This window comes from Acidovorax sp. 107 (genome assembly GCF_003058055.1).
Classification (GTDB): Bacteria; Pseudomonadota; Gammaproteobacteria; order Burkholderiales; family Burkholderiaceae_C; genus Acidovorax.
In genome coordinates, this window is sequence record NZ_QBTZ01000001.1 from 2311613 (window position 1) to 2540800 (window position 229188).

Consider the following 229188-nt stretch of genomic DNA (forward strand, 5'->3'; position numbering starts at 1 on the left):
CGCCCGATCCTGAAGCATCGGCGGCAAAGTTGATGGCGCTCATGCGCTGAGGGGATGGCGGGGCGACCATCGGCGCCCCTCACTTTCACCACCACCTAAAACCCACAACCTGGCAGCCCCCCGCATGGGCTGCCGCTCGCAGCCCGGCGTTAGGCCTACCTACTTTCGATCGCCCTTCTTCATCTGCTCCAGTTCGAGGCGCAGTTCCATCAGGTCGTTCTCCATGCCAAAGCCAACGGCTTGGCCTGCTGGTGGTGGCGACGTCACGGGCACCGGAGGCAGATCGCTCAGCGTGAGGTGTGGGGGGTCTGACAGATCCAGGTCGAGCGGAATACTGCGCGAGTCTGGGCCCACAGACGTATGGGGACCAGGGGCCGCCGCAGCAAAGGGCGCGGGCGCAGGTGCCTGCTGGGCCTTCATCGCGAAGTCAAACTCCAGACTCGCAGCCAGCGAATCCAGTGGCAAGTCGTCGTGCGGCGCCACCACTGGCGCTGGAGCCGGCGACGCGACCAAGGCCTCTGACGGCGGTGGAAGCAGCGGTGTCGTGCGCTTGCGCGGCGGCGGAGCCCCCCGCGCGCTGGCGGGAGTAGTCTGCGCAATCGCCAGCAGGAGCAGCAAATCATCATAGGCCGCCAGATCAAACGGCTCCACAGCCTCGGCACCCGTGCGGCGGAACAGGAACTTCTCCAGCAATCCCAGTACCGCAGACGTGGACCACTCGGCCTCGATCTCGGCGAGCGCGTCGGTGTAGTGATACAGCATGCGGCCCGTGCGGTGGAAGCCCGCAAACTCCGGCACCTGGGCGTTGAACGCCTGCATGAATTGCATGCGCAATTGCGCAAATTCATCCACGCGGCTGAGCGTGTGATACAGCCGCAACAGCTCGAGGTAAGCCAGCGGTGACGTCTCGCGGTGCTGGGCAATGTGGTGCTTCAGAACCTCGATGGCCTGCTGGTGCTCACCAACAGAGACAAAAAATTCGGCCTGTTGCTGGATGTCGAACAGTTCTTCGGGGTTGACGATGTGGGGTGCTACCGCAGCGGCTGGCGGGGCAAAAACGGGCTTGGCCTGCAAGGGAGCGGGGGCGCTCGCCGCAGGGCGGGTTGCCACAAAGCGTGGCTCCATCGTTGCTGTAGCCACCGTGTTGGGTGCCAAGGCGGCGGGCTCTGAGCTCACTGCCGCGGCACGGGGCTGGGTTTCAGACGGCAGCCACGTGTCACCGGGGTGGGGAGTGAGACCCAGCGCCTCTTCGTGTGCCGCCGCATCGCCACGCACACCCAAAGCCACGGAATCTCGCCAAGCCCGCACGGCCTTGTCAGAGGCACTGCGTACCCGCGACCACATCCATGCCACGCCTAACAATGCCAAGAGCAGCAGACCACCCAGCGCGTACACCAACGTCGCGGGAAAACGCTCCTGCTCCATCGACGCCAGTTGTTGCTGCAACCGGGCAGCGGCAGCGCGGTCTTGGGCCGCCTGCGAACGCAGCGCGGCGGTATCTGATTCCAGCGCTTTCAGACGCTCGCCGTCTTTCTGCAGTTCATCCGGCTGCACATTCAAAGATTTCCATACCGCCGCTGCCTGCGTGCGCGCTGCCGATGCCTCCTCGGACGGCGGCGCGGGCAGCTGGGACGTGGACCGCAACGCCACGGGGCCGTCCAGCGAAGTATCCAGAGGCTCGACCACCAGACGGGAACGCACGGCGGGCGCGGTGCCGGCACCCGCTGACTTGCCAGGAGCGGCGGCTGCCACGCGCGCTGCGGGCTTCGCTGCTGCCGCAGAGCCCGTCGCACGGCTGGCTGCGGTGGAAGGCCGCGCAGCCCTCGCAGGCACAGCTACCTTGCCACTGGGTCGGGTGCCTTGCGCAATACCGGCCGCCGCTGCGGAGGCGGCAGCAGCGCCACCACCCACCGAGGGCACAGGCTGCGACTCTGTCACTGCTCCAGGGCTGGCAGCGGGAAGCCGCGAAAGGTCGACCGGGGAGGCAGAAGCAGACCGGGTCACGGTCGTTGGCAATTCCGACAGGAAGGTGTAGCCGCGTGTGGTTTTGCCGTTGCACCCTGCCGACAGGGTGACGGTGAGCACGGGCTCATCCAGCGACACCGAAGCCAGCACGCGGACCCCCGAAGGACGCCCTCGCACCTCGGGCAGGGGAATCACACGCACCTTGCTGTCGCTGATGGCGTTGTCGCCCGCCACCAGCTTGGCGGTGACACAGGAGGACGCTACATCCGTCCCCGGGTCGGGTTGCAGCTCGAACGACAGATCGACAGGAGCGCCCAACACGACCGTACCACTGCCGCTCCCCAGAGACAGCGCCGAAGCACCGGCTGCGAGCGCCCACAATCCTGGCCCAACAATGGTGTTACGGATATTCACAATTAATTTTGTTTTCGGTCTGAAGGATTCTTGCACATAAGTCCCAGATAAGGCCAGAGCCATAATGCCGCTATGAAAATTCAGTTTCCCAACATCGCCATCGTGGGCACTGGCGCCATGGGCCGGGGCATCGCGCAAATTGCTGCCCAGGCTGGCAGCCAGGTTTTTCTGCTGGACGCCAACCCCGGGGCCGCCGACGCCGCCCGGGCTGCCTTGCAGGAACAATGGAACAAGCTGGTCACCAAAGGCCGGATCGAGGCAGACCAAGCCACCGCGCTGACTGCACGGCTGCACCCCGTCAAAACGGTAGCGGACCTGGCGGCCTGCGACCTGGTGGTGGAGGCCATCGTGGAGCGGCTGGATGCCAAACAGGCCCTTTTCGTTGAACTGGAAGGAGTGGTGCGCCCCGATGCGGTGCTGGCGACCAACACGTCGTCACTGTCCGTGACGGCCATTGGCGCATCCCTCAAGCACCCGGAACGCCTGGTGGGGTTTCATTTCTTCAACCCCGTTCCGCTGATGAAGGTGGTGGAGGTCATTGCGGGCCTCAAGACCGATCCTTCCATCTGCACTGCGCTGGCCGCCTATGCCAAGGCCATGGGCCACACCCCGGTGCAGGCACAGGACACCCCAGGCTTTATCGTGAACCACGCCGGGCGCGGCTTTGGCACGGAGGCCCTGCGCATCGTGGGCGAAGGCGTGGCCGACTTCGCCACCATCGACCGCATCCTGCGCGACCAGGTCGGCTTCAAGCTCGGGCCCTTCGAGTTGATGGACCTGACGGCGCTGGACGTGTCGCATCCGGTCATGGAATCGATCTACCGCCAGTATTACGACGAACCCCGTTTCCGCCCCAGCGTGATCACGGCCCAGCGCCTGGCAGGAGGCGTGGTGGGCAAGAAGGTGGGCGAAGGCTTCTACCGCTACGTGGACGGCGTGGCCCAGGTGCCCGCCGAGGCACCCGTCCCCGTCGTCAACGACATTCCCCCGGTCTGGGTGTCCCCGCGCGCTGCGCGCCGGGCCGAGCTGTACCAGTTGCTCAAGGACCTGGGTGCCACCATCGAAACCGGTCAATCGCCCTCCCCCCAGGCCATCACGCTGGTGGCCCCGCTGGGCTTTGACGTGACCACCGTGGCGGTGGTGGAGCGACTGGACCCGGCCCGCACCATCGGCATCGACATGCTGATCGATGACGCCGCCACCAAGCGCCGCGTGCTGGCCACCAACCCTGCCACACGCGTCGACATCCGCAATGCGGCACATGCGCTGTTTGCGCGCGATGGCAAAGCCGTGAGCGTGATCCGTGACAGCGGCGGTTTTGTCACGCAGCGCGTGGTGGCCACCATCGTCAATATCGCCAGCGACATCTGCCAGCAAGGCATCTGCACCCCCAAGGACCTGGAGACCGCCGTGACCCTGGGCCTGGGCTACCCGCTGGGCCCGCTGACCATGGGTGACCGCTGGGGTCCCACCAACATCCTCGAGGTGCTGTTCAACATGCAGACCGTGTATGGCGACACGCGCTACCGCCCCAGCCCCTGGCTGCGCCGGCGTGGCGCCATCGGCCTGAGCCTGAGCCACGTCGAAGAAGACTGATCGCCCAGCACAACGGCACCCCACGGAAGACTCCCATGCCCGCAGAACTCCAGAGCACCAGCCAGGGCCAGACCCTGGTCCTGACCCTTCGCAACCCCGAGCGGCGCAACGCCATCGACCCGGTGATGTATGCAGCAGGCGTGGAGGCGCTGGGCGTAGCCGAAAGCAGCCCCGACATCCGCAGCGTGGTCATCACGGGGGCGGATGGCATGTTCTGCTCGGGCGGCAATCTGCAGCGCCTGCTGGCCAACCGCCAGGAAGCACCCGAGGTGCAGGCCCAGAGCATCGAAGGCCTGCACAACTGGATCGAAACCATCCGCACCTACCCCAAGCCGGTGATTGCAGCGGTGGAGGGAGCGGCCGCCGGCGCGGGCTTTTCGCTGGCACTGGCCTGCGACTTCATCGTGGCAGCCCGCAATGCCGTGTTTGTGATGGCCTACAGCAATGTGGCCTTGTCACCTGACGGCGGTGCCAGCTGGAGCCTGGCCCAGGCCCTGCCGCGCCAGACGGCCACCGAGATCCTCATGTGTGGTGACCGCATCGGTGCAGAACGCCTGCACGCACTGGGCCTGGTCAACCGCATCGCCGAAGCGGGCAACGCACTCGATGCAGCGCTGGCGCTGGCCGAGCAGCTCAATGCCCGTGCACCCAATGCACTGGCCAGCATCAAGGAACTGCTGAACGAAGCCCCCCATGCCCAGCTCACGCACCACCTGGCCCATGAGCGCGACCACTTCGTGAAAAACCTGCACCACATCAACGGCGGGGCGGGCATCTCGGCGTTCCTGGAAAAGCGCGTACCCCGTTACGAATAGCGCTCCGCGGAAGATGCCTGCGGGCATCCCCTTTCACTGGCTCATCAACCCCCCGGCACGCTGCCACCCAGCGCCGGGGGTTTTTTATTGGCGCATGGGCAGACACGCAGGTGACAACCCTGACGCATTGCGCAGGTCCCTGACGCGACAATGGAACTGTTTCTAGTCACCCAAAAGACAGGCCATGGACGACCCGATTCTTACTATCGAAGAACGTGAAGCGATCAACTCCGGTCGCTGGTTTTCTTCTCTCTCACCCTCACTACGCCACGACATCCTCCGATGTGCATACGTCAAACGCTTCAAGGACGGCGGCCTGATTGCCGCACGCGGAGATCCGCCCGAGGAGTGGATTGCGTGCGCACGCGGCGCGGTGCGGGTGAGCTCCACCTCCATCTCGGGCAAGCAGATCACGCTGACGTACGTGGAGCCGGGCATCTGGTTTGGCGACGTGGCGATCTTCGACGGGGACCGGCGCACGCACGACGCCTACGCCCATGGCGACACCACGATCCTGTGCGTGGCCAAGGCCGACTTCCGCAAGATCTTGGCCGTGCACACCGAACTGTACGAGGCCATGCTGCGCTTGCACGCGCGTCGCATTCGCCAACTGTTCGGGCTGGTGGAAGACCTCAACACATTGCCCTTGCGCTCACGCCTGGCAAAACAGTTGGTGCACCTGGTGCGCAGCTATGGAGTACCCAGCCTGTCGGACGGCAGCGAGATGCGCATCAGCCTGCAACTGGCGCAGGAAGAACTGGCCCAGCTGCTGGGCGCATCACGCCAACGCGTGAACCAGGAACTCAAGGCCATGGAACGCGAAGACGCGATCCGCATCGAGCCGGGCGGCCTGGTGGTGCGTGACCGCGAAGCCCTGATGCGCATCGCAGAAGCCGACAACTGAGCCAACTACCCCATCACCGATTGCACGAACTTTCATCCGCCTCCATGAGCAACTTTGACCATTTCGTCGGCACCCGCCCTGTTTCCGATCAGCATGCCTTTGACATCGAAGCGCTGACCGCATGGCTCTCCAGAAACATGGAGGGCTTTGCGGGCCCGCTGACAGTGGAGATGTTCAAGGGCGGGCAGTCCAACCCCACCTACAAGCTCATCACACCGGGCGCCAGCTACGTCATGCGAGCCAAGCCCGGGCCCGTGGCCAAGCTGCTGCCATCGGCCCATGCCATCGAGCGCGAGTTCGCGGTGATGAGCGGCCTGTACGGCACCGACGTGCCCGTGCCGCGCATGTTTGTGCTGTGCGAGGACGAGTCGGTGATTGGGCGCGCCTTCTACGTGATGGAGTGCATGCAGGGCCGCGTGCTGTGGGACCAATCCCTGCCGGACATGACGCCCACCGAGCGCGGCGACATCTACAACGAAATGAACCGGGTGATCGCAGCGCTGCACACCGTGAAGTTTGCGGACCGTGGTCTGGCCAGCTATGGCAAGCCTGGCAACTACTTTGACCGCCAGATCGGCCGCTGGAGCAAGCAATACGTGGCGTCCATCACACAACCCATCGAGGAGATGGACCGCCTGATGGAATGGCTGCCCGCCAACATGCCCGCCAGCGCGCGGGACGAGGGCCAAGTGTCCATCGTGCACGGCGACTTCCGTCTGGACAACCTGATGTTCCACCCCACCGAGCCGCGCGTGATCGCCGTGCTCGACTGGGAACTATCCACCCTGGGCCACCCCCTGGCGGACTTCAGCTACCACTGCATGAGCTGGCACATTCCAGCGTCGCTCGGGCGCGGTATCGCAGGATTGGACCTGGGCGCGCTGGGCATTCCGGACGAAGACACCTACATCCGCCGCTACTGCGAGCGCACCGGCATCGCCACGCCCGACGCCTTGCGCGCCGACTGGAACTTCTACCTCGCCTACAACATGTTCCGCATTGCAGCCATCCTGCAGGGCATTGCCAAGCGGGTAGAGGCAGGCACAGCCTCCAGCGCCCAGGCCAAGGCCTCGGGCGACACGGCACGACCCATGGCCCAGCTGGCCTGGTCGTTTGCCCAGCGCGGCTGAACACACGACGCAATCCTCAGCGCCGCCCCACGATTACCAACGGAGAAGAAACCCATGGACTTTGACTACTCGCCCAAAACCAAGGAACTGCAGGCCAAGCTGCTCCAGTTCATGGATGACCACATCTATCCGAACGAGTCCGCGTACAAGGATGAACTGGCCGCCAACACCGCCGCAGGCAAGCGCTGGAGCGCGCTGAACACCATCGAAAACCTCAAGCCCAAGGCCCAGGCCGCCGGGTTGTGGAACCTGTTTCTGCCGGTGGACAGCGCTGCGGCTTCTGGCTACGACGGTGCAGGTCTCACCAACCAGGAATATGCACCGCTGGCCGAGATCATGGGCCGCGTGCAATGGGCCAGCGAGGTGTTCAACTGCTCGGCCCCCGACACCGGCAACATGGAAACCATCGCACGCTACGGCGACGAGGCCAACAAGGCCCGCTGGCTCAAGCCCCTGCTCGAGGGCAAGATTCGCTCGGCGTTTGCGATGACCGAGCCCGATGTGGCTTCGAGCGATGCCACCAACATCGAAACGCGGATCACGCGGGAAGGCGACGAGTACGTCATCAATGGCCGCAAGTGGTGGATCTCCGGCGCCGCCGACCCGCGCTGCGCCGTGTTCGTCACGATGGGCAAGACAGACCCAGACGCCCCCAAGCACTCGCAGCAGAGCATGGTGCTGGTGCCCGCCGACGCCAAGGGCATCACCATCGTCCGCCCGCTGAACGTGATGGGCTACGACGATGCGCCCCACGGCCACGTCGAGATGACTTTCGAAAACGTGCGCGTGCCCGTTTCCAACATCCTGCTGGGCGAAGGGCGCGGCTTCGAGATCGCCCAAGGCCGCCTTGGCCCTGGACGCATCCACCACTGCATGCGCCTGATTGGCCTGGCCGAACGCGCGCTGGAACTGATGTGCAAGCGCGCATCGTCGCGCGTGGCCTTTGGCAAGACCGTGGCCCAGCAGACCGTGACGCAAGAGCGCATTGCCGAGGCGCGCTGCAAGATCGACATGGCCCGCCTGCTCACCCTCAAGGCTGCCTGGCTGATGGACGTGGCGGGCAACAAGGTCGCCAAGACAGAGATTGCGATGATCAAGGTGGTGGCACCCAGCATGGCCTGCCAGGTCATCGACTGGGCCATGCAGGCGCACGGCGGCGGCGGCATGTGCGATGACTTCCCGCTGGCCTACGCGTACGCCGGTGCACGCACCTTGCGCTTTGCGGACGGCCCGGACGAAGTGCACCGCAACGCCATAGCCAAGTGGGAGCTGGGCAAGTACGGCAACTACGGCCGCGACGCCGCCGTACCGGTCACACGCGGCGCCTGACGCGCCTATTGCGGCCCTGCTGCGCCTTGCGCCTGCGCGTCAGCGGGTGCAGCGGGTGCAGCGGGTGCAGCGGGTGCAGCGGGTGCAGCGGGTGGCAGATTCTGCAACGCTCCCTGCGCGGCCGCCAGCAACAACTGCGTGGCCTGGGCGATTTCCGCCAGGCTGCGCTGCGTGTGCTCCACGCGCAGGTACACCTTGCCACGCACCAGCATCAGCAGCAGCGGCGACTGCGCACGCTCTGCCCCGCCCTCGCCTTCCACAATGTTGAGCAACTGGGAGACCACTGGTGCGTGGATCCAGCGCTGCGCTGTCTCTATGCGCTCTGCCACCACCGCAAAGTGCTGGCGGAACGAGGCCGGCAGCCCCGGCCAGGCAACCTCCTCATACATCGCCAGCCAGCGCATTTCCTCGGGCAAGCTGGCATTCACCGTGGTCTGCAGGGTGTCGGTGATGGCGTCGTAGGCATTGCCCTCCAGGGACTCCTGCAGGGGGCGGTTCAGCACCATCACGGCCGCATCGGGGTCCACCCCCAGATCGGCGCGGCCCCGCAACTCCAGGCCGTGCACATAGTCCCGGGTGGGATTGCCGCACTCGAGACGCCACGGGTGGCCGTTCAAGTCGCCGCCCAAGTCAAAATGCCCCTCCGCCGCCTGCGGCACGATCGCCAGGCGCTGGGTGGCCGCCCACCGCACCACCTCCTGGTTGGACACGGGCCGTGCGGCGGTCGGGCCGCCGGGCAGATGCAGTGCTTTACGGAGACGATCAAACATGGCGGTTCGAAGCCCTGGGCTTCGCGGAAGTCGCGGATGCAGGCATTATTGAGGGCATTGGCCGCTGCGGCAAACGATCCGAACGCCTGCAAAAGCGCGGTGCGCCTTGCCCGTGAAGCCGGCTTTGCAGCAGCACGGGCGTAGGCGTACGCCAAAGGCATCGACCGGCGTTGCGTTCATCGCCTTGGACCACCGACATGCACCTCACCCTTCACCGCCGAGTGGCCCTCGTCGCCCTGGCTTGCGCGCTCGCCACGCCCCTGTTCGCCCGGGCGCTGCCGGACGACGCCTCGGCCCGTGTACACCAGCTGGTGCGCTGGGCCGCCGCAACCGCCGATCACCAGGGCCTGCCCTTTGCCGTGATCGACAAGCCTGCGGCCCGCATCCATGTGTTCTCGGCCCAGGCTCAATGGCTGGGCAGCGCGCCGGTGCTGCTGGGCGCAGCGCCGGGCGACCGCTCTGCGCCCGGCATCGGCACCCGGCCTCTGTCCCGCATTCGCCCGCACGAACGCACCACGCCTGCAGGGCGCTTCGTGACCGAGCCGGGGCGCAACCTGCAGGGCGAAGACATTGTGTGGATCGACTACGACACAGCGGTCTCGCTGCACCGGGTGCGCAGCGTGAGCGCCGCAGAACGCCGCCCCCAGCGCCTCGCCAGCCCCGGCGCCCGTGACAAGCGCATCAGCTATGGCTGCGTGAATGCGCCCGCAGCGTTCTACGACCAGTTCATCGCCCCCTGGTTCGGACGGGCGCCGGGCGTGATTTACGTGCTGCCGGACACCGAGCCTTTTGCTACATTTTTTGCAGCAGCAAGCGCATATCAATAGTGCGCTACCGGCACATTTTGCTCAAAACCCGTGCTTTGGAGCCCTGCGCAGCAAAACTGGCATCGCCCGGGCAATCGCTGCCCTCGGGCCCAACCCCCGCGATCCGTTGCGCGTTGCAGCAAGGCTTGAAAACCCTGGATGGTGGCGCGCGTGAAAGTGACCGTGTACGGGTCACCTGCCTGCGCCGCCTGCACACGGCCATTGCGATGAGCCGCCGCCACTGCCCATTCCAAAGGCCCAAAGGCGGTCATTTGGCAAGCCAGCCCCAGGCCGCCCCGATCCGCGCAGCAAAACCCGTGGGGATCCTCCAGGCCCTGGTTACTGCGCGGCGGGTGCTGGGGTCAGCGTCAGCGCATGCGCCCAGCGCGCGGGCTGGCGCTGCAGGGCGCGGTAACCGGTCTGTGCCCAGGTGCTGCTCATGTCGCGGTAACGCGGTGAAAACACCAGGCCACTTTGCCCAGTCTGGTAGATGAAGCGAGACTGCTCCAAGTCGGCCAGGTCATACACCGCGCGCAGCGATGCGGCGTGGCGGTTCACAAACGGGCCCTTGGCTTCGCCCGCGTTGTACTGCCCCACATTGACCGTGTAGGAATCGCCATGCGATGGCTCGATCACGTCAAAAAAACGGGCCAGCGCAGGCACATTGCCAAACGGCCGGTGCACGCTGAGCGCCGGGTGCGCTGCACCCCACCGCCACTGCGCGGGGTCGGCGCCGTAGGCTGCCTGCAGCCGGTCGAGCGCACGGCCCAGGGCTGCGGCCGATTGCTCTGCGCACGAGGAAGGCTGGCACCACCAGGGGTCGTTGCGCTCCAGAATGCCCTCTAGCGCCGCCCGGTAGTCGCGTTTGCCATAGGTGGCAGTGAACCGCGCCTCGCCAATGCGCGGCACGATCAGGCCACGCGCCAATTCGTCGGTCCACGCGGCAAACACCAGGGGCGCCGCCTTGCCCGCATCCATCACCCCGTCAAAGCCTTGGAGCTGCTCTTGCGCAGCCGCTGCCAGCGGATGCGATGACCTGGCCTGCTGCAGGTAGGGCAGCAGCTTGCGCGTGGCCAGCGAAGTCACATCGCGGTGGATGGCCTGCATGCTTGCGGCATCGTGCTTGTCGGTCGCCTCGATCAGCTGTGCAATGCGTTCGTATCGGTAGGGCAAGGCCCAGTCTTGCGTCAGGTAGTGGGGATAGTCGGGCGCAGTCACCCGCTGGTTGGCGGTGGCTATCCAGCCCCGGGCGCCGTTGTCCTCCGGCGTCTGGTCGTACGGCAGCCAGCCCTTCCAGTCGTACCGGGCGTCCCAGCCCGGCGAAGGCGCCACGCCCCGGATGTCGTTGGCAGGGTCTCGCACGGGCGCGCGGCCTGCGGCCTTGAAGCGGATGTTGCCCTGGTCATCGGCCGCCACCACGTTCTGCATCGGCGAGTGGTAGTGCGACAGGGCCGCGAACAAGGCGTCCACCGATTTCGCCTGGTTGGTCTGCAGGCCCGCCAGCACCGTCTGGTTGTCGGCATCAAGCGCGCTCCAGCGCAGCGCCAGCACGTATTTGCCGAGGTCCAGCACGTCGGCATGCAACTTCTGCGCGTCGCTCAACACGGGGCCGTGCCGCGTGCTGCGCACCTTCAAGGCAACATCGGCCTGCCCTTTCACGCGGATGGTTTCAGTGCGCACCGTGAAGGGCGCCCAGCCCTCGGGCGTGCGGTACTGCGAGGCGTCGGCGGGGTTGATCTGCTCCAGGTACAGGTCCTGCACGTCCGGGCCCGTGTTGGTGAAACCCCAGGCCACTTTGTCCGTGCGGCCCAGCACCACAAAGGGCATGCCGGGCAAGGTGGCGCCCACTGCGTCGATGGCGCCCATGGGGGTGCCGTCAGACGCCTGGCCTGCTGGCGCCTGCAAGCCCGCAAAGTACCAGATGGCGGGCGCCGACAGGCCCAGGTGCGGGTCGTTGGCCAGCAGCGGTTTGCCACTCACCGTGCGGGTGCCTGCCAGCACCCAGTTGTTGCTGCCCTTGCCCTCGTTGGTGCCCGCATTGCGGGTCAGCTCGTCGGCCCAGGCCAGCATGCCGGCACTGATCTGGCGGGACAAGGGCCCGTCGTCCAGAGCGGCAGATGCAGATCCCCGGTCGACCGACGCAGTGGCTGCGGACGGTGCAGCAGAAGCGTTGGCATCAGTGGTCCGGTACACCCCCAGTTGCCGGTACAACGCGGCCAGGTCGGCCGAGGCTGCGGGGCGCTCGCCCGGGTACGGCGGCATCAGCTGCCACAGGCGCTCGGTGTCCAGCGTTTTGGCGATGGACAGCCGCGCAAACTCGTTGCCCCAGTTGCCGCCCAGGTCCAGCGCCATCATCAGCGCCCAGCCCACGCTGTCTTCGGGCTCCCACACGGCACCGGTGGCCCCACCTGGCTGAACGCCCAGGATGTGGAACTCCGGCGGCAGCGCCTGGGGGCGGTTCTGGTGGAAGGCGTGGATGCCCTGGCTGTACGCCTGCAAGGCCTCCCGGGCATATAGCGGCAGACCTGCGTACTGACGCTTGGCAGTACCCGCGATGTCCAGCGCGCGCATGAGCTTGTCGGTCTCCAGGGTGGCGGGCCCAAACACCTCGGACAGCTCGCCATGCATCACGCGGCGGTTGAACTCCAGCTGCCAGGTGCGCTCCTGCGCATGCACATAGCCCATGGCAAACCAGGCGTCTTGCGGGCTCTGCGCGCGGATGTGGGTGACATCGGCTCCATCGCGCTGCACCTGCACGGCCTGGCGCAGGCCCTTCACCACCAGCTTGCCATCCAGCCTCGCAAAGCTGCGCTGCACATACACCGCGGCCCCTGTACCGACCAGCAATGCTGCCACCACCAGCCCGACGGCCGTTCGCTTCATCCACGCCATGTCTCGCCTCTCGTGCCTGTTGTTCGTGTCTGTTCGGAAGTGAAGGGGGCCGGAGCACCGAGCCAGAACCGGCCCTACCGGCGGCAGCCCGGCATGTTGGCCGAAGACTCAGCCCAGATGAACGCTGGTCCCTGCGACGTGAAAGTTCATGATCGGGGCACTGGACTCGGTGAACGGAACCCCTAGCGCTATCTGCCCGGTGCCATGCAGGATGCAGGCATCGCGGCGCAGCCGCACGGGGGAGTCGCTACCGTCAAACCGCACCCAGGTGCCAAAGCTGCTCATGTCGGTGAGCACAAAGCCGCTGTTGCGCCAGTCGATGCGCGCATGCAGCCGCGACACCCGGGGGTCGTTGATGCACAGCTGCGCATGGGTGGCACGCCCCACGTGCACGGGCGCATCCGACGACGTGAACGACATGTCCACACCGTGCCAGGAAAACTGGATATGCCCCAGGATGGAATCGGCTGGGGCAAAACTGCTGACCAGTGCCGCCTGCATGGTGAGCGAGTCGGGCTCTTCGTTCTCACGCCACTCCACCTGGTAGAGCATCTGCAACTCGGCCTTGCCACGGATTTCCATCAGGCCAAGCTTGCGATACCAAACGTCTGCAGCTGCCCCTGCCAGCAGCACCGCTGTCTCGGTGGCCCAGATTTCGGCGGGGCCCGCCCGTTCGCACAGGCGGGAGGCCACATTGACCGCGTCGCCATAGCAGTCGCCATCCACGTCCACCACCTCGCCGCTGGCTACGCCCACGCGGATGTCCATGCGCAGCGGCTGAGGCCAACGGTCCAGACGCGCCTGGTGCTGGCGCAGCATCTGGGTGGTTGCGGTGACGGCCGTAGCCGCATCGCCAAAAACACACAACACGCCATCGCCCAGCTTCTTGACCACCCGGCCAGCATGTGCCTCGATGGTGTCACTGATCCACTGGGTGACCTGGGTCACGGCCTCGGTGGCGCGTTCGTTGCCCAGCGTTTCATACAACGAGGTGCTGCCCGATATGTCTGCGAAGACCACCGTCGACATCACACTCATGAACGATGGCCGATTAGTAACATCATGTGAATCAGTTTAGTGCAAGCTCAACGAAGACGCACCTATCAAAGCGTCAACCGCCCTTCACAAGGGCCTTTGGTGGACGCGCGCACCGCCGTTTGTGGCAGCGGGATGTGTAGGGAGAGGCGCAACAGAACTGTGCGATGCAGACGATCTCGCACGGGTCGTGTTCGACAGGGGAACAGGGCGCACAGGCCAGGCATGAAAGGCGCGTGCCCAGTTGCGCACCCGGTGCGCCATGCGCTGTCGGTGCCATGGCAAACATCCAAGAGGAATGCGTAAAAGTTCGCAACAAACCGAGGCGACGTGTTGTCTTTATACAAAAACAGGAGCGCCACCCTTGCGTCAATCCTCACTCCCGCTTACTTTGATCGACCCTGTTACAAAAATCGCACCGCTCTCCGTCCATGCGCTGGAACAAACCCAATCTCCGCAGCAGCCTGCACGACCTCCTAGGTCGTGACAAGCCGTCATCGACGGCCTGGGTGCGCGACCAGGGTCTGGAAGAGGTGCGGCGAGCCATGCTGCAAAGCCTTGCGGGACTCACCGGCTGTGAAGTGGCGCGCATGAACATGCGCCTGCGCTATGCGGGCGACATCGAGGCGCTGTGGTACCTGCGCAGCGACCTGCTCGACACCCTGATTCCCCTGCGTGGCCAGGCCGTCGCCCAGACCGTGCTGGACGAAGTTACGCCGATGTTCCAGGGCCAGTTGCCGCTGTCGCTGCGTGTTCCGCAAATGCCCCATGCGCCCCGCGCACATTTCTGAACCCTGAAGCGGCGGCTCGCGACGGGCCTGCTCCCTGTTCCCGCCACACAGCCGCGCTCTACCTGCGCGCTCAGTGCTGGTGGCCCCAGTAGATCAGAGCGTCCCGCTCTTCGACCGACAGCGACACCGTGGCGCCCACGGGCAGCAGCACCTTGGTCTCGACATGCCCGAACGGCAGATTGGTCAGCACGGGTGCCTTGATCTGGGTGCGCAGCCAGTCCACCACCGACTGCAGCTTGTAGCCCTTGTCATGCGGCGCCAGCTTGAAGTTGGTGAACTGCCCCAGCACCACGGCCTTCTGCTGGGCCAGCACGCCCGCGTGCAGCAGCTGGGTCAACATGCGCTCTATGCGGTAGGGATGCTCGTGCACATCTTCCACAAACAACACCCCGCCCTTGACCTGCGGGAAGTACGGCGTACCCACCAGCGATGCCAGCACCGCCAGGTTGCCGCCCCACAGGGTGGCACTCTTCACATAGACATTGGGCACAGCAGGCTTGTCGGTGGCGTGATGGGGCTTTTCCTTGTGCATGCGCCAGCCCGTACCCTCGCCGTGGCCGGTCAGCAGGTCGTCAAAGCAGGCCTCCATGATGTCGTCGGGCTCGCCCTCCACCCCAAAATCGGCCCCCAATGAGGGCCCCGCCCAGGTGGTGGCCCCCGTCTTGGCCAGCACGGCCAACTGGAAGGCAGTGAAGTCGCTCACGCCCACAAAGTGCGTGCCTTTTTCGATGGCCTTGGCCACCGCCTTGTACCGGATGCCCGGCAGGATGCGCGTGAGGCCATAGCCCCCGCGCGAGATCAGCGCCACATCGGCGCCGCTGGCCGCCGCACGGTGGATGGCGGCCAGCCGGGTGGCGTCGTCACCCGCAAAGCGCGTGTGCGTGGCCAGCGCGTCCACATCCACCTCCACCTCATGGCCCTGGGCCTTGAGCCGGGCAATGCCCCGCTTGAAGGCCGCCTTGTCGCGCACTGCGCTGGAGGGTGAATAGATGTAGATGTGCTTGGGACCGTGGTCGTGGTCGCACTGGGAGTGGTCGTGATGGTGGTCGTGCAAAGCGCTCAGGCCCGATGGGGTCTGCTCCGTAAACAGGGGGAATGCCCGGCGCCCCATGCAGTCAGGCGGCGCCAGCGGGCAAATCAGTGGCTGAAGTATTCCACAGCCCGTGCGGCAATGGCCTCGCCATGCTCCTGAACAAAGTGGCCTGCGTGGGGCAGCACCACCGGCTCGGGGCATCCGCGGATGTGGTGTTGCAGTGACCGCATGGTGGGCAGCCCCAGCACCGGGTCTTGCGCCCCCACCAGCATCAGGCTGCGGCCTCGCCACTGGTGCTGCCAAAAATCGCGGGCTGCACGCGACAGCGCCGCCCCGGAATCGTCCAAAGCGGCGGGGACACGTTCGGGAAAGGCCCGCAGCGCGGCACGGTAACCCTTGTCGGGGAAAGGCGCATCGTAGGCCGCGCACTCGGCAGGGCTGAGGTGCGGATTGCCGCGCGCCAGCAGGCGCCCCACACCGTACAGCGGCTTGTCTCGGCACATCGCGCGCCAGTCCACAAAACCCGGGGGCAACGGCGCGTCGCCCGTGGCCAGCAGCGTGTTCATCACCAGCAGCCCGCCAAACCGCTCAGGCATCGCCATGGGCAGCGTGAGGCCCAGGATGCCGCCCCAGTCCTGCACCACCAGCACCAGGTTGCGCAGATCCAGCCGCTCGATCAGCTCCAGCAGCACCTGGCGGTGCCATTCGAACTGGTGCGCGCCTTCCTTCTTGGGCTTGTCGCTTCTGCCAAAGCCGATCAGGTCGGGCACCACCACGCGGTCACCTGCCGCGAGAAAGGTGGGCAGCATGCGCCGGTACAAATAGCTCCAGGCCGGGTTGCCATGCAGGCACAGCCAGGTGCGCGGTGCGTCGCGGGGGCCCTCGTCCAGATAGTGCATGCGCAGGCCCGCCAGACTCGGCAGATCACTGACGTACTGGGGAGCCCAAGGGTAGCCAGGCAGGTTGGCAAACGCCGCATCGGGCGTGCGCAAGGCATCGTCACGCAACGGGTGGCGGGCCAGTGCCTCGGTGCGTTGCTGGCGACGGCGCTGTGCAAAAAAGCCGCTCAGCAACTGGCCACACTCCTCCGCCAGCAACCCACCTACCACCTCGGTCTGGTGGTTGATGGCGGCATGTCCAAACAGGTTGAGCACCGAGCCCGCCGCCCCCGTCTTGGGCTCCGTCGCGCCATACACCACCCGTGCCAGCCGCGCATGCAGCATGGCGCCACTGCACATGGCGCAGGGCTCCAGCGTGACGTACAGGCTGCAGCCGTCCAGCCGGTAATTGCCCAGCCGCTGCGCAGCGGCACGCAGGGCCACGATTTCGGCGTGGGCTGTGGGGTCGTGGCCTTCCACCGGGGCATTGCGGCCGGTGGCGATGACCTGGCCGTTCTGGACCACGATGGCACCCACGGGCACCTCGCCAGCGCTGGCAGCCGCCTGCGCCTCGGCCAAAGCCAGACGCATCCAGTGCGCATCGTGGTTGGTGTTCATTGCTATATTTTTAATAGCTACCAAGGCATGAAATATGAGCGCCTGCTACTGCTTTTGCTCATTTTTATCGTCTTCAGGCATGGGGCGCGCCTGCTGCATCAGGCCTTCCATCTGCTGCTTGACCTGCTGCTGCATCTGCTGGCTCTGCTCGCGCACCGTGCCCGTGGGCGCCGAGGCGGTCCCTGCTGCGCCGGTGGCGGTCTGCAACGCAGGCAGGGGAGCCCGCGTGGCCGCCAGCTGCTTCTTGGCCAGCAACCCCACGATGGCCAGCACCACCACCAGCCCGACCAATCCAAATATTGCGCGCATACCTTGGCTCCTTGGCAGGCACCCGTGGCCTGCTCGCTACGGGCCTGACTGTAAAGCCAAACCCCGCACGCAAAAACGGCCGCACTGGGCGGCCGTAACGGTGGTAGCCGCTGAAGCAGCGGATGCGGGTAGCCTCAGTTCAGCGCCACGCGGCTGCCGTCCTTGAAGGTGTACAAGGTCACGGCCGGGGTGGTCAGCTCACCCTTGGCGGTGAAGGCGATGTTGGCGGTCACGCCCTTGTATTCGGTCTTGGCCAGGAACGGCGCGAACACCTTGGGGTCCACCGAGTTGGCGCGCTTCATCGCGTCGGCCAGCACCATGGCAGCGTCATAGGCGTAGGGGCTGTAGATCTGGAACTGGCCGGGGAACTTGGCGTCGTAGCGCTTCTTCCAGTCAGCGCCGCCCTGCATCTTGTCCACCGACGCGCCGCCTGTGGCGCAGGTCACATTCTTCAGCGCGGGGGTCTTACCCGACAGCTCGGGCAGCTTCTCGGTGCACAGGGCATCGCCGCCAAAGAACTTCACGTTGCCCAGGCCCAGTTGCTCCATCTGGCGCAGCATGGGGCCCGCCTGCGCATCCAGGCCGCCGTAGAAGATCGCGTCGGGCTTCTTGTTCTTGATGGCGGTGAGGATGGCCATGAAGTCGGTGGCCTTGTCGTTGGTGAACTCCTCCGCCACCACCTTCAGGCCCTTTTGCAGCGCCGTGGCCTTGAACACCGAGGCCACGCCCTGGCCATAGGCCGTGCGGTCGTCGATGATGGCCACGCTCTTGAGCTTGAGGTGGTCCGCGCCAAACAGCGCCAGCGCAGCGCCCAAGGCATTGTCGTTCGCGATCAGGCGGAAGGTGGTCTTGTGGCCGGGCTTGGTCAGGTCGGGGTTGGAGGCCGAGGCCGTGATGTGCGGCAGGTCGCACTTGGCATAGATGGCCGATGCAGGGATGGACGTACCCGACTGCAAGTGCCCCACCACGCCGGCCACCTTCTGGTCGCACAGCTTCTGGGCCACGGCGGTGGCCTGGCGCGGATCGCCCGCGTCGTCTTCGGCCGCGATTTCAAACTTAATCTTCTTGCCGCCGATCACGAGGTTCTGGGCGTTCAGGTCGTCAATGGCCAGACGCACGCCGTTTTCCGTGTCCTTGCCGATGTGGGCAATACCGCCCGACACAGGGCCTGCGTGGGCGATCTTGACGGTTTGCACGTCCTGGGCGGAGGCCAGATTGGCGGCCAGCGCGATGGCGGTCAGGGCAGAAATTCGGAACAGAGGCGAGGAAGCGAAAACGGGGCGCAGCACGGTACAAAGTCTCCTGGGTCGGTCAAAGCAGCGTGTTGTGCACCGATCTTGTACACAACAAACCTTCAAAGCTAGCATCGTAGCCACCCCAGCGCCCATTTGCTTCAATTGCTAAGCAAACTTAGTAATTTGCTCCGCCATTAACCGCGCTAATAAACCGGGGGCCTGCCGCCTTGTGGAACAGGCTGGGATAATCACGCCCCATGTCCCTCCTGCCCCACCAGCTCGAACTGCTCTCGCCCGCGCGCGACGCAGACATTGGCATCGAAGCCATCAACCACGGCGCCGACGCCGTCTACATCGGCGGCCCGGCCTTCGGTGCACGGGCCAGTGCGGGCAACGACATCCGGGACATCGAGCGCCTGGTCAAGCACGCGCACCGCTTCAACAGCCGCATCTTCATCACGCTCAACACCATCCTGCGCGACGACGAGCTGGAGGCCGCGCGCCAGATGGCCTGGCAGGTGTACGAGGCGGGCGCTGACGCATTGATCATTCAGGACATGGGGTTGCTCGAAATCGACCTGCCCCCCATCCAGCTGCACGCGAGCACCCAGACCGACATCCGCACGCCCGAAAAGGCCCGCTTTCTGCAGGACGCAGGCCTGTCGCAGATCGTGCTGGCGCGCGAGCTCACGGTGCAGCAGATTGCGGCAGTCCACAAGGCGCTGGGCCCGGTGGATGCGCCCGGCCGCGCCAACATCGAGTTCTTCATCCACGGCGCGCTGTGCGTGGCCTACAGCGGCCAGTGCAACATCAGCCATGCGCAGACCGGCCGCAGCGCCAACCGCGGCGACTGCAGCCAGGCCTGCCGCCTGCCCTACCAAGTGACGGACGCGCAGGGCCGCTTCATTGCGCACGATAAGCACGTGCTGAGCATGAAGGACAACAACCAGAGCGACAACCTGCGCGCCCTCATCGACGCGGGCGTGCGCAGCTTCAAGATCGAAGGGCGCTACAAGGACATGGGCTATGTGAAGAACATCACCGCCCACTACCGCACGCTGCTCGACGAGATCATCGAGGAGCGCGAGACGCAGGGCCGGCCCCTGGGCCGCTCATCCAGCGGCAGCACCACCTTCACCTTCACCCCTGACCCGCTGCAGAACTTCAACCGCGAGTTCACCGACTACTTTGTGACCGGCCGCAAGGAAGACATCGGCGCCTTCGACAGCCCCAAGAACCCTGGCCAGGCCATCGGCTGGGTGACCAAGGTGGGCCCCGATTTTGTCGAGCTGGAAGTGAGCGACCCCGCCACCGTGCTGCACAACGGCGACGGACTGTGCTACTACGACCTGCACAAGGAGCTGATCGGCATGGCCATCAATGTGGCTGAACCGGTGTCCGCCCGCAGCGTGGGCCAGTGGCGCGTGTACCCCAAGGACCCCATGGACGGCTTCAAGGACCTGCGCAAGGGCACCGAGGTCAACCGCAACCGCGACATGGACTGGGTCCGCACGCTGGAAAAAAAGTCCAGCGACCGCCGCATCGGCCTGTGGGCGCACCTGAGCGAAACCCCCACCGGCTTCCGCCTGACGCTGACCGACGAAGACGGCAACACGGGCTGCGCCGACGTGCAGCAGCCCCACCAGAGCGCCACCGATGCCGCCAAGGCCGAGGCCAGCCTGCGCGAACAGCTAGGCCGCTTTGGTGCGACGGTATTTGCGGTGCACGACATTGCGTTGCAGCTGTCGCAGCCGTGGTTCGTTCCTGCCTCGGTACTCAACGCGCTGCGCCGCGATGCCTTGGCCGACCTGGAGGCCCACCGTGCCCGCAATTTCGCCCGCCTGCCGCGCGCAACGCCTGTGGAACCGCCTGCGCCCTACCCCGAAGACACGCTCTCGTTCCTGGGCAATGTGTTCAACCACAAGGCGCACGACTTTTACGTGCGCCATGGTGTGAAGGTGATCGACGCGGCCTACGAGGCGCACGAGGAGGAAGGCGAAGTCAGCCTGATGATCACCAAGCACTGCGTGCGCTTTTCGATGAGCCTGTGCCCCAAGCAGGCCAAGGGCGTGACCGGCGTGCAGGGCACGATCAAGGCCGAACCTTTGATGCTTATCAACGGCAAGGAAAAACTCACGCTGCGCTTTGACTGCAAGCCCTGCGAGATGCACGTGGTGGGCAAAATCAAGCGCCAGGTGCTCCAGCAAGAGTCCGGCGTGCCGTTGACCTTCTACCGCACCCGACCCGCACCCGCAGCGCCCACGCGCTGAAGGCGGGCGGCAGCCCCACCCCAGGGCCAGGATTGCCCCTAAAGCGCCCTCCGCCCTCCCCTCACTCCGCGCAGGCCATGCCCTGCGCGAGCAACGGCTGCAGCGCCACCACACCACCCACGATCACCAAGGCTGGCGCCTGGACCGCCTGGCTGGCGGCCACACCGGGCAGCGACGCCAGGGTGCCCGTGAGGCAGCGCTGCCCGGGCAGCGTTGCGCGTTCCACAATGGCCGCTGGTGTGTCGGCCGGCATCCCATGCGCCATGAGCTGGGCGCAGATCGTCGGCAGGGTGGCGACGCCCATGTAGAACACCACGGTCTGGCGTGCACGCGCCAGCAGCGGCCAGTCCAGCGCCGTGTCGTTGTCGCCGCGCAGGTGGCCCGTGGCCAGTACCAGGGTGCCGGCATGGTCGCGGTGCGTGAGCGGGATGCCCGCACTGGCGCCCGCCCCCTGCGCTGCCGTGATACCGGGCACCACCTCGAACGGGATGCCTGCCTGCGCCAGGCCCAGCGCTTCCTCTCCACCGCGCCCGAACACGTAGCAGTCGCCCCCCTTCAGGCGCACCAGCGGCCTGCCACTGAGCGCCAGCCGGCACATCAGGTCGATGATGGCCTCCTGCGGCAGCGTGTGGCGGGAGGACTCCTTGCCCACGTAGATGCGTTCGGCGGTGGCAGGCACCAGGTCCAGCACCTGCTCACCCACCAGGTGGTCGTACAGCACCAGGCTGGCCTCGCGGAGCACGCGCGCAGCCTTGACCGTCAGCAGGTCAGGGTCGCCCGGGCCCGCGCCCACCAGGGTCACGCGCCCTGTGGGCACCGGGGCACCGGTGGCCGAGCCACGCACCGGCTCCAGCCATTGGGGGTTGTCCATGAAGCTCATCGTGTGGCCTTCGGGTTGTCTGTGGGGTGATGCATTGTTCTGACACACAGGCCCGCGCGTCCTTGAACCAGTTCAAGGACAGCGCACACCGCCCGCAGGACGATACGCAGGCCCGCACCAGACGAAGGACAGCCGTTGGCCGGGCCGCAGAGCGCAGCCGCGCCTTGCCGAAAACCAATCGCTGCTCCATGACGCAGAGGACCGATGATGAAAGCAATCAAAACCGTCCAGCACCTTGCACTGGCTGCCGCCGCCATGGCCGTGGCCACCTCGGTGATGGCACAGGCAGGCAAGGGAGTCTCGCAACCCGAAATGAACTACCAGGCTGGCGGGTCCCCTTTGGTGAATGAGCCCATGCACCAGAGCACCAACCCCAAGGCGCCGCCCATGACAGCGGCCGAGTTCGAGAAAGCGCGCCAGACCTACTTCGAGCGCTGCGCGGGCTGCCATGGCGTGCTACGCAAGGGTGCAACGGGCAAACCACTGACACCCGACATCACGACCGCCAAGGGCACGGACTACCTCAAGGTGTTCATCTCCTATGGTTCCCCCGCCGGCATGCCCAACTGGCTGACCTCCGGCGAGATGAACGAGCAGGAAGTGGACCTGATGGCGCGCTACATCCAGCACGAGCCACCAACACCACCAGAATTCGGCATGGCCGACATGAAGAAGACCTGGAAGGTGATCGTTGAGCCCAAGGACCGCCCCAAGAAGAAGCTCAACAACTACAACATCGAGAACATCTTCTCGACCACGCTGCGCGACACCGGCGAGGTGGCGCTGATCGACGGCGACACCAAGAAGATCATCAACATCGTCAAGACCGGCTACGCGGTGCACATCTCGCGCACCTCGGCTTCGGGCCGCTACCTGTTCGTGATCGGCCGCGATGCCAAGATCAACATGATCGACCTGTGGATGGAAAAGCCCGACAACGTCGCCGAAGTGCGCGTGGGGCTGGAAGCCCGCTCGGTGGATACCTCCAAGTTCAAGGGCTACGAAGACAAGCTGGCGATTGCCGGCAGCTACTGGCCGCCCCAGTACACCATCATGAACGGCGACACGCTGGAACCGATGAAGATCGTCAGCACCCGCGGCATGGTGGTGGGCACGCAGGAATACCACCCCGAGCCCCGCGTGGCCTCCATCGTGGCGTCGCACTTCAAGCCCGAGTTCGTGGTCAACGTGAAGGAAACTGGCAAGACGCTGATGGTGGACTATTCCAACATCGATGCGCTCAAGGTCACCGAAATCGGCTCGGCCCCGTTCCTGCACGACGGCGGCTGGGATTCGAGCAAGCGCTACTTCATGGTCGCTGCCAACAACAGCAACAAGATCGCTGCCATTGACGCCAAGGAGGGCAAGCTGGCCGCCATCACCGAAGTGGGCAAGATCCCCCACCCCGGCCGTGGCGCCAACCTGCTGCATCCCAAGTTCGGCCCCGTCTGGGCCACCGGCCACCTGGGCGACGACACCATCTCGCTGATCGGCACCGACCCCAAGAAGCACAAGCAGTACGCCTTCAAGGAAGTGGCAAAGCTCACGGGCCCTGGCGGTGGCGCGCTCTTCATCAAGAGCCACCCCAAGAGCACGCACCTGTACTCCGACGCGCCGCTGAACCCCGATCCCAAGATCTCGCAGTCCATCGTGGTGTACGACATCAAGAACCTGGACAAGGGCTTTGTGACCCTTCCCGTTGCAGAGTGGGCCGGACTGAAGGATGACGGCGCCAAGCGCGTGGTGCAGCCCGAGTTCAACAAGGCGGGCGACGAGGTGTGGTTCTCGGTGTGGAGCGCCAAGAACAAGGAAAGCGCTCTGGTGATCGTGGACGACAAGACGCTCAAGCTCAAGGCCGTGATCAAGGACCCGCGCCTCATCACGCCCACGGGCCACTTCAACGTCTACAACACCCAGCACGACGTGTACTGACCCGTACGACAGGAGCACACACACCATGAAGAACCACCGCATTGCATGGCCCCTGGCCGTGGCGGCGGCCCTGGCGCTGGCCAGTGGCGCCGCCAGCGCAGCCGGACCGGAAGAAGCCTTGAACAAGGCGGGCTGCATGGCCTGCCACTCCAAGGACAAGAAGCTTGTCGGCCCTTCGTTCAAGGACATCGCGGCCAAGTACAAAGGCAAGGACGTGATCGCCCAGCTGAGCGACAAGGTGCGCAAGGGCGGCTCGGGGGTCTTCGGCCCCATTCCGATGTCACCCAACGGGCCAGACAAGATCGATGACGCCGACCTCAAGGCCGCGATCGAGTTCATCCTGAAGTCCTGAGCCGCTGCGCGAGCCTTCCATGCCTGCCTTCACCCGCCCCGCCATGCTGCTGATTTGCGCCCTGGCTTGTGCCGGGGCGGCAGCGCAGGTGCCGGGCACGCCAGAGCGCCAGCGCGAGCTGGTGCGCATGGTGCGGCAGGACTGCGGCTCGTGCCACGGCATGCACCTCACCGGCGGGCTTGGCCCGCCCCTTACCCCTGCGGCCCTGGTGGACAAGCCTGTCGAATCCATGGCCGCGACCATTTTTCACGGCCGCCCCGGCACCCCCATGCCGCCGTGGCGCGCCTTTGTTACCGAGGCAGAAGCGCTGTGGATCGCCGGGCAACTGCTCGGCGGCTTCCCCCAGTCGCCGCCATCCAAGCCATGAAGAACGCCCTCCACGCTCCCCATTTCGCGCGGTCGCAGCCCTCCGACACGGCAGGCTTTTCATCCTGGGGGGGCCTGGCGATGCAGCGGCGCTCGCTGCTGGGTGGCCTTGCCGCCCTGCCCCTGTTAGCAGTCAGTGGCTGCGCAACCCCCCTGGCCCCTGCCCTGCCGCTGATGGGCACGGGCGATCTCGGGGTCGTCATCGAGCGCGCCACAGGCGCCGTCCTCATCGTCAACACCAGCCAGCGTGCCGTGCTCACCCGCGTGACCGGGCTGGGCGACCTGTCGCACGCCTCGGTGGTGTTCTCGCGCGATGGCCGCAACGCCTATGTGTTCGGCCGCGATGGCGCGCTCACGCGCATCGACCTGCTCACCCAGCGCGTCACCGCCCGCGAGCAGCAGGCGGGCAACTCCATCGGCGGCGCCATCAGCGCCGACGGCACGCTGGTGGCCGCACAGAACTACACGCCCGGCGGCGTCAAGGTGTTTGACGCCGAACGGCTCACACTGCTGGCCGATATCCCCGCCCTCACTGCCGACGGCCAGCGTTCGCGCGTGGTGGGCCTGGCCGACCTGCCAGGGCGGCGCTTCATCTACAGCCTGTTCGATGCCAACGCCATCTGCATCGCGGACTGCACCCAGCCCACACAGCCGCGCGTGACCCGCATCGACGGCATCGGCCGCCAGCCCTATGACGCGCTGGTCACCCCCGATGGCCGGCACTACATCGCCGGCCTGTTTGGCGAAGACGGCCTGGCCCTGGTGGACACCTGGGCCGACGCGCCCGTGGCACGCCGCATCCTCGCCGGCTACGGCCGGGGGCAGGAGCCCCTGCCGGTGTTCAAGATGCCCCACCTGCGCGGCTGGGCCGTGGCCGGGCGCCACGCCTACCTGCCCGCCATCGGCCGCCACGAGGTGCTGGTGGTGGACACCACCACCTGGGCCGAGGTGGGCCGCATCCCCGTGGCGGGCCAGCCTGTGTTTGTGATGGCGCGACCCGACGGACGCCAGGTGTGGGTGAACTTCGCCGTGCCCGACTACCACCGCGTGCAGGTCATCGACACCGTGGCCCAGCGCGTGGCCGCCACGCTGCAGCCCGGCAAGGCCGTGATGCACATGGAATTCACGCCGCGCGGTGAATCTGTGTGGATCAGCTGCCGCGACGATGACAAGGTGCAGGTGCTGGACACCACCACGCTGGCCACGCAGGCATCGCTGGTCGCGCAGGCGCCCAGCGGTATCTTCTTCACGGCACGCGCCCAGCGCATGGGTTTCTAGCATGTGCGCGCACACCAGCGACCTGCCGTTGCTCAACGCGTGGCAACGCGATTTCCCGCTCTGCCCGGCACCCTTCGATGTGCTGGGGCGCGCCCTGGGCCGCCCCGCCAACGCGGTCATTGCGCATTGCCAGCGCCTGAAGGACGCGGGGGTTCTGGGCCGCATCGGAGCCGTTTTCGCGCCAGGTGCAGGCGGCGCGGGCCTGCTTGCTGCCATGGCCGTTCCCCCTGCGCGGCTGGACGAGGTGGCCGCCCTGGTGTCCAGCCACCCGGGCGTCAGCCACAACTACGAGCGCGAAAACCCGCTCAACCTGTGGTTTGTCGCCACTGCCACAGACGCACTCGCCCTGGACCAGATGCTCTGCTGCATTGAGCAGGACACGGGGCTTGACGTGCTGCGGCTGCCCATGGTGCGGCCTTACCGCATCGACCTGGGCTTCGACCTCAACGCCACCACCGCCGCTGCCGGGGGCACCACGCACACGGCCTCCATACCCATCCCCGCCCACGAATCAGGACTGGCGGCATTGGCCGAGCAGGGCCTGCCGTTCATCGCTCGGCCCTACGACGCCTGGGCAGAACATTTGGGATGGAGCCCCGCCACCGTGCTGGAGACCCTGCACCGCTGGCTGGAGCAAGGCACCCTGAGCCGTTTCGGCATGGTGGTACGCCACCATGAGGTGGGCTACACCGCCAACGCCATGACCGTATTCGATGTAGCGCAGGACCAGGTGGACGCCTGCGGCAAGCTGCTGGCACAGCAGCCCGGCATCACCCTGGCCTACCAGCGCGCGCGCTCGCAGCACTGGCCCTACAACCTGTATTGCATGGTGCACGGGCAGGAGCGCGCCGAGGTGCTGGCGCTGATACAGCAGGCAGCGCAGCAGGCCGGCATTGCACACCTGCGCCGCGAAACCCTGTTCTCCTTGCGGAGGTTCACCCAGCGCAGCCCGCGTCGGTTTGCCGCCCTCCAGGAGGCCCTCCATGCTTAGGCCAGACCAGCTGCTCCTTGTGGACTACCTGCACGGCGGCTTTCCCGTGGTGGACCGCCCCTTCGCGGCCGTGGGCGCGGCCCTGGGCTGGAGCGAAGACCATGTCATCGAATGCCTGCGCCAGTTGCTGGCCAGCGGCGTGCTCACGCGCTTTGGCCCGCTGTTCCAGATCGAGCGCGCCGGCGGGCAGTTCATGCTGGCGGCGCTGGCCGTGCCCGAGGAACGCTTTGACGAAGTCACGGCGCTGGTGAACGCCCTGCCCGAGGTGGCCCACAACTACCGGCGTGACCACCCATCGCTCAACATGTGGTTCGTGCTGGCCGGAGAGTCTGCAGCCGCCGTGGCCGACGCGGCCCGCCGCATCGAGCAGGCAACCGGCCTGCCGGTGTTCCAGTTCCCCAAGGAGCACGAATACCGCGTCGAGCTGCGCCTGCCCCTCATTCCCCCGGAAGGAGCCCGCCATGGCGCTTGATGCCTTCGACCGCGCCCTGATCGCCGCCGTGCAGGGTGGCTTGCCGCTGGTGGCCCGCCCCTACGAGGCGGTGGGGGCCATGCTGGGCGTGAGCGGCGAACAGGTGCGCGAGCGCCTTGCGTCCATGCTGGACGAAGGCCTGGTGCGCCGCATTGGCGCCGTGCCCAACCACTACCGCCTGGGCTTCACCGCCAATGGCATGAGCGTGTGGGATGTGGACGACCACCAGGTGGATGCGCTGGCCGCCCAGATCGCCCAGCTCAATGGCGTGAGCCACTGCTACCGCCGCACCCGCCATCTGCCCGACTGGCCCTACAACCTGTTCGCCATGCTCCATGGCCGCACACGCGACGAGGTCGAGCGGCAGGCCGATGTGGTGGCTGCGCTGCTGGGCCCTGCCTGCCGGGCACGCGACATCCTCTATTCCACGGCCATCCTCAAGAAGACAGGACTGCGCCTGAAAGGTACCCACGATGTTCAGGATTAGCCAATACATGCGCGAGCTGGCCGCCGCCGAGGCGACCGGCACCTATCCCGAAATACGCGAACGCAAGGCCACCGGCCCCAAGGGCCCGGTGGTGATCTGGAACCTGATCCGCCGTTGCAACCTCACCTGCAAGCACTGCTACGCGCTGTCAGCCGACCACGACTACGCGGGCGAACTCTCGCGCGACGAGGTGTTCGGCGTGATGGACGACCTGCGCGCCTATGGTGTGCCGGTGCTCATCCTCTCGGGTGGCGAACCGCTGATGCGCCCGGACTTGTTCGACATTGCCGCCCGCGCGCGGGACCTGGGCTTCTACACCGGCCTGTCCACTAACGGCACATTGATCGACGCGCCCATGGCCGACCGCATAGCCGCCATGGGCTTTGACTATGTGGGCATCAGCCTGGATGGGCTGCGCGACACCCACGACCGCTTCCGGCGCATGCAGGGCGCATTCGACCTGAGCCTGAACGCGCTGAAGCTGCTGCGCGAACGGGGTGTGAAGGTGGGCATGCGCTTCACCATGACCGCGATGAACGCACACGACCTGCCCGCGCTGCTGGCGTTGATGCGTGCAGAGCAGATCGACAAGTTCTACTTCTCGCACCTGAACTACGCCGGGCGCGGCAACATCCACCGGGGCAAGGACGCGCAGTTCCAGGCCACGCGCGATGCGCTCACGCAGCTGTTCGACCGGGCCTGGCAGGCGGCGCAAACGGGCCTGGCCGAGGAATACGTGACCGGCAACAACGACGCTGACGGCCCCTTCCTGCTGCAGTGGGTGCAGGCTCGGTTGCCGCGCTGGGCGCCGCAGCTGGAGCAGCGCCTGGCCGCCTGGGGCGGCAACGCTAGCGGCCTGAACGTGGCCAACATCGACAACCTGGGCCATGTGCACCCCGACACCATGTGGTGGCACCACACGCTGGGCGACGTGCGCGAGCGCCCGTTCTCCGCCATCTGGAGCGACACCTCCGACCCGCTGATGGCCGGCCTCAAGCAGCAGCCGCGCCCCGTGCAGGGCCGCTGTGCGCAGTGCCGCTACCTCGCGCTGTGTGGCGGCAACACGCGCGTGCGCGCCCAGCAGCTCACCGGCAACGCCTGGGCCGAAGACCCCGGCTGCTACCTCGAAGACAGCGAAATCGGTCTGCAACAGCCCCAGGGCACCGCAGCCCATGGCCAGCGCCAGCGCGTCACCATCCCCATCCGGGAGCAGCTCCATGCGTGAGACCCCCACTCCCCGCTGGCGTGCGCACTTGGCCGATGCGGCCCGTGCAGCCCTCGTGGCCGGTCTGTGCTGGATGGGCTATGACCTCGCCACGGCCCAGGACATCCCGGCCGCAACCCTCTATGGCACCCATTGCGCCAGTTGCCACGGCGCGCAACGCACCGGCGGCATGGGCCCCGCCCTGCTGCCCGAAAGCCTCAGCCGCCTGCCCGCGGCCGACGCGCTGCAGGTCATTACCCAAGGCCGCACAGCCACACAAATGCCCGCCTTTGGTAGCACGCTGTCGGCCGCCGAGGTCCGGGCCCTGGCGGCCTTCATCCGCACACCGGTGGTGCCAGCGCCGCGCTGGGCGGAGAGCGACATCCGTGCCTCGCGTGAATTCCACCCCGCCCCGGCCAACGAACCCGCCGCGCCACTGTGGCAGGCGGACCCCATGAACCTGTTTGTGGTGGTGGAAGGCGGCGACCACCATGTGAGCCTGGTCGACGGCGACCGCTTCGAGGTCATCACCCGCTTCGCCAGCCGCTATGCGCTGCACGGCGGGCCCAAGTTTTCGCCCGATGGGCGGTATGTGTACTTCGGCTCGCGCGATGGCTGGATCACCAAATACGACCTGTGGCGCCTTGCCGTGGTGGCCGAGGTGCGCGCGGGGCTGAACATGCGCAACGTGGCTGTGAGTGCCGACGGCCGCTGGGTCATGGCCGCCAACTACCTGCCGCACACGCTGGCCCTGTTCGACAGCGACCTGCAACTGGTGCGCACCTACAACGCAGGCACGCTCGACGGCAAGGCCAGCTCGCGCGTGTCGGCGGTGTACGACGCCGCGCCGCGCCACAGCTTCGTGGTGGCACTGAAGGACATCCCCGAAATCTGGGAGATCTCCTACGACCCCCAGGCCGCGCCCATCCACGACGGCCTGGTGCATGACTACAAGATGGGCGAGGCGATTGCCACGCCCGGCTACCTGGGTGTGCGGCGCACGCCGCTCGACGAGCCGCTGGACGACTTCTTCTTCGACCAGAGCTACCGCAACGTGCTGGGTGCGACGCGACCCAAGGACGCTGCGGCCACCGGCGCTGGCACCGGCAACGGCGCGGCCACTGCCCAGGTGGTGAATCTGGACGTGCGCCGCAAGATCGCCGACCTGCCGATTGCGGGCATGCCGCACCTGGGCTCGGGTATCACATTCGCGTGGAACGGGACCACGGTGCTGGCCTCCCCCAACCTCCAGGGCGGCGCCATCGATGTGATCGACATGCGCACGTGGAAGCCGGTGGCCACCATCCCCACCCCTGGCCCTGGCTTCTTCATGCGCAGCCACGAGAAGACGCGTTACGCCTGGACCGATTCGATGATGAGCCGTTCCGCCAAGGACACCATGACCCTCATCGACAAGGCCACGCTGCAACCCGTGGCCACCGTGCGCGAGCCGGGCAAGACCCTGGCGCACATCGAGTTCACCAAGGACGGCAAGTACGCCCTGGCCAGCGTGTGGGAGATGGACGGCGCGCTCATCGTGTATGACGCCACGACCTTGAAAGAGGTTAAGCGCCTGCCTATGAGCAAGCCCGTGGGCAAATACAACGTGTGGAACAAGATTACGCGCTCGGAAGGCACCTCGCATTGACCGGCATGGCTGCACCGAGTGATTCCCTGGGAGCCCTCTCCAAACCTGAGCCCGCGCCAGCGCAGCGCCTGCCAGGCGACCTGGTGGTGTGGCTGCTGGTGCTGGCCGAACTGCTCACGTTCGGCATCCTGTTTGCGTCCTTTGCGGTGACGCGGGTGCGCGAACGCGCGCTGTTTGCCGCCGGGCAGGCCACACTCGACCTGTCCAGCGGCGCCATCAACACGGTGCTGCTGGTGTCGGCCAGCTGGTGCGTGGCCCGCAGCGTGCATGCCGTGCGGGCCGGCCAGTCCGGCCCCGGCGCACGCTGGCTGCTGGGTGCACTGACCGGCGGCTGCGGCTTTCTGGTGCTCAAGACGCTGGAGTACGTGCACAAGTGGAATGAAGGCATCGACGTGGCCGAAAACAGCTTCTACCTGCTGTACGTGATGCTCACAGGCTTTCACTTTCTGCACGCAGCCGTGGGTTGCATCATCTTTGCAGTGCTGTGGGGGCCCACACGGCGCGGCGCCTATGGCCCTGGCAATTGCCATGCGCTGGAGACCGGCGCGGTGTTCTGGCACATGGTGGACCTGCTGTGGATGCTGCTTTTCCCTTTGGTTTACGTGTTGCGGTGAAGACCATGAAACGCCCGGACCGCATCGACTGGATCTGGCTGGCCCTGCTGGCCGCCACGGCCACCACCTGGTGGCTGGGCGAACACCCGGGTGTCACCCCCGGCACCCCACTGGCCTTTGTGGTGCTGGCTCTGGCCGCAGGCAAGGGCGTGTTCATCGTGCTCGACTACATGGAGCTGCGCCACGCACCCGCCCTGTGGCGGCGGCTGCTGCTGGGCTGGCTGGTGCTGACCACGCTTATTCTTCTGGTGGCCACGGCCTGGCCGCGCTAGGCACAACCATTTTGCTATTTATTTGATAGCTTTAAGTGCATATTTAATAAGCACTAGCGTCGCATTTCATTCAGAAACCTCTTACAGAACGTTTCCCCAGGCAAAGGCGCTTTCCTTGAACCCGTTCAAGGAAAAAAGCCGACCATTTTGGGAGGATAAGGCCCTCAAGTTCGAAGGAGGGCTTACGAATGAGCCAGTCACACAGCGGTTTCACCAAGCAGATGGCCCGCAATATGTTCTACGGGGGCACGGTGTTTTTTGCCCTGCTGTTCGCCGCCATCGTGTTCGATAGCGAGCGCCGCATTCCCGAGCGGTCCAACGCCCAGGCCATCACCCCGGCCGTGGTGGCGGGCAAGAAGATCTGGGAGACGCGCAACTGCATCGGCTGCCACACCCTGCTGGGCGAAGGCGCGTACTTCGCGCCCGAGCTGGGCAATGTCTACAAGCGCCGGGGCGGCGACTTCATCAAGGTGTGGATCAAGGCGCAACCCACCGGCGTGGCCCACCGCCGCCAGATGCCGCAGTTCAACCTGACCGACCAGCAGCTTGACGACCTGGTCGAGTTCCTCAAGTGGACGGGCGAGATCAACAACGAAAACTGGCCACCCAACATCGAAGGTTGAGAGAGGGAACAACACCATGCATATCTCCACACTCAAATACCAGAGCCAATCGGTCTCGAAGCTCTACTTCATCGCAGCCATGGCGCTGTTCGCCGGGCAGATCATCTTTGGCATCACGCTCGGCCTGCAGTACGTGGTGGGCGACCTGTTCTTCCCCTACATCCCGTTCAACGTGGCGCGGATGGTGCACACCAACCTGCTGATCGTGTGGCTGCTGTTCGGCTTCATGGGCGCGGCCTACTACATGGTGCCCGAGGAGGCCGAGACCGAGCTGCATTCGCCACTGCTGGCCAAGGTGCTGTTCTGGATCTTCCTGGTGGCAGGTGCGCTCACCATCGTGGGCTACCTGACCGTGCCCTACGCCAAGCTGGCGGAGCTGACCGGCAACGACCTGCTGCAGACCATGGGCCGCGAGTTCCTGGAGCAGCCCCTGCCGACCAAGGTGGGCATCGTGATCGTGGCCCTGGGCTTTCTCTACAACATCAGCATGACGGTGCTCAAGGGTCGCAAGACCGCCATCAGCCTCGTGCTGCTGATGGGCCTGTGGGGCCTGGCGCTGATGTTCCTGTTCAGCTTCGTGAACCCGCACAACCTGGTGCGCGACAAGATGTACTGGTGGTTCGTGGTGCACCTGTGGGTGGAAGGCGTGTGGGAGCTGATCCTGGGCGCACTGCTGGCCTACGTGCTGGTCAAGACCACGGGCGTGGACCGTGAGGTCATCGACAAGTGGCTGTACGTGATCATTGCCTTTGCGCTGATGACCGGCATCCTGGGCACGGGCCACCACTTCTACTTCATCGGCCTGCCAGGCTACTGGCACTGGATCGGCAGCATCTTCAGTGCGCTGGAACCCATCCCCTTCTTCATGATGACGGTGTTTGCCTTCAACATGGTGCAGCGCCGCCGCCGCGAGCATCCCAACCAGGCTGCCGTGCTGTGGGCCGTGGGCACCGCCGTGCTGGGCTTTTTGGGCGCAGGCCTGTGGGGCTTCATCCACACGCTCTCGGCCGTGAACTACTACACCCACGGCTCGCAAATCACTGCAGCGCACGGGCACCTGGCCTTCTACGGCGCCTATGTGCTGGTGGTCATCACACTCATCAGCTACGCCATGCCCACGCTGCGTGGCCGCATCGCCAACAGCAAGAAGGCCCAGGCTGCCGAGATGTGGAGCTTCTGGATCATGACCATCGGCATGGCCACCATGGTGCTGGCCCTCACGGGCGCGGGCATCCTGCAGGTCTGGCTGCAACGCATGCCCCTGACCAACGCCATGGGCTTCATGGCCACGCAAGACCAGCTCACCATTTTTTACTGGGTGCGTATCGCTGGCGGCGTGATCTTCCTGCTGGGCCAGTTCCTGTTCTTCGCGAGCTTCTTCATCGGCGGTGACCCGGTGACCGAAGACGCAGGTGGCAAGGGCGCCAAGAGCGGCGTGCTGCCTGCCCGGTCGCTGAACCCCGCCTGACCCCACACCAGCGGCAAACAAGGCAAAGGCTCCCATGGACCACAGCGAACTGCAACACATCGTCACCACGGCCCTGCCCTTCTATGCCCAGCAGGGCGGCGAGGCCGCCCTGTTCGAGCATGCCTGGCGACAGCGCCTGCCGCTGCTCATCAAGGGGCCCACAGGCTGTGGCAAGACGCGCTTTGTCGAGCACATGGCGGCGCGCCTGGGTCGACCGCTCATCACCGTGAGCTGCCACGACGACCTGTCGGCCGCCGACCTGGTGGGTCGGCACCTGCTGGGCACCAGCGGCACGGTGTGGGCTGACGGCCCCCTGGCGCGCGCCGTGCGCCAGGGCGCCATCTGCTATCTGGATGAGGTGGTGGAAGCGCGCAAGGACACCACCGTGGTGCTGCACCCGCTGGCCGACGACCGGCGCGTGCTGCCCATCGAGCGCACGGGCGAGCTGCTGGCGGCACCGCCAGAGTTCATGCTCGTCATCTCGTACAACCCCGGCTACCAAAGCCTGCTCAAAAGCCTCAAGCCCAGCACCCGCCAGCGCTTTGTGGCGCTGAACCTGGGCTACCCCACCCCGGCGGTGGAAGAAGCCGTGCTGCGCACGGAAGCCGGGGCCAGCGCCGAACTGGCGGCCACGCTGGTGCGCCTGGGCACCGCCCTGCGCCAGATCACCGACCACGATCTGGAGGAAGTGGCCAGCACCCGCCTGCTGGTGATGGCGGCACGCCTCACCGTCTCAGGGGTGCCACTGGCCACCGCCTGCCGCGCGGCCATTGTGGACGCGCTCACCGACGACGCCGACACCGCCGCTGCGCTGGACGAGGTGCTGCGCGCCCTGCTGGGGTGATGCCCCCGCCATGCAACGCCAGCGCCGCGCCTTTCAGATCGCGTTCTTCGCGCTGTTCCTGTGTGCGCCGGCGCTGAACCTGCTGCGGTTTGACCTCACGGAAGTGCAGCTCTGGGTGTTGGGCCAACGCTGGAGCCTGGGGATCGACGCCTTTCGCCAGGGACTGATCGGCCCCGGCGAAATGGCCGCGCGCCTGCTGCTGCGCGCGCTGCTGCCAGCGCTCCTCATCGTGGGGGGCTTTCTGGCCGTGGCCTGGCGCTACGGGCGCCTTTACTGCGGCTGGCTATGCCCCCACTTTTCGCTGGTGGAGCTGCTCAACCATGTGCTGCAAAAGGCTTGCGGCCGCCTCTCGCTGTGGGACCCCAAGCCCACGCCCCAACGCGGCCTCACGCCCGACCGGCGCTGGTGGCCCGTGTTTGCGCTGCTGTGCCTGCTGATGGGTTTTGCCTGGGCCATCACGCTGCTGACCTACCTGCTGCCCCCCGCAGATGTGTGGGGCAGCCTGCTGCACGGCACATCCACCCCGGGCCAGGTGCGCTTTCTGGTGGCAGGCACGGCTGTGTTCACGGCCGAGTTCCTGTTCGCACGCCACCTGTTCTGCCGTTTCGGCTGCGCGGTGGGCCTGTTCCAGAGCCTGGTGTGGATGGCCAACCCGCGCGGGCGTGTGGTGGGCTTCGCGCGCGATGCCGGGCGCCTCCCGCCTGCTTCCACCGCCCCAGCGGCCTCGTTCGGCCTGCAGGCCGCCCACCCTTCGCAGTGCCGCAGTTGCGACGAACCCCATGGCAATGCCTGCGACCGCGCCTGCCCCATGCACCTGCCGCCGCGCCAGTTCAAGCGGCGCAAGTTCTCCTGTGTGCAATGTGGGCTGTGCGTGCAGGCCTGCGAACACTCGCAATCGGCCCAGCAGCGCGAGCCTCTGCTGCAGTGGAGCATTGGTGTGGATGCGCTGCGCGAGTCCTTGCGCGCACGGCAACGTGAAACCCCCTCGGCCCCCGCGCAACACGCCGCGAGCAACGGCACGGAGCAATGACATGGAAGAATGGATCGGCCAGCAATGGCACCGCCTGATTACGCACTGGGCTGCCGGCGGCCACCCGGAGGCCGCCGTCACGCTTGAAGAAGTGCGCAAGCCGCTGGGCCTGCTGTTCCGCTGCGGGGGTGGCCCCGCCGCCATGCGCATCGCCCCGGCCGCTGACCGCACCGTGGGCGGCCCACGCGGATGGCTGCAGCGCGCCGCGGGCGCCGGCACACGCGCCGCGCTGCCCGAATACCAAAGCGACGTGCTGGCCCTGCCCGCTACGCTCGCCGTCTTTGCCGACCGCGCACTCAACCGCGACCTGTACCTGTGGCTGGCGGCCCTGGGCTCGCAGTGGCACACCGCGCGGCCCGCGCGGCCCGGCTGGCTCGCCCACAACCTGGCGGCGGAACAGGCGGCCCGCGCCGCATTCCCGGGGCTGGCCGCTGCCCACGACCGGCTGCGGCACGCGCAGCTGGCCCAGCGCCCGCCGCTGCACCGCCTGCGCGGCCCCGCCGCCGAAGCCGAGGCCTGGGTGCAGCGCGCACTGCGCGGCGAGCTGGACGGCGCCACGCCAGGCACGGCGCGGCCCGCACTGCCGTCCAGCGCCACCGCGCCGGTCTGGCTGTGGCTGGACAACGGCCAGGCCCTGGCCGCGGCCAGCCGCCGCCCCACGGAGCCGCCCGAGCCCCCCGAAGGCCGCGATGCCACCGCACCCGGGTCCGACGACCGCACGCGCCGCAGGGCCGAACGGGTGCGCGATGAGCGCCACGCCGCGCCACTGATGCTGTTCTTCCGCGCCGAGTCCATCCTCTCCTGGGGCGAATTCACCAAGGTGCAGCGCGCCGACGACGACAGCGACGACGGCCACGCGCTGGACGCCGCACGCGACATGGACGTGCTGGCCATTGCCGAAGACCCAGGCAATGCACGGCGCCTGGCCTCGCGTGTGCGTTTCGACCTGGACCTGCCCAGCGCCAGCGCTGACGACATCGCCCTGGGCCCCGGCGAGCACCAGCCCGAGTGGGACTGGAAAGCCCGCGTGCTGCGCCCCGCCCACTGTGCCGTGCAGCGCATGGTGGCGCGCGAAGCCCCGCCGTTTGCCCCCGACGCCCGGCTGCGCACCACCGCCCGTCAGGTGCGCCGCCGCCTCGAGGTGCTGCGCGCCGCCCCGCTGCGCGCCCATGCCCAGCCCGACGGCGACGAGCTGGATGTGGACGCCTGGGTGCGCCATGCCACCGACGGCGCCGCCTGGCGCAGCGAATCGCCTGCCGTGTGGCAACGCCGTGTGCGCGCCGAGCGCAGCCTGGCCACGCTGCTGCTGGCCGACCTGTCGCTCTCCACCGACGCCCACGTGGGCGGCGCAGGCCAGCCCATGCGCGTCATCGACGTGATCCGCGACGCGCTGTATGTGTTTGGCGAGGCGCTGGCCGCTGGGGGCGATACCTTCGAGATGCTGGGCTTCAGCTCCGTGCGGCGCCAGAACGTGCGCATCCAGCACCTCAAGGGATTCGACGATGCCTGGGCCGCCCCAGCACGCGCGCGCATCGCCGCCATCAAACCGGGCTACTACACCCGCATGGGGGCCGCCATCCGGCACGCCACGGCCCGGCTGGCAGAGCGCCCCGAACGCCAGCGCCTGCTGCTACTGCTGACCGATGGCAAACCCAACGACCTGGACGTGTATGAAGGCCGCTACGGCCTGGAGGACACCCGCCATGCGGTGCAGCAGGCCCGTGCCCAGGGCCTCACGCCTTTTGCGGTGACGATTGACGATGCGGGGCACGACTACCTGCCCTACCTCTTCGGCCAGCAGGGCTACGCGCTGGTCCACCGCCCGCGCGACCTGGCGCAGCGGCTGGCGGCGGTCTACAGCCAGATCACGCGCACGCAAATATGACGCGGTGCAGCATGCACCTTTGACTTTGGACAAGGCCCTGCCGGGAACGTCCCCGTGTAATCGCGGCATTACTCCCACTGCAGCCCCACCATGGACATCCGGCAATTTGACATTCCGCGCTACCTGTCGGCCCTGCCGCTTTTTCAGGAATCCACCCCAGAAGAGCTGGCCCGCCTGGCCAAGGGCTGCCGGCTGCGCCGCTTCGCGCGGGGTGACAGCGTTTTCCGCGTGGGCACCCCTTGTGAAGAGTTCCACGTGACGGTGCTGGGCCAGGTCAAGCTGTTCGCGCTCTCGCCCTCCGGGCAGGAGAAGGTGATCGAACTGGTGGGCCCTGGCTCCAGTTTTGCCGAGGCGCTGATGTTCACGGGCAAGCCTTACATCATCAACGCCCAGGCACTGGCCGAGACCCTGTTGCTGAGCGTGGACAAAACCACGGTGGAGCGTGAAATCGAGGCCGATCCGCGCTTTGCCATGCGCATGCTGGCAGGCATCTCGCGGCGCCTGCACGGGCTGGTGCACGATGTGCAGACCTACACACTGCACAGCGGCATGCAGCGCGTCATCAGCTACCTGCTGCACGAGCTGCCCGAAGACTCCAGCGACGCCGCCGGCATTGCGCTGGCCTGCGCGGGCTGCGGCGAACCGCAGGAACCGGGTGGCCTGAGCCTGACGCTGCCAGTGAGCAAAGCCACCATCGCATCGCGCCTGTCGCTCACGCCCGAGTATTTCTCGCGCGTGCTGCATGAGCTGGAAGACGCAGGGCTGATCCACATGGACAAGCGCGACATCCACATCCCTGACGCCGTGCGCCTGGCCGAACACACCTGGGCGGAGCCGGGCACGCGCCGCGCCGCGCCCGCAGCGGCCGCCGCATAAGCTCATCACGAACGATTCGATGACCCGTGCATCTTCCGATGCAAGAATGGGCCTGCAGCGGCGCCCGCTGCGCCCATTCACCTTGAGGAGGAGCAATACGTCATGAAGATCGAAACCCTGGCCGTCCACGCAGGCTACAGCCCCGACCCCACCACCAAGGCGGTGGCCGTGCCCATCTACCAGACGGTGGCCTACGCGTTTGACAGCGCCCAGCATGGCGCCGACCTGTTCGACCTGAAGGTGCCGGGCAACATCTACACCCGCATCATGAACCCCACGACCGACGTGCTCGAAAAGCGCGTCGCGGCGCTCGAAGGCGGCATCGCCGCGCTGGCCGTGGCCTCGGGCATGGCGGCCATCACCTACGCCATCCAGACCATTGCGGAAGCCGGCGACAACATCGTGTCAGCCAGCACGCTGTATGGCGGCACCTACAACCTGTTTGCCCACACGCTGCCGCAGCAGGGCATCACCACCCGTTTTGCCGACCCGCGCGACCCGGCCAGCTTTGCGCAGCACATCGATGCACGCACCAAGGCCATCTTCATCGAGTCCATCGGCAACCCGCTGGGCAACGTGACCGACATCGCGGCCTTGGCCAAGGTGGCGCACGACCATGGCGTGCCACTGATCGTGGACAACACCGTGCCCAGCCCCTACCTGTTGCGCCCCATCGAACACGGTGCCGACATCGTGGTGCACTCACTCACCAAGTACCTGGGCGGCCACGGCAACAGCGTGGGCGGCGCGATTGTGGACAGCGGCAAGTTCCCGTGGGCGCAGCACAAGGCCCGCTTCCCGCGCCTGAACGAGCCCGACGTGAGCTACCACGGCGTGGTCTACACCGAGGCCCTGGGCCCCGCTGCCTTCATCGGCCGCGCACGCGTGGTGCCGCTACGCAACACGGGTGCGGCGCTGGCGCCGCTCAATGCCTTCCTGATCCTGCAAGGCATTGAAACCCTGGCGCTGCGCATGGACCGCATCTGCGACAACACGCTGGCCATCGCCAAATACCTGCAAAAGCACCCCAAGGTGGAATGGGTGCGCTACGCCGGTTTGCCCGACCACCCGGACCACGCGCTGGTGCAGCGCCAGTCAGGCGGCAAGGCATCGGGCATCCTGAGCTTTGGCGTGAAGAACAGCGACGCCGACCCGCGTGCAGCCGGTGCGCGCTTCCTGGATGCTTTGCAACTCTTCACGCGCCTCGTCAACATTGGCGATGCGAAGTCGCTGGCCACGCACCCCGCGTCCACCACCCACCGCCAGCTCAACCCCGAAGAGCTGGCCAAGGCGGGCGTGAGCGAAGGCATGGTGCGCCTGTCGGTCGGCATCGAGCACATCGACGACCTGCAGGCCGACTTGGCGCAGGCACTCGACAAGGTGTGATGTGCAAAGGGCCATGCGCCTCCCAAGCGCATGGCCAGACACCCTGCACCTAACTTTTGAGGATTTCTGCGTTCAAGCGCTAGTGGAATAAGCACTGCCAGCTACATATTTGATAGCAAACAGATCGACAACACCTAGCAACGCCGTCATGCCTGCCCGCGCACGGCGGAGCGATGGCGGTCAGCGCCGGGCGCTGGCCGTGCTCAGCCAAGGTCGCGCGCCAGCCGAATGCCCGTGAACTGCCAGCGCGCCGTGGCCGGGAAGAAGTTGCGGTAGGTCAGCCGCCCATGCCCTGGCGGCGTGGCGCTGGACGAGCCCCGCAGCACGTACTGGTTGACCATGAACTTGCCGTTGTACTCGCCCACTGCGCCTTCCGCCACCCGGAAGCCGGGGTAAGGGGCATAGCTCGATTGCGTCCACTGCCACGCAGCGCCATGCCACTGCGCCATGCCTGCGGCCTCCTGCGCGGCCGCATGCTCCCATTCGGCCTCGGTAGGTAGGCGTGCACCGGCCCAGCGCGCATAGGCGTCGGCCTCGTAATACGACAGATGCACCGTCGGCTGCTCGCCCTGCAGCGGCTGCAGGCCGGCCAGCGTGAAGTGGTGCCAGGCGCCATCGACGCAATGCCAGTACAGCGGCTGCTCCAGGCCCTGCGCCGTCCGCCAGTCCCAGCCTTCGGCCAACCAGAGCAGCGGGTTGCGGTAGCCACCGCCTTCCACAAACGCCAGGTACTCGGCCTGCGTCACCAGCCGCGAGGCCAGTGCGTACGGGTGCAGATACACGCGATGACGGGGGCCCTCGTTGTCAAAGGCAAAGCCGCTGCCTGCGTGGCCGATGTCGGCCAACCCGCCATCAAAAGAGTGCCATGCCAGCGCCCCGGCGGCCTCGGGCACCACAGCGTCAGACGCCTTGGCATAGGCGGGGAACAAGGGGTTGCAGGACAGCAGGTGCAGGATGTCGGTGAGCATCAGCTCCTGGTGCTGCTGCTCATGCTGCAGGCCCAGCTCGATCAGGCTGCACAGCGCGGCATCGCGCACCACGGCGGGCCACAGGCGTGCCATGCGGGCGTCCACGTTGGCCCGGTAGGCGAGCACCTCGTCCAGCGATGGCCGCGTGAGCAGCCCGCGCTGCGGGCGCGGGTGCTTGGCGCCCACACCGTTGTAGTAGGAGTTGAACAGCACCCGGAACGCCGGTGCAAACGGCTGGAAACCTGGCTCACGGGCTTCGAGCACAAAGGTTTCAAAGAACCAGGTGGTGTGGGCCAGGTGCCATTTGGTGGGGCTGGCATCGGGCATGGATTGCGCGGCGCAGTCCTCGGGCGACAGCGGGGCCGCCAGGGCCAGCGAGCGGCCGCGCACGGCGGTGTAGCGCGCCAATAGCGCGTCGAATGCAGGGGATGTCATCGTCATTGCGGCCACCGGTCAAGGACGGGCGTGGACCACTGCAAACCAGCCCCGCTCGTCCGTCCACGCCTGGGCCTGCGCAAAACCGGCGCGCGCGAGCATGTCGGTGAACACGGGCAGCGGGTACTTGTAGCTGTTCTCGGTGTGGATGCGCTCGCCCCGGTCGAACCTGCGGCCGCCGCCGGGCCAGCACACCTCGGTGTCAGAGGCCGCCTCCAGGTGCATCTCGATGCGCGAGGCCTCGGTGTTGAAGAACGCGCGGTGCTGCCACTGCGCCACGTCAAAGTCACTGCCGATCAGGCGGTTCACATGCCGCAGCACATTGCGGTTGAACTCGGCGGTGACCCCCGCTGCATCGTCGTAGGCGGCTTCGAGCACCGCCACGTCCTTGGGCAAATCGATGCCGATGAGCAGACCACCATCGTCGTCAATCAGCTCGCGCATGTGGGCCAGCAGATCCAGCGCGTGCGGCGGGTCGAAGTTGCCGATGGACGAGCCCGGGTAAAACACCAGGCGCCCGGTGCGGGGAATGTCGTCGGGCAGTGACACCCCCAGCGTCATATCGCCCGCGAGTGCGCGGGCATCGAGTGCCGGAAAGTCATCGCGCAGCCCCTGCACCGCCTGCTCCAGAAAATCCGCCGAAATATCCACCCCCACAAAACAGGCTGGCTGCACCAGGCGGCACAGGGTGCGAGCCTTCTGGCAGTTGCCCGCACCCAGCTCGATCAAAGTGCGCCCTGCGCCCACGGCCTCCGCAATGCTGTCTGCATGCGTCTGCATCAGCGCCATCTCGGTGCGCGTGGGGTAGTACTCCGGCAGGCGCGTGATGGCTTCGAACAGCTGCGAGCCGTGCTGGTCGTAAAAATACTTGGGGGAGATGCGTGCGGGCCGCTGGGTCAGCCCGTGTGTGATGTCGGAATAGCGAGGCAGGAGCATGGGTCGTCAACACGTTGGTGCGGCAACGCCGCCGGGTGGTCAAAAACAGAGGCACCTGGGTGGCACAACCTATGGCACACCCCGCACGCTCCCCCACCCCATTGTGCGTTGCCTCGTTGACTGTCGTATGTAGGCCAATTCCGCACCCACAAAAAAAGGGCTGGCGCAGGCGCCAGCCCTTTAGACCCTTGGAGAACTCTCGCTGTCAGGAACGCAGGGCCCCGGCTGGGGCCCTGTGCCCTTAGAAGCGCCAGCCCAGACCCACGCCCACCAGAACGGGGTCCACCTTGAAGGTGCCCAACTTGGCACCGCCTGCGCTCACGTCGGTCTTGATGAAAACCTTCTTCACGTCGAAGTTGAGGTACAGGTTCTTGGCCAGCGGAATGTCCACACCCACTTGCAGCGCAGGGCCGAAGCTGTTGCGGTCAATGCTCACGCCTGCAGGCAGGTTGACGCTGGAAAAACGCGTGTAGTTCAGGCCCGCGCCCACATAGGGCTTGAAGCCAGGGGCGTCAAAGTGGTACTGCGCCAGCAGTGTGGGGGGCAGATGCTTGAGCGTGCCGATGGCGGCGCCGCCAGCGCTGAGGGTGTGCTTTTGCGGCACGGTCAGGATCAGCTCTGCAGCGATGTTCTTGTTGAAGAAATAGGTCACATCCACTTCAGGGATGGTCTTGTTGTTGACCGACAGGCCCAGCGGCGTGCTGTCCTTGTTGGCGCTGTCCAGGTGCACCGCACGTGCACGGACCATCCAGGGGCCCTCGGCCTGTTGCGCCATGGCGGCGCCAGAGGACAGGACACAGAGAACGGCGACAGCCAGCAGGTTCTTTTTCATGGTATTTCGCATCGGTTGGACGGGGACGACCCCCGTACATGCATTGAACCGCTGCGCTCCCCACCCAGCCTTGCCTTACCTCAAGCCCTCGGTAGTAACCCTTAGACCTAGATCAAGAAATACCCACTATTGGGATGTGGACTTGCCCCGCAGGCGCTGCACCAGCGTCACCCCCGCCAGCACCAGCCCACCCGCCACGATGCCCACCACCGCGTTCAGCAGGTTGGGCACCAACACAGCCCACAGCCCGCCCACGGGCCATTGCGAAGCTGTCGTGCCTGCAGCCTCCACCGCATGGTGCAGCACGGGCACCCCGTGCACCAGAATGCCGCCGCCCACCAGGAACATGGCTGCCGTGCCCGCAATGGACAGCCCCTTCATCAGCCAGGGCGCCGCGCGCAAAATGCCTGACCCGAGGGCACGCGCTGCGCTGCTGGCCTTGTTGTTGAGCCACAGGCCCAGGTCGTCGAGCTTGACGATGCCCGCCACCAGACCGTACACGCCGATGGTCATGATCACCGCGATGCCCGACAGCACGGTCAACTGCTGCACGAAGGGCGCGGAGGCCACGGTGCCCAGCGTGATCGCGATGATTTCGGCTGACAGGATGAAGTCGGTGCGCACGGCGCCCTTGACCTTGTCCTTTTCAAAGGCCACCAGATCCACCGCCGGATTGGCGTTGGCCTTGGCGTGGCTTTCGTGCTCGGCCTCATCCTCGTGCTGTGCGTGCAGCAGCTTGTGCGCCACCTTTTCAAAACCCTCAAAGCACAGGAAGGCGCCCCCCACCATGAGTAGCGGCGTCACCGCCCAGGGCGCAAAGGCACTGATCAGCAGCGCGGCGGGTACCAGGATGACCTTGTTGATGAACGAGCCCTTGGCCACCGCCCACACCACCGGAATCTCGCGCTCGGCACGCACCCCGGTCACCTGCTGGGCGTTGAGCGCTAGGTCGTCCCCCAGCACGCCCGCCGTCTTCTGCGCGGCCACCTTGGTCATCACCGACACATCGTCGGCCATGGCAGCGCTCTTCTTGGCCGCCACCTTGGTCATCAAGGCCACGTCGTCGAGGATGGTGGCGATGTCGTCGAGCAGGGCAAGCAGGCTGCCAGAAGCCATGGGAGGTCCTTGGGAATGGTGAAGAGCGCCGACTATAGCAACGCGCCAAGACGTCTCTACGCCAGACAAGACCGCAACAACAACGGGGCCTGAGCCCCGTTCAACGTCACCCTCGCCACCGACAAACACTGTCCGTGCGACTCAAATTTCACGGCACCTAGCGCTCGTCACCCTTCGTCGAAAGCGCACGGCCCCAAAGCCAGAGCAGCCAAGCAAGGGCCGCCCCGCAGCGAGGGCTGTGTCCCCCTTCCCGATTCGCAAAGCGAATTGAGAGAAGGGGGAAGCGGCGCAGCCGCTCAGGGGGTTGTACCTGCTCAGCCCACCCACTTGCGCGCATTGCGCCAGATGCGCATCCAGCCGCTGTACTGGGCCCGGTCCTCGCTGGTCCAGCTCGTCTGCACGTTGCGGAACACACGCTCGGGGTGCGGCATCATGGCTGTAAAGCGGCCGTCGGCCGTGGTCACGGCCGTGAGGCCGCCGGCGCTGCCGTTGGGGTTGAACGGGTACTGCTCGGTGGCGCGGCCGTGGTTGTCCACGTAGCGCATCGCGGCGATGGCCTTGTCGGCGTTGCCCCGGTACTTGAAGTTGGCATAGCCCTCACCATGCGCCACGGCAATCGGCAGGCGGCTGCCGGCCATGCCTTGCAGGAACAGGCTGGGGGATTCAAGCACTTCCACCAGCGACAGGCGGGCCTCGAAACGCTCGCTCTGGTTGGTGGTGAAGCGTGGCCAGTCTTGCGCGCCGGGGATGATGTCCGCCAGTTCGGCAAACATCTGACAGCCATTGCACACGCCCAGGCCGAACGTATCCGTGCGGCCAAAGAAGCCCTGGAACTGCGCGGCCAGCACCGGGTTGAAGGTGATGGAACGCGCCCATCCGATGCCTGCGCCCAGCGTGTCGCCGTAGCTGAAACCGCCGCAGGCGACCACGCCCTTGAAGTCCTCGAGCTTGACGCGGCCGGTCTGCAGGTCGGTCATGTGCACGTCGTAGGCCTCAAAGCCCGCCTCGGTGAAGGCGTAAGCCATTTCGATGTGCGAGTTCACACCCTGCTCGCGCAGGATGGCGACCTTGGGTTTGGCGAGGTTCAGGAACGGCGCGGCCACGTTGTCGGCCGCATCGAACGTGAGGTGCACATGCAAGCCGGGGTCGGTGGGCTCGCCCGCCGCGGCGTGCTCGGCGTCGGCGTTGGCGGGGTTGTCGCGCTGCTGGCAGATCTTCCAGCTCACCGCATCCCACACCTGGTGCAGATCGGCCAGCGGGGCGCTGAACACGGCCTTGGCATCGCGCCAGACCTGCAGTTCGCCCTTGCCTGCATCGATTTCAGACGACACAGGGCGCGTCTTGCCGACAAAGTGGCTGAACTTGGACAGGCCGTGCTCGCGCAGGGTCTGCATCACCTCGTTGCGCTCGGCGGTTCGCACCTGCAGCACCACGCCCAATTCTTCGTTGAACAAGGCCTTGAGCGTCAACTCATCGCGGCGGGCGCCCACCTGCGTGGCCCAGTTCTTGGCGTCGCCCGTGTCCATGCGGCTGTCGCTCACGCCGTCGCCTTCGGTCACGAGCATGTCCACATTCAGCGCCACGCCCACATGGCCGGCAAAGGCCATTTCGGCAGCAGCCGCCAGCAGGCCGCCATCGCTGCGGTCGTGGTAGGCCAGGATCTGACCCTTGGCGCGCAGCGCGTTCACGGCGTTGACGAGGTTGACCAGATCCTTCGGGTCGTCCACATCGGGCACCACATCGCCGCTTTGCTCCAGCGTCTGGCCCAGGATGCTGCCGCCCATGCGGTTCTGACCCTTGCCCAGGTCGATCAGCACCAGGGTGGTGTCAGCCTCTGTGGCGTTGAGCTGCGGGGTGAGTGTGCCGCGCACGTCGGACAGCGAGGCAAACGCGCTCACGATCAGGCTGACGGGGGACGTGACCTTCTTCTTGTCGCTGCCTTCCGACCATTGGGTGCGCATGGACAGGCTGTCCTTGCCCACAGGGATGGATACGCCCAGCGCCGGGCACAGCTCCATGCCCACGGCCTTCACGGTTTCGTACAGCGCAGCGTCTTCGCCCGGTTCGCCGCAGGCGGCCATCCAGTTGGCGCTAAGCTTCACGCGCGGCAGCTCGATGGGTGCGGCCAGCAGGTTGGTGATGGCTTCTGCCACGGCCATGCGGCCCGACGCGGGGGCGTTGATCGCGGCCAGCGGCGTGCGCTCGCCCATGCTCATCGCTTCGCCCGCAAAGCCCTTGTAATCGGCCAGCGTCACGGCGGAGTCGGCCACGGGCACTTGCCAGGGACCGACCATCTGGTCGCGGTGGCTCAGGCCGCCCACGGTGCGGTCGCCAATGGTTATGAGGAAGCGCTTGGACGCTACCGTGGGGTGGGCCAGCACATCGATCACGGCTTTTTGCAGCGGCACGCCGGTCAAGTCCATCGGTGCGAATTCGCGCTCCACGGTGGTCACGTCGCGGTGCATCTTGGGCGGCTTGCCCAAGAGCACGTTCATGGGCATGTCCACAGGCAGCTTCTGGTCGTCGGCGGTGGCAGCGGGGTCGTGCAGCACCAACTGGCGCTCTTCGGTGGCGGTGCCGATCACGGCAAACGGGCAGCGCTCGCGTTCGCAGAAGGCTTTGAACTGCTCCAGCGACTCGGGCGCAATCGCCAGCACGTAGCGCTCTTGCGACTCGTTGCTCCAGATTTCCTTCGGACTCATGCCCGACTCTTCGAGCTGCACGGCGCGCAGGTCAAAGCGTGCGCCACGGCCTGCGTCGTTGGTCAGCTCGGGGAAGGCGTTGGACAAGCCCCCCGCGCCCACGTCGTGGATGGCCAGGATGGGATTGGCAGCACCCTGCGCCCAGCAATGGTTGATGACCTCTTGCGCGCGGCGCTCGATCTCGGGGTTGCCGCGCTGCACCGAGTCAAAGTCCAACTCGGCCGCATTGGTGCCGGTGGCCATGGAGCTGGCGGCGCTGCCGCCCATGCCGATGCGCATGCCGGGGCCCCCCAGCTGGATCAGCAGCGAGCCGGCGGGGAATTCGATCTTCTTCGTCAGCTCGGCATCGATCACGCCCACACCGCCCGCGATCATGATGGGCTTGTGGTAGCCGCGCTGCACGCCGCCCACGTTCTGTTCGTACTCGCGGAAGTAGCCGTTCAGGTTGGGGCGACCGAATTCGTTGTTGAAAGCGGCGCCGCCCAAGGGGCCTTCGACCATGATCTGCAGCGGGCTGGCAATGTGCTCGGGCTTGCCCACGGTGCTGCCCCAGAGCTTGGACACGGTGAAGCCTGTGAGGCCCGCCTTGGGCTTGGAGCCCCGGCCCGTGGCGCCTTCGTCGCGGATCTCGCCGCCCGCGCCGGTGGATGCGCCCGGGAAGGGCGAGATGGCCGTGGGGTGATTGTGCGTTTCCACCTTCATCAGCACATGCTGGGTGACGCTACTTTTTTGATAGCTATTGGCGCTTGATTCACTAGCGCTTGCGGCCATTTTGGCTACAAAACGCTCCACCTGATGGCCTTCCATGACCGAGGCGTTGTCCGAATACGCAATCACCGTGTGCTGGGGGGCCAGCTGGTGCGTGTTGCGGATCATGCCGAACAGGCTCTTGTCCTGCGCCACGCCGTCGATGGTGAACTCGGCGTTGAAGATCTTGTGGCGGCAGTGCTCGCTGTTGGCCTGCGCGAACATCATCAGCTCTACGTCGGTGGGGTTGCGCTTGAGGCCGGTGAAGGCCGTCACGAGGTAGTCGATTTCATCGTCGGCCAGCGCCAGGCCGAAGCGGGTGTTGGCGGCTTCGAGTGCAGCACGGCCACCGGCCAGCACGTCCACATGCTCCATGGGTGCGGGCTGCAGTTCGGTGAACAGGGCTGCGGCGGCGCTGCGGTCGGCCACGACCGATTCGGTCATGCGGTCATGCAGCAGCGCGGCAATCTGGCCCAGTTGCTCAGCGGTCAACTCGGGCGTCTTGCCCAGCAGGCCGGATTTCAGGCTGATGCGGTATTCGGTGATGCGCTCGACGCGGCGGATGGCGATGCCGCAGTTGCGCGCAATGTCGGTGGCCTTGGAGGCCCAGGGCGACAGCGTGCCCAGGCGGGGCGTGACGATGAGCGCGGCGCCGTCTTCGGGGCCTGCGTAGGGGTCGCCATAGGTCAGCAGCGCGGCCAGACGTTCTTGTTCGGCGGGCGTGGGGGCCGCATCGGTGACGACCAGATGCACGAAACGCGCTGCAATGCCGCTGATCTTGGGGTGGATCGCCTCCAGGGCGGGTTGAAGTTGCTGGGCGCGGAAGGTGCTGAGGGCGTTGCCGCCCGCCAGCGTGGTCATGTGCAAGGTCACGGTAGCGGCCTGTTGGGGGGTGTCAGGGGTAGAGGGTGGCTCCGGGCGCCAGCGTGCTACCAGCACCGGAGCCTTCTATTTTACCGGGCATGGCCCGGCCGCCTGCGCGGCCGGGGGGCCAATGGGATAATTGCGGCATGAGCATCACCATCAAAAGCGCCGAGGACATCGAGGGCATGCGCGTGGCCTGCCGCCTGGCCTCCGAAGTGCTGGACTACATCACGCCGCACATCAAGCCCGGCATCACCACCAAAGAGATCGACCGCCTGGGCGCCGAATGCATGGCCCAGCAGGACACCATCTCGGCCACCGTCGGCTACCAGCCACCGGGCTACCCGCCCTACCCGGCGTCGCTGTGCACCTCGGTCAACCATGTGGTGTGCCACGGCATCCCCAATGACAAGCCGCTCAAGAAGGGCGACATCGTCAATGTGGACGTGACCGTGATTACGAAAGACGGCTGGTACGGCGACAACAGCCGCATGTTCATGATCGGGGAGTGCTCGATTGCCGCCAAGCGGCTGTCCGCCCTGACGTTTGAGGCCATGTGGCACGGCATCGTTCAGGTGAAGCCCGGCGCACGGCTGGGAGATATCGGCCACGCGATCCAGAAGTTTGCCGAAGGGCACGGCTTCTCGGTGGTGCGCGAGTTCTGCGGCCACGGCATTGGCAAGAAGTTCCATGAAGAGCCACAGGTGCTGCACTACGGCAAGCCCGGCACACTCGAAGAGCTGGTACCCGGCATGGTGTTCACCATCGAGCCCATGATCAACGCAGGCCGCCGCGAGGTGAAGGACTTGGGCAACGACGGCTGGACCATCGTGACCAAGGACCACAGCCTGTCGGCCCAGTGGGAGCACACGGTGCTGGTCACGCCCACGGGGTACGAGGTGATGACGCTGTCGGCCGGCTCGCCGCCACTGCCGCCGTTTGTGACTGCCACGGCCACCTGACCCGGCCCTGCGGCGCCAGTGCTACTCCTTGACACACAGGCGCTCGCACAATTCTTGCGTGGCATTTTCATGGCCTTTACCAGCGCACACCGACCATGACTGAACTCCATGCCCTGCGGGATGCCTACCGCAGCGACAAGGCCGCCCTGTTGGCGGCCATGCAATCCACCGGCGCCTCCACACGCGGCATCCGCGTGTTGCTGCGCAAGCTGTCATCGCTGGCGGGCAACCTGTTGCAGACTTTGTGGCTGCGCGCCCAGTTGCCCGAGGACATGGCCCTGGTGGCAGTCGGCGGGTTTGGACGCGACCAGCTGTTTCCTTATTCCGATGTCGATGTCCTGCTGCTGTTGCCCAACGGCGCGGCGCCCGAGGCCGGCAGCGCCTTACGCACCAAGCTCGAAGGCTTCATTGGCAGCTGCTGGGACACGGGCCTGGAGATCGGATCCAGCGTACGCACCGTGGCCGAATGCCTGGCCGAGAGCGCAGGCGATGTCACCGTGCAGACCTCGCTGCTCGAATCGCGACTGGTCTGCGGCAATGCCGCGCTGTTTGCCGAATTCCAGCGCCAGTATCGGGCGCAGATGAACCCCCAGGCGTTTCTGGTCGCGAAGACGTTGGAGATGCGCCAGCGCCACACCAAGTACGAGAACACGCCCTATTCGCTGGAGCCCAACTGCAAGGAGTCGCCCGGCGGGCTGCGCGACCTGCAGATGATCCTGTGGGTGGCTCAGGCGGCAGGTTTGGGCAGCAACTGGATGGAACTGGCCGCCAGTGGTCTGGCCACTGCGTTCGAAGTGCGCCAGATCGAGCGCAACGAGGCGCTGCTGTGCCTGATCCGCGCCCGCCTGCATGCGGCGGCCGGGCGACACGAAGACCGCCTGGTGTTTGACTTGCAAACGGCGGTGGCCGAGTCGTTCGGCTACCGCTCGCAGGCACCCGATGGCTCACGCTTGCCCATGCGGGCCAGCGAGACGCTGATGCGCCGCTACTACTGGGCGGCCAAGGCGGTATCGCAGCTCACCCAGATCCTGCTGCTCAACATCGAAGAGCGCCTAAGCCCATCGACCCATGAGCCGCGCCTGATCAACGAACGTTTCTTCGAGAAGGCGGGCCTCATCGAAGTGGCGAGTGATGACCTCTACACCCGCGACCCGCATGCGATCCTGGAAACCTTTCTGCTCTACCAGACCACGGTCGGGCTCAAGGACCTGTCGGCGCGCACCCTGCGCGCGCTGTACAACGCACGCGGCGTGATGGACAGCGCCTTCCGGCGCGATCCGGTCAACCGCGATGCGTTCATGCGCATCCTGCAGCAGCCTTCAGGCATCACCCATGCCATGCGGTTGATGAACCAGACCTCGGTGCTGGGGCGCTACCTGTGGCCGTTTCGCCGCATCGTGGGGCAGATGCAGCATGACCTGTTCCACGTCTACACGGTGGACCAGCACATCCTGATGGTGCTGCGCAACGTACGCCGCTTCTTCATGGCCGAGCATGCGCACGAATACCCGTTTTGCTCGCAGTTGGCGGGCGGGTGGGACAAGCCCTGGATCCTGTATGTGGCCGCGCTGTTCCACGACATCGGCAAGGGACGCGGAGGCGACCATTCGCAGATCGGCGCAGAAGAAGTGCGGCGCTTTTGCCGCCAGCACGGCGTGGACCGCGAGGACGGCCGGCTCATCGAGTTTCTGGTGCGTGAGCACCTGACCATGAGCACCGTGGCGCAAAAGCAGGACCTGAGCGACCCTGATGTGATCGGCGCCTTTGCGCACCGCGTGGGCAATGAGCGCAATCTCACGGCGATGTACCTGCTTACCGTGGCAGACATCCGCGGCACGAGCCCCAAGGTCTGGAACGCCTGGAAGGGCAAGCTGCTGGAAGACCTGTACCGCGCTACGCTGCGCACCCTGGGCGGCCGCGCACCTGATGCAGCCGCCGAGATCGAGGCCCGCAAGCGAGAGGCGCTGGTGCTGCTGGCGCTCAACGCCCTGCCCTTCGAAGCCCACAAGGCGTTGTGGACAACGCTCGATGTGAGCTATTTCATGCGCCACGACGCGGCCGACATTGCCTGGCACACGCGGCACCTGTCGCGCCATGTGGGCTCCGCACGGCCCGTGGTGCGCGCCCGCCAGTCGCTGGCAGGCGACGGGCTGCAGGTGATGGTGTACGCCGCCGACCAGGCCGACCTGTTCGCCCGGATCTGCGGTTATTTCGACCGAGCGGGTTTCAGCATCCTCGACGCGCGCGTGCACACCGCCAACAACGGCTATGCGCTCGACACCTTCCAGGTGGTGGCCTCATCGCAGCCGGGGCACTACCGCGAGTTGACCCACATGGTCGAGAGCGACCTGATGCGCGTGATCGAGGAAGGCGGCCCCCTGCCAGAGCCCACCCGCAAGCGGGTGTCACGCCGGGTCAAGAGCTTTCCGGTGGCGCCCCGCGTCACCTTGCGGCCCGACGAAAAAGCGCAGCGCTGGCTGCTGGCGATCTCGGCCAGCGACCGGGCAGGCCTGCTCTATCTGGTGGCGCGCATCCTGGCGCAGCACCACCTGAGCGTGCAGCTGGCCAAGGTCAGCACCTTGGGCGAACGGGTGGAGGACACGTTTCTCATCCAGGGCCCCGAGCTGCAGAACAACGCCCGTCAGATCCAGATCGAAACCGAGCTGCTACAAGAGCTGTCGTCCTGACGCCCCTCCAGCCCGGATCGGGAGGGCTCATCAGGCTCAGTCGTCCTCTGCGGCATCGATCTCCGGGAACAGCACTTCCGTGAACCCGAACTGCGTGAAATCGCGCACCCGCATGGGGTACAGCTTGCCGATCAGGTGGTCGCATTCGTGCTGCACCACCCGCGCGTGAAAGCCGTCCACCGTGCGGTCAATGGGATCACCATACGGGTCCACGCCCGTGTAGCGGATGCGCGACCAGCGCGGCACCTTCCCACGCAGGCCAGGCACGGACAGGCACCCTTCCCAGTCCTCTTCCTCCTCCGCCCCCAATGGCGTGATCACGGGGTTGAGGAGCACCGTGGGCGGCACGAGCGGGCGGTCCGGGTAGCGGGGGTTGCGCTCGTTGGAGCCGAAGATCACCAATTGCAGGTCCACGCCAATCTGCGGCGCGGCCAGCCCTGCGCCGTTGACGGCACGCATGGTGTCGAACAGGTCGCGCACCAGCAGGTGCAGCGCATCGGTATCGAATTCGGTGACGGGTTGGGCGACTCGCAGCAAGCGCGGGTCGCCCATCTTGAGGATGGTATGGACGGTCATCGTGGAAGTATCGAAGGCAGTCGGCGTGAGGCCGGTGGGGCGCAGCATAGCGCGGGCGGCGCAGCGCTGCACGCAGTGGGCACGCGGCACACCCCGGGCCCTGCGCGCGCGGGGCGACAATAAAGGCCATGGCCACCCAGCCCGAGGACCCGAACACCACCGACATTGCCACCGCGGCAGACACCCCACGTCCGCTGCCATGGCCCGTGCGGTGGCTGCTGCTGGGGTTTGCGGTGCTGTGCCTGGCAATGGGCGTCATCGGTGTGATCGTTCCCGGCCTGCCCACCACGGTATTCATCCTGATGGCTGCCTGGGCGGCCGCGCGCAGCTCGCCGCGCCTGTACCGTTGGCTGTGGAACCACCGCCTCTTCGGGCCACTGCTGCGCAACTGGGCCCAGGGCGGCAAGGTCAGCCGCCGCGCCAAATGGAGTGCTGCAGTCTTCATGGCCGCCAGCGCCGCCGTACTGTGGATGGGCGCAACCCGCACCTGGGTGGCCGTCGCTGCCTCGGCCTGCATGGCCTGCGTGCTGATCTGGCTGTGGCGCAGGCCCGAGCCTTGATACCCCGCTTGCCTGCACAGTGCGGCCCGCGCCCGTCGGACACGCTTGCAAAGGTCACAAGACCAGACGCACGAGTTTTCAGACGGGTGTTTTTGTGTATATAATCTAAGTCTTGTTCCTCGATAGCTCAGTCGGTAGAGCGCCGGACTGTTAATCCGTAGGTCCCTGGTTCGAGCCCAGGTCGAGGAGCCAAGAATTTTTCAGGCCCTGCATGTGTACGCGGGGCCTTTTAATGAGTTAGTTTGCAAGTTGTACCGATCATTCCTCGATAGCTCAGTCGGTAGAGCGCCGGACTGTTAATCCGTAGGTCCCTGGTTCGAGCCCAGGTCGAGGAGCCAGTTAAAAAGCCCTGCACAAAACGTGCGGGGCTTTTTTTCGTCTGAACTGTTGCCACCCCCAACCAGCAGTCGCATGCCAGACAATGGTGTCTTTGTGACACACGCCCGCATGCCCCCGCAACTGCACTGGCTCGAACCCCGCGACCCGTTTCCCGCCCCGACCCTTGCCTGGGGGGATGGCGACCCCGCGCCAGGACTGCTGGCCGCAGGGGGCGCTCTGGACGTGGCCAGCCTGTGCGCCGCCTATGCGCAAGGCACCTTCCCCTGGTACGGCCCCGGTCAACCCATTCTGTGGTGGGCGCCCGATCCGCGCATGGTGCTGCCTGTGTCGGAGTTTAGGCTGCACCGCTCACTGCGCAAAAGGCTGCAGTCGTTCCGCCGGCAGGCGCGTTGCGAGATCCGCATCGACAGCGCGTTCAAGGACGTCATCACCGCCTGCGCCATGAAAGAACGCGAGGGCCAGGCAGGAACCTGGATCGTGCCCGAAATGGTCGATGCCTACACACACCTGCACCGAGCAGGCCACGCGCACAGTGTGGAAACGTGGGTGGACGGGCGGCTGGTGGGCGGCCTGTATTGCGTAGCGCTGGGCCACGCGGTGTTTGGCGAATCCATGTTTGCATACACCACAGATGCCTCCAAGATCGCCCTAGCAGCTTTGGTGTGCCTATGCCGCCGCCATGGGGTCTCCCTCGTGGACTGTCAGCAAAATACCCATCATCTGGCTTCGCTGGGCGCCCGGGAAATACCCCGCTCAAAATTTCTGAAACACGTAGACAGCGCTCGGCAACAGCCTGCCTTTCCCTGGATATTTGAGCCCGTATACTGGTACGAGCTGCTGCCCTCCTTGACCGCCCCGGCATGACGCAACTCAACGACCTTCCGCTGCAAACCCTGCAGTTTTATGCGACAGCCCCCTACCCCTGCAGCTACCTGCCGGACCGGCAGGCGCGGTCGCAGGTTGCCACACCCAGCCACCTGATCCAGAGCGATCTGTATTCCGACCTCGTGGCCAAGGGGTTTCGCCGCAGCGGCATGTTCACCTACCGCCCCTATTGCGACGGATGCCAGGCCTGCACTCCTCTGCGAGTCCTGGTCAACGAGTTCAAGCCTGATCGCAGCCAGAAACGCGCGGCCGCGCGCCACGGAAAACTGCAGGCACGCGTGCTGCGGCTGTGTTTCGTGCCCGAACACTACCAGCTGTATCTGCGCTACCAGAACGGCCGCCACGCGGGCGGCGGCATGGACCATGACAGCATCGACCAGTACACACAATTTCTGCTGCAAAGCCGGGTGAACTCACGGCTGGTAGAGTTTCGCGAGACCGATGCATCGGGCGAGCCCGGCGCTCTCAAGATGGTCTCCATTCTCGACGTGCTTGATGACGGCCTGTCTGCCGTCTACACGTTTTACGAACCGGAACTCCATTGCAGCTATGGCACCTACAACGTCATGTGGCAAATCGCGCAAGCCCATGCGCTGGGGCTGCCCCATGTTTACCTGGGGTACTGGATTGAAACCAGCCCCAAGATGAATTACAAGGCGCGTTTTCTGCCGCACGAAATCCGTACGGACGGCCATTGGCATCGGGTCGGAGACACTGGGCGCGCGACCCCCTGAACACGCACTCACATTTCACAAGATAAAATGTAGCGGCCTTCGCACCATCGCCGCTCATGAAAAAAACCGATCCCAGCATTCCTCTCAAACCCAGCGTTCAGGTACTTGAGCGCATGTTCACCCTGATCGATGTGCTGGCCTCTCGCGAAGAGGCGATTTCCCTCAAGGAAATCAGCGAGAAAACCGGGCTGCACCCTTCCACAACCCACCGCATCCTCAACGATCTGACCATCGGCCGGTTCGTGGACCGCCCTGAATCAGGCAGCTACCGACTGGGGATGCGATTGCTGGAACTGGGCAATCTGGTCAAGGCCCGCCTGAGCGTGCGCGACGCCGCGCTGACCCCCATGCGCAGTCTGCACAAGCTGATCCAGCAACCCGTGAACCTGAGCATGCGCCAAGGGGACGAGATTGTGTATGTGGAGCGCGCCTACAGCGAGCGTTCGGGCATGCAGGTGGTGCGTGCGATAGGCGGCCGGGCCCCGCTGCATCTGACTTCAACCGGCAAACTTTTCCTGGCACTGGACGACCCCCAGCGCGTTCGCGCTTACGCCACCCGCACCGGTCTGGCTGGCCATACCCGCAACAGCATTACGCAGTTGCCGGTGCTGGAGCGGGAGCTGGCCAAGGCACGCCAATACGGCATCGCCCGAGACAACGAGGAGTTGGAACTGGGCGTGCGCTGCATGGCGGCCGGCGTGTACGACGACCAGGGCAAGCTGGTGGCAGGCCTGTCGATTTCTGCCCCCGCAGACCGCCTGGATGAAGGCTGGCTGCCCAAGCTGCAGGCAACCGCGAACGAGATTTCACTGGCGCTGGGCCATACACCTCAGCCCGATGCCCACCCCAACACCTTGAGCAACCAGCGCGCTGAACTGCGTTGAACACCGTTCAACACAGGTCTGAGGGGCGAGGTACGGCTCCCACCTTGCGACACACTGTAGTTACCGCACCGGGGCACCTACAGTACGCCGCCCCCTGTCGCTCACCGAGTCGCTCGAGGAGTAACCGAAAGGCCCCGTCAAAGACGGTTTGGTGGTGGACGCTAAAACAAAAAAGCACCTGACAGCATCACGCTGTCAGGTGCTTTTTTTGAATCCGTCGGCTCAGCCGTTGGTATTGCGAGCCGCCTGCAATGGCGCGGCCAGCGCAGGGTTGGACTCCACCCAGCGGCGCACCCGCTCTGCATCGCCCAGCCGGCTGAATTTGCCTGCTGAGTCCAGAAACACCATGATCAGCTTGCGCCCTGCCACCTGGGCTTGCATCACCAGACAACGACCTGCCTCGGAGATATAGCCGGTTTTCTGCAGACCAATATCCCAGGTAGGGTTTTTCACCAGCCCGTTGGTGTTGTTGTATTGGAGCGTCTTGTGCCCCACAGCCACCTCGTAGCCGGGCGACGTTGACAGTTCGCGCAACAGGGGGTCGCCATGCGCCACACCCACCAAGGTGGCGAGATCGCGAGCACTCGACTGATTGCGGCTGGACAGGCCTGTAGGTTCCACATAGTGGGTATCGTTCATCCCCAGCGCCTTCGCTTTGGCGTTCATCTGGGACACAAACAGCTCCAGGCCCCCAGGGTAGGTGCGACCCAAGGCATGGGCCGCCCGATTCTCGCTGGACATAAGCGCAAGGTGCAGCATCTCTCCTCGGGTCAGCGTAGTGCCCACCGTGAGGCGCGATCGGCTACCCTTTTCGGTATCCACGTCGTCCTGCGTGATCGTGACGGGCTCGTCCATCGGCAATTTGGCCTGCGAGATGAGCATGCCCGTCATGAGCTTGGTCAGGGACGCGATAGGGAGCACAGCCTGATCGTTCTTGCGCAGCAACACCTCGTGGGTGTCCTGATCCACCACCAGCGCCACACTGGACTTCAGGTCGAGCGGGTCATTGACATCGTGCAAGCCCGCCATCTGGCCAAAAGAGGGTTTGGCCGGCACAAAGGCCACCTTGGTAGGGGCCTTGACCGTTTTGGCGCTCACGCGTGTGGGCTTGATGCTCGCAGCGACTTTGCGCGGGGCCACGGCACGCTTGGCATGGACTGCGCCCGCCTGCTGCTTTTTAGCCCCTTGCTTTTTGACCTCTGCCGCATGCGCAGAGGGCGAAAGGAGGGCTGCGCTCACAAGCGCAAGACCCATCCACTGGAAAAATCGATTCACTGCAGCGTTGCGGCGATGGTGCATCAAAGTGCTCCAAACGGTAAGAATTATGGGGCAGTGTACAGAATCAAAAAAAGTCGCGCAAGATCAATACCTTGCGCGACTTTCCGAGAAAGTGAGTGAATTATAAATTGATCACTCAACCTTGAGCAGCGACCCGATCGGCTTTACTTTGTAACTTGTTCAAGGCGCTGAGGTAGGCCTTGGCCGACGCCACGACGATGTCGGGGTCCGCACCCACGCCATTCACCACGCGACCACTGTTTTGCAAACGCACGGTGACCTCGCCCTGGCTCTCGGTGGAGCCACTGATGGCGTTCACCGAATACAGCACCATTTCGGCGCCACTCTTCACGTGCGATTCAATGGCCTTGAGCGAAGCATCGACTGGCCCATTGCCCTCTGCCTCGCCCCGCACTTCGTTCCCATCGACGGTAAAGACAATGCGTGCGCGGGGTTGCTCGCCGGTTTCGCTCTGCTGAAACAGCGACACGAAACCATATTGTTCTTTTTCGGCTGTGACACTTTCGTCGCTGACCAACGCCAGGATGTCCTCGTCAAAAATCTCGCTCTTGCGGTCGGCCAGCTCCTTGAAGCGCGTGAAAGCGGTGTTGACTTCGGTTTCGCTGTCCAGGCTGACACCCAGTTCCTGCAAGCGCTGCTTGAAGGCGTTGCGACCACTGAGCTTGCCGAGCACGATCTTGTTGGCACTCCAGCCCACATCCTCAGCCCGCATGATTTCGTAGGTGTCGCGTGCCTTGAGCACGCCGTCCTGGTGAATGCCGCTGGCATGGGCGAACGCGTTGGCGCCCACCACGGCCTTGTTGGGCTGCACCACAAAGCCCGTAGTCTGGCTCACCATGCGGCTGGCAGCCACGATGTGCTGGGTGTCGATGCCCAGTTCAAGCCCAAAATAGTCCTTGCGGGTCTTCACGGCCATCACGATCTCTTCGAGCGAGCAGTTGCCGGCGCGCTCACCCAAGCCGTTGATCGTGCATTCCACCTGGCGTGCACCACCGATCTTCACACCGGCCAGCGAGTTCGCCACGGCCATGCCCAGGTCGTTGTGGCAGTGCACGGACCAGATCGCCTTGTCGCTGTTGGGAATGCGCTCGCGCAGCGTCTTGATGAAGTTGCCGTACAGCTCGGGCACGGCGTAGCCCACGGTGTCTGGCACGTTGATGGTGGTGGCGCCTTCGGCGATCACAGCCTCCAGCACCCGGCACAGAAAGTCAGGGTCGCTGCGGTAGCCATCTTCGGGGCTGAACTCGATGTCACCCACGAGGTTGCGCGCAAAGCGAACCGACTGCTTGGCTTGCTCGAGTACCTGGTCGGGCGTCATCCGCAGCTTCTTCTCCATGTGCAGCGCCGAAGTGGCAATGAAGGTGTGGATGCGCGCATTCGCCGCACCCTTGAGAGCCTCTGCAGCGCGTGAAATATCGCGGTCGTTGGCACGCGACAGCGAGCAAATGGTGGACTCTTTGATGGCATTGGCAATGGCTTGCACGGCCTCAAAGTCACCGTTGGAGCTGGCGGCAAAACCGGCTTCGATCACATCCACCTTCAGACGCTCCAGCTGGCGCGCAATACGCAGCTTCTCGTCCTTGGTCATTGAAGCCCCGGGGGACTGCTCACCATCGCGCAAGGTGGTGTCGAAAATGATCAGTTTGTCAGCCATGTTGTTCTCCTGGTATCAGTGGGTGGGGCCCGCAACGAAAAAACTGGCGCCCAAAACAAAAGGCCCGTTGCGGGTGCATACGGGCCTTTGTGGAATAGTGTGCGCGTGCGCCTACTGACTCCGCCCGTGGGGAGGTAGCAGTAGTGCCAGAGCAAACAAATTCATGCATCGCAATGTAGCACAAGTGCCTGGACCCCATGGCCCTTACTTGTGCAGGCCGCGCTCGTCGGGTTCGTCGGTAGAGGTGCTGATCACGCTGCTGTGCTGGCCTTTGGCCTTGCGCCAGGCGTACACGGCGTAACCGCTCAAGCCATAGAAAACAAACACGCCGAAAAGCACGATGGGAGGGTGAATGTTGATGATGGCGATGCCCAGGGCAATCAGCACGATGGCGGCAAAAGGCACGCTCTTTTTCATCTGCACATCCTTGAAGCTGTAGAACGGCACGTTGGTCACCATGGTCAGCCCCGCATAGAGCGTGAAGGCGAACATGATCCAGGTCACCTGGCTCCAGCTCAGCCAGTGGTCTTCGCCGGGACGCACGCCCAGTTCGGTCATCAGCCAGATGAATCCAGCCACCAAGGCCGCCGCGGCGGGCGAAGGCAACCCTTGAAAATAGCGCTTGTCCACAACCCCCGTGTTCACATTGAAACGCGCCAGGCGAAGCGCCGCACAGGCGCAATACACAAAGGCGGCGATCCAGCCCCAGCGGCCCAGACCCTGAAGGGACCATTCATAAGCAATCAAGGCAGGCGCTGCCCCAAAGGACACCATGTCGGAAAGCGAATCCATCTGCTCGCCAAACGCGCTCTGGGTATTGGTCATGCGGGCCACGCGCCCGTCGAGGCTGTCGAGCACCATGGCACAGAAGACGCCCACCGCCGCCTGGTCAAAACGGCCATTCATGGCCATGACGATGGAATAGAAACCACCAAACAAGGCCGCCAGTGTGAACAGGTTGGGCAGGATGTAGATGCCCTTGCGCCTTTTGCGCACCATCACACCTGGCTTGTCGGTGGACTCATTGCCGTCATGCATCAAACAGACCTCCAGCGCTTACCCGCATTGCGCGAGCAGCTATTAAATTTGTAGTATCCAGCCATTTTCCGCAAGACAGCAGGCCGCCGCGCACACAAAAGGCGAAGGCCGCAGTGTAGCGCCTGCGCGCAGTGCCCAATGCCAATGGAAAAAGGCCACCGAAGTGGCCTTTTGACGCTCCAGCAATGAAGAATCAGTTGCGGGTCTGGTCGACCAGCTTGTTCTTGGCGATCCAGGGCATCATGGCGCGCAGTTGGCCGCCCACCTTCTCGATGCTGTGGTCTGCCGTGTTGCGGCGGCGGGCCGTCATCGATGGGTAGTTCAGGCGGCCTTCCTGGATGAACATCTTGGCGTAGTCGCCGTTCTGGATGCGCTTGAGCGCATTGCGCATGGCGGCGCGCGACTGCTCGTTGATCACTTCAGGACCGGTCACGTACTCGCCGTATTCGGCGTTGTTCGAGATCGAGTAGTTCATGTTGGCAATGCCGCCTTCGTAGATCAAGTCGACGATGAGCTTGAGCTCGTGCAGGCACTCGAAGTAAGCCATTTCAGGGGCGTAACCGGCTTCGACCAGGGTTTCGTAACCCATCTTGATCAGCTCGACGGCACCACCGCACAGCACCGCTTGTTCGCCGAACAGGTCGGTCTCGGTTTCTTCCTTGAAGTTGGTCTCGATGATACCGGCCTTGCCGCCGCCGTTGGCAGCTGCGTAGCTCAGTGCCAGGTCACGGGCCTTGCCGGACTTGTCCTGGTGCACAGCGACCAGGTGGGGCACGCCGCCGCCTTGGGTGTACGTGTTGCGCACGGTGTGGCCTGGGGCCTTGGGGGCGACCATCCACACATCCAGGTCAGCACGGGGCACGACCTGGTTGTAGTGCACGTTGAAGCCGTGGGCAAAGGCCAGCGAAGCGCCTTGTTTGATGTTGGGTTCGACGTTGTTCTTGTACACCGCTGCGATGTCTTCATCAGGCAGCAGGATCATGACCACGTCGGCGGCCTTGACCGCATCGTTGACTTCCAGCACGTTCAGGCCGGCCTTGCCAACCTTGTCCCACGATGCACCGCCCTTGCGCAGGCCGACCACGACCTTCACGCCGCTGTCGTTCAGGTTTTGTGCGTGGGCATGGCCTTGCGAGCCGTAGCCGATGATGGCCACGGTCTTGCCCTTGATCAGGCTCAGGTCGGTGTCTTTGTCGTAGAAAACTTTCATGGGTTGCTCCGGTTGAAATGCGTTGTTGGGGTGAAAAATAAAAACAGGGAATTGTCTTACACGCGCAGAATGCGCTCGCCACGGCCAATGCCGCTGGCGCCTGTGCGGACAGTTTCGAGGATGGCGGTGCGGTCAATGGCCTGCAGAAACGCGTCGTTCTTGGACTGATCGCCCGTCAGCTCGATGGTGTAGCTCTTCTCGGTCACGTCGATGATGCGACCCCGGAAGATGTCGGCCATGCGCTTCATCTCCTCGCGCTCCTTGCCCACCGCACGCACCTTCACCATCATGAGCTCGCGCTCGGTGTAGGCGCCTTCGGTGAGGTCCACCACCTTCACAACCTCGATGAGGCGGTTCAGGTGCTTGGTGATCTGCTCGATCACATCGTCGGAGCCCGTGGTCTGGATGGTCATGCGCGACAGCGATGCATCCTCGGTGGGCGCCACGGTGAGCGATTCGATGTTGTAACCACGGGCCGAGAACAGGCCCACGACGCGGGAAAGAGCGCCAGGCTCGTTTTCCAGCAAGACAGCAATGATGTGTTTCATGATGAAGCGATTCCTCTTTTCGCTGCCCTCCCCCATGCACGGTAATGCATGGGCTTGGCAGGCAATAGATTCGTCAAAAAATGGATGCTATCTATTCGATAGCTGAGAACGCATGAAAAACGTGCGCTTTGGGCCGATTGGGCTTAAAGGTCTTCCGACCCCAGCAGCATTTCGGTGATGCCCTTGCCGGCCTGCACCATCGGGAACACGTTCTCGGTGGGGTCGGTTCGGAAGTCCATGAACACCGTGCGGTCCTTGAGCTTGCGGGCTTCGCGCAGGGCGGGCTCCACATCCTTGGGGTGCTCGATGAGCATGCCGACGTGGCCGTACGCTTCTGCCAGCTTCACGAAGTTGGGCAGCGCGTCCATGTAGCTGTGGCTGTAGCGGCCGGAGTATTCAATCTCCTGCCACTGGCGCACCATGCCCAGATAACGGTTGTTCAGCGAGCAGATCTTGATCGGCGTGTTGTACTGCAGACAGGTGGACAACTCCTGAATGTTCATCTGCACCGAGCCTTCGCCCGTGATGCAGAACACCTCGGACTGCGGCTTGGCCAGCTTGATACCCATGGCGTAAGGAATGCCCACACCCATCGTGCCCAAGCCACCAGAATTGATCCAGCGACGGGGTTCGTCAAAGCGGTAGTACTGCGCCGCCCACATCTGGTGCTGACCCACGTCGGACGTGATGTAGGTGTCCGCGTCCTTGGTCATGTTCCACAGGGTCTCAACCACGTACTGCGGCTTGATCACGTCACCGCTGCCCATGCTGTACTTGAGGCAGTCGCGCTTGCGCCAGCCTTCGATGGTGTCCCACCAGGCGGCCAGTGCTCCGGCATCCGGGCGGGTGCTGCTCTCGCGGATCATGGAGATCAGCTCGGTGAGCACGTCCTTCACGTCGCCGACGATCGGGATATCCACCTTCACGCGCTTCGAGATGCTCGATGGGTCGATATCGACGTGGATGATCTTGCGGTCGTTCTGTGCGAAGTGCTTGGGGTTTCCGATCACGCGATCATCAAACCGGGCACCCACAGCCAGCAGCACGTCGCAGTTCTGCATGGCGTTGTTGGCTTCGATGGTGCCGTGCATGCCCAGCATGCCCAGGAACTTGCGGTCGGACGCGGGGTAGGCGCCCAGACCCATCAGCGTGTTGGTGACGGGGTAGCCCAGCATGTCCACCAGCGTGCGCAGCTCGTTGGTGGCATTGCCCAACAGCACACCGCCCCCGGTATAAATATAGGGACGCTTGGCCGCCAGCAGCAACTGAAGCGCCTTGCGGATCTGCCCGCCATGGCCCTTGCGCACCGGGTTGTAAGAGCGCATTTCCACCGTCTGCGGATAACCGGTGTAGGGCACCTTCTTGAAGGAAACGTCCTTGGGCACGTCCACCACCACTGGGCCAGGGCGGCCAGTGCGGGCGATGTGGAAGGCTTTTTTCATCGTCGCGGCCAGATCGCGCGGGTCCTTGACGAGGAAGTTGTGCTTGACAATGGGGCGGGTGATACCGACCGTGTCGCATTCCTGGAAGGCATCCAGCCCGATGGCGGGCGTGGGCACCTGGCCGGAGATGATCACCATGGGGATCGAATCCATGTACGCGGTGGCGATGCCGGTGACGGCATTGGTCAGGCCGGGGCCCGAAGTGACCAGAGCCACGCCGACTTCGCCGGTGGCGCGCGCATAGCCGTCGGCGGCGTGCACCGCCGCCTGTTCGTGGCGTACCAGCACGTGCTGAATGGTGTCTTGCTTGTACAGCGCGTCGTAGATGTACAGGACCGCACCACCCGGGTAACCCCAGATGTACTGGACGTTCTCTGCCTGGAGGGCCTTGATGAGGATCTCAGAACCCATGAGGTCCTGCGAGCCGGAAGCGGGGGAAGTGTTGCCCTGCGAAGCAGCGGCTGCTGAAGAGATTTCAGCCTTGGAGATTTCCATGATCGATCAACCTTTGTGAATTTCTCTGACGAAAAACCTTGGGTGCTCCTCGCACGCGCTCTTGTGAAGCCAGCTTGGAACTTGAGGCCAAGGACATGGGCGGGATGATTGCCGCGCCGGACCGTGACCCGTTTGCCTTTTGAATTGCAACGTCAATTATCGCACTGCAACACTCACAAAACGCTCCACTGCCAAAAAAAACTCCAGCGGGTGCGATAATCTGCAGCTTTATGGCGTCGATCAGTTCAAAACTGAAGACTTTGGCGCCGATCCCCTCCCGGGCTGACCCGTCTTGGCAACCGAACAAGAACTCTCCGATTTCCTCAAAAGCGTAGAAAAGCGTGCGTTCAAGCGCTCGGTCTACCACGTTCGCAATGAGGAAGCGGCGCTCGACATCGTGCAAGACAGCATGCTCAAGCTGGCAGAGCACTACGGCGACAAACCGGCAGCCGAGCTGCCCATGCTCTTCCAGCGGATTCTTTCCAACTGCACCCTGGACTGGTTCCGGCGCCAGAAGACACGCAATGCACTATTTTCGAGCATGAGCGACTTCGAGGGCCCGGGTGAAGATGGCACGGATTTTGATCTGCTCGAAGCGTATTCAGGAACAGAAGACGGCGACAAGGCGGAAAGCGCGGAAGATTTGACCCGCCGGGCACAGATCTTCCAGGGCATTGAAGAAGAAATTGCCGAATTGCCGCCACGTCAACGGGAAGCGTTCCTGATGCGTTACTGGGAAGAAATGGACGTCGCAGAGACGGCTGCCGCCATGGGCTGCTCCGAAGGCAGTGTCAAAACGCACTGCTTTCGTGCCATACAAACCCTCAGCAAGGCACTGAAGGCCAAAGGAATCGAGCCATGAAAAACACTGTACAGACCCCATCGACCCAAGCTGAAGCCTCTGCAGAGCGCTTTGCGTTGCGCGTCACGGCGCGCCTGTCCAGCGGGACCGACGCCCTGCCCTATGACATTTCCGAACGTCTGCGTGCCTCTCGCATGCAGGCGTTGGCCAAACGCAAGGTCACCGTCCCGGTGCGTCGCACCGCCCCTGCGGCTGCAGTGGTCAGCGCGGGCAGCACGGCCACGCTGGGCCGTGGCGGCGAAGGCAGCAGCTGGTGGAATGCGCTGGTATCCGCCGTGCCGCTGTTGGCACTGGTAGTGGGCTTGGTGGTTATCAACATTGCCCAGGACGAGCGCGCCGCCAATGATGTGGCCGAGGTGGATTCCGCTTTGCTGACCGACGACCTGCCACCCGCCGCTTACTCGGACCCAGGCTTCGTACAATTCCTCAAGACCTCCGCGCAGCCAAACTGACCTGCCTGACTCTGGACTGCATGCACCCAAGCCCCTCTGAAGCTCCTTCCACGCTGCCAGCCTTTGTGCTGGCATTGGCGCTTCTGGGCGCGCTCAGCGCCGGCGGCTGGCAGGCGTGGATGCAGATGCGCATGGCGCCCAGCACAGTGCTGGAGGCCGGTGCCGAGGCGGCAGTGGCACGCCCCAACAATGCGCGCGCCGACCTGTCGGTCGTGAACATGCCCCCCGCCACGGAGGCAGGACCCGGCTGGGGCACGCTCACTACTGCGCAAAAACTGGCGCTGTATCCACTGGCAGAACGCTGGGCGTTGATCAGCGAAGCCCAAAAACGCCGTTGGCTTGACCTGGCCACCAACTACCCCAGCCTTTCGGAAGAGGAACAACACAAGTTCCATGACCGCATCACCGACTGGGCCAGCCTGAGCGCCCAGCAGCGCAACCAGGCACGGCTGAACTACGCTGTCACCAAACGGCTGGCGGGGGACGGCAAGCGGGCGCAATGGGAGGCCTACCAGGCACTGTCTGAAGAAGAGCGCAAGGCGCTGGCCTCCAAAGCAGCCCCCAACCCCCATGGCGCGGCCACGGCCCTGCGACCGGTCTCGCCCAGAAAGCTGGTCCAGGTACCCGCTGCGACGCAAGCGAGCCCCGACCGGCCCAATGCCCCCAAGATCCCACCGGTGGTAGACCATTCGCCGCGCGTTGCAGCCCCAATCCCCCAACCGGCAGCCCCGGCGACGGCGGGCTCGACGCCCGTGCCTGCAGCGCCTGCCGCCTCGCCCGGTGGGGTGGAAACGGCGCCTGTGGCGATCCCCAGTGCGGTGCCCGCAGCGCTTCCGCCCCTGGGCACCGGGGGAGCCGACAGCACAGCCTCGCCCACACCGCCCCCGGTAACACCTGACACCTCCGGCCTGTATCCTCAGTAGGTTTGCAACCTGCCCCGGCCCGACGGGCCTGACCTGGAATGTCCGTTTCTCACCCTACCCCCACGCCGCAGGCCGCTGCCAGCGCCCTAACTGGCGCCTTGGCGGGCGCCCCTACTCCCAACCTGTGGCGGCGCATGGCCTGCTGGCTGTACGAAGGCATGCTGATGTTCGGTGTGGTTTTCATTGCCGGCTACCTGTTCGGCACACTGAGCCAGACCCGGAATGCCATGGACAACCGCCATGCACTGCAGGCCTTCCTGTTCGTGGTGTTCGGCATCTACTTCACGTGGTTCTGGGCCAAGGGACAGACCTTGGCGCAGAAGACCTGGCACATCCGCGTGGTGGGCACTGCCGGGCAACCCATCAGCCAGACGCGCGCCTTGCTGCGTTACGTGTTGAGCTGGCTGTGGTTTTTGCCCCCGCTGGCTGCGGCAGCGCTGTTTTCCCTGTCGGGGGGCGAATCCGCCGTCATCGTACTGGGGTGGGTGGCCATCTGGGCCTTGCTCAGCCGGTTTCATCCCACACAGCAGTTCTGGCATGACGCGCTGGCGGGCACCCGACTGGTGCACTACGAAATACCCAAAAAATAAGCGCATGCAACCCTCTTCTCCTCCATCAGCGGCACCCGCCAACCCCCAAAAGGCACGCTCGGGCCTCAACCGCATCTGGCATGCGGCGGGCTACTCCCTGGAAGGGCTGCGGGCCGGGTGGAACGAAAAGGCGTTTCGCCAAGAGGCCGTCGCAGCCGTGGTGCTGTTGCCGCTGTCACTCTGGCTGGGCCGCAGCTGGGTCGAGGTCGCCCTGCTGGCGGGCTCGGTGATCATTGTGATGATTGTGGAGCTGCTCAACACCGGCATCGAAACCGCCATCGACCGCATCGGACCCGAATGGCATGATCTGTCCAAACGCGCCAAAGACATGGGCAGTGCGGCGGTTCTGCTGGCTTTGCTGCTGTGCATGGGCATCTGGGCAGCAGCGTTATTTCAGAGGTTTTTCCATGCCTGAACCTGCTTTTTCTGTGTGCGTGTATTGCGGATCGCGCCCTGGTGACAACGCCGCCTATACCCAGGCGGCGCAGGCCGTGGGTCAGTGGATTGGCACCCACCAGGGGCAACTGGTGTACGGCGGTGGCCGCAGCGGCCTGATGGGCACGGTGGCCGAAGCCACGCGCCTGGCGGGCGGCCGGGTGGTGGGTGTGATTCCGCAGGCGCTGGTGGACAAGGAACTGGCGAACCGCCAGTGCGACGAGCTGCACATCGTGCAGACCATGCACGAACGCAAGGCGATGATGGCCGAGCGCAGCGACGCCTTCCTTGCCCTGCCCGGGGGCATTGGCACGTTTGAAGAACTGTTTGAGGTGTGGACCTGGCGCCAGCTGGGCTATCACGACAAGCCGCTGGGCTTGCTCAACGTGGCGGGCTACTACGACGGCTTGATGGGCTTTCTGCAGACCAGCGTGGCCAGCGGCTTCATGGGCGAGTGGCAGATGGGCCTGCTGCACGCCTCTACCGACACAGAGGCCCTGCTGCGCACGCTGGTGCAAGACGCGGGGCCCGACCAAGCGCCCGTCCCGCTGCGCTCTGTGATCTAACTCTCTCCGCACTCCAAAACTGGCGCGGCGCAAGCCAGGACCGCCGCGCCAGGGCCCCCTCCATGCGCTGGCGGTATCCCCCTTCTCAAACAGCGCGGCCGTTCGAGAGAAGGGAGAGGAAAGGCACGAAGCGACTCAGAGGGTTGTCACCTCACACCGCTGCGTCGTCCAGATCACCCGTGCGGATACGCACCGTGCGCTCCACGGCAGTCACAAAAATCTTGCCGTCACCAATCTTGCCGGTGCGCGCCACGTTCACGATGGCGTCCACGCAGCGGTCCACATCCTCGGTCTTGACCACGACCTCGACCTTCACCTTGGGCAGAAAGTCCACCACGTATTCCGCGCCACGGTACAGCTCGGTGTGGCCCTTCTGGCGACCAAAGCCCTTCACCTCGGTCACTGTGAGGCCGGTCACACCGCATTCGGCCAGGGCTTCGCGGACTTCTTCGAGCTTGAAGGGCTTGATGACGGCGGTGATCATTTTCATGGTGGGTCTCCTGGAGGATGTAAAAAATCGGGCTGAGGGCACGGCGCGAACGCGTCACGCCCTGAATTTGCTGGTGATAGGGTAACGCCAGTCCTTGCCGAAGCTGCGGCGCGTGACGCGAATCCCTACGGGTGCCTGGCGGCGTTTGTACTCGTTGAGCTTGATGAGGCGCGTGACGCGCTCCACATCCGCGCGCTCAAAGCCGCTGGCAATGATGGATTCGATGGGCTCATCGTTCTCCATGTAGCGGGCCACGATGGCGTCCAGCACCTCGTACGGCGGCAGGCTGTCCTGGTCTTTCTGGTCAGGCCGCAGCTCGGCGCTGGGGGGGCGGGTGATGATGCGCTCGGGGATGGGGCTGGCGCAGGTCCCATAGGGGTCGTTGGCGTTGCGCCAGCGGGCCAGGTCGAACACCCGGGTCTTGGCCACGTCCTTGATCACCGCAAAGCCGCCAGCCATGTCGCCATACAGGGTGCAGTAGCCGGTGGACATTTCGCTCTTGTTGCCCGTGGTCAGCACAATGGCGCCGAACTTGTTGGACAGCGCCATCAGCAGCGTGCCCCGGATGCGGGCCTGCAAGTTTTCTTCGGTGGTGTCTTCAGGCAAGCCAGCAAACTCGGTGGCCAGCGCAGCCTTGAAGGCCTCGAACTGGGGCTTGATCGAGATCTCGTCGTAGCGCACGCCCATGCGCGCGGCCATGTCGCGCGCGTCGATCCAGCTGATGTCGGCGGTGTAGGGCGACGGCATCATCACCGTGCGAACCTTGTCGGCACCGAGCGCGTCCACCGCAATCGCCAGCACCAGCGCCGAGTCGATACCGCCCGACAGCCCCAGCAACGCGCCGGGGAAACCGTTCTTGCCCACGTAGTCGCGCACGCCCAGCACCAGGGCGTCCCACAGGTCGGCCTCCAGCGTGCGCTCAGGGGCCACCTCCGCTGTAATTTTGATAGCACCCTGGGCAGTTTCCACTAGCGCATAGACCAGTTTTTCCACAAAAGCAGGCGCCCGCGCCGCCACCGAGCCGTCGGCCGCCAGCGCAAACGACCGGCCTTCAAACACCACCTCGTCCTGCCCGCCCACCAGGTGGGCATAGACCAGCGGGAGACCCGTCTCGACCACACGGGCGCACATCGTGGCCTCGCGCTCCGTGCCCTTGCCCAGGTGGAAAGGCGATGCATTGATGACCGCCAGCAGCTGCGCCCCGGCAGCGGCGGTGTCGCGTGCGGGGGTGGCAAACCAGGCGTCTTCGCACACCAGCACGCCCACCTTCAGGCCCTCCACCTCGAACACGCAGGGCTTGCTGCCCGGCACAAAGTAGCGCCGCTCGTCAAACACCTGGTAGTTGGGCAGCTCGCGCTTGGCGTAGGTCTGCTCGATCTTGCCGTCGCGCACCACGCTGGCGGCGTTGAAGCACACGCTGAAGGCCTGCGCGCCAGGGGCCATGGCCTGCGGGTGGCCCAGCACGATGGCCAGGCCTTTCAACCCCGCAGTCTCGCGGGCCACGGTTTTCACGGCATCATCACAGGCCGCAATGAAAGCGGGGCGCAGGAACAGGTCTTCGGCCGCATAGCCACAGATGGCCAGCTCCGGCGTCAGCAACAGGCGGGCGCCCTGGGCATAGGCCTCGCGGGCTGCCGCAATGATCTTTTGGGCGTTGCCGGGCATGTCGCCCACAACAAAGTTGAGCTGCGCAGTGCAAATGGAGAGCGTCATGGAACTGGAATCGGCCCCTGCGGCCGGGTTGAATACCGCCGTTGCAGGCCCGCTATCAAGGGAGCATCACAGGGGCCTGCATGGCTGAAGCTGCCATTATCGCCCGCGTGCTCCCCTGCGTGCAGGACGTGGGCGCAGAGGCCTGGAACCGCCTGCTGGCGCAGCAAAGCCACCCCACGCCCTTCATGCGGCATGAATACCTGGCGGCGCTGGAAAGCAGCGGCAGCGCCACGCCCCGCACCGGCTGGACGCCCCGCTTCATGACGCTGTGGCAAGGCGACACCCTGGTGGCTGCCTGCCCGCTGTACCTCAAGAGCCATTCGTACGGCGAATACGTCTTCGACTGGGCCTGGGCCAGCGCCTATGAGCAGCATGGCGTGCCCTACTACCCCAAGGCCGTCATCGCCGTGCCCTTCACCCCCGTGCCGGGCAGCCGCCTGCTGGCACGCGATGCCGCCGCGCGGGCTCTGCTGGTGCAGGCGGTGTGCCAGTGGTGCGAGCAAGAGAACGTCTCGTCCGTGCACGTGCTGTTTGCCAGCGATGACGATGTGCTGACCAGCGTGCAGCAGGACCTGATGCTGCGGCACACCGTGCAGTTTCATTGGAAGAATGAGCCCCCTGCGCCGGCTGCTGCGCAAGGGGAGGCGGCCACGGATGGGCAGACCCCGCGCTACCGGGACTTTGACCACTTCCTGGCCAGCCTGTCGCAGGACAAGCGCAAGAAGATCCGCCAGGAGCGCCGCCGGGTGGCCGATGCCGGAGTCACCTTCCGCTGGTCACGCGGGGCAAGCATCAGCGCTTCGGACTGGGACTTTTTCTACCGCTGCTACGAGCGAACCTACCTGGAGCACGGCAACCCGCCCTACCTCACACGCGACTTCTTTGCCCGCATGGCGACGCACATGCCCGAGGCCTGGCTGCTGTTTGTGGGGGAGCGGGACGGGCGGCCTGTTGCTAGCAGTTTGATAGCTATCAGCGCAGATGAATCCAGCACTACAGGCCAAAATGGCTCAAACTCAGGCTCTGAATCAGGCTCCGAGCTGGTAGCCTACGGCCGCTACTGGGGAGCTCTGGAGCGGGTGGACTGCCTGCATTTCGAGGCCTGTTACTACCAGCCGCTGCAGTGGTGCATCGCCCACGGTGCTGTGCGGTTTGAAGGGGGCGCCCAGGGCGAGCACAAGATGGCCCGCGCGCTGCTGCCCGTACAGGCCACCAGCGCGCACTGGCTGGCGCACCCGGCGTTTGCCGAGGCGGTACAGCGCTTTCTGGACCGCGAAGGCGCCGGGGTGGAAAGCTACCTCGGCGATCTACAGGCGCGAAGCCCCTTCAAGGCCGCCTGACTTACTCTGACCAGGCTGGGCTCGCTTGCGACATCTGTGCAAGGTCTGACCGCCCGCGCAGCGACCGCAGGACCCACTCCTCCCCGGGGGCGGTCAGGCGGTGAGCCACCGTCAAAAGCTCTCCCAATCGGCATCATTGCCGCCACCCGTGCCAGCAGCAGCCGTTGCCGACAGCACCGGCGCAGGCTTGGCGGCCGTACGGGGGGGCACCACCTTGGGCAGGGCCGCAGGGGCTGCTCGACGGGAACCTGCCAAGGCAGGGGACGCGCCTGCGGGCTTGGGCACGTACGCGGATGCGGGCGGCTGCACCGCCTGCACTGCCCGCACCGCCTGCCCCGGCGATAGCTTGAAGAACGCCACGGTACTCACCAGATCCTGCGCCTGGTTGTTGAGGCTGCTGGCCGCTGCGGCCATTTCTTCTACCAGCGCCGCGTTTTGCTGGGTGACCTGGTCCATTTGCGTCACCGCCTCGCCCACCTGGGTCACGCCCTGGCTTTGTTCGGCGCTGGCGGCGCTGATTTCACCCATCAAGTCCGTCACACGTTTGATGGAGCCCACCACCTCGGTCATCGTGGCACCCGCCTGATCGACCAGCGTGGTACCTGCGGCCACGCGTTCCACGCTATCGTCGATCAGGGTCTTGATCTGCTTGGCCGCGTCGGCCGAGCGGCCCGCCAGGCTGCGCACTTCGGAGGCCACCACCGCAAAGCCCCGGCCCTGCTCGCCCGCACGCGCCGCCTCGACGGCCGCGTTGAGCGCCAGGATGTTGGTCTGGAAGGCAATACCATCGATCACGCCGATGATGTCGGCGATCTTGCTGCTGCTGTCGTGGATGCCCTTCATGGTGTCCACCACCTGGCTCACCACCTCGCCGCCCTGCACGGCCACCGATGACGCGCTCTGCGCGAGCTGGTTGGCCTGCCGGGCGTTGTCGGCGTTTTGGCGTACGGTCGAATTGAGCTGCTCCATGGATGCCGCCGTCTCCTGCAGGGCGCTGGCCTGCTGCTCGGTGCGTGCGCTCAGGTCGTTGTTGCCCTGGGCGATCTCGGACGACGCCGTGGCCACGTTCTCGGAGCCCGAACGCACATGCCCCACGATGCGCGACAGGTTTTGCTGCATGTCGTCCAGCGAGCGCAGCAACTGGGCCATTTCATTGCGGCCATTGCCCACGTCGCGAATCTGAACCGACAGGTTGCCATGGCTGATTTCGTCGGCCGCCTGCACGGCACGCTGCACGGGCCCCACGATGGAGCGCGTGGTCCACAGCGCAAACAACGCCCCCAGCACCACCGACGCCACTGCGCCCAACGTCAGCACCCACTGGCTGGTGCCTGCCGCCTGGATGATGCTGCTTTCAAAATCATCCAGCTGCTTGTGCGTGTTGTCCGCCACATCGGCCAGTGACTGCAAGTAGGTGGCAGCCAGGGGCTTGAGGTCGCTGTCCACCAGGGCAAACACATCTTCACCAGCCTTCTTGCGCTCCAGCAGCTTGGCACGCGCGTCCACATAGGCCACACGCGCAACCGCCACGCGCTCCATCAGGCTCCTTTCGGTGGCGTCGTCCACCAGTGCCTCCAGCTTCTTCTGCGCCGCGCTGGCGCGTTGCGACGTGGCGGCCATGTCGGCCGTGAGCGACTGGATATAGCCCGCATCTGTGGCCTTGAGCGACGCGGACGCACGCACCCAGTTCAGGTCGATGGCCGCTTTCCACTCCTGCGCCAGGGCGTTGCGCTCCATCTCGACGGTGGAAATGTGCACGCTGGCCTCTTTGAGAACGGCGAGCCGCCAGACGCCGGTGGCAGCGATGGCGGCCGTGATCAACAGGACAAGGCCAAAGGCCAGGCTCAGGCGTGCTCCGATTTTCAGATTGCTCATGGGGGTCTTTCGTGGTTCTTATGGACTTTTGCCAGCCCTTGGTGTGCCGATGCAGAGACGTGGCACCGGTGCTGAGTCAGCCAGGGAATCAGCAGCTGGAATGTATGCATACTATCATATTTTTGATAAAAATGATAGTATCAATTTGACCGCAAAGAACCCGCCCGCCAGCCCGCCAGCCCGCCAGCCAGGGTGCGTCAAAAAAAGCAGGGCCGCGCGGGTGAGCCTTGCTAAGGCCGGGAAGCTTCTGAATTGGAGGCGCCCAACTCGAAGGATGCTATGGCAGTAGCCTCCAGAGACGAATCGATGGGAAGGAGTCTACGCCCCAAAAAGGTGCAAAAAGCCCACAAACAGTGCCCGAATGGCCTGCCACCTGTCAAAAGCTCTCCCAGTCGTCCTCGGCGCCTGCGGCCACTGCCTGCGGGGCCGCTTGGGGTGCAGTGCCCGCTGCCCTGCTGGCGGTGGAGGGGGTGGCGCCGCCCGTAGGCACCTTCTTGGAGGCAGGCGCAGATGCTGAGCGCAGGGCAAGGGTCGCCTTGCCCACCGCATTGCCGCCGGTCGCCTTGCGCGGGTCCGCAGCGGGCGCGGGGTGCGGCACAGAGATCGCAGCGCCGCCAAGCTGTGGCGCCCGCGCCTGTTCGGCCGACAGCTTGAACACCGCCACCGCGCCCACCAAGGCCTGGGCCTGATGGCTCAGGCTGCTGGCGGCGGCGGCCATTTCCTCTACCAAGGCGGCGTTCTGCTGGGTGACCTGGTCCATCTGCGTCACCGCCTCACCCACCTGCGACACGCCTGTGCTCTGCTCGCTGCTGGCGGCACTGATCTCGCCCATGATGTCCGTCACGCGGCGAATGGCGCCCACCACCTCGGTCATGGTGGTGCCCGCCTTGTCCACCAGTTGCGAGCCCTGCTCCACCCGCTCCACGCTGGCGGTGATGAGCGACTTGATTTCCTTGGCCGCCTCGGCGCTGCGCTGGGCCAGGTTGCGCACCTCGCCCGCCACCACCGCAAAGCCCCGGCCCTGCTCGCCCGCGCGGGCGGCCTCCACCGCTGCGTTCAGCGCGAGGATGTTGGTCTGGAAGGCAATGCCGTCGATCACGCTGATGATGTCCGCGATTTTCTTGCTGCTGTCGTTGATGCCCTTCATGGTGGTCACCACCTCGGCCACCACGTCGCCGCCCTGCCCCGCCACGGTGGATGCGCTCATTGCCAGCTGGTTGGCCTGGCGCGCGTTGCCAGCGTTCTGCTTGACGGTGGAGCTCAGCTCCTCCATCGATGCGGCCGTCTCCTGCAGCGCGCTGGCCTGCTCCTCGGTACGGATGGACAAGTCGTTGTTGCCCGATGCAATCTCGGCGCTGGCCGACGCCACGCCCTGGGCATTGCCGCGCACGCCCGCCACCACCTGCGCCAGGTTGTCGCGCATGGCGGTGAGGCCGCCGAGCAACTGGGCAATTTCGTCCTTGCCCCGCGCGTGGATGGCCACGGTCAGGTCACCCTGCGCCACCGCATTGGTGATCTGCACCGCGTCGCCCAGAGCGCGCGAAATCTGCCGGATCATGGCGCCACCCATCAGCACCGCCAGCGCAATCCCCGCCACCACCGCCGCGATGGCCAGCGCGCGGATGGTCTGGTAGCTGGCAGCGGCGCTGTCGTATTCGGCCTTGGCGCGGTCCAGCTGCACCTGCATCAGCTGGCCCAGCACCTCTTGCAGCGGATCAATGGCGGGGTACATCTCCTTGGCCGCAAATGCAGTCAGGGCCGCCACGTCGCCCGACCTGAAGTGCCCCGCCAGCACGTCGGTCGCCGCATCGGCCTTGGCCTGCAGCGGCTTGAAGCGTTCCACCAGCTGGGTCTCCTCCGGCACCAACTGCGTGGCCAGGTAGGCCTTCCAGTTGGCATCGATGGCCTTGCGCGCGTCGGCCACCGACTGCAGGCCCTGCGCAGGTGTCAGCGCACCGTCGCGCACCTTGTGGGCCGTGTCCACCACGTTCACGGCATACATGTCCGCCACCACCTTGATCTGCTTGAGCGGCACCACCCGGTCGTCATACACCGACTTGAGCCCCGCATTGGAGTTGCCCATGCCATACAACCCCGCCGCGCCCACCAGCAGCACCAGCAGACACAGGACCGCAAGCAAACCTGCCAGGCGGGTGGAAATCTTGAACTGGTTCATGACGGCACTCCTGATGGAAACAATGCAAAAGGCTGCGCCCGACTGGCTGCGCGCCACCGTTGGGGAGAAGACATGCGGGGAGCGGCAAGCGCGGTGGGCGGCGGCTGTCGTGGGGGCGCCGTAGTAGGCGCCACAGACCATCGGGCCGAAGCCCGGCGGGTCGCCTCGGCTACCGGAGGGTGCTTCGTGCGCGAGCGCGAAGCGGTGAAACCAAGGTCCATTGCGGAGCTCCTGGGGAGAACGGCGCAAAAAAGAAACGCTGCCCACTCACCGAAAGACCGCGCGCCGCAGCGGTCCCGCTCAGCATAGCGCTTTCCGTTACGTTTGCGTACAAGTTGCACCCAAGCGCGCAACACCGCCGCACACATCGGCCCGTTGCTCCCCACACTGCAGCAGGCATTGCGCCAGCAGGCAACTCCCTCGGCCCCACTTGCCTTCGAAACCACGAACCAAGCGCCACTACATCACCCAGCAAAAAGCACGCAGAAGGTGTCCCCTCTGCGTGCTTCTTCACTTCTGTTTTGATAGCTATCAGCGCATGATTTACCTGCGCTTGCGGCCGTTTTGACCTGAATTCTTCATACCGAGACCTGTCTGGCCCTCGTCAGAAGCTCTCCCAGTCGTCGTCGCTTCCCCCTGCCTTGGGCGCCGGGGCCGGGCTGGGCGCGGCAGCTTTGGCTGCTGCTGCTGGGGCTGCGCTGCTGGCCTTGGGCGCTGCCAGGCTGGCGGTGGGTTTGCTGCCGCTCTTGGCGCTGCTGCCCAGGCTGGTGCTGCGGGCCGGGGCTTTGTAGCTAGGCGCTGCCATGGGGGTGCGGGCGGGGGCTGCTGTGCTGCGATTCTGGCTGTAGCTGCTGTTCGTGCTGCTGGCGTCGAGCTTGAACACGGCCACGGCATTGACCAGTTCGCCGGCCTGGGCGTTCAGTGCGCTGGCGGCAGCGGCCATTTCCTCCACCAGGGCGGCGTTTTGCTGGGTGGCCTGGTCCATCTGGGTGACGGCTTCTCCCACTTGGCCTACACCTGCGCTTTGTTCGCTGCTGGCGGCGCTGATTTCTCCCATGATGTCGGTCACGCGGCGGATGGCGCTGACGACTTCAGTCATGGTGGCTCCTGCCTTGTCCACCAATGCCGTGCCTTGTTCCACGCGTTCCACGCTGGCGGTGATGAGGGCTTTGATTTCCTTGGCGGCTTCTGCGCTGCGCCCTGCCAGGTTGCGTACTTCTCCGGCCACCACGGCAAAGCCCCGTCCTTGTTCGCCTGCACGGGCGGCTTCCACGGCGGCGTTGAGCGCCAAAATGTTGGTCTGGAAGGCGATGCCGTCGATGACGCTGATGATGTCTGCAATCTTGTTGCTGCTGGCGTTGATGCCTTTCATGGTCTCGACGACTTCGGCTACGACGTCTCCGCCTTGTACGGCCACGGTGCTGGCGCTGACGGCCAGCTGGTTGGCGGCGCGGGCGTTGTCGGCGTTCTGGCGCACGGTGGAGCCCAGTTCTTCCATCGACGCTGCCGTTTCTTCCAGCGCGCTGGCCTGCTGTTCTGTACGGGCGCTCAGGTCGTTATTGCCTGAGGCGATCTGCGCACTGGCTGAGGCTACGCCTTCAGCATTGCTGCGCACCGTGCTGACGGTGTTGACCAGGCTTTGTTGCATGCGCTGCAAGGCGCTGAGCAGGTGCCCGGTTTCGTCCTTGGACTGCACGACGATCTGGCCGCTCAGGTCACCACTCGCCACGCGGTCAGCCGCTTCCACGGCCTGCGCCAGGGGGCGGGTGATGGAGCGGATGATGCTGACGGCCAGAAAGATCGCAATGCCAATGGCGAGTGCGCCCGCGATCAGCACATCCCGTTGCAACGCAGCCGCAGCCGCTTCGGCCCGTGCACCTGCGTCCGCAGTTTTAAGGGACTGAAACTCCATCTGCTCATCGATGGCGGCCATGTAGGCCCGCTGTGCGGGGCGAAGTTGCTCTTCCAGGAGCTTGAGGCCTTCGTCCCGTTGCCCTTGCTGAAGCAGTGCCAGGTATTGATCCCTCAGCTTCAGGAAATCAGCGCGCCGCTGCTGCATGCGCGTGAGGAGTTCCTTGCCTTTGTCAGAAACGAGCAATTCGTTGAGGGTTTTGTATTGCGCATCGATCTCCGCCGCAGAGGCAGAAATCTGGCTGGTGGCCGACTTCACGATCGATTCTTTGGTGAAGATCGCCAAATTGCGCACCTGAATGGCCTGCTCGTTCACTCCGTCATTGAGCACTCCCAGGGACTTGATGATCTGCAGCCGGACATCAATCACTTCCTTGAGTTCTGTGCGCTGGTTGGCCGATCGCACCAGGCTCACCGCACCCAAAGTGGCCAGCAGAAGCACCATGACGGCAAATGCCACGGCCAGCCGGGTTGAAATCTTTAACTGATTCATCCTTCTTCTCCTCTGGGTTGATGTTGTGGTGGTGATTAGCTAGAAGTTCGTTGACGAAACAAAAAAACCAAATCACCCTCAGGCAAGGCGCAAACCACGGCGATGTCTGGCGTCTTCAGGCAACGAATGTCCCACCCGGGACACCGTACGTTACCCGCGCGCAGCTTTTGTCACCAGCCCTATTTCGTCGCTGCTGAGCAACGCCTCGATGTCCATCACGATCAGCATGCGATCACCCAGGCTGGCAATGCCGGTGACAAAGGTCGGGTCCACATGGCCCTGCCGCTCGAACTGGGGCGTGGGCTTGATGAGGTCGGGCGTGAGTGAGACCACATCGGCCACCGCATCCACCACCGCACCGATCACCGTGGCGCCAATGTCAAGAATGATGACCACGGTGAACTCGGTGTAGCTGGCCTCGGAGCACTGCAGCTTCACGCGCAGGTCCAGAATGGGAACGATACGGCCGCGCAGGTCGATCACGCCCTTGATGAAATCCGGCGAATGCGCCAGACGTGTGGGCCGCTCGTACGACCGGATCTCCTGCACGTGCAAGATGTCGATGCCGTATTCCTCCGCCCCCAGGCGAAAAGTCAGGAATTCACGCGCGGCTGCCGTGTGGCCGGCAGCCCCTGCGCGGGATGTGGGGTGGGCAGCGGCGGGAGCAGCGGCAATAGCGGTCATGGCACGGGCTTTCGGGCGGTTGGAGGGATGCGAACTGCGCCAGAACGCGGTGAACGCAAGAGCTATCCAAAGCATAGCAGTGCATGGTTGCAAAATGTGACATTCCTCGGCAATCCCCCCCTCCGGTTGAAGGGGACTGCACGGGGTACGGGCCAGGGCAATTGGAGAGCTTGCTCCATTTCGCGCCCTGCCTTGGTGCGCAAAAACTGCTACCGTCGCAGCAACCGCGTGCCCCGCCCGGCAGGCGCCCGTTTGGAAACGACGACCTGATGCCTTTTTTCTCCGACCGCAAATCCACCGACCCGCACCACATGCCGCCGCCAAGCCTGCCCCTGCTGGCTCTGGAGCTGCGGGCACCGTGGGAGTTTGGCGCCGTGCTGCCCGCCTGGCCTGTGCTGCAGCGAGCCCCCCTGGGGGATGGGCACACGGTCATCGTGTTCCCGGGCCTCACGGCGGGTGACACCACCACCCTGCCCCTGCGCCGCTACCTCGAATCGCGCAACTACAACACGCTGGGCTGGGGCCAGGGCCTGAACCTGGGGCCGCGCGAAGGCGTGCTGGAGACCGCCAAGGCCCAATTGCAGCAAGCGGCGGATGCCAGCGGCAACAAGGTGAGCCTGGTGGGCTGGAGCCTGGGCGGTATCTACGCCCGCGAGCTGGCCAAGGAGATGCCGGACCTGGTGCGCTGCGTGGTCACCCTGGGCACGCCGTTTGCAGGGCCACACACCTCCACCAACGCCTGGCGCATCTATCAATTCGCCAGCGGCCGCAGCATCGAGCGCGAGACCGAGAACTACAACCTGCCCGAGGCGCCCACCGTGCCCACCACCAGCATCTACTCGCGCACCGACGGCGTGGTGGCCTGGCGCGGCAGCATCCAGGCGCCCGCCGACCACAACCCCCACACCGAGAACATCGAAGTGGTGGCCAGCCACTTTGGCATCGGCCTGAACCCGAGCGCCTGGTGGGCCGTGGCCGACCGCCTGGGCCAGCCCCACGGGCCTGGCGTGGTGTGGCAACCCTTTCAGCGCCCCCAGTTGCCGGGGCTGCACTTGGTGTATCCCAACCCGCACCGCTGACCAGGGCACAGACCGGATCACTGACCGGCCTGAATGGACGGCACGTTGCTAGGTGCCAGGCAAAAAAAAGCACGCAGAAGGTAGCCCCTCTGCGTGCTTCTTCACTTCTGTTTTGATAGCTATCAGCGCATGATCTACCTGCGCTTGCGGCCGTTTTGACCTGAATTCTTCATACCGAGACCTGTCTGGCCCTCGTCAGAAGCTCTCCCAGTCGTCGTCGCTTCCCCCTGCCTTGGGCGCCGGGGCCGGGCTGGGCGCGGCAGCTTTGGCTGCTGCTGCTGGGGCTGCGCTGCTGGCCTTGGGCGCTGCCAGGCTGGCGGTGGGTTTGCTGCCGCTCTTGGCGCTGCTGCCCAGGCTGGTGCTGCGGGCCGGGGCTTTGTAGCTAGGCGCTGCCATGGGGGTGCGGGCGGGGGCTGCTGTGCTGCGATTCTGGCTGTAGCTGCTGTTCGTGCTGCTGGCGTCGAGCTTGAACACGGCCACGGCATTGACCAGTTCGCCGGCCTGGGCGTTCAGTGCGCTGGCGGCAGCGGCCATTTCCTCCACCAGGGCGGCGTTTTGCTGGGTGGCCTGGTCCATCTGGGTGACGGCTTCTCCCACTTGGCCTACACCTGCGCTTTGTTCGCTGCTGGCGGCGCTGATTTCTCCCATGATGTCGGTCACGCGGCGGATGGCGCTGACGACTTCAGTCATGGTGGCTCCTGCCTTGTCCACCAATGCCGTGCCTTGTTCCACGCGTTCCACGCTGGCGGTGATGAGGGCTTTGATTTCCTTGGCGGCTTCTGCGCTGCGCCCTGCCAGGTTGCGTACTTCTCCGGCCACCACGGCAAAGCCCCGTCCTTGTTCGCCTGCACGGGCGGCTTCCACGGCGGCGTTGAGCGCCAAAATGTTGGTCTGGAAGGCGATGCCGTCGATGACGCTGATGATGTCTGCAATCTTGTTGCTGCTGGCGTTGATGCCTTTCATGGTCTCGACGACTTCGGCTACGACGTCTCCGCCTTGTACGGCCACGGTGCTGGCGCTGACGGCCAGCTGGTTGGCGGCGCGGGCGTTGTCGGCGTTCTGGCGCACGGTGGAGCCCAGTTCTTCCATCGACGCTGCCGTTTCTTCCAGCGCGCTGGCCTGCTGTTCTGTACGGGCGCTCAGGTCGTTATTGCCTGAGGCGATCTGCGCACTGGCTGACGCTACCCCTTCGGCGTTGCTGCGCACGCCTGACACCACACGCGCCAGGTTGGCCCGCATGTCGCCCAGTGCATTCAGCAGCTGGCCCATTTCATCCTTGCCGCCCGAAGGCACCTCGGTCGCCAGGTCACCATCGGCAATCGCGAGGGCGGCCAGCACCGCATGGTGGGCGGGGCGCGTCACGGCGCGGGTGATGGCCACGCCCAGTACCGCAGCCAGGGCCACGCACAGGGCCAGCGTGCCCAGCACCCAGATACGCGCCCCGGTGAACACCCGCTGCGCCTCGTCATTGGCCCGCAGGGCGGCTTCCGAATTGATCTTTTGCAGCTCGCCCAGGGTTTCGGCAACAGCCACAAAGGCCGACTCCGATTCGCCCGAATACAGCATGCCCAACGCATCGGCGGTGAGCTCCATGGTCTCGGCGGTGCTGAAGTCCACGCCTTTGGCAATGTCCGCCAGCTTGTCCTGCAAGACCACATAGGCCGCCTTGCGCGTCTTGTAGGCCTGAAAAACCTCGCGCTCCTTGGGCATGTCGATGAGCGGCTCGTAGATCGCTTCCACACGGGTCAGGTCCTTGTGGCGCTGTGCCACCTGCTCGCCAAAGGCCTTGACCTCGGCCGCACTGCGCGCCGTGACCATGCCCGCCTCGGCACGGCGCATGCGATTGAGGAGCACACGCAATTCGCCCGTTTGCGTGACGCTGGGCAGCAGGTTGGTGGCGATCTCCTCGGCGTTGGCGTGGATGCGGGACATTTGTACCAGCGCAATGGCGCCGAGCAAGGCGGTCAGCAATACCACCACCAGGAAACCCGCCGCCAGCTTCACACCGATGCGCAGATCAGAAATTTTCATGAATCACCTCAAAGTACCTCGAAACACCGGGACAGCCGCAGCCGTGTAACCAAATGCAGTCTATCAGCGCCCTCCACCCGGACTCGCCTGGCCTGCCTCACCCCGCACGGGTTCCAACTGCAAAAAAAAGCACGCCATCCATGGCGGATGGCGTGCTTTTAATTTAATAGCAACCGGTGCATGAAGCACCGGCGCCAGAGGCCTATCAGGCTTGCGACTTCTTGTAGCTCTCGATGCCGTCGGTGACTTCCTTCTTGGCGGCGTCGATGCCTTCCCAGCCCAGCACCTTGACCCACTTGCCCTTTTCCAGGTCCTTGTAGTGCTCGAAGAAGTGGGCGATGGCGTTGCGGCGCATGGCGTTCACGTCGTCGATGTTCTTCCAGTGGTCGTACATGGGCAGGATCTTGGAGGTGGGCACGGCAATCACCTTGCCATCCACGCCAGCCTCGTCTTCCATCATCAGAATGCCCAGAGGGCGGCAGGGCACGACCACACCGGGGAACAGCGGGTAAGGCGTGATCACCAGCACATCGACCGGGTCGCCGTCACCCGACAGCGTCTGCGGCACATACCCGTAGTTGGTGGGGTAGTGCATGGCCGTGGTCATGAAACGGTCCACAAAAATAGCGCCCGATTCCTTGTCCACCTCGTACTTGATCGGGTCGGCGTTCATCGGGATCTCGATGACGACGTTGAAGCTGTCAGGGACGTTCTTGCCTGGGGGGACGTTGTTGAGGGACATGTCTTTGGATAGTGGTTTGTTGACGATAACCCGCGAGGCCTTCGGCGCTGATGCAGCGCAACGAAGCGTCGGGATTAACCCTGATTTTAGGCGCACGCCCCTTTCTGCCCGCTTGCAAACCGGCGTTTGCCTGTAAATTGGGCCTGTTGGCCAATCGGCTCCTGCGCGAAACGCATGGGTAGCACGAGGAAGCAACGCAGCGGGGAAGCCACCGATGCGTTGGTCCCCCTCCGTGCAACACACCAAGGAGAATTGAATGGCTGCAGGTTCAGCACTGACATCCCCCCTCATCCTCGCACTCGTTTGCGGGCTCATCGCGGTGGCCTACGGCGTCTGGGCCCGGGGCTGGATTCTTTCCAAAGACCCGGGCAATGCCCGCATGCAGGAGATTGCCGCCGCCATCCAGGCGGGCGCCGCCGCCTACCTGGCCCGCCAGTACAAGACCATTGCCATCGTAGGTGTGGTGCTGGCGGTGCTCATCGGCGTGTTTCTAGACGGCACCACGGCGGTGGGCTTTGTGGTGGGCGCCGTGCTCTCGGGCGCGTGCGGCTTCATCGGTATGAATGTGTCGGTACGCGCCAACGTGCGCACCGCGCAGGCGGCCACCCACGGCATTGGCCCGGCGCTGGATGTGGCGTTTCGGGGCGGTGCCATCACCGGCATGCTGGTGGTGGGGCTGGGCCTGCTGGGTGTCACGGGCTTTTACTGGTTTCTGGCGGGCAACGGCAATCTCACGCCCACCGCCCACCTGGCCACGCTGCTCAACCCGCTGATCGGCTTTGCGTTCGGCTCGTCGCTGATCTCGATCTTTGCGCGCCTGGGCGGCGGCATCTTCACCAAGGGTGCAGACGTGGGTGCCGACCTGGTGGGCAAGGTAGAGGCCGGCATCCCGGAAGACGACCCGCGCAACCCGGCCGTGATTGCCGACAACGTGGGCGACAACGTGGGCGACTGCGCCGGCATGGCGGCCGACCTGTTCGAGACCTATGCCGTAACGCTGATCGCCACCATGGTGCTGGGCGCCCTGATGGTGGCCACGGCCCAGGTCAATGCCGTGGTGTACCCGCTGGCGCTGGGGGCCGTGTCCATCGTGGCGTCCATCATCGGCTGCTTCTTTGTGAAGGCCTCGCCCGGCATGAAGAACGTGATGCCCGCGCTGTACAAGGGCCTGGCGATTGCCGGGGCGCTGTCGCTGGTGGCGTTCTACTTCGTCACGCTGTGGATCATGCCGGACAACGCCATCACGGCCACGGGCTCCCAGTTGCGGCTGTTTGGTGCCTGCGCCACTGGCCTGGTGCTGACGGCCGCACTGGTCTGGATCACCGAGTTCTACACCGGCACGCAATACGCCCCCGTGCAGCACATTGCCCAGGCATCCACCACCGGCCACGGCACCAACATCATTGCGGGCCTGGGGGTGTCGATGCGCTCCACGGCCTGGCCCGTGGTGTTTGTGTGCACCGCCATCATCGTGGCCTACGGCCTGGCCGGTCTGTATGGCATTGCGGTGGCGGCCACGTCCATGCTGAGCATGGCCGGCATCGTGGTGGCACTGGATGCGTATGGCCCCATCACCGACAACGCGGGCGGCATTGCCGAAATGGCCGAACTGCCCAGCAGCGTGCGCGACATCACCGACCCGCTGGACGCCGTGGGCAACACCACCAAGGCCGTCACCAAGGGCTATGCCATCGGCTCCGCCGGCCTGGCCGCGCTGGTGCTGTTTGCCGACTACACCCACAAGCTCGAAACCTATGGCCGGGCCGTGAGCTTTGATCTGTCGGACCCGATGGTGATCGTGGGCCTGTTCATCGGCGGGCTGATCCCGTACCTGTTCGGCGCCATGGCCATGGAGGCGGTGGGCCGCGCCGCAGGCGCCGTGGTGGTGGAGGTGCGCCGCCAGTTCAGCACCATCAAGGGCATCATGGACGGCACGGGCAAGCCCGAATACGGCAAGGCCGTGGACATGCTGACCACCGCCGCCATCAAGGAAATGGTGATCCCCAGCCTGCTGCCCGTGGTGGTGCCGATTGGGGTGGGCCTGCTGCTGGGCCCCAAGGCACTGGGCGGCCTGCTGATGGGCACCATCGTCACGGGCCTGTTTGTGGCCATCAGCATGTGCACCGGCGGCGGCGCGTGGGACAACGCCAAGAAGTACATCGAAGACGGCCACCACGGCGGCAAGGGCTCCGAGGCGCACAAGGCGGCCGTGACCGGCGACACCGTGGGCGACCCCTACAAGGACACGGCCGGTCCGGCCATCAACCCGCTGATCAAGATCATCAACATCGTGGCGCTGCTCATCGTGCCGCTGGTGGTCAAGTTTCACGGCGGGTAAAGCCTCCGCACCACCGTCAAAAAGGGGCCTTGGGCCCCTTTTTGACGCGTAATATTGCACCCACTACAGCAGCCACCGGTACCCAGTCCCACTGAAGATGGCCTTGACACCCACCGCCCCGACCGGCAGCCCCGCTGCACCCCAGCAGCGCATCGTCCAGATCGCGCTCACCCAGGCCCGGCCTGTGGTGGAGCGCGTCATCGAGACCACGCGCATGTCCCTGCAGTCGCGCCTGGACAGTGCCCGCACCCCCGGCGAGCACCACGCGATGCAGGAGGCACGCCAGCAGCTGATGCGGCTGGCATCGGTGATGGCAGAGCGCTACCCCGACGCACTGCGCAAGTCCCTGGACCAGGACACCGCACAGGGCGACGACAAGCCCACGCGCTCCCTGTTCACCGTGCACTTTGACGACCTCGAACTGATGGACGAGGCGCAGATCAACGACAGTGTGGAGCGCGCCCGCGCCCGGCAAGTGCTGATCTCTGCAGTGGAGGGGCCACTGGCCGACCTGGACGCACTGGTGTGCGCCGCCCAAGGCCTGCCCAGAGTGCAGCCCGAGCACAACCCGCTGCGGCCCGACGTCTTCTTGCAGGCCCTGCAGTCCGTGGTGTCGCAGATGCAGGTCACGCCCCAAGTGCGCCACGACTGGATGGGGCTGATGGCCCAGGCACTGGGCGCCGAGCTGCGCAGCCTGTACCTGGCGCAAATCGACCAGCTCAAGCAAAGCGGCGTGAAGCCAGTGGGCTATGCCATGCGGCAGGCCACGGGCGAGGTGGTCTATGTGGCTCCCGCCGATGGAGGGGTGTCACCCGGCTTCGCGGCCGACAACGACCTGTCTTCTGCGTCAACCAGCACGGGCGACCCGCTGCTGACGCTGGATCGCCTGCGCCGTCTGCTGCTGGGCGAGTTCAACGAGGCACCCGCGCCTGCCGATGTGCATGCAGTCACCGGCGATAGCCAGGAATCGTTTGCTGACCGGTTTGCGCGCGAGTTCGAGCACCCTGGGGAAGGCCTGCCACCCATCGACCCACCGGCCACGGATTTTGCGATGACGGTGCCTGCAGCGTTTGAGGCGCTGCAAGAGATGAACCAGGTCGGCCAGATGATGGAACGCCTGGGCACACCGCGCGCGCCCGCTGGCAGCGGTGCAGACGGCAACCCTGCAGCCGCACAGCGGCAGCAGGTACAGGGCCTGGGCCAGGCCTTGAGCATGGAGGTGGTGGCGCTGATGGTGGATAACATCGCACGCGATACCCGGCTGCTGTGGCCGGTGCAGCAGTTCATCCGCGCACTGGAGCCTGCGCTGATGCAACTGGCGCTGGTCGACCCCCGCTTTTTCAGCCACAAGGAGCATGCCGCGCGCTGCCTGTTGCAGGACATCACCGACCGCAGCCTGGCCTTCAACAGCCCCGAAGCCCCGGGTTTCCAGAGCTTCATGCGGTCGCTCATGCACATTGCCGGCCCGCTGGCCACCGCCACCATCGACAGCGCCGATGACTTTGAGCAAGTGCTGCAGCAGCTGCACGCCAAATGGGCCGAGAAAGACCAGGCGCTCAAGCAGGAGCGCCAGCGCGCGATCGAAGCCCTGCAGCATGTAGAGCAGCGCCATCTGCTGGCCGCGCAGATATCGCGCGAGATCTGGCTGCTGCCAGACATCGGCAAAGTGCCCGACGCCATCTCGCGCTTTCTGCTGGGCCCCTGGGCCCAGGTCATGGCGGAGGCCCGTCTGTCCGTCAAGCCGGGCACGACCGACCCGGGCCGGTACCAGGAACTGGTGGATGCACTGATCTGGAGTGTGCAGCCCGGGCTGACACGCGCGAACACCGGCCAGCTCGCCCGCCTGCTGCCCAAACTGCTGCCCAAACTGCGCGAAGGCCTGGCGTCCATCGACTACCCAGCCGACCGCACGGAGGCGGTGTTTGAGCTGCTGATGCAACTGCACCAGCAGGCCTTCACACCCGGGCCGCGAGTGGCCGCGCCGTCCCCATCGCCTGCAGCAGCTCTCGCGGCACCCGGCGCGGAGCCACCACAACCGGCCCCCCTGGACGAGGACGACCCCTGGGTGGCGCCCTCGGAAGCGAGGGAGTCAGGCTACATGGACGTCTCGCAGGCGCCCGAGTCCGAAGAGGGCGATGCCGGCGCCGAGGCGGAGCCCAGCGTCGCAGCAGCCCTGTCTTTGACCCCCGCCACCATCACGGTGGGTACCTGGGTCAACCTGCAGGTCGCCGGCCAGTGGGAGCGCACCCAGCTGTCCTGGATCGGCTCGCATGGCAACCTGTTCCTGTTCACCAGCGCCTCCGGCCGAACGCAGTCCATGACCCTGCGGCTGCTGGACCGGCTGCTGCTGCAAGGTGCCGTCCAGGTGCTGGCCGAGCAGACCGTGGTGGACAACGCCCTGGACGCCGTGGCCCAGACGGCCATGCACAACAGCGTGGAAAGCAGGCACTGACGGCAACGTGCCGGATTTCACACACCGACACCTTGGAACTTGTACTTACCGCCTGCACAACAGGAGTGGTCAAACACCGCAGACGGTGATAACCTGTTTCCATCACTCCAAGGCTTTGCAGGATTCAGGGGAATTTGTCAGGGCCTTAGCCCGCTTTGGCGGGCTTTTTTCTGTGCGTCCCGCTTTGGCGGGTTTGGTTGCGGCTGTCCTGCGCCAACAGAAGCAGCAGCAGCGGTTCAGCGAGAAGTCGCCGCAGGCAGCCAGAGCGTCGCACGCAAACCGCCCAATCCCGCAGGCTCCAGATCCAGCCGCCCCCCATACAGTGCCGCCAGCTCCTGCACGATGGCCAGGCCCAGCCCTGTACCAGGCACGGTTTCGTCCAGGCGCACGCCGCGTTCCAGCGCTTGCGCACGTTGTGCGGGATCAATGCCGGGGCCGTCGTCCTCCACCGTGATCACCAGCTGGCGCTGCGCGGCATCCACGCCGAGGGGCAACGCCTGCGCTTGCAGCCGTACCGCAGACCGAGCCCATTTGCAGGCGTTGTCCAGCAAGTTGCCCAGCATTTCCTGCAGGTCCTGCGCCTCACCCGCGAAGAACAGCGGCGCTGGGGACGGATCGGCGCTGATGTCCAGCCCCCTGTCTGCGTGCACCTTGTTCATGACGCGTACCAGGCCTTCCACCACCGGCTGCAGCGCGGTACGCTGCCCCGGCAGGTGCGCAGACGCGGCCACCCGCGACCGGGCCAGATGCCAGTCAATGTGCCGACGTGACACCAGCACCTGCTCACGCACCAGAGCCGCCAGCGCCGCACCATCAGCGGGTGGTTGCGCACAGGCCGCGTTCTCCAGCACCGTGAGGGGCGTTTTGAGCGCATGTGCCAGGTTGCCCGCCTGCGTGCGTGCGCGCTCCACCACTTCGGCATAGCGCCGCAGCACCGCATTGAAGTCATCGACCAGTGGCTGCACCTCGGCGGGGAAGCTGCCCTGCAGTTGCGGAGCGCGGGCCTCTTGCACATCTTGCACCGCGCGCTGCAGTACCTGCAAGGGCTTGAGCCCCACCGCCACCTGTGCCCAGGCAGCCGCGGCCAGCAACACCAACAGCGCCGCGAGTGACAGCGCCAGCACCCCGGTAAACCGGGCCGTGGCTGCCTGCGTGGCCTGCAGGTCGGCGGCCACAATGAGGCGCCAACGGGCTTCATGCGTGCCTTCGGCGCGCACAGTGCGCTCCAGCACCAGCAAAGGCGCGCCCTGCGGGCCTGCCATCTCATGCACATGCACGGCGCCATCGGCCAAGGCGTCTACCTGCAACGCCAGGCTGGTGTCCCACAACGAGCGCGAGCGCAGCACTCCGGCCCGCCCCTGCCCATCGGGTGCCATGGCGTCCACCTGCCAATACAGGCCCGAATAGGGCTTGAGCCAGCGCGGGTCCGACAGCGCCTCGGCGGCAATCACTGGCTGCCCCTGCGCATCAAACTCCAGGCGGGCCGTGAGCTGGTCCAGCTGCAGCTGCAGCGCGGCTTGAAACTGCTGCTGGACATGCTCGCGAAACAACCCGCTCAGCACCAGCCCAGCCAGCACCATGGCCACAGCCACCCCCGCCAGCGTGACGGCCAGCAGCCGCACCCGCAACGACCGGAACCAGTGCACGGGCGGCGCAGGTGGCGTACCTGGCGAGCTCATGGCGGCACCAGGCGGTAGCCCATGCCACGCACGGTCTCTATGCGGGCCGAAGCCGCCGTTGCTGCCGACGAAGCCGCCGAACCTGCAGAGGGCGACATTTTCTTGCGCAAGCGGCCCACAAACACCTCGATGGTGTTCGAGTCCCGGTCAAAGTCCTGCGCATAAATGTGTTCGGTCAGCTCCGCGCGCGACACCAGCACGCCCGGTCGGTGCATGAGGTAGTCGAGCACCTTGTACTCATGGGCTGTCAGCGTCACCGGCTGGCCCGCGCAAGTCACGCGGCCGCTGCGGGTGTCCAGCGACCAGTCCCCGCACTGCAGCACGGCCGATGCCTGCCCGCTGGCGCGGCGGATCAGAGCGCGAAGGCGCGCCAGCAGTTCTTCGAGGTGAAAGGGCTTGGTCAGGTAATCATCGGCACCCGCGTCGATGCCCGCCACCTTCTCGTGCCAGTTGTCGCGCGCAGTGAGGATCAGCACCGGCATATTGCGTCCCTCGGCCCGCCAGCGCTTGAGCACAGTGAGCCCGTCCACCACCGGCAGGCCCAGGTCCAGCACCACGGCATCCACCGCCTCGGTCTCACCCAGAAACTGCGCATCGCGGCCGTTATCGGCCTCGTCCACGGTGTAGCCCGCGTCTTGCAGCGCGGTGCGCAGCTGCGCGCGCAGTTGCGTGTCGTCTTCTACCAGCAGGATGCGCATGGGGGTGTTGTGGTCGGAGGGGTGTCAGCGATTGTCCCGGCTTCGTGGCTGATCTTCGCGCGATTCTCGAGAACGCACGCCCAGCACCTCGGCGGTGCGCGCATCGAGCTTGACCTTGGTCAACTGTCCGGCAGGCGTCAGCAGCTTGATCTCGTAAATCCAGCGATCGCGCTCCTGCTCCAGCTCCACTTCCAGCACCTGTCCCGGCACCTCGCGCTGCAGGCGCTCCAGCACTGTGGGCAGCGGCAGCACCTGGCCCGCCTGCACAGCCTGCCGCGCCCGATCATGGTCGTCCTTGCCGCTGGCCCAGGCAGACGGCACGGCCAGCACAGCAGCGCACAGCACACAGGCCGCCAGGCGCGAGCGCCGGGCAAAGCGGCCTGCAGAAGCGGGGTGAAGGGAGAAAAACATGGCTGCATTGTCCCGCGCGAAATCTGAACGACCGATGAACAGGCCTTTCACGCGCCGTTCAGGCAGGGATTTCAACAATGGCCCCACAAGACAAAACCCACAAGGACCATGGCATGACCTCCCTTCGCACACTGACCTTGGCCGCGCTCTGCGCACTGGCAGCTGCTGGCACGAGCCAAGCCGCCGACACCACAGCCACCCAACAGCTTGCCCACTGGAGCGCACAGGCCGGGAGCCCCGGCAACGCCGACAAGGGCAAAGAGTTCTTCACCACGCGCCATGGCGGCGAGTGGTCTTGCGCGTCCTGCCACGGCACACCGCCCACCGCGCAGGGCAAACATGCCAGCACCGGCAAGCCGATCGCGCCCCTGGCGCCGGCCTTCAACCCCAAGGCCTTTACCGACACCGCCAAGGTGGACAAGTGGTTCCGCCGCAACTGCAACGACGTGCTGAGCCGTGAATGCACGGCGGTGGAAAAGGCCGATGTGCTGGCCTACCTCAACGCCCTCAAGCCCTGAGACCGACACTATGAAAAAACCTGCCCCCCTGCGACCTGCAGCCCTGGCCGCCGCTGCTTGCGCGCTGACCCTGCTGTCCCTCTCCAGCGCCCATGCAGACGGCGGGCGCGCCATGCCCCGCAATGTGCCCAACGCCTACACGCAGGAATGCGCTGCCTGCCACACCGCCTACCCGCCCGGCCTGCTGCCCGCAGCGTCGTGGAACCGTGTAATGACGGGCCTCGACAAGCACTACGGCACCGACGCATCGCTGGACGCGGCCACCGTGCGCCAGCTCAACCAGTGGTTGCAGGCCCACGCCGGCACCTACAAGCGCGTGAACGAAGAGCCGCCCGAGGACCGCATCACCCGCTCGGCCTGGTTTGAGCGCAAACACCGAAAGATCGAACCCGCCACCTGGAAGCTCGCCAGCGTGAAAAGCGCCGCCAACTGCGCGGCCTGCCACACCGGCGCAGACCAGGGGCAGTTTGACGAACACAACCTGCGCATGCCGGTAGGGCTGGATGCCCGCTCACGCCGCGCCTGGAACGACTGACCGCCACGCACATCCATCCGCTGGAGCCGACACAAGGAAAACACGATGAACAACACCCCCACCCTCCATCCCGCCGATGCCTCAGCGCAGCCCGCCCCCGCCAGTCCCCCCAGCCGCCGGGTGACCGATGCGCCGACGCGCATGTTCCACTGGCTGTTTGCACTGAGCTTTGCGGGGGCCTACGCCACGGCCGATGGCGAGCACTGGCGGCTGCTGCACGCCACGCTGGGCTACACCATGGCGGGGCTGTTGGGCTTTCGCCTGCTGTATGGCATCTTCGGGCCGCGCAGCTCGGGCCTGGGCCTGCTGTGGCGCAAGCTGACTGGGGCGCCCACATGGCTGCGAACCCTGCCCCAGGCCCCATCAGTCACGCAGATCAACTGGCGCCAGGGCCAGAACCTGCTGATGGCGCTGGCCATCGTGTTGCTGCTGGCGCTGGTGGTACCCCTCACCCTCAGCGGCTACGCCACGTACAACGACTGGGGTGCTGCGCTCGGTGGTAACTGGATGGGAGAAGCGATGGAAGAAGTGCACGAGTTCTTCGGCAACGCCCTGCTGTTTGTGGTGTTGGCCCATATTGCGCTGATTGCTGGCTTGAGCGTGCTGCGCCGCAAGAACCAGGCCCTGCCCATGCTCACCGGCCGGGTGGAGGGCAAGGGCCCAGACCTGGTCCCGAAGAACCGCACCTGGCTCGCCGCCCTGCTGCTGATCGCAACACTGGCCTTTGGCGCCTGGCAGTGGCAGCAGTCGCCCAGCGGCTGGGTTACCAGCAGCACATCGACCGAACGCCAGCGGCACCACGATGACGACTGACGCACAGCCCAAAACAGAAGGAACCACGCCATGAAAATCTACATGTGTGCCGTTTGCGGCTGGATCTACGACGAGGCCGCCGGCCTGCCCGACCATGGGATCGCGCCCGGCACACTCTGGGCCCATGTGCCCGACGACTGGCGCTGCCCCGAATGCAATGTTGGCAAGGCGGACTTTGTGATGTGCGAAGTGTGACGAAAGAACGCTGGCCGCAGGCCGCTGCGCCGCGTCAGGGCTGCAGACATCGGTGCGCGGTATAACCGTTACACCATTGCATCCTCTGTGCAACGCAGCCTCACACACTCCATGCCACCTACCGACTCCCCCACCGGGCTTGACCCAGCCCTGGCCGCCCAGCGCCTGCGCGACGAGGGCCCCAACGAACTGGGCATCAGCCAGCGCCGCACGCTGCGCGACATGGCCTGGGACGTGGTCACCGAGCCCATGTTCCTGCTGTTGCTGGGTGCGGGTGCCATCTACCTCGCCATGGGCGACGCGCACGAGGCGCTGATCCTGCTGGGCTTTGTGGTCATCATCATGGCGATCACGGTGCTGCAGGAGCGCCGCACCGACAACGCGCTGAACGCCCTGCGCGACCTCTCCAGCCCCCGCGCGCTGGCATTGCGCGGCGGCACCCTGGTGCGCATTGCAGGCCGCGACGTGGTGCGTGAAGACCTGCTGATGATTGCCGAGGGCGACCGCATCCCGGCCGACGGCACGCTGCTGCAGGCCCACGAGCTGGCAGCTAACGAATCGATGCTGACCGGCGAATCCGAGCCTGTGGTCAAACAACCTGCCGACAAGGTGTTTGCAGGCACGCTGGTGGTCAGCGGCCAGGGCCTGGTGCAGGTGACGGCCGTGGGGCGGCACACCGAGCTGGGCCGCATTGGCCAGTCGCTCGACACCATTGCCCTGCAGGCCTCGCCGCTGCGCGAAGAAATGGCGCGGCTCACGCGCAAGCTGGTGGCCATAGGCCTGTCGCTGTGCGCGTTGCTGGTGGCCCTGTTCTGGGCGCTGCGGGGCGACTGGCTGCAGGCCGTGCTGGCGGGCATCACGCTGGCCATGGGGGTGCTGCCGCAAGAGTTGCCCGTGATCATGATCATCTTCCTGGCCCTGGCCGCAAGGCGGCTGGCGGCGCAGCAGGTGCTCACGCGGCGACTCAACGCCATCGAGACGCTGGGGCAGACCACCGTGCTGTGCGTGGACAAGACCGGCACCCTGACGCAAAACCGCATGGCCGTGGCGGCGCTCTGCATTGCGGGCCAGGAGCTGAATGTGCAGAACCTGCCCACCGCAGCGGATGGCAGCGCGCTGCCCGATGCCTTCCACGAACTGCTCGAATACGCTGTTCTGGCCAGCGAGATCGAACCGCATGACCCCATGGAGCAGGCCTTTCACCGCATGGCGGCGGACCATCTGGTGGACACCGAGCACCTGCACCCCGCATGGTCGCTGGCGCGCGAATACGAGCTGTCGCCCCAGCTGCTGGCCATGAGCCACCTGTGGCGCGACGGCACCTCGGCGCACGACACGGTGGCCACCAAGGGCGCGCCCGAAGCCGTGGCCGACCTTTGCCACCTGCCCGACGCCGAGCGCGCCGCCGTCAGCGCCCAGGCCGCGCGCCTGGCCGACCGAGGCCTGCGGGTGCTGGGCGTGGCCAAGGCCCGGCACCGCACGCAAGACACCTGGCCCGACGCCCAGCACGACTTTGACTTTGAGTGGCTGGGCCTGGTGGCCCTGGCCGACCCGCTGCGCCCCGAAGTGCCCCAGGCCGTTGCGCAGTGCCGCCAGGCGGGCATTCGCGTGGTGATGATCACCGGCGACCACCCCCGCACCGCGCGTGCCATTGCAGCCCAGGCGGGCATCGCCAACGACCGTGTGATCACCGGCGACGAGCTGGCACAGATGCCGCCCCAGGTGCTGGCCGACCAGGTCCGGCAGGTCAGCGTGTTTGCGCGCATCAAGCCACACCAGAAGCTGGCGCTGGTCGAAGCCCTCAAGGCCCAGGGCGAGGTGGTGGCCATGACCGGTGACGGCGTGAACGACGCCCCCGCCCTCAAGGCTGCACACATCGGCATCGCCATGGGCCAGCGCGGCACCGATGTGGCCCGCGAGGCTGCGGCCTTGGTGCTGCTGCACGACGACTTCGCGGCCATCGTGCTGGCGATTCACCGGGGGCGGCAGACCTTTGCCAACCTGCGCCAGGCCATGGTCTACACACTGGCGGTGCACGTGCCCATCATCGGGCTGGCGCTGCTGCCGGTGCTGTTCGGGCTGCCGCTGGTGCTGGCGCCGCTGCACATCGCGTTTCTGGAGCTGGTCATCGACCCGGCCTGTTCCATCGTCTTCGAGGCCGAAGAAGGTGCTGCCGACCTCATGCAGCAGCCGCCCCGCGCGGCCGACGAGCCGCTGCTGTCCGCCCGCCACATCCTGCTGAGCGTGCTGCAAGGCAGCGTGGTGACGGTCGCCGTGGTGGGCCTGTACGCCTGGCTGCTGGGCCAGCCCGCCCATGCCGCCACCGCCAGCACGGCCGCGTTTGTGGTGCTGGTGGCCGCCAACGCCGCGCTCATCCTGCCCAGCCGCAGCAGCCAGACGAGCTGGCGCAGCCTGTGGGCAGGCCTCACCCCGGTCAGCCTGTGGGTGGCAGGAGGCACGCTGGCCGCGCTGGCGGCCATCACCACCGTGCCGTGGCTGGCCAATGCTTTCCGGTTTGTGCCGCTGTCGCCCCTGCACTGGTTTATGGCCTTGCTGGCCGGGCTGCTGCTCACGGTGGTGTTTGCCGCCAACAAGCGGTGGCTGCAGCCCACGGCACCGGCGCTCCATCCTTCACCCGCCTGACCCTCTGCCCCACACCATGACCATCGTTCTGGATTCACTCGACCACGTCGTGCTGACCGTTGCCAGCATCGACAAAACCATTGCGTTTTATGAGCGTGTGCTGGGCATGACCGCGCAGGAGTTCAAGCCCCAGCGGTACGCGCTGCACTTCGGCGCGCAAAAGATCAACCTGCACGAAGTGGGCAGAGTGGTGGACCCCAATGTGCGCCACGCCACGGCGGGTTCGGGCGACCTGTGCTTCCTCACCCGGATGTCGCTGGACGACGTCATCGCCGACCTGCAGGCCGAAGGCGTCGCCATCGTGCAAGGCCCGGTGGGCGCAACGGGCGCACGCCACCGGCTGCGCTCGGTCTACATCTACGACCCTGACGACAACCTGATCGAGATTGCCAACGAGGTGTGAGGCGCTCGCTGCGCGGGCAGCGGTAAGCATTACCCAACAGACTCAAAACTCCGCAGAGATTGCCGCCCGCAACAACGTGGAAGCGGACTCCACCAGCTCCTGCAGCTGCCCGGCCCGGTCCTGCTCGATGGAGTGCAGCACCATTTCGTTGATGCCCCCCACCACGGCCATGGCCATCATGGGCTGCAGTGGGGCCTTGCGTTTTCGCTCGCCCGGGCGGTTGTTCACCACGTCTAGCATCAGGTCGGCCAGTTGCTGGTTGGCGCGGCGGCGCGCGGCAAGGCCCGTGGGGCCCAGGCCCAGAATGTCGATGAACAAGGTGCGCAGCAATACGGGGTTGCGCGCCAGCACGCCAAAGTAGGCCGCCATGGCCTGCTCCACCTGGGCCTCCCAGTCACTGTGGGGGTCAATGGCAGCGCGCAGCACCGCGATTGCATTGCCGCTGGCCGCCTCATACAGTGCGGTCAGGCATTCGGCCTTGTCGGCAAAGTTTTCATAAAAGGTGCGCCGCGACACGCTGGCTTCGCGCACGATGTCGGCAATGGTGGTGTCGGCATAGCCCTTGGCGGCCACGGCGCGCGCCATGCCTTCCAGCAGGCGGGCGCGGTGTTCGGTGCCCGCAGCGGGTGCGGCGGGTGTAGCAATTGGGGCAGTGACTTCACTCATGGAGGCTGATCGCAATGCAGAAAATTCAATGAGGTACTTGACAGTACCATAGTTGATCTGCATCATACAAACCCAATCGGTACTGCCAAGTACCAAACCTGTGCACCACCGTGCGGCCCCCCTTTGCACCAGGAGCCTTCTTCATGACCGAACTCGTTGTCCGCCGCCTGCTGATCGACCTGGAGACGCCTTTTGCGCGCCGCTGGTGCGGTGGCGACGCGTTTCGCTCGGCGCTGTTCAATGCGCTGTCGATGAGTTTTCCGGTGGGCGAGCAGTTCTTTATCGACGCCGTGCGTGACGGCCACAAGGCCCTGCCCCCCGACAAACAGGCGCAGTTTGCCGACGAGGTGCGCGGCTTCATCGGGCAAGAGGCCACCCACCGCCGCATCCACGCGCTGTTCAACGGCCACCTCGACCAGCAGGGCCTCGCCAATGAATGGGCCCCGCGTGCGCAAGAGCGCATGAAGCTTTTTGCGGGCGCCGATCCACGCCATCCGCTGGCCGTGACCGCTGCCAACGAGCACTTCACCGCCCTGCTGGCCGAATGGCTGCTGGCCCACCCCGAGGTGCTGCAGGGCGCCGAGCCCCGCCTGGCCACGATGTGGCAATGGCACTGCGCCGAAGAGTCCGAGCACAAGAACACCGCCTTCGACCTCTACCAGGCGCTGGGCGGCAACCACGAGTGGCGCATCACCTGGTTCCGCCGCATCACGGTGGTGTTCCTCGGCGATGTGCTGCGCCAGACGGTGCTGAACCTGCGCCGCGATGGCTCGCTGTGGAAATGGAGCACCTGGACCAGCGCCGCACGCACGCTGTTCGGCAAAGGCGGCTTGGTGCGCGAAACCTGGCGCCCCTGGCGCGAATACCTGCGCCCCGACTTTCACCCCAGCCAGCACGGCACCGACCTGTCGGCACGCTGGCTGGCAGAGCACAGCAACGCCTACACCCCCGTGGGTGCACGCTGACAACCACGACCTGACACCATGACCCATCCCACCACGCCCCGGCACACAGGCCGGGCAGGCGCGGCTTTGCTCTGCCTGCTTGCATCGACCGTCCTGCCCCTGCAGGCCTACGCTGGTCCCTTGGCATTTGACGCAGCGTTGCAGCAGTTGCAGCAGCGCTCCGACCAGCTGGCCGCATCGCGCAACGCCGTCGAAAGCGCCCAGCTGCGCCGCGACGCCATGCAGCGCCTGGGCGGCCCGGCGGTCAACCTGAGCGGTGCTGCCTACACCTACAACGCCAACCTGGACGTGGACCTGAACCCACTGAACCGCGCCCTGCCCGGCGTGCTGTCGCAGCTGCCGCCCCAGCTGGCGGGCTCACTGGCCCAGTTGCCCCACCTGCCGTCCAGCTACACGCTCAACCGCAGCAAGAGCGACACCACGGCCTCGGTCTCCGCCATCTGGCCCATCTACATGGGCGGCGCCAGCAATGCCGCTCGGGGCCTGCTGGATGCCCAGGCGCAAGAGGCCCAGGCCGACGCCACCAAAACCAGCCACGAGGCCACCACGTTGCTGGTGCAGCGTTACTTTGGCGCCCAGCTGGCGCAGCGCGCTGCCGTACTGCGCGAATCGGCCCTGGCGACCATCGAACAGCACGACGCTGCCGCGCAGAAGATGCTGGACGCCGGTGTGATCGCACGCGTCGAACGCTTGCAGGCCCGCTCCGCACTGGAAGAGGCCCGCCGCAATGCCCGCAAGGCCCGCGACGATGCCGAGCTGGCCGCCACGGCGCTGACCCGCACCCTGAAGGCGACCGACCCCGTCACGCCCACCAGCCCGCTGTTTGTGCTGAGCCAGCCGGTCGAACCCCTGCCCCACTTCATCGACACCGCTTTGGCCCACCACCCCGGGCTGGACAAGGTGGCCGCCAAGAAAGAGCAAGCCACGCAACTGCACGCCGCCCAGGAGGCACTGCGCAAGCCCCAGGTGTTTGCGTTTGGCCAGCGCCAGCTCAAGACCGGCCGTGACGCCGACTGGGTGGCCGGGGTGGGCGTGCGCTGGACGCTGTGGGACTCCATCGACCGCAACGCGCTGGCCGAATCGTCCAACCGCCAGATCGAGCAGGCCGAGCGCACCGGTGCTCAGGCGCAGAACGACATTGCCCTGCTGGTGGAAAAGCGCTGGCTGGCCCTGGAGCAGGCGCGCCGCGCCTACTTTGCGCTGCAGCCGGGGCTGGAGCTGGCCGACGAAGTGCTGCGCCTGCGCATCTCGGGCCTGAAGGCGGGCACCAGCACCACGCTGGATTTGATCGACGCGCAGGTCAACCAGGCCAAGGCCCAGACCGAACGCGCCCAGGCCGCCCACGACTACGTGAAAGCGCTGGCCGACCTGCTGGAGGCCTGTGGCCTGTCGGAAGACTTTGGCAAATACATGGCGCGCGCTGATGCGCTGAAAGTGGAGTGAAGAGCATGAGCAAGAAAACAGCAGCCGTCGGCGCAGTGGCCTTTGTGGCCGTGGCAGGCTTTGTGGGCTTTGGCCTGTGGAAGGCCTCGCAGCCCGCACCCGAGGTGTTTCAGGGCCAGATCGAAGCGCAAGAGGCCGACATCGCCCCCAAGGTCACTGCGCGCATCGCGCAGATCCTGGTGAAGGAAGGCGACCAGATCGCGGTGGGCACGCCCCTGATCCGCATGGACAGCCCCGAGGTCAAGGCCAAGCTGGCGCAGGCCACCGCCGCCCAGGAGGCCGCCCAGGCCGTGGCCGCCAAGGCCGAAAGCGGCGCCCGCCCGCAAGAGGTGGAGATGGCCCGCCTGAACTGGCAGCGCGCCGTGGCCGCTGCCGACCTGGCTGAGTCCTCCTTCAAACGCGTCGATGGCCTGGCCCGCGAGGGCCTGGTGGCTGCACAAAAACGCGACGAGGCCGAGGCCAACTTCAAGGCCTCGCGCGACCAGGCACTGGCCGCCAAGGCCCAGTACGACCTGGCCCGCGCCGGTGCGCGCAGCGAAGACCGATCCGCCGCCAGCGCCCAGGCGCGCCAGGTGGCGGGCGTGGTGGCCGAGGTGCAGGCCGCCCAGGCCGAGACCGAGCTCAAGAGCCCCGTCGCCGGCGAAGTGGCCAAGGTGCTGGCCCGCACGGGTGAGCTGTCGCCGCAGGGCGTGGCCGTGGTCACGGTGGTGGACCTGAAGGACCAGTGGGTGGTGCTGAACGTGCGCGAAGACCGACTGCAGCGCTTTGCCATCGGCAACGAGTTCGACGCCACCCTGCCCGCCCTGGGCGGCAAAACCGTGAAGTTCAAGGTCTACCACACGGCCGCGCTGCCGGACTTTGCCACTTGGCGCGCCACGCGCGCAGGCCAGGGCTTCGACGCCCGCACGTTTGAAGTACGCGCGCGCCCGGCAGCCCCCATCGAGGGCGCACGCCCCGGTATGACGGTGCTGGTGCAATGACATGCGCCTGATGCACAAAAATTTGAGTCAAATGTGCCGGTAGCGCTAGTGCAATATGCGCAAAAAGCTATGAATTCAATAGCAAATAGCCTTCGCCGCGAGGCCCGCCGCCTGGCGGCCGACCCGTGGGACCTGGCCATGGTCACCTGGGTGCCGCTGCTGGGCGTGGCGCTGCTGTGGTGGATCTTCTCGGCCGGCCTGCCGCGCCACCTGGCGGTGGGCGTGGTGGACGACGACCACTCCAGCCTGTCGCGCCAGCTGGTGCGCATGCTGGACGCCACGCCGGGCGTGCAGATCACCCAGCACTTCACCAACGCGGCCGAGGCCGAACGCGCGCTGCGCGCCGTGGACGTGTACGCCGTGGTCTCCATCCCGCGCGACTTTGCGCGCACCGTGAAGGAAGGCCGCGCCGTGCAGGTCACGCTGCTGCACAACGCGCAGATGTCCACCCACTCGGGCCTGCTACAGCGCGATGTGCGCACGGCCGTGGGCACCTTGTCGGCGGGTATCGAAATGGCCGCACGCAACAAGCGCGGTGAAAGCGCCCAGGCCGTGCACGTGAGCATGGAACCCATCCACACGCAGATGGTGGCGCTGTTCAACGTGTCGAGCAACTACGAGCAGTTTCTGGGCGCGGCGCTGATCCCCGCCCTGCTGCACATCCTGGCCATGACAGCCGGCGCCTGGACCGTGGGCCGCGAGTTGCGCGACCGCACGCTGGGCGAATGGCTGGGCGCGGGGGGCTGGGTGCGCACTGCAGGCGCGCTGGCGGGCAAGCTGGCCCTGCCCTGGGTATCTCTCACGCTGGTGGGCCTGCTGGCGCTGGTGGGCATCACCTGGGGTCGAGGCTGGCACCCGCCGGGCAACCTGTGGTGGGTGGCTGCGGCGCTGGCACTGCTGATGGCGGTGTCGATCACCGCAGGCGCTGCGCTGGCGGGCATCACGCGGTCGCTGCGCACTGCGCTGTCGGGTGCGGGCTTTTTTGCAGCACCGGCGTTTGCGTTCAGCGGCGTGGCCTTCCCACTCGCGGGCATGCCCGGCAGCGCCCGCGCCTGGGCCGAGGCCATGCCGTTCACGCACTACATCCGTTTGCAGATCGAGCAGCTGCAAATGGGGGCGCCCGTGGCCACCAGCGTCTCGACCGTCGTGGCGCTGATCCTCGCCACCGCCGTGCTGTTGCTGCTGGGCGCCACCGCACTCACGCTGGCGCACAAGCGCCCCGACACGTGGGGAGGCCGCTGATGAACACGACAACACCACCCGTGCCCGTGGCAACTCCCTCGCAGCAAGGCCTGCTGGGCGCCTGGCTGCACGCGCTGGCCACCGTGGTGCGCGACAAGGGCGTGCTGCTGCTGTTAGTGGGCGCGCCCGTGCTCTACGGCTTTTTCTATCCTTGGTTCTATGCCGACGAGGTGCTGACCCGAGTGCCCGTGGCCGTGGTGGACCTGGATCACACCAGCCTGTCGCGCCAGATCACCCGCTTTGCCGACGCCGACCCGCGCATCGAGGTGCACCTGGTCACCGGTAGCGAGCGCGAGGCGCAGGAGGCCCTGTGGCGCGGCGAGATCGAGGGTTACGCGGTGATCCCAGCCGGGCTCAAGCGCAGCGTGGTGCGCGGCGAGAACGCCGTGGTCAGCATCGAGGCCAACGGCGCGTATGCGCTGCTCAACAAGGCCGTGCAATATGGCTTTGCGGAAGCCGTGGGCACGGTGTCTGCCGGGGTCGAGATCCGCAAGCTGCAGGCCAGCGGCCAGAGTGCTCCGCAGGCCCGCGCCAGCCGCGTGCCCGTGCAGCTGCAGATGGTGGCGCTGTTCAACCCCACCGAGGGCTACGGCAGCTTTGTGGTGCCCGCGGTGGCGCTGCTCATCCTGCAGCAAACCCTGCTGATGGGTGCGGCAATGCTCACCGGCACCTGGGTCGAAAGCGGCCAGCACCGCGCAAGCGCCACCACCTGGCTGGGCCGCCTGCTGGCGCTGTGCACACTGGGCTGGGCCAGTGGCCTGTTTTACTTTGGCTGGATTTTTGTGCTGCACGACTACCCGCGCGGCGGCAACCCGCTGGGCGCGCTGGCGCTGCTGGCCTGCTACATCCCGGCCATCGCGGCCTTGGGTGCGCTGCTGGGGCTGTGGTTTGGCAACCGTGAACGCGCGCTGCAGGTGCTGCTGTTCACCACACTGCCCATCGCGTTCGTCGCAGGCTTCTCGTGGCCGGTGGAGGCCCTGCCCGAGCCGGTGCAGTGGCTGCGCTGGCTGCTGCCCAGCACCTCGGGCGTGCAGGCGTCACTGCGGCTGAACCAGCTGGGCGCGCCGCTGTCTGCCGCGCTGCCTTACCTGTGTGTATTGGTGGCGCTGGGCACGGTGTGCGCAGGGGCCGTGCTGGCCCTTGCGAGGCCGTCAAGCCCTTTGCGCCCTGGCGCTCGAGCAGCAAACGCGGCGGAGCGCGAGCGCAGAGCTTACTGAGGGTGGGCAGCAGCCTGTTGCCCGGTACGCAAGCGCACCGGGCCGCTGCGCTCTTCCACCGCCGCCTGCACTTCTTTGCGCAGGCCCAGTGCAAACGCCCATTCGGCCACCACAAACAGCGGACCCACAATCAGGCCCACCAGGTCGTCCACAAACGCGGGCTTGCGGCCTTCGTAGTAGTGGCCCACGAACTGGATCACCCAGCCCACGGCAAACAGGCCGATGCCCGTGGCCAGCCACATGGCCAGGGTCTGTGCGGCCACCCATTGCCCGCCCACCAGCATGGCGGCCAGCAGCGCGGCCATGGCCAGGCCAAAACGCATGTCCAGCCGGAAGTAGAAAACACTGGCCGCCAGCGCTGCCAACAGCGCCGGGCTTAGCGGCAGCGCACCCACCATCCAGGCCGGGCGCGACAGCAGGATGACGACGGCGAACATGATCATGGGCACGCCCACAAAATGGGTGTGGATGTTGCGCGGATCGCGGTGGTAGTCGGCGTATTGGGAGAGGTGGTCGATCAGGGTTTTCATGGGTGTCTCCAGCATGGGTTTTGCGCAGCATCAATACTCGCTCTCGGGCCGCGCCAGCGTCTGTCGTGCAGACGACAAAACCCCCGCCGCCCTCCTGCCCCCGTTCACTCGCATTCCATGTCCACCCCTTCTGCCTATTTACCCGTCCTCCAGACTGGCCGCTGGTTTGCCCACCTGCCGCCCGACTTTGCCCAGCCGCTGATTGCCATGGCGCAGTTGCGCCATCTGGCGACGGGCGAGGTGCTGTTCCGCCGCGGTGATGCGCCCTGTGGCCTGTATGCGGTGGTGCGCGGCGCGGTCAGCATCTCGGGCACCCGGGGGCGGGCCGACGAGGCGCGTGCGGCGCTGCTGATCCGCCTGGAGCCGCCGCACTGGTTTGGCGAGATCTCGGTGTTTGACAACTCGGCCCGCACGCACGATGCGCAGGCCACCGAACCCACGACCCTGGTGCACATCCCGCACGAGCGGCTGCAGCACTGGCTGCAGGCCCACCCGCAGCACTGGCATGCGCTGGCCTTGCTGATGACCGACAAGCTGCGCTCGGCCTTCGTGGCGATGGAAGAGCTGGCGCTGTTGCCCGCCCCGCAGCGCCTGGCGCGGCGCCTGGTGATGATGGCCGAGGGCTACGGGCAGTGGACGGCCGAAGGGCAGTCGCGCCGCGTGATCGAGATCTCGCAAGAGCAGCTGTCGCTGATGCTGGCGATCTCGCGCCAGACCACCAACCAGATCCTCAAGGACCTGGAGTCGCGCCAGCTGGTGCGCGTGCAGCGCGGCGAGGTGGAGATTCTGGACCTGGCCGGCCTGCGGGGCGCTTGCGCCTGATTACTATCAAATCAGTAGCAAACAAGGCATGTTGCACTAGCGCATCGGCGTGTTTTTACACAAATACTAAGCACACATTCCATTTCCGGGCAAAATGACGGCCATGCAACTGAACTACATCGCCAACGCCTCGGTGCCCTCGTCTTCGGGCCGCACGATCCCCGTGATCGACCCGTCCGACGGCCAGCCCTTCGACGAGATCCAGCGCAGCAACGCCGACGACATCGACGCGGCGGTGCATGCAGCCCGCCAGTGCTACCACGCGGTGTGGCAAAAGTTGGCCCCGGTGGAACGCGGTCGCCTGCTGCAAAAGCTCTCGGCCAAGATCCTGGAGCACGCGGACGAGCTGACGGCGCTGGAGCAGCGCGACTGCGGCAAGCCCACCAAACAGGCACGCGCCGACGCCATTGCGCTGGCCCGCTACTTCGAGTTCTACGCCGGTGCGTGCGACAAGTTCCACGGCGAGACCATTCCCTACCCCGACGGCTACAGCGTGCTGACCTGGCGCGAGCCCCACGGCGTCACGGGCCATGTGATCCCCTGGAACTACCCCATGCAGATCTTTGGCCGCAGCGTGGGCGGCGCCCTGGCGGCGGGCAATGTGTGCGTGGTCAAGCCGGCCGAAGACGCCTGCCTCTCGCTGATCCGCGTGGCGCAACTGGCGGCAGAGGTGGGGTTCCCCGCCGGGGCGCTCAACATCGTCACCGGCTACGGCCACGAGGTGGGCGACGCGCTGGCGCGCCACCCCGGCATCGACCACATCAGCTTCACCGGCAGCCCCAAGATCGGCACGCTGATCCAGCAGGTGGCTGCCGAGCGCCACTGCCCCGTGACGCTGGAGCTGGGCGGCAAGAGCCCGCAGATCATCTTTGCAGACGCCGACCTGGACGCCGCCATCCCCGTGGTCATCAACGCCATCGTGCAGAACGCCGGGCAGACTTGCTCGGCCGGCTCGCGCGTGCTGATCGACTCGCTGATTTACGAACCGCTGCTGGAACGCCTGGGCAAGGCGTTTGAAAAGCTGCGCGTAGGCCCCGCCGCCATGGACCTGGACGTGGGCCCGCTGATCCGCCAGACGCAGCAGCAGCGCGTGTGGGACTTCCTGTCGGACGCGCAGGTTGCAGGCATCCCCATGGTGGCCCAGGGCGTGGTGGTGGACGAAGCCCCCGAGACCGGCTACTACCAGGCTCCCACCTTGCTGCGCGATGTGCCCGTGGGCCACCGCCTGGCGCAGGAAGAAGTGTTCGGTCCCGTGCTGTCGGCCATGGCCTTTCAGGACGAAGACCACGCCGTGGAGCTGGCCAACGCCACGCAGTTCGGTCTGGTGGCTGGCATCTGGACGCGCGACGGCGCGCGCCAGTTCCGCATGGCCAAGCGCGTGCACAGCGGGCAGGTGTTCATCAACAACTATGGCGCGGCCGGTGGCGTGGAGCTGCCCTTTGGCGGCGTCAAATCCAGCGGCTACGGGCGCGAAAAGGGCTTTGAGGCGCTGTACGGTTTCACCACCCTGAAAACCGTCGCCATCAAGTACGGTTGAAGAGGCATTGCAGGGTGTCTCGCCTGCGCACGACAGCGCAGGCAGGCCCCAGTAACCTTGGCCGCTTCTGCACGACGATTTTTCTTTTTCCATGCCCCTGAGTCCCCCCGCCCCCCGCACCCTGAAACATGTCCGCCGGGTGAACTACCAGGGCTTTGAACGCGACGATGGCCTGTGGGACATCGAAGGCGAGCTGCACGACAGCAAGGCCTACGACGCCACCTCCTTTCGCGACCCCACCAAGCAGCGCCTGGCAGGCGAGGCCATCCACCACATGTGGCTGCGCGTGACCGTGAACCGCCAGCTGGTGGTGCAGGCGGTGGACGTGTCCATGGATTCGCACCCGCTCAAGGGCTGCACCGAGGCCCAGGCCGCGCTGCAGCGCATGGTGGGCTGCAGCATGGCGCGCGGCTGGCGCCAGGCCATCCAGAAGCATCTGGGTGGCGTGGAAAGCTGCACGCACCTGCGCGAGCTGCTGTTCAACCTGGCCACGGCAGCGTTCCAGTCGGTGCCTGCGGTGTTTTCGTCTACCAACCCGGATGAGCCGCCGCGCCACCTGGGCCAGTGCACGGGATGGGACTTCAACGGCCAAGGCGTGAAAGAGTTTTTCCCCCAGTTCTATGGCCGGCAGCCCAAGGCACCCGCCCCGGCTCCCTTTACGGCAGATACGGCTTCGGCCACTGAAATTTCAGCCCCATCGGGCGCTAGCGCTCGTTGAATATGCGCTGGTAGCTATCAATTTTGATATATCACCACAACCCATCGGAGACACCCATGCGTGTGCAGAACAAATCCATCATCGTCACCGGCGCCGGCAATGGCATTGGCGAAGGCATTGCCAAGCGCCTGGCGGCCGAGGGCGGCAAGGTCATCGTCAATGACATCAACGAAGCGGGCGGCCAACGCGTGGTGGCCGAGATCACGGCCGCCGGCGGCACGGCCGCGTTCTTCAAGGCCGACGTGACGAAGTCCGCCGAAGTGAAGGCGATGGTCGACGAAGCCGTGCGCCTGTACGGCCGCCTGGACGTGGTGGTGAACAACGCGGGCTGGACGCACCGCAACCGCCCCATGCTCGAAGTGAGCGAGGACGAGTTCGACAAGGTCTATGCCATCAACATGAAGAGCATCTACCTGAGCGCCATCCACGCCGTGCCCGCACTGCGCCAGGCCGGTGGCGGCAGCATCATCAACATCGCCTCTACCGCCGGGCTGCGCCCCCGCCCGGGCCTGACCTGGTACAACGGCTCCAAGGGCGCCGTCATCATCACCAGCAAGTCCATGGCGGCCGAGCTGGGCCCCGACAACATCCGCGTGAACTGCATCAACCCCGTGTTCAACCCCGACACGGGCCTGGCTGCCGAGTTTGCGGGCGGCCCGGTGGACGATGCGCGCCGCGCCAAATTCCTGGCCACCATTCCGCTGGGCCGCTTCTCCACCGCGCTCGATGTGGCCAATGCAGCGCTGTACCTGGCGAGCGAAGAGGCATCGTTCATCAGCGGCGTGTGCATCGAGGTGGATGGCGGACGCTGCGTGTAAACAAGCAAGCGCCCCGGCGCGCTGGCAAGCCACCACCACATCTCGTTGCGCTCCACCAATCCGCACCAGGGCAGTGCGGATTGATTTGACGGTCTTGGCCCTGCTGCCTATAGTGCCGCCGATGTTTGCGAGCCAGCCCCACACCACAGCTGCCAGCGCCACCGCGCTGCTGCGCCGTGGCGCGCGCTCGCAGGCCACGCTCCAGGCCGGTGACCGCGCTCTCTGCACCCTCGCTGCAGATTCCTGAGCCCGGCGACACCCCCTCCCCTCCGCATTCTTTTCGCGCACCTCCTGTCGCCGGGCCCCACGCCCAGCGCCAGCTTGCGCCTTGGCCACTGCCGGGGCGCAGACGTCAGGAGTGTCCATGCCCCCGTTTCCTTCGGGCGAAATTTCGCTCGCCCCGTGCGCGCCCGCGCACCCACTCACAGCCTCTGCGCTCACGCACGAGGGTCCTGTCGATCAGGCCGTGGCCCAAGCAGCCGCCACCGCCGACATCACCCGCCAATTCATCCGTGCCAAGCAGCCCTGCGCCGACGGCTACCGCTGGTACCTGCGCCGCCAGGAGGGCGCCAGCAACTACCAGGCTTTGCTGGACGACCTGGTGCGCGAGGGCCGCGTGGAAGACGCGTGCTGGATGCTGGACCAGTTCGGTCCCACCAACGATGTGCTGGAGGTAGACCACCTCGAGGCCGACGCGCTGGTGTTCGCCGGCAGCGTGCACTGCCGGGGCAGCGCGGACGTGGACGGTGTGCTGCGCACCGGCCGCAGCCTGAGTGTGCAGGGCGGCCTGCGGGTGGGCGGTGCGCTGCGCGTGGGCGAAGACCTGCGCGTGGCGGGCGCGGTGCGCTGCGAGGGCAGTGCGCGGCTGCAGGGCGATGCGCGTGTGGGCTGGTCGCTGACCGTGGCGCAGCGGCTGCAATGCACGGGCAGCCTGCGGGTGGGCGGCGAGCTGGACTGCGGCGCCGCCGCCCACGTCGGTGGCCACTGCCGGGTGACCCAGGATCTGCGGGTGGTGGGCGACCTGGGCTGCGACGGCGGCATCAAGGTGGGCGGGCATCTGCAAGCCGATGCCGCCGTGCAGGCCGCCCGGGGCGTGTGGGTAATGGGCGATGTGGACTGCAAGGGCCATCTGCAGGTGGGCTGGGGGGTGCGGGCCGGTGGGCACATTCACGCCGGTGGGGCCATCCGCGCCGGCGAGAGCCTGTGGGCGGGCGAGACCATTGCAGCGGGCGAGGCTTACGGGGTGTATGCAGGCCTGGTCGTGCCACTGCCCGACTGGCCCCACAGTGCCAGGGTGTGCGCCCGCGAACAGCCATCGCGCCTGCTGAGCGGCTGCTGGTCTGATGAACAGGGAATCACACCATGACAGACGCCCCCCGCGCTTGCCCACGGCCGAGCAATCGACTGCGCACCGCGCCTTGCATCCCAACCCGGCAAGGTGGCTATGCAGCCCCGGAAGTATTGCGAACAGGCTCTGCGCTGTACCAGCCTTTGGTTGGCCAGCCCAGACTTCAGCCCAGCACTTCGCGCAGGGCGGCTTCGTACAGGCCAGTGAGCTTGTCCATCACGCCCAGCAGACGCTCGCTGGTGGTAGCCACCGCGTTCAGCCCTGCGTCATCGGCGGGGCGGCGCAGGGCCGATTCAAAGAACAGCCACTGCGAGTCGGCCAACTCCAGCTCGTTGCGGATGGCGGTGGTGGACACCGGCGCCGCCTTCAGCGTCTGCAGCGCCTGGCGGAAATCGGCCGCGTCGGACGCCAGCTGGGCCTGCACCACCTTGGACTCCACCTTGGCTGCATGCAGAAAATAGTTCTTGGCCAGGCGTTGTGACAGCATGCGCTGACGGCCCGCAAGGTTGACCAAGCGGGCACTGGGGGCGGGGGCCATTTTCTCGATGGACTCGGTCACGGCCTGCGCAATCAGCAGCGTGCGGTCGGCCTGCTCGGAAGCCGCCACCACCAGCGCAGTCTGGGTTGCTGGCGCGGCAGTCAGCTGGTTGAGCAATGCAAACTGCTTTTGCACCTCGGCCAGCTGGCGCCCCACATCGGCCGGCCACTGCCCCGACTGCGTGCCTTTGGCCAGCTCGCTGCTGCCCGACAGGGCCATCTTGCGCGCCAGTCCCATCACATCCACGGCAGCGCCAGGCAGCACCTGCAGGTACTGCTGGCAATAGGCCTTGGCCATGCGTTGCGATAGCGCACGGAACCAGCCCGCATAGTTGATGGCCCCCGACAGCCCCATCTGCGCCTGCGCGCTCAGGGCCCAGGTAGGCAGAAGGATGCCCGCCGCGACCCATTGAACAGCCACGCGGCGCTGGCACGGCATGGCATCGGCTGAAAATTCGCGCGTCAACATGGCAATCCCCTTGAAATCGGATGCCCATATTGTTGCGACGCACCATCCAAAGCGCACTGCGCCATGTCAAAGGCAGGCACACCCACGCCGGGGCAAAACTTGACCGCGATCAACTCCGCGTGCAGGGGCATACCCCCTTAGCACAGGCCCATGCGGCAAAATCGCGCCATGGCCGAACGTGTGATTCCTCTGGTGGACCAACGCATCGCCGCTCTGGCGGCGCGGGTGCCCACGCTCCCCGTAGCCCCCATGGGCCAGCTCACCGACACCCGAGGCCGCCCGCTGCGCGACCTGCGCATCAGCGTGACGGACCGCTGCAACTTCCGCTGCAACTACTGCATGCCCAAGGAAGTGTTCGACAAGGACTACCCCTACCTGCCGCACGGGGCGCTCCTGAGCTTTGAGGAAATCACGCGGCTGGCGCGGCTCTTTCTGGCGCATGGCGTGCGCAAGATCCGCCTGACGGGCGGCGAGCCCCTGCTGCGCAAGAACCTCGAAGACCTGGTGGCGCAACTGGCCCAGCTGCGCACCGTGGACGGCGTGGCGCCGGACCTCACCCTCACCACCAACGGCTCATTGCTCGCACGCAAGGCCCAGGCCCTGAAGGACGCGGGCCTGAACCGCGTGACGGTGAGCCTGGACGGCCTGGACGATGCAGTCTTCCGCCGCATGAACGATGTGGACTTTCCGGTGGCAGACGTGCTGGCCGGCATCGAGGCTGCACACGCCGCCGGGCTGTCGCACATCAAGGTCAACATGGTGGTCAAGCGCGGCACCAACGACCACGAGATCTTGCCCATGGCGCGCCACTTTCGCGGCACCGGCACCACGCTGCGCTTCATCGAATACATGGACGTGGGCGCCACCAACGGCTGGCGCATGGACGAGGTGCTGCCGTCGGCCGAACTCATCAAACGCCTGCGCGCCGAACTGCCGCTGGTGCAGCTGGACCCAAGCAACCCCGGCGAAACTGCCGAGCGCTGGGGTTATGCCAACGCAGCGGGCCAGCACGACCCTGCGCTGGGCGAGGTGGGCGTGATCAGCAGCGTGACCCAGGCCTTCTGCCACGACTGCAACCGCGCACGCCTGTCCACCGAAGGCAAGCTCTATCTGTGCCTGTTTGCCAGCCAGGGCTACGACCTGCGCACGCTGCTGCGGGGCGGCGCCAGCGACGAGGCGATTGCCTCGGCCATCGCCCCCATCTGGCAGCAACGCACCGACCGCTACTCCGAGCTGCGCAGCAGCCTGCCTGCCGATACGGGCCAGGGCGCGCGCCGCGTCGAGATGAGCTACATCGGCGGATGACCTCGGACAACCCCCTGAGCGACTGCGTCGCTTCCCACTTCTCTCGCACCGCTTCGCAATGCGGGAAGGGGGACGCAGCCCTCGCTGCGGGGCGGCCCTTGCTTGGCTGCCCTGGTCTGGACGGCGCTCGCTGCACAAGCCCTAACCCTTCAAAACATGATTGACACCCAAGACATCACCGGCCTGGTCCTCGCTGGGGGCCGCGGCTCCCGCATGGGCGGGGTGGACAAAGGCCTGCAGAACTTTCGCGGCCTGCCGCTGGCCCTGCACACGCTGATGCGGCTGCAGATGCAGACGGGCAACGTGATGGTCAATGCCAACCGCAATCTGGCGGCCTACGAGGCGTTTGGCACGCCGGTGTGGCCCGACGTGCTGAGCGACTACGCCGGGCCACTGGCGGGCTTTCTGACCGGGCTGGAGCGCTGCGAAACGCCCTGGCTGCTGACGGTACCTTGCGATACGCCGCTGTTTCCGCTGGACCTCGCCCAGCGCCTGGCGGCTGCGGCAGACGCCGAGGGCGCTGACATGGCCATGGCCGCAGCGCCAGAAGACGACGGCAAGGGCCACGTCACCGTGCGCCCGCAGCCGGTGTTCTGCCTGCTGCGCGTGGACCTGCTGGAAAGCCTGGTCGCCTTCACCCAGGCCGGTGGCCGCAAGATCGACGCGTGGACCGGCCAGCACCGCTGCGCCATCGTGCCGTTCGACCAGCCGGGCGACGACCCCCAGGCCTTCTTCAACGCCAACACGCTGGCCGAGCTGCACGCGCTGGAAAGCAGCAGCGCGCCCCAGGCCTGAGCTGCCCCCCACCTCATGAACGATCGCCCCCCAGTGGACCCAGTGGATGCTGGCGCGGTACACATCCGCCCCCTGGTCGCCGCCGATGCGGTGGCCTACAAGGCCCTGCGCGACGAGGCACTGCGCACGGCGCCGGATGCCTTCACCTCGGACTACGAATCTTCCGTGGGCCGCGATGCCAGCGAGTACGTGGCGCGGTTTGGCGCGCCGGAGTCCGGCCAGTTCTTTCTGGGCGCCTTTGACACGGCGGGCCAGCTGCTCGGCTGCCTGGGTTGCGAGCGCGAGCAGCGCACCAAACAGCGCCATTGCGCCGTGGTGGTGGGCATGATGGTGTCGGCTTCAGCGCAGCGCAGGGGCATTGGCCGGATGCTGGTGGAGGCCTGCGTGCAGGCCGCCAGCCAGGTGCCGGGGCTGACCCAGCTGGTGCTTACCGTCACTGCGTCCAACCACCACGTGGTGCGCCTGTACGAGCAGGCCGGGTTCCGCGCCTGGGGCCTGCTGCCCAACGCCATCGTGGTGAATGGCGTGGGCTACGACAAGCTGCACATGGTGCGGCTGCTCTCCCACTGAATTCAAGCCAATCTCACCCATGAAAACCATTGCCCAGATAGCCGCCGAGCTGCAAGGCTACGACCCGCAGGCCCTGAGCGCTGCCGATGTGAACCAGTTTCTGGACCGGCTGGTCGAGCCCGTCACCGCTACCGAAGTGCTGCCGCTGTTCAGCGCGCTGGGCCGCGTGCTGGCGCAGGACGTGATCTCGCCCGTCAGCGTGCCGCCCCACGACAACTCGGCCATGGACGGCTACGCCTTTGCCGGCGCGCAACTGGTGGCCGGGCAGCCGCTCACGCTGCGCGTGGTGGGCACCGCCCTGGCGGGCAAGGCCTGGGCGGGCACCGTGGCAGCGGGCGAATGCGTGAAGATCATGACCGGCGCCATCATGCCTGCGGGGCTGGACACCGTGGTGCCCCAGGAGTTCACCACCGCCACTGCCGACGGCCACATCACCATCGCTGCCGATGTGCTGCGCGCCGGCGATAACCGCCGCTTCAAGGGCGAGGACATCATGGAAGGCCGCGTGGCGCTGGCCCGTGGCGAGCTGCTGACGCCTGCCGCCCTGGGCCTGGTGGCCAGCCTGGGCCTGCCCACCGTCACAGTGGCCCGCCGCCTGCGGGTGGCGTACTTCTCCACCGGCGATGAGATCCTGAGCCTGGGCGAGGCGCCGCGTGAGGGCGCCGTGTACGACAGCAACCGCTACACCGCGTTCGGCCTGCTCACGCGCATGGGGGTGGAGGTGATCGACCTGGGCGTGGTGCGCGACGAACCCGCGCTGCTCGAAGCCGCCTTCCGCCAGGCGGCGCAGCAGGCCGACGCCATCATCACCAGCGGCGGCGTGAGCGTGGGCGAGGCCGACCACACCCGCACCATGATGAAAAAGCTGGGCGACGTGGCCTTCTGGCGCATCGCCATGCGCCCGGGCCGCCCCATGGCCGTGGGACGCATCAGCAACGCAGAAAATCAAGCCATTTCGGCCTCAAGCGCTACTACATCAAGCGCCGGCAGCTATCAAAATGATATCAACACACCCACCGGTGGCGCTGTACTCTTCGGGCTGCCCGGTAATCCGGTGGCGGTGATGGTGACCTTTCTGGCCTTTGTGCGCCCCGCCCTGCTGCACATGATGGGGTGCACCCGTGCGGCGCCCCCGCTGCTGCGCGCCATCAGCACCGAGCCCATGCGCAAGAAGCCCGGCCGCACCGAATACCAGCGTGGCCTGGTCACCACCGCCGCCGACGGCACGCTGCAGGTGCGCACCACCGGCAACCAGGGCTCGGGCGTGCTCAGCTCCATGGTGCAGGCCAACGGGCTCATCGTGCTGCACCACGGCCAAGGCAATGTGGCGGTGGGCGATGCAGTGGATGTGATGGTGTTTGAGGGCGTGATCTGACACGGTAATGCGCCGCCAGCCGGTGCATGGCATCGGCCGCCAAGGTAACCTGAAACCAGCCTCTCGCCCTGTTCACAGACACGAATCACGCCATGCCCTACGCCGCACAACACCTTGCACAACCCCCATCCCGAGACGATGTGGACCGCCTGCCCGGCGCCACGGTGGTCGAGTTCGGCACACCCTGGTGCGGCCACTGCCAGCGCGCACAGCCACTGATCGAAGCCGCCCTGAAGGACCGCGCGGACATTGCCCACGTCAAGGTCGAAGACGGCCCCGGCCAGCGCCTGGGCCGCACGTTCGGTGTGAAGCTCTGGCCCACGCTGGTGTTTCTGAAAGACGGTAAAGAGGTCGCGCGCTTGGTGCGCCCGCAGGGTGGTCAGGAGATCACGCAGGCGCTGCAGGCAACGGTCTGAGGGCCGAGAACAGCGGGCTCAAGGGACGGGTGCCGCGAGGCTGAAAACGCCCTCTGCGCCCCGTCCTGCATCGCCGCCCAGGCAAAGGGCCCTCGAACAGGCTGCGCACGATGCGCGGTGGGCGATGAATTTACCTGCGGCCCAGAGCTTGATCCACGCCCCGGTTGGCCAGCGCGTCGGCCCGCTCGTTGCCCGGGTCGCCCGAATGCCCCTTCACCCAGCGCCATTCGATGCGGTGCCCGCCGGTGCCAACCAGCGCATCCAGCCGCTGCCACAGCTCCACGTTCTTGACCGGCTGCTTGGAGGCCGTGCGCCAGCCCTTGGCCTTCCAGCCGTGAATCCACTCGGTGATGCCTTTGCGCACGTACTCGCTGTCCAGGTACAGCGTCACGGCACAGGGGCGCTTGAGGGCCGACAGCGCCTCGATCACCGCCATCAGCTCCATGCGGTTGTTCGTGGTGCCCAGTTCGCCGCCAAACAGCTCTTTCTCGGTCGCGCCGGAGCGCAACAATACGCCCCACCCGCCGGGGCCGGGATTGCCCTTGCAGGCGCCATCGGTGTAAATCTCTACCTGGTTCAAACTCTGTTCCTGACAATGTGATGGATGGTTGCTATGGCGGGGCATGAAGCCCCATAGCCACCGCGAAAGACTGTGCTCGAGGCTTGTGCCGGGCCGCGGAAGGGGTAGGCCGCGAAGGACTCACGCCCTGCAGGGATGCCCGGTTGGCAATAGGCACAGTGCCTGCAGCGCGCTGGCGGTGGGTGCGCCAGGCGGGCTCCAGCAAACGCATGCCATGCACCCGTTTGACAGCGACCAAGAAGTAAGCGGCACCCAGAATGGGCCACCACTTCTCACCCAGCGGGTCCATCCAGCCAAAACGCTCCAGCCACTGCGCGCTGCGCACCGCTGGACGATAACAGCCAAAACGGGCTGACTCGACCTCGAAATTCAAAAGCCGCAGCCAATCGCGCAGGCGCCGATAGCCAATGAACTCGCCGACATCGGGCAGGTACAGGCTGCCCCGCCCCAGCCGTTGGTACAGGCGCGCGCGGCGCTGCCGCAGGCCCCACAGGCTGGTGGGGTTCAGGCCGCTGATGACCACGCGCCCTTCGGGCACCAGCACCCGCTCCACCTCGCGCAGCGCGGCGTGGGGGTCGATGCTCAGCTCCAGGGTGTGGGGCAACACCAGCAAATCCAGGCTGGCCGCAGGGAAGGGCAAGGCCACGGGCTCGGTGAGCAGGTCCACCGCACGGCGCTGCATCAGACCGACGTCCTCGGTCTCCACAAAGGCAATGGAGCCCTCCACAGCCTCCTGACCCATGGCGAGCCACTGGTGGGGCATGCGGTTGGCGCGCAGGCCGTCCAGCAGCGGCATACCGAGCTGAAGGCTGTGGTAACCAAAAATGTCGGCCACCGCCTCGTCAAAGCGCGCCTGCTCCCACGCGAGCAGGTAGCGGCCGGGGGGGGAGTCGAACCAGTGGTGCAAACCTATAATTTGATCGCTCATGAACTTGCTACCGCTGCCCGCCTTTACCGACAACTACATCTGGATGCTGCACGACGGCCGCCAGGCCATCGTGGTGGACCCGGGAGAAGCCGCGCCGGTGGAGCAGGCCTTGCACCGCTGGGGCCTGACATTGCAGGCCATTCTAGTCACGCACCATCATGCCGATCATGTTGGTGGAGTCGATGCCCTGCGCGCTGCCACTGGCGCACAGGTGTATGGCCCTGCACGGGAGCGCATCCCCGAGCCGCTGGTGCGGCTGGTGCAGGGCGACACCGTCAATGCGCTGGGGCTGCAGTTCCAGGTCATCGACGTGCCGGGACACACGGCGGGCCATATTGCCTACTACTGCCCCGACATGGACAGCGCGCCCTTGCTGTTCTGTGGCGACACGCTGTTCTCGGGCGGCTGCGGGCGGCTGTTCGAAGGCACGCCCGCTCAGATGCTCGACTCGCTAGACCGATTGGCTGCGCTGCCCGACAGCACCCGGGTGTGCTGCACCCACGAGTACACGCTGTCGAACCTGAAGTTCGCACGCGCTGTGGAACCCGGCAACGCTGCACTGCTCCACTACAGCAGCCAGTGCGAGGCCTTGCGGGCGCAGAACCAGCCTACGCTGCCCTCGCACATGGCGCTGGAGCGAGACATCAACCCCTTTCTGCGCGTGCGGCAGGGCCCGGTGGCGCAAGCCGCCCAGGGTTACGACGCGCAGGTGTCCCTTGACGACGCAGTAGCAGTGCTGGCCGCGCTGCGTCAATGGAAAAACGAGTTCCGATGAAAATTTTGCACATCGCCTGCCTGGCTGGCCTTTTGTGGCTGACAGGCTGCGCCACCACGGGTTCGGTGCCCGACCAGGCGACTGCCAGCGGCACCAGCACCAGCACAAAGAGCCCCGCGTCACCCCACACCCCCGTCATCCCCAACGGCCCGCTCAAACCCATCACCGCCGCGCAAGCCGCGAGCGGCGAGGTGGCTTCGCTGTCGGCCCCTGCCGACCTGTGGGACCGCATCCGCCGGGGCTTTGCCATGCCCGACTTGCAGCACGAGCTGGTGCAGGACCGCGAGCAGTGGTACGCCACGCGACCCGACTACATGCAGCGCATGACCGAGCGCTCCAGCAAATACCTGTTCCATGTCGTTGAAGAACTGGAACGCCGGGGCATGCCCACCGAACTGGCGCTGCTGCCCTACATCGAAAGCGCGTTCAACCCGCAGGCAGTATCCAGCGCCAAGGCTGCAGGCATGTGGCAGTTCATGCCCGCCACGGGCAACTATTTCGACCTCAAGCAGAACGCCTTCCGCGACGACCGCCGCGACGTGCTGGCGTCCACCCGCGCAGCGCTGGACTACCTGCAAAAGCTCTACGGCATGTTTGGCGACTGGCACCTGGCCCTGGCCGCCTACAACTGGGGCGAGGGCAGCGTAGGCCGCGCCATCGCCCGCAACCAGAAACTGGGCCTGGGCACCAGCTACACCGACCTCAACATGCCAGCAGAAACCCGCATGTATGTGCCCAAGCTGCAGGCGGTCAAGAACATCGTGGCGAACCCGGATGCGTTCAACACCGAGCTGCCGCTGATCGAAAACCACCCCTACTTTCAGACCGTGGACATCACGCACGACATTGATGTGTCGCTGGTGGCCACACTGGCGGGGATTCGCGAGGAAGATTTTCGGGCGCTCAACCCGTCGTACAAGCGGCCCGTGATCCTGGCCGCTGGCACGCCGCAAATTCTGCTGCCCTGGGACAACGCCAAGGTGTTCCAGCGCAATCTGGAAGCCAAGAGCGAAGGCCAGTACGCAAGCTGGACCGTATGGTCCGTGCCCACCACCATGACGGTGGCCGAGGCCGCACAGCGTGCGGGCATGAGTGAGGCGGATCTGCGCAGTATGAACAACATCCCGCCGCGCATGCTCATCAAGGCGGGCTCAGCGCTGATGGTGCCGCGCTCCACCACCACCCGGCAGGACGTGTCCTCCCACCTGGCAGACAACGGCCAACTGAGCCTCACCCCCGAGATCGTGAATCGCCGTACCACCGTGCGCGCCGGCAAGGGCGACACGGTGGCCAGCATTGCGCGGCGCTACAAGCTGGCAGCAGCCAGCGTGGCGGACTGGAACGACGTGCGGGCCAATGCTGCGTTCAAGGCAGGCCAGCAGATCGTGGTGTACCTGCCGGTGCGCCAGAACCAGGCGCATGCACGCAGCGGCACTGGCAATGCCCGCGCATCAGCCGCCACGGCGGGCAAGCGCCAGGCTCCTGCGCCGACACGTCGCGGCGGCTCGCCCTCCAAGGTCAAGCGCCGCTGACCCACGCCCCTCCAGGCGGCGAGGGCTCCGTAGGTCCGGCCAGTGCCGGTGCAACGCTCAGAAGCGCAGCGTGTGCATGCCCAGCAGCCCCAGGATGCCCATGATGATGAGATAGAGCGCCACGATGGTGCTGAGCAAACGCGGCATGACAAGAATGAGGATGCCCGCAATCAGGGAAACGAGCGGGCCGATGCTGAGGCTCAGCGACATGGTGAATGGTCCTTGAAAAATGGCACAGGGGCGGCGCAGCAAAACCACGGCCAGCGCGGCCTGGGTGATGCATAGAGCATGGTTCAATTGCCGTGCAACGGGCAGGCGCCAGACACTGTAGTCGATGCCAGGGGCCGTTAAGAACGTGTCTACGATCTCGCAGGGAATTGCGGTGCTTGCCTACAGCCAAGCTATTGGCTGCACGCCGCGCCTTACATCCCCTCCCGCACGGGCCACTGTGAGACCCGGGGAGATCGGAAATGTGTTCTAAGACCTGCCGGCAACCTCGAACCGTCAGACGCTGTACTTCTGGCGGGCCTTGCGCACGAATTCGTTGGTGGAAGTGCGCGCCAGTTCGACCTTGGCCTCGACCAGTTCGGGCAACGCGCGCGACAGCATGCGCAGCGCCGTGGCTGGGCCTTCGTCGGGCATCAGGCCGTTGGTGGAATATGTCTCACGCACTCGGCTGAACGCCGCCAGATAGGTCCCCCGGTCACCCATGAGGTAGGCGGCGGGCACTGCCTTCACGAGGTCTGCCGGGGCTGCCGTCTGCAGCCACTTGAGCGCGTGCACGATGCCGTTGACCAGTGCCTGGGCTTGGGCGGGCTGCTTCTGGATGAATGTCTGAGGCGCATACAGGCAACTGGCGGGCATGGTGCCACCGAACATGTCTTGCGCCGCCTTGAGCGAGCGCAGGTCTCCCACGATGCGGGTGTCCGCCTTTTGCTCCAGCAAAGTCATGATGGGATCGGCATGGCACAGCGCATGCACCTGGCCGGAGCGCAGCGCGTTCATCGCATTGGCGCCCGAGCCCACGCCCACAAAAGCCACCTCCCGCAAAGGCACGCCTGCACGCATCAGCATCAGACTGGCTGCCAAGTGGGTGGACGAGCTCACCGAGGACACGCCCACCTTGCGCCCCGCCAGGTCGCCCAGATCCTTGTACGCCGGTACCGACCGCAGGGACACACCGAGCGCCAGTTGTGGCGCCCGTCCCTGCACCACCAACGCTCGGTAGGCATGACCGCGCGCCTGTGCACGCAACACATGCTCAAACGCACCGGAACAGACATCGGCCGCGCCGTCCTGCACCGCCTGCCAGGCCAATGCTCCCGCTGAATAGTCGCGCACCACCACGTCCAGGCCTTCCAGACGGAAGTACCCCAACGCATCGGCCAGCGCCAGCGGCAGGTGGTACAGAACGCCCTGCCCGCCCACTGCCACCGTCACCCGCCCCAAAGCGGCGCCATCGGTTTGCGCAAGCACCCGGGTCGCAGGTGCCCACACCGCAGCCGCCGACAAGGCGGATACGGCGCCAAAGGCGCGGCGAGTGAGTGGAGGCAGAGACATGGAATCAGGAAAAAAGACAATGCTGCATTGCAACAATCGTGCCTCAGCACTGGCCAAACCGCATCAGGGTGAATCCCTGCGGGTTACTACGTACCGTGATCAACGGCCTCCAGCGGAGGCGTACCGCCAAAGAGGCGGCATACACCCGGCAAGCTCAGCGATAGCCGATGAAAAGGATGGCGATATTGACCAAAAAACCACCGGCCCAGACCGCACTGCGTGCCGTGGGCATGTCGGCCACGTACATCATCACGTAGAAAATACGCAGCAACACATACAGCAGCGCCAACAGGTCCAGCAGCGTCTGCCCTGCGCCCAGCAAGTGCGCGATGATGACCGCGCCGATAAAAAACGGCAGCGCTTCGAAGCTGTTGGCCTGCGCCGCGTTGGCACGCCCGCGCCAGTCGGTCTGCTGCGAGAGCCAGCCGCGCGGGTCGTGGTTGTCAAAACCGCCCTCTTTGCGGGACTTGCCCAAGTTGCCGCTTTTGGCAAGCCAGGCGCAACCGATGGGCAGCAGTGCGGCGAACAGCACGCACCAATAGGCCACGGTAAACCGTGCGACGTGCATGGTGGTATTCATTGTTGAGGCTTTTGAGAGTGCAAGCGCAATAACTACAAGCGCTGGCAGCTATTAAATTGAGAGTATTTTAGCGGCAGATGCTGCCCGGTCTGAGGCCACCAGACGCCTGCGTGTCACCGCCGATCCACCAGCGCATGCGCGATGGTGCCCAGGTCCACGTACTCCAGCTCGCTGCCCACCGGCACTCCCCGCGCAAGTCGCGTCACATGCATCCCCCGGCTCTTGAGTGCCTCGCTGATCACATGGGCCGTGGCTTCGCCCTCGGCATTGAAATTGGTCGCTAGGATCACCTCCTGCACGGTGCCGTCCGTGGCGCGGTCCATCAGCTTGTGCAGGCCGATTTCCTTAGGCCCCACCCCATCGAGCGGACTCAGGCGCCCCATCAGCACGAAGTACAGCCCCTTGAAAGCCCCCGTACGCTCCAGCGCCGACTGATCCGCCGGCGTCTCGACCACACACAGCCGTGTGGCATCGCGATCAGGGTCCAGGCAGGTGCTGCACACCTCGGCCTCGGTGAACGTATGGCAACGCGCACAGTGGTGCACCGTGCCCACCGCCTCCGAAAGCGCCCGCGAAAGCGCCAGCGCCCCTTCGCGGTCATGCTGCAGCAGATGAAACGCCATGCGCTGCGCAGACTTCACCCCCACCCCCGGCAGCCGGCGCAGCGCCTGGATCAGAACGTCGAGGGAGTTGGTGGTGGACATGGACAGGCTGGAGGTAAGGCGCGTGGGTTGGTAAGGCTTGGATGAGTAAGGCTTAAACAGGGCCAACTCAAACGGATGTGAGAAGAAAATGGGATGTGCTCCCCGCCTTCACACCCCACCCTCAAGGGCGTAGCGGGCGGGATCAGCAGCTAGGCGGACGGAGCACAGCCACCGGAACGTACTTGCGGTACGTGAGGATGGCGAGCACCGCCCAACGACGCAGATGGCCCGCTCGGTAGCCAGTATCAGAAAGGGAATTTCATGCCGCCGGGGAGGCCTGGCATCCCTTGCGTCAGCTTGCCCATCTTTTCCGATGAAGTCTCCTCGGCCTTGCGCACTGCGGCATTGAACGCAGCGGCCACCAGGTCTTCCAGCATGTCCTTGTCTTCGGCCAGCAGGCTGGGGTCGATGGTGATGCGCTTGACGTCGTGCTTGCAGGTCATGACCACCTTCACCAGACCCGCGCCCGATTCGCCCTCGACTTCGATGAAGGCCAGTTCATCCTGCGCCTTCTTGAGGTTGTCCTGCATGGCCTGGGCTTGCTTCATGAGGCCAGCGAGTTGTCCTTTGTTGAACATGGTGTTGTTTCCTTTTCAGTTTCTAGTGAAATGAGTAACAGAGGTTGTTTGTCCGTCATGCAGGCTTGATGCTGCCCGGCACGATTTTCGCGCCGTAGTCACGCATCAGCGATTGCACGAAGGGGTCGTTGTGCACGATTTCTTCAGCGCGGCGCTGGCGCTCGGCAGCGGCAGCGGCGTTGCGGCGCGCGGGGCTGTCGATGACCACGCCCACCTCGACGCTGATCTGGGTGGCATGGCCTGCAGCCTCCAGGGCCGCACGCAGGCGCTCGCGCGCCGTGGGCTGGTTGAGCGACTCGCGCTCCACGCGCAACAGCCAATGGCCGCCGTCGCGCGCCACCAGCTGCGACTGCAAGGCCAGCTCGCGCACCAGCGCCGTGATGGCCTCGGCAGCCACCAGTTGCTGCACCGTGGCGTACCAGACATCGCCCTCTTCGGTGGGCGTATAGCGGGCGGACACGGGGGTGGGTGCAGACAGCGGAAGCGGCTGCAGCCGCTCGCCGGGCTCGGGCGACTCGCGCACCGGAATTGCTACATATTCAGGAGCATTTGGTGCTTTCGCTGATTGCACTATCCCGGAATTTTGCCCCAATCTCTCGGGTGCACGCACCGGCAACGCCGTGGCAGCGGGCGCAGCGGCAGTGGCCACCGCACCAGGCTCGTCAGACCCTGGCCATGGGGGGGGCTCGGAGTCGTGGAGAGGCTCTGACCGAGGGTCTTCAGCGGCGGCGGGTGCGGGGCCTGCAGCCACGCCTGGAGCCGACGCCGGGGCCGCGGGCGCTGGCACCACAGACAAGGACTGCGGGGCGGCAACCGCCCGAGCCACTGCACGCTCGGGCACTGCCAACATGTCTGCAGCACCTGCTGAGACGGTGCCCGAAGTCGGCGTTTCAGCCCGCGTCAGAGTTTTTTTTTCAGCCGGTTTGCCAACGCTGCCTTCTGGCTTGAAAGCCAGCAGGCGCAGCAGCACCATGGTGAGCGCCGCGTACTCATCGGGAGCCAGGCCCAGCTCGCCGCGCCCATGCAGGCACAGGCTGTAGAGCAACTGCGTTTCGTCAGCAGGCATCAGCGCGGACAGGCGGGCAGTTTCGGCGGCCTCGGGGTCGTCGGCATCTACTGCGCCTGCCATCTGCGGTACGGCCTGGAACACAGCCATGCGCTGGAGCACGGCACTCATCTCTTCGAGCGTGGAAGCGGCCGACAGGCCGTTCATGCGCAGCGTGTCCGAGGTCTCCACCACGGTTTTCCCGTCACCCTGGGCCAGAGCCTCGATGAGCCGAAACACATAGGAACGGTCTACCGCACCCAGCATCTGGCGCACGCCCGCCTCCTGCAACTGGCCGCTGCCAAAGGCAATGGCCTGGTCGGTGAGCGAGAGTGCATCGCGCATGGAGCCCCGCGCGGCTCGCGACAGCAAACGCAGCGCCTGCGGCTCGGCAGGCACGTTCTCGGTCGCCAGCACCTGCGTGAGGTGCGAGAGCACCGTCTCGGGCGCCATGGGGCGCAGGTTGAACTGCAGGCAGCGGCTCAGCACCGTGACCGGCACCTTCTGCGGATCGGTCGTGGCCAGCACAAACTTGAGGTATTCGGGCGGCTCTTCCAGCGTCTTCAGCATGGCGTTGAACGCCGTGTTGGTCAGCATGTGCACTTCGTCGATCATGAAGACCTTGAAGCGCCCTTGCACCGGCTTGTACACGGCCTGCTCCAACAGGCTTTGCACCTCATCCACGCCACGGTTGGAAGCCGCGTCCAGCTCGGTGTAATCCACAAAGCGGCCACTGTCGATGTCTGTGCAGGCCTGGCACACGCCACAGGGCGTAGCGGTGATGCCGCCCGTGCCATCGGCCCCCTGGCAGTTGAGCGACTTGGCCAGGATGCGCGACACGGTGGTCTTGCCCACGCCGCGTGTGCCGGTGAACAGGTAGGCGTGGTGCAAACGCTGCTGGGTGAGCGCATTCGACAGGGCCTGGACTACATGCTCCTGCCCCACCATTTCGGTGAAATTGCGAGGGCGGTACTTGCGGGCGAGCACGAGGTAGGACATGCGGGCGATTCTACGGGCTGGGCCGTACGCACCTTGCGCGGCCCGGGCAAACAAAACACCCATTGGAAAATCGGGGCCGTCATCCGACGTACAATCGCTGATGACGGGCCTCCTCGCATGGTGAAGCGGCCAACCGGGTCAGGTGGGGAACCAAGCAGCCCTAACCGTGGAGTCAGTGCCGGGGGTAAGGCTCGTCAACTTCTTCTTTCTTTTTGCGCAGTCGCGCAAAAACTCCCTCTCTTCAGTATTTCCGCAGCAAGCAGTGGCAGGCCGTATCGGCTTGCGCGAGGCCCTGCTTTCCACGGCGGCTCTAGCGTCAAGCCGATAAGCCACGCAGCCAGCGCAACGCGCCCTCCCCCGCCACCCGGCCGCTGGCCATGCTGGCCGTGAGCAGATAGCCGCCGGTAGGCGCCTCCCAGTCCAGCATTTCCCCTGCGCAGAACACGCCCGGCAACGCCGTGGCCATCAGGTGCGCGTCCAGCGCCTCAAACGCCACGCCGCCCGCCGTGCTGATGGCCTCGTCCAGCGGGCGCGCAGCCACCACGGTAATGGGCAGGGCCTTGATCGCGTGGGCCAGGGCCACGGGGTCGTTCATGCCGTCTTTGCCCAGGTGCTCATACAGAATGCCCGCCTTGATGCCATCCAGGCCCAGACGGCTCTTGAGGTGGCTCGACAGCGAGCGCGAGCCCCGCGGGTGGCGCACTTCCACCAGCACGCGCTCGGGGCTGTGGTCGGGCAACAGGTCGAGGTGGAACGTGGCATGGTCATGGGCTTGCACCTCGTCGCGCAGCAGGTGCGAAGCGGCATAGACCAGGCTGCCCTCCACCCCCGTGGCCGTGACCACAAACTCGCCCCGGCGGCTGAAGCTGCGGCCCTGGCTGTCGGTGAAGCTGAGCACCACGGTCTTGAAGGGCTGGCCCACAAACTTCTCGGAAAAATGCGGCGTCCAGCCCACCGTGGGTGCGGGCGTGCGGCCCAGCAGCTCTTGCAGAAAGGCGCGGCGCGTTTCGCCCACCGGGGCATCGGCGCGCAGCACGTCAAAACCGCAGTTGGAGGGGTGCAGCGGCTCAACAGCCACACCCCGTTGCGCCAGCAACGGCACCCAGGCACCGTCCGACCCCAGGCGCGCCCAGCTGCCGCCGCCCAGCGCGAGCACCACGGCCTTGGCAGCCACACGCACTTCACCTGCCGGTGCGTCAAAACGCAGTGCCCCCTCCTCGGCCCAGCCCAGCCAGCGGTGGCGCATGTGGAACAGCACCCCCTGCCCGCGCAGGCGCTGCAGCCAGGCGCGCAGCAACGGTGCGGCCTTCATGTCGGTGGGGAACACACGGCCTGATGTGCCCACGAAGGTCTCCACCCCCAGCCCCTGCGCCCACGCACGTAGCTCGGGGCCGCCAAAAGCACCGACCAGCGGCTCGATCTGCTGCTCGCGCCCGGCATAGCGGCCCACAAAGGGCTCGTGCGGCTCGGAATGCGTGAGATTGAGCCCGCCCTTGCCCGCCAGCAGAAACTTGCGCCCCACGGACGGCATGGCGTCGAACACATGCACGGCCACGTCCGCCTGGGCCAGCACCTCGGCGGCCATCAGGCCCGCCGGGCCACCGCCGATGACGGCCACTTCGCATTGCAATGCTTCCGCAGACAGGGTGGACGTATCGGAAGAAGAAAGGGTGTGAGACACGGAAGGGCCTTGCTAAAAAAGGGACGTTGCGCAGGGTATGGTGCCGGCGGACCACTCAGAACAAGGAGCCTTGCGGAGAATCCGCCGGCCCCGTCTGGGCGCGCTGGCCCTCGGGCTGTGCTGCGGCGACCGGCGCAACGGGGGCGAGAGTATGCCCCACGGCCGAGGCCTGGGCGGCGGATGCCCCTTCCGCGCCGTGCGCATCGGCCACCATGACCCAACGCCCGTCACCCGTGAGGAAGGCAGCGTGAACCGCCTCGCCCGGCATCAGCGCCTGTACGGCTTCGCGGTAACGTCGCAACTGTGCCACCAGCGCCTGCTGACGCTGGGGCTGGGCGGCGCTTTTGTAGTCCAGCACCCACCAGCCTGCTGCTGCATCCTCGGCGTGCGCTGCGCGCCGCTGCACCAGCCGGTCGATGCGCAGGCTCTGGCCCTGGTAATGCAGTGGAGCCTCGTTGATGGCGGTTTGCACCAGCGCCGGGTCCCACGCCCACGCGCCCTCGCCCGCCAGAATGGCCTGCGCCATGCGGGCGGCCTGCTCGGCAGCGGCGGAGGTGATGTCGTGGTCCGCAGCCAGGCGGGCGAGGCGCACGGCGGGCCAACCGTGCGCGCGCAGATCGGCCAGCGGGGCACCGGCCACGCCGGCCTGCTCCAACAACTGGTGCATGGCGTCGCCCTGGCGAGACAAGGGGGTCGATTCGGCATCGCCCGGCATGGCCACGGTGGCATCACCTTCGAGCCCTACAGCGGTGTGGACGCGCGCGCTCTGCAGTGCCTCGGGCAACGCTGGCAGGCTGGGGATGGTGAAGGTTTGCGCGGGTGCTGCGGCGTCCACCCCCTGGGGAGGCAAGGCAAGCGCCAGCACATCCACCTCGGTCACCAACGGGGCGAGCCGGTTCCACCAACTGCCTGGGGCCGAGTTACCGGGTTGCACCGACGACAGCGCCAGGCAATGCTTGGCGCGCGTCATGGCCACATAGAGCATGTTCAGCTCCTCGCGGCTGCGGGCCTGCTGCTCGGCGGCCAGCGCGGCTTCTGCGCTGGGCGGCGGATTCGATTCGCTGGCCAGAAAGACGAAGGCCGAGGGCACAGTTTGCTCGCCAGGCCAGTCCACCAGCACGCCCATGGTTTCGGCCTTCTGCGGGCGGGTGTCGGTGTCGAGCAGCAGCACGCAGTCGGCCTCCAGCCCCTTGGCGCCGTGCACTGTCAGCAGGCGAATGGCCTGCGCATCGGCCCGGCCAGGGGCACGCACGCCGCCTTTTTTCATGGCCCGCACAAAGGCATAGGGCGTGAGGTAACGCCCCCCGTCGTGCTGCAGCGATGCCGCCAGCAGTGCGCGCAGATTGGCCTGCACGGACTGACGCTGGGTGACAGGTGCTGCGGCAGCAAAGCGGGCCAGCACATCGCCGTGCTCGTAGATGGCGTGCAGGGCATCATGCGGCGGTAAATTGCCCACCCACTTCTGATATTGGGTCAAAACGGCTCCAAGCGCCTGATTTTCATGCGCCAACAGCTCACTTTTCAATAGCAAATCAAACCAACTGCAACCCGCATGTTCAGGCTGGCGGCGCAGCAACGCCAAGGTCACCAGCGCATCGTCGCCGAGGCCAAACAACGGCGACTTGAGCGCGCGGGCCAACGAGAGGTCGTGCGTGGGCGAGACCAGCGCATCGAGCAGCGCCACCATGTCCTGCACCTCGGGTGCGTCGAACAGGTCGGCTTTTTCGGGCTGCACACAGGGCAGGTGCAGGGCGCGCAGGGCCTCTTGCATGCTGGCCAGGCGGTCGCGCTTGCGGGCCAGCACCAGCACCTCTTTGGGTGGCGTACCGCTGGCAATCTGCGCGGCCACCCAGGCGGCGGCCTGGGTGCATTCGCGCATGCGCTGGGTTTCTTCGGCCTCGTGGCGCGGTTCGGTCAGGCTGTCGCGCCAGGCCAGGGGATCGCGCGCGGCGCCTTGGCTGTCGTCATCCGCATCGACGATGGCGGGCAGGCGCAGCAGCTGGCCTGGGTGTTTGGATTCGGTGGTGTGGTCACGAAAACCGCTGGTCTCGTGCTGCGCCTGGGCTTGGCCCATGACGGCGTTGACGGCGCCAATGACGCCCTGCGCGTTGCGGCGCGTGTGGTCGCAGCTGAGCAGGTCACCGCCCAACCCGTCACGCACAAAGGCCTGCGCGGCAATGAACACCTGCGGCTCGGCGCGGCGAAAGCGGTAGATGCTCTGCTTGGGGTCGCCCACGATGAACACGCTGGGCGCGGCAGAGCCACCACCCGAGCCTACATAGCCCGCCAGCCACGCGTGCAGCGCCTGCCACTGCAGCGGGTTGGTGTCCTGGAACTCATCCACCAGCAGGTGGCGGATGCGGGCGTCCAGCCGCTCCTGCACCCAGCCACTGAGCACCGGGTCGGCCAGCATGACCAAGGCCGTGCGCTCCACATCGTTCATGTCCACCCAGCCGTGCTGCTGCTTGACCGCCACGAATTGCGCAATCAGGCAGCGCGCCAGCCGGGCCATGCGCTGCTGGTGCAGCCAGGCCTCGTGCTGGCGGCGGGCAGTGAGCAGGCGCTGCAGCTCGGGCTCGGCCTCTTGCGCGGCGGGGAACTTCTCCAGGTTCTTCGACAGGCGGTCTTCCTTTGCGACGAACATGGCTTTGCGCAGCATGTCCAGGCGCTGGTTCAGGTCGGCGCAGGCCAGCGCGTCGATGATGGCGTCCGCCGCCTTTTGCGGAGTCTTGTTGGACTCTGCTCCCAGGGCGCTGGCCCAGTTACGCCAACGTTGCTGGGCGGCCTCGGTCTGCAGGGCCTCGGCGGACTCCGTCAGCGCAGCCAGTTCGGGGTACGCCTGCTGGAACGGCGGCACCGAGGCATCGACCACGCCCGCCTCGTCGGCCAGGTCAAACTCCACCCGCTTGGCCAGTGCCGCTGCCAGCGCTTTGTGCGTTTGCGAGCGGCCGTGGCGGGCCACTACGGCCTCGTAGTCGGCACGCAGGCTGGCGCTGTCGGCCACGGTCTGCAGGAACGGCGGCCAGACCTCGCGCACAGCCTCGGCATCGTCTTCCAGCAGCTCAAAGTGCGCGGGCAGTCCTTGCTGCTGCAGCAGCGCCAACGGGGCCGTGCCCAGCAGCGCGGCAAACCAGCTGTGGAAGGTGCGGATCTGCACCGGGCGGCCAGCTTCGAGCAGTTGGCGGTATAAATTTTGTAGCGCCTCGCGCTTTTCCAGTGCGCCCTGGGGGCTGATTCCGCGTGCAATCAGCTCGGCGGTGAGTTCTTCGAGCGGCTTGTGGCTGAACTGCTCCAGCCACTCTTGCAGACGCTGGCGCATTTCGCCCGCGGCTTTTTTGGTGAAGGTGATGGCCAGAATTTCATGCGGCGCACAGCCATCGAGCAGCGCCCGCAGCATGCGCGAGACCAGCATCCAGGTCTTGCCCGCGCCCGCGCAAGCCTCCACCGCCACGCTGCGGGCAGGGTCGCAGGCGATGGCGTAGAAGGCCTCGCGCGAGACGGGGCGGCCGTTGTGTTCGTAGGCGGCCTGGGTGGCGGGGGAATTACTGGCGGTCATGGCGTCTCTGGCGCGGGCAGTGCCTGCTCGGCATCTGCCCAATAGTCTTTGCGGCACAGGCCGCGCACGGCGCAAAAATCGCACACCGAGCCCTCGCCCAGCGCAGGCAGCGGCGCACCGGCGGCGATGCGGGCCATGTCGTGCTGTATGCCTTCGATGAGTACATCGCGCAGGTGCACCACCTCGTCCTGCTCGTGCAGTTGCGTCTCGCCCCTCTCACCCACATTGACATAGGCGGCGCGCAGCGTGTCGTGGTGCAGCAGGGCGGCGTAGAACGGCAACTGGGTGTCTTCTGCGCCACTCTTGATGCGCTGGCGGGTGACGCTGTCGCTCTCGGTCTTGTAGTCGATCACCAGCACCGAAGGCTCGCCGGTACTGGAGACGCCGTCGATGCGGTCGACGGTGCCGATCAGCTCCAGGTCGCCCAGCGGCTGGCGGGCCTTGACCTCGGCCTGGCGGAACATTGCGCCTTGCTGCTCGTGCCCGGCCAGCCACTGCAAATAGCCGTCGCGCAGTTGTGCCCAGCCGGCGGCAAAGGGCAGGAAGTCGCCGTCTTGCAAACGCTGCTCGCGGGTGACGGCCTCGGCGGCGGCGTCCATGCGCACGCGGCGCTCATCCAGACCATCGGTCGGCTCCGCCAGCAAGGCTTCATGAAAATGCTGCAGTACCGCGTGCAGCCAGTTGCCAAAGTCACGCTTGTCCACTGCGGCGTCCAGCTCGTCAGCCTCGCGCAGGCCCAGTTGGCGCTGAGCGAAAAAGCGGTAGGGGCAGTGGCGCAGATCGGAATATGCGGTGGACGACAGCTGCGCCACTGGCAGGGCCTGGCCCACGGGCAGGGGGCGCCGCGTGGGCACTGCGGCCAGTGCGCGTGCCGCGCGTTCATCGACGCCGGGTACGGCGACGCCCTTCAGTTGAAGCGCCAACACCAGGGCACTGGCCAGCAGAGGCTCGCCGCCCTCGTCGCCCGTGCGCCACAGCACATCGACCACTGGGGTACGCAGGGCATAAGCCCAGGCGGCACGCTGCGCGGCTTCCAGCGATTGGCGCGTGGGCAGGCCCCAGGCTTCGCGCTGGGCTTGGGACCAGTCGCCGGTAGGTTCGGGCGCAGCTTGCAAGCGCTTTTCATCGCAGCCCGGCAGCACGGCGGCCGCGAAGGGGCGCCCCAACAATTGGGGCATGGGCAATACAACCACCGGCGCATCGGCAGCCTGTGTGGCCACGTAGCGCCCGGCTTCCAGCACGTCTTTCACCCAGCGGGTGAATTCCGCCAGCGTCATGCGGCGGCCCGCGCGCTCGCCCCAGCCGTCCAGCTCAGCCTGTTGGCCGTCTTGCAAACGCAGTGCAGCCAGTACGCGCATACCGGCGGGATCGGCCTGCAGGCCTTGCCATTGGCCCGCCTGCTCCAACACCGCGCGCAGGGCGGGCAGCCACTGCGCCAGCGGGCGCGCGGTGCGCAGGGTGTCGCGCCAGGCCTCGACGTTGGCCACGGTACGGGCCAGGTGGGGCTGGGCACTCAGATCACGCGCGGCTGCTGCGCTCCAGTGTTGCACCACGCCTTTGCGCAGCCATTGCTCCAGCCGATTCACCTCACTTGGCATCAACGCAGGCGTGTGCTTGATCCAGTCCAGCACCTCATTGGACGAGGCGTTCCACGCCGCGGCCTGCAGCGCGGCCATGACGCGAGACGCAGCACGCGTGGTCGAGAGAATCCAGCCACTCTCGTCACGCACCAGCACACCACTGCTGTCCAGGTGGGCCAGCACCCGGCGTATCAGCGCCCGGTCCGTGGCCGCCAGGGCCACAGGCACGCGGCCTTGCTCGATGTGGCGCAGCACACAGGCCGCTGCGCGGTGGGCCTCGTCCTCTGCGTCCGTCGCAGCGTGCAAGGCCCACCTCGGCAACGAGCGGTCGTCGTCGATCAGGGCAGGCAACGCGATAAACAAGCCCTGGGGGCCCCAATGCGCCTGCAGGGACCGGGTCAGCGCGTCGGGTTGAAACCCCTCCAGCACCACCAGCGCGTCCACTGCCGCGCGCACGCCGGGCTCGAACAATACATCGGTCGCATGGCGCGACGCCAGCACCCATTCCAGCGCCAGGCGCGCCACCAGGGCTTCGTAATGCAGGGCCGTGCCTTCGTCAGCCTGGGTCAGCAGCTTGCGGGCCTCATCACCCCAGGCCGCACGAAGTGCGGGGGGCACTGCCGCGACCACCGGAGCCAGTTGGGCAGCGGCTTCCTGCAGGGGCGTGGCCAGCATTTCGCGCTGGGCACCCTGCCCCACGCGATCCAGCAGGGCGCGGGCCGTCAAGGTGTCACGGCCCACGTCGCCGGCCAGATCGTCCCCTTGGGGCTCAAAAGACTGCAACTGGTGGGCCCAGTTGCGGGTGGTTTCGAAGCGCGGTGCAAAGCCCTGCGGCACCTGTTGGGCCCAAAGGCGTTGCGCCCAGGGCATCAACTGGGCATAGGGCACCAGTACCACCGTACGCGCCAGATGGGCGCCATGGGCCTTGGCATGTGCGGCCACTTGGGCCAGCGCACGTTGCCACAGGACCGCGCTGGCGGAGGAAAACCCACCAGGCTGATCGCTTTTCGCTATGACTGTCATAGCGTCGCAAGACCCGGCCACACCGGTGAACGTGGGATTGGTTTCTGTCACAATGCCCAGACTTTAAACGTACACCGGTCGCAACCCGCCCAAAATCAAGGAATTCCGCCATGGCCAGCGAACTCATCAAACATGTCTCTGACGCCAGCTTCGAAGCCGACGTGCTCCAACCCGGCTCCGCTGTGCTGGTGGACTACTGGGCCGAGTGGTGCGGCCCCTGCAAGATGATTGCCCCCATCCTGGACGAAGTCGCAGGCACCTACCAGGGCAAGCTGCAGATCGCCAAGATGAACGTGGACGAGAACCGCGAGATCCCCGCCAAGTTCGGCATCCGTGGCATCCCCACCCTCATGCTGTTCAAGGATGGCCAACTGGCTGCCACCAAGGTCGGCGCGATGAGCAAGGCCCAGTTGACCGCCTTCATCGACCAACAACTGGCCTGACCCCCTTCCCCAAGCCCCACGGTAAGAATACCGCTGGGGCTTTTTTGTTGAGCGATAGATCCGCGGGGAAACAACAAGTCGGCAGCCGCGTGAGTCTGCGCCTTGCGCCCCTGAAGCCCCCGCATTTTTTCCTGTCATAATTCCCCCAGATCACCGGGCTGCATGCATTGGCAGCCGGACCAAGATCCCTGGCGAGCCGGACCTGCAAACAGCAGCCCATTCGGCATCAGCCCACCTCCCCCAAGATTCATACCAGCTCCGCCAAGGAGTCAATCCATGCACTTAAACGAACTCAAGGCACTGCATGTGTCTGAAGTCCTGAAGCAGGCCGAAGAACTCGAAATCGAAAACACCGGCCGCATGCGCAAGCAGGAGTTGATGTTTGCCATCATCAAGAAGCGAGCCAAGGCGGGTGAGCAGGTGTTTGCAGACGGCGTGCTGGAAATCCTGCCCGATGGCTTCGGCTTTCTGCGCAGTCCCGACACGAGCTTCACCGCAAGCACGGACGATATCTACATCAGCCCCAGCCAGGTGCGTCGCTTCAACCTGCACACCGGCGACATGATCGAAGGCGAAGTGCGCACGCCCAAGGACGGCGAGCGCTACTTTGCGCTGACCAAGCTCGACAAGGTCAACGACGGCCCACCCGAGCAGAACAAGCACAAGGTGATGTTCGAAAACCTGACACCCCTGTTCCCCAAGGAACAGATGCGCTTGGAACGCGACGTCAAGAGCGAAGAGAACATCACCGGCCGCATCATCGACATCATCGCGCCCATTGGCCGCGGCCAGCGCGCGCTGATCGTCGCGCCGCCCAAGAGCGGCAAGACGGTGATGATGCAGCACATCGCCCACGCGATCACGGCCAACAATCCCGACGTGCACCTGATGGTGCTGCTGGTGGACGAGCGCCCTGAAGAAGTGACCGAAATGCAGCGCACGGTCAAGGGCGAAATCATTGCCTCCACCTTCGACGAGCCTGCCGCCCGCCACGTGCACGTGGCCGAGATGGTGATTGAGCGCGCCAAGCGCTTGGTCGAATTGAAGAAGGACGTGGTGATCCTGCTGGACTCCATCACCCGCCTGGCCCGCGCGTACAACAACGTCGTGCCGTCGAGCGGCAAGGTGCTGTCCGGCGGTGTGGATGCCGCCGCGCTGCAGCGCCCCAAGCGCTTCTTTGGAGCCGCCCGCAAGGTCGAGGAAGGTGGCTCGCTCACCATCATCGCCACCGCGCTGGTGGACACCGGCAGCCGCATGGACGAAGTGATCTTTGAAGAATTCAAGGGCACGGGCAACTGCGAAATCCACCTGAACCGCCGCCTGTACGAAAAGCGTGTGTTCCCCGCCATCGAGCTCAACAAGAGCGGCACGCGCCGTGAAGAGCTGCTGCTGGCGCCGGAGATCCTGCAGAAGACCCGCATCCTGCGCCAGTTCATGTACAACATGGACGAGATAGAGTCGATGGAACTCATGATCAAGAACATGAAGGCCACCAAGACCAATGTGGACTTCTTCGACATGATGCGAAGGGGTGGGTAAGCCCTCCTGAGTCGCCTTGGGCGCTTTCCCCAGGGGGACGCCACCCGTGGCCCGGCGGAGCCAGTTTCACTGGAGGCGCTGGGCTTGAGCGGTGTCGGTATCTACCGTTGTGACGGGCACGCAGCGACGTTGAAAAAGACACCCATTTGCCCTGTGCCATAATAGAGAGCTTTTTCTGCGGAAAGTACGCTGGATGTTCCACGGCGCAAAGGTTGCACCGGGTCCAGCACGGCTCCCGCACTTGACAAGGATTGATCATGAAAGAAGGCATTCACCCCAACTACCGCGAAGTCCTGTTCGTGGACCTGTCCAACGGCTTCAAGTTCGTGACCCGCTCGTGCGTGAACACCAAGGAAACCGAAACCCACGAAGGCAAGGAATACCCGCTGTTCAAGCTGGATACCTCTTCTGAGTCGCACCCCTTCTACACGGGTACGCAAAAGTCCGTGGACAACATGGGTGGCCGCGTGGAGCGCTTCCGCAACCGTTTCGGCAAGACCGCAGCGAAGTAATTCGCCCCTGCGTTCCCGCCAAAAAGGCAGCCCGGGCAACCGGGCTGCCTTTTTTCATGGGTTTTGCCTTTATTCTCGGTGGCTCCTTCGCCCTGCCGCCCACTGCCGCGTGACTCCACCCACCCCCGCCATCGTTACCCAGAATGCCGTCAGCCCGCTGCCCCGCTGGGCGCTGCTGCTGCTCTGCATTGCCTATGTGATGCCCGGCTTTGTCGGCCGCGACCCCTGGAAGAATGCAGACGTCACCGCCTTTGGCTACATGCTGGAGCTGGCCCAGGGGCGTACCCCTTGGCTCAGCCCGTTGCTCGGCGGCATGCCCCCCGAAACCGAAGGGCTGCTGCCCTACTGGCTGGGGGCCTGGGCCGTGCAGATGGCACCTGCGTGGCTGTCGGTCGAGATGGCGGCCCGCATACCGTTCATTGCCCTCTTGGTCGTCACGCTGGTTGCCACCTGGTACGGCGTGTACTACCTGGCCCGCAGCCCCGGAGCCCAACCGGTAGCGTTCGCCTTTGGCGGCGAGGCTCCTCCTCTGGACTACGCACGCGCCATTGCCGATGGTGCTTTGCTGGCACTGATCGCCTGCCTGGGCCTGGCGCAGCTGTCGCACGAGGTGACAAGCTATCTGGCGCAGCTCAGTTGCACCGCGCTGCTGTTTTTTGCGGTGGCGGCCATGCCGCACCGCGCGGTGGCGCCTGCGGTGGCGCTTATTCTGGGCATGGCAGGGCTCACGTTGTCCGGCGCCCCAGCCCTGACCGCGATGCTGGGCCTGGGCGGCATGGTGCTCACGGTTTTTGCGCCCTCAGGCAACAGCGACCACCGCTGGCGCTGGGCCGCAGCGCTCGCCGCTGCCACTCTAGCGACGGCCGTCTTGGCGCAGGGGCTGGACCTGTGGCGCTGGCGAATTGTGGGTTTTGATGGTGCCGGCAAGGACTGGCTGAGTCTGGCTCGGCTGCTGCTGTGGTTTGGCTGGCCGGCCTGGCCGCTCGCGTTGTGGACCTTGTGGCGCTGGCGGCAGCAAATCTTCAGCCGCCCCGGCCAACGGCATCTACTGCTGCCCCTGTGGTTCACCCTGGTGTCCATTGGCGCCACCATCACCACCCAGCCAGCCGATCGCGCCTTGTTGCTAGGCCTGCCCGCCATGGCCGCACTGGCGGCGTTCGCCTTGCCGACGCTGCGCCGCAGCGTGGGGGCGCTGATTGACTGGTTCACGCTGCTGTTCTTCACGGCGTCGGCCCTGACGATCTGGGTGATCTGGATCGCCATGCAGACCGGCGTACCGGCCAAGCCCGCGGCCAACGTGGCCAGGCTGGCGCCGGGGTTCGCATCCCAGTTCTCGGCGCTGGCGCTGCTGGTGGCTGTGGCTGCCACCCTGGGGTGGTGCGGTCTGGTGTGGTGGCGCGCGTCCCGCAACCGCGCCCCCATCTGGAAGAGCCTGGTGCTACCCGCTGGCGGCGCTGCTCTGGGCTGGCTTTTGCTGATGACCCTGTGGCTGCCCTTGTTGGACTACGCGCGCAGCTACGGCCCGCAGGTGCGCAGTGTGGTGGCGGCCCTGGGTCCAGCGCCAGGGTGCATTCAGACCGTGGGGTTGAACCGTGCCCAGGTGGCGGCCTTGCAGTTCCATGGGCAGTTGTCGCTGCAACGCGCCGGCCTGCAGGATGAATGCCTGTGGATGCTGGTGGACAGCGCCTCCTGGCCCGCGTCGGAGCGCATGGTCCGCGCAGACCTTTGGGTGCTTCGGGCCACCCTGCCACGCCCCACCGACAAGAACGAGAACCTGCTGCTGTTCCATCGCGCAGCCCCGGCACGCTGATGTCGGAGCTGTCCACCATCGCCCGGCACGCTGTGACCGTGCTGGCGGGGCAACTGGCCGTGATGGCGTTCGGGGTGACGGACACCATTGTCGCGGGGCGCTACAGCGAATCGTCGCTGGCAGCGCTGTCGGTGGGTTCTGCGATCTTCATCAGCGTGTATGTCGCGCTCATCGGTGTTTTGCAGGCCTTGCTGCCCGTGTGGGCCGAACTGCGCGGTGCGCAGCAACCCGAGGCCGTGGGGCGGTCGCTGCGGCAAGCCTTGTACCTGTGTGCTGCGGCCTCGGTGCTAGGCATGGCGGTGCTACTGTCACCGGGTGCGCTGCTGCGCTGGACGGAGGTACCGCCTGCGCTCCGCCCCCAGGTCGAAAACTACTTGGCGGTGCTGGCGCTGGCCTTGCCGCCCTCCCTGTTGTTTCGGATCTACAGCACCCTCAACCAGGCCCTGGGCCATCCGCGCCTGGTCACCTGGTTGCAGGTGGGCTCGCTGTTCATCAAGCTGCCGCTGTCGGTGTGGTTCACCTTTGGTGGAGGGGGCCTGCCCGCACTGGGCGTGGTGGGCTGCGCCTGGGCCACGCTGGCCGTCAACTGCAGCATGCTGGCCTTGGCCGTGTGGCTGCTGCGCACGCAGGACATCTACACCCCCCTAGGCTTGTGGCGTCGCATGGAGCCGCCCCACTGGCCCACCATTGCGGGCTTTGCCAGGCTGGGCATTCCGGCGGGCCTGGCCGTGATGGTGGAGGTCACCTCCTTCACCCTGATGGCCTTGTTCATCGCGCGCCAAGGCACCACGTCGGCCGCGGCCCACCAGATTGCCGCCAACATCGCCGCCGTGCTCTACATGGTGCCGCTGTCACTGTCCATTGCCACCAGTGCACGCGTGAGCTACTGGCTGGGCGCACAAGAGCCCCTGCGTGCGCGCCAGGTGGTTTTGATGGGTTTTTCGCTGGCAGCGCTAGTCGGATTTACCTTGGCAGCTATATTATTAATAGCAAGACACCCGATCAGCCAGATTTACACCGACAACGCCAGCGTGGCAGCAGTGGCCGGCGCAGCCCTGGTCTGGGTGGCGGCTTACCACGCTGCCGACGCCGTGCAAACGCTGTGTGTGTTTGTGCTGCGCTGCTATCGCATCACGCTGGCGCCACTGGTGGTGTACTGCGCGCTGCTGTGGGGTGCAGGCCTGGCGGGCGGCTATTGGCTGGCGTATGGTGGTAGCGGGCCCTGGTCGGGCGTGGCGTCTCCCACCCCGTTCTGGGTCGCCAGTGCGGCAGCACTCGCCGTGACCGCCTTGCTGTTTGCCGCCATGCTCTGGCGCGCCATCAGCCCGGCAGGGCAAAGCCACGCAAGCGATTGGCCGGAAAGGTGACTGAAAACACCGAGCCCTTGCCCAGGGTGCTGCTGATGTCCAGCGTGGCGCCATGGCGCTGCAGCACATGCTTGACGATGGCCAGGCCCAGACCTGTGCCCCCGGTCTCGCGCGAACGGCTGCGATCCACCCGGTAAAACCGTTCCGTCAGGCGTGGGATGTGTTCCGGCGCGATACCGGGGCCGGTGTCGTGCACAGAGAACACCGCGCTGCCGTCATCCTTGCGCAGCCACTGCACGTCGATGGAGCCTCCTCCGGGGGTGTAGCGCACAGCGTTGTTGACCAGGTTGGACAGGGCACTTTGCAGCTCCGCCGGCACGCCAGCAATATCGCCCTCGGCCCGCAGTCTATCGGCAGCGGGAAAGTGCATCGCATGCGGACGCTGCTGGTTCTGCGTGAGCAGCACCGACAGGGCCCGCCCCTCCTCTTCACAGCGTTGCAACAGCGACTGCACCGGCGTCCACTCCGCCATGCCAGGCAGCGGACTGCCTTCCAGGCGCGACAGCGTCAGCAGATCCTGCACCACGCTCTGCATGCGCTGCGCCTGCTGCGCCATCATGCCCAGGTAGCGCGACCGCTCCTCGGCACTCAACGGCAGGGTCTGCAGGGTTTCCACAAAACCGGTCAGTACCGTGAGCGGCGTACGGATTTCGTGCGATACATTGGCCACGAAGTCGCGCCGCATGGCGTCGGCCTGCTCCAGCGCCGTGACATCGCGCGACAGCAGCAGCGTGCGTCCATCGCCATACGGGTGCAGGTGCACCGAAATGCGCACGGGCCGTGACGGCGTGCTCAACCGCCCTTCCAGCACGACGTCGCTGGTGAAGTCCTTGGCGGCGAAGTAAGCCGTGAACTCAGGGTTGCGCAGCAAGTTGCCGATGGACTGCATGACGTCGCGCTGCGCGTCAAAGCCAAACTGGTTGGCCGCCATCTGGTTGCACCATTCGATGCGGCCCTGTGCATCCAGCAGCACCACACCGTTGGGGGAGGCCTGCAGGGCGGCCAGGATCTCCTGCAGCCGGTCCTGGCTGTCCCGAATCTGCGCCTCCTGCTTGCGCAGCAGACGCCGCGCACGGTCCGCTGCCTCGCCCCAGATGCCACGCATGGACGGCACCGCTGCCAGGTCGCCGGTACGCAACCAGCGCAGCACCCGCACGCCGCGCAGCACGTCCCAGACAAACCACGCCCAGGCAGCAATGGCGGCCCCCAGCGCGGCGCCCCAGGGCCCGCCTTGCCACCACCCCAGGCCACCACCCGCCAACTGCCACAGCAGGAAAAACGAAATACGCCACAGCATGCGGATTGCAAAGCCTTCTCAGAAACACCAGGGGCGCGACACGCGCGCCCACTGATTCATCACTCCATCGATCGCCACTGGCACTGCCTGTCAGATCTCAGCGGTCTGAGTGGCCTGCAGCACCGCCCACAGGCCAGCGGCAGACCACTGACTCCATCAGGCCGACAGCGGCACCTGCGGCTGCGCCGTGAGCCGGTAGCCCGCGCCACGCACGGTTTCCACCATCACGGACGCCGCGCCCAAGGCCTCGCGCAGGCGCTTCACATGCACGTCCACCGTACGCTCCTCGATGAAGACATGGTCGCCCCACACCTTGTCGAGCAACTGCGATCGGCTGTGCACGCGCTCGGCATGCTTCATCAAGAAATGCAGCAGCTTGAACTCTGTCGGCCCCACCTTCAGGGACTGGCCCTGGAAGGTGACGCGGTAGGTCGCTGCGTCCAGCACCAGTTCACCAATGGTCACGCTGTCGCTCACCTGCTCGGGTGCACGGCGGCGCAGCACGGCGCGGATGCGGGCGAGCAGCTCTTGCGTGGAGAAGGGCTTGGTAATGTAGTCGTCGGCGCCCGCATCCAACCCCGCCACCTTGTCAGGCTCATCACCCCGTGCAGTGAGCATCAGGATGGGGATCGGTTTGGTGCGGCTGTCCGCACGCCACTTGCGCGCCAGCGACAGGCCACTTTGCCCTGGCAGCATCCAGTCCAGCAGGATCACGTCAGGCAGCACGGCATCCAGTTCGCGTTGCGCGCTGTCGCCGTCTTCTGCCCAGAAGGGCTGGAAACCGTTGTGACGCAGGTTGACGGCAATCAGCTCGGCAATCGCGGGTTCGTCCTCAACGATGAGGACACGGGGAAGCTTTCTCATGGTGAATCCAGCGTCCCGTACTTAAAGCACCGCCGACTCGATCTCGTCGAGGGCCGTGTGGCGCACGTCCTTGCCCTTGACCAGATAGATGATGAGTTCGGCCACATTCTTGGAGTGGTCACCAATGCGCTCGATGGCCTTGGCGAGGAACAACAGGTCCAGGCTGGGCGAGATAGTGCGGGGGTCTTCCATCATGTAGGTAATGAGCTTGCGCACAAAGCCGTCGAACTCCTTGTCGATGAGGTCGTCCTCCTTGAGGATGGCCACCGCCGCCTTCACGTCCAGTCGCGCGAACGCATCCAGCGTCTTGCGCAGCTGGCCCGAGGCCAGCTCGGCCGCCACACGCAGATCGCTCGACGGCAGGGAGCGCGGTGCACCCCCCTCAATGATGGAGCGCACCATGCGCGCCATCTTGTTGGCCTCGTCGCCCATGCGCTCCAGGTTGGCCGTGGCCTTGGAGAAGGCCAGCAGCAGGCGCAGGTCGCGCGCCGTGGGCTGCCTGCGGGCGATGATGGAAGACAGCTCCTGATCGATATCGACCTCCATCGCATTGATGCGGGTCTCCATCGAGGCCACCGTCTCCACGGCTTCCAGACTGAACTGGGACAACGCGTAGACCGCCTGGCGGATCTGCGACTCCACCAGGCCGCCCATTTCCATGACGCGGGCAGAGACGCTGTTGAGTTCGCTGTCGAACTGGGACGAAAGATGTTTATCGGGCATCTGCTGTCTCCTTAGCCGAAACGGCCGGTGATGTAGTCTTCGGTTTCCTTGCGCTCGGGCTTGAAGAAGATCTGCTCGGTGGCACCGAACTCGATCATTTCGCCGAGGTACATGTAGGCGGTGTAGTCGCTGCAGCGGGCGGCCTGCTGCATGTTGTGGGTCACGATGGCGATCGTGTAGTCGTGCTTGAGCTCATCGATCAGCTCTTCGATCTTGGCGGTGGACAACGGGTCCAGCGCCGAGGTGGGCTCGTCCAGCAGCAGCACCGAGGGCTTCACCGCCACGCTGCGCGCAATGCACAGGCGCTGCTGCTGGCCGCCGGACAGGGACAGCCCGCTCTGGTGCAGCTTGTCCTTCACTTCGGTCCACAGCGCCGCCTTGGACAGCGCCCATTCCACGCGGTCGTCCATCTCGCTCTTGCTCAGCGTCTCATACAGCTTTACACCAAACGCGATGTTGTCGTAGATGGACATGGGGAACGGCGTGGGCTTCTGGAACACCATGCCGATGCGGGCGCGCAGCAGGTTGATGTCCTGCTTGGGGTCCAGGATGTCCTGACCGTAGAAACTGATGGAGCCTTCGGCACGCTGGCCGGGATACAGGCTGTACATGCGGTTGAGCGTGCGCAGCAGCGTGGACTTGCCGCAGCCCGAGGGGCCGATGAAGGCCGTGACCTTGTGCTCGGCAATGTTCAGGCTCACGTTGCGCAGGCCTTGGAACTTGCCGTAGAAGAAGCTCAGGTTACGCAGCTCCAGCGCGTTCTTGCTGGCGTTGGCGGTAGCAGTGGCGTTCATTGTCAAATCCTGGAAATGGAGGCGATCTGGTCGGTGTCTGCAGCGGGGATGGCTGCCGGATCACACGCGGTTCTTTTCGCGCAGGAAAACCCGCGCCACGACGTTGAGAATCAGCACCGACAACGTGATGAGCAGTGCACCGCCCCAGGCCAGGCGCACCCAGTTCTCATAAGGGCTCAGGGCAAACTGAAAGATCACGACCGGCAGGTTGGCCATGGGCGCATTCATGTTGGTGCTGAAGAACTGGTTATTGAGTGCGGTGAACAACAGGGGCGCGGTCTCGCCGCTGATGCGGGCCACCGCCAGCAACAGGCCGGTCATCACACCGCTGCGCGCAGCGCGCAGGGTGACCATGGTGGACACCTTCCAGCGCGGCGCTCCCAGGGCGAAGGCCGCTTCGCGCAGGCTGCCAGGGACCAGGCGCAGCATGTTCTCGGTGGTGCGCACGACCACGGGCACAGCGATGAGCGACAGCGCCAGGCTGCCAGCCCAGCCCGAAAAGTTGCCCACGGTGGCAACCGCGATGGCATACACAAACAGGCCCAGCACGATGGAGGGTGCCGACAGCATGATGTCTGTCACAAAACGCGTGAGCTCGGCGGTCTTGCTCTGGTCTCCATACTCGGCCAGATACACACCGGCCAGCACACCAATGGGGGTGGACACCAGCACGGTGAAGCCGACCATCAGCAGGCTCCCCACAATGGCGTTGGCCAGGCCACCACCTTCGGAGCCGGGCGCCGGCGTGGACTGTGTGAACATGTTCCAGTCCAGCGCGGCAAAGCCGTTGGACAGCAGCACGCTCAGGATCCAGAGCAGCACGAACAGGCCCAACGCCATGGCACCCAGGGATAGGGTCAGGCCGATGGCATTGGAGCGCTGGCGCTTTTTGTAGAGTTGTTGATTGAATTCCATGGAGCTTGTCTCGGAGGATGGACTGGGGCTGGAACAGGGCTTACAGGCCCTTGGCTTTCTCGGCACGCAGCAGCATGATCTTGGCGGCGGACAGCACCACGAACGTGATCACAAACAGCAGGAAGCCCAGCGCGAACAGCGTGGACAGATGAAAATCTGCCGCTTCGCCAAACTCGTTGGCCAGCGTGGATGCAATGGAGGTTCCGGGTGAGAAGAGCGACGTCGGCATGCGGTTGGCATTGCCGATCACGAAGGTGACGGCCATGGTCTCTCCCAACGCTCGGCCCAGGCCCAGCATGACCCCACCAATGACGCCCTTCTGGGTGTATGGCAGCACCACGCGGCGCACCACCTCCCAGGTTGTGCACCCCAGGCCGTAGGCAGACTCGCGCAGGATGGGCGGAACGATCTCGAACACATCGCGCATCACGGCGGCCACAAAGGGCAACACCATGAAGGCCAGCACGATGCCCGCGGCCAAGATGCCAAAGCCGTTGGTACTGCCGCCAAAGAGGAAGCCGATCAGCGGCATGGAGCCGAGCAGTTTTTGCACAGGCACCTGAAAATGGTCTGCAAACAGCGGCGCAAACACGAACAGGCCGAACATGCCGTAGATGATGGACGGCACAGCCGCCAGTAATTCCACCGCGGTGCCGAGCGGGCGGCGCAGCCATACGGGGCAGGTTTCGGTCAGGAAAAGCGCAATACCAAACGCGAGCGGCACTGCAATCAGCAGTGCAATGCCCGCGCTGGCAAGGGTGCCAACGATGGCAATCGCTGCACCGAATTCTTCATTGACGATGTCCCATTCAGCGCGCCAGATGAACTGCACGCCGAACTTGTGAAAAGCCGGCCACGCGTAGACGAACAGCGAGACGATGATGCCCAGCAGCGCCGCGAGCACCAGCAGCGACAGACTCTGGGTCAGCCGATGGAAAACGATGTCCTGCAGCCGCTGCCGCTTGGCAATCGACACCATGGACGGTGTGGGGGCGTCCGTCTTCTTGACGGACACGGGTTGCGAACTCATGGTGGTTCCCACGCTCATGTTGACTCCCATCTGGCTTCTGGAGACCCCACAAACCAGTGCCCATCGGCCAGACCAGCCGGCCGATGGGCACTATTCTGGGGCAAACCGCTTTACTTCTTGATTTGCGACCAGACCTTGGAGCGGATCTGTGCCGTCAGGGTGTCAGGCAGCGGAACGTAGTCCAGGTCAGCCGCCATGGTCTTGCCGTTCTTGAAGGCCCAGTCAAAGAACTTCAGAACTTCGGCCGACTGGGCCTTGTCTGCGGGGTCGGCGTACATGAGGATGAAGGATGCTGTGCTCACGGGCCAGCTGTTGGCGCCCTTGGCGTTCACCATCGAAATACCCATGCCAGGCACACTGAACCAGTCAGCGCTGGCAGCCGCCGCGGCAAAGGTGGCGTCGTCAGGGGCCACATACTTGCCATCGGCGTTCTGCAGTTGCAGGAACGTCATGTTGTTCTTCTTGACGTAGGCGTACTCCACGTAGCCCAGGGCACCCTTCACACGCGTCACATTGGCCGCAACGCCTTCGTTGCCCTTGCCGCCCACGGAAGACTGAGCAGGCCACTTCACCGCAGCACCCTTGCCCACCGTATCAGCCCACTCCTTGCTGACGGAGCTCAGATAGTCGGTCCAGTTGAAAGTGGTGCCAGAGCCATCGGCGCGGTGCACGATGGTGATGTTCTGGTCGGGCAGAGTCTTGCCGGGGTTCAGGGCTGCCAGCTTGGCATCGTTCCACTTGGTGATCTTGCCCAGGTACATTTCGGCCAGCACAGGGCCGGTCACGCGCAGTTCGCCGGGCTTGAAGCCATCCAGATTCACCACAGGCACCGTGCCGCCAATGATGGCAGGAAACTGCACCATGCCATCTTTTTCCAGCTCAGCGCCGGACAGGGGAGCATCAGTAGCACCAAAAGCCACGGTCTTCGCTCGGATCTGGCGGATACCACCCGAAGAACCGATGGACTGATAGTTCAGACCCACGCCAGTTTCCTTCTTGTAGGCTTCAGCCCACTTGGCATACATCGGGAACGGGAACGTAGCGCCGGCGCCGGTGATGTCCGCCGCAAAGGCATTGCCCACCGCCAGGGAGGCCAATGCGACTGCGACGGTTTTGAGAAATACGCGTTTCATGAGATACCTTTCGGCAGGGGTTAACAGGAACACCACGAACTTTAGGGGGCGATCGTGACAATTCAGTGACACAAATCCACCCCCCTTTCGACCACTGCCACAAATACGGTGACGCGTCTCCTGCGGCTTCACCGTTTTGTCACACAAGCCATTCACACTCCCCCTGCAATACTCCCGACCGCCCGCTGCGGCCCTACCCGGCCAAGCCTGGGTGGTTTCGGCGCATCGCGGTACGATGCCGCACGCAGCTCCCAACTTATCAACAATGCAGAACGGCACACGCCTCGCCGCGGTCGACCTCGGCTCCAATAGTTTTCGTCTGGAGATCGGGCGCTATGAGTTTGGACACGTCCAAAGGGTGGAATACCTGAAGGAAACTGTGCGCCAAGGCAACGGACTCGATGAGGATCGCAACCTTACCCGCGACGCCATGGAGCGCGGCTGGGCCTGTCTGGCGCGCTTCGGCGAACGCCTGGCGGGTTTTCCCCGCGCCCAGGTGCGTGCTGTGGCGACCCAGACGTTGCGCGAGGCACGCAACCGCGAAGAATTCCTGTCACGCGGTAGTGAGGTACTCGGCTACCCCATCGACGTGGTATCTGGTCCCGAAGAGGCGCGTTTGATCTACCAGGGCGTGGCCCGGTTGCTGCCCCAATCGGACGAGCGTCGCCTGGTAGTGGATATCGGAGGACGGTCCACCGAACTGATCCTGGGCCAGCAATTCACACCCCATGCGGTGGCCTCTTTCCGCGTTGGCAGCGTCGCGTGGTCGCAGCGCTACTTTGCCAATGGTGAGTTCTCTGCCCAGGCGTTCTTGGCTGCCGAGATCGCCGCCAAGGCGGTGCTGGACGAGGCGCTGGAAACCTTTCGCCCCGATGCCTGGGACGTAGCCTATGGGTCGTCGGGTACGGCAGGAGCTGTCGGTGACATTCTGGCCGCTGCCGGGGGGCCGCAGGGGCTGATCACCCAGGATGGGCTGAACTGGCTGCACGAACGTCTGCTGCGCGCGCAAAGTGCAGACCGCCTGCGCCTGGAAGGACTCAAGGAGGAGCGCCGTGCGGTCATTGGCGGTGGCATCAGCGTACTGCGCGCCATATTTGACCTGCTGGGCATCCAGGAAATGCAGGTCGCACAAGGGGCGCTGCGCCAAGGAGCCCTGTACGACCTGCTGGACCGAGAGCAGCCCGGCACCGACCTTCGCACCACCACGGTCCAGGGTTTGATGCAACGGTTTGGCGTGGACATGGAGCATGCAGACCGCGTGGCACGTACCGCTTGTGCATTGTTTGACCAGGCCGCGCCTCCCGGAAGCGAACGTGCCAGCCGCAAGCTGGACTGGGCCGCCCGGCTGCACGAAATTGGCTGCCGCATTTCACACAGCGACTACCACCGCCACGGCGCCTACATTCTCGACAACACCGATGCTGCCGGATTTGCCGTGCCAGAACTGCACCGCCTGGGAGTGCTGGTACAGGGGCAGCGAGGCAAGGTGCGCAAGCTGGGTGTGGAACTGGACGACCCCATTTTTGTGCTGCAGCTGTTGTGTTTGCGCCTGGCGGTGGCCCTGTGCCACGCGCGCCGCGACCCCGATACCAAAGGGCTGTCGCTGCGCCAGGACAGACAGCGGTTTCAGGCCAGCGCCCGCCCCGGCTGGGCCTTGGCCTACCCTCAGTCCGCCCACCTTTTGCGCGAAGAAGTGCAAGCCTGGCAGAAAACGCCTTGGGAGCTGGTCGTAGACATGTCTTGAGCAGAGAACATAAACGGTATAAACTGTTTATACCGTTTATCAAAGATCAACCATGACCACTGCCAGCACCACCCCCAGCCCCGTTGCCGTACCCGCCGCGCCTGCAGTCGCAACTGCAAAGGCGGCCAAGCCCGCCAAGCCCGCTGCGGCCGTCAAAGCACCCAAGGCAGCAAAAACAGCCGCGGCAGAAAAGACCTCTGCCCCCAAGGCCGCTACAACGCCCAAGCCAGTCAAGGCAGCAGTTGCAACCAAGCCCGGCAAGGCCAACGACGTCAAGGCCAAGAAGCCCAAACTGGTGCGAGACAGCTTCACCATCCCCAAAGATGAGTACGCCGTGCTCGACCTCTTGAAGCAACGCGCCACGACACTGGCCCATCCGGTCAAGAAAAGCGAACTACTGCGTGCAGGGCTCAAGGTTCTGGCAGGGCTTTCAGACAGCGCATTGCGCACCGCATTGCAGGCCGTGCCATCCATCAAGACCGGTCGCCCAAAAGCCGATGCAGCAGAAACCACGCCAGCGGCAGCTGCGAAGACAGCGACCAAAGCCACCGGCAAGACAGGTCGCAAGTGAATCAGGCCCCGACGCACTACGGGTGTTGAGCGAGGAGCCTCACGGATTCTCAGACATTGGCGGGCGGATCATAGAAATTCCGGCGACTGCACCGCCATCAGCACGGTCTGGCTATGATCCCAACGCTGGCGCTGACGCAGCCACCACACTGAGCCCTTGCGAACCGGGCATTCCGGGGCCTGGAGTTGCAGCAACTGAGCAACGGTCTGGCCCAACATGGGTTGGTGTCCCACCACCAGCACAGCGCCTTTGGCGCGAGGCCATTGCACCAGCTCCAGCAAATCCAGCGGTGTTCCACCCGGCAATAGTTCTGCGCGCATCTTGAACTTGCGACCCAGCGCCTGGGCCGTTTGTTCGGTACGCCGCGCGGGGCTTGCCACGACCCTCAAGCCTTCGGGCAGCTGGCGATCAAGCCAGGCGGCCATGCGCGCCGCCTGTTTCTCACCGCGGGAGGTGAGCGGGCGGGCAAGATCGTCATGGCCGTCTTCAGCCTCCTCCGCTTCGGCATGACGCCAAAGGATCAAATCCATCATGCAGCCTCTGGCTCCTCACGACCCAGAGGAGGCCGAGGCCCATAGCGCACCATCAGCGCGCTCTGGGCGCCATGACCGTCCACAGGATGTGCTGCGCGGTCATAGGTGCCGCCTGCGTTCAAAGTCCAGGCGTCACGGTCGTCACACAGATAGGCCACCAAGCACTCATCGATGATTTGCTGGCGCAGCGTGGCGTCGGTGACAGGCCACGCCAGTTCCACACGGCGCATCATGTTGCGGTTCATCCAATCGGCGCTTGAGAGATAGAGGTCCTCTTCACCGCCGGCACGAAAGTAAAAAACGCGCGTGTGCTCCAAGAACCGGCCAATCACCGACCGCACGCGGATGTTGTCAGTCACTCCTGGCACCTGCGCGGCCAGCATGCAGGCCCCGCGCACGATCAGATCGATGCGCGCGCCGCGCTGCCCAGCGAGGATCAGTGCCCGCATCAGTCCCTCATCGGTCAAGGCATTCATCTTGGCCACGATCCGTGCATCTTCCCCACGGCTTGCAGCCAGTCCCACACGTTCGATTTTTTCGATCATCCGGCGGTGCAGATGAAACGGTGCAAGCATGAGCTTACGCAGCTTGGGCGGCCGGTTCTGGCTGGCGAGATGGTTGAATACGCCATCCATGTCGGCGGTAGTTTCGTCATCAGCCGTGAGGTAGCTCAGGTCGGTGTACAGCTTGGCCGTGCGCACGTTGTAGTTGCCGGTGGACAGATGGCCGTAACGGCGTAGCTGCCGTCCCTCGCGGCGCGTGACCAGCAGCATCTTGGCATGGGTCTTGAGGCCGACCACGCCATACACCACCTGTGCGCCAATCGACTCCAGCGCCTCAGCCCAGTTGATGTTGGCCTCCTCGTCAAAGCGCGCTTTCAGCTCTACCACCGCCATCACTTCCTTGCCCCGACGCACGGCCTCGCTGAGCAAGTCCATGAGTTCGGAGTCGGCCCCTGTTCGGTAAATGGTCTGCTTGATGACCAGTACCTGGGGGTCGTTCACAGCCTCGCGCAGGAACGCAAGCAACCCATCAAAGCTTTCGAAAGGCTGGTGAATCAGCACATCACGCTGCCGCAATTGCTCCATGATGGACACATTGGGCTGCAGTTGCCGGGGCCATGCAGAGCTCCAGGGCGAGAACAGCAGCGCAGGATCATTCACCAAATCCACCAACTGATTGAGGCGCACCAGGTTCACAGGGCCATGCACACGGTACAAGGCGGCACCAGGCAGATCAAATTGCCCCAGCAAAAAGTCCGACAGGAAGCGTGAACAACCCGCGGAGACCTCCAGCCGCACAGCCTGTCCGTAGTGGCGATGCTGGAGGCCCTGCCGCAAGGCGGTGCGCAGGTTGCGCACGTCCTCTTCATCCAGCGCCAGATCGGAGTGGCGCGTGACACGAAACTGCGAAAACTCCGTCACATCCCGGCCAGGAAAGAGGTCCTCCAGATGCGCCCGCACGATGCTCGACAAGCTGACAAACAATGCCCCTTGAGGCGCCACCTTCTTCGGCATGCGGATCAGGCGGGGCAAGGCACGGGGCACCTTCACGATAGCGATTTCGTTCTCGCGACCAAAGGCATCGCGCCCCTTGAGGCGAACGATAAAGTTCAGCGATTTGTTGGCCACCTGGGGAAACGGATGGGCCGGGTCCAGACCCACCGGAATCAACAACGGGCGGACCTCGCGCACAAAATAGTCGTGCACCCAACGCTTTTGCTCTGGGGACCGCTCGCCGTGCGCCACGATGCGGATCCCGTGCTGCGCGAATGCGGGGACCAAATCCTCGTTGTACAGCGCATATTGCCGCTCCACCAAGTTGTGGACCTGGGCGGAGAGCGCCTCAAACGATGCGGTGGTGTAGAGACCCTTGGTCTCCCCCTTCTTGGCCGCAGTGATGTGCTCCGCCGCACGCACTTCAAAAAATTCATCCAGGTTCGACGACACGATGCACAGGTAGCGCAGCCGCTCCAGCAGTGGGACATCCGTGCGGACAGCCCAGTCGAACACGCGCTCGTTGAAAGCCAGAATGCTGTGGTCACGGTCCAGAAACATGTGGAGCGCGCCACCGGGGGAAACAATGCTCGGCACAGAATCATTGTCATGTGACAAGGTGTGCAAAGAGTCTCCGACAGCATCAGGGTGCCCGCGCTGCAGGGAAAGTGAATCAACAGGAGGCACGGGTGGCATGGGTACGCGGGGGCGGCAATTGCAGGATTGCTGCAGTATTTAACGCTCAGATGACAATTGCGTGACAGATTTTGTGACAGACACAAAAACACCTTGTGCGCTGGAGCGAGCCGGCACCAGATACTGCTGAAACAGCCTGGCCGCATGGGCCCAGGTGAACTCCAGGGCTCGGCTACGCGCCTCGGCTCGCGGTGTCGCCAACGCCTGCCGAGTGGCGGCCAATAGGCTGTCATTCAACACACCACCCACAGGCGTTTTGCCCCCCACGCCACCGAGCACCTCGCGGGGACCGTCTTCCGGAAAAGCGGCGACCGGTGTTCCACAAGCCATTGCCTCGAGCATCACCAGCCCAAAGGTCTCCGAGCGGCTTGGAAACACAAATACATCGGCTGACGCGTACACCTGCGCCAGCGCCTCCCGGTCCAGGATGCCAAGCCAGCGCACCTGCGGGTACTTGGCTTTGAGACGCACCTCCAATGGCCCAACGCCGCAAACCACCTTGGTACCAGGCATGTCCAGTCGCAAAAATTCCTCAATGTTCTTTTCGTACGAAATGCGGCCCACGTACAAAGCCACCGGGTGGGCCAACACGCCGGTCAGTGGGCTCTGGCAGACCTCGCCATGAAAGTGAAACGACTGGGTATCCACGCCGTGGGTCCACAAGCGCAACTGGCGAAAGCCCCGCTGTTCCAGCATCTGCAAGACCCCTTGCGTGGGCACCATAACCCCGGACGAGGGGCGGTGAAAATGCCGGAATAGCGCATAACCCCAGCCCAGAGGTACGCGCAGGGCCGCCTGCAAAATCTCTGGAAATCGCGTGTGAAAGGCCGTGGTGAAGGCCAGCCCACGCCGGAGACAGTAACGGCGTCCAGCCCATCCCAACGGCCCTTCAGTGGCCAGGTGGATGGCGTCTGGGCGCATGGCATCCAACTTCTGGGCCAGCAATTTATAGGGCCGTACAGCAAGATCAATGCCCGCGTAGCCTGGGCAAGGGCGCGTGGCAAACTGGCCAGGGTGCAGCACTTGCACGTCATGCCCGGCGTCCTCCAGTTCTCGCACGAGCTCCAGCAATGTCGTGACCACACCATTGACCTGGGGCAACCATGCATCGGTCAACAGAGCGATCTTCATGCAGGCACCTGTGTCGCCTGGCCGGGCGCGGCGGCCACGGGCATCGCAGGCCATTGCAAGAGTTCCAGCCGGCCATCAAGATGCTCGACCAGCGCCGTATGGCTCTCCACCCAGTCGCCATCGTTGCAGTACAAAATGCCGCCAATCTCGCGCATCTCGGCGCGGTGGATATGTCCGCAGACTACACCATCATGACCACGGCGACGGGCCTCTGTAGCCACGGCCACCTCGAAGTCGGTGACGTAGTTGAGCGCCTTTTTCACCTTGCCTTTCAGGTAGGCGGACAGCGACCAATATGGCAGCCCCATGCGCGCCCGGAGGGTGTTCAGATGGCGATTGAGCTTGAGCGTAAATTCATACAGGTTGTCGCCCACATAAGCGAGCCATTTGGCACACTGGATCACGCCATCAAAGTGGTCTCCGTGCGTGACCCACAGGCTGCGCCCATCGGCAGTGGTGTGCACCGCATCGGCCACCACATCAATACCCCCAAAGGAATGCCCCACAAACGCGCGGGCAAACTCGTCGTGGTTACCAGGCACGAACACCACGCGACACCCCTTGCGCGCGCGTCGCAACAGTTTTTGCACCACGTCGTTATGCGCCTGCGGCCAGAACCACCGGCGACGCAATTGCCACCCGTCCACGATGTCACCGACCAGGTACAGATGGTCGCTGGGATGGTGCTTGAGAAAGTCCAGAAGCGCCGCGGCCTGACAACCCGGTGTGCCCAGGTGCAGATCTGAAATGAACACCGCGCGAAACCGCCGCTGACCGACGGGCGATGCATGTGCGTCGGGCTCTGCACCCTGTGGCACCAGGGACTCGTTCAACCAGGGGCCCAGAGCGTCGAACGCTGCGCGCACCGGTCAAGCCCCCAGAAAGTGCTTGCGGTAGCGGGGATGCAAGTCAGCCAGCCGCATCAGCATGGGCAGGTCTGCCGTGTTGAAGTCAGGGTCCCAGGCGGGAGCCCCCAGCACGCGGGCCCCCAGGCGCAAATAGCCCTTGATCAACGCGGGTGGGTCCACGGCGATGGAGCCATCCAGGTGTTCCACGGGCAGCGGCAGGCGCGGCAGCACGTGGTACTCGATGGGTGCCAGATGGGTTTTTCGCACTTGCTGCCAGATGCTCGCAGCCGCGTCGCCGCTGACCACGCCGTTGTGGAGCATGGGGATGCTGGCGCAGCCAATCATCGTGTCGAGTTCATTGCGGACCATGAAATCCGCCAGCGCACTCCACAACGCCATGATCACGCCCCCGTGGCGGTGATCTGGGTGTACGCAGCTGCGACCCAGTTCAACCATGCGGGGGCGGAGCGTGCGCAGGCGCGTCAGGTCAAATTCGGTATCGCTATAGGTTCCACCCACCCGCTTGGCCTGCGCCGGTGTCAGCACCCGGTAAGTCCCAATGACTTGCCGGCTTTGCGCATCGCGTACGAGAAGGTGCTCGCAATAGTCGTCAAAAAGGTCCACGTCGTGGCCAGGAATGGGGGTCGTCAATCGAGCACCCATTTCTGCTGCGAACACCTCAAACCGCAGGCGCTGAGCTTCGCGAACTTCATCCAGATGCCTGGCCCAAGCTACCTCGATAGCGCCACGCGCAGGGACGGACGAATGTGCAGCGCTCGACACAACGCCAGGACGCTGAACAATGCTGGTGCCCGCCGTCTCGGGCGATGTGGACAGCTGCATCAAAGTGGGCAGGTCGTTCATGGGCAACGTCTCCTTCGGTAAGAACGGGCACAGCTGGAATTTCCAACCGGAGCGGGAATCCGCTTTCCTGGCCGCGAGTGTGAAAGCCACGCATGACATGCCCATGTCTGCGACGTGTCAGCGCCATGACACAGTGCCCACCTATCAGGACGAGCGCCCACCGATGGCCTGCATAATTGGTTGAGGAACCTCGTGCCGTGCCTTCACCCACCCTGCCCACCCCCCGCAGCCCCATCGCCGCTTTTGTGGCGATGTTCTTGCTGGCTGCAGCCTGCGCGGGGGCGGTGGTCTGGACGCTGGAGCGCCAGGAACGCGCGCAGCAGCGCACCCAGGCGGCAGATATGGCGGGGGACCATGTTCAGGCCCTGCAACGCGCCATCGAGTTGGCGCTCTCGGCCAACAACACGCTGGTGGCACTGGTGCGTCAAGGTCACGGCAACGTGCGCCAGTTCGAGGAAATCGGTACGCAGATGCTGCCGTTCTATCCGGGTATTGCAGCCATGGGTCTGTCCCCGGGCGGGGTGGTTCAGCAGGTTGTGCCGCGCAAGGGCAACGAAAATTCGATTGGATTTGACCAGCTCAACGACTCCCGCCAAGGCCCCGAATCCGCACGCGCACGTGAATCCGGCCTGCTGACGCTGGCGGGACCGATGGAACTCGTGCAAGGCGGCCTGGGGATCGTGGGGCGCCAACCGGTGTACCTGGAAGATGACCTGGGGCGCCGCAGCTTTTGGGGGTTCACCTACGTCACTATCCGCCTACCCGACGTGCTGGCAATGGCCCGGTTACCCCAGCTCACCGAGCGTGGTTTCCACTATCGCCTGTGGCGTGTTCGCCCGGACAACAAGCTGGAGCAGACGATTGCGGCATCCGATCCTCCGCCTACGAACGACGCCGTGGGGCGATCGCTCACGCTACCGAATGGCGAATGGATGCTGAGCTTGGCCCCGATCAAAGGATGGGGGGCCCCGGGCGTGCTGGCCCTGCGTTGTGCAATAGGCTTGCTGTTTGCCCTTCTGATGGGCTACCTCGCGCGCTTGCTGGTCGAACTGAAGGCGCACGAGCGGGGCCTGGCCACACAGGTGGCGCAGCGCACCTCCGAAATCCAGGCCACGCAGCAGCAGTTGCGCGCCACCATTGACGCGATTCCCGATCCGCTGTTCGAAATCGATCAGGAGGGCCGCTACTGCAGCGTACACAGCCCACGCGCCGAGCTGCTCATGGGGCCTGCCGACCAGCTAATTGGCCGCAATGTCACAGACGTACTGCCCGCCCTGGCCGCACTGACCGTGATGGATGTGCTCCACGAAGCGCAAACCCAAGGCTGGTCTACCGGGCGGCAGATCATGCAAGACCTGCCTGGCCTGGGCCCCACCTGGTTCGAACTGTCTGCCGCACGCAAGGCAGGCTCGGAAGGTGCCAAGCCCCGCTTCATCCTGCTGTGCCGCGACATCTCTGAACGCAAGCGGTCGCAAGAACAATTGCAATTGACGGCCCAGGTCTTCGACCAGAGCGGAGAGGCCATCGTGATTGCCGATGCGGCCCATACCATCGTGCGCATCAATCGCGCCTTCAGCCGCATCACCGGCTACTCGGAGGCCGAGGCGGTGGGTCAGTCGATGCGCCTGCTCACGGTGGCCGAGTCCACCCGCGACTTCAACGCTGACTCGGTGTACACACAACTCACCCGGGAGGGTCACTGGGAGGGTGAGGCATGGGGCCGCCGCAAGGACGGATCAACCTACCCCCAGTGGCTGTCCGTGAGTAGCGTGCGCGACGGCAATGGCAGCACCACCCACTCCATTACGTTGTTCCGCGACATCACGCTGCAGCGCGAGGCACAGGACCGCATCCAGCGCCTCGCGCATTTCGATCCTCTTACCGACCTGCCCAACCGCGCGCTCCTGGCCGAACGCGCCCAGCGCCACATCGCACAGGAGCAGGCGCGGGGCGGGACGCTGGCCCTGCTGTTCCTGGATCTGGATCACTTCAAGAACGTGAACGACTCGCTGGGGCACCGCGTGGGGGATGTCCTGCTGGTGGCAGTGGCCCGCCGGCTCGAGTCCCTGCTGGGCACGCAAGATACCGTGTCACGCCTGGGCGGCGATGAATTCTTGCTGCTACTGCCTGCTGCCTCAGCGGCTCAGGCGGCCGACGCAGCCAACCGGCTGCTGGTTGCCGTGGCACAGCCATTTCAGGTGGAGCCTTACGAACTCACGACCACGCTGTCCGTGGGCATCGCCATGTATCCGGCAGACGGCGATTCGTTCGATACCCTGTACCAGCGCGCCGATGCCGCCATGTACCGCGCCAAGCAAAACGGGCGCAACCGGTTCGGCTTTTTCACCGCCGACCTGGAGGCCCGCACAGCGCGCGCCCTGCAGATCGAAAACGCCCTGCGACGGGCTCTGGAACGCAATCAGTTCGAGCTGCATTACCAACCCCAGGTCTCGCTCACCACGCGCCAGGTAGTCGGCGCCGAAGCGCTGCTGCGCTGGCGCCACCCCGAGCTGGGCATGGTGTCCCCGGCAGAATTCATTCCCGTGGCAGAGAGCAGCGGCATGATCGTCGCGATTGGCGAATGGGTGCTGAACACCGCTGTGCACGATGCCAAGCGCTGGCTGGACCTGCAGCTGCCCTTGCGGGCCGTGTCGGTCAACCTGTCGGCCGTGCAGTTCCGCCATCCGCAGTTACCCGAGATGGTGACGCGCTGCCTGCAGCAGGCCGGGCTGCCTGCGCGCCGGCTGGAACTGGAGCTGACCGAGGGCGCAGCGGTGGACGACCCCGCCGCCGCACTGGCCATGATGGACCAGTTGCATGACCGGGGCGTTCGGCTGTCGATGGACGACTTTGGCACCGGCTACTCGTCATTGAGCTACCTCAAGCGCTTTCAGATCTACAAGCTCAAGATCGACCAATCCTTTGTGAGAGACCTGGACGACGACGCCAACGACCGGGCCATCGTCAGCGCCATCATCCGCATGGCACAAGCACTGGGCATGCAGACCACGGCCGAGGGGGTGGAAACCGATGGCCAACTCGAATTCCTGCGCACTCAGGGATGCGACGAAGGCCAAGGCTACCTGTTCAGTCGTCCCCTGACTGCCGACGCCTTTGAAGCCTATCTGCGGGAACATCTGGGCAGCTGACAAGCTGCGTTGGGCGCCAAGCCCCTACGGAGCAAACGCGCTGAAGAGGAAAACGGGTGATCGAAGTACGGCAGAACATGCGGCGCCGTACTTCGCGCATACCCTCAAACGGTTTGTAAGCTGCCGCTGCTACACTTTGGCACAATTTTTTGAGGCCACCTGGCCCCGCCGCCTGTTCTGGTCTTATGTATTCGCTGTTCAGCACTCCGCCCTTGCAGCGACCCGGAGTGACTCCCGACACCCCCCTGCAACGTACCCTGCGCGAGCAACAGACCCTTCTGGACAGCGCGGGGGTGGGTATCGTGTTTCTGCGCCAGCGCAGCGTGGTGCGTTGCAACCAGCGGTATGCCGAGATTTTTGGCTACGGCAGTCCCGCCCGTTTGGTAGGACTCAACACGGAAGCCTTCTATCCAGACCGCGAAGCCTTCCGTGATCTGGGACGCACGGCCTACCCCGTGCTGGTGCAGGGCCAGTCATTTCGCGTGGAACGCCAGCTGCGCCGTCGTGACGGCACACTCTTTTGGGGCAGCCTCACAGGGCGGCTCATCAACCCGCACGATACCGGGGAAGGCTCGATCTGGATCGTGGATGACATCGACGAGCAAAGGCACGCTCAGGCCGCATTGAACTCTGCGGTGCGCGAAAAGCAGTTGCTCTTCGACAGCGCCATGGTCGGCATCGTGTTCCTGCGGGACCGGCACCTGACCCGCTGCAACAATCACTTTGAGCAGATGCTGGGTTTTGAGCCCGGCGAGCTCATGGGCAGTTCATCGCGCCGCTGGTATGCCAGCGATGCTGCATGGGAAGAAGTGGGCCACCGCTGTTACCCCGCGCTGGCGGGAGGGCAGTCTTACGAGGGCGAAGTGGATCTGTGCCGCAAGGACGGAACCCCTGTGATCTGCGAAGTACGCAGCAAGTGCATCGATCCGGCAGACCCTGCCCAGGGCACCATCTGGATCACCATGGACATTACCGACCGCAAACGCGCCCAGGCGGTGCTGGCTCAGGCCCACGGCGAGTTGGAGCGGCAGGTTCAGGACCGGACCCGCGAACTGCGCGAGACAGTGGAAAACCTGCACCGAGAGATCAATGACCGCAAGGCAGATCAGGAGCGGATCTACTGGCTGGCGCACTACGACGCCTTGACCGGTCTGCCCAACCGGGCACTGCTGGCAGAACGCGCGCAGCAGGCCATCCGCGTGGCCCAGGAGAACCAAACTCCGCTGGCCATCATCTTCCTGGACCTGGACCACTTCAAGCATGTGAATGACTCCCTGGGCCACCGGGTAGGCGACGTGCTGCTGGTCGAGATTGCCAAACGCCTGCGCGCTGTGGTGCGCGACAAGGACACCGTGTCGCGTCTGGGAGGGGATGAGTTCATCCTGCTGCTGCCGGGCGCCGACGCCCGCGGCGTCGCACGGGTCGCCGGCAAGTTGCAGGAGGCATCGAGCCAGCCCTATCAGATCGACCACCACGAACTGACCATGGCCCCCTCAATGGGCATTGCGCTGTTCCCGCAGGACGGACACGACTTCGATACGCTGACCCAATCGGCCGATGTGGCCATGTACCGAGCCAAGCTGGACGGGCGCAACACCTTTCGCTTCTTCACCCCAGAGATGCAGGCCCAGTCCGTACGTGCGTTGCAGCTCGAAAACGCGCTGCGCCGCGCGTTGGAGCGTGAGCAATTGCATCTGCACTACCAACCACAGATGAGCCTTTCAACAGGCTCCGTGCGCAGTGTCGAGGCTCTGCTGCGCTGGCAGCACCCCCAGCTGGGCGCCATCTCACCGGCAGAGTTCATCCCCATCGCTGAAGACAGCGGGCAGATTTTGCAGATCGGTGAGTGGGTGCTGCGTACAGCACTGGCCCAGCTCAAGGCGTGGCGCAGTTGCGGGTTTCCCGAACTTTCAATGGCGGTCAACCTCTCGGCCATCCAGTTTCGCCAGCCCCAGTTGCCAGAGCTGGTGAGCCGGGTGCTGGCGGAATTTGATCTGCCCCCGAATTCGCTGGAACTCGAACTGACGGAAGGCGTGGCCGTGGACGACCCCCATGCAGCTGTGGCCACCATGGACCAACTGCATGCACGGGGGGTTCGGATGTCGATGGACGACTTCGGCACCGGTTATTCATCACTCAGCCAGCTCAAGCGCTTTCAGATCTTCAAGCTCAAGATCGATCAATCGTTCGTGCGCGATCTGGGCAACGACAGCAACGACCGCGCCATCGTCAGCGCCATCATCCGCATGGCGCAGGCGCTGGGCATGCGCACCACGGCTGAGGGGGTAGAAACAGAGGGCCAACTGGCCTTTCTGCACCAGCAAGGGTGTGACGAAGCGCAGGGCTATCACTTCAGCACCCCATTGCCTGCAGAACAGCTGGAACGCTTCATGCGGCAACACACGACAGCGCACTGAACAGCCCGGAGGCCAATCATGGCGCGGCAGAGATCGCTGAGACGCCCCCCAGATCCAGGAATTCAACCCGCGCGGGCGGCATCGGCCAGGCACTGCGCACAAGAGCTGGCCACTTGCGCATCCTGCGCCTCCACCATCACACGCAGCAAGGGCTCGGTGCCGCTGGCACGGATCAGCACCCGGCCCGAGGAACCCAGTTGCTGCTCGACCGCCGCCGTGGCATCGGCCAGCAGACGGTTCGCCTTCCAGTCCTGCCCGGGCGCCAGCCGCACATTGAGCAACACCTGAGGGTACAGCGTGACGCCAGCCAGCAACTGCGCCAGCGTGCTGCCACTGCGCACACAGGCCTGCAGCACCTGCAGGGCGCTCACCAATCCGTCGCCGGTGGTGTGACGGTCCAGCGCAAGCAGGTGGCCCGAGCCCTCCCCTCCCAGCACCCACTGGTGGCGGGCCAGCTCCTCCAGCACATAGCGGTCTCCCACCTTGGCGCGCACAAACTTCACGCCTTTGGCCTGCAGCGCCACCTCCACCGCCATGTTGGTCATGAGGGTGCCCACCACGCCAGGCACGTGCTCGTCCCGGCCCATGCGATCGGCGGCCATCAGGTAAAGCAGCTCGTCGCCGTTGTACAGACGCCCCGTCGCGTCCACGATTTGCAAACGGTCTGCGTCGCCATCGAGCGCAATACCATAGTCGGCACGGTTAGCGCGTACGGCGTGCACCAACGCATCGGGGTGCGTAGCCCCCACCTCGTGGTTGATGTTGAGCCCGTCGGGCGCGCAGCCGATCGAGAGAACCTCTGCCCCCAGCTCGTGGAACACCTTGGGCGCGACCTGATACGCAGCGCCGTGGGCGGCATCCACCACCACCCTCAGCCCCTTGAGCGTCAGGTCCTGGGGAAAGGTGCTCTTGCAAAACTCGATATAACGCCCGGCTGCATCATCAAGCCGCCGGGCCTTGCCCAAGCTGGCAGAGTCGGCCCACACTGGTGGCTCAGCCAGGGCGGTCTCCACCGCCAGTTCCCAGGCGTCCGACAGCTTGGTGCCCTGTGCGCTGAAAAACTTGATGCCGTTGTCGGGGTACGCGTTGTGGCTTGCGCTGATGACCACACCCAGGCTGGCGCGCTGGGCTCGCGTCAGGTAAGCCACCCCGGGCGTTGGCAACGGCCCGAGCAGCACCACATCCACACCTGCGGAGTTGAAGCCAGATTCCAGGGCGCTTTCGAGCATGTAGCCCGAAATGCGAGTGTCCTTGCCGATCAGCACCGTCGGCCGCTCTTCTGTGCGGCGCAATACACGACCTACCGCATGGGCAAGGCGCAGCACAAAATCTGGCGTGATGGGCGGTTGCCCCACGGTGCCACGGATGCCATCGGTTCCAAAGTATTGGCGTGTCATGTTCTAGCGTCTCCTCGTACGGATCTCAGTATGTTGTTATCGACGACGGGGCCTGACGCCCCACCTGCCCAGTTTGACCAGCGGCTGGCGCCCTCAGCCAGATCGCTGCATGGCAGCCCACACCGCCAGCGCCGCCACCGTTTCGTGCACGTCGTGCACACGCACCACCGAGGCGCCCCGCTCGACCGCCAGTACCGCAGCGGCCACGCTGGGCACCATGCGCTGGCCCACCTCCAGCCCGGTCACCGTGCCCAGAGACGACTTGCGCGACCATCCTGCCAGCAGCGGATAGCCGGCCACCAACAGCTCCGACTGCCGGGCCAGCAAGGCGAAGTTCTGCTCCACTGTTTTGCCAAAGCCAATGCCCGCATCCAGCAAGATTCGGGTCTTTTCGACTCCTAGCGCCAGCAGATTATGCGTCTGCAGCTCCAAAAATGATAGCACCTGGGGCACAACATCGCCCTCCATGGGCGCCTGCTGCATGGTCTGAGGGTCGCGGTGCATGTGCATCAGGCAAACACCGCACTGGGGGTGGGCCGCGACCACCGTCACGGCGCCCGGCTGCCGCAAGGCCCAGATGTCATTGACGATGTCTGCACCCAGGTCCAGAACAGCGCGCATCACTTCGGGCTTGTAGGTGTCCACTGAAATCGGAACACCCAGGGTCACCGCCTCGCGCACCAGGGGCACGACACGAGCCAGTTCCTCGTCCAGCGACACGGCAGGGCTGCCCGGCCGCGTGGACTCGCCGCCGATGTCCAGAATATCGGCGCCCTCCTTCAGCAGCTGCTCGCAATGCCGCATCGCAGCAGCCGTGGAGCCATGGTGCCCCCCGTCAGAGAAGGAATCGGGGGTCACGTTGACGATGCCCATGACCTGGGGACGGATCAAATCGATTGCGAAGCGGGAGGTTTGCCAGATCATGTCTCGATCACGTCCATGCGGATTTGCGAAAAGGCGGCCATGCAGCGCCAGTTGCTAGGGTAAAGCGCGACGGCCACCATGAAAAACGGGGCACAAGGCCCCGTTCAAACGGCTGGACCGCGAGCCCGGTCAGGCGGCCGTCGGTGCGGTGTCTGTGGCCACGGCCGGGGTGCCACCGCTGGAATTGTCGCCTCCGGAGGGGGGCGTGCGCGGCGTCCAGTCCTTGGGAGGACGGGGCGCCTTGCCTGCCATGATGTCGTCCAACTGCTCGGTATCAATGGTTTCCCATTCGAGCAAGGCCTTCGCCATGGCATGCATCTTGTCGCTGTTTTCCTCGATCAGGCGACGCGCCAGGTTGTACTGCTCGTCAATGATGCGGCGCACTTCCATGTCCACCTTTTCCATGGTCTGCTCGCTCATGGTGGTGGTTTTAGTGACCGAGCGGCCCAAGAACACTTCACCTTCATTCTCGGCATAGACCATCGGCCCCAAGGCATCGGTCATGCCGTAGCGCGTCACCATGTCGCGGGCAATGTGGGTTGCGCGCTCGAAGTCGTTGCTGGCGCCGGTGGTCATCTGGTTCATGAACACTTCTTCGGCAATGCGCCCACCGAACAGCATGCTGATCTGGTTGAGCATGTATTCGCGGTCATAGCTGTAGCGGTCCTGCGCGGGCAGGCTCATCGTCACGCCCAGGGCGCGGCCACGGGGAATGATGGTGACCTTGTGCACAGGGTCGCACTTGGGCAGCAGCTTACCGATCAAGGCGTGGCCGGACTCGTGGTACGCCGTGTTGCGGCGCTCTTCCTCGGGCATGACCATGCTCTTGCGCTCGGGGCCCATAAGAATCTTGTCCTTGGCCTTCTCAAAATCCTGCATCTCCACCGTGCGCGCATTGCGGCGAGCAGCCATCAGAGCGGCCTCGTTGCACAGGTTGGCCAGATCAGCACCGCTCATGCCAGGCGTGCCACGGGCAATGATGCCGGGGTTGACGTCTTGCCCGACCGGAATCTTGCGCATGTGGACATTCAGGATCTGCTCGCGGCCACGAATGTCGGGCAGCGTCACATACACCTGACGGTCGAAACGGCCGGGGCGCAGCAGAGCGGCATCCAGGATGTCGGGGCGGTTGGTGGCAGCCACCACAATCACGCCCAGGTTGGTTTCGAAACCGTCCATCTCGACCAGCATCTGGTTCAAGGTCTGTTCGCGCTCGTCGTTGCCACCACCCAGGCCCGCACCGCGCTGGCGGCCCACGGCGTCAATTTCATCGATGAAGATGATGCACGGGGCGTTCTTCTTGGCGTTGTCGAACATGTCGCGCACACGGGCTGCGCCCACGCCCACGAACATTTCGACAAAGTCGGAGCCCGAGATGCTAAAGAACGGGACCTTGGCCTCGCCCGCGATGGATTTGGCCAGCAAGGTCTTGCCGGTGCCCGGGGGGCCGACCAGCAGCAAACCACGGGGGATACGGCCGCCGAGCTTCTGGAATTTCTGCGGGTCCTTCAGGAAGTCCACAACTTCCTTGACTTCTTCCTTGGCCTCATCGCAGCCAGCCACGTCCGCGAACGTGACCTGGTTGTTGTTTTCGTCGAGCATGCGCGCCTTGCTCTTGCCGAAGCTGAAGGCACCGCCCTTGCCGCCGCCCTGCATTTGGCGCATGAAGTACACCCACACGCCAATCAGCAACAGCATAGGGCCCCAGCTGACCAGAAGGGTCATGAGCAAGGAGCCTTCTTCGCGGGGCTTCACGTCAAACTTGACGTTGTGGTTCAGCAGGTCACCCACCAAGCCACGATCCAGCACCGAAGCGTTCGTGCGGATCTTGCGGTCATCGGTGGTGACCGCCACAATCTCGCCGCCGCTCAACCCCTCGGGAATGGTGGCGCTCTTGATGCGGTTGTTGCGGACCTCGTCCAGGAACTCGGAATACCCGACGTGGCCTGCGCTGGCGCCGCTGCGGGTGTCAAACTGCTTGAACACCGTGAACAGCACCATGGCGATGACCAGCCAAACGGCAATTTTTGAAAACCACTGATTGTTCAAGCGGGGCTCCAGTTGCAGGGAACAGAAAACGGACACACTGCCGTCATGGCACGCATGTGTGGCCCATTTTAGGTCTTTCAAGCCACGGGGCCAGTTCTATTCCCCCTCACTCCCATGGAATCAGCGCGGGCTTTGCCGCCAAAGTTCACAGATTCTTGACCTGAGGCAAGCCCGCGCCATCCGCCTTTTTGAGCCCCATGCCCACCAGAAAGGTTTCGGACGACTTGTCACGCGAGGCCTTGGGCTTCAAGGGTTTGACCACCTTGAAGGTCTGCTTGAACAAGGTCACCAGATCACTGTAGCCGCTGCCATGGAACAGCTTGACCACGAGTGAACCCTCCGGTTTCAAATGGTTGCACGCAAAATCCACGGCCAACTCCACCAGATGGGCAATCCGCGCCGCGTCGGCCGACTCAATGCCCGACAGGTTGGGCGCCATATCGGATACCACCACATCCACCACCCGGCCGTCGAGCGCCTGCTCCAATCGCTCCAGCACCTCGGGCTCGCGAAAATCGCCATTCAGGTAGGTGACACCCTCTATGGGCTCCATGGGCAGGATGTCCAGCGCAATGATTACCCCATTGAGCTGCCCCGCTGCTGCGCCTGCGGGCGACATGCGCCTGCGCAGGTACTGGCTCCACGCACCAGGCGTGGAGCCCAGATCCACCACGGTGTAGCCCGGCTTAATGAGGCCCAACTGCTCGTCAATCTCCTTGAGCTTGTAGGCGGCGCGGGCACGATAGCCCTCTTTCTGCGCCAATTTGACATAGGTGTCATTCACGTGGTCGTTGAGCCACGCCTTGTTCACCTTCTTGCTCTGGGTTTTGACTTTCATATGGCGGTATTGTCTCTCGACAATCGCTGCAGTGGCTGACCTCCAAGACACGCCGCGCACGGCAGCCGGAGTCACGTCCAGCCGGGCCGCAGACATAATACGGGTATGCCCCAAATTCAATTGACTCCTGCCGAGCGCCGGGAACAACGCGCCAATGCCCACCACCTGGACCCCGTGGTCCTGATCGGCGGCGATGGCCTCACCCCTGCGGTCAAGAAGGAAATCGACGCTGCCCTCAACGCCCATGGTCTCATCAAGGTGCGTGTTTTCAACGATGACCGCGTGGCGCGCGAGCTGATGTACCAGGAGCTGACCGCTGAACTCAATGCCGCGCCTATCCAGCACATCGGCAAGCTGCTGGTGCTGTGGCGGCCACAACCCGTCAAGGAACGCACCGTCGATGAAGATCGCATGCCCGGCCCACGCGACGTCAAGGTACTGAAATACAGCAAGCGGGGTGGTCAGCGCCCAGAGATCAAGCAGTTGCGTGTGCTCGGCAACCAGCGCCTCACCTCGGGCGGCCAGATCAAGCGCGCCAAGCCCAAGCAAAAATCCATCAAGAAGCGCCAGGCAGACTGATGAGCCACGATGCAGGCTCGGCAGCACTTGCAACCGTTGCAGCACCTGCCGACAGGGCGCCGATGCGCCACATTCTCTGCATGAAATGGGGCACGAAATATGGCCCTGAATATGTCAACCGGCTGTATGCCATGGTACGCCGACATCTGAGCGGCGATTTCCGTTTTGTCTGCCTCACCGATGACAGCACCGGCATCCGCAGCGAAGTGCAATGCCTGCCCATTCCCGCACTGGATTTGCCGCCCGGCATTCCCGAGCGGGGCTGGACCAAGCTGGCCACCTTCAGCGCAGACTTGCACGGGCTGCGTGGCACCGCCTTGTTTCTGGACGTGGATGTGGTCATCACTGGCAGCCTGGATGATTTCTTCACCCAGCCCGGTGAATTCCTGATCATCCACGACTACAAGCGTCCGTGGCGCATCACCGGCAACTCGTCGGTATACCGCTTTGAGCTGGGTGCACACCCCGATGTGCTGGCGTATTTTCGTGAGCACTTCGCCGAAATCCGCGCGCAGTTCCGCAACGAGCAGGCCTATCTGTCCGACTTCTTGCACAAGCAGGGCAAATTGCAGTATTGGCCCGCCGCGTGGTGTCCCAGTTTCAAGTACCACGGGATACCGCCCTGGCCCACCAACTATTGGCGCGTGCCGTTCGTACCTGAAGGTGCACGCATCGTGATTTTTCACGGGGAATGCAACCCCCCGGATGCACTGGCTGGGCGGCGCAATCGCCGTTTTCGCTACATCCGCCCTGCTACCTGGGTAGCAGAGCACTGGCACGAATAGACGCGGCGAAGCCAATTGGTCACTGAAAATCGGCGGGGCTACCTGCCCAGCTGCCAGCTGCAATCGACCCGCCGGTGAACCGATCACCTGGGAGTCAATCGCTGTCGGCTGGCTCTTCCACTGTGCTATGGGCTCCAGGTCGCAGTGTTTGCCAGAAGACCGTCAAGGCACAGCCCCATTGCAATGCGTACATCACTGTCCCCACGCTGTGCCACAGACGCAAGTCCTGCCGGGCCACGATGCGGGGCGCCACGCCAAACTGATTGAGCAAAGCCAGCAGCAGACCACCCAAAACGAACAGCATGGCGGCACGCGCCCAGGGATACTGCACCACGGCATGCCTGGGCCTGGACAAGAGCAGTAGCACCACGCAACACACCACAGCCACCCAGGTTTGAGCCGCAAAAAGCCGGGCGGCCATCTGCCCCGCAATAGCGGGGGAAGGCAGATACGCAAACAGCAGGGGCACGACCAAAAAGCCGATGGTGGTCAGGCTGGCCCACCACAAGGCCGCCACCAAAGCGGGAAGCCGCGGGCGCACGCCCAGCCACACAGCAGCCATCACGCCCTCATTGGTAGCTGACCGCCACCACTTCGTAGCGGCGAATGCCGCCGGGGGCTTGCACCTCAGCGGTATCGCCCTCTTCCTTGCCAATCAACGCACGCGCGATGGGGCTGGAGATATTGATCAGGCCCTGCTTGAGATCCGCCTCGTCTTCGCCCACGATCTGGTACTTCACCGTATCACCGGAATCTTCGTCTTCGAGCTCGACCGTGGCACCAAACACCACCTTGCCGCCGCCATCGACCGCACTGGGGTCGATGACCTGGGCCACCGAGAGCTTGCCCTCGATCTCCTGGATGCGGCCTTCGATGAAGCCCTGGCGATCCTTGGCAGCGTCGTAGTCGGCGTTTTCGCTCAGGTCGCCCTGTGCGCGCGCTTCGGCAATGGCCGAGATCACGGCAGGCCGCTCCACGGTCTTGAGTCGGTGCAGCTCTTCCTTGAGCATTTCAGCGCCGCGCTTGGTGATTGGAATGGTGGCCATGCGATTGAGTCTCCACAAGTCAAAACGGTGAAAGTGCGAAGCACTTCCACCGATCGGTCGCCACGCTGCTCCCCTCAAAACACCGGGGGTGCACATGGCACATCTACAAAAGGAAACCGCCGCACGTTGCCGCGCGGCGGTGTTAGTTCAGCAGCAATTATGCCGTGTTTGCGGCGGCCAAAGCCACCGCAAAAACCCGGTCAGGCCGCCAGCTGGGCGTGCAGTTCCTGCACGGAATACACATCGAGCTTGTCCAGGTACTTCATGCCTTCTACGGCCGCCTCTGCACCGAAGATGGTGGTGAAGGTGGTCACCCGAGCCAGCAGCGACGAGGTACGGATCGCACGCGAATCGGCAATCGCGTTGCGGCGTTCTTCCACCGTGTTGATGACCATGACAATCTCATTGTTCTTGATCATGTCCACGATGTGCGGACGGCCTTCCGTGACCTTGTTGACCACCACCACCGGAACGCCTGCCTCGGCGATGGCTGCAGCCGTGCCCTTGGTCGCCACCAGGTCGAAGCCCAGCGCCACCAGCTGGCGGGCGATGTCCACCGCGCGGGGCTTGTCGTTGTTCTTCACGGTGAGGAACACCTTGCCCGAAGTCGGCAGCTTCGTGCCAGCGCCCAGCTGGCTCTTCACGAAGGCTTCGCCAAAGGTCTTGCCCACACCCATGACTTCGCCGGTGGACTTCATCTCGGGGCCGAGGATGGTGTCCACGCCAGGGAACTTGACGAAGGGGAACACCGCTTCCTTGACGCTGAAGTAAGGCGGTGTGACTTCCTTGGTGATGCCCTGCGAAGCCAGCGTCTGGCCCGCCATGCAGCGTGCCGCGACCTTGGCCAGCTGGATGCCGGTGGCCTTGGAGACAAACGGCACCGTGCGCGAGGCGCGGGGGTTCACTTCCAGCACGTAGATGACGTCCTTGCCATCCACTTCCTGGATGGCGAACTGCACGTTCATCAGACCCACCACATTCAGGCCTTCGGCCATGGCAGCCGACTGGCGCTTGAGCTCATCCACCGTGGCTTGCTTGAGGTAGTACGGCGGCAGCGAACAGGCCGAGTCGCCCGAGTGCACACCGGCTTGTTCAATGTGTTCCATCACGCCGCCGATGAAGGTCTTGCCTTCAGGGTCACGCAAGCAGTCCACATCGCACTCGATGGCATCGTTCAGGAAGCGGTCCAGCAGCACGGGCGAGTCGTTGCTCACCTTCACGGCCTCGCGCATGTAGCGCTCCAGGTCGCGCTGTTCGTGGACGATTTCCATCGCACGGCCGCCCAGCACGTAGCTGGGGCGCACCACCAGGGGGTAACCCAGCGTGGTGGCCTTTTCCAGGGCCTCGGCTTCGGTACGTGCGGTGGCATTGGGCGGCTGGCGCAGGCCCAGATCGCCCAGCAGCTTCTGGAAACGCTCGCGGTCTTCGGCCGCGTCGATCATGTCGGGGCTGGTGCCGATGATCGGCACGCCTTCGGCTTCCAGGCCCAGTGCGAGCTTCAAAGGCGTCTGGCCGCCGTACTGCACGATCACGCCGTGTGGCTTTTCCTTGTCCACGATCTCGAGCACGTCTTCCAGCGTCAGCGGCTCAAAGTACAGACGGTCGGACGTGTCGTAGTCGGTCGAAACCGTCTCAGGGTTGCAGTTGACCATGATGGTTTCGTAGCCATCCTCGCGCATGGCGAGTGCAGCATGCACGCAGCAGTAGTCGAACTCGATGCCCTGCCCGATGCGGTTCGGGCCACCGCCCAGCACCATGATCTTTTTCTTGTCCGTGGGCGCGGCTTCGCACTCTTCCTCGTAGGTCGAGTACATGTAGGCCGTGTTCGTCGCAAACTCGGCAGCGCAGGTGTCCACGCGCTTGTAGACCGGGCGCACGTTGAGGGCGCGGCGCGCTTCGCGCACCGACTTCTCGGTGGTCTTGAGCAACTTGGCCAGTCGGCGGTCGGAGAAGCCCTTCTTCTTGAGCGTGCGCAGCGTGTCAGCGTCCAGCGATGCCAATGCAGCGTCACCCTTTTCTGCGGCGATCTTGTCCAGCTCCAGCTCGATCTTCACGATCTCTTCGATCTGCACCAGGAACCACTTGTCGATCTTGGTGAGGTCGTACACCTCGTCCACCGACAGGCCCATGGCAAACGCGTCGCCCACGTACCAGATGCGCTCAGGACCGGGCTCACCCAGTTCTTTTTCGAGCACTTCGCGGTCCTGGGTTTTTTCGTTCATGCCATCCACGCCCACTTCCAGGCCCCGCAGGGCTTTCTGGAAGGATTCCTGGAAGGTGCGGCCCATGGCCATCACCTCACCCACAGACTTCATCTGCGTGGTCAGGCGGCTGTCGGCGGTGGGGAATTTTTCGAACGCAAAACGTGGGATCTTGGTGACCACGTAGTCGATCGAAGGCTCGAACGATGCAGGCGTGGCGCCACCCGTGATTTCGTTCTTCAGCTCATCGAGCGTGTAGCCCACGGCCAGCTTGGCAGCGACCTTGGCAATGGGGAAACCCGTGGCCTTGGACGCCAGTGCCGACGAACGCGACACACGGGGGTTCATCTCGATGACGATCATGCGGCCGTCCTTCGGATTCACCGAGAACTGCACGTTGGAGCCGCCCGTGTCCACGCCGATCTCGCGCAGCACCGCGAGCGACGCGTTGCGCATGATCTGGTATTCCTTGTCGGTCAACGTCTGCGCGGGAGCCACCGTGATCGAGTCACCCGTGTGCACGCCCATCGGGTCCAGGTTCTCGATGGAGCAGATGATGATGCAGTTGTCCGCCTTGTCGCGGACCACTTCCATCTCGTACTCCTTCCAGCCGAGCAGCGACTCTTCGATCAGCAGCTCGTTGGTGGGCGAGGCTTCCAGGCCGCGCTTGCAGATGGTCTCGAACTCTTCAGGGTTGTAGGCAATGCCGCCGCCCGTGCCACCCAGCGTGAAGCTGGGGCGGATCACCGTGGGGAAGCCCACGCTCTTTTGCACCGCCCAGGCTTCGTCCATGCTGTGGGCGATGCCGGAGCGCGCGGAGCCCAGACCGATCTTGGTCATGGCGTCCTTGAACTTCAGGCGGTCTTCGGCCTTGTCGATGGCCTCAGGGGTGGCACCGATCAGCTCGACCTTGTACTTGTCGAGCACGCCGTTGCGCCACAGGTCCAGCGCGCAGTTCAGTGCGGTCTGGCCACCCATGGTGGGCAGGATGGCGTCGGGACGTTCCTTGGCGATGATCTTCTCGACCGTCTGCCAGGTGATGGGCTCGATGTAGGTGACGTCGGCAGTGGCCGGGTCGGTCATGATCGTTGCAGGGTTGCTGTTGATCAGGATGACCTTGTAGCCTTCTTCGCGCAGGGCCTTGCAGGCCTGCACGCCAGAGTAGTCGAACTCGCAGGCCTGGCCGATGATGATCGGGCCGGCGCCGATGATGAGGATCGATTTGAGGTCTGTGCGCTTTGGCATTATTTCTTCTCCATCAGCGCGGTGAAGCGGTCAAACAGGTAGGCGATGTCGTGCGGGCCGGGCGATGCCTCGGGGTGGCCCTGGAAGCAGAACGCAGGCTTGTCGGTGCGCTCCAGCCCTTGCAGCGTGCCGTCGAACAGGCTGATGTGCGTGGGGCGCAGCGTGGCGGGCAGCGAGGCCATGTCCACGGCAAAACCGTGGTTCTGGCTGGTGATGCTCACGCGGCCGTTGTCCAGGTCTTTCACCGGGTGGTTGGCACCGTGGTGGCTGTTGTCCATCTTGAAGGTCTTGGCGCCGCTGGCCAGGGCCATGATCTGGTGGCCCAGGCAGATGCCGAAGGTGGGCACGCCCGCTTCGACGATCTGGCGGGTGGCTTCGATGGCGTAGTCGCAGGGCTCTGGGTCGCCAGGGCCGTTGGACAGAAACACGCCGTCCGGCTTCATGGCCAGCACGTCGGCCGCAGGCGTCTTGGCGGGCACCACGGTGAGCTTGCAGCCACGCTCGGCCAGCATGCGCAGGATGTTCTTCTTGACGCCGAAGTCGTACGCCACCACATGGAAGCGCGGCGCAGCCTGTGTGCCGTAGCCTTCACCCAGCTTCCACTCGGTCTGGTCCCAGGTGTAGGTCGCAGGGGTGGTCACCACCTGGGCCAGGTCCAGGCCCTTCATGCTGGGAGCAGCCTTGGCCGCGGCCAGGGCTTCGTCGATGCGCGCCTGCGTGACAGCCTCACCGGCTGCCAGACCCAGGATGGCGCCGTTCTGCGCACCCTTGTCACGCAGCAGGCGGGTGAGCTTGCGGGTGTCGATGTTGGCAATGGCCACCGTCTTTTCGCGCACAAGGTACTGCGAAAGCGTTTCGGTGGATCGGAAGTTGCTGGCCAGAAGGGGCAGGTCTTTGATGATCAGGCCTGCAGCATGGACCTTGTCGGCTTCGATGTCTTCCGCATTGACGCCGTAATTGCCGATGTGCGGATATGTCAGGGTGACGATCTGCTGGCAGTAGCTGGGGTCGGTGAGGATTTCCTGGTAGCCGGTGATGGCGGTGTTGAACACCACTTCACCGACCGTGGTGCCGGTGGCACCGATCGAGTTACCGATAAAGACCGTGCCGTCTGCGAGCGCCAGGATGGCGGGCGGGAAGTTTCCCTTGAGAGACAAAAGCACTGGGTTCTCCGGATGGTTACGGTCGCCCGGCGCCTGCAGACCACTCGCACACTCGAAGCGCGATGGTGCCAATGGCTGCTCTCAGATGGGTTGTTGCTTTGGGTGCGGTCGGGCGACGCTGTTGCGAGAAAAGCTCCCGATTATACCCCTGGTCGCTGACACCTCTGTAATGCACGCCTTGCATAACCCTGATACCAGCATCTATGACCTGCGAGCCCCAAGCTCGCCTTGGACGCCTACAGCACCGCAGCGGGCACAGACAGCGTCAGCGCCCTGCTCCGCTCGCGTGCAGGCAGATGGCCGCAGCCGCAGCCACATTCAGCGACTCCTCGCCACCGGGTTGGGCAATGCGGATGCGCAACGAAGCCCTATCTTCCAGAGCCGCGCTGACCCCCTGCCCTTCGTGGCCCATCACCCAGGCGCAGGGCCAGGGCAAGGCGGCGCGATGCAGAAAGTCACCCGCGTGCGAGCTGGTGACGAGCAGCGGCACCTGCAGGGCGGCGAGGTCGTCCAGCGCAAGCCCTTCGATCAGGTCGAGTGCGAAATGCGCCCCCATGCCAGCCCGCAAGACCTTGGGCGACCACAACGCGGCACTGCCCTTGATGGCGGCCACCTGGCGAAACCCGAACGCCGAGGCGCTGCGCAGGATGGAGCCCACATTGCCCGCGTCCTGCACCCTGTCCAGCACCACGGTGGCGGCATCGGGCCGGAGTGACGCCGGTGCGGGCAGGTCCAGGATGAAGCCCATTGCGGCGGGCGACTCCAGACCGCTCACGTCTGCAAACAGTGCATCCGCAAGAACTATGAATTTTGTAGCAGCCTGGGCATATTCCACCTGCGCCTGCAGCCAAAAAGACTCAGAAAACACTGCCACCGATGCCCGCAGCCCCCGCGCCAGCGCGGCGCGGCACAGATGGTCTCCTTCGAGCCAGACACGGCCCTGCTTGCGGTACGCCGTCGTGTCCTGCGCCAAACGGCGCAAATCCTTGACGAAGGCGTTATCGCGGGAATGGATGGCAGTGACGGACGAGGATGTCATGGCTAATTTTCAGCGCCCGATCAGGATCCGGCGCGCAGGTTCAGGGCCACAGGCGCAAACGAGCGCCGGTGGTGAATGCAGGCACCGTGCTCGCGCAAGGCAGCCATGTGCACGGCCGTGCCGTACCCCTTGTGGCCGGCAAAGCCGTATTGAGGAAACTCGTCATGCACCTGCGCGCACCAGCGGTCGCGGTGGACCTTGGCGAGGATGGAGGCCGCCGAGATGGCTGGCACCAGCGCATCGCCCTTGACGATGGCCTCCGCTGGAACATCCAGCACCGGCAGCCGGTTGCCATCCACCAGCACCATCGCCGGCTTGAGCCGCAGCCCCATGACGGCACGGCGCATGGCCAGCAGCGTGGCCTGCAGGATGTTGAGCTGGTCGATCTCTTCGACACTGGCCTCGGCAATGCTGCAGCACAGGGCCTTGGCGCGGATCTCGTCGTAAAGCTTTTCACGCCGCGCGGCCGTGAGTTTCTTGGAGTCGGCCAAGCCTGCAATCGGGTGCAGGTCGTCCAGAATCACCGCCGCTGCCACCACGGGCCCGGCCAGGGGACCACGGCCGGCCTCGTCCACGCCAGCCACCAGGCCGGGCGGATGCCAGGGCAGGCAGGCCTGCTCAGGCTGCGGGAGCGAGGATTTTCTGGATCGCATCGGCAGCCAGTTGGGGAGTGTTGCGCAGCAGGCTCTCGTGCAGCGCCGTAAAGCGCTGCTCCAGGGCCGCGATTTTCTGGGGCTGCTGGCGTTTCGCGTCCAGCCAGTTCAGCGTTGCCGCGCAAAGTGCTTGGGGCGTGGCGGCGTCCTGGATCAGCTCGGGCACCACAAACTCACGGCACAAGATGTTGGGCAGGCCCACCCAGGGCTGCAGTTGCTTGCGGCGCATGAGCCACCAGCTGAGCGGGTGCATGTGGTAACCGATGACCATGGGCCGCTTGAACAGCGCGGCCTCCAGTGTCGCTGTGCCGCTGGCGATCAAGGTGGCATCACAGGCCGCGAGTACCGTGTGCGACTGGCCTGTGGTGATCTGCAGGGCATCACCCAGACCACACGCGCGCGCCACCTGCTCGATGCGGTCGCGCAGTGCAGGCACTGCAGGCACTATTAATTTGATAGCTGGTCGCGCTTTAAGCACTAGCGCTGCAGCATCAAAGAAGGGCTGTGCGATGTACTGAACCTCGGAGGAGCGGCTTCCCGGCAGAATGGCCAGGACTTCGTCCTCATCCTTCAGACCCAGTTGTGCGCGCGCGGCAACACGGTCGGGCATCATGGGAATCACGCCCGCCAGCGGGTGGCCCACGTAAGTGGCGGCAATGCCGTGCTGCGCGAGCAGTTCTGGCTCGAACGGGAAGATGCACAGCACGTGGTCCGCGCTGCGACGAATCTTTTCGACGCGGTCTGCACGCCAGGCCCAGATGGACGGACACACGAAATGCACAGTCTTGATGCCCGCAGCGCGCAAATCGGCCTCCAGGCCCAGGTTGAAATCAGGAGCATCCACGCCGATGAACACGTCGGGGCGGTCCTTGAGCAGGCGCTCGCGCAGTTGCTTGCGGATGCCCAGCAACTCGCGCAGCCGGCGCAGCACCTCCATGCTGTAGCCGTGTACCGCCAGTTTTTCGCTGGGCCACCAGACAGTAAAGCCGCGGCGCGCCATCTGCGGCCCGCCAATGCCGCTGGATTGCAGCCCCGGCCAATGCGCCTGCATGCCGTCGATCAGCAAGCCCGCCAGCAAGTCGCCCGACGTCTCGCCCGCCACCATGGCGACGCGGGGGAAATCTGCCATCGCCCAGCCCTCAGCGTGTGATGCCGCGCGTGGCGTCGGCCAGGAACCGCTCCATCATCGCGGCATCCTCGCTGGCCTGCGGCGCGGACTGCGCCAACTCTGCAATCGCGGCGCGAGCGGCCTCCAGCGTGAGGCCCTGGCGATAAATCAGCTTGTGCATCTGCTTGACCGCCGCAATGCGCTCGGCCGTGAACCCCCGGCGGCGCAGGCCGACCACGTTATAGCCGCGCACGGACAGCGGATTGCCATCTACGAGCATGAAGGGGGGAACGTCCTGCGACACCGCACTGGCGAACCCCACCATGGCGTGCGCGCCGACTTTGACGAACTGGTGGATGCCGGTGAGCCCGCCCACCGTCACCCAGTCAGCCAGGTGCACATGGCCTGCCAGCGTGGTGTTGTTGGCCAGCGTGGTGTGGTTGCCCACATGGCAATCATGGGCGATGTGGGTGTACGCCATGATCCAGTTGTCATGACCCACGGTGGTAATGCCACCGGCCTGGGGCACACCGAGGTTCAGCGTGCAGAACTCGCGGATGGTGTTGCGGTCTCCAATGACCAGTTCGGTCGGCTCGCCCGCGTATTTCTTGTCCTGCGGGATGGCGCCGATGGAGTTGAACTGGAAGATGTGGTTGTCAGCACCAATCGTGGTGCGCCCGTCGATCACGCAGTGTGCGCCGACCGTGGTGCCTGCACCGATGGACACATGCTCGCCAATGACCGTGTAGGGCCCCACCGAGACCGTAGGGTCCAGGCGGGCACCGTCCGCAACAAGGGCTGTGGGGTGGATATTGCTCACGATCCAACAGGCCTGCGCCGGTCAACCCACAGCGCGCATGGTGCACATGAGTTCGGCCTCGCAGGCCACCTCTTCGCCCACGCTGGCTACACCCTTGAACTTCCAGATACCACCGCGCACGCGGTCGATGGTGATGGTCAGGACCAACTGGTCGCCCGGCTCCACAGGGCGCTTGAAACGCGCGCCATCGATACCGACAAAGTAGTAGATGTTGTTCTCATCAGGCACCTTGCCCATGGCGTCGAATGCCAGCAAGCCCGCGGCTTGGGCCAGCGCTTCCAGGATCAGCACGCCTGGCATCACGGGGCGGCCGGGAAAATGCCCCATGAAATAGGGCTCGTTGAACGTGACGTTCTTGATGGCCTTGATGCGGGTGTTGCTCTCCAACTCGATCACCTTGTCCACCAGCAGAAACGGGTAGCGGTGGGGCAGTTGTTTGAGAATTGCGTGAATATCCATCATCGAGTTGTTCTTCCGTTCATGCTGCCTTGAGGGCCAGCTCCAGCGCCTTGATGCGCTCGCGCAGGCTGTGCAATTGTTTGAGTGTGGCAGCGTTCTTTTCCCAGCGCGCATTGTCGTCGATGGGGAACATGCCGGTGTACTGCCCGGGCTGCTTCAGCGAGCGGGTCACCACCGTGGCGGCCGAAATATGCACGTTGTCGGCCAGTTCCAAGTGTCCCAGCACAATCGCGCCACCGCCCACGGTGCAATGCTCCCCGATGGTGGCACTGCCCGCCACACCCACACACCCGGCCATGGCCGAGTGTTTACCGATGCGCACGTTGTGGCCGATCTGGATCAGGTTGTCTAGCTTCACGCCGTCTTCGATCACCGTGTCCTGCAGCGCACCCCGGTCGATGCAGGTATTGGCCCCGATCTCGACGTCGTCCCCAATGCGCACGGCACCCAGCTGCTCGATCTTGACCCACTGCCCGTGCTCCGGCGCAAAACCGAAACCATCGGCCCCGATCACCACGCCCGCATGGACGATGCAACGCGCGCCGACATGGCAGTCCTCGCCCACGGTGACGCGCGACTTGAGTACGGTATCCGCACCGATGCTTGCGCCTCGCTCGATCACGCACAACGGACCGACGGTAGCCGAGGGATGCACCTGAGCCGCGGGGTCTACCACCGCGCTAGGATGCACACCGGATGGCCGTGCGGGCACATTGCGCTGGCGCCAAAGCTGCGTAGCGCGGGCAAAGTACACATAGGGGTTATCAGCCACGATGCAGGCGCCGCGCGCCAGTGCTGCATCGCGCATGGCAGGTGCCACAATGACACAGGCCGCCCGGGAGGCGGCCAGTTGCTGTTGGTAGCGGGGGTTACTCAGAAAACTGAGGTCACCCGGGCCCGCAACCTCCAGTGGCGCAATGCGGGCGATGGCGGTTTCCCGCGCACCCCCTTCCAGCGAACCACCGAGCGCATCGACAATGTGCCCGAGAAGCAAACTGCTCACGCCCCACCTGTCCTGCGCAGCGGCTTACTTGGCAGCAGCAGCGGCATTCAGGGCCTTGATCACCTTGTCGGTGATGTCGTGCTTGGGATTGATATAGACGGCCTCTTGCAGGATCACGTCGTATTTTTCAGCCTCGGCAACCTGCTTGACCACCTTGTTGGCGCGTTCCAGCACTTGCGACAGCTCTTCGTTCTTGCGGGCGCTCAGGTCTTCCTGGAATTCACGGCGCTTGCGCTGAAAGTCGCGGTCCTGATCCACCAGCTGGCGCTGCCGCGTCGTGCGCTGGCTTTCTGCCATGGTGGGGGCTTCACGCTCAAACTTGTCGCTGGCAGTCTTCAGGGTATTGCCCAGATCCACCAGTTCTTTCTCGCGGCGGGAGAACTCCTGCTCCAGCTTGGCCTGCGCAGCCTTGGCTGTGGTGGCTTCACGGAAGATGCGATCGGTGTTGACGAAACCGGCTTTGAACTCTTGCGCTTGTGCAGGGGCTGCGATGGCAACGGTGCCCAGCAGCAAGGCCACGGAGAGATGGCGAGAAAAGGATTTCATTAGAAAGACGTTCCAATCTGGAATTGCAGTTTCTGGATTCTATCGCCGGCGAACTTGCGCACCGGCTGCGCAAACGCCAAACGCAGGGGACCGAGTGGCGAAATCCAGCTCAGACCCAGGCCCACCGAGGCTCGCATGTCACTGAAGGTAACTTTGTCGTTCTCGCCGTACACATTGCCCACGTCGAGGAACGTGAAGACGCGCAGGGTCCGGTCATTGCCTGCCCCCGGGAACGGAGCAATCAGCTCGGTGTTCAGCGTGAGCTTCTTGGGCCCACCCAGCGACGCACCGGTCACATCACGCGGGCCCAGGGTGCCCTGATCGAAACCGCGCACCGAACCCAGACCGCCGGAGTAGAAATTCTTGAACACCGGGAATGGACGGCCATTCAAGCCCTTGCCGTAACCCGCCTCGCCATTGAAAGCAATGGTGAAGCGCTTATTGAGGGGGATGTATTGCTGGTACTGGTAGTTGGCCCGCACATACCGCGCATCGCCCGCCACGGACCATTCGGAATTGAGGCGCTGGTAGCGGCCGGAGTTGGGCGCCAGAGCGCTGTCCCGGTCGTCACGGGACCAGCCCACGGTCAAAGGAATCGACGTGCTGCTGTAGCCGAACTTGTCGGCATAGAACAGGTAGGTGGCCGGGATGTTCGTGCCGGGCTTGATGCGGGTCTGCTCCAGCCCACCGCCAAAGAACACCGTGTCGGTCTCGCTGAAAGGCACGCCAAAACGCACAGAGGTCCCGGTGGTGACCAGCTGGTAGTTACCCCCTTGGTCTTCATACGGCTTGTCGGTGCGGTAGTACACATCGAGCGTGCGCGAAATGCCCTCGGGCGTGAAGTACGGGTTGGTGGTGCTGAACACCAGCGTGCGCCGGTACTTGCTGGTGTTGACATCAATGCCCAGGTAGTTGCCCGAGCCAAAGATGTTTTCCTGCTTGATACCGAACGAGAGCGACGCCTTTTCGGCACTGGAAAAACCCACACCCAGTTGTAGCGAACCGGTGGGCTTTTCTGCCACGTTGATCACCAGATCAACCTGATCGGGCGAGCCAGCTACTTCCTGCGTTTCCACGTTCACTTCCGTGAAGAAGCCAAGACGGTCCACGCGGTCGCGGGACAGGCGGATCTTGTCGCCGTCGTACCAGGATGCCTCGTACTGGCGGAACTCCCGGCGAATGACTTCGTCGCGCGTGCGGTTGTTGCCACTGACGTTGATGCGGCGCACATAAGCGCGGCGCGCAGGCTCAGCTTGCAGCACAAAGTTGACGCGATTGTTCTCGCGGTCAATTTCGGGCACCGCCTCCACTCGGGCAAATGCAAAGCCAAAACGGGCAAAGTATTCGGAAAACGCTTTGGTGGTTTCCGTCACCTGGTCGGCGTTGTAGGGCTCCCCGGGGCGGATGGTTACCAGCGACTTGAACTCGTCTTCGCGGTCCAGGTAGTTGCCTTCGAGCTTCACGCCCGACACCACATACCGCTCGCCTTCCGTCACATTGACGGCGATGGAGATGTCCTGCTTGTCCGGAGAGATCGCGACCTGCGTGGAGTCCACACGGAACTCCAGGTAACCGCGCTGCAGGTAGTACGAACGCAGCGTCTCCAGGTCAGCGTTGAGCTTGGCACGCGAATAACGGTCGGACTTGGTGTACCAGCTCAGCCAGCCCCCGGTATCCTGGTCGAACAGGCCCTTCAGCGTCGATTCGCTGAACGCCTTGTTGCCGACGATGCGCACTTCCTTGATGCGGGCCGGCTCGCCTTCGGTCACCGTGAAAGTCAGGTTCACACGGTTGCGCTCGATGGGCGTCACCGTGGTCACCACCTCGGCGCCATACAGACTCTTGTTGATGTACTGGCGCTTGAGCTCTTGCTCGGCACGGTCGGTCAGCGCCTTGTCGTAGGGGCGCCCTTCCGTCAGGCCCACTTCGCGCATGGCTTTCTTGAGCGCGTCCTTGTCGAACTCGCGGGCACCGGCAAAGTCCACGTCCGCCACGGTGGGGCGCTCTTCGACCACCACCACCAGCACGTTGCCGCTGGCCTCCAGGCGCACATCCTTGAAGAGACCCAGGCCGAACAGCGCGCGGATCGCGGCTGCACCCTTTTCATCGTTGTAGTCGTCACCTACCCGCAGGGGCATGGACGCGAACACGGTGCCGGGCTCCACACGCTGCAAGCCTTCCACGCGAATGTCCTGCACCTTGAATGGCTCCAGAGCCCATGCCGCATTAGCGGCAAAAATCATGGCTGCAACGGCCGATGCGGTACGCACGCCCAGGCGATTGATGTGTTTTTTCATGAATGAAGCGGGAGCCGCAGTTGCAGGGCAAGCGCGGCAAAAGTGTTAGCCAAAGAGCCGGGTGATATCGTTGAACAGGGCTATGGACATCATGACAAGCAGGACCGCAACGCCTCCACGCTGCAGCCGCTCCATCCATGCGTCCGACACGCCCCTGCCCGTGACACCCTCCCAAAGATAATACATCAGGTGCCCGCCGTCCAAGACAGGCAGCGGCAGCAGGTTCAGCACCCCCAGGCTCACGCTGATCAGGGCCAGAAAGATGAGGTACTGGGTCAGCCCCATGCTGGCCGAGCGGCCGGCGTAATCAGCGATGGTCAAGGGACCGCTGAGGTTCTTGAGCGACGCTTCGCCGATCACCATGCGGCCCATCATGCGCAGGGTGAGCAGTGACACATCCCAGGTCTTGACCACGCCGCCCCACAGCCCTTCCAACACCCCGTAGTCCACGGTAACGAACTCCGGAGCCGCCCCTACATAGGCACCGATGCGTCCTACCGTGCTGCCGGGTTCTGTCACGGCGTCGGGCAGTACGTCCAGCGTCACCACCTGACCGCCGCGCTCGACGTGCCATGGCTGCGCCAGCGGTTCGTTGCCACGCACCGACTGCCTAATCAGCTCGCGCAGCTGCTGTCCATCCACCACGTCGGTTTGCCCCACCTTGAGCACCACGTCGCCCTGGCGCAGACCCGAGCGCTCGGCCGCGCTCTGCGCCATGACCTCACCCAGCACGGGGCGGGTCCAGGGGCCGAGGATGCCCACCTTGCGAAACAGCTGGGCGTCGGCCTCACGGCTGTCGATGCGGGACATGTCTAGCACGACCTCCCGGTGGCCCGCGCCATGGGCGGACTGCACATCCAGGCGCACATTCAACCCCTCCAGCGCACCACGGGTCAGCAGCCAGCGCAGGTCTTCAAACGAACGCACCGGATCCAGATCTTCAGCGCCCAATGCAGCGCGCTCCACCAGTTCACCACCGCGCAAACCAGCACTTTGCGCCACCGAGCCCGCGACCGGGCTTGCCAGAATGGCCCGGGGTTCTTCCACACCGTTCCAATTCACCACCGAATACAGCAGCACTGCCAGCAGCAGATTGGCGATGGGCCCGGCCGCGACGATGGCCGCACGTGAGCGCAGTGGCTGGGTGTTGAAGGCCAGATGCCGCTCCTCTGCAGGGACGGGTGCCTCACGTTCATCCAGCATGCGGACATAGCCCCCCAGAGGGAAAGCGCCCAGCACAAACTCCGTGGGCGATCCTGGGGGTTGCCAGCGCAGCAGCGGTTTACCAAAACCCACCGAAAACCGAAGCACCTTGACCCCACAGGCCACCGCCACGCGGTAGTGCCCGTATTCGTGCACTGCGATCAGAAGACCCAGGGCTACAACGAAGGCAGCAATGGTGAGCAGCATGGATGAATGGTTCCGGGGTTGGGCGACGACGGTCAGGCAGCCAGGCGGCCCGCCACATTTTCTGCCGCATGGCGGGCCTGGTTGTCCAGATCCAGCAACGCGGCGAGCGAATCGGGCTTGGAGGGCGAAACCGCGTCCAAAGTTGCAAGGTTGACTGCATGAATGTGGTCAAAGCGCAGCCGGCCAGACAAAAAGGCGCCCACCGCCACCTCATTCGCCGCATTCAGCACGGCGGTGGTTCCCTCGACTGCCTTCAGGGCCTGCCAGGACAGATGCAGGCCTGGAAAGCGAACGGCGTCCGCATCCTCGAAAGCCAGGGCACTCAGGGATGAGAAGTCCAGTTTGCTGGCACCGCTGGTGATTCGCTCGGGCCAGGACAGGCCGCAGGCAATCGGCACGCGCATGTCGGGAGTGCCCAGCTGCGCCAGGATGGAAGCATCCTTGAACTGCACCATCGAATGGATGATTTGCTGCGGATGAATGACAACCTTGATCTGGTCCGGGTGCAGGTCAAACAGCCAGCGGGCCTCGATGACTTCGAGGGCCTTGTTCATCATCGTGGCCGAATCCACCGAAATCTTGCGCCCCATCGAGAAGTTGGGGTGGGCACAGGCCTGATCGGGGGTGATCTGCGACAGCGTGGACGGATCGCGCTGACGGAACGGGCCGCCCGAAGCCGTGAGGAGGATGCTGTCCACACGATCCGACCAGTTGGCAGGGTCTTCTGGCAGGCACTGAAAGATGGCAGAGTGCTCGCTATCGATCGGCAGCAAGGTGGCGCCCCCGTCGCGCACGGTCTGCATGAACAACCCGCCCCCCACCACCAGGGCCTCCTTGTTGGCCAACAACAAACGCTTGCCCGCACGCGCGGCGGCCAGACAAGGCGCCAGGCCCGCAGCCCCCACGATGGCCGCCATGACGGCACCCACCTCGTCATGGGACGCTATTGTTTCAAGAGCATCTGCCGATTGCAGCACCTCCGTTGGAAGGTCATTTGCTTTCAACTTCTCTGCCAGCAACTGCGCATGGGAAGCACTCGCCATCACGGCGTAACGGGGGCGGAACTGCGCGCACTGAGCCAGCATCAGATCCACCTGCGTCGCAGCGCTGAGGGCGAATACCTCGAAGCGCTCGGGGTGGCGCGCCACCACATCCAGCGTGCTGGTCCCGATGGAGCCGGTGGAGCCGAGAACGGTAAGTCGTTGTTTCATCATGGGGTCGTCAGACTCGTGAGCATCATGGCCAGGGGCAATGTGGGCAACAAGGCGTCCACGCGGTCGAGCACGCCGCCGTGCCCGGGCAGCAGGCCACTGCTGTCCTTGACACCGGCACTGCGCTTGATGAGCGATTCCACCAGGTCACCAGAGACACTCATGGCCACCATGAACAATGCGGCAATCACCAGCAACCACCAGCCCTGTTGCGCCATACGGGTATAGAAACTGGGCACTGCTGCCTGCCAGTGGGCATCGGCCACCACCCACGCAAACGCCATCACCATCACGCCCGCCAGACCACCCCACACGCCTTCCCAGCTCTTGCCGGGGCTGATCGAAGGTGCGAGCTTGCCTTTGGTAAACCGCAACCCGAAAGCGCGCCCGGCAAAGTAGGCAAAGATGTCCGCCACCCACACCAGCAGCAGTACCGACAGCAAAAAGTTGATGCCCACATTGCGGGCCTGCACCACTGCCAGCCACGCCAGCCAGAGGGCAAGCACCCCAGCGACCAGGCGCAACCCTGCCGGAATACGGGGCCAGCCCGGCACCCCAGCCTTGAGTAGCCAAGCCGCCGCAAGGACCCACAGCCCGCCTCCCGCCACCCAGAGGGCGGGCAACGGCCGGTCCACCCAGCCCAACGCCCACGACCCGGTGCACAGGGCCACACACGCCACGCCGACCGCCACAGAGCCCCCCTGGCCAAACCCGCTCAAGCGGCCCCACTCCCAAGCCCCGGCAGCCATGAGGACTAGCACGACCAGCGTGAACGGTACGGTGTTGGCGTAGAAAAGCGCGGGCAGCAGGATGGCCAGAAGAACAAGGGCGGTGATGACGCGCTGTTGAAGCATGGGGAGCTTTCAGAACCTGTTCAGGTTCTCAGCCCGGCATCGGGTCAGGATGCGCGGACAGAATCTGGGCAGAGGTTTTGCCAAAACGGCGCTCGCGACGGCTGAAGGCGCCGATGGCCTCGTCCAATGCGGACTCATCGAAATCGGGCCACAGCCGGTCGCTGAAGAAGAACTCGGAGTATGCCGACTGCCAGAGCAGGAAGTTGCTGATCCGCATCTCGCCCCCGGTGCGAATCACCAGATCAGGGTCGGGCACATGGGCCAGCCCCATCGCGCTGTGCAGACTGGCCTCGGTGATGGGCTCGCCACGGGCAGCCAGTGCAGCTGCGGCCTGCGCAATGTCCCAGCGGCCGCCATAGTTGAAGCAGACATTGAGCACCAGGCGGGTGTTGTCCGCCGTGGCAGCTTCTGCCTGCGCCAGGCCGTCTCGCACCTTGGCCGAAAGGCCGTTCCGCTCGCCCACAAAGTGCAGGCGCACGCCGTCCTTCTTGAGCTGGGGCACTTCGCGCGCCAGCGCCATCGCCAGCAGCTCCATGAGACCAGAAACCTCGTCGGCCGGGCGGTTCCAGTTTTCGGAAGAGAACGCAAACACCGTGAGCACACGCACGCCGCGCTGCACGCAAGCGCGTGCACAGCGACGCAGTGAGTCAACCCCTTGCTTGTGGCCGGCCAGGCGCGGCAGAAACCGGCGCGTGGCCCAGCGGCCGTTGCCATCCATGACGATGGCAATGTGGTGTGGCACCACCGGAGATGCAGCCATGGGAATGTTCAAGCCCTGGGGGCTCAAACCGCCATAATTTCCTGCTCTTTGCCCGCCACCAGCGCATCGATCTCGGCGATGTGCTTGTCGGTGAACTTTTGCACCTCAGTTTCGGCGCGCTTCTGGTCGTCTTCGGACGCCAGCTTGTCCTTGACCAGCTTCTTGACTGATTCGTTGGCATCGCGGCGCAGGTTGCGCACGGCGATCTTGGCGCTCTCGCCTTCGTTACGAGCGAGCTTGGTCATTTCCTTGCGACGCTCTTCACTCATGGGGGGCATGGGCACACGGATCAGGTCGCCCATGGAGGCTGGGTTCAGGCCCAGGTCGCTTTCGCGGATGGCCTTTTCAATCTTGGCGCCCATGCCCTTTTCCCAAGGCTGCACGCTGATGGTGCGCGAGTCGATCAGCGCCACGTTGGCCACTTGGCTCAGAGGCACCAAGGAGCCGTAGTACTCCACCTGCACGGTGTCGAGCAGCGCAGGGTTGGCGCGGCCCGTGCGGATCTTCTGTAGGTTGTTCTTGAACGCTGTGATGGACTGGTCCATCTTGGTTTCAGCAGTCTTCTTGATGTCGGCAATCGTCATGTTTTCTCCTGGGGCCGACCTGCATCCGGTGCAGGTCCATCCATCGTGATCAAGCGTAAACCAGCGTACCCTCGTCCTCACCCATCACCACGCGCTTCAGGGCGCCATGCTTGATGATCGAGAACACCTTCACCGGCAGCTTCTGGTCGCGGCACAGGGCAAAAGCGGTCGCATCCATGATGCCCAGGTTACGGGACATGGCCTCGTCGAAACTCAGCTTGGTGTAGCGCGTGGCCGTAGGGTCCTTCTGGGGGTCGGCAGTATAAACGCCGTCCACCTTGGTAGCCTTGAGTACCAGCTCGGCGCCGATCTCTGCACCGCGCAAGGCTGCGGCGGTGTCGGTGGTGAAGAAGGGATTGCCCGTGCCAGCGGCAAACACGACGACCTTGCCCTCTTCGAGGTACTGCAAGGCCTTGGGGCGCACATAGGGCTCGACCACCTGCTCGATGGCGATAGCGGACATCACGCGGGCCACCAGGCCCTGCTTGTCCATGGCGTCCGCCAGGGCCAGGGCATTCATCACGGTAGCCAACATGCCCATGTAGTCGGCGGTGGCACGGTCCATCCCGACCGAGCCCCCTGCGACGCCACGGAAGATATTGCCCCCACCGATCACCACGGCCACCTGGACACCCAGGCGAGTCACTTCGGCGATCTCCTCGACCATGCGCACGATGGTGGCGCGGTTGATACCGAAGGAATCATCCCCCATCAGCGCCTCACCAGACAGCTTGAGCAAAATGCGCTTGTGGGCTGGTGCGGCGTGGGACATGGGAAATTTCTCCAGTAAGTGGTGCGAGGCTTGGGTGGGGTGGTTACTAAAGGGAACGATCAGGCAGCAGCCTTGGCAGCAGCCACTTGGGCAGCCACTTCAGCAGCAAAGTCGTCCACCTTCTTCTCAATGCCTTCGCCCACCACGTACAGGGTGAAGCCCTTCACGTTGGTGTTGGCAGCCTTGAGCATCTGGGCCACGGTTTGCTTGCCGTCGGCAGCCTTCACGAAGACCTGGTCGGCCAGCGAGACTTCCTTGAGGTACTTCTGCACAGCGCCGTCGATGCGCTTGGCCGTGATTTCGGCGCTTTGTGCGGGCTTGCCAGCGGCCACGAGTTCCTTGTTGGCTTCGTCGGCCTTGCCTTCGGCGACCGAACGCTCCTTGGCGATCAGTTCGGCAGGCACGTCAGCGCTGGTCAGGGCCACAGGCTTCATGGCGGCCACGTGCATGGCAACGTCCTTGGCGGCGGTAGCATCACCGTCGAACTCGACGACCACACCGATGCGCGAACCGTGCAGGTAAGCAGCCAGGTTCGAGCCGCTGAAGCGCTTGAAGCGGCGGAACGACATGTTCTCACCGATCTTGCCGATCAGGCCCTTGCGCACGTCTTCCAGCGTGGGGCCGAAGCTGTCTTGCTCGTAGGGCAGCGCACCCAGAGCTTCTACCGTGGCGGGGTTGTGCAGAGCCACCAGCTTGGCAGCCGCGTTGGCCATGGCGATGAAGCTGTCGTTCTTGGAGACGAAGTCGGTTTCGCTGTTGACTTCGACCAGAGCACCGGTAGTGCCGTCGATGTAGTTGGCGACCACGCCTTCAGCCGTGACGCGCGATGCGGCCTTGCCAGCCTTGGTGCCCAGCTTGACGCGCAGCAGCTCTTCCGCCTTGGCCATGTCGCCGTCGGCTTCGGTCAGCGCCTTCTTGCATTCCATCATGGGAGCGTCGGTCTTGCCACGCAGTTCGGCAACCATGCTTGCGGTAATTGCAGCCATCTTTGTTCCTTCAGTGTTCAGTTCAGTCAGTTCAGAGTCGGGCTAAAAAAAAGGGGGCTCACCAGGGGCCCCGCTTTTGTTCGCGACGGATCGCGCAGCCGGGCTATCAGGCAGCGGCTTCTTGCACTTCCACGAATTCATCGGAGCTCTCTGCGGTAGCAGCCTTCACGACTTCGTTCACGGCGTTGGCGCGGCCTTCGATGATCGCGTCAGCGATGCCACGGGCGTACAGCGTCACGGCCTTGGCCGAGTCATCGTTACCGGGGATTACGTAGTCAATCCCTTCGGGCGAATGGTTGGTATCGACCACGCCGATCAGCGGGATGCCCAGCTTCTTGGCTTCGGCCACGGCGATCTTGTGGAAGCCCACGTCGATGATGAAGATGGCGTCGGGCAGAGCAGCCATGTCCTGGATGCCGCCGATGTCCTTTTCGAGCTTTTCGATTTCGCGGGAGAACGTCAGTTGCTCCTTCTTGCTCAGGCTTTCGAGGCCAGCTTCTTGCTGGGCCTTCATGTCCTTCAGGCGCTTGATCGAAGTCTTCACGGTCTTGAAGTTCGTCAGCATGCCGCCCAGCCAGCGCTGGTCCACGAAGGGCACGCCAGCGCGTTGCGCTTCGGTGGCCAGGATTTCACGGGCTTGGCGCTTCGTGCCGACCATCAGGATCGTGCCGCGGTTGGCAGCCAGTTGCTTGGCGAACTTTTGGGCTTCCTGGAACAGTGGCAGCGACTTTTCCAGGTTGATGATGTGAATCTTGTTGCGATGGCCGAAGATGTAGGGGGCCATCTTGGGGTTCCAGAAGCGGGTTTGGTGACCGAAGTGGACACCGGCTTCCAGCATTTCGCGCATGGTAACGGACATAAAAATACTCCAAAGGTTAGGTCTAAAATCAGCCCCAATATTTGCAGTGCCGTGATCCTCACGAACACCGCAACACCTTGACAGGGCTGCTTTGCGATTGGTCTTGCCGCAGCGGCCACGCGGGTTGTGCAAACTTTGCACCACTGCGCTACTGCTCCCAGCAAAACCCAAAGATTCTAGCACACCCATGCTTCCTGACCTGATCGCCACCCGTGAGCAACTGCGGGACGGCGCCACCACCGCGCCCGCCGAGCTGGAGCGCTGTATCGACGCCGCCCAGGCTGCCTCCAACGCCCACAGCTTTGTCCGCACGCTGTTTGATGAAGCACGCACCACGGCGGTGCAGCCGGGTGTGGCCCAGCTGCCTCTTGCCGGACTGGCTGTGTCGGTGAAGGACTTGTTTGACATCGCCGGGCAACCAACCCCGGCGGGCTCCACCGCGCTGGCTGACGCTCCCTCAGCCGCCGAGGACTGCCCGGCCGTGGCCCGCCTGCGCGCAGCGGGTGCCAGCCTGATCGGCCGCACCAATATGGTGGAGTTCGCTTTCTCCGGCGTGGGCGTCAATCCCCACTACGGTACGCCCGCTGCCTGGGACGCCCGTTTCGGCGCCCTGCCCGGCGCGCCGCGTGTGCCCGGCGGGTCGTCGTCCGGCGCTGGGGTGTCGGTGGCCACCGGCGCGGCGTTCATCGGGCTGGGGTCGGACACCGGAGGGTCCATCCGCATTCCCGCAGCGCTCAATGGCATTGTGGGTTTCAAGAACACGGCCCGCCTGGTGCCTACGGCCGGCGCCGTGCCGCTGTCCACCACCCTGGACACTGCCTGCGCCATGACGCGCACCGTGCGCGACGCCATCGTGGCGCACGAGGTGCTGGCCGCCCGGCGCGTGACGCGCAGCCTGGCGCCGCTGTCGCAATACCGGCTGGCCGTGCCGTCCACCCTCTTCCTCGACGGACTGGACGCCACCGTGGCCCGCGCCTTTGAACGCAGTGTGGAAGCATTGCGCCAGGCGGGCGCCCAGATCGACACCATTGCCCTGCCCGCCGTGCTGGAACAACCCGCCTACGGCTTTGCCGCCCCTGAAGCCTACGCATGGCACCGCGCGCTGCTGCAGCGCGCAGGCGGCCGCTACGACCCCCGGGTGCGCATGCGCATCGAAAAAGGCGCCACGCTGATGGCCTGGGAGTACATCGACCTGCTGCAGGCGCGCCAGCAATGGATTGCGCGCATGCTCGCCGACATGGAGCCCTACGACGCCCTGCTCTCCCCCACCGTGCCCATCATGGCGCCGCTGCTGGCCGATGTTGCCCCCGCAGATGGCGCGGACAAGACCCAGGACGCAGCCCGCGACGCCGAGTTCTTCCGCGTGAACAACCTGCTGCTGCGCAACACCAGCGTGGTCAACCTGCTGGACGGCTGCGCGCTGTCCCTGCCCTGCCATGTGCAAGGGGAACTCCCGGTCGGGCTGATGGTCTGGCACGGGGCGCTCAGGGATGACACGGTGCTCAACATCAGCCTGCAGATCGAGCAAACACTACAAAAATAATAGCTACCAGCGCATGATCCACTAGCGCTTGAAGCCAAAAACACCCAAATTCATGAAGATTGCCATCGTGGGCGCCGGCATTGTCGGCGTCACCACCGCGTACGAATTGGCCGGCGACGGCCACGAAGTCATGGTGTTTGAACAACGCAGCGCGGCCGCCGAGGAGGCCAGCTTTGCCACCGCCGGGCTCCTAGCGCCCCACCTGCTCAGCCCCTGGGCGCTGCCGGGCTTCGGCCAGCCGCTGCGGCTGATGGGCGCACAGGCCACCCTGCGCGTGGCAGGCGGCCTGACCCGTGCCAACTGGGCCTGGCTGCGGCGCTGGCGCAGCATGGCGCGCAGCGATAGCGCCCCGGCCACCGCTGTCGAACGCCTGGCGCAGTACAGCCAGGCGCGCCTGCAAGCCATCGCCAGCCAGCACGAGCTGGACTTTGAAGCCAGCGACGGTCGCCTGGTGCTGCTGCGCACCGAAGAAGACCGCACCCGCCTGCAGCCCGCACTGCAAGTGCTGCGCGACAGCGGCGTGGCCCTGCGCGAGATCGACGCCGATGCGGCACGCCAGATCGAACCCGGCCTGTCGCCTGAGGCGCCGCTGGCGGGCGCCATCCACCTGCCCGATGCGCGCGCGGGCAACTGCCGCCTGTTCGCCCAGCTGCTGCGCCAGGGCATCCAGGGAGCGGGCGTGCAGTTTGTGTTCAACACCCGGGTGGAGCGCGTCGGCACCAGCCCCACGGGCGTGGCGCTGCAGGGAGAGGCCGACCTGCGCCGCTTTGATGCCGTGGTGATGTGCGCCGGCATGGCATCGGCCACGCTGCTGCCGGCACTGGGCCTGGGCCTGCCCATGGCGGCCGTGTATGGCTACTCCGTGAGCGCCCCACTACGCGAATCCACCCACGCTCCCCGCGCCAGCGTGGTGGATGCGGGCCAGCAAATCTCTATCACCCGCCTGGGCCAGCGCGTGCGCATTGCCGGTGGCGCTGAACTGGCCGGGGCCGATGCCGAGCACCACACCCCCACACTGCAGCGCCTGTACCGCACGCTCAACGACTGGTTCCCCGGCGGCGCCCAGCTGTCATCCAACCTGCAGATCTGGCGCGGCGCGCGCACCATGCTGCCCGACGGAGCCCCGGTGGTGGGCACCAGCGGCGTGCCAGGCCTGTGGCTCAACACCGGCCACGGCGCTGGCGGCTGGGCCCTGGCCTGCGGCAGTGCCCGGGCGCTGGCCGACCTGATCGCGCAACGCGAACCCGAGGTGTCGCTGGACGGGCTGGGCATGCGGCGGTTCTAACCCCGCCCACGCTTCCCCCTTGGGGCCTGTTCAAAGCGGGAAGCGGCGGCGCACAATGGCAGGCGTCTGCCATTTGCAGCGCCCCTGCCCTCGCCCCATGCACCGCATCACCCCCCACCAGCCTCACCCCCTGTTCAACACAGCGGCCACGCGCCGCTTGGAAAAAGCGGCCGCGGCCGCCCTGCCCCCACACACCCTCATGCAACGCGCTGGCTTGGCCGTGGCGCAACTCGCCCAGGCGTTGGCACCGCACGCACGCACCGTGTGGATTGCCTGCGGCCCTGGCAACAACGGGGGTGACGGGCTGGAGGCTGCCATGCACTTGCAACGCAGTGGCCGCAAAGTGGTAGTGACCTGGCTGGGCCAGCCCGATAAGGCCCCGGCCGACGCCAGAGCTTCCTGGCAGCGCGCACGGAATGCAGGCGTGGCCTGGGCAGACACCGCACCCGACGACCTGGATGCCAACGACCTGTGCATCGATGCGCTTCTGGGCATTGGCGTCTCGTCGTCACCCCACAGCCCTGCACGCGCGCCCGATGCCCGACTCCAGGCCTGCCTGCAAGCCCTGCACCGCAGCTCGGCCCCCGTGCTGGCCGTGGACCTGCCCAGCGGGCTGGACGCGGACACCGGCCAGTTCGCTGCAGGCCTCGCGCCCGACACCCAAACCCACCAGCCCTACCATCTGCACCACCACGCGCCCCCGCCACGCCACACGCTGAGCCTGCTCACCCTTAAGCCCGGCCTGTTCACCGCCGCCGGGCGGGACACAGCAGGCCAAGTCTGGCTGGATGATCTGGGCGTAGAACCCGGGCATGAGCCGCCCAATGCCTGGCTCTCCGGCCCCGCCCTGCCCGCCCCCCGCGCCCATGCCAGCCACAAGGGCAGTTATGGCGATGTCGCCGTGGTGGGTGGCGAGGGTTTGGCAGCACGCGGTATGGGCATGGCGGGCGCCGCCTTGCTGGCCGCATCAGCCGCTCTGCACAGCGGTGCGGGCCGGGTGCTTGTGGCCCTGCTGGACGATGGGCACCTGCAACTGGACCTGCAGCAGCCCGAGCTGATGTTGCGCCACTTCGACGCACTGGCACTGGAACAGCTCACCGTCGTCTGCGGCTGTGGCGGTGGCCAGGCCATCGCTCGCGTGCTGCCCGATGTCATCACCCGCGCAGCCCGCCTGGTGCTGGATGCCGACGCGCTCAACACCATCGCCACCCAGGCCGCACTGCACGCGCTGGTGGTGGCGCGCGGCCAGCATGGACAACCCACGGTCATCACCCCCCACCCGCTGGAGGCTGCGCGCCTACTGGGCCTGAGCACCGCCGAGGTCCAGGCCGACCGGCTGGATGCAGCGCAACAACTTGCTGACCAATTCAACTGCGTGGCCGTGCTCAAGGGCTCGGGCACCGTGATCGCCGCACCCGACCGCGTCCCGGCCATCAACCCCACAGGCAATGCGCGGCTGGCCACGGCGGGTACGGGCGATGTGCTGGCAGGCATGGTGGGCGCGCACCTGGCTGCTGGTGCCAGCGCATTGCGCGCCGCGAGCGAAGCGGTGTACCAGCACGGCCAGACGGCCGACGCGTGGCCCGCAGGGCAAGCCCTGACCGCGAGTGCACTGGCGCGGCGTGTGGCCGCGGGCTGAACCTTAGGCCAGCAAGGTCACTTGCTTGAGCGGCTTGAGCACACTCGACGGCGTCATGCCAAAGGTCTGCCGGAACATGCGGCTGAAGTGGGCCGAATCAGAAAACTCGCCGTGCAACGCCGCATCGGTCAGGCGCGGGCTGACCACCAGCCCCGCCATCGCCAGCCGCACCTGAGACCAGACCCGATAGCTACGCAAGCTCACCCCCATCTCGGCGCGAAACAGGTGATTGAAACGCGACGCTGAAAGCTGGACGCCCGAGGCCAGGTCACCCCGTGCCAGCCGCCCCGCCTGCGGATGGCGCAGCGCATGCAGGCTGCGCGCCACCCGTGGGTCCAGTGGCGCAACCTCGAGGTCCAGCGGGCAACGCAGCAAGCCAGGTAGATCAAAGTGGTGCAAATAGCCCTCCATGGCACTGCGCGACCCCACAGGGGCTGCAACATCCAGCACCACGCCACCCTCTTGCCCGAACAGCCCTCGCAGGCCGCGCGCCTCGGGTGAATCGGGCTCCAGGTACACCAGGGCGACTACTTCGCCACGGGGGTCGAAAAGGTGTTCCACCCCGGCATCGACCAACGCGCTGTGACAGGTCTCCACACGCCCTGGCCCCCAGTGCACCGCGAACTGGCCGGAGAGCCCCATCAGCAGCGCCGGCGACGCGTGGCAGTGCCAGCCGGTGACCGGGATCTCTCCAACGTAGAGTGCCCGGTCAGCGCCCAGAGTCAACGTGTTGCGTGCCGGCATAGCCCAAACCTGCAAGTTTTTTCTCCGCGATCTCCTTAGCCTTGCCTCTCTCGCCATGGGCCGCGCAGGTCTTGTAGCAACGGTCCCCTGGCATGCACACCGCCACCTTCCTGGAGAACGCTTCTTGAAACGCACCGTTATTTCTGTCGCAACGGCATTGGTACTGGGCACGGCCAGCCTTTACTACGGGGCACCTTCGCTGTTCAAAGAGCCCCTGCTCAGCGCCAACCGGTATCTGTCGGGCATGGAAGAAAAAACCATCGACGCGGCGATGCACACCATCCACTACCTTGACAACGGCACGCCACGAAACCCCGCGCCCGGCCAAGGTAGCGGGGCGCCCATCGTTCTGCTGCACGGCATTTTTGCGGAGAAGGACCATTGGATGGATTTTGCGCGCCCGCTCACCGGCCAGTACCGGGTGATTGCCCCAGATATTCCGGGCTTTGGCGAGAGCACGCGGCGGGACGACCAGGCCTACGACTACGCCGCTCACATCACGCGCCTGGCCGCGTTTCTGGACGCACTCGGCCTGGCACAAGTGCATCTGGCGGGCAACTCGATGGGCGGCACGATCGCGGCGCTCTTTGCCCTGCAGTACCCCGAGCGCGTGGCCAGCGTGGCCTTTATCGGCGCACCCCACGGCATCCGCTCGTCCCAGCCCAGCCCCATGGACCGCCTCATCGACACCGGGCAACGACCACTGGTGACCCACGATACCGCAGCTTTCGGCGCCATGATGGATCTGGTGTTTGAAAAGCGCCCCTACCTGCCCTACCCCATCCTGCACGCGTCCGAGCAGGACGCGCTGCGCAACGCTGCGTTCAACACCCGCCTGTGGGACGCGCAGCTGAAAGACCGCGACCTGCTGGACCAGCACCTGGGCCGCCTGCAGCAACACCCCACCCTCGTCCTGTGGGGCGACAGTGACCGCGTGTTCGACCGATCGGGCCTGCAGACGGTGCAGCAGCGGTTGCCGCAGGCGCAGATCGCAGCGCTGCCGGGCATCGGCCACCTGCCCATGATGGAAGCCCCCACCGAAACGGCCCAACGGTATGCGCGCTTTCTAGACCAGGCGGGGTCCCCCTAGAGCCTGTTCAAGGTCTTTTTGGTGACCGCATTGGAGTGCGCTGGAGATGAGTGGATGCTTTGAATGCACTGCATGGGCTCATGCCCACGCAAGCAGACGGGGCGTCAAGCACGCACATATCAATAAAAATAGCCGCTAGTGCATGTTATATATGCACTAACAGCTATCAAATAAGGAGCGCATTGGGCGACGGACTGCAAGCCCGCCAGCCCGGCACCGTCAGCCCCTGCGTGGCTTGCGCGCCTTGCCTTTGCTGGACTTGCCCGCCACCGCCTTCTTGACCGATGCCTTGAGCGACTGGATGGGCGAACGCGCGGCTCGCTCGCGGGTCAGACCGGCCTGCTCGGTGGCCGAAGGGCCCGCGCCCTTCTCGGGCTTGCGCCCCCCAGAACGCCCTCCGGCCTTGCGGGCGCCAGAGCCCTCGGCCCCTGCTCCCTTGTCCTTGAGCGCGCGGCCCAGCAGCTCTTCGCCCTCGCGCACCAGGCGGAAGTCGATCTTGCGGCCGTCCAAATCGACGCGGCTCACCTGCACCCGCACCCGCGCGCCAATGGCATATCGGATGCCGGTGCGCTCGCCACGCAGTTCCTGGCGCGCCTCGTCGAACTTGAAGTATTCGCCACCCAGCTCGGTGATGTGCACCAGGCCTTCGACGTACATGGCATCCAGCGTGACGAAGATGCCGAAGCTCGTCGCGGCACTGACCACGCCGCTGTACTCCTCGCCCAGGTGCTCGCGCATGTACTTGCACTTGAGCCAGGCTTCCACATCGCGGCTGGCCTCATCGGCGCGGCGTTCGTTGGCACTGCAGTGCAGGCCGGCAGCCTCCCAGGCCTGGGTGTCGCGGCTCGGAGGTTTCACATCTTTGCGCGGCTTGGTGCCAGGGGCAGCCACGCGCGCCGCCAGGCGCTTGGCAAGCTTGGCATGGGCTTCGCCGGGCGTTGGCAAGGTGGGCAGCGCGTACTTCGTCTTGCCCAGAATCGCCTTGATGACCCGGTGCACCAGCAGGTCAGGGTAACGCCGGATCGGGCTGGTGAAGTGCGTGTAGGCCTCGAACGCCAGGCCAAAGTGGCCGCTGTTGACGGGCGTGTAGATGGCCTGCTGCATGGACCGCAGCAGCATGGTGTGGATCTGCTGCGCGTCGGGCCGCTCCTTGGTCGCCTCGGCAATCGCCTGGAAGTCACCCGGCTTGGGGTCGTCGCCAATCGTCATGCCCACGGCCATGGCCTTGAGGTAATTGCGCAGGATCTCCTGCTTCTCGGGCGTGGGGCCTTCGTGCACACGGAACAGGCCCGGTTGGCCGCCCTGCGCGATGAAGTCGGCGCTGCACACGTTGGCGGCCAGCATGGCCTCTTCAATGAGCTTGTGCGCATCGTTGCGGGTGCGGGGCACGATCTTTTCGATTCGGCCGTTCTCATCGCAGACGATCTGCGTCTCGGTGGTCTCAAAGTCCACGGCGCCGCGCGCCTGGCGTGCCACCAGCAGCGCACGGTACACGTCGTGCAGGTTGAGCAGGTCCTTGACGCGGTCCTTGCGCTTGCTGGCCTCGGGGCCGCGCGTGTTGGCCAGGATGGCCGCGACCTCGGTGTACGTGAAGCGCGCGTGGCTGAACATCACGGCCGGATAGAACTGATAGGCGTGCACCTCGCCCTTGGCCGTGACCAGCATGTCGCAGACCATGCACAGGCGCTCTACCTCGGGGTTGAGCGAGCACAGGCCGTTACTCAGCTTCTCGGGCAGCATGGGGATCACGCGGCGCGGGAAGTAGACGCTGGTGGCGCGGTCGTAGGCGTCGATGTCGATGGCGCTGCCGGTCTCCACATAGTGGCTCACATCCGCAATCGCCACCAGCAGGCGCCAGCCCTTGCTGCGGCCGACCTTCGCGGGCTCGCAGTACACGGCGTCGTCGAAGTCGCGGGCGTCTTCGCCGTCGATGGTGACCAGGGGCACGTCGGTCAGGTCCACACGGCGCTTCTTGTCCTGAGCGCGCACCTTGTCAGGCAACTCTTTAGCTTGCGCCAGGCACTCGGCAGAGAATTCGTGCGGCACGCCGTACTTGCGCACCGCGATCTCGATCTCCATGCCGGGGTCGTCCACCTCGCCCAGCACTTCGGTGATGCGGCCCACAGGCTGGCCGAACAGTGCTGGGGGTTCTGTCAGTTCAACCACCACGACCTGCCCCGGCTTCGCGGCGCCTGTCGCGCCCTTGGGGATCAGCACATCCTGGCCATAGCGCTTGTCTTCGGGGGCCACAAGCCACACGCCGCTTTCCTGCAGCAGTCGGCCAATGATGGGCTGGGGTGGACGCTCGATGATTTCCACAACGCGCCCTTCGGGGCGGCCACGGCGGTCCTGCCGCACGATGCGCACGCGCACGCGATCCTTATGCAGCACGGCGCGCATTTCGTTGGGGGGGATGTAGATGTCGCCTTCGCCATCGTCGCGGATGACGAAACCGTGTCCATCACGGTGCCCTTGCACGCTGCCTTCGATCTCTTGCGACAAATGTGTTGCCGGTTGCGTGCCGGGGGTGGTTTTTTTGTTATACAATCTTAGTCTTTCCTGAAATGCCCAGGTGGCGGAATTGGTAGACGCACTAGTTTCAGGTACTAGCGAGTAACATCGTGGAGGTTCGAGTCCTCTCCTGGGCACCAAGTTTAACGAGAACCAGTGATGGTTTTCAAAATATCGAAGCCGCTGTAACAACAGCGGCTTTTTTATTTTTCGATGCACATTGCATTGCTTGCCGACGGCTTCTTATTTGGCCTCTTTGAAGCGTTCGGCATATTTTTTTGAAAACTTTCCGGAAGCCCTAATTTTTTGTCCTATAATTCGAGGCTGATCTGAAAGCCCAGGTGGCGGAATTGGTAGACGCACTAGTTTCAGGTACTAGCGAGTAACATCGTGGAGGTTCGAGTCCTCTCCTGGGCACCAAACACATAAAAAGCCGTTGCAACTGCAACGGCTTTTTTGTTTTCGACCCGCCAAAGAAAAAAAACGAGACCGCCAGCAGCGATCTCGTCTTGTGTGTAGCGCCACGAGCACACGCACCTGCATGCGCGTGCCCAATACCCTTCGGTTACTTACGCAGCAGCGTCTTCAGCACATTCTGCAAACGGCGCGCGTTCGCAGCATCGTTGGTGCTCGCCAGCACGCGCGCCACATCCTGACCCCAGGTCTGGGCAGGTGCTGGGTCATTGCGACGCGTGAGCAACTGCAGCTGCAGCATGCGCCGCGCGGAGATGTGCTCCGCAGGCGTTGGAGCCTCAGCCGCCATTTCGAGGCGCAGCAGCGCTTCTGCGGCATCCCCCTTGGGCGCAGCCGACAGCGCTTGTGTCCAGGCGCTGCGCACCGATGGCGTGACGCCCGAGCCCAGGTCCTGCGTACCAGGCACCAGCGCTGCATCGCGCTTCTCCCACGCCGTCAACAACTGGGTCAGGGCTTCACCATGGGCCTGTGCGGCCAGCTTCTTCAGTGCCAGCTGCGCGTGCTCCATGGCCTCGCGCTGAGCGCGGAACGCCGTGTCGCCCAGACGAGGGCCACGGTCCTCGAACGCCGGGCGATCACCAAAACGGCCACCTCGGTCGGCGCGATCACCCATGCGACTCTCCGCGCGGGGGCCACGGGCACCGTCGCGGTCGCCAGGACGACCATCGCGGCGGTCGCCAGGTCGCGCACCACGGCCAGGGGCCACCGGAGCGTCTTTCTTCATGCCAGGGCGGTCGTCCCCACGCACAGCGACAACAGGTCGCGCGACAGGCTTGGGGACCGCAGGTGCTGGCGCAGGCGCAGGGGCAGCAACGTCGCCCCCTTCCGCCGCATCTGCAGCCCCATCAGCCCCGCTTTCGGTAGCGGCCGGAGCAGCATTCGCCTGCGCTTCTGCGTGTGACTGGGCATCTTTGTTGGCCGTGGCAACGGCTTCCGCCGCCTGGGCCTGACCGCGCAATGCGGCTTCCAGCGCCTGCATGGCGGCACGGATCTGCTGCGCATCACCAGTGGCGTTGGCAGCCTCCAGGGCCTTGGAGGCGTCCAGAACCACGCGGTCCCGCGCACTCAGCTCGGTGACAGCGCGATCACGATCCGCCGACTTGCGGTTGAACGCCTCGTCAATGGGCTTACGGAAAGCGTCCCACAGCTTTTGCTCGTGCTTGCGGTCCAGCGGCACCGTCTGCGCCTCAGCCTGCCAGCGCTGCTGCAGCGCCTTGACGGCATCGATGCGCAGCGACGGCGCAGCGCCCAGTGCGGTGGCCTCGTCGATCATCGCGTGGCGACGCGCCAGGCTTTCCTTTTGCGCTGCCTCCAGTGGCGCTGCGGCCAGGGCAATGGCCTGCTTCCACAAAGGCTGCAGTTCGGCAAAGATTTTTTCACCCACATGGCCGCCCTCGCGCCAGCGGTCGCCAAACTGGTACAGCGCGCGGTTGATGGCCTTCCAGTCGCCAGATGCAGCGTGCTCTTGCGCCCAGGCCTTGACCTCTTCGATCAACGCCAGGCGCTGGGCCTTGTGCTCGGCCGCTTCAGCGCGGATCTTGTCCAGCCAGGTCTCGACCACCTTGTGCGCAGCGTTGCAGGCTTCGTCAAATTTCTTCCACAGTGCATGGTTGGGCGCGCCCCCCTGGTCCGCCTGCTTCCACTGATCTCGCAGATTGCGCAAGGTCTCCTGCATCTTGCGGCCACCCAGGGCCTGGCCCTCGGGGCGGTTGAGCAGCGCTTCGGCCTTGGCCACTAGGTCTTCACGCACCTGGTCGGCACTCCAGCGTTGCCAGCCTTCCAGCTCACCGGCAGCCACCAGCGCCGTGTGCACCTGCTGCTCCAGGGCATTGTCAATGTGTTTGCCATGCGCCTTGAGCACGGCGCGCAGCGCAGCCGCTGCGCCAGCGCTGGCCTTGCCGTGGCCTTCGGCGGTTTCTTTTTCAAGGGTTGCCAACGCATCACGCACCAGTTGGTGGGCCTTTTCGATCACCTCTGGCGACACCTTGGGCTTGGCAACACGCGCTGGCTTGCTGGCGGCGGCAGACGCCGCAGCAGCGGCCGCAGCCTCCGTGGGCAGTCCACGTGCGGCGCGCAATTCGTCTGCCCACACCGGCACGGGTGGCAGCGGCGCATGGGCGTCCTCGGCGGCGGCGACGGCCTGTGCGAGCGCGGGCTGAAAAGCCTCCCACACCACCAAAAGCTGCGTACGCGAAGCATCCAGCAGCGGCGGGAAACGCGCCTCCACACTCGCCCAGCTCGCGTCACCTGTCAGCTCCTGGGCCTGCTCCTGCCAACGTGCCACATCAGCACGCAGCAGCTCCAGCGCGGCCTGCGCATCGCGCCAGGGCTTGGTGGAAAGCACCTCGATGCGCTGAGCCAGCAGCACGGCGGCCTCGCGCTGCACCTGAACGCGGTGTTGCAGGTCTTCGATCACCTTGACCCGGTCCGCGACCTGCACCTTGAGCAGTGACAGCGGCTCGCGCGACAGCGGCGCACCGGCCTTCGCGGCATCACGCTGCCAGGCCAGGGCATCTGCAATATTGAGCTTGGGGGCCGCTAGCAGGGCCTGGGCCTTGTCCGCCCATTCCGCGGCAATGGCTTCCTGCCCCTTGGCACGGCGGATTTCGTCCAGGCGCTCGCGCACGGCGCGGGCTGCGCCCTTGTCGCGTCCGCTCAGCTCCTTGAACACCTCCTGCAATTGCTCGGGGGCTGGCTGCGTGGCCAGCCAGTCGCGGATGCGAGAGGCACGCTCACCCGACGTGGCGGCAGAAAAAGCGCCGCCGGTCAGCGCATCGAGCGGGTGCGGCTCGTGGGTTTTGGCCGGGGCCGGATTCACTTCAGGTGCGTCGGACATTTTGCTGCGGGAAAAAAATGGAAACATGGATCCAATGGATAACGAAGGCGTACCAAGCGCAGGGCCTGGGGCCATGCCCGAGCGACCGCACCATGCGCACGCGAGGGCAACAAGGGAGCTATTTTCACCGGATTGGGCCATCAGGCTGCCACAGGGTGCTGCATCAACACCCACAGGTGATCTGGCACAAGGCCCTGCGAGGCAGACGGCCCCGGAAATCAACCTTTGCCAGGGCGCGCCCGACACTCCGGGCGATGGGTCGCCGCTCTAGGGAACAGCCCCCATTATCTATATATAAGACCGTGCCGCCCACCCGCCCCCCGGGCGGCACCAATAAGAAAGCCCGACGAGCAGTGCCTGAAGGGCCTGCCCGCCGGGCTTGACGGCTGACACAACGGTCTTTGCCATCGGTCGCAACGCGGAGATAAAGGTCCGCACGGCGAGGAGGCAAGGTATTGCCTCCAGGGGTTGCCATGGAAGCGGCATCTGCTGCACCTTGGCACTGAATGCCCTCGGAGGGAGACTTCGCTTCGTCTGGCGATGCCTGAAATCTACAGGCGCCTCCACCTTATCAAACTCGCCTCGCCAACTCAAATCGGATTCTCAATGGCAGCAGAACGCCCGATTGAATTTGACATCTTGATGTCCGCCACCCGTCGGTCGTCCACAGCGCAAAACCATACCTTCAGACCCAAAAACTGTGATTTTTTACATATTTTTCATAATTTTTATGTCTAAAAAAATCACTTGTTAGTATTGACTGTGCATTTAGTGAGCTTCTAGAATCCGCCAGCCCCAAAAACAGGGCTAGTACAAACCCCAATCGCTGCCGAACCCGGCTAAGTCAATCCAGGGCGCCAAGCACTCCACAGACGTGCAGCCCGGGCTTGATGGCGTACCAATCCAGGCGATCTGCCAGCAAAGCCCAGTCCACCGCGACTGCACCGCTTGACTGGCCCGCCTCAGAAAGGAAGAGCTATGACAGCGTCAGGAAAAATAGTCTCCGGCGTGCGAACTTTCGCGGCCGACGTGACCGAAGGTTTTCTTGAAATCACCCACAACAGCTTTGCCCTCATCGGCTTGGCCGTTGCCTTTGTCGTGATTGCGCTCACGGCACGGCCCGATCTGCGCCAAGCTGGCGAAGAGCAACTGATGAACTGGCTGCAAGCCCGCCAAGTGGAAATGCTGGGCATGCCCATCGAACCCGAAGCCAGCGAGCGCGCGACGGCTGTGAACCCCAAAGACCTGCCCAAGGAGCAGGCTGCCGTGGCCTTCTGGCTCAGCAAGAAATACCGCGTGGCTCCCGAGCCCCTGAGCGCTCTGGTGGCCGAGGCCTATGAGATTGGCACCCGGGCCAAGATCGACCCCACCCTGATCCTGGCCATCATGGCCATCGAATCCAGCTTCAACCCGTTTGCAGAAAGCGCAGTGGGCGCCCAAGGGCTGATGCAGGTGATGACCCGCGTGCACACCGACAAGTACCAGAACTTTGGCGGCCACTTTGCCGCCTTCGACCCGGTCAGCAACCTGCGGGTCGGTGTGAAAGTGCTGCAGGAATGCATCGCCCGTGCCGGCTCGCTGGAAGGTGGCCTGCGCTTTTATGTGGGCGCTGGCAACATGGCCGACGATGGCGGTTACGCCGCCAAGGTGATGGCGGAGCATTTCCGCCTGCGCCAGGTGGCGGGTGGCCGCGCAGTGCCCTTCAATCCTCCGCCCTCTTTGTCTACCCAAGCTCCGGTGCAAAGCATCCCTGCAGTGGCGCCCCGCACCACGCCTTCCGTGGGAACCAGCGACAAGGTCGCACTGTTGACGCCTGGCCTCTGAAAGGCAGGCAATCCGGCCCCCAGGCAAGGGCCATTGCGCCAAGCGGTTGGGATGCGCGCCATCGGTGCCGTGTCGGCTACACTACCGGGGTACGTGACTGGCGATAGGCGCTGCATTCAGCCACTGAATGCAGCCGCTGACGTGGAAACCAGCAAGAACCTACTTCTTGTGAACCACTGGGAAGCGTGCCGCAGGGGGCCTGCCCTATGCGTTCAGCCGTTCGCCTGGGCAGCCCTTGTTTCAAGGGACACAAGTTCATAGGACTGCCAATCATGTACGACCGCAAAATTCTTGTCGAACAAACCGACCCCGAACTGTTTGCCGCCATCCAGGCCGAGAACGCCCGCCAAGAGCACCACATCGAGCTGATCGCCAGCGAAAACTACGCCTCTCCCGCCGTGATGTGGGCGCAAGGCACCCAGCTGACCAACAAGTACGCCGAAGGCTACCCCGGCAAGCGCTATTACGGTGGTTGCGAGCATGTGGACGTGGCCGAGCAACTGGCCATCGACCGCGTCAAGCAGATCTTCGGCGCAGAAGCCGCCAACGTGCAGCCGCACTGCGGCGCATCCGCCAACGAAGCCGTGTTCCTGGCCTTCCTCAAGCCCGGCGACACGATCATGGGCATGAGCCTGGCCGAAGGTGGCCACCTGACGCACGGCATGCCGCTGAACATGTCGGGCAAGTGGTTCAACGTGGTGTCCTACGGCCTCGATGCCAACGAAGCCATCGACTACGAAGCGATGGAAAAGAAGGCCCACGAAACCAAGCCCAAGCTCATCATCGCCGGTGCCTCGGCCTACAGCCTGCACATCGACTTCGCACGCTTTGCCAAGGTGGCCAAGGACGTGGGCGCGATCTTCATGGTGGACATGGCCCACTACGCCGGCCTGATCGCCGCCGGTGTGTACCCCAACCCCGTGCCCCACGCCGACGTGGTCACCTCCACCACGCACAAGAGCCTGCGCGGCCCGCGCGGCGGCATCATCCTGATGAAGGCACAGCACGAGAAGGCCATCAACAGTGCCATCTTCCCTGGTCTGCAGGGCGGCCCGCTGATGCACGTGATCGCCGCCAAGGCCGTGGCCTTCAAGGAAGCACTGCAGCCCGAGTTCAAGACCTACCAGGAACAGGTGGCCAAGAACGCCAAGGTGGTGGCCGAGACGCTGACTGCACGCGGCCTGCGCATCGTGAGCGGTGGCACCCAAAGCCACGTGATGCTGGTGGACCTGCGCGCCAAGGGCATCACCGGCAAGGAAGCCGAGGCCGTGCTGGGCGCCGCCCACATGACCATCAACAAGAACGCGATCCCCAACGACCCTGAAAAGCCGATGGTGACCAGCGGCGTGCGCATTGGCACCCCCGCCATGACCACGCGTGGCTTCAAGGAAGAAGAAGCCCGCATCACGGCCAACCTGATCGCCGACGTGCTGGACAACCCCCGCGACGAGGCCAACATCGCCGCCGTGCGTGCCAAGGTCAACGCCCTGACCGCACGTTTCCCGGTCTACCGTTAAGCAAGCCGGTTCTCTGCGCCCATGAAGTGCCCCTTCTGCAGCCACCTCGAAACGCAAGTCGTTGAAACGCGGGTGTCTGAGGATGGGGTCTTCATCCGCCGCCGCCGCCAGTGCGGCGCGTGCGACAAGCGCTTCACCACCTACGAGCGGCCGGAAGTGAACTTTCCGGCCATCGTCAAGAAGGACGGCCGGCGCATTGAATACGACCGCAGCAAGCTGCTGGGCTCGTTCAACCTGGCATTGCGCAAGCGGCCCGTGAGCACCGACCAGATCGACAGCGCCATTGAGCGCATCGAAGAGAAACTGCTCAACCTGGGGCAGCGTGAAGTGATCTCCAGCCGCATCGGCGAGCTGGTGATGCGCGAGCTCAAGAAGCTCGACAAGGTGGCCTACATCCGCTTTGCCAGCGTGTACCGCAGCTTCGAAGACATCGACGACTTCCGTGCCATGGTTGATGAAGTGCGCAAGTAGCGCACGCACGCTGGGCCAGCCCTTGCGGTAACGCCTGCCGTTTCCTGTCCTGAGCCCCACGCGGCTACTTGGTCTGCTCGATGCAGCCCTGTAGCTACCGGCGAATTTTGCAAATTCCCGGCTTCGGCCTTGGCCCTAGAGCATGTCGCACAAGCTACTTTGCGGCTGCTATTAATTTCATAGCTACCACGATATGATGCACTAGCGCTTCAGGCAGTTTTTGCATCAAAACGGCTCTACCACACGCCTGCAAGCACCACGAAGGTGCCTGACAATGCGCGCGGTGAAAACCCGTCATTTCCTGCAGCTGGTGCTGCTGTCTGCCCTGTGGGGCGCTTCCTTTCTTTTCATTCGCGTCGCCAGTCCGGTGCTGGGCCCCAATGTGATGGCCGCGCTGCGCATTGGCCTGGCCACGCTCACGCTGATGGGCATCATGCGCTGGGCGGGTGAGCCCTGGCCCTGGCGCCACTGGCGAGAGCTGCTGGGGCTGGGCACGCTGACGGTGGCAGCGCCTTTTCTGCTGTACGCCTGGGCGGCCCTGCACCTCCCAGCGGGCTACAGCTCGCTGCTCAACACCATGGCCGTGCCGTTTGGGGTGATCGCTGCCGCATGGATGAAGGAGGACACGCTGAGCGCACGCAAATGGGCCGGCTGCCTCTGCGGCTTTGCTGGGGTGGCGCTGATCGTGCAGTTGGGTCCCGTCGAGCCCAACTCGGCCGTACTGCTCGCGGCAGGCGCGTGCGTGACCGCTGCGGCGTGCTACGGCCTGTCTCTTACCTGGATGAAGCGTGCGACGAAACGCATGTCGCCGTTGTCCATCGCAGCAGGCATCCACGCTGCGGCCCTGGTGCTGCTGCTACCTGGGGCGGCGTGGACCTTGCCCACCGCGCGCTTCACTCCAGAAGCGCTGACCGCCGTGGCCGTGATGGGCGTCGTGACCTCGGGGCTGGCGTATTGGCTCAACCTGCGGGTTCTCAAGCATGTCTCACCCGTAGCCGCCATGAGCTCCGCTTTCATGATCCCGCTGTTTGGTGTGGCCTGGGGCCATGTCTTTCTGGGTGAGGCCCTGGGGCCGGGCATGCTCTGGGGCGGCGCGCTGGTGCTGATGGCAACCGGGCTGGTCACCGGCTTCAACCCGCTGCAATGGCTGGGTGCGTTGCGCCGCACAGCCGACTAGCCTCTCCGAGCGAGGGCGCCCGGTTGGCGCGCCTCAGCGCGAGGCAGGCGCAACGCGGGTAATGCGGTTGGTAGCGGGCGGTGCCACTGGGCTCTGCAGCCGGAAGTACGCCTCCAGCGCATCCAGGTCCAGCTCGCCCACGCGCCGGTCCTGGCCTTGCGTCAGCACCGTGAAGTTGTCACCACCGCTGTCCAGAAAGCTGCTCATCACCACGCGCACTGGTTGCGCGTCGGGCAATGGCGCACCGTTCAGCACCATGTGGCTGATGCGCGCCCCGGCGGGCTGGCTCAGGTCGTACCGGTAGCTGAAGCCGCTAGACACCGACAGCACCCGGGGCCGCTGCACCGTGTTGCCGCCGCTGGCGAACTGCTGCTCCAGCACGGCGCGGATCTGCGCGCCCGTGAAGGTCTTGATCACCAGCTGGTTGCCGAAGGGCTGCACCGCATACAGCTGGCCGTAACGCACCAGCCCTTGTTCATCCGGCACCAGGTCCGCACGCAGGCCGCCAGGGTTCATGAACGACAACTGCGCGCCACCGTCTTCGGGCGCCCGCGTGGCCAACAGTTGGGCGTCTGCCACCAAATTGCCCAACACGCTCTCCAGCGCCGTGTTGGGGTGACGGCGCATAGCCCCCTGGGCTTGGCCAACCGGGCGCTGGGCCAGCGGAATGGCGGCGGCGCGGTAGGTGTCGATGATCTTCTGCACGCCAGGGTCCGCAGGGAACGTCGGCACGGCAGTGGTCAGCTGCACCAGTCCCTGGGCGCCCGTGAAGGCCTCGCCCTGCACCACTACATTGCGCGCCGTCTTACTCACCACGCGGCGGGTCTGGGTGTCTACGCGCAGCTGGATGTCGGTGAGCAGCGTGCCGTACTGGCCCGCGCTGGTCAGCAGAAAGGGCTTGGCCGGGTTCACACGGCTGTAGTCGCACACATAGGCCTGGTGCGTGTGGCCCGAGACCACCACATCGACGGCCGGGTCCAGCCGCTCCAGGATGGGCACGATATCGCCCGACAGGCCCGCGCAGCTGGTCTCCTGCACGCCCGCTGTGGTGCCACCACCTTCATGGATGGCCACCACGATCACATCGGCGCCGTGGGCCTTGAGCTGCGGAATCAGCGCATTGGCCGTGGCCGCTTCGTCCTCAAACCGCAGCCCGGCCACGCCCGACGGGCTGACCATGGTGGGTGTGGCCTGCAGCGTGAGGCCGATGAACCCCATGGTGATGGTGACACCGTCTTCGGTGAACCGCTTGAGCCCCGTGGCGGGCAGCAGGGTGCGGCCGTCCTTGCGCACCGTGTTGGCGGCCAGCAGGCCAAATCGGGCGCCCTCAAAAGGCTTGCTGATGCGGCAGGGCTCGCGCGAGGTGAATTTCTCGCAGCCGCCGTTCTGCAGCCGCAACAGTTCGCGCCAGCCCCGGTCGAACTCGTGGTTGCCGACCGCATTGAAGTCGATCTGCATGCGATTGACCGCTTCGATCGTGGGCTCGTCTAGGAACAGCGACGACACCAGCGGCGAGGCACCCACCATATCGCCCGCTGACACCACCGCATGGTGCGGCGACTGGGCCTTGAGGGCTGCCATGGCGCTGGCGAAGTAAGCCATGCCCCCGGCAGGTGCCAGCACGGGGCCTGTGGGCCCTTGCACCCGGTGCGCCATGTGGGGTGGCTCCAGGTTGCCATGCAGGTCGTTGAAGCCGATGAGGGTGATGTCGATGTGGGCCGGCGCGCTGCCCGCTGCAGGGGCGGTGGGCGCCATGCTGCTGCAGCCAGCCAGCCACAGCGGCACCGCCAAGGCGGCCAACGCCCGGCGACGGAAGGCCCGGAACAAGCGGTTGCTCATACAGAGGGACCGCCCCTGGGACGGTGGGAGTTGGTGTTACAGAAACGAGGCCTGGATCGGCGGCACGGGCGGCACCACATCGCCGCACTGGGCACGGTGGCGCAGCGCGTGCTCCATCACCACCAGCGCCAGCAGCGCTTCGGCAATCGGCGCGGCGCGGATGCCCACGCAAGGGTCGTGGCGGCCCTTGGTGATCACCTCGGTGTTCTTGCCGTGGATGTCGATGGACTCGCGCGGGCTGATAATGGAACTGGTGGGCTTGATGGCGATGCTCACCTCCAGATCCTGCCCGGTGCTGATGCCGCCCAGCACGCCGCCGGCGTTGTTGGTGCGGAAGCCCTGGGGCGTCATCGAGTCACCGTGCATGGTGCCCCGGTGGGCCACGCTGGCAAAGCCCGCGCCAATCTCCACGCCCTTCACGGCATTCAAACCCATCATGGCGTGGGCAATGTCGGCGTCGAGCTTGTCATACAGCGGCTCGCCCAGGCCCACCGGCACGCCCGTGGCCTGCACCCGGATTCGGGCGCCGCAGGAGTCACCGGCCTTGCGCAGGGCGTCCATGTAGTCCTCGTACTGCTGCACTTCGGCCACGGGGGCGAAGAAGGGGTTGCTCTGTACATGGTCCCAGCTCTCGAACGGGATGGGCAGTTCGCCCAGCTGGGTCATGCAGGCGCGGAACTGCACGCCATACTGCTGCGCCAGCCACTTCTTGGCCACGGCGCCTGCGGCCACCGTGGGCGCCGTCAGGCGCGCGGAAGACCGGCCGCCGCCGCGCGGGTCGCGGATGCCGTATTTGTGCCAGTAGGTGTAGTCGGCATGGCCGGGGCGGAAGCTCTCGGCGATGTTGCTGTAGTCCTTGCTGCGCTGGTCGGTGTTGCGGATCAGCAGGGCAATGGGGGTGCCAGTGGTCTTGCCCTCGTACACCCCGGAGAGGATCTCCACCGCATCGGGCTCGTTGCGCTGCGTGACGTGGCGGCTGGTGCCAGGGCGGCGCCGGTCCAGGTCGGCCTGGATGTCGGCTTCAGCGAGAGGCATGCCGGGCGGGCAGCCGTCGATCACGCAGCCAATGGCCGGGCCGTGGGATTCACCGAAGTTGGTGACAGCGAATAGGGTACCGATGGTGTTGCCGCTCATGGGGCGGGATTATTCCAGACGCGCAGCATCCAGGATGCATCGGCCGCGCCTTTCTCCAATTGGCGAACGCCCGCACGAACGATATAGTGAATCCGATAGCAAGATGGGAGGCCACCCTTGATCCAAGCTTTCGCAGCATCGCTGCACGCAAAACGGCTTCTGGCCCGCGCGCTGGTGGCCTTGGGTGCGCTGGCGGCCTCCGCACACGCCAACGCCCCTCTGGACATACGCATTGCCCTGGTGATAGGCAACTCAGCGTATTCCGGGTCCGCAGCCCTCGCCAATCCCGCCAACGATGCAAAGGCGATGTCGGAGCAACTGCGTACACTGGGTTTCCAGGTGCTGGAATTGCGTGATGGATCGCGCAGCCAAATGACCGAGGCCATTGACGATGTGCGCAAGCGCCTCCAGGGCAAGGGCGGCGTGGGCATGCTGTATTACGCGGGCCACGGAGTCCAGATTGACTGGCGCAACTACATGGTGCCCGTCGACGCACGTCCCAGAAGCCAGACCGAGGTCGTGGCTCAGGCGGTCGATGTGGACTCGGTGATCAACGCTTTCAAGCAAGCCGGCAATCGCGTCAATATCCTGGTCCTCGATGCCTGCCGCAACAATCCCTTTGAGGGTACGGCGTCCGTCAAGGGGCTGGCGCAGCTCGATGCCGTGCCCGGCACTTTTCTCGCCTATGCCACCGCGCCCGGCAACATCGCCGAGGATGGGGAAGGCAGCAACGGTCTGTACACCACCTATCTGCTGCAAGAGCTGGCCAAGCCCACCGCGCGCATTGAGGACGTCTTCAAGCGCGTGCGACTGCAGGTACGGCAGAAGAGCCGGGGCAACCAGATCCCCTGGGAAAGCACCAGCCTGGAAGACGATTTTGTTTTCAACGACGGCCGGGGCTCGGGTACAGCGGTTGCCGCCGCCCCCACGCCCAAACCGCCGCTGCAAGAGCGCGACGAGATGTTTGTCCGCGAGAAAGCGCAATGGGACCGCATCAAGCACTCCCGCGATCCCGACGATTTTTACGCCTTTTTGCAGGCCTACCCCAACGGAATGGTCAGCGAAGCGGCCCAAAGCAGGCTGGACCAGATCTCCAAACCCCAGGTCACCCCAACCCCCATACAGGGGCGCCATTCCACGCAGCGCAACCCGAGGGTGGGCGACGAGATCGAGTACATCTACCGCGACTACCTCACGGGACTGGAAACACGTCGGGAGACGCTGCGCGTCACAGCCATCAAGGATGGCTTTGTCGAGATCAACAACGGCCAGCAAATTGTGACTCTGGCCGGCGGCACTGTGCGCAACGACATGGGCATTGAATTCGACCCACCCCTTCAAACCCTGCCCGCCGATGAGTTTCAGATCGGCAAGCGGTGGACCAGCCGTTCACAGCAAACAATGCCCAAATCACTCCCGACGCCGACCGGCGGCGTGGGATGGATAGAGCAGGAGATGAAGGTGACTGCGTACGAACAAATAACCGTACTCGCCGGCACCATGAACGCCTACCGCGTTGAAGCCAGCCTGCGCACGTACAGAGGGCTGTCGGGCAAGATCACCTATTGGGTGAACAACGGAGGACTCATCGTCAAATATGTCCGCCAAGCCAAAATCAGCTTCCCTAACGGAGTGACCAGGGACAGCAGTTGGACACGCGAAGTGGTGCGCATCCACAAGCCCCGGTGAGTCGGGTGCGCCCCCTCTGAAAACATACTTCCCACCGGGGCTCAGGAGTGCGACAACTTCTCTGTGCACCTTCAAACCGGCCGGAGGCCACGCGCCTTGCACACGCCCATCACGCCTGCGCCATGCCGCCCCCGTCAGCACAAAAACGCACAGGCTGGACACATCGTGCTTGGCAGGCCCATGTGCGCTTGCTAGCATCCACCATCGATTTCTGGGACATTCATGCCCGCCTTAGCGCCGCCCTCTCCGGGTCCAACACTGCCGCTCCGCACTTCTGCACCCGCACCCGTGGCTGACGCGCCGCTGCGACGGGCGCTGGACGCCAGTGACAACGCCATCGTATTGACCAACCATGCCAAACGCGTGGTGTATGTCAACCAAGGCTTTTCGCGGCTGTTTGGCCACCAGCCCGCAGAGGTACTGGGCAAGCTCCTGAGCGAGGTGCTGCTCGGTCCGCACTCGAGCCCCGATCTGCTGGAGAGCATCCGCTCCAACGTGCTGGCATACGGCCAGTTCCGTACCGACACGCTCCTGTACAGCAAGACAGGACAGCCGCGCTGGGTGTCGCTGGTGATCAACGCGTCCGATGAGGACACCGGGGGCCCGGGGGGCACCATCTCGATCCTGACAGACATCACGCTCACCAAGATGCACGAGGTGCTGCAGACGCGGGTGCTCGAAGGCATGGTCAATGAACTGCCCTTGCCCGACCTGATGGCGGTGGTGTGCCGCGAGGTCGAACGCATTGCCCCCGAGGTCACCGCCACCATCCTGGCGGTGGACGCCCAGGGCCGAGTGCATCCGCTGGCAGCGCCCAGCCTGCCAGCTGACATCAGTCGCGCGTTGGACGGACTGGCCATTGGCCCTACGGCAGGGTCATGTGGCACCGCAGCGTTCCGCAACGAGCCCGTGGTGGTCACCGACATGGCGACGGACCCGCTCTGGGCCGACTACTGGGAACTGTTTGCACCGAGCGGAATGCGCGCCTGCTGGTCCAGCCCGATCCGGGACCACCGGGGTCAGCCGATTGGCACCTTTGCGTTCTATTTCCGCGAGCCACGCGCACCCGATGCCTTGCACCGGCGCCTTGTCGATGTGTGCCTGCACTTGTGCGCCTTGGCCATCGAGCGCGACAACACGCACCAGCGCATCCACCAGTTGGCGTTTTTTGACGTGCTCACGGGCTTGCCCAACCGCGCCCTCTTTCGCACCAGCGCAGAGCGCACCTTGACCGACCTGCGCCGGGGCAACCACACAGGCGCCCTGCTGTTCCTGAACCTCGACCGGTTCAAGCAGGTCAACGACACCCAAGGGCACGCAGCCGGCGATGCGCTGCTGAGCGCAGTGGCCCAGCGCCTGACGCAGGGTCTGCGTGCCCGTGACCTGATCGCCCGCCTGTCGGGCGACGAATTTGTGTTGCTCCTGTCCGAGTGCACCACCGAACAGGCGGTGCAAAGCGCCCACCGCGTACTGCACGATATTGCCCAGCCGCTGGACATCCTGGGGCAGACCCATGTGCCCCACGCGAGCCTCGGCATTGCGATGTTTCCGAACGATGGCGACACCATCGACACCCTGCTGCGCCATGCCGACCAGGCCATGCACCAGGCCAAGAGCGACCACAGACACAGCCTGCAGCTGTTCAGCGCCGAGATGAATCGGCACGCCCAGGAGCGCGCCTCGCTGGAACGCGCGCTGCAGCACGCGCTGGCCGAGCGCAGCCTGACGCTGCACTACCAGCCGCAGGTACTCAGCAGCTCACCCGGCACCTTGCACGGTGTGGAGGCGCTGGCGCGCTGGAATCACCCCGAGTGGGGCATGGTGCCGCCGTCGCAGTTCATCCCCGTCGCCGAAGACGCCGGGCTGATCCATGAGCTGACCCTGTGGCTGCTGGACGAAGCCTGCAGGCAGCTGGCGGCCTGGCGCGCTGCAGGCCAAGACGTGCCCTGTGTGGCCGTCAACCTGTCGGGCCGCAGCTTTCACCGGCCGGAGTTTGCGCAAGAGATCGGCGATGCGCTGCAACGCCATGGCTTGCGCACCAGCGACGTACTGCTGGAGATTACGGAGAGCGTGATGATGGATGCGCGGCCGGTCACGCTGCAGAACATCGAAGCGCTGCACCAGCAGGGCTTCAAGCTGTCGCTGGATGACTTTGGCACCGGCTACTCCAGCCTGAGCTATCTGCACCGCTTGCCCATCAGCGAGCTCAAGCTCGACATGGCCTTTGTGCAGGACCTCACCACCAGCGCCACGGCGCGCGCCCTCACAGTGTCGGTGCTGAGCATTGCCCACAGCCTGGGCATGGTGGTGGTGGCCGAGGGGGTGGAGACCACCGGCCAGCAGCAGTGGCTGCAGGCCCACGGCTGCCCGGTGATGCAGGGCTACCTGTTCGGCAAGCCGCTACCACCCGATGAGATTGAGGCCTGGCTATGCGCCCAGGCGCCGAGCCCTTACCGCTGACCCAGCTCCGGCCCCGGGTGGGTAGCACAAGCGCAGTGCGCGCCCGGTAAACGGTCTCAAGTGCTCAAGGGCGGGGTTCTTCTTCGGGCCAGTCGCGGATGTAGGCCTTGAGCATCTTGTTCTCGAAGTTCTGGCTGTCCACCACGGCCTTGGCCACGTCATAGAAGCTGATCACGCCCATGAGCATGCGGCGGTCCATTACGGGCATGTAGCGGGCGTGGCGGTCCAGCATCATGCGGCGCACTTCGTCCATGTCGGTTTCGAGCGTGCAGGTCAGGGGCGCATCGTCCATGGCCGTACGTACCAGCATCGTGCCCACGCTGCCGCCGTTCTTGACCAACGCCTGGATCACTTCGCGGAAGGTGAGCATGCCCACCAGATCACCGTGCTCCATCACCACCAGCGAGCCGATGTCGCGCTCGGCCATCAGGCTCACGGCACCCGCCAGCGGCTCGTCCGGCGATGCGGTGTAAAGGGTGTTGCCTTTGACGCGAAGGATGTCGCTGACTTTCATGGTGCGGAGTCTCCGGGGGATCGGGAAGAATCGGAAAGAGTAGGTGTGGGCCCGCAGCGACCAGCACATCCGCTGGGGCTGCCCAAGTGCTGCAGGCTGTTTGTCAGCAAATATAGCCCACAATGCCCGCCTGCAATGACAACATGGGAGACACACAGATGCCCGGTTACTCCGACCCCGGCTTTGACACGCTGGCGCTGCACGCAGGCGCCAGCCCCGACCCCGCCACCGGCGCGCGCGCCGTGCCCATCCACCTGACCACCTCGTTCGTCTTTGAATCGAGCGACCACGCAGCGTCCCTCTTCAACCTGGAGCGCGGCGGCCACGTGTACAGCCGCATCAGCAACCCGACCAACGCGGTGCTCGAACAGCGCGTGGCCGCGCTCGAAGGCGGTGTGGGCGCCATTGCCACCGCCAGCGGGCAGGCCGCACTGCACCTGGCGATTGCCACGCTGATGGGCGCGGGCAGCCACATCGTGGCGAGCACGGCGCTGTACGGCGGATCGCAGAACCTGCTGCACTACACGCTCAGCCGCTTCGGTATCGAGACCACGTTCGTCAAGCCCGGCGACATCGACGGCTGGCGCGCTGCGGTGCGCCCCAACACCAAGCTGTTCTTTGGCGAGACCGTGGGGAACCCCGGCCTGGATGTGCTGGACATCCCCACCATCTCCTCCATCGCGCACGAGGCGGGCGTGCCGCTGCTGGTGGACTCCACCCTCACCTCGCCCTGGCTCATCAAACCGTTTGAACATGGCGCGGACCTGGTCTACCACTCGGCCACCAAGTTCCTCTCGGGCCACGGCACCGTCGTGGGCGGCATCGTGGTGGATGGCGGCAGCTTTGACTGGGACGGGCCAAAGTCGGCCGGCAAGTTTGCCGAGCTGACCCAGCCCTACGACGGCTTTCACAACATGGTGTTCACCGAAGAGAGCACCGTGGGCGCCTTTTTGCTGCGCGCGCGGCGCGAGGGCCTGCGCGACTTTGGCGCCTGCATGAGCCCGCACACGGCCTGGCTCATCCTGCAAGGCATCGAGACCCTGCCGCTGCGCATGGCGCAGCACATGCGCAACACCGAGAAGGTGGTCGAATTTCTGGCCGCGCAGCCGTTCGTGTCTCGCGTGGGCCACCCCATGCTGGAGTCTCACCCCAGCCACGCCTTGGCGCAAAAGCTGCTGCCGCGTGGCGCGGGCTCGGTGTTCAGTTTTGACCTCAAAGGCAACCGCGAACAGGGCAAGAAGTTCATCGAAACCCTCAAGGTCTTCAGCCATCTGGCCAACGTGGGCGACTGCCGCAGCCTGGTGATCCACCCCGCCAGCACCACCCACTTCCGCATGAGCGATGACGCGCTGGCGGGCGCGGGCATCAGCCAGGGCACGATCCGCCTGTCCATCGGCCTCGAAGATGCCGACGACCTCATCGACGACCTGAAACGCGCGCTGAAAGCCGCCGAGAAAGCAGGGGCCTGACCATGCACATCCAAGTCAACGGCGCTGCCATCTACTGCTACACCGGTGGCAAAGCGTTTGACGCCGCCAAACCCACGGTGGTGTTCATTCACGGTGTCCTCAACGACCACAGCGTGTGGGCCCTGCAAAGCCGCTACATGGCCAACCACGGCTGGAACGTGCTGGCCATCGACCTGCCCGGCCACTGCCGCAGTGGCGGCGATGCGCCCGCCACGGTGGAGCAAGGCGCGGACTTCATCGGCGCTCTGCTGGACGCTGCGGGCGTGCAGCGCGCGGCACTGGTGGGCCACAGCTGGGGATCGCTCATTGCCATGGAAGCCGCCGCGCGACTCAAGGACCGCATCAGCCATCTGGTGCTGGTGGGCACCGCCTTCCCGATGAAGGTGTCGCCCGCACTCATCGAGGCCTCGCAGACCGACCCGGAGAAGGCGATGCGCATGGTCAATGTGTTCTCACGCAGCACCTTGTCTGCGCCCCCGTCGGCCCTGGGCCCGGGCACCTGGGTGTTTGGCGCGAGCATGGCACTGGGGCGCAAGGTGCTGCGCAGCAACCCGCAGGTCAATGTGTTCCACCGGGGTTTTGTGGCCTGCGACAGCTACGCGGGCGGTGAAGCGGCCATGGCAGCCCTCACCTGCCCCGTGCTGTTTGCGCTGGGCAGCCAGGACCAGATGACGGCGCCCAAGGCCGCACAGGGACTCGTCAAGGCCGCCCAGGCGGCAGGCAAGCAGGTGCAGATCGCCCACCTGCCCGTGGGCCACAACCAGATGACCGAGGCGCCGGAAGAAACACTGGCCGCCATCCGCGACTTCCTGGCTCGTTGAGACCCAAAACCCCGGCGCGCTGACAGCCCGCCGGGGCTTTCAATCGCCGGTTCAAGGTGGCAGATCCGTCGGCGACAGCACACCCGCACTGCCCCGCTGGTGCGCGCTGGCGCTGCGGCGTATAACGCGGGCAGAGCCCCAACGCCGCCCGGAGACAACGCCATGACCACCCAGACTGTCACCCCGCAACCCGCGCCCGCCACAGACCCCCGGGCCTTCAAAAGCTTTGCGGACTTCTACCCCTTCTACCTGAGCGAGCACAGCAACCGCACGTGTCGCCGCCTGCACTTTGTGGGCTCCACGCTCACCCTGGTCTGCCTGGCCATGCTGGTGGCCACGGGCAAGCCGCAGTACCTGCTGTACGGCCTGCTCTGCGGTTACGGCTTTGCCTGGGTGGGGCACTTCGGCTTTGAGAAGAACAAGCCCGCCAGCTTCAAGCGCCCGCTGTACAGCTTCATGGGCGACTGGGTGATGTACAAGGACATCTGGACGGGCAAAGTACCCCTGTGAGCTGATTTGAAGCCACAGAGGCAGGAAGCGCTAGTGCAGCATGCCTGAGTAGCTATTATTTATATAGCAATTGATCGCTACCCAAGGACAGCCATCCGCCCCGGTCAACCCGCCTGCAGCACATCGGCCATGCGCAAGGTGTCGAGCCGGGCGTTGGCCCACAGCGGCCCCAGGCTGTCCACCCGCTGCAGCAGCAGGCGCTGCACCAGGGGTGCGAGCACGGTGCTTTCCGGGTCGGCCAGCAGCACGTAGCGGGACTCGGGCACGTCGGCAGCGCTCACAGCGGCATCGTTCACCTGCCCCACCCAGTCCAGCGCAGTCAGCGCCTCCAGCACGGGTTCCAGCTGCAGCACATCCACCCGCAGCAACTGGGCCAGCTGGCTGGGGCGCAGACCCTTGATGGGATGCGGACGCGCCCGGTGCAGCGCCTGCAGCACCTCCACCGCCAACTGAAATGTCCACCCCGCCACCGTGCCGCGCCGCGCCACGCCCGCGAGCAGGCTGGGCAGGTAGGCAGTGACCACGGCCCCCAGCAACACGATGACCCAGGCCACATAGATCCACACCAGCAAGATGGGCAGCGTGGCAAACGCGCCGTACACCACCGAATAGGTGGGCACCTTGCCCAGGTACAGCGCCAGCACCTTCTTGGCGAGCTCGATGCACACCGCCACGAACAGACCACCCGTCCAGGCATGGCGCCACTTCACCGGCGTGTTGGGCACGTAGTGGTACAGCGCCGCCATGCCACCGGCCAGCGACACGAACTGGATCGAATCGAACAGCAGCTGCACCCCATCGGGCAGGCGCTTGACCAGCCCGCCCGAGGCCGACATCACATACGACGTGAGCGCCAGGCTCGCGCCCAGCAACAGCGGGCCCAGCGTGATGGCCGCCCAGTAGATCAGCACCCGCTGCCCCAGCGGACGCAGACGCTGCACGCGCCAGATGTCGTTGAGGGTGCGGTCGATGGTCAGGATCAACGCCAGCGCCGTGGCCAGCAGGATGCTGAACCCTGCCACCCCCAGGCTGCTGGCCTTGGCGGCAAACTGCGTGAGGTAGCCCAGCACCTGGCGCGAGATGCTGTCGGGCACCAGGCTGCTGACCAGCCAGCCCTGCAGCGCGTCCTGCAGCTTGCCGAAGATGGGGAACGCGGTGAACACCGCCAGCGCCACGGTGAAAAACGGCACCAGCGCCAGGATGGTGGTGAAGGTGAGGCTGCTGGCCGTGAGCCCCAGGTGGTCCTCGCGGAAGCGCTCACGCAGCGTCTGGGCCGTGGTCTTCCAGGGGAAGTGCGACAGCTCGGTCATCAGCGCCTCGATGCGCGATGCGACTGTCTGTAGGGAAAAAGGCATGGCCGATATGATGCCACCCCAATGACTGCATCCCCCGCCATCTCCCCCCCGCCGTCCGACAACGGTGTTGCCGCCACCCGCTGGCTCGCCGCCGGCAGCCTGCTCACCCTGATTGTTCTGTGCCTGGCCTGGGAGCTGGTGCTGGCCCCGGTCAGGCCTGGCGGCTCGTGGCTGGCCATCAAGGCGCTGCCACTGTGTATCCCGCTGGCGGGCATCCTGAAGAACCGCATGTACACCTACCGCTGGGTCAGCCTGGTGATCTGGCTGTATTTCACCGAAGGCGTGGTGCGCGGCTGGGGCGACAAGCCGCCATCACAATGGTTGGCCTGGGGCGAAGTGGCCCTGTGCCTCGTGCTGTTCACCGCCTGCACGCTGCATGTGCGCGTGCGCCAGCGCAACGCCAAGGCCGCCGCTGCTGCTGCGGCAGACACCAGCACAGCGGCACCCGCCCCCTGATGCCCCTCGCGCAGTCCCCAGCCACCCGATCCACCCACTGAACACGCCGATTCATCCATGACCACCTTGCTCGACACCCTGCGCACCATCGTCGGCCCCGCCCACGTGCTCCACGAAGGCGACCTCACCGCCTGGGAACAGGACTGGCGCCGCCGCGTGCGCGGCAAGGCCCTGGCCGTGGTGCGTCCTGCCAACACGCAGGAAGTGGCCGCCGTGGTCAAGGCCTGCGCGGCAGCGGGCACCGCCATCGTGCCCCAGGGCGGCAACACCGGCCTGGCCGTGGGCTCCACGCCCGATGACAGCGGCACGCAGATCGTGCTGAGCCTCACGCGCATGAACTCCGTGCGCAGCGTGGACACCGACAACCTGACCATGACCGTGGAAGCGGGCTGCATCCTGCAGAACCTGCAGGACGAGGCCGAGAAGGCTGGCGTGCTCTTCCCCCTGAGCCTCGCGGCCGAAGGCAGCTGCACCATTGGCGGCAACCTAGGCACCAACGCCGGCGGCACGCAGGTGGTGCGCTACGGCAATGCGCGCGACCTGTGCCTGGGCCTCGAAGTGGTCACGCCGCAGGGCGAGGTGTGGGACGGCCTCAAGGGCCTGCGCAAGGACAACACCGGTTATGACCTGCGCGACCTGTTCATCGGCAGCGAAGGCACGCTGGGCATCATCACCGCCGCGACGATGAAGCTCTACCCCCAGCCCGCCGCAAACCTCACCGCCTGGGCCGCCGTGCCATCAATGGAACACGCCGTGGCCTTGCTGGGCCTGGCACACAAGCAGCTGGGCGCGGGCCTCACAGGCTTTGAAGTGATGGGCCAGTTTGCGCTGAGCCTGGTGGGCAAACACATGCCACAGCTGCGCGTGCCGTTTTTGGGCGACGACAACGCGCCGTGGTGTGTGCTGCTCGAAAACTCCGACAGCGAATCCGAAGAACACGCCCGCGCACGATTCGAGTCGCTGCTGGAGACCGCGTTTGAAATGGGCTGCGTGACCGACGCCGTGGTGGCCGAGAACCTCACGCAGGCCCACCAGCTGTGGCACATCCGCGAGAGCATTCCCCTCGCCCAGGCCGAAGAGGGCCTGAACATCAAGCACGACATCTCGGTACAGATCTCGCGCATCCCCGCCTTTGTGGCCCACACTGATGCGGTGCTGCAGCGCGAGATCCCGGGCGTGCGCCTGGTCAACTTCGGCCACCTGGGCGACGGCAACCTGCACTACAACGTGCAGGCGCCGGCAGAGGGCGACCCCAAGGCCTTCCTGCGCGAGCACGAGGCGCATGTGAATCATCTGGTGTACGAGGCCGTGGCCGAGTTCGGCGGCTCGTTCTCGGCCGAGCATGGCATCGGCGAACTCAAGGCCGACAAGCTGGCCAAGTACCAGTCGCCCGTGGCCCTGGGCATGATGCGCGCCATCAAACAGGCGCTGGACCCGCAGGGCATCATGAACCCGAAGCGCGTGCTGCAGTAAACCCCAGAAAGCTGACCCATGACCGCAGCCGTCACCGTGCGCCCGGTTCAACCCGAAGACTACGCTCTGCCTGGCGCCCGCTCTGGGACGGCTACAACGCGTTCTACGGCCGCTTTGGCGCCACCGCGCTGCCCGAGCACATCACGCAAACCACTTGGCAGCGCTTTCATGACGCGGCAGAACCCATGTTCTGCCTGGTGGCTCAAGACGATGCCAGCGGCGAGCTGCTGGGCCTCACGCACTATGTGTTTCACCGCAGCATGACGCGCATCGAGCCCGTGTGCTACCTGAGCGACCTCTTCACCCGCGAGGCCGCGCGCGGCCGGGGCGTGGGGCGGGCGCTGATCGAAGCGGTGTACGGCGCAGCGCGCGCCGCCAAGTCGTCGCGCGTGTACTGGCAAACGCACGAGACCAACGCCGCCGGGCGCCAGCTGTACGACAAGCTGGCCAAGCACCATGGCTTCATCGTGTACGCCAAAGAAATCTGAACGCCATCCCGAGGATCTGCGATGACCCTGCCCGACCTGTACCGCGCTGTTGCCGAACACACCGGCACCTTCACCTGCGAGCGCATCAACAAGCCGCAGGAAACCAAAACAGTGAACTTCCAGCACCACATCCAGCCTCCCGCCGCGCTGGATGCAGCCCTGCCGGACGTGGGTCAGCTCCCCGCTTTCTACGCCACGTTCGGCTGCGTGCTGCTGTACCACGATGCCGACTCAGGCGATGCCGCCCGCTACATCGCACCGCCCGGCGAATGGGCCGAGCTGCAAGAGGGGTTTGAGGGCTGGACGGAACATCTGAGTGACGAAGAACGCGAAGAGATCCTGCCCGACTGGATCGCGCACTGCCAGGTGATTGGCGAGACCCCCCATTCGGGCAACTACATCCTGATGGCCACCGATGGCGAGTGCGCCGGACAGGTGTTCGAGTTTGACCACGACGGTTTTGAGTTCACCCACGCGGCTGACGACCTGGTGGACTATGTGCAACGCCTGCTGCACCTCGACAGCCCCACGCTGGCCAACATTGCCTCGCACATGCGCTTCATCGACAAGAACACGGGAGCGCAGTGGTGGATTCTGGAAATGAACGACAACCAGGGCCACCAGGTGCGTACCGACGTGTGAGGTGCGGCGGGGGCGGGAGCACCCATCGCTATAAAAGTGAGAGCTTCCAGCGCATATAGATCAGGCGCTACAAGCCATTTCGACTAAAAAACTCACGCCCTCGCTTGACTGGATGGGCGACGCCACTGCAGACAAGGTGACCTCACAACACCTTGCGCATGGGCTGCGCCTGCAGCCCGGCCCACGTTTGCACGCCGCCATGCGGCACATAGCCATGGCGGCGGTAAAAGGGCTCTGCCGTGCGCGTGCTCTCAAGGTCGAGAGTTGCGAGCCCCACTTCGCGCGCATGGGCCTCGACATGCTGCAGCAGGGCCCGCCCCACCCCTTGGTGCAAGGCCCCCGGCACCACGTAGCACAACGCCAGCGTGGTCCGTGCCCGCAGCGCAAAGCCCACCATCGTGTCGCCCCAGTATGCGCCCCACGCCACAGCCCCCGGCGCGGCCATCCACGCAGCCAGGTTCTCGGGCGTCTTGTTGGCCAGCCAAGTTGTCAGGATGGTGGCGTCATTGGCATGGTCGAGCACACAGCAGTGGGTGATGGACTGGCGGATGACACCGCACGCATCGGCGGCATGCACTGCTGCCGCCACGCGGACAGTGATCGTTGGCGGCGAAGCAGGGGCGGCGGCGTGGTGCATGCGCCATTCTGCCGCCAGAGCGGCCTACCGCTCGCTGGGTGGGTTGGATCGGGCCCTTTGCGTGGTTGCCTCCCATCCCGGGGGCACGCAGCCCTGCTCCATCACGCACAGGCTGGCGCTGGCCAGCGCATGGCGCAGCGCCTGCTGGCAGGCACCGGCTGTCAGCCCGCCCACGAACTGCGCAAAACTGGCAACCCCGGCGGCCTGCGACTGCCGCAGCAAATGCGCCAGCAGCCCGGCCAGAAAGCTGTCGCCCGCGCCCACGGTGTCCACCACCTTCAGCGGCTGGGCCTCTTTGGCAAAACACTGCGCGCCGCCGCGGTGCAGCAGCCAGGCGCCTTCCGCGCCCAGCGTCAGCGCCATCAGGTGGGCCTGCGGGTTGGCGGCCAACAGGTGCTTCGCGCGGGCCAGCGCATCGCCCCCCGGCACGGCGAGATGCTCCAGGTCTTCGTCGCTGGCCTTGATGATGTGGGCGTGGGCCAGCGCGGCGTGCACCGTGGTGCGGTAAGCCGCAAGGTCGGGCATGACGGAGGGGCGCAGGTTGGCATCGACCACCACGCAGCGGCCTGCGGCGCGCTGGGCGGCCAGCCACGGCAGGTAGATGGCGGTGTCGCGCGCGTCGAGTGCCAGGGCGCCGGTGCAGACCAGCTGCAGCGCGGGCAAGACGGCGCAGCTACCGCCCAGGCCTGCTTCAGACACCGCACGGTCTGCCACGCCTTCGCGGTAGAAGGCGTAATCGGGGTGGCCGTGTGCATCGAGGTTGACCACGGCCAGGGACGTGACTTGCTGCACAGGCTCGGGCTGGGCCAGCACCACGCCATCGGCCACCAACTGCGCCGCCAGTTCGCGGCCAAAACGGTCGCGCGACAAGGGGTTGAGGTACTGCGTGCCCACACCTTGCCGGGCCAGCGCGCGGCACAGGTTGTAGAGCGCACCGCCCAGGCACGGCAGGTAGCTGCCATCAGCGCGGCGGATGAGGTCGATGAGGGCCTCACCGGCGATGGCGGCGTGAATGGGCGCGGCGGCGGTAGAAGTGTTGGGTGCAGAAGTCATGGTGGCTTGGGAGGCAGCAGGTCAGAACTGCGATTGCAGCGCGGGGTACAGCGCGACAAAGCGGGCATAGCGTTCGGCCAGCAGGGCTTGTTGCGCAGGCTGTGGCACGAAGGTGGCGTCAGCGGGCAGGGGTTGGCACCAGCGGGCTTCATCACCACCGCAGGCCATGGCGGCCAGCCGCGCGGCGCCCAGGGCGGCGGCGGCGTGCGCGCCCTGCGGGCGTTGCAGTGGTGTGCACAACGCGCTGGCCAGCAACTGCGCCCAGGGGTTGCTGCGGGCACCGCCACCGACCAAGGCCAGGGCCGCTTCACCCCGACTGGCAGCACCGCCCTGCCCAGCCCCTGCAGCGCGCATCGCGTTGAGGCCATCGAGCAGGCCAAAGCCCACACCTTCCATCACGGCATAGGCCAGGTCTGCCGCTTCGTGCTCAGCGCGCAGGCCCATGAAGACTCCGGTGGCAGCCGCGTTGTTGTGTGGCGTGCGCTCGCCACTCAGGTAGGGCAAAAACAGCGGCGCCTGCGCCTGGCGGCTGGTGCTGAGGGCGCCCACAGCGTCCGACAGTTGCGCCTCGTCGCCGCGCCCCGTGAGCCGCGTGACCCAGCCAAACGCACTGGCCGCGCTGAGCATGACCGACATATGGTGCCAGCGCTGCGGCAGCGCGTGGGCAAAGGCATGCACGGCACGCTCGGTGGCGGGCGCAAAGGCATCCGTCACGCGAAAGACCACGCCCGAGGTGCCCAGCGACACAAAACCTTGACCGGCTGTACGGGCGCCCACACCCACCGCACTGGCGGCGTTGTCGCCCGCGCCCGCAGCCACGACGACGCTGTCACCGAGCCCCCAGCGGCGTGCCACATCGCTGCGCAGCATGCCCGTGGGCGCACTGCCCTCGGCCAGCGCGGGCATGTGCGTCACATCCAGTCCGCAGGCCTGCAGCATGGTCGAGCTCCAGGCGCGGGCCTGCACGTCCAGCCACAGCGTGCCTGATGCGTCAGACATGTCGCTCACGGCATCGCCGGTGAGCTGCAGGCGCAGCCAGTCCTTGGGCAGCAACACGGTGCGGATCTGGTCAAACACGGCGGGCTCATGTTTGCGCAGCCACAGGAGCTTGGGCGCGGTGAAGCCGGGCATGGCGAGGTTGCCGGTGATCTGGCGCGAGGTGGGCACTGCGGCCTCCAGCTGCGCACATTCGGCGCTGGCGCGGCCGTCGTTCCACAAGATGGCCGGGCGCAGCACCTGGTCCTGCGCGCCCAACACCACGGCGCCATGCATGTGGCCCGAGAGGCCGATGCCCCGCACCTGCGCCCACGCAGCGGGCACCTGGGCACGCAGTTGCGCCACGGCGGCTTCCACCGCCGCCCACCAGTCGGCCGGGTGCTGCTCGCTCCAGGTGGGCTGGGGGCGGTGCTGGGGCACGGCGGCGTCGGCCGTGGCGGCCACGGCTTGCGCGTCGTCCAGCAACAGGAGCTTGACACCCGAGGTGCCTAAATCGATTCCGAGGTACATGGGTATTGAACAGATGTCAGTTGTTCAAAGTGAAAGCCGTAGCCCCGCGCTTTGCGTCTGGAGGGCTGCATGCCGAAGGGCGCAACAAGGGATACGTTGCGGCGAGGACGTACCGCCCCTTCTCGGCGAGCGGATCGCCCCCTGGCTCAGGAGGTCTTTCCAAACCTTCCGGCGCCTTGCTTGCGGAATTCACTCGGCGTCATGCCCTTGATGTCCAGAAAGCGGCGGTTGAAGTTGGCCATGTTGTTGAAGCCCACGTCATAGGCAATGTGCGTGATGTAGCGCTCGGTCTCCATCAGCAGCTGGCAGGCGCGGTTCACGCGCACCAGATTCACAAAGTCGGTGAAGGTGTTGCCCGTGGCGCGCCGGAAAAAGCGCGAGAAGCGGCTCTCTGTCATGCCCAGCTCCTGCGCCAGGTCGGCGGCTGCCAGCGGTTCAGCCAGGTGGTCGGTGATGCGACTCACGATGGCATTGATCTGGTCGAGCTGGGCGTCGTTGTCTTCGCTTTGCAGCTGCGTGCTCGACAGCAGGCGAAAGTCGGTGCAACGGGCCAGGTCGCTCAGAAATTCGCAAAACGCGCCGAACCGCGCCAGGCCCTGGCGCGCCTTGATGCGGTGCCAGTACTCTTGCGCCTGCGCCTCCATGCCAAAGAACTCGATGCCATGACGCGCACGTTCCAGCAGCGGTAGCACCTCGCGCAGCTCAGGGATGCTCTCGCTGCTGGCCACCAGCGGCGCGTGCGAGAACTGGATCACCAGGTCGCGCAGCGGCACGCCGCCTTCGGGCAGATCCATGCTGATCCAGTTGTGCGGCAGGCGCGGGCCCGTCAGCACCAGATGGCCGGGCTGGAACTGCCCGATCCAGTCGCCCACGAACACCTTGCCCGAGGTGGCGGTGATCAGGTGCAGCTCGTACTCGTCGTGGTAGTGCCAGCGCGCCAGCGGGGTCGGAAACCCGTGCGACAGACAGCGGATGAAGCCGGCCGTATCCGGCGACTCGTAGCCCAGTGCGGGCGAGCGCACATAGTCGTGCTCCAGCTCAGGCTTGGTCTGGCGCGGGGCGATGGGCGTTTTGACGGTCATGGCGGTGATGGACGGAAATTACACCAGCATCAGGGACTTGAGCGATCCGCCACAAAGGCCTGCACGCGGGCATAGGCTTTGCGCAGCGCGTCCACCAGCTCGGGGCGGCTGGCCATCTCGCCCCACAGGGTCGTGTCGACGGCGTAGGCAACCACCGGGTCGGCCGCGTCGCAGATGGCGTGAGCCACGACGGGGTCCATGGCCTGGTCCTGATAGGTGTAGGGGATCTGCCCCGCGTGCCAGCGCTGCAGGTAGGCCAGGAACAGCGCGGGCAGCAGGGCCACGCTATCGAACGAGCCGCCACGGGCCAGCTTGTCGCGGATCGTGGGCGCGATCATGCCCGGGATCTTGGAGAACGCGTCCATGGCCACGCGCTGGTTCGTGTCGGCAATGGCTGGGTTGCCGAAGCGGTCCAGCACCACGTCGCGGTAGGCCTGCAGGTCGATGGGGCACGGCAGCAACACGGGGATCGCATCGTCGGTCGCGTAGTCGTAGGCCATCTGGCGGATGGCCGCATCGTGCGTGCCTTCGTGTATGTACTGGTAGCCCACCAGCGTGCCCGCCCAGGCAATGCAGCTGTGCGTGGCGTTGAGCAGGCGGATCTTGGCCTCTTCATGCGCCTGCACCGACTGCACCATCTCGACGCCGACCTTTTCCCACGCGGGCCGGCCGGCGATGAAGTCGTCTTCGATGACCCACTGAATGAAGCTCTCGCCCATGAGCGCGGCCTTGTCGTCCCAGCCTGTGGCAGCCCTCACCCGCTCGCCCACATCGGGCGTGGGGCGTGGCGTGATGCGGTCCACCATGGCGTTGGGACTCGTGGTGTTCTGCTCCACCCAGTCTTTCAGTGGTGCATCGCCCAGCGCGTCGATGAACTGCAGCAGCCCGCTGCGCGAACGCTCGCCGTTGTGCCGCAAGTTGTCGCAGTTCATCAGCGTGACGGGGCCCGCACCAGCCGCCATGCGCGCGCGCAGGATGCTGACGAGGCCGCCGTAAATGGTGTGGCCCGCCTGCCCGGCCTTGACTGCCGCGAGGTCGGCGCGCAGGTCGGCAAAGGTGGCCCAGTCGAGCTGGTTTTGCGCGTCGAGGTAGTAGCCTGCCTCGGTCACCGTGAAGCTGATGATGCGCGTGGCAGCATCAGCACCCATGGCAATCAGCGGGGCCAGATCGTCCTGGTAAGGGATCACGCGCTGGATGGACTCGATGACGGTGTAACTGCGCTCACCCTGGGGCGTGACGGTCTCCAGCGTGTAGCGGCCGCCCTGCGCCTGCAGGGCGGCGATGGTGTCGGCCATGTCGGGGCGCAGATTGCCGCCCGCGATGGCCCAGTCCGTGTCACCTTGCTGGCGCAGCTGGTGAACGTAGACGGCCTGGTGGGCACGGTGAAAGGAGCCCAGGCCCAGATGCAGGATGAAATTCATGGTGCGTGAAAACGGGGTTCTAAAGATCAAAATTCGTGGGCATCATCACGACGTCGCGAATCGTCATGCCGCGCGAGCGGGTGAGCATGAACAGCACCACCTCGGCGACTTCGGCGGCCTCGATCAGGCTGCCGCTGGCCTTGGACTCAGCCAGCTTTTCCGCAGGCCAGTCGGCCAACAGCGAGGTGATGACCGGGCCCGGCGAGATGGAACCCACGCGGATGCCGTGCTTGAACACCTGGCGGCGCACGGTCTGCACAAAGCAGTTGACGGCCCACTTTGACGATGCATAGACGGGCTCCCATGGCGTGGGGAAATGCGCGGCCAGCGAGCTGGTGACGATGATGTCCCCCGTGCCGCGCTCGATCATGTGGGGCAGCACGTTGTGCACGTTCTTCATCACCACGTTGACGTTGAGCTGCAGCATGCGGTCGATGGCGTCAGGGTCGGCATCGACCAGATCGCCGCCCACATAAAGTCCCGCGTTGGCATGGAAGATGTCGAGCGGACCGGCGATGCTCAGCGTGCGCTGCAGCAGGCTGGCGCACTGCTTGGAATCCAGCAGATCGAGCACCAGCGGCGAAGCGCGTTCGCCAATGGCCGCGCAGGCCTTGGCCAGCGCAGCCTCGTCGCGGTCGATCAGCACCACGCGTGCGCCCGCATTGGCCATGGCCTGGGCGCTGGCAAAACCGATGCCAGAAGCCGCGCCAGTGATGGCCGCCACCTTGCCTTGGAGTGGGTATTGGAGGCTCATGACCGTCATGCAGCCTGGCGGGCCACCACGCGGCCTTGGGGGTCGAACCAGTGGGCTTGCGAGGCGTCGATGTCCAGGCTCACGGCATCGCCCGCGCGCAGGCCTGTGCGGTCGTTCTGGCGGGCCACAAACTGCGCTCCGCCGGGGGTGCTCACGTAGATCAGGGTTTCGGCGCCCAGCGCTTCCACCAGGTCCACCTGGCCTGTCACGGGCGTAGCGCCGGTGTTGCGCACGGTGATGTTCTCAGGTCGCAGGCCGATGGCGCCGCCCTCAGCCCCTGCAGGCGCCTGCTGTTGCACGGGCGGTGGCAGCTGCGGCAAGGGCACCACGTTCATCTGCGGCGTGCCGATGAACTGGGCCACGAACTGGTTGGCGGGCCGGTCGTACAGCTCCAGCGGCGTGCCCACCTGCTCAATGATGCCGTCGCGCAGCACCACCACGCGATCGGCCAGCGTCATGGCCTCGACCTGGTCGTGCGTCACATAGATGGTGGTGGCGCCCAGGTCGCGGTGCAGCTTGGCGATCTCCACCCGCGTCTGGCCGCGCAGCGCTGCGTCTAGGTTGGACAGTGGCTCGTCGAACAGGAACACCTTGGGCGCGCGCACGATGGCACGGCCGATGGCCACACGCTGGCGCTGACCGCCAGACAGCTCCTTGGGCGTGCGCTGCAGGTACTGCGTGAGGTTGAGGATGCGCGCAGCGTTCTGCACCTTCTCGTCGATCACCTGCTTGTCCACCTTGGCCAGCTTGAGCGCAAAGCTCATGTTCTCGTACACGCTCATGTGCGGATACAGCGCGTAGCTCTGGAACACCATGGCGAGGTCGCGCTTGCTGGAGGGCTGGTCGGTGATGTCGCGGCCGTCCAGCATCAGCGTGCCGCCGTCGATATTTTCGAGCCCCGCGATCAGCCGCAGCAGCGTGGACTTGCCGCAGCCCGAGGGGCCGACGAAGACGATGAACTCGCCCTTCTGGATGGAGAGGTCGATGCCCTTGATGGCGCGGTGTTCGCCAAAGAATTTCTCGATGCCGCGCAGTTGAAGGTAGGCCATGGAATCGGGTTCCTGAATGCTTGAAAACTGGGGAGATGAACGCTGCGCTTTACTTGACCGCGCCGAACGTGAGACCTTGGACGAGCTGCTTCTGGCTGAACCAGCCAAACACCACGATGGGCGCAATGGCCATCAGCGATGCCGCAGACAACTTGGCCCAGAACAGTCCTTCGGGGCTGGAGTACGAGGCGATCAGCGTGGCCAGCGTGCCGGCCTTGGCGGCGCTCAGGTTCAGGCTCCAGAAGGCCTCGTTCCATGACAGCACCAGGCACAAGAGGCCGGTGGATGCGAGCCCGCCCATGCCCAGCGGCAGCAGCACCAGGCGCACCTCTTGCCACAGCGTGGCACCGTCCATACGCGCGGCTTCCAGAATCTCGCGCGGGATGTCCTTGAAGTGCGAGTACAGCATCCAGACCATGATGGGCAGGTTGGACAGCGCGAACACGATGATGAGCGCAAGCTGTGTGTCGAGCAGATGGCTCTTTTGCGCCAGCACGTAGATGGGCACCAGCGCGCCCACGGCGGGCATCATCTTGGTGGAGAGCATCCACATCAAAATGTCCTTGGTGTACTTGCCCTTGAAGAAGGCCATGGCATACGCGGCAGGCGCGGCAAGCATGAGCCCCACCAGGGTGGAGAGCACGCTGGTGATGACCGAGTTCTTGGCGTACAGCAGGTAGTCGCTGCGCTCTTGCACCTCGTGGAAGTTTTCGAGCGTGGGCGTGAAGACGAACAGTGGCGGCACGGCAATGGCCTGCAGCTCGGTCTTGAACGCGGTGAGAAACAGCCAGGCCAGCGGAAACACCAGCAGCAGGGCCACGGCCCAGGCCGCAGCGGTACGCAGGGCCAACATGCCGAGCGGAAATTGGGAACGGCGTCGTGCGGTCATAAAAATGCGAGCCTTACTTATCGAGGTTCTTGCCGACCATGCGGATGAGGAACACGGCCGCAATATTGGCCAGCACCACCGCAAACAGTGCCCCGGCCGAGGCCACGCCCGCGTCAAAGTTGAGCAGCGCCTGCTTGAAGATCAGGAAGGTGACGTTGGTACTTGCATCGCCCGGCCCCCCACCGGTGGTGGTGTAGATCTCGGCAAAGATGCTGAGCAAGAAGATGAGTTCGATCATCACCACCACGGCCACCGAGCGCGCGAGGTGCGGCACGTACAGGTAGCGCAGCTGCTGCAGATAGTTGGCGCCGTCCATGCGCGAGGCTTCGAGCTGCTCGTGGTTCATGCTCTGCAGCGAGGTCATGAAGATCAGCGTGGCAAAAGGCAGCCATTGCCATGACACCATCACGATGACGGAGAACAGCGGGTAGTCGGTGAGCCAATCGACCGGCTGCGCGCCGAAGAACATCCACACCTGCGCGAGCACGCCATAGATGGGGTTCATCATCATGTTCTTCCACATCAGCGCGTTCACCGTGGGCATGACGAAGAAAGGCGAGATCAGCAGCACCCGCACAATGCCCCGGCCCGCAAACGGCTCGTTGATCAGCAGCGCAATCGCAATGCCAAACACCACCGTGATGAGGATCACGCTGCCCAGCAGCAGCAGCGTGTTAACCACCGCCGTGCCAAACGAAGGGTCGGTGACGAAATACTCAAAGTTCTCCAGCCCGGCAAAACCGGTCTGGTCCGGCTGCATCAGGTTGTAGCGGATGAGCGAGAAGTAGATCGTCATCACCAGCGGCACGATCATCCACAGGAAGAGCGTGGCCATGGCCGGCGTGAGCAGCAGGCGGGGGAGCAGGCGGCGGTTCATGGAAGCCTCAGAAAAAAGTCCAGCAGATATAGGCGTTCAGTCGGCGTCGCGAGCGGGCCGAGGCGGGGTCGCTGTACCGCAACCGTACTCCCGTACGGCGAGGAACACCGGCTCCGGATCGGCCCGCGCAGTGGCCGAATGAATGCCTATTTGTAGTAGCCGGCCTTTTTCATCTCGCGGTCAGCCGACACCTGGCTGGCCTTCAACGCCGCGTCCACCGTCGTCTTGCCTGCCAGCGCGGAACTCATCTGCTGCCCCACGGCGATGCCGATGGCCTGGAACTCGGGAATGGCCGCGAACTGCACACCCACGTACGGGCTCTTGGGCAAGGTCGAATCGGTCGGGTTGGCCGAGTCGATGGCAACCTTCTCGGCCGCAGCAAAGCGCGCGGCCTTCTGGAACTCCGGCGAGGCATACGTGCTCTTGCGCGTGCCGGTCGGCACGTTGGCCCAGCCGTTGGTCTTGGCGACCAGCTGGATGTAGTCCTTGCTGGTGGACCAGGTGATGAACTTCTGCGCCGCGTCTACCTTTTTGGAACCAGCCGGAATAGCCAGATTCCACGACCACAGCCAGTTGGCGCCCTTGGGCGTGTTCATGGTGGGCGCCTGGGCAAAGGCCATCTGGTCAGCCACCTTGGACTGCTTGGGGTCGCTCACAAACGACGCCGCGATGGTCGCGTCGATCCACATGCCGCATTTGCCAGAGTTGGTCAGCGCCAGAATTTCGTTGAAGCTGTTGGCCGACGAGCCGGGGGGGCCGTAGTTCTTGAGCAGGTCCACGTAGAAGGTGATCGCATCCTTCCAGGGCTTGGATTCGAGCTGCGGCTTCCACTGCATGTCAAACCACTGACCGCCAAAGGTGTTGACCAGCGTGGTCAAAAAGGCCATGTTGTCGCCCCAGCCCGGCTTGCCACGCAGGCAGATGCCATACACCCCGTTCTTGGGATCGTGGATCTTGGCGGCCAGGTCCTTGATCTGTGGCCAGGTGGGGCGCTCGGGCACCTGCACGCCGGCCTTGTCGGCCAGGTCCTTGCGGTACATCAGCATCGAGCTTTCGCCGTAGAAGGGCGCGGCAAACAGCTTGCCGTCGACCGACAGACCGTTGCGCATGGCGGGCAGCAGGTCATCCACGTCATAGGCGGCGTCGGTCTTCAACTCCTGCAGCCAGCCCTTCTTGCCCCAGATGGGCGCCTCGTACATGCCGATGGTCATCACGTCGAACTGGCCGCCCTTGGTGGCGATGTCGGTCGTCACGCGCTGGCGTAGCACACCTTCTTCCAGCGTCACCCACTTGAGCTTGATGTCGGGGTTGGCCTGCTCGAAGTTCTTGCTGAGCTTCTGCATCTCGATCATGTGGCCGTTGTTCACGGTAGCAATCACGAGTTCGGTCTGCGCGTGCGCAGCGGCGCCGCACAGCGATGCCGCGAGGGCAGCAGCGGCCAGAGCCAGGCGGGTGTGTGGACGGGTGGAACGGGGCATCGGAACGTCTCCTGCGTAGTTGGTATGGATCTGCCATTCAACGCCAGTCGGATTGCGGCATTGATGGACTGAACGATACCGATGCTCTGATGCTCAGTTGATACTTTGAAAAGCCATACACATACTAAATTTCGCCAGAATCTCGGTATTTCTACCTAGATCTATCAATTGGGTATCTGCATTGGGGGCCTGGGATGCCTGCCTTGGCTCTGCGGTGCTCCGCGCAAATTTGACACAGGGGCGCACTTCGTGCGCGCCCATTGTTTCCAAAACTGGAACAGTCAGTTTGCGACTGTGTAGTTTTTCTCCGAAGACCATCGGCGTACAGTTCAACCCATCGATGAGCCGAACCCGCAAGGCGACTCACCGAACCCGGTTCAGGAATGGTTTTTGACCCGGCTTTTTTGAGACGCTTTTTTAACTTCTAGGACTTATCCATCATGAACAACACCGCACGTTTCCTCTCCATCGCCGCTGTCGCTGCTTTCGCATCTTTTGGTGCCCAGGCTGACGAAGCCGATGCTTCGCAATTCGCGACCCAATTCCAAACCAACCGCACCCGCGCTGAAGTGCAAGCCGAAGCCGCTACCGTGGCTCAAACACGCAGCATCGAACCCGCTGGTTCGCGTGTGGTGACTTACAAGTCCACGGCTGACCGTGCTGCCGTGCGTGCCCAGGCTGCTGAAGCCGTGCGCACCGGCAAGATCCCATCGGGCGAAATCAGCGCAATGTAAGAACGCAGACCTTCCCGGGTGGTGGCCTCGCACGCTAGCGGACCCAGCCTCCCGGACTCAGAAAGGGCTCCCACTTGGGAGCCCTTTTTGCATGGGCAACCGGCTCAGGCCACCAGTGTCTTGAACATCACATGGGCATCGACATAGCCCAGCGTGTGGTGCCTGAAGGCCCCGGGCAACGTGCCCACGATCGCAAAGCCCAGGTGCTGCCACAGCCGTACGGCGCGCACATTGCTGGCCACCACCAGGTTGAACTGCATGGCCCGAAAGCCCATGGCCACAGCCTGCTGTTGAGAGTCCTCGCACATCAACGACGCCACGCCCTGCCCCTGCGCAGTCGGCGCCACCACATAGCCGCAGTTGCACACATGGGCGCCCAGCCCAGGCTGATTCGGCTTGATGAAGTAGGTGCCCAGAATCTCCCCGCCCGCACCGAGGGCGACAAAGGTTGCTGCAGGCAGCTCTACCCAGGCTTTGTGGATCTCGGCCTCGCTGCTATCGGGGGCAAAGGCATACGTGTCTCCCGCCTGGAAGGTGGTGCGCAGGATGGGCCATACGGCGGGCCAGTCGGCAGCCTGGAGGGGGCGGACGGTGACGGAAGTGGCAGAAGTTGTCATTGCTAAGACGGACGATGGAGGGTAAGCCCCGCATTCTCCCGCTCCGCATAAAATCCGGCGTCGGCAACGACCACCCCTTGATGGCGGCGCCCCACCCTGAGTGATCCATCCCATGACCCAGCCTTCTGCCGCCCCGGCAGCCCCTGCCTTGCCCACCCGCCCCGTGCGCTCCCAGTACGAAGACTTCATGCGTCACGTGTTCACCCACGGCGTGGACAAGTCGGACCGCACCGGCACCGGCACTAAGAGTGTGTTCGGCCACCAGATGCGGTTTGACCTGAAGGAAGGCTTTCCGCTGGTGACGACCAAGAAGGTGCACCTCAAGTCCATCATCCAGGAACTGCTGTGGTTCCTGACTGGCTCCAGCAACAACAACTGGCTGAAGGAGCGCGGCGTGACCATCTGGGACGAATGGGCACGCGAGGACGGCGACCTGGGCCCCGTGTACGGCGTGCAGTGGCGCAGCTGGCCCACGCCGGACGGCGGCCACATCGACCAGATCAGCGACGTCATCAAGACATTAAAAACCAACCCCGACTCGCGCCGCATCATCGTCAGCGCCTGGAACGTGGCCGAGCTGCACAAGATGGCGCTGATGCCCTGCCACGCGTTCTTCCAGTTCTACGTGGCCCCGGCGCAAGCGCCCGGCGGTCGCGGCACGCTGAGCTGCCAGCTGTACCAGCGCAGCGCCGACATCTTTCTGGGCGTGCCCTTCAACATCGCCAGCTACGCGCTGCTGACCCACATGGTGGCCCAGCAATGCGACCTGGATGTGGGCGATTTCATCTGGACGGGCGGCGACTGCCACATCTACACCAACCACCACGAACAGGTGCAGACGCAACTCGCGCGCACGCCCTACCCCTACCCCGTGCTGAACATCAAGCGCAAGCCGGACAGCATCTTCGACTACCAGTTTGAAGACTTTGAGGTGCTGGACTACCAGTGCCACCCGGCCATCAAGGCGCCCGTGGCGGTCTGATCACCGCACCCACGCCCCTGCTGCATCTGCCCTGCTTTCACCCACAACCAATACAACGAGTTTCTATCCATGTCTTCCGGCGGATTCCACGTACACGGCCCCCACGACCACGCGGTCGAACATGCCACCCACGGCCACGATGCTGCACACCACGGCGCGGACCACGGCGGCAGCTCGTCCACCAACAAGATCGCCATGTTCACGGCCATCGTTGCCACGGTGGGCGCCATCTTTGCCTACATGGGCGGCGCCACGCAGGCCAATGCCGGCCTGATGAAGAACGACGCGGCCATCAAGAAGACCGAGGCCTCCAACCAGTGGAATTACTTCCAGTCCAAAAGCACCAAACAGAGCCTGGCCGAGCTGGCGCGTGACCTGACCCCGGCCGAGACCGAAAAGGCCAAGTACCAGGGCAAGATCGACCGCTACGAAAAAGAAAAGAACGAGATCAAGGCCGTGGCCGAGAAGCTCGAAGCCGACGCTCACGCCTTCGACCAGCAAAGCGAAGCCCAGATGCACCAGCACCACCGCTGGGCCCAGGCCACCACCGCGCTGCAGGTGGCGATTGCCCTGGCCGCCATTGCGCTGCTGACCAAGAAGAAGTGGCTGGAATACGGCATGTACGGCGTGGCCGCCGTGGGCCTGGGCGTGGGCGCGCTGGCGTTCCTGCACATCTGATCCTATCCACCTCCCAAGCACCGAGCGAGCCCCATGCCCCTGCACCTCATTTATGCCCGCGCGGCCAACGGCGTCATCGGCAAGGACAACCGCCTGCCCTGGCACATCCCCGAGGACATGGCGCACTTCAAGCAGCTCACGCAGGGCTGCCCGGTGGTCATGGGCCGCAAGACCTGGGACTCGCTGCCCCCGCGCTTTCGCCCCCTGCCCGGCCGCACCAACATCGTGGTAACGCGCCAGGCCGACTGGCAGGCCGAGGGTGCCCACCGCGCTGGCAGCCTGAACGAAGCCCTGGCGCTTTGCGACACGGGCAAGACCGTGTGGATCATCGGCGGCGCGCAGATCTATGCGGAGGCCCTGCCCCTGGCGGACTGCGTGGAGGTGACGGAGATTGCGCAAGACTTTGACGGCGATGCCTATGCCCCCGTGCTGGGCCCAGAATGGGTAGAAACTGCCCGTGAGCACCATGTCAGCACCAACGGACTGCCGTTCAGCTTTGTGACCCGTGTGCGCCGCAGCTGACGGCGCAGCCTCACCACTTTTTTACTCACATTTTGATAGCTTCTAGCGCATTATCCACTAGGGCTACCGGCCAAAAACCATGCAAATTGCCACCTGGAACGTGAACTCCCTGTCGGTGCGCCTGCCCCAGGTGCTAGCTTGGCTGGCCGCTAACCCGGTCGATGCCCTGTGCCTGCAGGAGCTCAAACTCACCGACGACAAGTTTCCGCACGACGCGCTGAAAGAGGCGGGCTACGAGGCCGCCGCCTTCGG

198 protein-coding genes, 4 tRNA genes, 1 other RNA gene, 1 pseudogene and 1 riboswitch (2 of these 205 only partly in view) are annotated in these 229188 nt (G+C 65.1%); of the genes and pseudogenes, 104 read left to right on the top strand and 100 right to left on the bottom strand.

What is annotated here, in order from left to right; all coding sequences use genetic code 11:
- Positions 1 to 50, top strand: partial view of a thiamine phosphate synthase gene (locus C8C99_RS10865; RefSeq protein ID WP_108625751.1) — the 3' portion only. It extends 847 nt beyond the left edge of the window; 50 of the gene's 897 nt are visible here — the last part of the coding sequence; its start codon lies off the left edge, out of view; its stop codon occupies positions 48 to 50.
- A gap of 109 nt (positions 51 to 159) precedes the next feature.
- Here the strand turns inward: C8C99_RS10865 and C8C99_RS10870 are convergent, their stop codons facing one another.
- Positions 160 to 2286: a hypothetical protein gene (locus tag C8C99_RS10870; RefSeq protein ID WP_233247206.1), complete on the bottom strand. Its 2127-nt coding sequence runs from the start codon at positions 2284 to 2286 to the stop codon at positions 160 to 162.
- 165 nt (positions 2287 to 2451) lie between these two features.
- Here C8C99_RS10870 and C8C99_RS10875 point away from each other — a divergent pair, with 165 nt between their 5' ends.
- The 5 genes from C8C99_RS10875 to C8C99_RS10895 all read left to right on the top strand — a co-directional run bounded on the left by C8C99_RS10875 (position 2452) and on the right by C8C99_RS10895 (position 8153).
- Complete coding sequence (locus tag C8C99_RS10875; RefSeq protein WP_108625753.1) at positions 2452 to 3975, top strand: 3-hydroxyacyl-CoA dehydrogenase; 1524 nt, start codon at positions 2452 to 2454, stop codon at positions 3973 to 3975.
- Positions 3976 to 4010: 35 nt separating this feature from the next.
- Positions 4011 to 4790, top strand: coding sequence for an oxepin-CoA hydrolase, alternative type (locus C8C99_RS10880; protein WP_108625754.1), 780 nt, complete (start codon positions 4011 to 4013; stop codon positions 4788 to 4790).
- 184 nt (positions 4791 to 4974) lie between these two features.
- Complete coding sequence (locus C8C99_RS10885; RefSeq protein WP_015013747.1) at positions 4975 to 5694, top strand: Crp/Fnr family transcriptional regulator; 720 nt, start codon at positions 4975 to 4977, stop codon at positions 5692 to 5694.
- A gap of 44 nt (positions 5695 to 5738) precedes the next feature.
- Positions 5739 to 6824, top strand: coding sequence for a phosphotransferase (locus C8C99_RS10890; RefSeq protein WP_108625755.1), 1086 nt, complete (start codon positions 5739 to 5741; stop codon positions 6822 to 6824).
- A 54-nt stretch (positions 6825 to 6878) separates the two neighbouring features.
- Entirely contained in the window at positions 6879 to 8153 is a 1275-nt protein-coding gene (locus C8C99_RS10895; protein WP_108625756.1) for an acyl-CoA dehydrogenase family protein, read from the top strand.
- A gap of 5 nt (positions 8154 to 8158) precedes the next feature.
- Here the strand turns inward: C8C99_RS10895 and C8C99_RS10900 are convergent, their stop codons facing one another.
- Positions 8159 to 8923, bottom strand: coding sequence for a hypothetical protein (locus tag C8C99_RS10900; protein WP_108625757.1), 765 nt, complete (start codon positions 8921 to 8923; stop codon positions 8159 to 8161).
- 197 nt (positions 8924 to 9120) lie between these two features.
- On the opposite strand from C8C99_RS10900, the gene C8C99_RS10905 reads away from it, so the two are divergent.
- Positions 9121 to 9750, top strand: a complete 630-nt coding sequence (locus C8C99_RS10905) for a hypothetical protein (RefSeq protein ID WP_108625758.1) — start codon at positions 9121 to 9123, stop codon at positions 9748 to 9750.
- A gap of 318 nt (positions 9751 to 10068) precedes the next feature.
- Here C8C99_RS10905 and C8C99_RS10915 read toward each other — a convergent pair whose 3' ends face one another.
- Complete coding sequence (locus tag C8C99_RS10915; protein ID WP_108625760.1) at positions 10069 to 12621, bottom strand: penicillin acylase family protein; 2553 nt, start codon at positions 12619 to 12621, stop codon at positions 10069 to 10071.
- A gap of 108 nt (positions 12622 to 12729) precedes the next feature.
- Positions 12730 to 13659, bottom strand: a complete 930-nt coding sequence (locus tag C8C99_RS10920; RefSeq protein ID WP_199226380.1) for an adenylate/guanylate cyclase domain-containing protein — start codon at positions 13657 to 13659, stop codon at positions 12730 to 12732.
- 428 nt (positions 13660 to 14087) lie between these two features.
- On the opposite strand from C8C99_RS10920, the gene C8C99_RS10925 reads away from it, so the two are divergent.
- Positions 14088 to 14447: a hypothetical protein gene (locus C8C99_RS10925; RefSeq protein ID WP_056638620.1), complete on the top strand. Its 360-nt coding sequence runs from the start codon at positions 14088 to 14090 to the stop codon at positions 14445 to 14447.
- A gap of 70 nt (positions 14448 to 14517) precedes the next feature.
- Here the strand turns inward: C8C99_RS10925 and C8C99_RS10930 are convergent, their stop codons facing one another.
- From C8C99_RS10930 to C8C99_RS10945, 4 genes are all read right to left on the bottom strand, one after another.
- Positions 14518 to 15501: an LD-carboxypeptidase gene (locus C8C99_RS10930; protein ID WP_108627122.1), complete on the bottom strand. Its 984-nt coding sequence runs from the start codon at positions 15499 to 15501 to the stop codon at positions 14518 to 14520.
- 83 nt (positions 15502 to 15584) lie between these two features.
- On the bottom strand, positions 15585 to 16976 hold the full coding sequence (gene tadA, locus C8C99_RS10935) for a tRNA adenosine(34) deaminase TadA (RefSeq protein WP_108625761.1): 1392 nt from the start codon (positions 16974 to 16976) through the stop codon (positions 15585 to 15587).
- Between the two features lie 45 nt (positions 16977 to 17021).
- Positions 17022 to 17285 carry a hypothetical protein gene (locus C8C99_RS10940; RefSeq protein WP_108625762.1) on the bottom strand — a complete coding sequence of 88 codons (264 nt, stop codon included), beginning with the start codon at positions 17283 to 17285 and terminating at the stop codon, positions 17022 to 17024.
- 134 nt (positions 17286 to 17419) lie between these two features.
- Positions 17420 to 18574 (bottom strand): branched-chain amino acid ABC transporter substrate-binding protein, encoded by a 1155-nt coding sequence (locus C8C99_RS10945; protein WP_108625763.1) that lies wholly within the window; start codon positions 18572 to 18574, stop codon positions 17420 to 17422.
- A gap of 203 nt (positions 18575 to 18777) precedes the next feature.
- Between C8C99_RS10945 and C8C99_RS10950 the strand changes: the two genes are divergently transcribed.
- On the top strand, positions 18778 to 20790 hold the full coding sequence (locus C8C99_RS10950; RefSeq protein ID WP_108625764.1) for a U32 family peptidase: 2013 nt from the start codon (positions 18778 to 18780) through the stop codon (positions 20788 to 20790).
- 61 nt (positions 20791 to 20851) lie between these two features.
- On the opposite strand, the gene cobA is transcribed toward C8C99_RS10950, so the two are convergent.
- Entirely contained in the window at positions 20852 to 21670 is an 819-nt protein-coding gene (gene cobA, locus C8C99_RS10955; protein ID WP_108625765.1) for a uroporphyrinogen-III C-methyltransferase, read from the bottom strand.
- A gap of 204 nt (positions 21671 to 21874) precedes the next feature.
- On the opposite strand from cobA, the gene C8C99_RS10960 reads away from it, so the two are divergent.
- From C8C99_RS10960 to C8C99_RS11045, 18 genes are all read left to right on the top strand, one after another.
- On the top strand, positions 21875 to 23602 hold the full coding sequence (locus C8C99_RS10960; protein ID WP_369818021.1) for a cytochrome D1 domain-containing protein: 1728 nt from the start codon (positions 21875 to 21877) through the stop codon (positions 23600 to 23602).
- 25 nt (positions 23603 to 23627) lie between these two features.
- Entirely contained in the window at positions 23628 to 23954 is a 327-nt protein-coding gene (locus tag C8C99_RS10965) for a c-type cytochrome (protein WP_056638595.1), read from the top strand.
- Positions 23955 to 23973: 19 nt separating this feature from the next.
- Positions 23974 to 24321: a cytochrome c gene (locus tag C8C99_RS10970; RefSeq protein WP_108625766.1), complete on the top strand. Its 348-nt coding sequence runs from the start codon at positions 23974 to 23976 to the stop codon at positions 24319 to 24321.
- An 80-nt stretch (positions 24322 to 24401) separates the two neighbouring features.
- On the top strand, positions 24402 to 25598 hold the full coding sequence (locus C8C99_RS10975) for a cytochrome D1 domain-containing protein (protein WP_056638794.1): 1197 nt from the start codon (positions 24402 to 24404) through the stop codon (positions 25596 to 25598).
- Between the two features lies 1 nt (position 25599).
- A complete protein-coding gene (locus tag C8C99_RS10980; RefSeq protein WP_056638592.1) occupies positions 25600 to 26589 on the top strand; it encodes an Lrp/AsnC family transcriptional regulator in 990 nt (329 codons plus the stop codon).
- Positions 26582 to 27061: an Lrp/AsnC family transcriptional regulator gene (locus C8C99_RS10985; RefSeq protein WP_108625767.1), complete on the top strand. Its 480-nt coding sequence runs from the start codon at positions 26582 to 26584 to the stop codon at positions 27059 to 27061. The genes C8C99_RS10980 and C8C99_RS10985 overlap by 8 nt, the downstream gene beginning before the upstream one ends.
- Positions 27051 to 27548, top strand: coding sequence for an AsnC family transcriptional regulator (locus C8C99_RS10990; RefSeq protein ID WP_056638584.1), 498 nt, complete (start codon positions 27051 to 27053; stop codon positions 27546 to 27548). Before C8C99_RS10985 ends, C8C99_RS10990 begins: the two co-directional genes overlap by 11 nt.
- On the top strand, positions 27535 to 28773 hold the full coding sequence (nirJ, locus tag C8C99_RS10995) for a heme d1 biosynthesis radical SAM protein NirJ (protein ID WP_108625768.1): 1239 nt from the start codon (positions 27535 to 27537) through the stop codon (positions 28771 to 28773). The genes C8C99_RS10990 and nirJ overlap by 14 nt, the downstream gene beginning before the upstream one ends.
- Before the next feature lie 73 nt (positions 28774 to 28846).
- A complete protein-coding gene (locus tag C8C99_RS11000; protein WP_233247365.1) occupies positions 28847 to 30400 on the top strand; it encodes a nitrite reductase in 1554 nt (517 codons plus the stop codon).
- 5 nt (positions 30401 to 30405) lie between these two features.
- Positions 30406 to 31014 carry a cytochrome c oxidase subunit 3 family protein gene (locus tag C8C99_RS11005; RefSeq protein WP_108627123.1) on the top strand — a complete coding sequence of 203 codons (609 nt, stop codon included), beginning with the start codon at positions 30406 to 30408 and terminating at the stop codon, positions 31012 to 31014.
- 5 nt (positions 31015 to 31019) lie between these two features.
- Positions 31020 to 31286 carry a cytochrome C oxidase subunit IV family protein gene (locus C8C99_RS11010; RefSeq protein WP_056638573.1) on the top strand — a complete coding sequence of 89 codons (267 nt, stop codon included), beginning with the start codon at positions 31020 to 31022 and terminating at the stop codon, positions 31284 to 31286.
- Positions 31287 to 31474: 188 nt separating this feature from the next.
- A complete protein-coding gene (locus C8C99_RS11015) occupies positions 31475 to 31909 on the top strand; it encodes a cytochrome c (RefSeq protein ID WP_108625770.1) in 435 nt (144 codons plus the stop codon).
- 16 nt (positions 31910 to 31925) lie between these two features.
- Positions 31926 to 33377 (top strand): cbb3-type cytochrome c oxidase subunit I, encoded by a 1452-nt coding sequence (locus C8C99_RS11020; protein WP_056638568.1) that lies wholly within the window; start codon positions 31926 to 31928, stop codon positions 33375 to 33377.
- Positions 33378 to 33411: 34 nt separating this feature from the next.
- Positions 33412 to 34221, top strand: a complete 810-nt coding sequence (locus C8C99_RS11025) for a CbbQ/NirQ/NorQ/GpvN family protein (RefSeq protein WP_108625771.1) — start codon at positions 33412 to 33414, stop codon at positions 34219 to 34221.
- Positions 34222 to 34231: 10 nt separating this feature from the next.
- Complete coding sequence (locus C8C99_RS11030) at positions 34232 to 35251, top strand: 4Fe-4S binding protein (protein WP_108625772.1); 1020 nt, start codon at positions 34232 to 34234, stop codon at positions 35249 to 35251.
- Between the two features lies 1 nt (position 35252).
- Entirely contained in the window at positions 35253 to 37136 is a 1884-nt protein-coding gene (locus tag C8C99_RS11035) for a nitric oxide reductase activation protein NorD (protein WP_108625773.1), read from the top strand.
- A 90-nt stretch (positions 37137 to 37226) separates the two neighbouring features.
- The gene (locus tag C8C99_RS11040) at positions 37227 to 38012 is read left to right on the top strand and encodes a Crp/Fnr family transcriptional regulator (RefSeq protein WP_056638556.1); all 786 of its coding nucleotides are present in this window, start codon (positions 37227 to 37229) and stop codon (positions 38010 to 38012) included.
- A 102-nt stretch (positions 38013 to 38114) separates the two neighbouring features.
- Positions 38115 to 39398 (top strand): O-acetylhomoserine aminocarboxypropyltransferase/cysteine synthase family protein, encoded by a 1284-nt coding sequence (locus C8C99_RS11045; protein ID WP_108625774.1) that lies wholly within the window; start codon positions 38115 to 38117, stop codon positions 39396 to 39398.
- Positions 39399 to 39601: 203 nt separating this feature from the next.
- Here C8C99_RS11045 and egtB read toward each other — a convergent pair whose 3' ends face one another.
- From egtB to purL, 5 genes are all read right to left on the bottom strand, one after another.
- Positions 39602 to 40807, bottom strand: a complete 1206-nt coding sequence (gene egtB, locus C8C99_RS11050; RefSeq protein ID WP_108625775.1) for an ergothioneine biosynthesis protein EgtB — start codon at positions 40805 to 40807, stop codon at positions 39602 to 39604.
- A gap of 12 nt (positions 40808 to 40819) precedes the next feature.
- On the bottom strand, positions 40820 to 41737 hold the full coding sequence (gene egtD / locus C8C99_RS11055) for an L-histidine N(alpha)-methyltransferase (RefSeq protein WP_108625776.1): 918 nt from the start codon (positions 41735 to 41737) through the stop codon (positions 40820 to 40822).
- Between the two features lie 241 nt (positions 41738 to 41978).
- The gene (locus tag C8C99_RS11060; protein ID WP_056638539.1) at positions 41979 to 42569 is read right to left on the bottom strand and encodes an OmpW family protein; all 591 of its coding nucleotides are present in this window, start codon (positions 42567 to 42569) and stop codon (positions 41979 to 41981) included.
- Positions 42570 to 42695: 126 nt separating this feature from the next.
- Positions 42696 to 43685: a DUF808 domain-containing protein gene (locus tag C8C99_RS11065; RefSeq protein WP_108625777.1), complete on the bottom strand. Its 990-nt coding sequence runs from the start codon at positions 43683 to 43685 to the stop codon at positions 42696 to 42698.
- Positions 43686 to 43999: 314 nt separating this feature from the next.
- Positions 44000 to 48007 (bottom strand): phosphoribosylformylglycinamidine synthase, encoded by a 4008-nt coding sequence (purL, locus tag C8C99_RS11070; protein ID WP_108625778.1) that lies wholly within the window; start codon positions 48005 to 48007, stop codon positions 44000 to 44002.
- A 137-nt stretch (positions 48008 to 48144) separates the two neighbouring features.
- On the opposite strand from purL, the gene map reads away from it, so the two are divergent.
- Both map and C8C99_RS11080 read left to right on the top strand, forming a co-directional pair.
- The gene (map, locus tag C8C99_RS11075) at positions 48145 to 48960 is read left to right on the top strand and encodes a type I methionyl aminopeptidase (RefSeq protein WP_108625779.1); all 816 of its coding nucleotides are present in this window, start codon (positions 48145 to 48147) and stop codon (positions 48958 to 48960) included.
- Between the two features lie 95 nt (positions 48961 to 49055).
- Positions 49056 to 51647: a [protein-PII] uridylyltransferase gene (locus C8C99_RS11080; RefSeq protein WP_056638532.1), complete on the top strand. Its 2592-nt coding sequence runs from the start codon at positions 49056 to 49058 to the stop codon at positions 51645 to 51647.
- A 36-nt stretch (positions 51648 to 51683) separates the two neighbouring features.
- Here C8C99_RS11080 and def read toward each other — a convergent pair whose 3' ends face one another.
- A complete protein-coding gene (gene def, locus C8C99_RS11085; protein WP_056638787.1) occupies positions 51684 to 52223 on the bottom strand; it encodes a peptide deformylase in 540 nt (179 codons plus the stop codon).
- 128 nt (positions 52224 to 52351) lie between these two features.
- Here def and C8C99_RS11090 point away from each other — a divergent pair, with 128 nt between their 5' ends.
- From C8C99_RS11090 to C8C99_RS11115, 6 genes are all read left to right on the top strand, one after another.
- Positions 52352 to 52783, top strand: a complete 432-nt coding sequence (locus tag C8C99_RS11090) for a YbaN family protein (protein WP_108625780.1) — start codon at positions 52352 to 52354, stop codon at positions 52781 to 52783.
- Positions 52784 to 52899: 116 nt separating this feature from the next.
- Positions 52900 to 52975: transfer RNA gene (locus tag C8C99_RS11095), tRNA-Asn, on the top strand.
- 70 nt (positions 52976 to 53045) lie between these two features.
- Positions 53046 to 53121: transfer RNA gene (locus tag C8C99_RS11100), tRNA-Asn, on the top strand.
- 109 nt (positions 53122 to 53230) lie between these two features.
- Positions 53231 to 53986: a leucyl/phenylalanyl-tRNA--protein transferase gene (gene aat / locus C8C99_RS11105; RefSeq protein WP_108627124.1), complete on the top strand. Its 756-nt coding sequence runs from the start codon at positions 53231 to 53233 to the stop codon at positions 53984 to 53986.
- A complete protein-coding gene (locus C8C99_RS11110; RefSeq protein ID WP_108625781.1) occupies positions 53983 to 54741 on the top strand; it encodes an arginyltransferase in 759 nt (252 codons plus the stop codon). The genes aat and C8C99_RS11110 overlap by 4 nt, the downstream gene beginning before the upstream one ends.
- A 56-nt stretch (positions 54742 to 54797) precedes the next feature.
- Complete coding sequence (locus C8C99_RS11115) at positions 54798 to 55625, top strand: IclR family transcriptional regulator (RefSeq protein WP_056638528.1); 828 nt, start codon at positions 54798 to 54800, stop codon at positions 55623 to 55625.
- Positions 55626 to 55847: 222 nt separating this feature from the next.
- On the opposite strand, the gene pbpG is transcribed toward C8C99_RS11115, so the two are convergent.
- From pbpG to C8C99_RS11145, 6 genes are all read right to left on the bottom strand, one after another.
- Positions 55848 to 56924: a D-alanyl-D-alanine endopeptidase gene (gene pbpG / locus C8C99_RS11120; RefSeq protein WP_056638525.1), complete on the bottom strand. Its 1077-nt coding sequence runs from the start codon at positions 56922 to 56924 to the stop codon at positions 55848 to 55850.
- A gap of 115 nt (positions 56925 to 57039) precedes the next feature.
- A complete protein-coding gene (locus C8C99_RS11125) occupies positions 57040 to 58578 on the bottom strand; it encodes a 2-isopropylmalate synthase (RefSeq protein WP_108625782.1) in 1539 nt (512 codons plus the stop codon).
- Positions 58579 to 58782: 204 nt separating this feature from the next.
- Entirely contained in the window at positions 58783 to 59616 is an 834-nt protein-coding gene (gene pssA / locus C8C99_RS11130; protein ID WP_108625783.1) for a CDP-diacylglycerol--serine O-phosphatidyltransferase, read from the bottom strand.
- 193 nt (positions 59617 to 59809) lie between these two features.
- Positions 59810 to 60826, bottom strand: a complete 1017-nt coding sequence (ilvC, locus tag C8C99_RS11135; RefSeq protein ID WP_056067358.1) for a ketol-acid reductoisomerase — start codon at positions 60824 to 60826, stop codon at positions 59810 to 59812.
- Positions 60827 to 60882: 56 nt separating this feature from the next.
- Positions 60883 to 61374, bottom strand: a complete 492-nt coding sequence (ilvN, locus tag C8C99_RS11140; protein WP_015013659.1) for an acetolactate synthase small subunit — start codon at positions 61372 to 61374, stop codon at positions 60883 to 60885.
- 143 nt (positions 61375 to 61517) lie between these two features.
- The gene (locus C8C99_RS11145; protein ID WP_108625784.1) at positions 61518 to 63311 is read right to left on the bottom strand and encodes an acetolactate synthase 3 catalytic subunit; all 1794 of its coding nucleotides are present in this window, start codon (positions 63309 to 63311) and stop codon (positions 61518 to 61520) included.
- Between the two features lie 292 nt (positions 63312 to 63603).
- Here C8C99_RS11145 and C8C99_RS11150 point away from each other — a divergent pair, with 292 nt between their 5' ends.
- From C8C99_RS11150 to C8C99_RS11175, 6 genes are all read left to right on the top strand, one after another.
- Positions 63604 to 64173: an RNA polymerase sigma factor gene (locus C8C99_RS11150; protein ID WP_056638511.1), complete on the top strand. Its 570-nt coding sequence runs from the start codon at positions 63604 to 63606 to the stop codon at positions 64171 to 64173.
- Positions 64170 to 64625: a DUF3619 family protein gene (locus C8C99_RS11155; protein ID WP_056638508.1), complete on the top strand. Its 456-nt coding sequence runs from the start codon at positions 64170 to 64172 to the stop codon at positions 64623 to 64625. The genes C8C99_RS11150 and C8C99_RS11155 overlap by 4 nt, the downstream gene beginning before the upstream one ends.
- Before the next feature lie 20 nt (positions 64626 to 64645).
- The gene (locus C8C99_RS11160; RefSeq protein ID WP_108625785.1) at positions 64646 to 65548 is read left to right on the top strand and encodes a DUF3106 domain-containing protein; all 903 of its coding nucleotides are present in this window, start codon (positions 64646 to 64648) and stop codon (positions 65546 to 65548) included.
- A gap of 134 nt (positions 65549 to 65682) precedes the next feature.
- Complete coding sequence (locus tag C8C99_RS11165; protein WP_056638504.1) at positions 65683 to 66138, top strand: RDD family protein; 456 nt, start codon at positions 65683 to 65685, stop codon at positions 66136 to 66138.
- A 4-nt stretch (positions 66139 to 66142) separates the two neighbouring features.
- Positions 66143 to 66553: a diacylglycerol kinase gene (locus tag C8C99_RS11170; RefSeq protein WP_108625786.1), complete on the top strand. Its 411-nt coding sequence runs from the start codon at positions 66143 to 66145 to the stop codon at positions 66551 to 66553.
- Positions 66546 to 67139, top strand: coding sequence for a TIGR00730 family Rossman fold protein (locus tag C8C99_RS11175; RefSeq protein ID WP_108625787.1), 594 nt, complete (start codon positions 66546 to 66548; stop codon positions 67137 to 67139). Before C8C99_RS11170 ends, C8C99_RS11175 begins: the two co-directional genes overlap by 8 nt.
- 151 nt (positions 67140 to 67290) lie before the next feature.
- Here the strand turns inward: C8C99_RS11175 and C8C99_RS11180 are convergent, their stop codons facing one another.
- Both C8C99_RS11180 and C8C99_RS11185 read right to left on the bottom strand, forming a co-directional pair.
- Positions 67291 to 67629: a P-II family nitrogen regulator gene (locus C8C99_RS11180; RefSeq protein ID WP_056638495.1), complete on the bottom strand. Its 339-nt coding sequence runs from the start codon at positions 67627 to 67629 to the stop codon at positions 67291 to 67293.
- A 54-nt stretch (positions 67630 to 67683) separates the two neighbouring features.
- Positions 67684 to 69342, bottom strand: a complete 1659-nt coding sequence (locus C8C99_RS11185; protein WP_108625788.1) for an NAD+ synthase — start codon at positions 69340 to 69342, stop codon at positions 67684 to 67686.
- Between the two features lie 80 nt (positions 69343 to 69422).
- Between C8C99_RS11185 and C8C99_RS11190 the strand changes: the two genes are divergently transcribed.
- The gene (locus C8C99_RS11190; protein WP_108627125.1) at positions 69423 to 70682 is read left to right on the top strand and encodes a GNAT family N-acetyltransferase; all 1260 of its coding nucleotides are present in this window, start codon (positions 69423 to 69425) and stop codon (positions 70680 to 70682) included.
- Between the two features lie 111 nt (positions 70683 to 70793).
- Here the strand turns inward: C8C99_RS11190 and C8C99_RS11195 are convergent, their stop codons facing one another.
- From C8C99_RS11195 to C8C99_RS11210, 4 genes are all read right to left on the bottom strand, one after another.
- The gene (locus C8C99_RS11195) at positions 70794 to 72557 is read right to left on the bottom strand and encodes a methyl-accepting chemotaxis protein (RefSeq protein WP_108625789.1); all 1764 of its coding nucleotides are present in this window, start codon (positions 72555 to 72557) and stop codon (positions 70794 to 70796) included.
- Between the two features lie 376 nt (positions 72558 to 72933).
- Positions 72934 to 74733, bottom strand: coding sequence for a methyl-accepting chemotaxis protein (locus tag C8C99_RS11200; RefSeq protein ID WP_108625790.1), 1800 nt, complete (start codon positions 74731 to 74733; stop codon positions 72934 to 72936).
- Positions 74734 to 75337: 604 nt separating this feature from the next.
- Positions 75338 to 77137, bottom strand: a complete 1800-nt coding sequence (locus C8C99_RS11205; RefSeq protein ID WP_108625791.1) for a methyl-accepting chemotaxis protein — start codon at positions 77135 to 77137, stop codon at positions 75338 to 75340.
- A gap of 150 nt (positions 77138 to 77287) precedes the next feature.
- Positions 77288 to 77821, bottom strand: a complete 534-nt coding sequence (locus tag C8C99_RS11210; protein ID WP_056643688.1) for a chemotaxis protein CheW — start codon at positions 77819 to 77821, stop codon at positions 77288 to 77290.
- Between the two features lie 269 nt (positions 77822 to 78090).
- On the opposite strand from C8C99_RS11210, the gene C8C99_RS11215 reads away from it, so the two are divergent.
- Positions 78091 to 78900 carry a triacylglycerol lipase gene (locus tag C8C99_RS11215; protein ID WP_056643686.1) on the top strand — a complete coding sequence of 270 codons (810 nt, stop codon included), beginning with the start codon at positions 78091 to 78093 and terminating at the stop codon, positions 78898 to 78900.
- 195 nt (positions 78901 to 79095) lie between these two features.
- Here C8C99_RS11215 and C8C99_RS11220 read toward each other — a convergent pair whose 3' ends face one another.
- Positions 79096 to 80931 (bottom strand): methyl-accepting chemotaxis protein, encoded by a 1836-nt coding sequence (locus tag C8C99_RS11220; protein ID WP_108625792.1) that lies wholly within the window; start codon positions 80929 to 80931, stop codon positions 79096 to 79098.
- A 205-nt stretch (positions 80932 to 81136) separates the two neighbouring features.
- Complete coding sequence (gene ppa / locus C8C99_RS11225; protein WP_056638058.1) at positions 81137 to 81673, bottom strand: inorganic diphosphatase; 537 nt, start codon at positions 81671 to 81673, stop codon at positions 81137 to 81139.
- Positions 81674 to 81929: 256 nt separating this feature from the next.
- On the opposite strand from ppa, the gene C8C99_RS11230 reads away from it, so the two are divergent.
- A complete protein-coding gene (locus tag C8C99_RS11230) occupies positions 81930 to 84011 on the top strand; it encodes a sodium-translocating pyrophosphatase (protein ID WP_056638055.1) in 2082 nt (693 codons plus the stop codon).
- Between the two features lie 97 nt (positions 84012 to 84108).
- Positions 84109 to 86463, top strand: a complete 2355-nt coding sequence (locus C8C99_RS11235; protein WP_108625793.1) for a DUF1631 family protein — start codon at positions 84109 to 84111, stop codon at positions 86461 to 86463.
- A 236-nt stretch (positions 86464 to 86699) separates the two neighbouring features.
- Here the strand turns inward: C8C99_RS11235 and C8C99_RS11240 are convergent, their stop codons facing one another.
- The 3 genes from C8C99_RS11240 to C8C99_RS11250 are packed head-to-tail and all read right to left on the bottom strand — an operon-like array spanning position 86700 to position 89251.
- Positions 86700 to 88142: a sensor histidine kinase gene (locus tag C8C99_RS11240; protein ID WP_108625794.1), complete on the bottom strand. Its 1443-nt coding sequence runs from the start codon at positions 88140 to 88142 to the stop codon at positions 86700 to 86702.
- Complete coding sequence (locus C8C99_RS11245; RefSeq protein WP_108625795.1) at positions 88139 to 88840, bottom strand: response regulator transcription factor; 702 nt, start codon at positions 88838 to 88840, stop codon at positions 88139 to 88141. Before C8C99_RS11245 ends, C8C99_RS11240 begins: the two co-directional genes overlap by 4 nt.
- Before the next feature lie 24 nt (positions 88841 to 88864).
- Positions 88865 to 89251: a PepSY domain-containing protein gene (locus tag C8C99_RS11250; protein ID WP_056638106.1), complete on the bottom strand. Its 387-nt coding sequence runs from the start codon at positions 89249 to 89251 to the stop codon at positions 88865 to 88867.
- Positions 89252 to 89364: 113 nt separating this feature from the next.
- Here C8C99_RS11250 and C8C99_RS11255 point away from each other — a divergent pair, with 113 nt between their 5' ends.
- The 6 genes from C8C99_RS11255 to C8C99_RS11280 all read left to right on the top strand — a co-directional run bounded on the left by C8C99_RS11255 (position 89365) and on the right by C8C99_RS11280 (position 94358).
- Positions 89365 to 89769: a DUF1924 domain-containing protein gene (locus C8C99_RS11255; RefSeq protein WP_108627126.1), complete on the top strand. Its 405-nt coding sequence runs from the start codon at positions 89365 to 89367 to the stop codon at positions 89767 to 89769.
- Between the two features lie 10 nt (positions 89770 to 89779).
- On the top strand, positions 89780 to 90304 hold the full coding sequence (locus C8C99_RS11260; protein ID WP_108625796.1) for a diheme cytochrome c: 525 nt from the start codon (positions 89780 to 89782) through the stop codon (positions 90302 to 90304).
- A gap of 45 nt (positions 90305 to 90349) precedes the next feature.
- Positions 90350 to 91117, top strand: a complete 768-nt coding sequence (locus C8C99_RS11265; protein ID WP_108625797.1) for a cytochrome b/b6 domain-containing protein — start codon at positions 90350 to 90352, stop codon at positions 91115 to 91117.
- 30 nt (positions 91118 to 91147) lie between these two features.
- Positions 91148 to 91312, top strand: a complete 165-nt coding sequence (locus C8C99_RS11270; protein WP_108625798.1) for a rubredoxin — start codon at positions 91148 to 91150, stop codon at positions 91310 to 91312.
- Between the two features lie 111 nt (positions 91313 to 91423).
- On the top strand, positions 91424 to 93955 hold the full coding sequence (locus tag C8C99_RS11275) for a cation-translocating P-type ATPase (protein ID WP_108625799.1): 2532 nt from the start codon (positions 91424 to 91426) through the stop codon (positions 93953 to 93955).
- A 16-nt stretch (positions 93956 to 93971) separates the two neighbouring features.
- The gene (locus C8C99_RS11280; RefSeq protein ID WP_108625800.1) at positions 93972 to 94358 is read left to right on the top strand and encodes a VOC family protein; all 387 of its coding nucleotides are present in this window, start codon (positions 93972 to 93974) and stop codon (positions 94356 to 94358) included.
- A gap of 42 nt (positions 94359 to 94400) precedes the next feature.
- Here the strand turns inward: C8C99_RS11280 and C8C99_RS11285 are convergent, their stop codons facing one another.
- Entirely contained in the window at positions 94401 to 95024 is a 624-nt protein-coding gene (locus C8C99_RS11285) for a TetR/AcrR family transcriptional regulator (protein ID WP_108627127.1), read from the bottom strand.
- Positions 95025 to 95167: 143 nt separating this feature from the next.
- On the opposite strand from C8C99_RS11285, the gene C8C99_RS11290 reads away from it, so the two are divergent.
- The 5 genes from C8C99_RS11290 to C8C99_RS11310 all read left to right on the top strand — a co-directional run bounded on the left by C8C99_RS11290 (position 95168) and on the right by C8C99_RS11310 (position 100871).
- Positions 95168 to 95989: a metal-dependent hydrolase gene (locus tag C8C99_RS11290; protein ID WP_108625801.1), complete on the top strand. Its 822-nt coding sequence runs from the start codon at positions 95168 to 95170 to the stop codon at positions 95987 to 95989.
- Positions 95990 to 96007: 18 nt separating this feature from the next.
- Positions 96008 to 97432, top strand: a complete 1425-nt coding sequence (locus tag C8C99_RS11295) for a TolC family protein (RefSeq protein WP_233247207.1) — start codon at positions 96008 to 96010, stop codon at positions 97430 to 97432.
- Positions 97433 to 97437: 5 nt separating this feature from the next.
- A complete protein-coding gene (locus C8C99_RS11300; RefSeq protein ID WP_108627128.1) occupies positions 97438 to 98412 on the top strand; it encodes an HlyD family secretion protein in 975 nt (324 codons plus the stop codon).
- A gap of 69 nt (positions 98413 to 98481) precedes the next feature.
- On the top strand, positions 98482 to 99654 hold the full coding sequence (locus tag C8C99_RS11305; RefSeq protein ID WP_108625802.1) for an ABC transporter permease: 1173 nt from the start codon (positions 98482 to 98484) through the stop codon (positions 99652 to 99654).
- On the top strand, positions 99654 to 100871 hold the full coding sequence (locus tag C8C99_RS11310; protein ID WP_108625803.1) for an ABC transporter permease: 1218 nt from the start codon (positions 99654 to 99656) through the stop codon (positions 100869 to 100871). Before C8C99_RS11305 ends, C8C99_RS11310 begins: the two co-directional genes overlap by 1 nt.
- On the opposite strand, the gene C8C99_RS11315 is transcribed toward C8C99_RS11310, so the two are convergent.
- Positions 100865 to 101401: a DUF962 domain-containing protein gene (locus C8C99_RS11315; RefSeq protein WP_108625804.1), complete on the bottom strand. Its 537-nt coding sequence runs from the start codon at positions 101399 to 101401 to the stop codon at positions 100865 to 100867. The two genes, C8C99_RS11310 and C8C99_RS11315, sit on opposite strands and share 7 nt — an antisense overlap.
- A 117-nt stretch (positions 101402 to 101518) precedes the next feature.
- On the opposite strand from C8C99_RS11315, the gene C8C99_RS11320 reads away from it, so the two are divergent.
- The 5 genes from C8C99_RS11320 (at position 101519) to C8C99_RS11340 (ending at position 106662) form a co-directional block, all read left to right on the top strand.
- Positions 101519 to 102223: a Crp/Fnr family transcriptional regulator gene (locus C8C99_RS11320; RefSeq protein WP_108625805.1), complete on the top strand. Its 705-nt coding sequence runs from the start codon at positions 101519 to 101521 to the stop codon at positions 102221 to 102223.
- 103 nt (positions 102224 to 102326) lie between these two features.
- A complete protein-coding gene (locus C8C99_RS11325; RefSeq protein WP_056067777.1) occupies positions 102327 to 103760 on the top strand; it encodes an aldehyde dehydrogenase family protein in 1434 nt (477 codons plus the stop codon).
- 91 nt (positions 103761 to 103851) lie between these two features.
- Positions 103852 to 104478 (top strand): DUF2889 domain-containing protein, encoded by a 627-nt coding sequence (locus C8C99_RS11330; RefSeq protein WP_108625806.1) that lies wholly within the window; start codon positions 103852 to 103854, stop codon positions 104476 to 104478.
- A 56-nt stretch (positions 104479 to 104534) separates the two neighbouring features.
- Positions 104535 to 105296 carry an SDR family oxidoreductase gene (locus tag C8C99_RS11335; protein WP_099729920.1) on the top strand — a complete coding sequence of 254 codons (762 nt, stop codon included), beginning with the start codon at positions 104535 to 104537 and terminating at the stop codon, positions 105294 to 105296.
- Between the two features lie 364 nt (positions 105297 to 105660).
- Complete coding sequence (locus tag C8C99_RS11340; protein WP_108625807.1) at positions 105661 to 106662, top strand: hypothetical protein; 1002 nt, start codon at positions 105661 to 105663, stop codon at positions 106660 to 106662.
- 145 nt (positions 106663 to 106807) lie between these two features.
- On the opposite strand, the gene C8C99_RS11345 is transcribed toward C8C99_RS11340, so the two are convergent.
- A complete protein-coding gene (locus tag C8C99_RS11345) occupies positions 106808 to 107650 on the bottom strand; it encodes a type IV pili methyl-accepting chemotaxis transducer N-terminal domain-containing protein (protein WP_108625808.1) in 843 nt (280 codons plus the stop codon).
- A 168-nt stretch (positions 107651 to 107818) separates the two neighbouring features.
- On the opposite strand from C8C99_RS11345, the gene moaA reads away from it, so the two are divergent.
- The 5 genes from moaA to C8C99_RS11370 all read left to right on the top strand — a co-directional run bounded on the left by moaA (position 107819) and on the right by C8C99_RS11370 (position 112111).
- Entirely contained in the window at positions 107819 to 108955 is a 1137-nt protein-coding gene (moaA, locus tag C8C99_RS11350) for a GTP 3',8-cyclase MoaA (protein ID WP_108627130.1), read from the top strand.
- Positions 108956 to 109111: 156 nt separating this feature from the next.
- Positions 109112 to 109750, top strand: coding sequence for a molybdenum cofactor guanylyltransferase MobA (gene mobA, locus C8C99_RS11355; RefSeq protein ID WP_108625809.1), 639 nt, complete (start codon positions 109112 to 109114; stop codon positions 109748 to 109750).
- A gap of 15 nt (positions 109751 to 109765) precedes the next feature.
- Positions 109766 to 110320: a GNAT family N-acetyltransferase gene (locus C8C99_RS11360; protein ID WP_108625810.1), complete on the top strand. Its 555-nt coding sequence runs from the start codon at positions 109766 to 109768 to the stop codon at positions 110318 to 110320.
- Positions 110321 to 110339: 19 nt separating this feature from the next.
- The gene (gene glp / locus C8C99_RS11365; protein WP_108625811.1) at positions 110340 to 111695 is read left to right on the top strand and encodes a gephyrin-like molybdotransferase Glp; all 1356 of its coding nucleotides are present in this window, start codon (positions 110340 to 110342) and stop codon (positions 111693 to 111695) included.
- A 92-nt stretch (positions 111696 to 111787) separates the two neighbouring features.
- Positions 111788 to 112111, top strand: a complete 324-nt coding sequence (locus C8C99_RS11370; RefSeq protein WP_108625812.1) for a thioredoxin family protein — start codon at positions 111788 to 111790, stop codon at positions 112109 to 112111.
- A 130-nt stretch (positions 112112 to 112241) separates the two neighbouring features.
- Here the strand turns inward: C8C99_RS11370 and rnhA are convergent, their stop codons facing one another.
- On the bottom strand, positions 112242 to 112691 hold the full coding sequence (rnhA, locus tag C8C99_RS11375) for a ribonuclease HI (RefSeq protein WP_056637993.1): 450 nt from the start codon (positions 112689 to 112691) through the stop codon (positions 112242 to 112244).
- A gap of 31 nt (positions 112692 to 112722) precedes the next feature.
- Positions 112723 to 113619 (bottom strand): class I SAM-dependent methyltransferase, encoded by an 897-nt coding sequence (locus C8C99_RS11380; RefSeq protein ID WP_233247208.1) that lies wholly within the window; start codon positions 113617 to 113619, stop codon positions 112723 to 112725.
- Here C8C99_RS11380 and gloB point away from each other — a divergent pair.
- Both gloB and C8C99_RS11390 read left to right on the top strand, forming a co-directional pair.
- On the top strand, positions 113618 to 114394 hold the full coding sequence (gene gloB, locus C8C99_RS11385) for a hydroxyacylglutathione hydrolase (RefSeq protein WP_108625814.1): 777 nt from the start codon (positions 113618 to 113620) through the stop codon (positions 114392 to 114394). The two genes, C8C99_RS11380 and gloB, sit on opposite strands and share 2 nt — an antisense overlap.
- A complete protein-coding gene (locus C8C99_RS11390) occupies positions 114391 to 115926 on the top strand; it encodes a transglycosylase SLT domain-containing protein (RefSeq protein ID WP_056637983.1) in 1536 nt (511 codons plus the stop codon). Before gloB ends, C8C99_RS11390 begins: the two co-directional genes overlap by 4 nt.
- A 57-nt stretch (positions 115927 to 115983) precedes the next feature.
- Here C8C99_RS11390 and C8C99_RS11395 read toward each other — a convergent pair whose 3' ends face one another.
- From C8C99_RS11395 to dnaX, 6 genes are all read right to left on the bottom strand, one after another.
- Entirely contained in the window at positions 115984 to 116136 is a 153-nt protein-coding gene (locus tag C8C99_RS11395) for a DUF3096 domain-containing protein (protein ID WP_015013605.1), read from the bottom strand.
- Positions 116137 to 116430: 294 nt separating this feature from the next.
- Positions 116431 to 117486 (bottom strand): ABC transporter substrate-binding protein, encoded by a 1056-nt coding sequence (locus C8C99_RS11400; RefSeq protein ID WP_108625815.1) that lies wholly within the window; start codon positions 117484 to 117486, stop codon positions 116431 to 116433.
- 154 nt (positions 117487 to 117640) lie between these two features.
- Positions 117641 to 118066, bottom strand: a complete 426-nt coding sequence (locus C8C99_RS11405; protein WP_056637977.1) for an MAPEG family protein — start codon at positions 118064 to 118066, stop codon at positions 117641 to 117643.
- A 113-nt stretch (positions 118067 to 118179) separates the two neighbouring features.
- Entirely contained in the window at positions 118180 to 118770 is a 591-nt protein-coding gene (recR, locus tag C8C99_RS11410; RefSeq protein ID WP_056638083.1) for a recombination mediator RecR, read from the bottom strand.
- 245 nt (positions 118771 to 119015) lie between these two features.
- Positions 119016 to 119348 carry a YbaB/EbfC family nucleoid-associated protein gene (locus C8C99_RS11415; protein ID WP_055398201.1) on the bottom strand — a complete coding sequence of 111 codons (333 nt, stop codon included), beginning with the start codon at positions 119346 to 119348 and terminating at the stop codon, positions 119016 to 119018.
- A gap of 55 nt (positions 119349 to 119403) precedes the next feature.
- Positions 119404 to 121392, bottom strand: coding sequence for a DNA polymerase III subunit gamma/tau (gene dnaX, locus C8C99_RS11420; protein WP_108625816.1), 1989 nt, complete (start codon positions 121390 to 121392; stop codon positions 119404 to 119406).
- A 102-nt stretch (positions 121393 to 121494) separates the two neighbouring features.
- Here dnaX and ffs point away from each other — a divergent pair.
- Positions 121495 to 121591: signal recognition particle sRNA small type (gene ffs / locus C8C99_RS11425), an RNA gene on the top strand.
- A gap of 117 nt (positions 121592 to 121708) precedes the next feature.
- Here ffs and C8C99_RS11430 read toward each other — a convergent pair.
- The 3 genes from C8C99_RS11430 to C8C99_RS11440 are packed head-to-tail and all read right to left on the bottom strand — an operon-like array spanning position 121709 to position 129232.
- Positions 121709 to 123073, bottom strand: a complete 1365-nt coding sequence (locus C8C99_RS11430) for a TIGR03862 family flavoprotein (RefSeq protein WP_108625817.1) — start codon at positions 123071 to 123073, stop codon at positions 121709 to 121711.
- Between the two features lie 55 nt (positions 123074 to 123128).
- Positions 123129 to 126629, bottom strand: coding sequence for an exodeoxyribonuclease V subunit beta (locus C8C99_RS11435; RefSeq protein ID WP_108625818.1), 3501 nt, complete (start codon positions 126627 to 126629; stop codon positions 123129 to 123131).
- On the bottom strand, positions 126626 to 129232 hold the full coding sequence (locus tag C8C99_RS11440; protein WP_108625819.1) for a PD-(D/E)XK nuclease family protein: 2607 nt from the start codon (positions 129230 to 129232) through the stop codon (positions 126626 to 126628). Before C8C99_RS11440 ends, C8C99_RS11435 begins: the two co-directional genes overlap by 4 nt.
- 110 nt (positions 129233 to 129342) lie before the next feature.
- On the opposite strand from C8C99_RS11440, the gene trxA reads away from it, so the two are divergent.
- From trxA to C8C99_RS11465, 5 genes are all read left to right on the top strand, one after another.
- Complete coding sequence (gene trxA / locus C8C99_RS11445) at positions 129343 to 129675, top strand: thioredoxin TrxA (protein ID WP_008906761.1); 333 nt, start codon at positions 129343 to 129345, stop codon at positions 129673 to 129675.
- Between the two features lie 276 nt (positions 129676 to 129951).
- Complete coding sequence (gene rho, locus C8C99_RS11450; RefSeq protein WP_056067265.1) at positions 129952 to 131214, top strand: transcription termination factor Rho; 1263 nt, start codon at positions 129952 to 129954, stop codon at positions 131212 to 131214.
- A gap of 257 nt (positions 131215 to 131471) precedes the next feature.
- Positions 131472 to 131726: a type B 50S ribosomal protein L31 gene (locus tag C8C99_RS11455; protein WP_015013594.1), complete on the top strand. Its 255-nt coding sequence runs from the start codon at positions 131472 to 131474 to the stop codon at positions 131724 to 131726.
- A gap of 109 nt (positions 131727 to 131835) precedes the next feature.
- The gene (locus tag C8C99_RS11460) at positions 131836 to 133536 is read left to right on the top strand and encodes a hypothetical protein (protein WP_108625820.1); all 1701 of its coding nucleotides are present in this window, start codon (positions 131836 to 131838) and stop codon (positions 133534 to 133536) included.
- Entirely contained in the window at positions 133536 to 134903 is a 1368-nt protein-coding gene (locus C8C99_RS11465; RefSeq protein WP_056637956.1) for an MATE family efflux transporter, read from the top strand. The genes C8C99_RS11460 and C8C99_RS11465 overlap by 1 nt, the downstream gene beginning before the upstream one ends.
- On the opposite strand, the gene phoR is transcribed toward C8C99_RS11465, so the two are convergent.
- From phoR to pstS, 7 genes are all read right to left on the bottom strand, one after another.
- Positions 134857 to 136200 (bottom strand): phosphate regulon sensor histidine kinase PhoR, encoded by a 1344-nt coding sequence (gene phoR / locus C8C99_RS11470; RefSeq protein ID WP_108625821.1) that lies wholly within the window; start codon positions 136198 to 136200, stop codon positions 134857 to 134859. The genes C8C99_RS11465 and phoR overlap by 47 nt on opposite strands.
- A 156-nt stretch (positions 136201 to 136356) precedes the next feature.
- On the bottom strand, positions 136357 to 137064 hold the full coding sequence (phoB, locus tag C8C99_RS11475) for a phosphate regulon transcriptional regulator PhoB (RefSeq protein WP_056637950.1): 708 nt from the start codon (positions 137062 to 137064) through the stop codon (positions 136357 to 136359).
- Between the two features lie 21 nt (positions 137065 to 137085).
- Positions 137086 to 137787: a phosphate signaling complex protein PhoU gene (gene phoU, locus C8C99_RS11480; protein ID WP_056637947.1), complete on the bottom strand. Its 702-nt coding sequence runs from the start codon at positions 137785 to 137787 to the stop codon at positions 137086 to 137088.
- Between the two features lie 11 nt (positions 137788 to 137798).
- Entirely contained in the window at positions 137799 to 138581 is a 783-nt protein-coding gene (pstB, locus tag C8C99_RS11485; protein ID WP_056637944.1) for a phosphate ABC transporter ATP-binding protein PstB, read from the bottom strand.
- A gap of 60 nt (positions 138582 to 138641) precedes the next feature.
- The gene (pstA, locus tag C8C99_RS11490; RefSeq protein ID WP_056637940.1) at positions 138642 to 139496 is read right to left on the bottom strand and encodes a phosphate ABC transporter permease PstA; all 855 of its coding nucleotides are present in this window, start codon (positions 139494 to 139496) and stop codon (positions 138642 to 138644) included.
- Positions 139497 to 139536: 40 nt separating this feature from the next.
- A complete protein-coding gene (gene pstC, locus C8C99_RS11495) occupies positions 139537 to 140526 on the bottom strand; it encodes a phosphate ABC transporter permease subunit PstC (RefSeq protein ID WP_369818016.1) in 990 nt (329 codons plus the stop codon).
- A 110-nt stretch (positions 140527 to 140636) separates the two neighbouring features.
- Positions 140637 to 141659, bottom strand: coding sequence for a phosphate ABC transporter substrate-binding protein PstS (pstS, locus tag C8C99_RS11500; protein ID WP_108625822.1), 1023 nt, complete (start codon positions 141657 to 141659; stop codon positions 140637 to 140639).
- 265 nt (positions 141660 to 141924) lie between these two features.
- On the opposite strand from pstS, the gene C8C99_RS11505 reads away from it, so the two are divergent.
- Entirely contained in the window at positions 141925 to 143403 is a 1479-nt protein-coding gene (locus C8C99_RS11505) for a Ppx/GppA phosphatase family protein (RefSeq protein WP_108625823.1), read from the top strand.
- A 52-nt stretch (positions 143404 to 143455) separates the two neighbouring features.
- Complete coding sequence (locus C8C99_RS11510) at positions 143456 to 143974, top strand: hypothetical protein (protein WP_108625824.1); 519 nt, start codon at positions 143456 to 143458, stop codon at positions 143972 to 143974.
- Positions 143975 to 144042: 68 nt separating this feature from the next.
- On the opposite strand, the gene sixA is transcribed toward C8C99_RS11510, so the two are convergent.
- From sixA to C8C99_RS11535, 5 genes are all read right to left on the bottom strand, one after another.
- Positions 144043 to 144507, bottom strand: coding sequence for a phosphohistidine phosphatase SixA (sixA, locus tag C8C99_RS11515; RefSeq protein WP_108625825.1), 465 nt, complete (start codon positions 144505 to 144507; stop codon positions 144043 to 144045).
- Positions 144504 to 146564, bottom strand: a complete 2061-nt coding sequence (gene ppk1 / locus C8C99_RS11520) for a polyphosphate kinase 1 (RefSeq protein WP_108625826.1) — start codon at positions 146562 to 146564, stop codon at positions 144504 to 144506. Before ppk1 ends, sixA begins: the two co-directional genes overlap by 4 nt.
- A gap of 174 nt (positions 146565 to 146738) precedes the next feature.
- On the bottom strand, positions 146739 to 147830 hold the full coding sequence (locus C8C99_RS11525) for a glycosyltransferase family 1 protein (RefSeq protein ID WP_056638080.1): 1092 nt from the start codon (positions 147828 to 147830) through the stop codon (positions 146739 to 146741).
- On the bottom strand, positions 147827 to 148696 hold the full coding sequence (locus tag C8C99_RS11530) for a UDP-2,3-diacylglucosamine diphosphatase (protein ID WP_056637920.1): 870 nt from the start codon (positions 148694 to 148696) through the stop codon (positions 147827 to 147829). Before C8C99_RS11530 ends, C8C99_RS11525 begins: the two co-directional genes overlap by 4 nt.
- A 3-nt stretch (positions 148697 to 148699) precedes the next feature.
- Positions 148700 to 149542 carry a GNAT family N-acetyltransferase gene (locus tag C8C99_RS11535; RefSeq protein WP_056637917.1) on the bottom strand — a complete coding sequence of 281 codons (843 nt, stop codon included), beginning with the start codon at positions 149540 to 149542 and terminating at the stop codon, positions 148700 to 148702.
- Between the two features lie 251 nt (positions 149543 to 149793).
- Here C8C99_RS11535 and C8C99_RS11545 point away from each other — a divergent pair, with 251 nt between their 5' ends.
- A complete protein-coding gene (locus C8C99_RS11545; protein WP_056638077.1) occupies positions 149794 to 152691 on the top strand; it encodes an EAL domain-containing protein in 2898 nt (965 codons plus the stop codon).
- Positions 152692 to 152876: 185 nt separating this feature from the next.
- Positions 152877 to 155108, top strand: coding sequence for a bifunctional diguanylate cyclase/phosphodiesterase (locus tag C8C99_RS11550; RefSeq protein ID WP_108625827.1), 2232 nt, complete (start codon positions 152877 to 152879; stop codon positions 155106 to 155108).
- 62 nt (positions 155109 to 155170) lie between these two features.
- On the opposite strand, the gene glmM is transcribed toward C8C99_RS11550, so the two are convergent.
- From glmM to C8C99_RS11570, 4 genes are all read right to left on the bottom strand, one after another.
- Entirely contained in the window at positions 155171 to 156505 is a 1335-nt protein-coding gene (glmM, locus tag C8C99_RS11555; RefSeq protein ID WP_108625828.1) for a phosphoglucosamine mutase, read from the bottom strand.
- 93 nt (positions 156506 to 156598) lie between these two features.
- Entirely contained in the window at positions 156599 to 157429 is an 831-nt protein-coding gene (gene folP, locus C8C99_RS11560) for a dihydropteroate synthase (RefSeq protein WP_056637906.1), read from the bottom strand.
- A 129-nt stretch (positions 157430 to 157558) separates the two neighbouring features.
- Complete coding sequence (gene ftsH / locus C8C99_RS11565; protein ID WP_056637903.1) at positions 157559 to 159478, bottom strand: ATP-dependent zinc metalloprotease FtsH; 1920 nt, start codon at positions 159476 to 159478, stop codon at positions 157559 to 157561.
- 145 nt (positions 159479 to 159623) lie between these two features.
- Positions 159624 to 160316: an RlmE family RNA methyltransferase gene (locus C8C99_RS11570; RefSeq protein WP_056637900.1), complete on the bottom strand. Its 693-nt coding sequence runs from the start codon at positions 160314 to 160316 to the stop codon at positions 159624 to 159626.
- Positions 160317 to 160421: 105 nt separating this feature from the next.
- Here C8C99_RS11570 and C8C99_RS11575 point away from each other — a divergent pair, with 105 nt between their 5' ends.
- Both C8C99_RS11575 and C8C99_RS11580 read left to right on the top strand, forming a co-directional pair.
- Positions 160422 to 160895, top strand: a complete 474-nt coding sequence (locus C8C99_RS11575) for a YhbY family RNA-binding protein (RefSeq protein ID WP_056637897.1) — start codon at positions 160422 to 160424, stop codon at positions 160893 to 160895.
- The gene (locus C8C99_RS11580; protein ID WP_056637894.1) at positions 160895 to 161680 is read left to right on the top strand and encodes a hypothetical protein; all 786 of its coding nucleotides are present in this window, start codon (positions 160895 to 160897) and stop codon (positions 161678 to 161680) included. The genes C8C99_RS11575 and C8C99_RS11580 overlap by 1 nt, the downstream gene beginning before the upstream one ends.
- A 94-nt stretch (positions 161681 to 161774) precedes the next feature.
- On the opposite strand, the gene C8C99_RS11585 is transcribed toward C8C99_RS11580, so the two are convergent.
- The 20 genes from C8C99_RS11585 to rpsB all read right to left on the bottom strand — a co-directional run bounded on the left by C8C99_RS11585 (position 161775) and on the right by rpsB (position 182696).
- Positions 161775 to 162242, bottom strand: a complete 468-nt coding sequence (locus C8C99_RS11585) for a DUF4149 domain-containing protein (protein ID WP_056637891.1) — start codon at positions 162240 to 162242, stop codon at positions 161775 to 161777.
- 7 nt (positions 162243 to 162249) lie between these two features.
- Positions 162250 to 162726: a transcription elongation factor GreA gene (greA, locus tag C8C99_RS11590; RefSeq protein WP_056637888.1), complete on the bottom strand. Its 477-nt coding sequence runs from the start codon at positions 162724 to 162726 to the stop codon at positions 162250 to 162252.
- 200 nt (positions 162727 to 162926) lie between these two features.
- Positions 162927 to 166172 carry a carbamoyl-phosphate synthase large subunit gene (carB, locus tag C8C99_RS11595; protein WP_056637884.1) on the bottom strand — a complete coding sequence of 1082 codons (3246 nt, stop codon included), beginning with the start codon at positions 166170 to 166172 and terminating at the stop codon, positions 162927 to 162929.
- The gene (gene carA, locus C8C99_RS11600; RefSeq protein WP_108625829.1) at positions 166172 to 167335 is read right to left on the bottom strand and encodes a glutamine-hydrolyzing carbamoyl-phosphate synthase small subunit; all 1164 of its coding nucleotides are present in this window, start codon (positions 167333 to 167335) and stop codon (positions 166172 to 166174) included. The genes carB and carA overlap by 1 nt, the downstream gene beginning before the upstream one ends.
- Positions 167336 to 167600: 265 nt before the next feature.
- Entirely contained in the window at positions 167601 to 168374 is a 774-nt protein-coding gene (locus tag C8C99_RS11605; RefSeq protein WP_108625830.1) for an RNA methyltransferase, read from the bottom strand.
- A 20-nt stretch (positions 168375 to 168394) separates the two neighbouring features.
- Positions 168395 to 169027 carry a ribonuclease HII gene (gene rnhB / locus C8C99_RS11610; protein ID WP_108625831.1) on the bottom strand — a complete coding sequence of 211 codons (633 nt, stop codon included), beginning with the start codon at positions 169025 to 169027 and terminating at the stop codon, positions 168395 to 168397.
- Entirely contained in the window at positions 168993 to 170156 is a 1164-nt protein-coding gene (gene lpxB / locus C8C99_RS11615) for a lipid-A-disaccharide synthase (RefSeq protein WP_108625832.1), read from the bottom strand. Before lpxB ends, rnhB begins: the two co-directional genes overlap by 35 nt.
- 10 nt (positions 170157 to 170166) lie before the next feature.
- Positions 170167 to 170955 (bottom strand): acyl-ACP--UDP-N-acetylglucosamine O-acyltransferase, encoded by a 789-nt coding sequence (gene lpxA / locus C8C99_RS11620; RefSeq protein ID WP_056637870.1) that lies wholly within the window; start codon positions 170953 to 170955, stop codon positions 170167 to 170169.
- A gap of 21 nt (positions 170956 to 170976) precedes the next feature.
- Complete coding sequence (gene fabZ, locus C8C99_RS11625) at positions 170977 to 171417, bottom strand: 3-hydroxyacyl-ACP dehydratase FabZ (RefSeq protein ID WP_015013562.1); 441 nt, start codon at positions 171415 to 171417, stop codon at positions 170977 to 170979.
- Between the two features lie 16 nt (positions 171418 to 171433).
- Positions 171434 to 172417: a UDP-3-O-(3-hydroxymyristoyl)glucosamine N-acyltransferase gene (lpxD, locus tag C8C99_RS11630; protein WP_108625833.1), complete on the bottom strand. Its 984-nt coding sequence runs from the start codon at positions 172415 to 172417 to the stop codon at positions 171434 to 171436.
- Positions 172418 to 172441: 24 nt separating this feature from the next.
- Positions 172442 to 172963, bottom strand: coding sequence for an OmpH family outer membrane protein (locus tag C8C99_RS11635; protein WP_056637864.1), 522 nt, complete (start codon positions 172961 to 172963; stop codon positions 172442 to 172444).
- Positions 172963 to 175260 carry an outer membrane protein assembly factor BamA gene (bamA, locus tag C8C99_RS11640; RefSeq protein ID WP_056637859.1) on the bottom strand — a complete coding sequence of 766 codons (2298 nt, stop codon included), beginning with the start codon at positions 175258 to 175260 and terminating at the stop codon, positions 172963 to 172965. The genes C8C99_RS11635 and bamA overlap by 1 nt, the downstream gene beginning before the upstream one ends.
- A gap of 45 nt (positions 175261 to 175305) precedes the next feature.
- Complete coding sequence (gene rseP, locus C8C99_RS11645) at positions 175306 to 176670, bottom strand: RIP metalloprotease RseP (RefSeq protein ID WP_056637856.1); 1365 nt, start codon at positions 176668 to 176670, stop codon at positions 175306 to 175308.
- A 32-nt stretch (positions 176671 to 176702) separates the two neighbouring features.
- A complete protein-coding gene (gene ispC / locus C8C99_RS11650; protein ID WP_056637853.1) occupies positions 176703 to 177881 on the bottom strand; it encodes a 1-deoxy-D-xylulose-5-phosphate reductoisomerase in 1179 nt (392 codons plus the stop codon).
- Positions 177881 to 178735: a phosphatidate cytidylyltransferase gene (locus C8C99_RS11655; protein ID WP_056637850.1), complete on the bottom strand. Its 855-nt coding sequence runs from the start codon at positions 178733 to 178735 to the stop codon at positions 177881 to 177883. The genes ispC and C8C99_RS11655 overlap by 1 nt, the downstream gene beginning before the upstream one ends.
- A gap of 28 nt (positions 178736 to 178763) precedes the next feature.
- Positions 178764 to 179495 carry a polyprenyl diphosphate synthase gene (gene uppS / locus C8C99_RS11660; RefSeq protein ID WP_056637847.1) on the bottom strand — a complete coding sequence of 244 codons (732 nt, stop codon included), beginning with the start codon at positions 179493 to 179495 and terminating at the stop codon, positions 178764 to 178766.
- Between the two features lie 23 nt (positions 179496 to 179518).
- Positions 179519 to 180079, bottom strand: coding sequence for a ribosome recycling factor (gene frr / locus C8C99_RS11665; protein WP_056637844.1), 561 nt, complete (start codon positions 180077 to 180079; stop codon positions 179519 to 179521).
- Positions 180080 to 180128: 49 nt separating this feature from the next.
- The gene (gene pyrH / locus C8C99_RS11670; protein ID WP_015013553.1) at positions 180129 to 180851 is read right to left on the bottom strand and encodes a UMP kinase; all 723 of its coding nucleotides are present in this window, start codon (positions 180849 to 180851) and stop codon (positions 180129 to 180131) included.
- A gap of 59 nt (positions 180852 to 180910) precedes the next feature.
- On the bottom strand, positions 180911 to 181837 hold the full coding sequence (gene tsf / locus C8C99_RS11675; RefSeq protein WP_056637841.1) for a translation elongation factor Ts: 927 nt from the start codon (positions 181835 to 181837) through the stop codon (positions 180911 to 180913).
- Positions 181838 to 181943: 106 nt separating this feature from the next.
- Positions 181944 to 182696 carry a 30S ribosomal protein S2 gene (gene rpsB, locus C8C99_RS11680; protein ID WP_108625834.1) on the bottom strand — a complete coding sequence of 251 codons (753 nt, stop codon included), beginning with the start codon at positions 182694 to 182696 and terminating at the stop codon, positions 181944 to 181946.
- Between the two features lie 187 nt (positions 182697 to 182883).
- Between rpsB and C8C99_RS11685 the strand changes: the two genes are divergently transcribed.
- The 3 genes from C8C99_RS11685 (at position 182884) to C8C99_RS11695 (ending at position 187163) form a co-directional block, all read left to right on the top strand.
- Positions 182884 to 184239 carry an amidase gene (locus tag C8C99_RS11685; protein WP_108625835.1) on the top strand — a complete coding sequence of 452 codons (1356 nt, stop codon included), beginning with the start codon at positions 182884 to 182886 and terminating at the stop codon, positions 184237 to 184239.
- 52 nt (positions 184240 to 184291) lie between these two features.
- Entirely contained in the window at positions 184292 to 185524 is a 1233-nt protein-coding gene (locus C8C99_RS11690; RefSeq protein ID WP_108625836.1) for an FAD-dependent oxidoreductase, read from the top strand.
- A gap of 97 nt (positions 185525 to 185621) precedes the next feature.
- Positions 185622 to 187163 carry an NAD(P)H-hydrate dehydratase gene (locus C8C99_RS11695; RefSeq protein WP_108625837.1) on the top strand — a complete coding sequence of 514 codons (1542 nt, stop codon included), beginning with the start codon at positions 185622 to 185624 and terminating at the stop codon, positions 187161 to 187163.
- A gap of 3 nt (positions 187164 to 187166) precedes the next feature.
- Here C8C99_RS11695 and C8C99_RS11700 read toward each other — a convergent pair whose 3' ends face one another.
- Positions 187167 to 187907 carry an AraC family transcriptional regulator gene (locus tag C8C99_RS11700; protein WP_108625838.1) on the bottom strand — a complete coding sequence of 247 codons (741 nt, stop codon included), beginning with the start codon at positions 187905 to 187907 and terminating at the stop codon, positions 187167 to 187169.
- A 124-nt stretch (positions 187908 to 188031) separates the two neighbouring features.
- Here C8C99_RS11700 and C8C99_RS11705 point away from each other — a divergent pair, with 124 nt between their 5' ends.
- Complete coding sequence (locus C8C99_RS11705; protein WP_233247209.1) at positions 188032 to 188997, top strand: alpha/beta fold hydrolase; 966 nt, start codon at positions 188032 to 188034, stop codon at positions 188995 to 188997.
- A gap of 219 nt (positions 188998 to 189216) precedes the next feature.
- Here the strand turns inward: C8C99_RS11705 and rnr are convergent, their stop codons facing one another.
- Positions 189217 to 191544 (bottom strand): ribonuclease R, encoded by a 2328-nt coding sequence (rnr, locus tag C8C99_RS11710; protein ID WP_108625840.1) that lies wholly within the window; start codon positions 191542 to 191544, stop codon positions 189217 to 189219.
- Positions 191545 to 191563: 19 nt separating this feature from the next.
- Here rnr and C8C99_RS11715 point away from each other — a divergent pair.
- Positions 191564 to 191648 (top strand) — tRNA-Leu (locus tag C8C99_RS11715).
- A gap of 195 nt (positions 191649 to 191843) precedes the next feature.
- Positions 191844 to 191928: transfer RNA gene (locus tag C8C99_RS11720), tRNA-Leu, on the top strand.
- A 145-nt stretch (positions 191929 to 192073) separates the two neighbouring features.
- Here C8C99_RS11720 and C8C99_RS11725 read toward each other — a convergent pair.
- Positions 192074 to 194845 carry a DUF349 domain-containing protein gene (locus tag C8C99_RS11725; RefSeq protein WP_108625841.1) on the bottom strand — a complete coding sequence of 924 codons (2772 nt, stop codon included), beginning with the start codon at positions 194843 to 194845 and terminating at the stop codon, positions 192074 to 192076.
- Between the two features lie 951 nt (positions 194846 to 195796).
- Between C8C99_RS11725 and C8C99_RS11730 the strand changes: the two genes are divergently transcribed.
- The 4 genes from C8C99_RS11730 (at position 195797) to C8C99_RS11745 (ending at position 199807) form a co-directional block, all read left to right on the top strand.
- Complete coding sequence (locus tag C8C99_RS11730; RefSeq protein ID WP_108625842.1) at positions 195797 to 196642, top strand: lytic transglycosylase domain-containing protein; 846 nt, start codon at positions 195797 to 195799, stop codon at positions 196640 to 196642.
- Positions 196643 to 196725: 83 nt separating this feature from the next.
- Positions 196726 to 196879: riboswitch (ZMP/ZTP riboswitch) on the top strand.
- Positions 196880 to 196914: 35 nt separating this feature from the next.
- The gene (gene glyA, locus C8C99_RS11735; protein WP_056637808.1) at positions 196915 to 198159 is read left to right on the top strand and encodes a serine hydroxymethyltransferase; all 1245 of its coding nucleotides are present in this window, start codon (positions 196915 to 196917) and stop codon (positions 198157 to 198159) included.
- Between the two features lie 21 nt (positions 198160 to 198180).
- Positions 198181 to 198630: a transcriptional regulator NrdR gene (gene nrdR / locus C8C99_RS11740; RefSeq protein WP_015013541.1), complete on the top strand. Its 450-nt coding sequence runs from the start codon at positions 198181 to 198183 to the stop codon at positions 198628 to 198630.
- Between the two features lie 274 nt (positions 198631 to 198904).
- On the top strand, positions 198905 to 199807 hold the full coding sequence (locus C8C99_RS11745) for a DMT family transporter (protein ID WP_108625843.1): 903 nt from the start codon (positions 198905 to 198907) through the stop codon (positions 199805 to 199807).
- Positions 199808 to 199840: 33 nt separating this feature from the next.
- On the opposite strand, the gene C8C99_RS11750 is transcribed toward C8C99_RS11745, so the two are convergent.
- Positions 199841 to 201646 (bottom strand): bifunctional UDP-sugar hydrolase/5'-nucleotidase, encoded by a 1806-nt coding sequence (locus C8C99_RS11750; RefSeq protein WP_108625844.1) that lies wholly within the window; start codon positions 201644 to 201646, stop codon positions 199841 to 199843.
- 36 nt (positions 201647 to 201682) lie between these two features.
- Entirely contained in the window at positions 201683 to 202780 is a 1098-nt protein-coding gene (aroC, locus tag C8C99_RS11755) for a chorismate synthase (RefSeq protein WP_108625845.1), read from the bottom strand.
- A gap of 117 nt (positions 202781 to 202897) precedes the next feature.
- Between aroC and C8C99_RS11760 the strand changes: the two genes are divergently transcribed.
- Entirely contained in the window at positions 202898 to 204469 is a 1572-nt protein-coding gene (locus C8C99_RS11760) for a caspase family protein (RefSeq protein ID WP_108625846.1), read from the top strand.
- A gap of 288 nt (positions 204470 to 204757) precedes the next feature.
- Positions 204758 to 206929, top strand: coding sequence for an EAL domain-containing protein (locus tag C8C99_RS11765; protein ID WP_233247210.1), 2172 nt, complete (start codon positions 204758 to 204760; stop codon positions 206927 to 206929).
- Positions 206930 to 206993: 64 nt separating this feature from the next.
- Here C8C99_RS11765 and C8C99_RS11770 read toward each other — a convergent pair whose 3' ends face one another.
- Positions 206994 to 207443, bottom strand: coding sequence for a CBS domain-containing protein (locus C8C99_RS11770; RefSeq protein ID WP_056637791.1), 450 nt, complete (start codon positions 207441 to 207443; stop codon positions 206994 to 206996).
- A 158-nt stretch (positions 207444 to 207601) separates the two neighbouring features.
- Here C8C99_RS11770 and C8C99_RS11775 point away from each other — a divergent pair, with 158 nt between their 5' ends.
- From C8C99_RS11775 to C8C99_RS11785, 3 genes are all read left to right on the top strand, one after another.
- Complete coding sequence (locus tag C8C99_RS11775; RefSeq protein WP_108627133.1) at positions 207602 to 208912, top strand: O-acetylhomoserine aminocarboxypropyltransferase; 1311 nt, start codon at positions 207602 to 207604, stop codon at positions 208910 to 208912.
- A 2-nt stretch (positions 208913 to 208914) separates the two neighbouring features.
- Positions 208915 to 209733: an alpha/beta fold hydrolase gene (locus tag C8C99_RS11780; RefSeq protein WP_108625847.1), complete on the top strand. Its 819-nt coding sequence runs from the start codon at positions 208915 to 208917 to the stop codon at positions 209731 to 209733.
- Positions 209734 to 209895: 162 nt separating this feature from the next.
- Positions 209896 to 210243 (top strand): DUF962 domain-containing protein, encoded by a 348-nt coding sequence (locus tag C8C99_RS11785; protein ID WP_108625848.1) that lies wholly within the window; start codon positions 209896 to 209898, stop codon positions 210241 to 210243.
- Positions 210244 to 210347: 104 nt separating this feature from the next.
- On the opposite strand, the gene C8C99_RS11790 is transcribed toward C8C99_RS11785, so the two are convergent.
- Positions 210348 to 211598, bottom strand: coding sequence for a YihY family inner membrane protein (locus tag C8C99_RS11790; RefSeq protein WP_108625849.1), 1251 nt, complete (start codon positions 211596 to 211598; stop codon positions 210348 to 210350).
- A 21-nt stretch (positions 211599 to 211619) separates the two neighbouring features.
- Here C8C99_RS11790 and C8C99_RS11795 point away from each other — a divergent pair, with 21 nt between their 5' ends.
- The 4 genes and pseudogenes from C8C99_RS11795 to C8C99_RS11810 all read left to right on the top strand — a co-directional run bounded on the left by C8C99_RS11795 (position 211620) and on the right by C8C99_RS11810 (position 214657).
- Positions 211620 to 212054 (top strand): DUF2069 domain-containing protein, encoded by a 435-nt coding sequence (locus C8C99_RS11795; RefSeq protein ID WP_108625850.1) that lies wholly within the window; start codon positions 211620 to 211622, stop codon positions 212052 to 212054.
- A gap of 57 nt (positions 212055 to 212111) precedes the next feature.
- Positions 212112 to 213527: an FAD-binding oxidoreductase gene (locus tag C8C99_RS11800; protein WP_108625851.1), complete on the top strand. Its 1416-nt coding sequence runs from the start codon at positions 212112 to 212114 to the stop codon at positions 213525 to 213527.
- An 18-nt stretch (positions 213528 to 213545) separates the two neighbouring features.
- Positions 213546 to 214015 (top strand): annotated as a pseudogene (locus tag C8C99_RS11805) (N-acetyltransferase family protein).
- A 21-nt stretch (positions 214016 to 214036) separates the two neighbouring features.
- Positions 214037 to 214657 carry an SMI1/KNR4 family protein gene (locus C8C99_RS11810; RefSeq protein ID WP_108625852.1) on the top strand — a complete coding sequence of 207 codons (621 nt, stop codon included), beginning with the start codon at positions 214037 to 214039 and terminating at the stop codon, positions 214655 to 214657.
- Positions 214658 to 214799: 142 nt separating this feature from the next.
- On the opposite strand, the gene C8C99_RS11815 is transcribed toward C8C99_RS11810, so the two are convergent.
- The 10 genes from C8C99_RS11815 to C8C99_RS11860 form a co-directional block, all read right to left on the bottom strand.
- Entirely contained in the window at positions 214800 to 215294 is a 495-nt protein-coding gene (locus C8C99_RS11815; protein WP_108625853.1) for a GNAT family N-acetyltransferase, read from the bottom strand.
- 24 nt (positions 215295 to 215318) lie between these two features.
- Positions 215319 to 216347 carry a PfkB family carbohydrate kinase gene (locus tag C8C99_RS11820; protein ID WP_108625854.1) on the bottom strand — a complete coding sequence of 343 codons (1029 nt, stop codon included), beginning with the start codon at positions 216345 to 216347 and terminating at the stop codon, positions 215319 to 215321.
- A 21-nt stretch (positions 216348 to 216368) separates the two neighbouring features.
- Positions 216369 to 217853, bottom strand: a complete 1485-nt coding sequence (gene xylB / locus C8C99_RS11825) for a xylulokinase (protein ID WP_108625855.1) — start codon at positions 217851 to 217853, stop codon at positions 216369 to 216371.
- 146 nt (positions 217854 to 217999) lie between these two features.
- Positions 218000 to 218935, bottom strand: coding sequence for an AraC family transcriptional regulator (locus C8C99_RS11830; protein WP_108625856.1), 936 nt, complete (start codon positions 218933 to 218935; stop codon positions 218000 to 218002).
- A 29-nt stretch (positions 218936 to 218964) separates the two neighbouring features.
- A complete protein-coding gene (gene dalD / locus C8C99_RS11835) occupies positions 218965 to 220356 on the bottom strand; it encodes a D-arabinitol 4-dehydrogenase (protein ID WP_108625857.1) in 1392 nt (463 codons plus the stop codon).
- Between the two features lie 19 nt (positions 220357 to 220375).
- Positions 220376 to 221110 carry an SDR family oxidoreductase gene (locus C8C99_RS11840; protein ID WP_108627134.1) on the bottom strand — a complete coding sequence of 245 codons (735 nt, stop codon included), beginning with the start codon at positions 221108 to 221110 and terminating at the stop codon, positions 220376 to 220378.
- Positions 221111 to 221115: 5 nt separating this feature from the next.
- The gene (locus C8C99_RS11845) at positions 221116 to 222159 is read right to left on the bottom strand and encodes an ABC transporter ATP-binding protein (protein WP_108625858.1); all 1044 of its coding nucleotides are present in this window, start codon (positions 222157 to 222159) and stop codon (positions 221116 to 221118) included.
- Between the two features lie 49 nt (positions 222160 to 222208).
- Complete coding sequence (locus C8C99_RS11850) at positions 222209 to 223048, bottom strand: carbohydrate ABC transporter permease (protein WP_108625859.1); 840 nt, start codon at positions 223046 to 223048, stop codon at positions 222209 to 222211.
- Positions 223049 to 223061: 13 nt separating this feature from the next.
- Complete coding sequence (locus tag C8C99_RS11855; protein WP_056637744.1) at positions 223062 to 223925, bottom strand: carbohydrate ABC transporter permease; 864 nt, start codon at positions 223923 to 223925, stop codon at positions 223062 to 223064.
- Between the two features lie 146 nt (positions 223926 to 224071).
- The gene (locus tag C8C99_RS11860; RefSeq protein ID WP_108625860.1) at positions 224072 to 225403 is read right to left on the bottom strand and encodes a sugar ABC transporter substrate-binding protein; all 1332 of its coding nucleotides are present in this window, start codon (positions 225401 to 225403) and stop codon (positions 224072 to 224074) included.
- Positions 225404 to 225843: 440 nt separating this feature from the next.
- On the opposite strand from C8C99_RS11860, the gene C8C99_RS11865 reads away from it, so the two are divergent.
- Positions 225844 to 226137, top strand: a complete 294-nt coding sequence (locus tag C8C99_RS11865) for a hypothetical protein (RefSeq protein ID WP_056637737.1) — start codon at positions 225844 to 225846, stop codon at positions 226135 to 226137.
- A gap of 104 nt (positions 226138 to 226241) precedes the next feature.
- Here the strand turns inward: C8C99_RS11865 and C8C99_RS11870 are convergent, their stop codons facing one another.
- Positions 226242 to 226754, bottom strand: coding sequence for a GNAT family N-acetyltransferase (locus tag C8C99_RS11870; protein WP_108625861.1), 513 nt, complete (start codon positions 226752 to 226754; stop codon positions 226242 to 226244).
- A 112-nt stretch (positions 226755 to 226866) separates the two neighbouring features.
- Between C8C99_RS11870 and C8C99_RS11875 the strand changes: the two genes are divergently transcribed.
- The 4 genes from C8C99_RS11875 to xth form a co-directional block, all read left to right on the top strand.
- Positions 226867 to 227736 (top strand): thymidylate synthase, encoded by an 870-nt coding sequence (locus tag C8C99_RS11875; protein WP_108625862.1) that lies wholly within the window; start codon positions 226867 to 226869, stop codon positions 227734 to 227736.
- Positions 227737 to 227805: 69 nt separating this feature from the next.
- Positions 227806 to 228414 (top strand): DUF4337 domain-containing protein, encoded by a 609-nt coding sequence (locus C8C99_RS11880; protein ID WP_108625863.1) that lies wholly within the window; start codon positions 227806 to 227808, stop codon positions 228412 to 228414.
- A 33-nt stretch (positions 228415 to 228447) separates the two neighbouring features.
- Entirely contained in the window at positions 228448 to 228936 is a 489-nt protein-coding gene (locus tag C8C99_RS11885; RefSeq protein ID WP_108625864.1) for a dihydrofolate reductase, read from the top strand.
- Between the two features lie 79 nt (positions 228937 to 229015).
- On the top strand, positions 229016 to 229188 hold the start of the coding sequence (xth, locus tag C8C99_RS11890) for an exodeoxyribonuclease III (protein ID WP_108625865.1). The gene runs 607 nt beyond the window's last position; 173 of the gene's 780 nt are visible here — the first part of the coding sequence; the start codon lies at positions 229016 to 229018; its stop codon lies beyond the right edge, outside the window.

Excerpts from the sequence above, each read along its gene's own strand:
- C8C99_RS10875 (WP_108625753.1), top strand. The coding sequence starts at position 2,452 with ATGAAAATTCAGTTTCCCAACATCGCCATCGTGGGCACTGGCGCCATG.
- C8C99_RS10880 (WP_108625754.1), top strand. The coding sequence starts at position 4,011 with ATGCCCGCAGAACTCCAGAGCACCAGCCAGGGCCAGACCCTGGTCCTG.
- C8C99_RS10885 (WP_015013747.1), top strand. The coding sequence starts at position 4,975 with ATGGACGACCCGATTCTTACTATCGAAGAACGTGAAGCGATCAACTCC.
- C8C99_RS10890 (WP_108625755.1), top strand. The coding sequence starts at position 5,739 with ATGAGCAACTTTGACCATTTCGTCGGCACCCGCCCTGTTTCCGATCAG.
- C8C99_RS10895 (WP_108625756.1), top strand. The coding sequence starts at position 6,879 with ATGGACTTTGACTACTCGCCCAAAACCAAGGAACTGCAGGCCAAGCTG.
- C8C99_RS10900 (WP_108625757.1), bottom strand. The coding sequence starts at position 8,923 with ATGTTTGATCGTCTCCGTAAAGCACTGCATCTGCCCGGCGGCCCGACC.
- C8C99_RS10905 (WP_108625758.1), top strand. The coding sequence starts at position 9,121 with ATGCACCTCACCCTTCACCGCCGAGTGGCCCTCGTCGCCCTGGCTTGC.
- C8C99_RS10915 (WP_108625760.1), bottom strand. The coding sequence starts at position 12,621 with ATGGCGTGGATGAAGCGAACGGCCGTCGGGCTGGTGGTGGCAGCATTG.
- C8C99_RS10920 (WP_199226380.1), bottom strand. The coding sequence starts at position 13,659 with ATGAGTGTGATGTCGACGGTGGTCTTCGCAGACATATCGGGCAGCACC.
- C8C99_RS10925 (WP_056638620.1), top strand. The coding sequence starts at position 14,088 with ATGCGCTGGAACAAACCCAATCTCCGCAGCAGCCTGCACGACCTCCTA.
- tadA (WP_108625761.1), bottom strand. The coding sequence starts at position 16,976 with ATGAACACCAACCACGATGCGCACTGGATGCGTCTGGCTTTGGCCGAG.
- C8C99_RS10940 (WP_108625762.1), bottom strand. The coding sequence starts at position 17,285 with ATGCGCGCAATATTTGGATTGGTCGGGCTGGTGGTGGTGCTGGCCATC.
- C8C99_RS10950 (WP_108625764.1), top strand. The coding sequence starts at position 18,778 with ATGTCCCTCCTGCCCCACCAGCTCGAACTGCTCTCGCCCGCGCGCGAC.
- cobA (WP_108625765.1), bottom strand. The coding sequence starts at position 21,670 with ATGAGCTTCATGGACAACCCCCAATGGCTGGAGCCGGTGCGTGGCTCG.
- C8C99_RS10960 (WP_369818021.1), top strand. The coding sequence starts at position 21,875 with ATGATGAAAGCAATCAAAACCGTCCAGCACCTTGCACTGGCTGCCGCC.
- C8C99_RS10965 (WP_056638595.1), top strand. The coding sequence starts at position 23,628 with ATGAAGAACCACCGCATTGCATGGCCCCTGGCCGTGGCGGCGGCCCTG.
- C8C99_RS10970 (WP_108625766.1), top strand. The coding sequence starts at position 23,974 with ATGCCTGCCTTCACCCGCCCCGCCATGCTGCTGATTTGCGCCCTGGCT.
- C8C99_RS10975 (WP_056638794.1), top strand. The coding sequence starts at position 24,402 with ATGCAGCGGCGCTCGCTGCTGGGTGGCCTTGCCGCCCTGCCCCTGTTA.
- C8C99_RS10980 (WP_056638592.1), top strand. The coding sequence starts at position 25,600 with ATGTGCGCGCACACCAGCGACCTGCCGTTGCTCAACGCGTGGCAACGC.
- C8C99_RS10985 (WP_108625767.1), top strand. The coding sequence starts at position 26,582 with ATGCTTAGGCCAGACCAGCTGCTCCTTGTGGACTACCTGCACGGCGGC.
- C8C99_RS10990 (WP_056638584.1), top strand. The coding sequence starts at position 27,051 with ATGGCGCTTGATGCCTTCGACCGCGCCCTGATCGCCGCCGTGCAGGGT.
- nirJ (WP_108625768.1), top strand. The coding sequence starts at position 27,535 with ATGTTCAGGATTAGCCAATACATGCGCGAGCTGGCCGCCGCCGAGGCG.
- C8C99_RS11000 (WP_233247365.1), top strand. The coding sequence starts at position 28,847 with ATGGGCTATGACCTCGCCACGGCCCAGGACATCCCGGCCGCAACCCTC.
- C8C99_RS11005 (WP_108627123.1), top strand. The coding sequence starts at position 30,406 with ATGGCTGCACCGAGTGATTCCCTGGGAGCCCTCTCCAAACCTGAGCCC.
- C8C99_RS11010 (WP_056638573.1), top strand. The coding sequence starts at position 31,020 with ATGAAACGCCCGGACCGCATCGACTGGATCTGGCTGGCCCTGCTGGCC.
- C8C99_RS11015 (WP_108625770.1), top strand. The coding sequence starts at position 31,475 with ATGAGCCAGTCACACAGCGGTTTCACCAAGCAGATGGCCCGCAATATG.
- C8C99_RS11020 (WP_056638568.1), top strand. The coding sequence starts at position 31,926 with ATGCATATCTCCACACTCAAATACCAGAGCCAATCGGTCTCGAAGCTC.
- C8C99_RS11025 (WP_108625771.1), top strand. The coding sequence starts at position 33,412 with ATGGACCACAGCGAACTGCAACACATCGTCACCACGGCCCTGCCCTTC.
- C8C99_RS11030 (WP_108625772.1), top strand. The coding sequence starts at position 34,232 with ATGCAACGCCAGCGCCGCGCCTTTCAGATCGCGTTCTTCGCGCTGTTC.
- C8C99_RS11035 (WP_108625773.1), top strand. The coding sequence starts at position 35,253 with ATGGAAGAATGGATCGGCCAGCAATGGCACCGCCTGATTACGCACTGG.
- C8C99_RS11040 (WP_056638556.1), top strand. The coding sequence starts at position 37,227 with ATGGACATCCGGCAATTTGACATTCCGCGCTACCTGTCGGCCCTGCCG.
- C8C99_RS11045 (WP_108625774.1), top strand. The coding sequence starts at position 38,115 with ATGAAGATCGAAACCCTGGCCGTCCACGCAGGCTACAGCCCCGACCCC.
- egtB (WP_108625775.1), bottom strand. The coding sequence starts at position 40,807 with ATGACGATGACATCCCCTGCATTCGACGCGCTATTGGCGCGCTACACC.
- egtD (WP_108625776.1), bottom strand. The coding sequence starts at position 41,737 with ATGCTCCTGCCTCGCTATTCCGACATCACACACGGGCTGACCCAGCGG.
- C8C99_RS11060 (WP_056638539.1), bottom strand. The coding sequence starts at position 42,569 with ATGAAAAAGAACCTGCTGGCTGTCGCCGTTCTCTGTGTCCTGTCCTCT.
- C8C99_RS11065 (WP_108625777.1), bottom strand. The coding sequence starts at position 43,685 with ATGGCTTCTGGCAGCCTGCTTGCCCTGCTCGACGACATCGCCACCATC.
- map (WP_108625779.1), top strand. The coding sequence starts at position 48,145 with ATGAGCATCACCATCAAAAGCGCCGAGGACATCGAGGGCATGCGCGTG.
- C8C99_RS11080 (WP_056638532.1), top strand. The coding sequence starts at position 49,056 with ATGACTGAACTCCATGCCCTGCGGGATGCCTACCGCAGCGACAAGGCC.
- def (WP_056638787.1), bottom strand. The coding sequence starts at position 52,223 with ATGACCGTCCATACCATCCTCAAGATGGGCGACCCGCGCTTGCTGCGA.
- C8C99_RS11090 (WP_108625780.1), top strand. The coding sequence starts at position 52,352 with ATGGCCACCCAGCCCGAGGACCCGAACACCACCGACATTGCCACCGCG.
- aat (WP_108627124.1), top strand. The coding sequence starts at position 53,231 with ATGCCCCCGCAACTGCACTGGCTCGAACCCCGCGACCCGTTTCCCGCC.
- C8C99_RS11110 (WP_108625781.1), top strand. The coding sequence starts at position 53,983 with ATGACGCAACTCAACGACCTTCCGCTGCAAACCCTGCAGTTTTATGCG.
- C8C99_RS11115 (WP_056638528.1), top strand. The coding sequence starts at position 54,798 with ATGAAAAAAACCGATCCCAGCATTCCTCTCAAACCCAGCGTTCAGGTA.
- pbpG (WP_056638525.1), bottom strand. The coding sequence starts at position 56,924 with ATGCACCATCGCCGCAACGCTGCAGTGAATCGATTTTTCCAGTGGATG.
- C8C99_RS11125 (WP_108625782.1), bottom strand. The coding sequence starts at position 58,578 with ATGGCTGACAAACTGATCATTTTCGACACCACCTTGCGCGATGGTGAG.
- pssA (WP_108625783.1), bottom strand. The coding sequence starts at position 59,616 with ATGCATGACGGCAATGAGTCCACCGACAAGCCAGGTGTGATGGTGCGC.
- ilvC (WP_056067358.1), bottom strand. The coding sequence starts at position 60,826 with ATGAAAGTTTTCTACGACAAAGACACCGACCTGAGCCTGATCAAGGGC.
- ilvN (WP_015013659.1), bottom strand. The coding sequence starts at position 61,374 with ATGAAACACATCATTGCTGTCTTGCTGGAAAACGAGCCTGGCGCTCTT.
- C8C99_RS11145 (WP_108625784.1), bottom strand. The coding sequence starts at position 63,311 with ATGGAAATCTCCAAGGCTGAAATCTCTTCAGCAGCCGCTGCTTCGCAG.
- C8C99_RS11155 (WP_056638508.1), top strand. The coding sequence starts at position 64,170 with ATGAAAAACACTGTACAGACCCCATCGACCCAAGCTGAAGCCTCTGCA.
- C8C99_RS11160 (WP_108625785.1), top strand. The coding sequence starts at position 64,646 with ATGCACCCAAGCCCCTCTGAAGCTCCTTCCACGCTGCCAGCCTTTGTG.
- C8C99_RS11165 (WP_056638504.1), top strand. The coding sequence starts at position 65,683 with ATGGCCTGCTGGCTGTACGAAGGCATGCTGATGTTCGGTGTGGTTTTC.
- C8C99_RS11170 (WP_108625786.1), top strand. The coding sequence starts at position 66,143 with ATGCAACCCTCTTCTCCTCCATCAGCGGCACCCGCCAACCCCCAAAAG.
- C8C99_RS11175 (WP_108625787.1), top strand. The coding sequence starts at position 66,546 with ATGCCTGAACCTGCTTTTTCTGTGTGCGTGTATTGCGGATCGCGCCCT.
- C8C99_RS11180 (WP_056638495.1), bottom strand. The coding sequence starts at position 67,629 with ATGAAAATGATCACCGCCGTCATCAAGCCCTTCAAGCTCGAAGAAGTC.
- C8C99_RS11185 (WP_108625788.1), bottom strand. The coding sequence starts at position 69,342 with ATGACGCTCTCCATTTGCACTGCGCAGCTCAACTTTGTTGTGGGCGAC.
- C8C99_RS11190 (WP_108627125.1), top strand. The coding sequence starts at position 69,423 with ATGGCTGAAGCTGCCATTATCGCCCGCGTGCTCCCCTGCGTGCAGGAC.
- C8C99_RS11195 (WP_108625789.1), bottom strand. The coding sequence starts at position 72,557 with ATGAGCAATCTGAAAATCGGAGCACGCCTGAGCCTGGCCTTTGGCCTT.
- C8C99_RS11200 (WP_108625790.1), bottom strand. The coding sequence starts at position 74,733 with ATGAACCAGTTCAAGATTTCCACCCGCCTGGCAGGTTTGCTTGCGGTC.
- C8C99_RS11205 (WP_108625791.1), bottom strand. The coding sequence starts at position 77,137 with ATGAATCAGTTAAAGATTTCAACCCGGCTGGCCGTGGCATTTGCCGTC.
- C8C99_RS11210 (WP_056643688.1), bottom strand. The coding sequence starts at position 77,821 with ATGACCGCTATTGCCGCTGCTCCCGCCGCTGCCCACCCCACATCCCGC.
- C8C99_RS11215 (WP_056643686.1), top strand. The coding sequence starts at position 78,091 with ATGCCTTTTTTCTCCGACCGCAAATCCACCGACCCGCACCACATGCCG.
- C8C99_RS11220 (WP_108625792.1), bottom strand. The coding sequence starts at position 80,931 with ATGAAAATTTCTGATCTGCGCATCGGTGTGAAGCTGGCGGCGGGTTTC.
- ppa (WP_056638058.1), bottom strand. The coding sequence starts at position 81,673 with ATGTCCCTCAACAACGTCCCCCCAGGCAAGAACGTCCCTGACAGCTTC.
- C8C99_RS11230 (WP_056638055.1), top strand. The coding sequence starts at position 81,930 with ATGGCTGCAGGTTCAGCACTGACATCCCCCCTCATCCTCGCACTCGTT.
- C8C99_RS11235 (WP_108625793.1), top strand. The coding sequence starts at position 84,109 with ATGGCCTTGACACCCACCGCCCCGACCGGCAGCCCCGCTGCACCCCAG.
- C8C99_RS11240 (WP_108625794.1), bottom strand. The coding sequence starts at position 88,142 with ATGAGCTCGCCAGGTACGCCACCTGCGCCGCCCGTGCACTGGTTCCGG.
- C8C99_RS11245 (WP_108625795.1), bottom strand. The coding sequence starts at position 88,840 with ATGCGCATCCTGCTGGTAGAAGACGACACGCAACTGCGCGCGCAGCTG.
- C8C99_RS11250 (WP_056638106.1), bottom strand. The coding sequence starts at position 89,251 with ATGTTTTTCTCCCTTCACCCCGCTTCTGCAGGCCGCTTTGCCCGGCGC.
- C8C99_RS11255 (WP_108627126.1), top strand. The coding sequence starts at position 89,365 with ATGACCTCCCTTCGCACACTGACCTTGGCCGCGCTCTGCGCACTGGCA.
- C8C99_RS11260 (WP_108625796.1), top strand. The coding sequence starts at position 89,780 with ATGAAAAAACCTGCCCCCCTGCGACCTGCAGCCCTGGCCGCCGCTGCT.
- C8C99_RS11265 (WP_108625797.1), top strand. The coding sequence starts at position 90,350 with ATGAACAACACCCCCACCCTCCATCCCGCCGATGCCTCAGCGCAGCCC.
- C8C99_RS11270 (WP_108625798.1), top strand. The coding sequence starts at position 91,148 with ATGAAAATCTACATGTGTGCCGTTTGCGGCTGGATCTACGACGAGGCC.
- C8C99_RS11275 (WP_108625799.1), top strand. The coding sequence starts at position 91,424 with ATGCCACCTACCGACTCCCCCACCGGGCTTGACCCAGCCCTGGCCGCC.
- C8C99_RS11280 (WP_108625800.1), top strand. The coding sequence starts at position 93,972 with ATGACCATCGTTCTGGATTCACTCGACCACGTCGTGCTGACCGTTGCC.
- C8C99_RS11285 (WP_108627127.1), bottom strand. The coding sequence starts at position 95,024 with ATGAGTGAAGTCACTGCCCCAATTGCTACACCCGCCGCACCCGCTGCG.
- C8C99_RS11290 (WP_108625801.1), top strand. The coding sequence starts at position 95,168 with ATGACCGAACTCGTTGTCCGCCGCCTGCTGATCGACCTGGAGACGCCT.
- C8C99_RS11295 (WP_233247207.1), top strand. The coding sequence starts at position 96,008 with ATGACCCATCCCACCACGCCCCGGCACACAGGCCGGGCAGGCGCGGCT.
- C8C99_RS11300 (WP_108627128.1), top strand. The coding sequence starts at position 97,438 with ATGAGCAAGAAAACAGCAGCCGTCGGCGCAGTGGCCTTTGTGGCCGTG.
- C8C99_RS11305 (WP_108625802.1), top strand. The coding sequence starts at position 98,482 with ATGAATTCAATAGCAAATAGCCTTCGCCGCGAGGCCCGCCGCCTGGCG.
- C8C99_RS11310 (WP_108625803.1), top strand. The coding sequence starts at position 99,654 with ATGAACACGACAACACCACCCGTGCCCGTGGCAACTCCCTCGCAGCAA.
- C8C99_RS11315 (WP_108625804.1), bottom strand. The coding sequence starts at position 101,401 with ATGAAAACCCTGATCGACCACCTCTCCCAATACGCCGACTACCACCGC.
- C8C99_RS11320 (WP_108625805.1), top strand. The coding sequence starts at position 101,519 with ATGTCCACCCCTTCTGCCTATTTACCCGTCCTCCAGACTGGCCGCTGG.
- C8C99_RS11325 (WP_056067777.1), top strand. The coding sequence starts at position 102,327 with ATGCAACTGAACTACATCGCCAACGCCTCGGTGCCCTCGTCTTCGGGC.
- C8C99_RS11330 (WP_108625806.1), top strand. The coding sequence starts at position 103,852 with ATGCCCCTGAGTCCCCCCGCCCCCCGCACCCTGAAACATGTCCGCCGG.
- C8C99_RS11335 (WP_099729920.1), top strand. The coding sequence starts at position 104,535 with ATGCGTGTGCAGAACAAATCCATCATCGTCACCGGCGCCGGCAATGGC.
- C8C99_RS11340 (WP_108625807.1), top strand. The coding sequence starts at position 105,661 with ATGCCCCCGTTTCCTTCGGGCGAAATTTCGCTCGCCCCGTGCGCGCCC.
- C8C99_RS11345 (WP_108625808.1), bottom strand. The coding sequence starts at position 107,650 with ATGTTGACGCGCGAATTTTCAGCCGATGCCATGCCGTGCCAGCGCCGC.
- moaA (WP_108627130.1), top strand. The coding sequence starts at position 107,819 with ATGGCCGAACGTGTGATTCCTCTGGTGGACCAACGCATCGCCGCTCTG.
- mobA (WP_108625809.1), top strand. The coding sequence starts at position 109,112 with ATGATTGACACCCAAGACATCACCGGCCTGGTCCTCGCTGGGGGCCGC.
- C8C99_RS11360 (WP_108625810.1), top strand. The coding sequence starts at position 109,766 with ATGAACGATCGCCCCCCAGTGGACCCAGTGGATGCTGGCGCGGTACAC.
- glp (WP_108625811.1), top strand. The coding sequence starts at position 110,340 with ATGAAAACCATTGCCCAGATAGCCGCCGAGCTGCAAGGCTACGACCCG.
- C8C99_RS11370 (WP_108625812.1), top strand. The coding sequence starts at position 111,788 with ATGCCCTACGCCGCACAACACCTTGCACAACCCCCATCCCGAGACGAT.
- gloB (WP_108625814.1), top strand. The coding sequence starts at position 113,618 with ATGAACTTGCTACCGCTGCCCGCCTTTACCGACAACTACATCTGGATG.
- C8C99_RS11380 (WP_233247208.1), bottom strand. The coding sequence starts at position 113,619 with ATGAGCGATCAAATTATAGGTTTGCACCACTGGTTCGACTCCCCCCCC.
- C8C99_RS11390 (WP_056637983.1), top strand. The coding sequence starts at position 114,391 with ATGAAAATTTTGCACATCGCCTGCCTGGCTGGCCTTTTGTGGCTGACA.
- C8C99_RS11395 (WP_015013605.1), bottom strand. The coding sequence starts at position 116,136 with ATGTCGCTGAGCCTCAGCATCGGCCCGCTCGTTTCCCTGATTGCGGGC.
- C8C99_RS11400 (WP_108625815.1), bottom strand. The coding sequence starts at position 117,486 with ATGTCTCTGCCTCCACTCACTCGCCGCGCCTTTGGCGCCGTATCCGCC.
- C8C99_RS11405 (WP_056637977.1), bottom strand. The coding sequence starts at position 118,066 with ATGAATACCACCATGCACGTCGCACGGTTTACCGTGGCCTATTGGTGC.
- recR (WP_056638083.1), bottom strand. The coding sequence starts at position 118,770 with ATGTCCACCACCAACTCCCTCGACGTTCTGATCCAGGCGCTGCGCCGG.
- C8C99_RS11415 (WP_055398201.1), bottom strand. The coding sequence starts at position 119,348 with ATGTTCAACAAAGGACAACTCGCTGGCCTCATGAAGCAAGCCCAGGCC.
- dnaX (WP_108625816.1), bottom strand. The coding sequence starts at position 121,392 with ATGTCCTACCTCGTGCTCGCCCGCAAGTACCGCCCTCGCAATTTCACC.
- C8C99_RS11435 (WP_108625818.1), bottom strand. The coding sequence starts at position 126,629 with ATGACCGCCAGTAATTCCCCCGCCACCCAGGCCGCCTACGAACACAAC.
- C8C99_RS11440 (WP_108625819.1), bottom strand. The coding sequence starts at position 129,232 with ATGACAGTCATAGCGAAAAGCGATCAGCCTGGTGGGTTTTCCTCCGCC.
- trxA (WP_008906761.1), top strand. The coding sequence starts at position 129,343 with ATGGCCAGCGAACTCATCAAACATGTCTCTGACGCCAGCTTCGAAGCC.
- rho (WP_056067265.1), top strand. The coding sequence starts at position 129,952 with ATGCACTTAAACGAACTCAAGGCACTGCATGTGTCTGAAGTCCTGAAG.
- C8C99_RS11455 (WP_015013594.1), top strand. The coding sequence starts at position 131,472 with ATGAAAGAAGGCATTCACCCCAACTACCGCGAAGTCCTGTTCGTGGAC.
- C8C99_RS11465 (WP_056637956.1), top strand. The coding sequence starts at position 133,536 with ATGTCGGAGCTGTCCACCATCGCCCGGCACGCTGTGACCGTGCTGGCG.
- phoR (WP_108625821.1), bottom strand. The coding sequence starts at position 136,200 with ATGCTGTGGCGTATTTCGTTTTTCCTGCTGTGGCAGTTGGCGGGTGGT.
- phoB (WP_056637950.1), bottom strand. The coding sequence starts at position 137,064 with ATGAGAAAGCTTCCCCGTGTCCTCATCGTTGAGGACGAACCCGCGATT.
- phoU (WP_056637947.1), bottom strand. The coding sequence starts at position 137,787 with ATGCCCGATAAACATCTTTCGTCCCAGTTCGACAGCGAACTCAACAGC.
- pstB (WP_056637944.1), bottom strand. The coding sequence starts at position 138,581 with ATGAACGCCACTGCTACCGCCAACGCCAGCAAGAACGCGCTGGAGCTG.
- pstA (WP_056637940.1), bottom strand. The coding sequence starts at position 139,496 with ATGGAATTCAATCAACAACTCTACAAAAAGCGCCAGCGCTCCAATGCC.
- pstC (WP_369818016.1), bottom strand. The coding sequence starts at position 140,526 with ATGAGTTCGCAACCCGTGTCCGTCAAGAAGACGGACGCCCCCACACCG.
- pstS (WP_108625822.1), bottom strand. The coding sequence starts at position 141,659 with ATGAAACGCGTATTTCTCAAAACCGTCGCAGTCGCATTGGCCTCCCTG.
- C8C99_RS11505 (WP_108625823.1), top strand. The coding sequence starts at position 141,925 with ATGCAGAACGGCACACGCCTCGCCGCGGTCGACCTCGGCTCCAATAGT.
- C8C99_RS11510 (WP_108625824.1), top strand. The coding sequence starts at position 143,456 with ATGACCACTGCCAGCACCACCCCCAGCCCCGTTGCCGTACCCGCCGCG.
- sixA (WP_108625825.1), bottom strand. The coding sequence starts at position 144,507 with ATGATGGATTTGATCCTTTGGCGTCATGCCGAAGCGGAGGAGGCTGAA.
- ppk1 (WP_108625826.1), bottom strand. The coding sequence starts at position 146,564 with ATGTTTCTGGACCGTGACCACAGCATTCTGGCTTTCAACGAGCGCGTG.
- C8C99_RS11525 (WP_056638080.1), bottom strand. The coding sequence starts at position 147,830 with ATGAAGATCGCTCTGTTGACCGATGCATGGTTGCCCCAGGTCAATGGT.
- C8C99_RS11535 (WP_056637917.1), bottom strand. The coding sequence starts at position 149,542 with ATGAACGACCTGCCCACTTTGATGCAGCTGTCCACATCGCCCGAGACG.
- C8C99_RS11545 (WP_056638077.1), top strand. The coding sequence starts at position 149,794 with ATGTTCTTGCTGGCTGCAGCCTGCGCGGGGGCGGTGGTCTGGACGCTG.
- C8C99_RS11550 (WP_108625827.1), top strand. The coding sequence starts at position 152,877 with ATGTATTCGCTGTTCAGCACTCCGCCCTTGCAGCGACCCGGAGTGACT.
- glmM (WP_108625828.1), bottom strand. The coding sequence starts at position 156,505 with ATGACACGCCAATACTTTGGAACCGATGGCATCCGTGGCACCGTGGGG.
- folP (WP_056637906.1), bottom strand. The coding sequence starts at position 157,429 with ATGATCTGGCAAACCTCCCGCTTCGCAATCGATTTGATCCGTCCCCAG.
- C8C99_RS11570 (WP_056637900.1), bottom strand. The coding sequence starts at position 160,316 with ATGAAAGTCAAAACCCAGAGCAAGAAGGTGAACAAGGCGTGGCTCAAC.
- C8C99_RS11575 (WP_056637897.1), top strand. The coding sequence starts at position 160,422 with ATGCCCCAAATTCAATTGACTCCTGCCGAGCGCCGGGAACAACGCGCC.
- C8C99_RS11580 (WP_056637894.1), top strand. The coding sequence starts at position 160,895 with ATGAGCCACGATGCAGGCTCGGCAGCACTTGCAACCGTTGCAGCACCT.
- C8C99_RS11585 (WP_056637891.1), bottom strand. The coding sequence starts at position 162,242 with ATGGCTGCTGTGTGGCTGGGCGTGCGCCCGCGGCTTCCCGCTTTGGTG.
- greA (WP_056637888.1), bottom strand. The coding sequence starts at position 162,726 with ATGGCCACCATTCCAATCACCAAGCGCGGCGCTGAAATGCTCAAGGAA.
- carB (WP_056637884.1), bottom strand. The coding sequence starts at position 166,172 with ATGCCAAAGCGCACAGACCTCAAATCGATCCTCATCATCGGCGCCGGC.
- C8C99_RS11605 (WP_108625830.1), bottom strand. The coding sequence starts at position 168,374 with ATGACATCCTCGTCCGTCACTGCCATCCATTCCCGCGATAACGCCTTC.
- rnhB (WP_108625831.1), bottom strand. The coding sequence starts at position 169,027 with ATGCGATCCAGAAAATCCTCGCTCCCGCAGCCTGAGCAGGCCTGCCTG.
- lpxB (WP_108625832.1), bottom strand. The coding sequence starts at position 170,156 with ATGGCAGATTTCCCCCGCGTCGCCATGGTGGCGGGCGAGACGTCGGGC.
- fabZ (WP_015013562.1), bottom strand. The coding sequence starts at position 171,417 with ATGATGGATATTCACGCAATTCTCAAACAACTGCCCCACCGCTACCCG.
- C8C99_RS11635 (WP_056637864.1), bottom strand. The coding sequence starts at position 172,963 with ATGAAATCCTTTTCTCGCCATCTCTCCGTGGCCTTGCTGCTGGGCACC.
- bamA (WP_056637859.1), bottom strand. The coding sequence starts at position 175,260 with ATGAAAAAACACATCAATCGCCTGGGCGTGCGTACCGCATCGGCCGTT.
- rseP (WP_056637856.1), bottom strand. The coding sequence starts at position 176,670 with ATGCTGCTCACCATTGCTGCCTTCGTTGTAGCCCTGGGTCTTCTGATC.
- ispC (WP_056637853.1), bottom strand. The coding sequence starts at position 177,881 with ATGAAACAACGACTTACCGTTCTCGGCTCCACCGGCTCCATCGGGACC.
- C8C99_RS11655 (WP_056637850.1), bottom strand. The coding sequence starts at position 178,735 with ATGCTTCAACAGCGCGTCATCACCGCCCTTGTTCTTCTGGCCATCCTG.
- uppS (WP_056637847.1), bottom strand. The coding sequence starts at position 179,495 with ATGGCTGCATCTCCGGTGGTGCCACACCACATTGCCATCGTCATGGAT.
- frr (WP_056637844.1), bottom strand. The coding sequence starts at position 180,079 with ATGACGATTGCCGACATCAAGAAGACTGCTGAAACCAAGATGGACCAG.
- pyrH (WP_015013553.1), bottom strand. The coding sequence starts at position 180,851 with ATGTCCCACGCCGCACCAGCCCACAAGCGCATTTTGCTCAAGCTGTCT.
- tsf (WP_056637841.1), bottom strand. The coding sequence starts at position 181,837 with ATGGCTGCAATTACCGCAAGCATGGTTGCCGAACTGCGTGGCAAGACC.
- rpsB (WP_108625834.1), bottom strand. The coding sequence starts at position 182,696 with ATGTCCGTTACCATGCGCGAAATGCTGGAAGCCGGTGTCCACTTCGGT.
- C8C99_RS11685 (WP_108625835.1), top strand. The coding sequence starts at position 182,884 with ATGCTTCCTGACCTGATCGCCACCCGTGAGCAACTGCGGGACGGCGCC.
- C8C99_RS11690 (WP_108625836.1), top strand. The coding sequence starts at position 184,292 with ATGAAGATTGCCATCGTGGGCGCCGGCATTGTCGGCGTCACCACCGCG.
- C8C99_RS11695 (WP_108625837.1), top strand. The coding sequence starts at position 185,622 with ATGCACCGCATCACCCCCCACCAGCCTCACCCCCTGTTCAACACAGCG.
- C8C99_RS11700 (WP_108625838.1), bottom strand. The coding sequence starts at position 187,907 with ATGCCGGCACGCAACACGTTGACTCTGGGCGCTGACCGGGCACTCTAC.
- C8C99_RS11725 (WP_108625841.1), bottom strand. The coding sequence starts at position 194,845 with ATGTTTCCATTTTTTTCCCGCAGCAAAATGTCCGACGCACCTGAAGTG.
- C8C99_RS11730 (WP_108625842.1), top strand. The coding sequence starts at position 195,797 with ATGACAGCGTCAGGAAAAATAGTCTCCGGCGTGCGAACTTTCGCGGCC.
- glyA (WP_056637808.1), top strand. The coding sequence starts at position 196,915 with ATGTACGACCGCAAAATTCTTGTCGAACAAACCGACCCCGAACTGTTT.
- nrdR (WP_015013541.1), top strand. The coding sequence starts at position 198,181 with ATGAAGTGCCCCTTCTGCAGCCACCTCGAAACGCAAGTCGTTGAAACG.
- C8C99_RS11745 (WP_108625843.1), top strand. The coding sequence starts at position 198,905 with ATGCGCGCGGTGAAAACCCGTCATTTCCTGCAGCTGGTGCTGCTGTCT.
- C8C99_RS11750 (WP_108625844.1), bottom strand. The coding sequence starts at position 201,646 with ATGAGCAACCGCTTGTTCCGGGCCTTCCGTCGCCGGGCGTTGGCCGCC.
- aroC (WP_108625845.1), bottom strand. The coding sequence starts at position 202,780 with ATGAGCGGCAACACCATCGGTACCCTATTCGCTGTCACCAACTTCGGT.
- C8C99_RS11770 (WP_056637791.1), bottom strand. The coding sequence starts at position 207,443 with ATGAAAGTCAGCGACATCCTTCGCGTCAAAGGCAACACCCTTTACACC.
- C8C99_RS11775 (WP_108627133.1), top strand. The coding sequence starts at position 207,602 with ATGCCCGGTTACTCCGACCCCGGCTTTGACACGCTGGCGCTGCACGCA.
- C8C99_RS11780 (WP_108625847.1), top strand. The coding sequence starts at position 208,915 with ATGCACATCCAAGTCAACGGCGCTGCCATCTACTGCTACACCGGTGGC.
- C8C99_RS11785 (WP_108625848.1), top strand. The coding sequence starts at position 209,896 with ATGACCACCCAGACTGTCACCCCGCAACCCGCGCCCGCCACAGACCCC.
- C8C99_RS11790 (WP_108625849.1), bottom strand. The coding sequence starts at position 211,598 with ATGCCTTTTTCCCTACAGACAGTCGCATCGCGCATCGAGGCGCTGATG.
- C8C99_RS11795 (WP_108625850.1), top strand. The coding sequence starts at position 211,620 with ATGACTGCATCCCCCGCCATCTCCCCCCCGCCGTCCGACAACGGTGTT.
- C8C99_RS11800 (WP_108625851.1), top strand. The coding sequence starts at position 212,112 with ATGACCACCTTGCTCGACACCCTGCGCACCATCGTCGGCCCCGCCCAC.
- C8C99_RS11810 (WP_108625852.1), top strand. The coding sequence starts at position 214,037 with ATGACCCTGCCCGACCTGTACCGCGCTGTTGCCGAACACACCGGCACC.
- C8C99_RS11815 (WP_108625853.1), bottom strand. The coding sequence starts at position 215,294 with ATGCACCACGCCGCCGCCCCTGCTTCGCCGCCAACGATCACTGTCCGC.
- C8C99_RS11820 (WP_108625854.1), bottom strand. The coding sequence starts at position 216,347 with ATGACTTCTGCACCCAACACTTCTACCGCCGCCGCGCCCATTCACGCC.
- xylB (WP_108625855.1), bottom strand. The coding sequence starts at position 217,853 with ATGTACCTCGGAATCGATTTAGGCACCTCGGGTGTCAAGCTCCTGTTG.
- C8C99_RS11830 (WP_108625856.1), bottom strand. The coding sequence starts at position 218,935 with ATGACCGTCAAAACGCCCATCGCCCCGCGCCAGACCAAGCCTGAGCTG.
- dalD (WP_108625857.1), bottom strand. The coding sequence starts at position 220,356 with ATGAATTTCATCCTGCATCTGGGCCTGGGCTCCTTTCACCGTGCCCAC.
- C8C99_RS11840 (WP_108627134.1), bottom strand. The coding sequence starts at position 221,110 with ATGAGCCTCCAATACCCACTCCAAGGCAAGGTGGCGGCCATCACTGGC.
- C8C99_RS11845 (WP_108625858.1), bottom strand. The coding sequence starts at position 222,159 with ATGGCCTACCTTCAACTGCGCGGCATCGAGAAATTCTTTGGCGAACAC.
- C8C99_RS11850 (WP_108625859.1), bottom strand. The coding sequence starts at position 223,048 with ATGACCGCACGACGCCGTTCCCAATTTCCGCTCGGCATGTTGGCCCTG.
- C8C99_RS11855 (WP_056637744.1), bottom strand. The coding sequence starts at position 223,925 with ATGAACCGCCGCCTGCTCCCCCGCCTGCTGCTCACGCCGGCCATGGCC.
- C8C99_RS11860 (WP_108625860.1), bottom strand. The coding sequence starts at position 225,403 with ATGCCCCGTTCCACCCGTCCACACACCCGCCTGGCTCTGGCCGCTGCT.
- C8C99_RS11865 (WP_056637737.1), top strand. The coding sequence starts at position 225,844 with ATGAACAACACCGCACGTTTCCTCTCCATCGCCGCTGTCGCTGCTTTC.
- C8C99_RS11870 (WP_108625861.1), bottom strand. The coding sequence starts at position 226,754 with ATGACAACTTCTGCCACTTCCGTCACCGTCCGCCCCCTCCAGGCTGCC.
- C8C99_RS11875 (WP_108625862.1), top strand. The coding sequence starts at position 226,867 with ATGACCCAGCCTTCTGCCGCCCCGGCAGCCCCTGCCTTGCCCACCCGC.
- C8C99_RS11880 (WP_108625863.1), top strand. The coding sequence starts at position 227,806 with ATGTCTTCCGGCGGATTCCACGTACACGGCCCCCACGACCACGCGGTC.
- C8C99_RS11885 (WP_108625864.1), top strand. The coding sequence starts at position 228,448 with ATGCCCCTGCACCTCATTTATGCCCGCGCGGCCAACGGCGTCATCGGC.